Here is a 230686-nt window from a genome sequence, read left to right as displayed (position 1 = left end):
TGTTCACCTTCCGCGGCAGGGACGACGTCTCTGCGCAGCGCGCCGTACGCCGCCTCCAGGAGAAGGTCGAACAGGCAGCCACCGGCGAGCGCACATGGCGGCTGCGGGACTACGCACTCGGGGCCGCCCGCGTCAGCGACTCGGCCGCCGTACGCGGCGAGCCGGTGCGCATCGCCCTCCTCGCGCAGAGCGTGGACGAACTGGCCGTGCTGCTGCGCCGCGCCGCCGACGGCGTGCACGACCCGTCCGCCGGCATCTTCGCGGCCGGGGGAGGCGGGAGTACCCCGCCGGGAGGCGCCGGGACCCCCACCCGGACGGAGGCCGGGGGAGGTGCCATCGCGTTCCTCTTCCCCGGCCAGGGCAGCCAGCGCCCGGGCATGCTCGCGGACCTCTTCGTCGCCTTCCCCGAACTCCAGCGCTACCTGCAGCTCGGCCGGCGCTGGGCGGACGCGCTGTATCCGCCGACCGCCTACGACAAGGCGACCGCCGACGCGCAGCTCGCCCGCATCACGGACACGGCCGTCGCCCAGCCCGCCCTGGGCATCGTCGAACTCGCCGCCGCCGACCTGCTCGCCTCGCTCGGCATACGCCCGGACATGGCCGCCGGGCACAGCTACGGCGAACTGGTCGCGCTCGGCGTCGCCGGAGCGCTCTCCCCCCAGGACGTACTCACCGCGAGCGCCGCACGCGCCGAGGCGATACTCGCGCAGATACCCGAGGACGGCGACGCGGGCGCGATGGCCGCCGTCACCGCCCTGCCCGAGAAGGTCGACGAGGTGCTGGCACTGGCCGGCCTGGACGGCGAGGTCGTCACCGCCAACCGCAACTCGCCGCGGCAGACGGTGATCTCCGGGCCGACCGAGGCCGTCACGAAGGCCGTCGGCCGTCTGCGGGACGCGGGCCTCTCCGCCAAGCCACTGCAGGTGGCGTGCGCCTTCCACAGCCCCCTGGTGGCAGGCGCCGGGGCGGAGTTCGCGCGGACGCTCCAGTCGATGTACCTGCACGCACCCGGACTTCCCGTCTGGGCCAACAGCACGGCCGAGCCCTACGACACCGTCCCCCATGCGGTGCGCGCAGGGCTGGCCGCGCAGATCGGGTCGCCGGTCCGTTTCGCCGAGCAGATCGAGTCCATGTACGCCGCCGGGGCCCGCGTCTTCACAGAGGTCGGCCCCGGGAAGGTCCTGACCAGGCTTGTCTCGTCGATCCTCGGTGACCGTCCGCACAGTACGGTCACACTTGAGGACGCCGGGCGCCCAGGACTGTACGGTTTTCTCGCCGGTGTCGCACAGCTCGCCGTCGCCGGCGCAGACGTGCGTACCGGAAAGCTCTACCAGGGGCGGGACGCCGTCGACCCGGAGAGCGCCACCCCCGGCAGGCCCGCCGGCTGGACCGTGGACGGTCAGCTCATCCGTCTCGCCGACGGCACCGTTCCGCCCAACGCCCTTCGTCCCCCACGCCCTGTCACGGAGCTGATCGTGCCGGAACCCCCCACCGAGAGCGGCGTGACGCCGTCCGGTCCGGACGCTCTCATCGCCGAATTCCTGCGCAACAGCAGGGAGATGGTCACAGCGCAGAGAGATGTGCTGCTGCGCTATCTGGGAGCCGCCGAACTGCCGCCCCCGCCCGCCGGTTCGCCGGTGCTGCCGTCCCCCACGACGGCCGTGAGCCCAGGCACCGCCGCCGCGCCGGCCGCCGCCGCGTCCCCCGCTCAAGTTCCGCCGGTGCCGGCGCCTCCGGTACCTGTTCCTGCTGCTCCTTCGGTGCCCGCTGATGTTGGTGCCGGTGCCGGTGCCGGTGCCGGTGCCGTGGCGCCGGTGTTGTCGGCGGATGCGGTGCAGGAGTCGGTGTTGTCGGTGGTGGCGGAGCGTACGGGTTATCCGGTGGACATGATCGAGCCGGGCTTGGATCTGGAGGCGGATCTGAGTGTGGATTCGATCAAGAGGGCTGAGATCGCGGGTGAGTTGGCGGTCCGGTTGGGGTTGCCTGCTGGGCGGGACGCGGATGTGGAGGAGCTGAGTACGGCTCGTACGGCTTCGGGTATCGCCGAACTCCTCGTCGCCGCACTCGGCTCCGCGTCCGTGGCCCCTGCTCCTGCCGCTGCCCACGCCGCCGCTGCTGCTCCTTCGGTGCCCGCTGATGTTGGTGCTGGTGCTGGTGCTGGTGCCGGTGCCGTGGCGCCGGTGTTGTCGGCGGATGCGGTGCTGGAGTCGGTGTTGTCGGTGGTGGCGGAGCGTACGGGTTATCCGGTGGACATGATCGAGCCGGGCTTGGATCTGGAGGCGGATCTGAGTGTGGATTCGATCAAGAGGGCTGAGATCGCGGGTGAGTTGGCGGTCCGGTTGGGGTTGCCTGCTGGGCGGGACGCGGATGTGGAGGAGCTGAGTACGGCTCGTACGGCTTCGGGCATCGCCGAACTCCTCGTCGCCGCACTGGGTTCCGCGGTCCCGGCGGCCCCCGCGGCCACCGAACCGCAGACGGCCGCCCCCTCCGGGTCCTCGGCCGGCAGCACCGCCGACGCCGTCGTCGTGCCGCCGCAGCGCCTCGAATTCACCGAGACCGAACTGCCCGCGCCGCCCGCTCCCGACATCGCCGAGGGCACCGCCGTCACCGTGCTCGGCGGCGGCGCGCTCGGCACACTCGTCGCGGAGCGGCTGCGCGAGGCGGGCGCGCTGCCGCAGACCGTGCCCGACGGGCAGCAACTCCCCGAGGACATGGGCGAGATCGTCGTCCATCTGCAGGCACTGGAGTCCCCCGACACCCAACTGCCCGAGACCTTCCCGCTCTTCCAGAAGGTCCTCGCCGCGGGCCCGAAGCGGCTGCTCGCCGCCGACCGCCGTGCTGAGGGCGCCGCGTCCGGGCTGCGCGGCTTCTTCCGCAGCGTCGCCCGTGAGCACGAGGACATCACCGCGACGCTCGTCGAGGTGGGCGCCGAGGACGCCCCGGACACGGTCGCCCGCATCGTCGTCGCCGAACTCGGTGCCACGGAGCGCGAACCCGTCGTCCTCGCCGAGGGCGGTCGCCGCCGGGCGCTGAAGCTGACCCCCACCGACCTGGGCGCGCTCGCCGCGACCGGCGCCGGACCGGCCGGCGACGGCGCGGCCGAAGCAGCGGCCGCGGGCATCGACCGCGACTCGGTCGTGCTGCTCGTCGGCGGTGCCCGCGGCATCACCGCACGCTTCGCCCGTACGGTCGCCGCCGCGAGCCGCTGCCGCATCGAACTGCTGGGCCGCACCCCCGTGCCCCCGCAGGCCGAGGACCCGGCGACGGCCGCCGCATCCGGACGCGACGAGCTGAGAGCGGCCTTCATCGGCTCCGGCATGACCTCGCCCGCGGAGATCGAACGGGCCGTCTCCGCCGTGCTCGCCGAACGCGAGGTGCGCCAGACCCTCGCCACCCTGCGGGAGTCGGGCAGTCAGGCGCGCTACCGCTCCGTCGACGTGCTCGACGAGGAAGCGGTACGGGCAGCGGTGAAGGAGATACACGCGGAGCACGGCAGGCTCGACGGGGTCGTCTACGCGGCCGGCGTCATCGAGGACAAGCTGATCGCCGAGAAGTCGCCCGAGTCCTTCACCCGCGTCTTCTCCACCAAGGCCGGCGGCGCCCGCGTACTGCTCGACGCTCTCGGTGCCCTGCCCGAATCCCCGCGCTTCGCCGTGCTGTTCGGCAGCATCGCGGGGGCCCTGGGCAACCGCGGACAGGCCGACTACGCGGCAGCCAACGACGCCCTGGAGGAGCTGGGCAGGCGCTGGTCCACGGAGGACCGCCGCGGCCTGACCGTGCACTGGGGGCCGTGGGCGGCGTCGGAGACCAACAGCGGCATGGTGACCCCGGAGCTGATGCGCTCCTACGCTGCCCGCGGCATCCAGCTCGTCGACCCGGACGAGGGGCCGCTGTGTCTCCTGCGCGAACTCGCCTGGGGAGCGCCTACGGTGCACGCGGTGGTCGCCGCTGCATCCGGATGGTGACCTCCATGCCTCCCGCTGAGCGGGGTTCTTCCCCGTCCTCCCGCAGCCCGGTCGCGATCGTCGGCATGGCCGCTCTCTTCCCGGGCGCCGGCGACCTGGACAGCTACTGGAAGAACATCACCGACGGCGTCGACGCGATCACCGAGGTGCCCGAGGGGCGCTGGGACGAGGAGTTCTACGCCGCCGAGGCGCCGCGCAGAGCCGACCGCGTCTACTGCCGGCGCGGCGGATTCATCGACGACACCGCCGAGTTCGACCTGATGCGGTTCGGCATCATGCCCAACTCGGTGCCCGGTACCGAGCCCGACCAGCTGATCGCCCTCGATGTGGCCCACCGCTCCATCGAGGACGCCGGCGGCGACGGTGTGCTGCCGGACGACCGGCAGCGGGCAGGGGTCGTGCTGGGCCGCGGCGGGTACCTCACGCCCGGCCTCGTCCGGCTCGACCAGCGCGTACGTACGAGCAACCAGATCGTGCGCACACTCCGCGAGCTGGCGCCCGAACTGGGCGAGGACCGGCTGGAGGAGGTGCGGTCGGCGTTCACGGAGCAACTCGGGCCCGAGGCACCGGAGTCGGCCATCGGCCTCGTGCCGAATCTGGCGGCCTCGCGGGTCGCCAACCGTCTCGACCTGCGCGGCCCCGCGTACACCGTCGACGCCGCGTGCGCGTCCTCGCTCGTGGCCGTCGACCACGCGGTGCGCGAACTCGACGCGGGACGCTGCGACATCATGCTCGCCGGCGGCGTGCACCACTGCCACGACATCACTCTGTGGTCCGTCTTCAGCCAGCTCGGCGCGCTCTCCCGCAGCCAGCGGATACGCCCGCTGCACCGCGGGGCGGACGGCGTCCTCATCGGCGAAGGTACGGGCGTCGTGGTGCTCAAGCGGCTGGCGGACGCGGAACGCGACGGCGACCGCGTGTACGCCGTCATACGCGGGACCGGCGTGGCCAGCGACGGCCGTTCCGCCAGCCTGTTCAACCCCGACCCCGGCGGCCAGGTGCGTGCAGTGCGGCAGGCCTGGGACGCCGCGGGGCTCGACCCGCTCGCGCCCGGTGCCATCGGGCTGCTGGAGGCGCACGGCACCGCCACCCCCGCCGGTGACGAGGCCGAACTGACCACGCTCGCCGAGGTGTTCGGGCCCGGGACCGGGCCCGGGACCGGGGCTGGGCCCGGAGCCGGAGCGGACGCCGGCACCGGCCCGCACGCCGGCACCGGCACGGATGCCCGAACCGGCACGGACGCGGACGGACCCGCGGTCATCGGCTCGGTCAAGTCCATGATCGGCCACACGATGCCCGCCGCCGGCATCGCCGGACTCATCAAGGCCGCACTCGCCGTCCACCACGGCGTGCTTCCCCCGACGCTGCACTGCGACGACCCGCATCCCGCCCTGGCCCGTACGCGCTTCGCACCCCTCGCCGAGGCCCGGCCCTGGGCGGAGCCCGCGGGCGGCGGACCCCGCAGGGCGGGCGTCAACGCCTTCGGTTTCGGCGGCATCAACGCGCACGTCGTACTGGAGCAGGCGGCCGTGCGCCCCGCCGCGCAGCCGGCCATGAGCCCCGCCGCGCAGCCGGGCGCAGCGGCGCAGGCGGACCCCACCGCGAAGGCGGTGCCCCCGCAGCCGGCCGCCGCCGCACCGGCCGCTCCCGCCCGTGCCGCAGCCACCGTCGCGGAGCCCGAGCGGGTGCTGCGCCTGGCCGCCGCAAGCCCTCGGGCGCTCGCGGAGATCCTGGACCAGGACGACGCGTCGGTGCTCGCCGCCGGACTCGACGAACGCACCCGCGTCACCGAACCGTGCCGGCTGGGCGTCGTCGACCCGACGGAGCGCAGGCTGAAGCTCGCACGCCGGGCCGTCACCAAGGGCGCACCCTGGCCCGGACGCAGCGACGTGTGGTTCAGCCCCCGTCCGATACTCGGCAGCGCGGGCGGACGTACGGCGTTCGTATTCCCCGGTCTGGAGGCCGAGTTCGACCCGCGTGCGGACGCGCTGGCCGAGCGCTTCGGGCTGGACTTCTCCCACGGCAGGGACGCGGAGGTCGGCGACGTCGGCCGGCACGGCGCCGCGGTCTTCCAGCTGGGCAGGATCCTCGACGCCGCGCTGCGCCGGCTTGCCGTCGTTCCCGACGCGGTCGCCGGGCACAGCGTCGGGGAGTGGACGGCGATGGCGGCGGGCGGCATCCACGCCGCGGACGAAGTCGACGCCTTCCTCGCCCGGTTCGACCCGGACGCGCTGCGCGTGCCCGGTGCCGTCTTCGGCGTACTCGGCATGCCCGCCGAAGAGGTGCTCGCGGAGCTGCACGGACGCAAGGACGTGGTGCTCTCCCACGACAACGCCCCGAACCAGTCGATGATCTGCGGCCCCGAGGAGGCCGTCGAGGCGATCGTGCTGCGCATGCGGTCCCGCGGAGTGATCGGGCAGGTCCTGCCGTTCCGCTCCGGCTTCCACACCCCGATGCTCGCCCCGTACCTCGGTCCGATCCGCGGTGCGGCGGAGGCATACCGGCTGCACCCGCAGACCACTCCCGTGTGGTCGGCCACCACCGCCTCGAGATATCCCCAGGACCCGGACGACGTACGGGAGTTGTTCGTGCGGCATCTGCTGGAACCCGTGCGGTTCCGGCAGATGATCCTGGCCATGTACGACGCCGGCCACCGTGCGTTCATCCAGCTGGGCGCCGGGCAGCTCGGCTCCCTCATCGACGACACCCTTGCCGGATGCGACCGGCTGGTGGTCTCCGCGCACGCGGGCACCCGCGACAGCCTCGCCCAGCTGCGCAGAGTCGTCACCGCGCTGTGGGTCGAGGGCGCCGAACCGGACGTCGCGCCCTTGCTGGAGACCGGGGACGCGGCGCGTACGGCGCCGAAGTCCCCGGCGAAGGCGGCCACTTCACGGCCCCGCGTGCGGCTGGACCTCCACGGGGCGCTGGTCTCGCTGCCCGGACGGATGAGAGGCAGCCTCGCCGCGGAGACGGCGAAGCCGGCGGGTGCCGAGGCCGGGGGAGCCGAGGCTCCGGCATCCCCGGCGGCGTCCGCCCCCGCATCCCCGGCGGCACCGGCCTCCCCGGGAGCACCGTCCGTGCCGCCCGCCTCCGCACCGATGGCCCGGCTCGACCAGGCGGCGGCGCTCGATCCGCTCGCCGCCGAACTGGCCGCGCTCCTGGGCGAGACGGCGTCGGCGGCGGCCGATGTGCTCGACGCCGGGGCACGCCGCTGCGAGGGGACCGCACGGTCGCTGCCGCGTCCACGGCGGCCCGTCGACCCCGGCCGCCTGCGGGGCGGTTCCACACCGATCAGCGGCGCCGCACCGGCTGCCCAGGGCCCTGTACCACCGACGGCCAACGGCCCCGTACCACCGGCTGCCCAGGGCCCCGTACCACCGGCGGCCGGCACGTCCATACCGCCGGACTCCGGTGTGCCTTCCGTGCTGCGTGTCGGCGTCGAGGAGATGCCGTATCTGCTCGACCACTGCTTCTTCCGGCAGCGGCCCGGCTGGCCCGACGTCGCCGACGGCTGGCCGATCGTGCCCGCCACGACCGTGATCAAGCACCTCATGGAGATCGCGGAACGTGCCGTTCCCGGCATGCGCGCGGTCGGCGTGCGAGACGTGCGGCTGCTGAAGTGGATCGAGGCCGTCCCCGCCCGCGACGTCCCCGTCGCCGTACGCCGGACCGCGCCCGGAGAGGTTGAGGTGGAGCTGACGGGCTCCTCCCGCGCAGTCGTCGAACTCGCCCCGCGGCACGAGGAATCTCCCCCAGACTCCGTCCGGGGGGTCCCCCAGGCGCCGTGGCCCGTGGACCCGTCAGCCGACCGCGTACCGGAGATGCGGGCCGAACAGCTCTACACGGAACGGTGGATGTTCCACGGCCCGCGCTTCCAGGGCGTGAGCGAGCTGACGGCCATCGGCGAGCGGCACGTACGGGGCGTGCTCACCGCACCGGAGGCTCCGGGCTCCCTGCTGGACAACGTCGGGCAGCTCCTCGGCTACTGGATCATGGCGACGCTCACGGAGCGTACGACCGTCTTCCCGGTGAGCGTGGACCACATGCGCTTCCACGGTCCCGAGCCCGGCGTCGGCGAGCGCCTGACCTGCTCGATCCGCATCACCAGCGTCACGGACAGCTCGCTGACCGCGGACATGCAGCTGCTCCATGAAGGCCGTGTGTGGGCCGAGTTGAAGGGCTGGACGGACCGCCGCTTCGACACGGACCCGGGCATTCGCGCGGTGGACCGCTTCCCGGGCTCCAACACGCTCTCCACGCGCCGGCCGGAGGGCTGGTCCCTTGTGCACGAACGCTGGCCCGACCTGGCGACGCGCGAACTGATCATGCGCAACATGCTCGGCGGTGCGGAGCGCGAGGGCTACGCCGCCCTTCCCCCCGTCCGCAGGCGGCAGTTCCTGCTCGGCAGGATCGCCGCGAAGGACGCGGTGCGCGAACTGCTGTGGGCGGAGGGGGCGGGCGAGGTATATCCGGCGGAGATCTCCGTGCACAACGAGGACGGGGGCAGGCCCTTCGTACGCGGCGTGCACGGGCGCGACGTCGGGGAGCTGTCACTCTCCATCGCGCACCGCGGCGAGTGCGGCGTGGCGATCGCCCGGCGCGGTCCCTGCGGGATCGACGTCGAGGAGATCACCGCGCGTCCGCGGGCCACGGTCGAGGCGGCCTGCGGTGCGGAGGAACTCGCCCTGCTGCGCGGGCTGGTGGACAGCCGGCCGCCGCAGCGGGAGGCGGAGGGTCCCGGGGATTCCGGGGATACGGATACCGGGGATTCCGGGGATTCCGGGAAGAGCGAGGAGGTCTGGTTCACGCGCCTTTGGGCGGCGAAGGAAGCCGTCGCGAAGATGCTTGGCACCGGGCTGCGGGGCCGGCCGTCCGACTACCAGGTGGTCGCGGCGGACACCGACCGGCTCCGGGTGCGTCACGGGGGCGACTCGTACGAGGTGCGGGTGCGGGAAACATGCAATCCGCCGGGCTTGCCCGAGCGGCGGTATGTGGTCGCCTGGACGGCCGCCTACGACGAATCAGGAGTGCGAGATGACCACTGACGCGACCGGGGTCGCGCCCGCGCAGCCGCAGGACGGGGCGCAGGCCGGAACCGATCCGGGGGCCGTCCTGGCGGACATCGCCGGCATGCTGCGCGAACTGCTGGAGGAGTACGGCCTCGACGAGGCCGAGATCGGGCGGGAGACCACCTTCCACGACGACCTCGAGCTGGAGAGCATCGACCTGGTGTCGCTGTCGGGGACGCTGCGCGAGCACTACGGGGACCGGGTCAACTTCGCCGAGTTCGTCGCCGACCTCGAACTCGACGAGATCATCGCGCTCACGGTCGGGCAGCTCGTGGACTTCGTCGTCGAGTCGCTGCGCGCGACGGAAGCGGGCTGATACGGGATGAAGATCCGTACCGGTGACATCACCACCCACGTGCAGCACCTCCCCGCCGCGGTGCGGGAGGGGCAGCAGGGGGAGCCGCCTGTCGTGGTGTTCGTGCACGGGCTGCTGACCGACAGCCTGGCCAGCTACTACTTCACGCTCGGGCCCGCGTTCGCGGCGGCGGGCATCGACGTGATCATGTACGACCTGCGCGGCCACGGCCGCAGCGAACGCCCCTCGACCGGCTATCAGGTGGAGTGCTTCGTCGACGACCTGATCGCACTGCTCGACGCGCTCGGCGAGCAGCGGCAGGTGCACGTGGTCGGCAACTCCTTCGGCGGGACCGTCGCGGCGGGCGCCGCGGCCTGGTATCCGGAGCGGATCGCGACCCTCACTCTCATCGAGGCCGAGCCGCCGGTCCAGCGGTGGACACGGCACATGGCCGAGGGGCTCGCTCTCGCCAAGGAGCAGCTCGTGCACGAGGAGGTCATCGACTGGATCAAGGAGAACCGCGGTGCGCAGACCGCGCGCCTGTCGCGCATCGCCGGCCGCATCCTCAACTCCACCACGCTCGGCGCGGAGGTGTGGAGCGGACGCGTCATGGACGACGACCTGTCGGCGATCACCTGCCCGGTGCTGGCGATCTTCGGCGAGGAGTCGGGCCTCGTCGCCCAAGTGCCGCTGTTCGAGAGCGCGCTGGAACGCTGCCGTACGGTCGTACTGCCCGACCAGGGGCACTCCGTACTGGTGGAGCGCACCAAGGAGACGCGCGACCTGCTGCTGGAGTGGATACGCGAGCACGACCTGCCCCAGCACCACGGCGACCGCACCCCCGTGCACGAACTGGCAGAGGCCGTACGGTGACTCGCTTCCTCTTCGTCGTCCCCCCACTGGTCGGGCACACCAACCCGCTCCTGGGGGTCGCCGCCGAACTCGCCCGCAGGGGCCACCGGGTGGCCTGGGCCGGGTACGGCGACCAGATCCGGCGCCTGGCGGGCGAGGAGGCCGAGGTCCACGAGACGCAGATGCCGGACACCGCGCTGCGCAGGCCTCCCAAACTGATCGGACCGGCCGCCTTCCGCTTCCTCTGGGAGGACTTCTTCGCACCGCTGGCCAGGCTGATGGCGCCCGGAGTCGAGACCGCCGTCCTGGAGTACGGACCGGACGTGGTCGTGGCCGACCAGCACGCCGTCGCCGGTGCGCTGGTGGCCGAGAGGCACGGCATCCCGTACGTGACGTCGGTGACGACCTCCGCCGAACTCACCGACCCGCTCTCGTCGATGCCGAAGGTCGAGGCCTGGCTCAAGGGCATCTTCGCCTCGCTGCGGGAGCAGTTCGGCGACGCACGGCACAGCGGCGACCCCCGCTTCTCGCCGCACGGGATCATCGCCTTCACCGGCCGCGCCCTGCTCGGTGACGCCCCGCTGCCGTGGGACGGCGTACATCTGGTGGGCCCTGCGATCGCACCGCGGGCGCCTCAGTGCGACTTCCCGTACGGGAAGCTGGACCCGGAGCGCCGCAAGGTGCTGGTGACGCTGGGCACGGCGAACGCCGACGCGGGGGAACGGTTCCTCAAGGAGGCCGTCGCCGCGCTGGAGGAGCTGCGCGAGAACGTACAGGGCATCGTCGTCGATCCCGGCGGACTCCTCGGAGGGCAGCACGAGCGGCCAGGATCGGGGCTGCTGGTACGCGAGTTCGTGCCGCAGCTCGACCTGCTTCCGCACCTCGACGCCGTCGTGTGCCACGGCGGCCACAACACCGTGTGCGAGTCGCTGTGGCACGGCGTACCGCTCGTCCTCGCGCCGATCCGCGACGACCAGCCGATCGTCTCGGGACAGGTCGTCGACGCGGGCGCCGGGGTGCGGGTCCGCTTCAACCGGGTGGACGCGGCACGGCTGGCCGCGGCCGTCGACTCCGTGCTCGATCCGGCGGGCGGCCACCGGGCCGCGGCCGCGGAGATCGGCCGTTCCTTCCGGGAGGCCGGTGGTGCGCGGGCTGCGGCCGACCACCTCGGCCGTATCGCCGCACGCGCGGCGAACTACCAGGCAGCAGGCTGATTTCCGCCCGACCAGCGACGTCAGGACTCACATGACGCAGGCTCCCGGACCCCACGAGCCCTTCGGGTTCTTCCAGGGCACCCGGCCCCAGGCTCCGCCGCAGTCTCCGCCCCTGCCGGAGCGGCCGGGCGACCCGCGGGCGAGCGTGCTGCGGATCGACCACCGCAAGCGCGCGCCGCTGCGCGTGCTGATGGGATACGCCCGTCCCCACCGGCTCGTCCTGTTCGCGACGCTGCTGCTGGTGCTCGCCTCCAGCGGCGCCGGCCTGATGCAGCCGCTCGTGGCTCAGCAAGTACTCACCGGACTCTCCGACGGGGGCGACGTCAAGGGCCCGGTCATCCTGCTCGGCGCCCTCGTGGTCGCGGGCGCCTGCCTGACCGGACTCCAGTCGTGGTGGCAGCAGCGCACCTCGGAGCGAGTGGTGCGCCGCGTACGGCAGGACCTCGTGTTCCGGTTGATCAGGCTGCGCGTTCCCGAGCTCGACCGCCGGCCGCCCGGCGACCTCATCGCCCGCGTGACGTCCGACAGCACACTGCTGCAGAACGCCGCCACCGAGGGCCTGGTGATGATCGCCAACGGCATCCTCAGCATCGTCGGCGCCGGCGTGCTGATGGGGGTCGTTCATCTGCCGCTGCTCGGCGTGACGGTGGGAGTTCTGCTGACGGTCGGCCTGGTGATGGGCGGCATCCTGCCGCGCATCCGCAAGGCGGTCGCCCGTGCCCAGGAGTCCATCGGCGAGGTCGGTTCGGCGCTGGACCGCACCCTCGGCGCGGCCCGTACGGTGAAGGCCAACGGCGCGGAGGACCGGGAGACCGAGGTGGCCGACCGCGCCATCGACGGCGCGTACAAGGCGGGGCTCGTGGGCGCCAAGTACGTGGCGCTCGTGAAGATACTCTCCGGCGTCTCCATCCAGGCGGCGTTCCTCGCGGTGCTCGGGGTGGGCGGTGCGCTGGTCGCCTCCGGGGACCTGGGGACGCCCGAGCTGATCGCCTTCCTGCTGTACGTCTTCTACCTGGCGAGCCCGATCGGCTCCCTCGTCGGCGGGCTGGGCATGCTTCAGCAGGGGCTCGGGGCGGTGGGCCGCATCGAGCAGATCAAGCGCATGGCCGTGGAGGCGGACGTCGACGAGGCACCCGAGGCTCCCGCGACGCCCGGCACACCGGGTACGCCCGGAGCGCCTTCCGCGCTGCGGGAACTGCCGCGGCATCCGGCGAGCGCCGGCGCGAAGCCCCCGGTGAACAGCCGCCCGAACCGTCCCGTCGGCGGCGGGGTGAACGGGCATCCGGACGTGGCCGCGGAGCCGCAGGGCAACCCGGCGTCGACGATGAAACTGCAGGCGATCGGGGCCCGGGCAGCCGGTGTCCGCAGGCCGCCGACCATCGAGTTCCGCGACGTGCGCTTCTCGTACCCCGGCCGCGGCACGGCCCTGAAGGGCATCTCCTACACCATCCCGGGCGGTACGCAGACCGCACTCGTCGGACTCTCCGGCGCCGGCAAGACCACCATGTTCGCGTTGCTCCAGCGCTTCTACGACCCCACGGCCGGCCAGATCATCATCGACGGCGTCGACATCGAGTGCATGCGCAGAGCGGAGGTGCGCCGCCGCATCGCGTACGTCGAGCAGGACTCGCCGGTGATGGCGGGCACGCTGGAGGACAACCTCAAGTACTCGGCGACGAACGCCTCCGAGGCGGACATCGCCGAGGCGCTGCGCGTGACGCGTCTCGACGCGCTGATCAGCCGCCTGCCGGACGGGCTGCGCACGGAGGTGGGCAACCGCGGTGTCTCCCTCTCCGGCGGAGAACGCCAACGGCTCGCGATCGCACGGGCGTTGCTGCGCAAGCCGGAGGTGCTGCTGCTGGACGAGGCCACCGCGCAGCTCGACGCGCGCAACGAACAGGCGCTGCGCGAGGCGGTGGACCAGGCGGCCCGCCGGTGCACCGTCATCCTCATCGCGCACCGGCTGTCCACCGTCACGCACGCGGACCAGATCGTGGTCATGGAGCACGGTGAGATCCGCGCACTCGGCAGCCACGAGGAACTGGTGCGGGCCGACGGTCTCTACCGCGAACTCGCCGCTTCGCAGATGCTCGTGGGGGAGGAGGACGCGGGCAAGCAGGGCGGTGGGTCCGGCGGTGCGACGGGCGGTACTGCGGTTGGTGCGCCGGGTGTTGCCGGCGATCCTCAACGGCCCGCGCAGCCACGGGCACAGGGTCCGGCACCGGGCCAGGGCCAGGCCCCGCCGCAGGGACCGGGAACGGGAACGGCACCGGGACGGGGACAGGCACCGGCACCGGGACAGGCACCGGCACCGGCACCGGGACAGGCACCCGGCCGGCGTCCGCCGCAGCAGGCGTCCGCCCCCGAACCCCCGCCCGCGCCAGGGCCGCCCGCCCAGGGCCAGGCCCCGGGCCGCCCGCTGGCGTCGCCGGGCGGCCCTCCGCGTCGTTGATCGCGGACGCGACCTGCCGCGGCCGGGCCTGTCATGGGGCCTGCCGCAAGCCAGAAGGGCGCCCGCCGGAAACGGCGGACGCCCTTCACAACCCCGCCAGGGGTGCTGTGGTGTGACAGGTGGTCAGCCCATCAGCGGGTTCAGGGCGGCGAGGTAGCCGTCCCGGTGCCCTTCGACGTTCGGGTGGTAGGACTCGTTCAGCTTGTCCCACTCCAGGCTGGTGACCCATTCGTCGCTGCCCGAGCAGATCGTGTGCGGGTCGAATACCGGCCGCGCGTCCAGGAAAGTGAATCCTGCTTCCTTCGAGCGCGCGGACATGATCTCGGCGAGTGTGTCGGCCGCGGAGTTCAGCGCGGTCCGTTCCTTGTCACTCAGGCCGAGAATGCCGCAGTCACCTCCAATTGTGTAGAGCCGCGGATATCCGACGACGATGATTTTCGCGGACGGCGCCGCCGCGCGCACGGCCGAGTACGTCTTGGAAAGCGCCGGCGACAGCGTGCTGTTCGCGGCCGCCTTCGCCGCCTCGACCCCGGCGATGCAGTCGGCGTCCTCAAGGGTGAGGATGCAGTTCTTCAGCACGTCGACGAATCCGACGTCGTTGCCGCCGACCTGTACGGTCACCAGGGAAGTGTCCGGAGTCAACTGACCGACCTGCGTGTTCATCACGTCGGCCGTGGTCGCGCCCGAGCACGCCGCTTCCACGAATCCGACATCCGGGTGCGCGGCCGCCCACAGCCTCGGGTAGGCGGTGGGGCCACGCCGGCACGGGTCGTCCGGATTGTCGTACGTCTTCGTTCCTACAGCCACGGTGTAGGAATCACCGATGGCCACATATTTGCCCGCGGCAGCCTGTGATCCCGGAGCGACGAAGGCTATGGCCACCATCGCAAGCAATGCGGCGAACAGCAGCTTCAACGAGCGCATGAAGTTGTCTTCTCCGAAGGTGGGGGATGAGAACAGAACATCATAGAAATAGCAGCAGGCCTGCTCGCGTGGGTACGCCCGCGTACGTAATTTTTGGATCACGTTTCGATAAACTCAGACATTCTCGATCATGATTCCGTGATCAATTCATGGTGGCAATACCGGCAAATGCGGGCGACTTTGTTTCAAACTTTTCCGGTGTCACGGGACTGAAATTGCGGCTGCGATTCCGGATGCGGGACGCTCTTCGCGCGGACGGTGTCCGGAGGCGGGTACGGGCCGCTGCCGCCACAGATCAGCTGCCTGCCGTGAAGGCCCTTCACCGTGCCGTCACTCCGTCCGACGATTGCCGTCACGTCGTCAACAGGCGCACCGGCGCTTCGCGTTCGCAACCCGCACACGGGCGGTGGAGGGCGGCGCCGGTGTACGCGATCGCTCTTTCGGGGGAGCGCCGGGCAGACGGAACGGTTCCGCTGCCGGGGCGCTGCATACCGTCCCGGCATGCACGCCACGACGAATCGCGCTGCGGACCGTACGACGGACCGCACGACGCACGGCACCCGGAATCCAGCGGGGGACGGCCGGGACGCCCGTAACGGCCCGGGCACGGACGAGGACGCACCCGCCCGCGGAGGCGAAGAGGCCCCCGCGGCAGGCCCGTTGACGGCCGCGACCGTGACCGCGCTGCACCTGGCGGCGTTCCGCACGCTGCGCGACCGCACCGTCCCGCTCGCCCCGGTCACCGTGCTGACCGGGCCGAGCGGCAGCGGCAAGTCGGCCGCCCTGGAGGCGTACGAGGCGCTGGCGCGGCTCGGCGGCGGCGAGGTACTGGGCGAGGTCTTCGGCCGGGCGTCCGGCGGCGCGAGCGCGTACGTGCCCCGCCGTTCCCGTCCCGACTGCGAGGGCCGCCGGGGCTTCCGGCTCGGCTGCACCGTCGACGGCCCCGCCGGGCCCGTACGGTTCGAACTCGCGGTGCAGGCCGAGCCCGTACTGCGCATCGCGGGCGAGCGCCTTTCGGTGCCCGGCGGCCGGACCCTGCTCTCGACCGCGCTGCGCGACCCCTCGCGCCCCACCGTCCAGGCCGAGTGGCACAGCGCCGGCGGCGGCCGTGTCACGCGGGCACGGCTCCCGGACGACAGGCTCGCCACGGCCCTGCTGCCGCTGCGAGTCGCGGGCGGTACGGAGGAGGAACGCCGGGTACTGGCGGCCGCCGAGCAGGTCGTGGTGGCGCTGCGCTCCGTCTTCGCCTGCGACCCGCGTCCGGAGACGATGCGCGACCCGGTTGTCGCCGCCGACGGCCTGCTGCGCGGCGGGTGCGACAACGTGGCGGCGGTGCTGCGCCGTACACGCACGGAGTGCACCGTCCGCTACGGGCATCTCGTGGCGGCCCTGCGAGCCGGATGCGCCGGCCCCGTCGCGGATGTGGTCGCCGACGTCTCGCAAGGGGTGGGCGAGGAGGGGCGCGTGCGTGCGGCGATCGTCCGCGGCACCGCGGACGGAAGGAGCGGGCCCGGGGACGCCCGTACGCCCCTGGAGTGGCTGGGCGACGGGGAGTTGCGCTACGTGGCCCTGGCGCTGGTGCTGCTCACGGGCCCGGGTGTGCTCTCGATGGATCCGGCGCAGGAGGTGCTCCCCGCACGGCAGGCGCTGACCGTGCTCGCCGACGGATTCGACCGTGGTCTGGACGCGGCGCAGACGGCCGGACTGACCGCGCTTGCGGTGCGGATGGGGCTGCGGGGGCATGTGCGGCTGCTCGCCGCGGTGAGCGACGCGGGGGCGGCTGCAGCGCTGGGCGGGCCCCGGTCCGTACGGAGTCCGGGGGAGGCGCGGAACCAGGAGGTGTCCCTGGTAGACCTTGGGCCGTGAGTGAATTCCCTTCCCCCTCGGCGTCCTCCGGCAACGAACCCTCCCCGCAGCCGCAGCCGCAGCCGCAGCCGCAGCCGCATCCGGGCGCGGGCCGAAACACGGAGCCGGGCGCGTCGCCCGGCACCGCCGTGACCGTGGCCCAACTGCAGCGCCGGCTCGCGGAGTTCGCCGAGGCCCGCGACTGGGGGCGGTATCACACACCGAAGAATCTGGCCGCGGCACTGAGCGTCGAGGCGGGCGAACTCGTGGAGATCTTCCAGTGGCTGACGCCCGAGGAGTCGGCCCGGGTGATGGAGCGCCCCGAGTCCGCGCAGCGGGTCGAGGACGAAGTCGCGGACGTCCTCTCGTATCTGCTCCAGTTCTGCGAGGTGCTGGGCGTGGACGTCCTGAAAGCGCTTGCCGCGAAGATCGAACGGAACGAGAAGCGTTTCCCGACTACCGGAACCGGTCACTCTATGAAGTGACGAACGAATAGTCGCAAGGCGGTATGTCCGGATTGGAACCAATTTCCCTGACTTACCTGCCTGTTGAATGTCACTCTCTGTAGTGACATCTGGAGGGAGGTGGCGCAGTTGGATGCCGTGCATCTCATCAAGGCCACCCGGCACGCGCTCGCCGAATGCGAGTCCGTGGAAGACATCATCGCCGAATCGTGGCAGGTACAGGCCCTCGCCGGGGCGATCGGGAGTCATCTCGCGGCGAGCGGCCCGCAGTCGGTACGGGCGGAGGCGCTCGGTCTGAGCGAAGCGGGCGGCCGGGCCTGCCGCTCGTGCGCCTCCTCCGGGGTGCCCGCCGGCGAAGTGTGCGAGGTGCATGATGCGCGTGCCGACCGGCTCTCCCAGATCCAGGACGCCAAGTGCGCTCTGTCCGACCTGAGCGGGCTGCTCGCGGAGGCGGGTGTCGCGCTCGTGCTCGTGGCCGTCACCGCGAGGGAGGAAGGGCTCTACTGGCAGTGCATCGAGGCCATCGACGCCGCCGACGAGTCGCAGGACCGGGTATCGGCCATTCTTCGAAGGCTGGAGGTGCACGAGCACGGTCCGGCGGCCTGAACGGACCGGTACGAGCCGCACGTTCCGCACCCCCGCGGGAACCGCACCCCCCGCGGGGATCCGCATGCCCCGCACCCCCCGCGGAAGCCCCAGGACGGGTGCCACCTGCGCGGACCTGACGGGACACGGACGGGGGTGAGGCAGGATGGCCTCATGAGGCTGCGCGTATTCACCGAACCCCAGCAAGGAGCGAGCTACGAGACGCTGTTGCGCGTCGCGAAGGCCGCCGAGGACCTGGATTTCGACGCCTTCTACCGGTCCGACCACTATCTCGCCATGGGCGACGGGGACGGCCTGCCCGGCCCGACCGACGCCTGGATCACCCTCGCCGGGCTGGCCCGTGAGACCAGCCGCATCAGGCTGGGCACCCTCATGACCGCGGCCACCTTCCGGCTGCCGGGTCCGCTCGCCGTCCAGGTCGCCCAGGTCGACGCCATGTCGGGCGGCCGGGTCGAACTGGGCCTGGGCAGCGGCTGGTTCGAGCAGGAGCACACCGCGTACGGAATCCCCTTCCCCAAGGAGAAGTTCGGCCGGCTGGAGGAGCAGCTTGAGATCATCACGGGCCTGTGGTCGACGCCCGTAGGCGAGAAGTTCAGCTACGACGGCACGCACTACACGCTGAGGGACTCGCCCGCGCTCCCCAAGCCGGCCCAGTCCAGGGTGCCGTTGCTGATCGGTGGCCACGGGAAGGTGCGTACGCCCGCTCTCGCGGCCCGCTTCGCGGACGAGTTCAACATCCCCTTCGCCTCCGTCGAGGACAGTGAGCGGCAGTTCGCCCGGGTGCGGGCGGCGGCCGGAGAAGCGGGGCGCCCGGACGGGGACATCGTGCTGTCCAACGCGCTCGTAGTGTGCGTCGGCAAGGACGACGCCGAGACCGCGCGCCGTGCCGCCGCCATCGGACGGGACGTGGAGGAGCTGAAGGAGCACGGCCTGGCCGGCTCGCCCGCCGAGGTCGTCGAGAAGATCGGCCGCTACGAGCAGGCAGGTTCCTCCCGGATCTATCTGCAGATCCTCGACCTGTCCGACCTCGGCCACCTCCAGCTGATCTCCGAGCAGGTGCGGACCCAGCTGCCGTGACGCGTCCCGCCGTCCCGCTGAGCACCGCTCTCGCCCGCGGCCCGATCGTCCTGGACGGCGGGCTCTCCAATCAGCTGGAGGCCCAAGGCTGCGACCTGGCCGACGACTTGTGGACGGCACGGCTGCTGCGCGACGACCCCGGGCAGATCGAGGCCGCGCATGCCGCGTACGTACGGGCAGGGGCGCGGGTGCTCATCACCGGCAGCTACCAGGCGTCGTTCGAGGGCTTCGCCCGGGCGGGCGCGGGCCGGCGGGAGGCCGCCGCGCTCTTCCGCCGCAGCGTCGCGCTCGCCCGCGAGGCGGCGGCCCGAGCCCGGGAGCCGGTGTGGGTCGCCGCCTCGGTCGGCCCGTACGGCGCGGTCAGCGCCGACGGCGGCGAATACCGCGGCCGTTACGGGCTGAGCGTGCGCGAACTGGCCGCCTTCCACCGCCCGCGGATCGAAGCGCTCGCCGAGGCCGGGCCGGACGTGCTCGCCCTGGAGACCGTGCCGGACGCCGACGAGGTGCGGGCACTGCTGGAGGCCGTGGCCGGCTGCGGCGTACCGGTGTGGCTGAGCTGCACGGTCGCCGGTGACCGCACCCGCGCCGGGCAGCCGCTCACCGAGGCATTCGCACCGGCCGGCGGGCTGGACCAGGTCGTCGCGGTGGGCGTCAACTGCTGCGCCCCGGCCGACGTCGACTACGCGATCGAGCTGGCGACGGCCACGACGGGCAAGCCGGCCGTCGTCTACCCCAACAGCGGCGAGCGCTGGGGCGGCGTCCACGGTCGCACATGGCACGGCCCCGGCTCCTGGTCCGCGGACCGGGCCGCCGGCTGGGTCGAGCGCGGCGCCCGCCTGGTCGGCGGCTGCTGCCGGGTGGGCCCTGCCCTCATCGCGGAGCTCGCCGGGGAGCCGGCGCTCGGGGGCCGCGGGGCCTGAGCGGCCCGTGGGTGGCAGACGTGAGGCTGCTGCTCCTCCGCCGGGTGCGCCGGAGGACATGCTCTCTCCAGCGGGACAGGTACCTCCGGTTGCCGCGGAGCCAGGCTGCCGCAACGGCGTATGGACGACCGCCCAGGTCGCCGGACCGGGGCCCCGTGCACGGGGCGCGGAAGGGAATCCGCACCGCCCGGATCCGGGGCGGTCCCGGTGCCCGCGCGAGGGCCGGGGCGCCGCGGCCCCGGTCCACCCGCCGCCTCGACCGCCGCCAGCGCTAGGGCCGCGCATCTTCCGCAAACACTACGCGCGTCACATCGGCCTCGGCGAAGATGGAGGTATGGGATTCCATGTCGACTCAGAGGCCGGACGGCTGCGCCGGGTCATCCTGCACCGGCCTGACCTGGAGCTGAAACGGCTCACGCCGACGAACAAGGACGACCTCCTCTTCGACGACGTGCTGTGGGTCCGCCGTGCCCGCCAGGAGCACGACGCGCTGGCGGACGCGCTGCGCGACCGCGGAATCGCGGTGCATCTCTTCAGCGATCTGCTGGCCGAGACGCTGGACATCCCCGAGGCCCGCGCTCTCGTCCTGGACCGCGTCTTCCACGAGAACGAGTACGGGCCGCTCGCCACGGCCCATCTGCGCGCCGCCTTCGACAGGTTGCCGACGAAGGAGCTGACGGAGGCGCTCGTCGGCGGCATGACCAAGCGGGAGTTCCTGGAGGCGTACGAGGAGCCGGCCTCGGTCCGCTTCCACGTGCTGGATCTGGACGGCTTCCTGCTCGCCCCGCTCCCCAACCACCTCTTCACGCGCGACACCTCCGCCTGGGTCTACGACGGCGTCTCGATCAACGCGATGCGCTGGCCCGCCCGTCAGCGCGAGACGGTGCACTTCGAAGCGATCTACCACCACCACCCGCTCTTCGCCGGGCCCGGCAGCCCCGCCTTCCACGTGTGGTCGGAGGGCCAGGGGGCGTATCCGTCCACCATCGAGGGCGGGGACGTGCTGGTCATCGGCTCGGGCGCGGTGCTGATCGGGATGAGCGAGCGCACCACGCCGCAGGCCGTGGAGATGCTGGCGAGGGGGCTCTTCGCGGCGGGCTCGGCCCGTACGATCGTGGCGCTCGACATGCCAAAGCGCCGGGCGTTCATGCACCTGGACACGGTGATGACGATGGTGGACGGCGAGACCTTCACCCAGTACGAGGGCCTGGGCATGCTCCGCTCGTACACCATCGAGCCCGGCGGCAGCGCGAACGAGCTGAAGGTGACGGACCACCCGCCGGAGCACATGCACCGAGCCATCGCGGCGGCCCTCGGGCTGGACCACGTCCGCGTGCTCACGGCGACGCAGGACGTGCACTCGGCGGAGCGCGAGCAGTGGGACGACGGGTGCAACGTGCTGGCCGTCGAGCCGGGCGTCGTGCTCGCCTACGAACGCAACTTCACGACGAACACGTTTCTGCGCAAGCAGGGCATCGAGGTGCTGGAGATCCCCGGCAGCGAGCTGGGCCGGGGCAGGGGCGGCCCGCGGTGCATGAGCTGCCCGGTGGAGAGGGACCCGGTCCGGTAGCCGTGCGGCCGGCCAGCCGGAGAAAGGTCGGCAAGACCGCACTGTATAGAGATTCGAATGTCGGTATAGAATTCCAGGTCGGACATCAGTCAGCCCAGCCAGCGACCTAGGAGCCCTCATGGCGACAGACCTCACGGGCCGCCACTTCCTCAAGGAACTGGACTTCTCGCCCGAGGAGTTCCGTCACCTGATCGATCTGGCCGCCGAGCTGAAGGTGGCCAAGAAGGCGGGCGCCGAGCAGCAGCGCCTGCTGGGCCGCACGATCGCGCTGGTCTTCGAGAAGACCTCCACGCGTACGCGCTGCGCGTTCGAGGTCGCCGCCGCCGACCAGGGCGCGGGCACCACCTATCTCGATCCGGGCGGCTCGCAGCTCGGGCACAAGGAGTCCGTGCGGGACACCGCGCGCGTGCTGGGCCGGATGTACGACGGCATCGAGTACAGGGGCAGCGGCCAGGCCGTCGTCGAGGAGCTCGCGGCCTACGCCGGCGTCCCCGTCTACAACGGCCTGACCGACGACTGGCACCCCACGCAGATGCTCGCCGACGTGCTCACCATGACCGAGCACTGTCTCAAGCCCCTCGACGGGACCGCGTACGCCTACCTCGGCGACGCCCGCAACAACATGGGCAACTCCTACCTCGTCACCGGTGCCCTGCTCGGCATGGACGTGCGCATCGTCGCCCCGCGGGTGCTGTGGCCCGAGGAGGCGGTCATCGCGCAGGCCCGCGCCCTCGCCGGGCGTACCGGTGCCCGCATATCCCTCACCGAGGACGTCGAAGAGGGCGTACGGGCAGTCGACTTCGTCGCCACCGACGTGTGGGTGTCGATGGGCGAGCCCAAAGAGGTCTGGGACGAACGCATCGCACTGCTGCGGCCCTACTCCGTGACCATGGACGTGCTGCGGGCCACCGGCAATCCGGATGTGAAGTTCCTGCACTGCCTGCCTGCCTTCCACGACCTGGGCACGGCCGTGGGACGGGAGATCCACGACCGGCACGGCCTGGACTCACTGGAAGTGACGGACGAGGTCTTCGAGTCGGCCGAGCACTCCGTCGTCTTCGACGAGGCGGAGAACCGGATGCACACCATCAAGGCAGTGCTCGTCGCCACCCTGGGGCGGTAGGAGTCACCATCCGGCGCGGTAGGAGGACTTCTTCCCCGCATGCGGCCGGCCGGCAGCCGGGAAGAAGTCCCCGTCCGGCGGGGTCTCCCTGTGCGCCGGTGGCGGGGTCTCGAACGACGCCGCGTGACGCAGGTGTTCGGCGAGCGCCTCGGTGGCGGCCGACGAGGCGTGGTCCTCGATGCCCCAGGCCAGGAGATGGTGGCGGCGGGCCCAGGGGTCCTGCAGTTCGCAGACGTCGAGCGGCTGGTCCGGGTCGACGGCGCGCCGCGGTACGACGGCGAGCCCCGCGCCGCCGGCCGCGAGCGCGACGAGAACGCTGAGGTCGGCGACCGTGGTGCGGTAGCGGGGCACCGCCGCGTGCGGTCCGAGGTGCTTCTCGGTCCAGCGGCGCAGCGAGGAGCCGGGGTCGAGCCCCACGAGAGGGTGCTCGGCGGCCTCGCTGTACGTCAGCGCGGTCCGCCCGGCGAGGATGCCGCCGGCCTGGCCGATCACGACGAGGGAGTCGTCACCGAGGGGCTCCGCACGGAGGCCGCAGTCGCGGGCCTCGTCGTCGAGGACGACCCCGAGATGCGCCTCGCCGTCCGCGAGCATCCGCACGGTCTGCGGGGTGCGGCTCTCGGAGACGGTGACGTCGACGTCCGGGTGTGCGCGGAGGAACGAGACCAGGGCACGCGGTACGAGCCGGTGCATCGCGGAGCCGCCGCCCAGCAGGGTCAGCGCTGTGGTCCGGGACCTGCTGTAGCCGGCGACGGCGCTTTCGAGCCGCGCGGTCCGGGTGAGCACGTCGCGCGCATGGCGGGCCAGGGCCGTCCCCGCCGGCGTGGGCCGCACGCCGCGCCGACCGCGGACCAGCAGCTCCACGTCGGCCTGGCGCTCAAGCGAACGCACCCTGGCGCTGGCCGAGGGCAGGCTCAGATGCATACGGGCGGCGCCCGCCGTGATCGACCCCTCCGTCACGATGTGGAGGAACAGCCGCAGGTCGTCCAAGTCGTAGCGCACGCCCTCAGCCTAAGGCGCGGGCTTAGGCTGGGTTCGCCGATTACGCATTGTGAGCAGCACGGTCACGGTCCGATGCTCGACGCGTGTACGAGATCCCGCTGATCATGCTGGCCGGTGCCGCCGCCGGGGCCCTGAACGCCATCGGCGGCGGTGGCACCTTCGTGGCGCTGCCCGCCCTCGTCGCTTTCGGCCTGTCGCCGGTGACGGCGAACGCGGTGTCGCGGATCGCCCTCGTACCCGGGGCAGTGGCCAGTACATGGGTGTACCGGGGCGAGCTCACCCGGGTCGGAGCGACACCCACCAGGGCGCTGACCGCGGTCAGCGTCGCCGGTGGCGGAGCCGGGGCCGGTCTGCTGCTGGTGCTGCCCGCTTCGTCGTTCGACGTCGCGGCGCCCTGGCTGCTCGCCTTCGCCACGATTGTCCTCGCCTTCGGGCGCCGCTTGTCACGGGCGGTGAGCACCGCGCTGGGCCGCTCGGTCACCATGAGCTCCCGGGCCGTACTCACCGGGCAGTTCTTCCTCGCCGTGTACGGAGGTTACTTCGGCGGTGCCGTAGGCATCCTGATGCTGGCCCTGTGGAGCATCGGCCTCGGCCTCGACACGGCGGCCGCCAATCCGATGCGGATCGCGCAGCTCGCGGCCATCTTTCTCAGCGCGACCGTGCTGTTCCTCTTCGCGTCCGACGCGCTGCGGGTTCCGCTGCTGCTCACCTCCATGCTGGCCGGTGCCGTGGCAGGCGGCTTCGCCGGCGCCCACCTCGCCCGCCGCCTCCCGGCCGCACTGCTGAGGGGCGTCCTGCTGTCCACCGCCGTGACCACGACCGTCCTGTACTTCCTGCGCGGCTGACCCAGTGCGGTCCTGCGGACCCTGTGGCGTACGCCGTTCTAGCCGTGCAGCGCGAGATAGGGCGCGAGAGCCAGCAGCGTGCCCGCGAGCGCGAACTTGAGCTTGCGGACGGGCACGGCGTGGGCGATCTTCCAGCCGAGCACGACCCCCGCCAGTTCCGGGACGCCGACCAGTGCCGCGAGCATCCAGTCGATCGAGCCGTGCACCAGATATCCCACGGTCCCCACGCTCGCGATGACCACGGACTGGGCCTGTGCCGCGGCCAGCGCGGGCAGCAGCGGCAGACCGCAGACCACCAGCAGCGGCACGCTCAGCATCGGACCGCCCAGACCGAAGAGCCCGGCGGCGGTCGCGACGACCAGCCCGACGGTGCCCGTGAGGACCGGTGAGAGGTCCCTGCCGCCGCCGTCCTCGCTCGCGGAGGCACGGCGCTCGCGCACCCACACCAGGATGCCGGTCGTGGCGACGGCGACCGCGAGAAGAACCGCGAACCCCCGCCCGCCGACAAGGGTGTTGAAGAGCACGCCCAGGGGTGCCCCCACCAGCGCGGTGGCCGAGAGGATCACCGCGACCCGGCGCGTACGCGCGTCGCGCAGCTGACCGGAGCGCGTGAACGCGGCAGTGCCGAGGGCTCCGGTCGCGATGTGCGTGGCGATGGCCGTGCCGGCGACGCCGGACGGGGAGAGGCCCGTCAGCAGGAACATGCCGATCGTGGGCAGCACGCCGCCCGGCCCCACAGCCGTGATGCCGATGCCGCCCAGCAGTCCGAAGAGCGCCAGCAGCACGAGGATCAGCGGATCGAGCTCCATCAGCCTGTTCCCTCCCGTTCCCTCCCGCGCGACCGGCGACCACGCTATCCGGCGCGTTTACGGGCACCGGGTGCGGCCGCCCACGGTCGTCCGCGGGCTCCCGTCTATCGCGCACCCGTGACGGCAGTCACGAACCGGTGATACGTTCACGTCGTGCCGTCGCCCGCGTTGCTGAGGAGGCCCGAGCCGTGAGTGAGCCCACCTGGACCAGCGAGCACCGTGCATCGGAAGGCCCCGCATGAGCCCGTACACGGGGTCGGCCCGCCCCACCGGCGAGTGGCAGCACATCCGGGTCTCCGAGGACGACGGTGTCGTCACGGTCACGCTGGCCCGCCCGGCGCGGCTCAACGCCCTCACCTTCGGCGCGTACGCCGATCTGCGCGATCTCCTGGCCGAGTTGTCGCGGGAGCGCCGCGCGCGTGCGCTCGTACTCGCGGGGGAGGGGCGCGGTTTCTGCTCGGGAGGTGACGTCGAGGAGATCATCGGCGCCACGCTGGACGCCGACACCGGGGCGCTGCTGGATTTCAACCGCATGACGGGCCAGGTCGTACGGGCGCTGCGCGAGGCGCCGTTCCCCGTCGTCGCGGCCGTGCACGGCGTCGCCGCGGGCGCGGGCGCGGTGCTCGCGCTGGCCTCCGACTTCCGCGTCGCGGACCCCACCGCGCGCTTCTCCTTCCTCTTCACCAAGGTCGGTCTCTCCGGCGGGGACATGGGCGCGGCCTATCTGCTGCCGCGCGTCGTCGGGCTGGGTCACGCGACCCGCATCCTCATGCTCGGTGAGCCGGTTCGGGCTCCGGAGGCCGAACGCATCGGTCTCATCAGCACGTTGACCGAGGAGGGTGAGGCACACGGAGCCGCGGCGGACCTCGCCCGCAACCTCGCCGACGGCCCGGCTCTCGCCCTCGCCCAGACCAAGGCGCTGCTCACGGCGGAGCTGGACCTGCCGCTGTCGGCGGCCGTCGAGATGGACGCGTCCACGCAGGCGCTGCTCATGCACAGCGAGGACTACGCCGAATTCCACGCGTCCTTCAGCGAGAAGCGGTCGCCGAAGTGGCGGGGCAAGTGAGATGAGCGGGCGGCCCACGACCGGCAGCGGCACCGGCGACCGCGACGGCACGGACACCGGCGCCGGCAGCGGCGCCACGGGCATGCGCGTCGCCGTCGTGGGCGGCGGGCCGGGCGGCCTGTACGCGGCCGCGCTGCTCAAGCGGCTCGACCCGTCCCGCAGCGTCACCGTCCACGAACGCAACGCCCCCGACGACACGTTCGGCTTCGGCGTGGTCCTCTCCGACGAGACCCTCGGCGGCATCGAGCATGCCGATCCGGCCGTGTACGCCGCGCTCCAGCGGGAGTTCGTGCGTTGGGACGACATCGACATCGTGCACCGCGGCCGCACCCTCACCTCCGGCGGACACGGGTTCGCCGCGCTGGGGCGCCGCCGGCTGCTGGCCGTACTGCACGAGCGCTGCCGCGAGCTGGGCGTGGATCTGCGCTTCCGCAGCGAGGCACCGCCGCCGGACGAACTGGCCGCCTCCCACGACCTGGTGGTCGCCGCCGACGGAGTGCACAGCACCACCCGCGACGCGTTCGCCGGTGTCTTCCGCCCGCAGGTGACCACGCACCGCTGCCGCTACATCTGGCTCGCCGCCGACTTCGCGCTCGACGCCTTCCGCTTCGAGATCGCCGAGACCGAGCACGGCGTCCTCCAACTCCACGCGTATCCCTACGAGATGGCGGGCGGGGCGGGCCCCGGTGCCTCCACCGTCATCGTCGAGGCGCGCGAAGAGATCTGGCGGGCCGCGGGACTGGACAAGCTGGACGAGCGCGGCTCCGCCGAGCAGTGCGCCAAGCTGTTCCCGGAGACCCTCGCCGGCAGGCCGCTGCGCGGGAACAACTCGCAGTGGATCGCCTTCCGTACGGTCGTCAACGAGCGCTGGTCGCACGGGAACGTGGTGCTTCTCGGCGACGCCGCGCACACCGCGCACTTCTCCATCGGCTCCGGCACCAAGCTCGCCGTCGAGGACGCCCTCGCCCTCGCTGCCTGCGTCGAGGAACAGCCGGACCTGCCGGCGGCGCTCGCCGCGTACGAGGAGGAGCGCCGCCCCGTCGTGCTCTCCACGCAGCGCGCGGCGCGCGGCAGCCTGGAGTGGTTCGAGGACCTGGCGACCTGCACCGGCCAGCCGCCGCGGCAGTTCGCCTTCAACCTGCTCACCCGCAGCCGCCGCGTCACCCACGACAACCTCCGGCTGCGGGACCCCGGATTCGTCGCGGGAGTCGAGGCGGAGGCGGGCGTCCCCGAGGGCACTCCGCCGATGTTCACGCCCTTCCGGCTGGGCGGACTGACGCTCCGCAACCGGATCGTGGTCTCCGCGATGGACATGTACTCAGCCGGGGACGGAGCCGCGGACGCGTCCGGGGACGGCGCCGACGGCCCGGGCACCTCCGGCGTCCCGGGCGACTTCCACCTCGTGCACCTGGGCGCCCGCGCGCTGGGCGGGGCGGGCCTCGTCATGACGGAGATGGTCTGCGTCTCGCCGGACGGCCGCATCACGCCCGGCTGTACGGGCCTGTGGACTCCGGAGCAGGAGGCGGCCTGGAGCCGCGTCACCGGCTTCGTGCACGCGCAGTCGCCCGGCACGGCCATCGGCGTCCAGCTCGGGCACTCCGGACGCAAGGGCTCGACGAAGGTCATGTGGGAAGGCATCGACGAGCCGTTGCCGGAGGGCAACTGGCCCGTCGTGGCGCCCTCACCGCTGCCCTACCGCGAAGGAGTCAACCAGGTACCGCGCGCCCTGACCGCGGTCGAAATGGCCGCCATACGGGAGGAGTTCGCCGAGTCCGCACGACGGGCCGCCCGGGCCGGCTTCGACCTGCTCGAACTCCATTGCGCCCACGGCTACTTGCTCTCCAGCTTCCTCTCACCCCTGACCAACCGCCGCACCGACGCCTACGGAGGCGGCATCGAAGGCCGCCTCCGCTTCCCACTGGAGGTCTTCGACGCGGTCCGCGAAGTGTGGCCCCGGCAGCGGGCGATGACCGTGCGCGTGTCCGCCACCGACTGGGCCGAGGGCGGCATCACGCCCGAGGAGTCGCTGCGCGTGGCCGCCGCCTTCAGCGAGCACGGCGCCGACGCGATCGACGTGTCCACCGGACAGGTCGTCGCCGAGGAACGGCCCGACTTCGGCCGCTCGTACCAGACCCCGTACGCCGACCGCATCCGCAACACCCTCGGAGTGCCCGTCATCGCCGTCGGCGCCATCTCCTCCTGGGACGACGTGAATTCGCTGCTGCTCGCCGGACGCGCCGACCTGTGCGCGCTGGGACGGCCGCACCTGTACGACCCGCACTGGACGCTGCACGCGGCGGCCGACCAGGGCTACGAGGGGCCGGGAGCCCCCTGGCCCCTCCAGTACCGCGCGGGCAGCCGCAAGCCGCCCACGGGCCGCACGGACGCGCCGAAGCCGCGGCTCTCGCTGTAACAGGGACCGCCGCGCGGTTCCGGCTGGCGCCTTGCGGGTTCCGGGTGTGCCTTCGGTGCGTGGTGCGTGCCGGGGGCGTGCCACTCCGGGAGCCAGTCCGGACGGCATGATTTCCCTCCCTGCACTGGTACGGGCCTGTGTGCTGCCATTCATGTGCCGGTCCGCAAATCACGCTTGACTCTCCGGACGTGGCTCCCTGCGCGTCCCGCCCCCTCCCGGCCGTCGGCGGCTTTCCCCCGGTGGCCCGAGCGAGGTGCTTCGTCCCTCCCGTCAGGCCCGGGGCCCCTGGGTCGGCTTACGAGACCAGGGGCCCAACACACCCCTGTTCAGGGGTGGTTGGAGGGGGCAACCGATCCCAGCTGGGGAGGGGGATGCTGGCTCTGTCATGACCACGGTCGGGAAGCCGCTGAACCGGGGGAGGGGGTGGGACGTGGAGGCGGTGATTCCGGGAAACTCAAGCAGGATTTGCGGACCGGCACATGAAAGGCAGGACGAAGACCCGTACCGGTACAGGGAGGTGAATCATGCCTTCCCGGAGCCGCCGCCGGAACGGCACGCACCCGGCACACACCACGCACCCGAGGCGAATCCCCGGCAAACCCGCCGCGTCAGCGGCGATACGTGTCGCGGTCCGGGTTCCAGTCCTCGTCGAACCAGCGGTCGTCCGGCTCGCGCCGGTTTCCGACGATGGCCGCGATCGGCGGGATCACCAGTGCGGCCACGCACAGCCCGACAGCGGCCGGAATCGAGATCAGCCGCACGAACGCCCATGCGCTGACGAAGAGCACCAGGCACGTCGTCATCAGCACGAAGTAGCGTTTGCGCCGTCGCGCGTACATGTCTCCAGGGTAGTGCGCCGGGCCCGGGTCAACGCCTCTCGGCGAACCCCACCGCGTACTCGCGCCCGGGCTCGCGCAGCTTCTCGTGCAGCGCGAAGAAGACCTCCGCGGAGCGCTCGCCGGGCCAGTCCGGCGGCAGCAGCGACGTCGGCAGCCCCGGATCGGCGTAGGGGAGATACCGCCACGCGTCCAGCGCCGGAAGATAGTCCCGGTACGCCTCCTCGGGGGGCACCTCGCGCCGCCGTGACCAGGAACGCAGCACCGGCTCGTGCACGTCCAGGAAGGACCGGTGCAGCGCCGCCAGGGACGGCAGATCCCACCAGCGCGCCACCGCGTCCGCCGTCGGTTCGAAGCCCTCGTGGGTGCCGCTGAAGAGATCCACGTACGGGGTGAGACCGAGCCGTCCCAGGCTGTGACGTGTCTCCTCCTCCAGGTGGGACGGGGCGATCCAGATTCCCGGTGCGGCGTTGCCGAAGCCGAGCCGGGACAGGCGGGAGCGGAGTATGTGGCGGCGACCCCGCTCGCTCTCCGGAACGGAGAAGACGGCCAGCAGCCAGCGGCCGTCCGGCACGGGGCGGGCGTAGACGCGGCGGTCGCCGTCGTCGAGGAGCTGCCGGCCCGCCTTCGACGGTGCGTAGGTGGCCGCCTTGCTGCCGGGCCGGTCCGCGGTGAGCAGCTCGCGCCGCTTCAGCCGGGACACGGCCGACCGTACCGACGGCGCGTCGACGCCGACCGCGCCGAGTAGTTGGATCAGTGCGGAGACCGGCACCGTGCTGCCGGGGAAGGCCCGCCCGTACGCCCCGTAGAAGGTGAGGATGAGCGAACTCGGCGACGGCGGTCTGGGTGCGGCGGGCTGCTGCTGGCTCACGCGGTCACTCTATGGCGTGGCCTTATGCGGGCAGACCGTCGGCGGTCTGCGCCCCGGCGGCCTGCTCCCCGGGAGCCTCCTCCGCGGCGGATTGCTCGCCAGCGGCCTGCTCCCCGGCGGGCTCCGCCGCCCGCTCCGGCGCTGCCTCCCGCAGCACGTACCGCTGCAGCTTCCCGGTCGGCGTGCGCGGCAGGGAGTCGGCGAAGACGAACTCGCGGGGACACTTGTACGGCGTGAGCTGCCCGGTGGTGAACTCACGCAGGGCGTCCGCCGTTCCGGCCCCCGCGTCCGCCCCCTCGCGGAGCACCACGTGCGCGACGACGACCTGGCCGCGCCGCTCGTCGGGGCGTCCCACGACCGCCGCCTCCGCCACGTCGGGATGGCGCAGCAGGGCCTCCTCGACCTCGGGTCCGGCGATGTTGTAGCCGGAGGAGACGATCATGTCGTCGGCGCGTGCGACGTAGCGGAAGTAGCCGTCGACGCCGCGTACGTAGGTGTCTCCCGTCAGGTTCCAGCCGTCGCACACGTACTCGCGCTGCCGCGGGTCCGCGAGGTAGCGGCAGCCGACGGGGCCGCGCACCGCGAGCAGCCCCGGCTCGCCGTCCGGCACCGGGCTGAGGCGCCCTTCCTGGTCCTTGCGCACCACGCGGGCCTCGAAGCCCGGAACGGCGACGCCGGTCGCACCGGCGCGTGCGTCGTCGTCGGCGGCGGAGACGAAGATGTGCAGCATCTCCGTCGCGCCGATGCCGTTGATCATGCGAAGACCGGTCGTCTCCTGCCACGCCTCGTAGGTGGCCGCGGGCAGGTTCTCGCCGGCGGAGACGCAGCGCCGCAGCGAGGAGATGTCGTACGCACGCTCCCGGCCGGGGGTGTCCGGGGGAGCGGCCGCCAGCTTGGCGAGCATCCCGCGGTAGGCGGTCGGAGCCGTGAACAGCACGGTCACACGGTGCCGTTCGACCGCTGCGAGCATCTGCTCCGGGCCGCTCCACTGCCCGAGCAGCGCGGCCGCGCCGGCCCGCAGCGGGAAGATCACCAGCCCGCCCAGTCCGAAGGTGAAGCCCAGCGGCGGGCTGCCGGCGAAGAGATCGCCGGGTTCCGGACGGAGCACGTGCGTGGAGAAGGTGTCGGCGACGGCGAGCACGTCGCGATGGAAGTGGACGCAGCCCTTCGGCTGCCCCGTCGTGCCCGAGGTGAAGGCGATCATGGCGACGTCGTCAGCGGCGGTCTCCACGGCCTCGTAGCGCTCGGGCTGCGACTCGCACAGGGTCAGCAGATCACCGGGTCCGCCGCCGCCGAAGGGGGTCACGCTGAGCCCGGGTATCTCCGCCTTCTCCAGCTCGTCCAGCGACGCGGCGTCGCACAGCGCGTGGCTGACCTGCCCCATGGCGCACACCGTTCGCAGTTCGTGCGCGCGCTGCGCCGCGATCACGGTCACGGCGACCGCGCCGGCCTTCATCACCGCGAGCCAGCAGGCCGCCAGATGGGGCGAGTTGGGCCCGCGGAGCAGCACGCGGTTGCCGGGGACGACGCCCAGTACGCCGGTGAGGACGTGGGCGATCCGGTCGACGCGCGCACGCAGTTCGCCGTAGGTCCAGCACTCTCCGTCGTCGCTGCGGAAGGCGGGGCGCCCGGCTCCGTACCGTTCGGCGGAGACGTCGAGGAGTTCGGCACCGCAGTTGAGACGGTCCGGATAGCGCAGCTCGGGCCGGTCGAAGACCATCTGCGGCCACTCTTCCGGCGGGGGCAGGTGGTCCCGGGCGAAGGTGTCGACGTGTGCGGACGGGCTCAGGTGCATCGCGGGCCCCCTCGGGGGTGTGCCGTGGGCCGGTGTCGCCGGTGTGCCGTTGAGCGTAACGTGTTGGTGACGACAGTCAACGGTCCGCGATAGAGGATCAGCGACCGGCGGCGCCGGCCGCCGTCAGCCGCGATCAGAAGGAGGCCCGCCGATGCCCGCGTTCGCACTGGAGGCCGAGCAGCGCAAGTGGTGCGAGGAGCTGCGGACGCTGGCCGCCCGTGAGCTCCGCCCGCTCGCCGAAGCCGGCGAAGAGGGACGCATCAACCGCGAACTGCTCGCCGCACTGGGCGAACTGGGCCTGCTCGGGCGCCTCTTCGCACCGGACGGGCGCCCCGCGAGCGCCCTGGACCTGTGCCTGCTGCGCGAATCCCTCGCCTACTCCTGCACCGAGGCCGAGACGGCGCTCGCCCTCCAGGGCCTCGGCGCCGGACCGGTCGCCCTCGCGGGCACGGACGGACAGCGCGCACGATGGCTCACCGAAGTGACCGCGGGGCGCGCGGTGGCCGCCTTCGCGCTGAGCGAGCCGGGCGCGGGCAGCGACGCCGCGGCCCTCGCCCTCGACGCCGAACCGGACGGCACGGGCGCCGGGCACGGCTGGCGCCTGACCGGCAGCAAGACCTGGATCTCCAACGCGCCGCACGCCGACGTCTTCACCGTCTTCGCCCGTACGACCAAGGGCGCGGGCTCCCGAGGCGTGACGGCCTTCCTCGTGCCGGCCGGGCGGCCAGGACTCGGCGGCGAGCCCCTGGAGATGCTCTCCCCGCACCCGATCGGCACCGTCACCTTCGACGGCGTGCCCGTCACGCGGGACGACCTGCTCGGCGAGGTCGACGGCGGCTTCGGCGTCGCGATGCGCACGCTGAACCTCTTCCGCCCCAGCGTCGGCGCGTTCGCGACGGGCATGGCACAGGCGGCGCTGGACGCCGCCGTCGAACACGCGGGCACGCGGCCCGCGTTCGGCGGCACGCTCCGCGATCTGCAGTCCGTCTCCCACCAGTTGGCGGAGACGGCCACCCGCGTCGAGGCCGCGCGGCTGCTCGTCTACGCGGCGGCAGCGGCGTACGACCGCGGCGAGCCGGACATCGCGCGGCGTGCCGCCATGGCGAAGCTGCTGGCCACGGAGACCGCTCAGCGGGCCGTCGACACCGCCGTACAGATCCACGGAGCGGCCGCCCTGCAGCGCGGCCATCTGCTCGAACACCTCTACCGAGAGGTCCGCGCGCCCCGCATCTACGAGGGCGCCAGCGAAGTGCAGCGCTCGATCATCGCGAAGGAGCTCTACCGTTGACCGACGCCAACGCCAACGCCGACGCCAACGCCGACGCCGACGGATCCGCGCCCGGCCCCCGCCCCCACCTCCGGCGGACCAACCCGCCCGAACTCTCCCCGCCCGCCGGCTTCTCGCACGCCGTGACCGCCACCGGCTCGCGCATCGTCTTCCTCGCCGGTCAGACGGCACTCGACGCCGAGGGAGCGGTCGTCGGCGCCACGCTCACCGAGCAGTTCGAGCAGGCGCTCTCCAACCTGCTGACGGCGCTTGCCACTTCGGGCGGCACCCCCGCGGACCTCACGCGCGTCACCGTCTACACCACGGACGTGTCCGCCTACCGCGCCGCGGCCCGCGACCTGGGCGCGGTCTGGCGCCGCCACGCTGGCCGCGACTACCCGGCGATGGCGCTCATCGGCGTCTCCCGCCTGTGGGACGAGGAGGCCCTGGTGGAACTGGACGGCATCGCGGTCCTGCCGTAACTGCGCCTCTGCAGAAGCAGGTTGCACGGAGCGGCCGGATGGTCGTCAGCCCCAGCTGTCCTGGTCGCTAACCGCTCGATCTCTTGCTGCGCTCCGAGGTTGCGGCTGATCTGGCCCTGAGCATCGCGGATCTGGGCGTCCGAGGCCGCCGGGTCCACAGTGACCTGCTCGGCCGCCCGCAGGTCCGCAGAGTCCGTTCCGGCACACCGTGCGCCGGTCGACGATGCGTCAAGGTAATGCTTGATGTTTTGGAGCCCACATAGCAGCAAATACAGTTCTTGCTCCTCCAAGTAGAAAGCATTAGCTTGGCTATATGGGAAGCACTGAGGGCGACCGGCAGACGGCGGAAATGCTGCGGTGGGGAGTGTCGCGACTGGCGTCCCGGCTGCGTGCGGAGCAACCCGGGAGCGGTCAGGAGCTGACGCGTCTCGCCGTGTCGGTGCTGGCGGACCTTCGGCACAGCGGCCCTCTGACGCCGACCGAGCTCGCAGGCATCGAAGGACTGCAGGCACAGTCGCTGACGCGCGTGCTGAACGACCTGGAAGACCGAGGGCGCATCTCGCGCTCACGCGGTCAGGAGGACCGCCGCAGACAGGAGATCGCTCTCACGGACTCCGGGCGGGAGGCGCTGCGGGAGCATGTGCAGGACGGCAACGCTTGGCTTGCCGCCGCGCTGGAGCAGGAGCTGACACCAGCCGAACGCGGTCTGCTGCGCCTCGCGGCCGAGCTGCTTCAGCAGTTGGCAGCCGCAGACGTCTCGGACGCGGCGCCGGGCCACAGGTCCACGTCTGACGGGCATTCCGGTTCGCGAGGGGCGGCCCCGCCCCTGTGACCACTCGCCCGCGGGACGAACCCGCCCCCGGTGCGGGCGACTTGCCGGCCGGGTCAGGCGCCCGGCTCCGACTGATCCTGGTTCTGGCAGGGCTCAGTGCCGCCAGCCCGCTGGCCACGGACATGTACGTACCGGGGCTGCCGCAGATGGCCCGGTCCCTGCACACGGACACCGCGGGAGCGCAGGTCTCCCTGACGGGATTCCTGATCGGAGTCATCGTGGGACAGCTCGTATGGGGGCCGTTGAGCGATGCGGCAGGCAGGCGACCGGTCCTGCTGGCGGGTACGTCGTCCTTCGCCGTCTTCTCCCTCGTGTGCGCTCTGGCGCCGACGGTGGAGGTGCTCGACGCGGCGCGGGTCGGGCAGGGGTTCACAGGCGCCGCCGGCATCGTGGTCGCGCGGGCGGTGGTGTCCGACCTCTTCGACGATTCGCAACTCGCCCGCGTCTTCGCCGCGTTGGGCGCGATCACCGCGCTCGGTCCCGTGATCGCACCGCTGCTCGGCGGGGCGCTGCTCATCATGGCGTCGTGGCGTTCCGTATTCGTGGTGCTGGCGCTCACCGGGCTGCTGCTCACGGCCGGAGTGCTGCGGGAACTGCCGGAGACCCATCACCGGGAGGCACGCACGAAGGGCGGCGTCGGGGGCACCCTCCGGTCCGTCGCACGGGTGGCCCGGCGGCCGGCCGTGCTGGCCCCCGTGCTGGCCGTGGGCTTCGGGTCGGCCGCGGTCTTCGTTTACATCGCCGGGGCGTCCTTCGTCTTCCAGGACGTCTACCACCTCACCTCTTCCTCCGCCGGTGTTGTGTACGGCGTCAATGCCGGCGGAAACGTGGCGGGCAGCCTCGCCTACGGGCGGCTCGCACGCCGGTGGCAGGCCGGGACGCTGCTCATCGCCTCGGCCTCCACCGGACTGGCCGCGTCGGCCGCCCTGTTGGCCGTGCAGACCTTGGCGGGCAGCGGCGTCATCGTCACCTGGACTTGCCTGTTTGTCGCCGTCACCGCCTTCGGGGTCTTCTTCCCCGCCGTGACGACCGTCGCCCTCACTCGCGGCCGTGACGCTCCGGGGGCGACGTCCGCGCTGCTGGGCAGCGGCCAGTTCACGTTCGGAGCGGCCGCGGCGCCCGCGGTCGGCCTGTTCGGTACGCACAGCCCGCTGCCCATGGCCGGGGTGATGACCGCGTGCCTGGGAGCGGCGCTGCTTGCCGCACTGCTGGCGGGAAAGCCGGAGCGGCACCGGCGGGCCGGTGCCCGCGAAGCGTCCGCACGGAGCGTCCGCCGGTGACCGGCGGGGTCAGTTCTCCGGGTCTCTGGGGCAGGCGAACTCGTCCTTCGTTCCCCATGTCGTGTGCTCGTCCCCGCCGTCCCGCAGGCCGCGCTCCAGGGCGATCTCCGCGCCACGCGCTGGAACCGGCCGTATCTCGCGGGATTCAGGATTCATCAGCGCGTTTCAGCGCGGAACTCCGGGCGTGATGCCGAGGGGGTGCCTGTGCATGAGGCTGGTGAGCCCCATGGCGTTCCTCCTGATTAGCTACTTCTTGTGAGAGTACGCCCGAAGTAGAATGATATGCCAGAGTCGTTGACCGACATCGGGTGTGCGATCGACAGAAGTGGCGGGACCCCTCCCGTTCTCGTCCTCGCTTGATGCGCCCTTGTCGCGGTTCGTAGGAGCGGTCATGAACCAGCAGATCGGAAGGGCCGGCGTAAGGCTCATCGCCTCGGCCAACACTCAGCCCGAGGCCTGCGAGCTTCGGGATCGCCTGGCGTCGCAGTTGCGCCGCTCCCAAGTCGCCGGCCGTTACGAGGTCAGGGTGAAGCGGATGGAACGCGGCGCGTGGGGTGTGTACCTCGTGCATCCCGCTTCCCTGCGCAGGTTCGAACGGGCCTTGACCGCGTAGACCTCAAAGCCGGATCCTCCGGCAGCACTCCCTTGGTCGTCCGGGTTCGAGGCGGAGCAACTGACGGATGACCGCCGGGTGTTGGAGCACGCCGGGATCGCGGCCATACGCGACGCGGGGGCCTCCAAGCCCGGTCTTCCAGGACAGTCAAGTTGACTGCCCTGCTTCAACTACGGCCGGGCCTGCGGCGGTTCGGCGCCCCGCCGCCCCCCGCGACACGTCGACGGCCGCCGCAGGGTTCGCGGTGGGGGCGCAGCCGGCGTCAGGCGTGCGGTCCGACGGTCACCGTGCCGACGGTGAGCTGCGGACTTCCTTCGAGCACCGCACTCACGCGTTCCACCTCGCTCGCCAGCGCGGTCCGCTGCGCGGCGGTGAGCTGCACGAGCGGTTCGACGGTGACGTGCAGCCGGCGCCCGGACCTGCGCAGGTGCCAGACGCCCGCGACCGTCCCGTCGATCAGCAGCACCGGGTAGTTGCCGGCCTGGCCGCCGGCAAGGGCGCGTTCCCAGGCCGGGCCGGGGTAGAGGAGTTCACGCGGGCGGGAGGCGATGGCATACGAGTCGAAGTACGGCAGCAGCCGCACACCGCGAGGCGGCTCCGGAGGAAACCGGGTGTCGCCTGCCGTCACCCACCCCTCCCGGCCCTCGACTCCGACGCGCTGGAGGCGGTCCTCCATGGAGCGGAAGAGTTCCTCCGCCCAGAAGCGCGGAGCGCCGAACCAACGCGCGAAGTCCTGTGCCGTGGCGGGCCCGTAGGCGTACAGATAGCGTTCGACGAGCCGGCGCTTGGCTGTGTGTGCGTCGAGCGGTTCCCGGCCTGACATGTGGCGCCGCGGGCTGGTGTAGGTCACCCTGCGGCCCCTGTTCGGGCCGTAGCACAGGAATCCGCGGTGGGAGGCGACGGCGAGAGCCATCCGCCAGCGCGGCCACATCCCCTGGAAGGCCGGCATGACGAGGTCGCCGGCCCACGGCCCGGTGGCTGCGACGACGGCCTCGCTGAGTTCGTCGACGGTCAGCTCCGCGTCCTCAAGCACCTTGCCGACGGCGGCGACGACCTGATCCGTCTGCTCCGCTGTCAGGCGGACTCCCTCGGGGAAGGGGTAGGCGGCCGCAGGCAGAGAGCCGAGCGCACCGAACCACATCGGCAGGTCTGCGGTGGGCAGCAGATGGACCGTGCCGCGCGGGCCGTGCGTCTTGACCAGGCTGTGCCGGTCCCACAGGGCGGCGCGTACGTCGACACGGGTCGCGCTCTCGGTCCGTATCGCCAGGGAGAGTTCGGCGGCGGAGAGGATCTGGGCGTGCGCGCCGCAGAGGGCGCCCGCGATCTCGGCGGGTTCCAACGTGTGCCGCGGCGCCGCGAGGGCGCTGCGCTGGAGCCGTCTCGCGGAGACCTCGCTCCACGACAGCTGAGGGACATCGGAATCCATGGGTCTGGGTGCCTCCTCCGGGCCGCCGCGGTCGCTGAGCGCACGGCGTTCGGCCTCCAGTGTCCACCGGACAGGCGGGAGCACCGGTTCCCTGCCGGAAACAGCCGCTCCCGGGGCTCCGGCAGCTCCGTTCCGGCCCCCAGCCGCCGTGCCCGCTACCCGGCCGGCCGCGCGGCGGCCGTCACCAGGACGAGCGGGATGTCACCGCACGGCCGCAGGCTCAGGCCGTCGTGCACTGCGGCCTCCCCGTCCGCCGCGGGCACCGACGCGAAGTCCGGCCCCTTGAGCAAGGAGCCCGCCAGATGGTGCGCGTACGTCGAAACAGCAACGCGGCCACGGGAGTTGACCAGGCACGCGGGCACCGGTAGCCGCTGCAGCATGGGAATGACGGCCGCCTCGAAGTCCGGCAGATACACGTCGGCCGCGGCGACCCCGTGAAGCGGCCGCCGACGGTCACCGGCGCCGGAAAGGATGCGTCCCGCCCAGCGCATGTCGTCCGACACCGCCTCGGGCAGCCGCATCCGAGCCGTACGGGCTGTACGGGCTGCGCGGCCCGTACCCGTGCGGCCCGCGCCGCCCTCAGAGCACGGGTGCCGCGCTCGGTGCAGCGTCGCTCCGCTCGCCCAGGGCGTCGAGCCGCTCCGGCATCGTGAGACGCACCAACTTGCGCCAGCCGCCGAACCGTTCGAAACCGCACATGGCGTGGATGCCGAGGGCGAGCGTCGCCGTCTTGACCGCGGGCCAGTCCAGGAGCCGTCCCATGTGGGACATCACCGCGAGGGAGACGTCGCGGTGCACGACGACCTCGGCCAGCGCGCACCGCCGCAGACTGCGCCGGATCGCGGACCCGTGCCCCTGTGCGGCAAGGCGCAGCAACTCCTCGTGGCAGTACGCCAGATGGTTGTCCTCGTCGTTGCTGATCATCCTGATGGCGCGGGCGGTCTCGGGGTCGTCACCGCAGCTGTCGAGCAGCATCGCCATCTGCTCGGAGGCCCGTTGCTCGGTGACCCGGCTGTGCGTCAGATAGACGATGACGTCGTGCTCGGTCAGCGGCTCGTCGCGGCGCAGCTTCTCGTGCATGAGGCCGATCCCGCGCCGCTCCAGCAGCATCGTGTAGTCGGTCTCCAGCGGGACCTTGACGGGCTTGAGCCCCCGCTTCTTCAGCAACGCGTTGAAGATCCGGCCGTGCTTGTCCTCGTCCGTGCCGTGCTTGGTGATCTTCGGGGCCAGATGCCGCATGCTCTCCGGCACCAGCGCGGCGATCCGGGCGTTCTCCCAGCCGCCCTGGGCCTCACCGCTCGCGGCGATGGAGCAGAAGAGCTGGAAGGAGCGGTCGTTCTCCAGGATCTCCCGGAACAGATTTCGGGACGAGAGCATCAGTGCCACCTCCGTACGGCGTCCGCACATTCGAGTCAAAGGGGACGGCGGAGAACCGGCAACAGCAGCGCCTTTTCCCTGTGCCAAACGAAGTAAGGCGCGCCTGACCGCCGGCGCCTGACCGCCGCGCCGGACGCAAGGGTCAGAGGCTGCCGATCAGAATCCGCCTCCGCCGAAGTCGCCGCCCCCGAAGCCTCCTCCGTCGAATCCGCCTCCGCCTCCGTCGCCGAAGCCGCCTCCGTCGTCGAATCCGCCGTCGTATCCGGCGTCGCCGTAGCCCCAGGGCCCGATCGAGCTGCCCAGCACCGTACCGATCAGCAGCCCCGGCAGGATGCCGCCGCCGAAGTAGCCGCCCGCCCAGGGCCCGTAGGCGGGGCCCGCCTCCCAGTAGGGCCGCCGCCCTTCGGGGGTGTCCACGGTGCGCGCCATCGGTTCCGCGCCGTCCCGCAGCCGTGCCGCGTCCGCCGCGCAGACCGGGACCGTACGCTCCGTACCGCCCGGCGGCGCCCAGCGCACGTCCTCGACCGACGGTCCGTGGCGCGGGTCGAAGAAGCACGGCATCCTGCGCTCCGGCAGCGGATCGCCGTTCCGCCTGGCCTCCAGGGTGGCGAGCGCGAAGCGCCCGTCCTCCACTGCCTCCGTGACCCCCTTCACGTCCCCTGGCCCGCGTGCGGCCTCCGCCTTCTGCTTCGCCTCGTCGTACTTGTCGATGGCGTGGGTGTAGTCCTCACGCATCGCGTCGTCCGACTCCGGGGCCTGCGGGTCGAAGCCGATGCGGTCCAGCTCCTCGCCGAAGGCCGTGATGTCCTCGTCCACCACGGGACGGAGCTTGTCCAGCTCCTGCCGCTGCTGCTCCTCCTGGCGCTTGCGGGCGCGGTTGCGTACGAGGAAGCCGCCTGCCACGCCGGCGAGGAGCAGCGCCAGCAGCACGACCAGTACGAATCCGCCGCCCGTGCCCCGCGACGGGCCGCCGTCCCAGGAGGCGGGTGCGTCGCCGCGCGCGTCCTTCGTCGCCTCGTCCACGAACCGGTCCAGCTTCGCCTTGGTGTCGCCATCAGAGCTCTCGACGGAGCGGCGCAGACCGTCTACGTCGCCCCGTGACATCACGGACCGGTCGGCCGCCGCCCCGAAGTCGTCACCGAGCGTGACCCCGTAGACGCCTCTGTCGCCGACCTGCGACCGCAGATCCCGCAGCAGGTCCGACTGCGGGAATTCGCGCGCCTTGGGCAGCACGGCCACGAAGACCGGCTTGTCGCGCTTCTCGATCTTCTCCGTGAGGTCCTTGGCGTCGGCGCCGGAGAGCCGGTCCGAGGCGCGCGGATCGACGTAGACGGGACCCTCTCGCAGCGCCGCGGCCGCGTCGCCGACGTCCGCCTTGCCCGACGCGCCCGCGCCGGGAGCCACGGCGAACACCGGCAGAAGGACGGCGGCCACGAGAACCAGGAGCCGCCTCAGAAACCGTGCAGGTCGCTTATGCCGTATATGACTCATGCGCGCCGTGTACCCCGGATCCGTCCCGCACTGCATGCGTTTTCCGTTTCGGCGTGACGGGCGCGGTCTCCGCCTCCTTCGACGGCACGAGCCGCGGCCGTACGGCCCGAAGACGGCACGCGGTCTCGTGTCCGCCGGGCGCCCGGCGCCCGGCGGCGCAGCATTCGCACATCGCGCTGCCCGCGCCGGGTGACGCCGCCGGGCAGCACCGGGCAGGTACCGGTCAGGCACCTGCCACGCACCGGCCCGAACGTCCAAGCCTCTCCCGGCCGTTGGCCGGTCGATCGCCTCGAACCGGCCCTAGGGCGTGTCCGCAAAGTCCCTCCCCCAGACTCCGTCTGGGTGGGGGTCCCCCCAGCGCAGCGTGGGGGAGTGCCCCCAGGACCGCGGGGTCTGGCACGCACGCTCTCCCCCACTTCGTGGGAGGTGCCCCCAGCGTTGTCGGTCGTCGGCGCAGCCCTCCCCCTGGGCCTGGGCGGCCCGGGTGGTACCCCCAGCGCTCTCGCCCCCCGGGCCGAAGGCCCAGGGGGAGGACGACACTACTTTGCCGACACGCCCTAGGAGAGGACCTGCCCGAGCTCCCGGCAGGCCTGCTCCGCGCGCTCGCCGGTCCCCTTGTGTGCCACCAGCCGGGGGAGGTTCTGCGCCGGATGATCCAGGTACCGGGCGGCTCGCCCGGCCACCTGGGCGGCGTCCTCGGCGAGCCCGTTGCCGACCAGCACCGAGACCGCCTTCGGCCACAGCTCCACGGTGTCCATGAGCTCGCGCACCGTCCTCGGCGCGGGTTCCGGCACCGCGCCCGGGTCCGGCACCGTCCAGGAGTGCCTCCCGTGCCGTACGGCGACCGGCTCCTGTCCGGGCAGGTGCACTGTGGCGCGGGTGCCGACGGGCACCACGGCATCGAGGGAGAACCGGCCGTCCGCGCGCTGCCACGCGACCGAGGCCTCGCCGTACGGCGTGAGATGCCGCGCCGAGGCGTGTGTCAGCGGGCGGTGCGGCCGCGGCCGGACAGTGATCTCCCGGTAGCCGGGCGCGGCCGGCGCGAGCCCGGCGACGACGCGGTGCATCCAGTCCGCGACCGCGCCGAGCGCGTAGTGGTTGAACGACGTCATCTGGCCCGGGTTGATCGAACCGTCCGGCAGCATGCTGTCCCAGCGTTCCCAGATCGTCGTCGCACCCATGCCGACCGGATACAGCCACGACGGGCAGCCGCGCTCCAGCAGCAGGCTGTACGCCAGACCGAGCCGCCCGGACGAGGTGAGGGCGTCCGTGATCAGGGGAGTGCCGACGAACCCGGTGCTGATGCGGAAGCCGTTCACGCGTACGAGATCCGCGAGCCGTCGCGCGGCGCGTTCCCGTTGTGACTCCTCGGGAAGCAAGGCCCATTCCAGGGCGAGCGCGTACACCGTCGGTGCGTCGCTGACCATACGGCCCGACGCGGTCACGTACTCGCGGGCGAACGCCTCCCGCGTGCGGGCTGTCAGCGATGCGTAGCGGTCGCCCTCGCCGTCGCGTCCCAGCACCCGGGCCGCCTCGGCGACGATCTCGGCGGACCGGGCCAGGTGCGCGGTGGCCACGACGTCGGCGTCCGCCTTCGCTGCGAACGGGTTGTCAGGCGGGGCGGTGGGGTCTAGCCAGTCGCCGAACTGGAACCCTCCGGTCCAAACGCCGTCCGTGGTCAGTGACGCCACCTTGTCCACCCAACTGCACATGCTGGGGAACTGCCGCGCGAGAAAGGCGGCGTCGCCGTAGCGCTGATACAGCACCCACGGCACGATCACGGCCGCATCGCCCCAAGCGGCCGCCGTGGGGCTCTCCTTGTTCACCGCCTCCTGCGGGTGCCGCAGCTCCGGTATCACCCACGGCACCGATCCGTCCGGATGCTGCTCGGCGGCGAGATCCGCGAGCCAGGAGTCGAGGAATCCGGCGGTGTCGAAGAGAAAGCTCGCGGTGGGAGCGAAGACCTGTATGTCGCCGGTCCATCCGAGCCGCTCATCGCGTTGCGGACAGTCCGTCGGGATGTCGAGGAAGTTGCCGCGCGTGCTCCACACGACGTTCTCGTGAAACCGTTCCAGGTCCGGCTCGGAGCAGGAGAACCAGCCGGTCCGCCGCAGCTGTGTGCCCACGACGACCGCCTCCACGTCGGCTGCCCGCAGGCCGGGAACACCGGTGACCTCGGCGTAGCGGAAGCCGTGGAAGGTCAGGTCCGGTTCGAGCACCGTTTCGCCGGCGTCCGGGAGCACGTAGCTGTCGGTGGCCTTCGCGGTACGCAGCGGGCGGACCCCGAGTTCGCCGTTCTCCAGGACCTCCGCGTGGCGGACGGTGACCTCGTCACCCGACGCCGTCTTCCGTACGCGAAGCCGCACCCAGCCGACCAGGTTCTGCCCGAAGTCCACCAGCGTCTGCCCGGACGGTGAGCGGAAGACCCGGGCGGCGGGCAGGACTTCGGTGACCCGTACCGGCGGTCCGGTGGGTGCGGTCAGCCGGCTCATGTCCGCGTCGAGGACTTCGACGCCGCCAACTGCGGACTCCCGGGCACGCAGATCGGTGCGCTGGCCGTCGTACAACTCGTTGTCGAGGACCCCGCTTTGGCGCGCCGTCCATTGCCCGTCGGTTGCGACCACCTCGTACGAGCCGTCCAGATAGGTCACTTCGAGCTGAGCGCACAAGGCCAGCCGGTCGCCGTAGCTCGCCCGCCGCCCCCCGCCCAGGCCTATCCGGCCGCGGTACCAGCCGTTGCCCAGCAGCACCTCCAGTGTGTTCTCGCCCTCCCGCACCAAGTCCGTGACGTCGAAGGTCTGGTAGCGCAGCCGGTGGTGATAGCTCGTCCAGCCGGGTGCGAGCACCTGGTCGCCCACCTGGCTGCCGTTCAGGGTCGCCGAGTAGAGGCCGTGTGCCGTGGCGTAGAGGCGCGCGGATGCGATGCCCGGGCGGAGGACCGCGGTCCGCGCCAGAACCGGCGCCGGCTCACCGATGCCGCCGATGGCCGACGGGCTGATGAACCGGCCGGTCCAGTCCCCGGGTTCCAGCAGGCCGGTCTCCACGGTGGCCGGGGCGCCGAACTCCGTCCACCGCTCGCCGGAGGCCGCACGGACCCGTACGGACGCCCGCGTGCGTGCCGGAAGCGGCTCGAACGGCCAGGGGACCAGGACCTGTTCGCCCGAGTCGACCCGGACGGTCCTCGTGCCGTCCAGTTCCACCTCGTAGGCGGTCTGGCGCCACTCCGGGTCGTCCGTGGTGACCTGCCAGGACAGGCGCGGCGCCGGCGTACCGGTGCCGAGCGCTGAGTCCAGGTGCTCGAAACGGACAGGGCTGATGTCAGCGGACTTCGCACTCATGCCGGCGTACGCTCCGATTCGATCTGTTCCAGTGACTTGCCCGAGGTGTCGGGCATGAAGAAGTAGCCCACGGTGCCGCTGATGACCAGGAACACCAGCAGCAGCGCCGCGACGGGCTCGATCCCGGTGGTCGCGAGCACGGGGACGAAGAAGCTCCAGATCCCGAGCACGACCCGCGCGGTCCCGAAGGTGAGGCCCTGGGCGGTGCCGCGCAGGATGGTCGGGAACAGCTCCTGGCTGAAGACCTTGTACATCGCCTCACCGGCGAGTGCGGCACCCACGGCCCAGAACAGGATGTTGCCGATGATCACCGGGACGGTGAACGGGAAGACCAGGTAGATCGCGAAAGCGGTGATCTGCATCAACGCGCCGATGCCCCACATCCGTTTGCGGGTGGCGTGGGACCGGTCGGCCAGCCGCATGAACAGCACCAGGGTCGCCACCATGCCGAGGACGAAGCCGAGGGCGGTGAGTCCGACGCTGACCGCCTGACTGCCCGCGTTGAGCGTCTTGATGATGTACGGGTTGAAGATCCCCTTCGTGCCTGCCGCGAGGTTCCAGAACGCGTAGATGGTCACGGTCCACAGCAGCGCCTGGAGATTCGCGCCGTGGAACAGGCTCCGCAGCTTGTGCGGGGCGGACGCCTGCGATGTGGCTGCCTTCTCCCAGCGGGGGGATTCGGACAGCCCTTGGCGCAGGGCCCAGGTGATCATCGCGACCACCACCAGATGCAGGAACACGATGCGTATGCCCAGCATTTCCAGCGGCGCGAGCACGAACGCGAGCACGAGCACGACCAGAGGTCCCGCGTTCCAGGCGACCTGGGTGAAGCCGAGCAGCTTGCCGCGTGCCTTCGCGGGCGAGAACTCGCCCACCAGCGCCAGCGAGGCGGGTACGTCGGCGCCCACCGCGACGCCCACGATGAAGGTGCCGATGAACAGCATCGGCGAGTTGAACGACAGCGCGATCAGCAGCGTCCCCGCCGCGTACACCAGCAGGTCGTACTTGTAGATGCGCTTGCGGCCCAGCTTGTCGCCGAGCCGGCCGCCGATGAACGCGCCGATGGCGCAGCCGATCGCGTTCGGGCCGATCGCGGCGAGCGCGCCGACGGCACCGCTGCTGAGGCCGAGTTCGGATTGGAAGAGGGCCAGTCCGGCACTGAGTGCGACGATGGAGCCGGCGTCGATGTACGACGCCATTCCGGCGAGGATCGCCCACCTCCACTGCTGGCGGGTGATTGTTTCGCCGTCTTCCGCCGGACCCACGCCGACCGCTTCTGAGGATGCCATTCCGGTCTCCTGGTCCTGATTGGCGCATCTCATTGAAACGTATTAATCGGGGGACCGTAACCGCCGCGCGAGTGGGTGACAACACCTGGGACGTGCTTGCGTGATCCTTCTGCCGGCGCCTTCATGTGAACCCGATGCGAACTCCTGTGGCGTCGCGGGGAGTTGCGGGGGTGAGGAATCGCAGGCATGAAGCGGGTCAGGAGCTGCGGGAAGCTCCTGGCAGGTCCGGGTCCGCCGAGGCTCGCGTCGCCTCGGGCGGGCTGTCCCGGTTCCGGCGCCCGGGCGAGGATGCCGCGTCCTTGGCGGCTCAGGAGTGCGTACGGGGGCGAACTCGTGGCGCCGACGGGCCCGAGAACCCTCGGTTCGGATTGAAACGTTTTTCTACTCTGCGAGAGTAGAGTTCGAGGGTGAGAGCGGTGGGGGACGCCGGCAACAGCGTGGGAGGCGGGAGCACCCGCATGGTCAGCATCAAGGACGTGGCGCGCCGTGTGGGCGTGTCGATCGGCACGGTGTCGAACGCGCTGAACAAGCCGGACCGCGTCTCCCCGGACACCCGTGCCCGGGTGATGTCGGCCGTCGACGAACTCGGTTATGTGCGCAGCGAATCCGCGCGTCAGCTCCGTGCCGGGCAGAGCCGCATCATGGCGCTGCTGGTGCTCGACATGCGTAACCCGTTCTTCGTGGACGTGGCGCGGGGAGCCGAACAGGTAGCTCGCGCCGAAGGCTTGGGAGTCATGCTCTGCAACAGCGAGCAGGACGGGACGGCCGAGGAGCTGTACATGTCCCTGTTCGCCGAGCAGCGCGTGCGCGGCGTGCTCGTCACGCCGCTGGACGTGACGGGGGCGACCATGACGTCGTTCCAGCGCCACGGCATTCCGTACGTCTTCGTGGACCGGGTGGTCGCCCCCGAGGAGGCGTGCTCCGTCGCCGTGGACGACGTCGCAGGCGGCGAACTGGCGGTGCGCCACCTGATCGAGGGCGGGCACACCTCCATCGCGTACGTCACGGGGCCGCTGCACCTCGCGCAGTGCCAGGACCGGCTGACGGGCGCGCTGAAGGCCCTCAGCGACGCCGGACTCCAGCCGGAGAGGCTCACGGTGCTGGAGAACGGCGCGGACGACGTGGCGTTCGGCCGCGACGCCGGCTCACGCTTCCTCGGCATGCGCTCGCGGCCCACCGCGATCTTCTGCTCCAACGATCTGCTCGCGCTGGGCGTGCTGCAGACCCTGTTCGCGGCAGGCGTGCGCGTGCCCGAGGAGGTCTCGATCGTGGGCTACGACGACATCGAGTTCGCGGAGGCCGCCGCGGTTCCGCTGACGTCGGTCCGCCAGCCCGCGGTGACCATGGGCCGGACCGCGGCCGAGTTGCTGATCCACGAGACCGGCCGGGACCCGGGGCATGTGCACCAGAGCATCTCTTTCCAGCCCGAACTCGTGGTGCGGCGTTCCACCTTGCCCGGCCAGCGCTGAGCCGCAACGACGCCGGTGGCGTCAAGTGGTCCATCTCCGGACGGGTATGCCGGCGTTCTTGGCGAGTTCGGCGCATGCGTTGCCGTCGTGGGAGCCGTGGGGCTTGGGCCGGCGGCATTTGCTGGAGGTGCAGGGCCCGATGAAGACGAGGCACAGGTCGGCGCCGGCGTTGACCATGCGCTGATTGCGGATGTAGCCGGCGTCATTGCCGTCGGTTTCCCAGTCGGCGGGGTGGGGTTCGGCGGGGATGCGGTTGGAGGCGCACCAGCCGGCCGCTTCCCGGTCGGCGCCGTGCGGGCAGGCGCCGTGTATGACGAGGATGCTGTCGGCGCCGTCCTGGAGCGCGTCGTGCCAGGCCTCCAGGAGCGCGTCGGCGGTCTGCTGTCCGTCCTCCCAGGTGCGGGAGCCGGTGACGAGCACACGGCGGATGTCGGTCATGCGGCGCCTCTTCTCGTACGAGTCGGAGGTGTGCGGCGGGTGCGAGGCCGGCCGGGGCGCCTGTCCGCCGTGACGTCTGCGCGACTCGGTTCTCGCTTGCGTCATGATGCGGCCTGGGTGAGGGAACGGCAGCGTGATCGCGGGGATGGCCGGGTTGGTCCGGTTTGGCCGCTGCGCCGGGGGCGGCTCGCCTCCGCGGCGGCGAGCGGTCCGGACAGGAGCCGTACCCCGTCAGTTGTACGCGGGCAGGTGAGCGTACGCCCCGGAGCGCAAACCGGGATCCACCTGGAGGCCCCCGAAATTCCGGGTCCGTGCTTCTAGGGTTCGAGCATGGAGCTGCGAAAGAGGCGTGGGATACGGCTGGCCCGGCTGTCGGCCCGACTGCGCGCCAGGGCGCGCGGCGGCCGGAGACGGCTGCTCGTCGGGGGTGCCGCCCTCATCGTGCTCGCCGCCGCAGGCACCTGGAACGCGACTGCCTCCGAGGGGCAGCCGTCCGTCCGGCAGGCGGACCGCGCCTTCGACATGCCTGGTGCGCAGATCGACACGTCGTACTTCACCTCGGGCTCCCGGTCCGTGCGGCGGCCCGCGGTGCTGCTCGGCCACGGTTTCGGCGGAAGCAAGGACGATGTGCGGGCCCAGGCGCAGAAGCTGGCCCGCGAGGGATACGCCGTACTGACCTGGTCGGCGCGCGGCTTCGGAGCCTCGACCGGCGAGATCGGCCTCAACGACCCGGATCACGAGGTCGCGGACGTCTCCCGCCTGATCGACTGGCTGGCCCAGCGCCCCGAGGTGCGCCTCGACAAGACCGGCGACCCGCGGGTCGGGCTGGCCGGCGCCTCCTACGGCGGCGCGATCTCGCTGCTCGCGGCCGGACACGACGACCGGGTCGACGCCATCGCGCCGCGGATGACCTACTGGAACCTGGCCGACGCGCTGTTCCCGGACGGGGTCTTCAAGAAGCTCTGGGCGGGGGTCTTCTTCGGCTCCGGCTCGCCCGAGGGCGGCTGTGGCCGCTTCGCAGCGGAGCTGTGCGAGATGTACGAGCGTGTGGCCGTGAGCGGCAAGCCGGACGCGGCCGCACGTGAACTGCTCGAAGCCCGCAGCCCGTCCGCGGTCGGTGACCGGATCGAGGTGCCCGCGCTGATCGCCCAGGGCCAGTCCGACTCCCTCTTCCCGCTCGGCCAGGCGGACGCCATGGCCGAGGCGATCCGGGCCAACGGTGCGCCCGTCTCCGTCGACTGGTTCGCGGGCGGACACGACGGCGGCGACCTGGAGACGGCCCGCCTCGACGCCCGTACGACGGCCTGGTTCGACCGCCATCTGAAGCGCGGCAAGGGCGTGGAGGCAGGACCGGCCTTCCGCATCAGCAGGGCCGGAGGGATGGACTCCACTGACGGCACCCTCCAGACGCGGGGCGCCACCGGCACCGCCTACCCCGGGCTGAACAGTGGTGCCCGCACGGTCGCCCTCGACACCGCGGCGAAGCCCTTCGAGAACCCGCCGGGCGCCGGACCGCCCTCGATCTCCGCCGTTCCCAGCCTGGGCAGCGGCCTCTCCCGGCTGTCCTCCCTCGGTGTCGGCGGGCTGAACATCGACTTCCCCGGACAGCACGCCCGCTTCGACTCCGAGCCGCTGAAGAGTTCCCTGCGCATCACGGGCTCACCCACGGTCAAGGCGCGGGTGAAGTCCGACGGTGCCGGCAGCTCCGACGGGGCCGTGCTTTTCGCGAAGGTGTACGACGTCGGGCCGGACGGAAGCCGGACCCTGCCCTCCCAGCTCGTCGCTCCCGTCAGGGTCGCCGACGCCCGGAAGGGCCGCACCGTGGAACTCCGCCTGCCCGCCGTGGACTACGAGATCGAGGCGGGCCACCGGTTGCAGCTCGTCCTCGCCGCCACCGACCTCGGCTATGCGTCCCCGGCCGAACCGAGCTCGTACACCGCGTCGCTGGAGAGCGGACTGAGCGTTCCCACCGCTGACGGTGTCAGCACCGAAACCGCCCCGCTGCCCGCCTGGGTCTGGGGTCTTCCGCTGGCCGGTGCCGTCGCCGCGGTCCTGCTGGTGTACGGCAGGCGCCGCACCCCGGCCCGGGCCCCGGCCCCGGCTCGCGATCCGAAGCTGACCGAAGTGCCGCTGGAGATCACCGGGCTGACGAAGCGCTACGGGAAGTCCGCCGGCAGATATGCCGTTCGCGACCTGTCCTTCCGCGTCGAGAAGGGACAGGTGCTCGGTCTCCTCGGCCCGAACGGCGCGGGCAAGACCACCGCGCTCCGCATGCTGATGGGCCTGGTCGAACCCGACGAGGGCGGGATCAGGATCTACGGCCATGCCGTACGGCCCGGCGCGCCGGTGCTCTCCCGGGTGGGCGCCTTTGTCGAGGGCCCGGGTTTCCTGCCGCACCTGTCCGGGCGGACCAACCTTGAGCTGTACTGGGCCGCGACCGGCCGTCCCGCGAGCGACGCCCACATCGAGGAAGCCCTGGAGATCGCCGGCCTCGGAGACGCGATCCAACGCGCCGTACGCACTTACTCCCAGGGCATGCGGCAGCGACTGGCCATCGCCCAGGCCATGCTCGGCCTGCCCGATCTGCTCATCCTCGACGAGCCGACCAACGGACTCGATCCGCCGCAGATCCGCGAGATGCGCGAGGTCGTGATCCGGTACGCGGCCGAGGGCCGCACCGTGATCGTCTCCTCCCACCTCCTGGCCGAGGTCGAGCAGACCTGCACACACCTTGTCGTCATGGACCGCGGCCGACTGGTGCGGGCGGACACGGTCACGGAGATCACCGGCTCCGGCGAGACGCTGCTCGTCGGCATCGACGGCCCGCCTCTGTCGGACGCGGTGGTGGGCAAGGTGTCAGGACTGCCGGGCGTCAGCTCCGCCGTACGGACCGACGAGGGCTTGCTCGTACGGCTGGATGGCGCTAGCCCGTCCCAATTGCTCGCGGAACTCGTCGGGATGGAGATACCGGTGAATGGCCTCGGCCCGCACCGCCGCCTGGAGGACGCCTTCCTCACCCTCATCGAAGGAGAGACCTCGTGACCGCCCAGTCGGAGACCGCGTCCGGCTACCGGCCGGGACACACCCTCCCCTTCCGGGTGGAGGCCGTACGTCAGCTGCGACGCCGTCGCACGACGGTGGTGGCCGTGATCCTCACCGTCCTTCCCTTCGTCCTGGTCGCGGCCTTCGCGATCGGTGGGGGCAGCGGTGGGGGCGGCGGTGACGGCGGCGGTGCGGGCCAGGAGCAACGGATCGACCTGATGGACACCGCCACCGCGTCCGGACTCAACTTCGCCACTTCGGCGCTGTTCCTCTCCGCCGGATTCCTGCTGGTCATCCCGGTGGCACTGTTCTTCGGAGACACCGTCGCCTCGGAGGCGGGGTGGTCGTCGCTGCGCTATCTGCTGGCCGCGCCCGTGCCACGTGCGCGCTTGCTGTGGAGCAAGCTGGTGGTGGCGCTGACCTTCAGCCTGGCCGCGATCGTGCTGCTGCCCGCCCTCTCCCTGGCCGTCGGCGCGGTCGCCTACGGGTGGCACCCGCTGCAGAGCCCGACGGGCAGCTCGATTCCCGCCACCGACGCCCTGTTCAGGCTGGCCCTCGCCGTCGCATACGTCTTCGTCGGCCAACTCGTCACGGCAGGGCTGGCGTTCTGGCTCTCCACCATCACCGATGCGCCGCTGGGTGCGGTCGGCGGAGCGGTCGGGCTGACCATCGTCGGGAATCTGCTGGACGCGGTCGAAGCCCTCGGCTCCTGGCGGGAGTTCCTGCCGGCGCACTGGCAGTACGCGTGGGCGGACGCGATACAGCCCCAGCTGGAGTGGACGGGGATGATCAAGGGCGCTTCCGTCTCGGTCTCCTTTGCGCTGGTGCTGTTCGCCCTCGCGTTCCGGGGGTTCGGACGGAAAGACGTGGTTTCCTGATCCACCCGGAGCCACCCTGATCCACCCGGGGAACGGCACCGACCGCCGCACCGAACCGGATTCGAGCCTTCGCGTCGTTGGAAACGGTGTCTGAACACTTGGACAACCCGCCGACTGGCTTCCGTCGCCCTCATACGCTGCGGGCCGTGGGTGAGAGAGCAGCCTCGGACGGCAGCCGGCGGGCCAGGATCCGGGCCCGAGTCCGGGACAGGTTTCCGGCCGTGGTGCGGGCCGTGCCGTGGGTGACCACCGGACTGGCCGCCGTGCTGGTGCTGTTCGGCCTGCTCCTGCCGAACTCGCTCGACCGCCTCACGCTCGGCACGCTCGTACGCATGCCCGTGGAGGCGATATACCTTGCCGCTCTGCTGCTCGTCCTGCCGCCGAGGGCGGGCCGGCTGGTGTCTCTGGCAGCCGGGGTGAGCCTCGGACTGCTGACCGTCCTGCGGTTCATCGACATGGGCTTCTACTCGGTTCTCGACCGGCCCTTCGACCCGGTGCTCGACTGGATCCTGTTCGACGACGCCGAGGAGTTCCTCCGGACGACGGTGGGCCGGGCCGGTGCGGTGGCCGTCGCGGCCGGCATCGTGATCCTGGTTCTCCTGCTGCTCGTTCTGATGACTCTGGCAGTCCGCCGGCTGAGCGGCCTCGTGGTACGGCACAGCGTCGTAGCGACCCGCACCACCCTGGTTCTCGGGGCGGCCTGGATCACGATCTCGTCGCTGGGCCTGCAGGCCGTCGACGGCATACCGTTCGCCTCCAAGGCCACCTCCAGGCTCGTACAGGAACGTGTGATGCTGCTGAGGAAGGGGCTGAACGACGGGCAGGCGTTCGCAGAGCAGGCCGCGGTCGACGACTTCCGCGACACCCCGCCGGACAGGCTGCTGACCGGGCTGCGGGGCAAGGACGTCATCTTCGCCTTCATCGAGAGCTATGGCCGCGGTGCCGTCGAGGATCCGGAGATGGCGCCCCAGGTCGGCGCGGTGCTCGAGAACCAGAACGACCGGCTGCGCGAGGCCGGATTCTCGTCCCGGAGCGGCTGGCTCACCTCGCCGACGACGGGCGCAGGCAGCTGGCTGGCCCACTCCACGCTCATGTCGGGGTTGTGGATCGACAACAACCAGCGCTACCGCACCGCCACCGCGAGCGACCGCTTCACCCTCACCGGCGCCTTCCAGCGCTCCAAGGCATGGCGGACGGTCGGCATGATGCCCGGCGTCCGGCGCTCCTGGCCGGAGGGGCAGTTCTACCACTTCGACAGGATCTACGACTCCCGTGAAATGGGCTACAGGGGCCCGATGTTCAGCTGGTCGCCCGTGCCCGACCAGTACACGATGCAGGCCTTCGAACGCCTGGAGAACGGCAAGAAGGACCGCAAGCCGTTGATGACGACCGCCATCCTCGCCACCAGCCACAACCCCTGGGCGCCCCTGCCCACGACGGTCGGCTGGGACGAGATCGGTGACGGATCGGTCTACCGCGCACAGAAGAAGGCAGGCAAGGACCCCAAGGAGGTGTGGAAGGACCCGGACCAGGTGCGCACGGAGTACCGGCGTTCCGTCGAGTACTCGATACGCAGCCTCACCGACTACGTGGCGAAGTACGGCGACAAGGACACCGTGCTCGTCTTCCTCGGCGACCACCAGCCCGTACCCACGGTCGTCGGCAACGACGCCAGCCGCGACGTTCCGATCACGGTCGCCGCGCAGGATCCGAAGGTGATGGACCGGATATCCGACTGGGGCTGGGAGGACGGCCTGAAGCCCGGCAAGGAGGCGCCGGTCTGGCGGATGGACAGCTTCCGCGACCGCTTCATGACCGCCTACGGTCCCAAGTCCCGGTGAACACCGCCCACATGTGCGCGGGGGCGTCCCGGATCGCTTCGTCGCCGCGGAGGCGCACGCAGGGTGCGGCGACTCCGGCCGCTCAGATGTCGCGGAACGTCTCGATCTGCGCGCCCACTTCGTTGAGCCGCTCGGCGAGATCCTCGTAACCGCGGTTGATCACATAGACGTTGCGCAGCACGGACGTGCCCTCCGCCGCCAGCATCCCCAGCAGCACCACGACCGCGGGCCGCAGCGCCGGCGGGCACATCATCTCCGCGGCGCGCCAGCGCGTCGGGCCCTCAACCAGCACCCGGTGCGGGTCGAGGAGTTGGAGGCGCCCGCCGAGGCGGTTGAGGTCGGTGAGGTAGATGGCGCGGTTGTCGTAGACCCAGTCGTGGATGAGGGTCTGCCCCTCGGCGACCGCGGCGATCGCGGCGAAGAAGGGGACGTTGTCGATGTTGATGCCCGGGAACGGCATCGGGTGGATCTTGTCCGCCGGTGCCTCCAGCTTGGAGGGCCGCACCGTCAGGTCGACCAGGCGCGTACGGCCGTTGTCCGCCGCATACTCCGGGCTGCGGTCGGTGTCGAGGCCCATCTCCTCCAGTACCGCGAGCTCGATCTCCAGGAACTCCACCGGCACCCTGCACACGGTCAGTTCGGAACCGGTGACGACCGCGGCCGCCAGCAGGCTCATCGCCTCCACCGGGTCCTCGGAGGGGGAGTAGTCGACGTCGACGTCGATCTCGGGAATGCCGTGCACGGTCAGCGTGGTCGTGCCGACGCCCTCGACCTTGACGCCGAGCTGCTCCAGGAAGAAGCACAGGTCCTGGACCATGTAGTTGGAGGAGGCGTTACGGATCACGGTCACGCCGTCGTGCCGCGCGGCGGCCAGCAGCGCGTTCTCGGTGACGGTGTCGCCTCGCTCGGTCAGCACGATGGGGCCGCCGGGAGTGACGGAGCTCTCTACCACGGCGTGGTAGAGGCCTTCGGTCGCCGTGATCTCCAGCCCGAAGCGGCGCAGGGCGATCATGTGCGGCTGCACGGTGCGCGTGCCGAGGTCGCAGCCGCCCGCGTACGGAATGCGGAACTGCTCCATCCTGTGCAGCAGCGGACCGAGGAACATGATGATGCTTCGCGTGCGGCGGGCGGCGTCCGCGTCGATGGCTTCCAGGTCCAGCTCCGCCGGTGGCACGATCTCCAGATCCGCGCCGTCGTTGATCCAGCGGGCGCGCACGCCGATGGACGAGAGCACCTCCAGGATGCGGAAGACCTCTTCGATACGGGCAACCCGGCGCAGCACCGTACGCCCGGAGTTGAGCAGCGAGGCGCACAGCAGGGCGACGCACGCGTTCTTGCTCGTCTTTACGTCGATGCTCCCGGACAGGCGGCGCCCGCCGACGACGCGCAGATGCATCGGGCCCGAGTAGCCGAGGGAGACGATCTCACTGTCGAGGGCCTCGGAGATGCGCGCGATCATCTCAAGACTGATGTTCTGGTTGCCCCGCTCGATGCGGTTCACCGCGCTCTGGCTCGTACCCAGGGCCTCTGCGAGTTTCACTTGTGTCCAGCCCCGGTGCTGACGGGCGTCGCGGATGAGTTGCCCGATGCGGGCCAGGTAGTCATCAGTCATAGCCATCAGAATATCTCACATGTGAGATGACTTCGCATCGAGGGTGTGTCCGTGCAGTGTGCATGCGCGTCCCCGTGGGGGAATGCCCGAGGAAATCCGCACCCGGGTACGGGCGCGTCGCGGCGCATGGCCGCGTGGCGGGGTGCGCATGGCCGTGCCGGACCTGCCGGCTGGACGCCGTTGCTCGCTCGCGGGGCGCCGGGCTCTGGTCAGCCGGCCGATTCTCTGACTATGGTCAGAGAATGGACGCTGGACAGATCGACCAGGTACGGCGGTTCAACCGCACCGTCACCGAGCGCGTGGGCGCGCTCCACGATCACTTCCTCGGCCGTGACCGGCCCATCGGCGAGGCCAGGCTGCTCTGGGAGATCGGTGAGGCAGGCCAGGAGGTTCGCCGGCTGCGCGAGCGCCTGGGGCTCGACTCCGGTTACATCAGCCGGCTGCTGCGGTCCCTGGCCGCCGCCGGTCTGGTGACGGTGGAGCCGCAGCCCGGCGACAGGCGGGTGCGCACCGTCCGGCTCACCGGTGCGGGGCGCGCCGAACGCGCCATGCTCGACGACCGCAGCGACGGGCTGGCCGGGTCCCTGCTGCAGCCGCTCAACACCGCTCAGCGGGCCCGCCTGGTCGCCGCCATGGGCGAGGTCGACCGGCTGCTGACCGCCGCGACGGTCACCCTGGACGCGGTCGACCCCGACCACGCCGACGCCCGGCACTGCCTGCGGTCCTACTTCACCGAGCTTCAGGAGCGCTTCGAGACGGGTTTCGACCCCGCGCGGAGCCTGTTGCCCGACGCCGGCGAACTCCGGCCCCCGTACGGGCTGTTCCTCGTCGCGCGGCTGCACGGCGAGCCGGTCGGCTGCGCCGGACTGAAACTGCCGCCGGGCGCCCCGGCCGAGGTCAAACGCATGTGGGTCGCGCCGGACGCCCGGCGCCTCGGCCTCGGCCGCCGCTTCCTGTCCGAGCTCGAGGAGCGGGCCGTACGGCACGGCCGCGACGTACTGCGTCTGGACACCAACAAGACGCTCAGCGCCGCGAAGGGCCTGTATGAGGCGTGCGGCTTCCGGGAAGTCCCCGCCTTCAACGACGAGCCGTACGCCCACCACTGGTTCGAGAAGCGGATCAGCGAACCGCCGCCGGCGTAAGAGCCCCGCGTGGGGCGGGCGGGGTGGACAGAGCGGACGGCGGGGACGGTCCGCCCACCGTGAGTCGGCGTCACCGTCGGCAGAAGACGGTGCGCACCCCCCATGACCCGGCGGCTGTCGTGTATTAGGGTTATCTCGACATCGAGATAACTTGTTGAGCGTGCGCACAGAAACGCGCACACACGACCGCAGCTGAGTAAGGCTTGCCGGCCAGGGCCCAAGCCTCGCCCGCTGGGGGCTCTCCGGCCGCAGGGCCCGGGGACGGATGCCAAAGACGCACTGAAGGAGACTGTCGTGTCGGCGAACAGCTTCGACGCCCGCAGCATGCTGCAGGTGGGCGACGAGTCGTACGAGATCTTCAGGCTGGACAAGGTGGAGGGCTCCGCCCGCCTCCCGTACAGCCTGAAGGTGCTGCTGGAGAACCTCCTCCGCACCGAGGACGGCGCTAACATCACCGCCGACCACATCCGGGCCGTGGGCAGCTGGGATCCGAACGCCCAGCCCAGCCAGGAGATCCAGTTCACGCCCGCCCGCGTGATCATGCAGGACTTCACGGGCGTGCCCTGCGTCGTGGACCTGGCGACCATGCGCGAGGCCGTCAAGGAGCTGGGCGGCGACGCGGACCGCATCAACCCCCTCGCCCCCGCCGAGCTGGTCATCGACCACTCCGTGATCGCCGACAAGTTCGGCACGGCGAACGCCTTCGCGCAGAACGTCGAGCTGGAGTACGGCCGCAACCGCGAGCGCTACCAGTTCCTGCGCTGGGGCCAGACCGCCTTCGACGAGTTCAAGGTCGTACCGCCCGGCACCGGAATCGTCCACCAGGTCAACATCGAGCACCTCGCCCGTACGGTCATGGTGCGCGGTGGCCAGGCCTACCCGGACACCCTCGTGGGCACCGACTCGCACACCACCATGGTCAACGGCCTGGGTGTGCTCGGCTGGGGCGTCGGCGGCATCGAGGCGGAGGCCGCCATGCTCGGCCAGCCGGTGTCGATGCTGATCCCGCGCGTGGTCGGCTTCAAGCTGACCGGCTCGCTGCCGACGGGCACCACCGCCACCGACCTGGTCCTCACGATCACCGAGATGCTGCGCAAGCACGGCGTCGTCGGGAAGTTCGTGGAGTTCTACGGCGAGGGCGTCGGTGCGGTGCCGCTCGCCAACCGCGCGACCATCGGCAACATGTCGCCGGAGTTCGGCTCCACCGCGGCGATCTTCCCGATCGACGGGGAGACCATCAACTACCTGAGGCTGACCGGCCGTTCGCAGGAACAGCTCCAGCTCGTCGAGGCGTACGCCAAGGCACAGGGCATGTGGCACGACGCCGCCCACGAGCCGGAGTACAGCGAGTACCTGGAGCTGGACCTGGCCACCGTGGTGCCGTCCATCGCCGGCCCGAAGCGCCCGCAGGACCGCATCGCGCTCGCCGACGCCAAGCGGCAGTTCCTCGCGGATCTGCCCGACTACGTCTCGGACGCCCAGCCGGCCGCGGCCCCGCAGGCTCCGTCCTCGAACGCCTCGGACTCGCCTGTCGACGAGGCGAGCTCGGAGTCCTTCCCGGCCAGCGACGCACCGGCCTACGGTCACGCCGAGAACGGCGCCGGCAGCCCGCAGCACGCCGCCATCGGTTCGCAGCCGGACGACGGGCCCACCAAGCTCGTCAAGGTCACGGGCCCCGACGGCAACCCGTACGAGATCGACCACGGTGCCGTCGCCGTCGCGGCGATCACCTCCTGCACCAACACCTCCAACCCGTACGTCATGGTGGGCGCCGCGCTGGTGGCCAAGAAGGCGGTGGAGAAGGGCCTCACGCGCAAGCCGTGGGTCAAGACCACCCTGGCTCCCGGCTCCCAGGTCGTTATGGACTACTACGACCGGGCCGGGCTCACCCCGTACCTGGACAAGCTCGGGTTCAACCTCGTCGGCTACGGCTGCACGACCTGCATCGGCAACTCCGGTCCGCTGCCGGAGGAGATCTCGCAGGCGGTCAACGACAACGACCTCGCGGTCGTATCCGTGCTCTCCGGCAACCGGAACTTCGAGGGCCGGATCAACCCCGACGTGAAGATGAACTACCTCGCGTCCCCGCCCCTGGTCGTCGCCTACGCCATCGCCGGCTCGATGAAGACGGACATCACCACGGAGCCGCTCGGCACCGACCAGGACGGCAACCCGGTGCACCTCGCCGATCTGTGGCCCTCCGAGCAGGAGGTCGAGGAGGTCGTCGCGTCCTGCATCGGCCAGGAGATGTTCACCAAGGACTACGCGGACGTCTTCGCCGGCGACGCCCAGTGGCAGTCGCTGCCGGTGCCGACCGGCAACACCTTCGAGTGGGACCCGCAGTCCACCTACGTGCGCAAGCCCCCGTACTTCGACGGCATGGGCACCGAGCCCTCCCCGGTCGAGGACATCTCGGGCGCACGCGTGCTGGCCAAGCTGGGCGACTCCGTCACCACCGACCACATCTCGCCGGCGGGCGCGATCAAGGCCGACACCCCCGCGGGGCAGTACCTGAGGGAGCACGGCGTCGAGCGCCGCGACTTCAACAGCTACGGCTCGCGGCGCGGCAACCACGAGGTGATGATCCGCGGGACGTTCGCCAACATCCGGCTGCGCAACCAGATCGCCGAGGGAACCGAAGGTGGCTACACCCGCGACTTCACCCAGCCCGACGCCCCCGTCTCCTTCATCTACGACGCCTCGCAGAACTATCAGTCGCAGGGCATCCCGCTCGTCATCCTCGCGGGCAAGGAGTACGGCTCCGGCTCGTCCCGCGACTGGGCGGCCAAGGGCACGGCGCTGCTGGGCGTGAAGGCCGTCATCGCCGAGTCGTACGAGCGCATCCACCGCTCGAACCTGATCGGTATGGGTGTGCTGCCGCTGCAGTTCCCCGAGGGGCAGAGCGCCGAGTCGCTGGGGCTGAGCGGTGAGGAGACCTTCTCCTTCTCGGGGATCACCGCGCTCAACGACGGCGGTACGCCAGCGACGGTCCGGGTCTCCACGGAGACCGGCGTCGCCTTCGACGCCACCGTCCGCATCGACACCCCTGGTGAGGCCGACTACTACCGCAACGGCGGGATCATGCAGTACGTGCTGCGCTCGCTTCTTCGCAAGTAGCTCCGCAAGCAGCACCGCACCGGCCCGGGCGACGGGCGGGCACCGCAGTGAGGAAGGGCGGGCGCCGGGATTCAGCTCCCGGCGCCCGCCTCCTCGTGTTCCCTCCCCCAGAGCCTTCGGCCTGGGAGGGGGTCCCCTGGGGGTACCTCCCAGGCCGGAGGCGCTGGGGGAGGAGCGAGGGGGAGGACCCCCAGGCGCGCGGCCTTCCCGCCGGCCAGAAATCCGCCAGGTCTCAACTCGGGAAAGACTCACCAAACGGGTTGCTTTGATCTTGCCCTGTTGACGCCAAGTGGACTATACCTGTCGGCACCTCACTAGGGCCCGTACGCGCGGCGCTCCTGGCGGTAGCGAGAAACGTACAACTCAGCGTCAACTGACCCGCGGTGTCGGGCCCTTCGCCGGTGGGCGAGTCGTGGGGAGACCGGAACACCGCCTGAGTCCTGGAGAAGGCGAGGACTTGAGCATGGGATCCAACCACGTCAACCGCCGTGACCTGATCAAGCGATCCGCCGCGGTCGGCCTGGTCGCCGCGCCCGGCATGAGCATGCTGAGCGCCTGCGCCAGCGGCGGCGGCGAGAACGACGACAAGGTCGAGAAGGGCAAGAAGACCAAGGACAACCCGCTGGCGGTCAACAAGGACGCCAAGGTCGAGGTCGTGATCTTCAACGGTGGCTACGGCGACCAGTACGCCCTGGACAACCACAAGATCTACGAGAAGAACTTCGGCAAGGTCAGCCACTCCAAGACCCAGAAGATCCGCACGAAGATGCAGCCGCGGATGGTGAAGGGCAACCCGCCGGACGTGATCAACAACTCCGGCGCCGAGAACATGGACGTCGCCAGCCTCATCGAGAAGGACCAGGTCGCGGACCTCCAGCCGCTGCTGGACGCGCCCTCCCTCTACGACCCCTCGAAGAAGGTCAGCGAGACCCTGCTGCCCGGAACCCTGGAGAAGGGCCGCTTCGGCAGCGACAAGGTCTACCAGCTCAACTACTCCTTCACCGTCTACGGCGTCTGGTACTCCAAGACGAACCTGGAGAAGCTCGACCTGGAGTACCCGAAGACCTGGGACGAGATGCTCGCCGCCTGCGCCAAGGCGAAGAAGGAGGGCATAGCGGGCTGGACGTACGCGGGCAAGCACCCGTACTACTTCGCCTTCAGCCTCTACCCCTTCATCGCCAAGATCGGCGGCCAGGACGTCATCAAGGCGATCGACAACCTGGAGCCCAACGCCTGGAAGCACGACGCCGTGAAGAAGGCCTTCGAGGCCTACCACGAGCTCTACGCCAAGGGCTACATCCTCAAGGGCACCCCGGGCATCGACCACATCCAGTCCCAGACGCAGTGGACCAAGGGCAAGGCGCTGTTCCTCCCGAACGGCTCCTGGGTCGAGAACGAGGCCAAGGGCACCACGCCCAAGGACTTCGAGATGACGGTGGCTCCGCCCTCCAGCCTCGACAAGTCCGACGCCATGCCCTTCGAGACGATCTGGGCGGAGGCGAGCGAGCCGTTCATGGTGCCCGCGCAGGCCAAGAACGTCGAGGGCGGCATGGAGTGGCTGCGCACCATGATGGGCAAGCAGTCCACGCAGAACTTCAGCAAGCAGGTCTCCGCTCTCACCTGTGTCGACGGCGCCTCCGACGGGCTGGACCTGCAGTCCGGTCTCGCCTCCGCGCAGCAGGTCCTCAAGGAGGCCGGGGACGAGAACCGGGTGGGCCCGCGCATCCGCGACTGGTACCTGGAGCTGGACAAGGACAAGATCGGTGGCGCACTCGCTTCGATGATGTCCGGCGACATCGAGCCGGCCGAGGCCATGAAGCGCTGCCAGAAGGCGGCCGACGAGGTGGCCAAGGACGACTCGGTCAAGAAGTACAAGCGCTGACAGGGAGGGTTCACAGCAGCGCGGTACGGGATCCATCGGTCGACTGGTGAGTATGGAGCGGGGCGGAATGGCGAACGACGTCCGGACAGTGGACAAGACCACCACTGGTTCAGGATCGGACAGAGGCGCCGGGGGACCGGCGCGCAGCGGAGCGGGACCCCTCGCTCTCGCGTTCCTCCTGCCGCCCCGCTTCACACCGGAGAAGGTGCGCAACGACCGGCGCTACCGGACCCTGGACAAGTACCGGTTCGTCTGCTGGTTCCTGCTCCTGCCACTGGTGATCTACGCGATCTTCGTCGTATCGCCCTTCTTCCAGGCGTTCTACTACTCGCTGACCGACTGGACGGGCTTCAGCAGCGACTTCGCGTTCGTCGGAGCCGACAACTACAGCCGTCTGCTTGAGGATTCGACGTTCTGGGCCTCGATGCAGCACAGCCTGCTGCTGCTCGTGGTCGCACCGCTGGTGACGCTGGGCCTCGGGCTCTTCTTCGCCTTCATGCTCCAGGCGGGAGGGCGTTCCAAGAAGAACGAGGCCGTTTCGGGCGTACGCGGCGCGAAGCTGTACAAGAACGTGTACTTCTTCCCGCAGGTGCTCTCCGTGGCGATCATCGGTGTCGTCTGGGGCGCGATGTACGACCCCATCACCGGGCCGATCAACGAGGTGCTGCGCCTGGCCGGCCTGGACTTCCTCACGCGCTCCTGGCTCGCCGACCCCAAATTCGCGCTGTCGTGCGTGCTGTTCGTGCTGTGCTGGATGTTCATCGGTTTCTACGTGGTGCTCTTCTCGGCCGCGATGGGCGCGATCCCCAAGGACATCTACGAGGCGGCGCTGCTGGACGGCGCGAGCCGTCCCGCCACGTTCTTCCGCGTCACGCTGCCGCTGATCTGGGACACGGTGCAGACCGGCTGGATCTACATGGGCATCCAGGCGCTGGACTCCTTCGCGATCGTGCACATCATGACCATCAACCGAGGTGGCCCGGGGGAGTCGACGCTGGTCACACCGGTCTACCTGTACAAGAAGGCATTCGACTCCGGGCAGGCCGGTTACGCCACCGCCATCGGCGTCGTACTGCTGCTCGTGACCATGGTGTTCGCGGCGATCATGATGCTGCTGAACCGCCGCGACCGGATCGAGTACTGAGAATGAGCGGGGAGACTTCAGCGATGAGCGCAACCCAGCCCGCCGAGAAGGCCGAGGCTTCCCAGCCGGCCGCGGGCGCCGCGGCACAGGCGCCGAGGGAGCCGAAGGGGCCGGGCACCGAAGGGGGCACGCTCAACGTCTTCGCCAACTCCTTTCTCGTGCTGTGGGTCGTCATGGCCGCCGGTCCGCTGGTGTGGGTCATGGTCAACTCGCTGCGGGATTCGAGCAGCATTCAGGGCGAGCCCTTCGGGCTGCCCACCGCGCTGAGTTTCGAGAACTTCGCCAACGCCTGGTCCGACGCGAACATCGGCAACTTCGCGCTCAACTCGCTGATCGTCCTTGCCGGTTCGCTGCCCGGCACGATGCTTCTGGGCTCGATGGCCGCGTACGTGATCGCCCGCTTCACCTTCCCGGGCAACCGGTTCATCTATCTGCTCTTCGCCGGCGGCATGATGTTCCCCATCATCCTGGCCGTCGTGCCGCTGTTCTTCGTGATGGACAACTTCGGCCTGCTGGACACCAGGCAGGGGCTGATCCTCGCGTACATCGCCTATTCGCTGCCGTTCACGACGTTCTTCATGACGGCGTTCTTCCGCACACTGCCCGGCAGCATCGCCGAAGCGGCGACCATCGACGGCGCCTCGCACGTGCGGACGTTCTTCCAGATCATGCTGCCGATGGCCAAGCCCGGTCTGATCAGCATCGGCATCTTCAACTTCCTCGGCCAGTGGAACCAGTACTTCCTGCCCCTCGCGCTGAACTCGGAGCACGGGGACCAGGCGCTGCTGACCCAGGGTCTCGCCGAACTCTCCGTCAACCAGGGCTACGAAGGCGACTGGGGTGCCCTCTTCGCGGGGCTGACCATCGCGATGGTGCCGATCCTCGTCGTCTACATGGTCTTCCAGCGTCAGGTGCAGGAGGGCCTCACCGCCGGCGCCGTCAAGTGATCCGCCCGGAGCGGGCGGTACGCGGACGGAACGGGACCTCGCGGACCGGGCCGTACGCGGGAGAGGGCTGACCGCTCACACTCCGTAGAATGTCACGCATGTGAGCACCCACTGCGTTCAAGGTCTTGACGGGGGAGAACCGCTCGGGCTCTGCTTGGAGTTCAGGTGTTGGAGACATGCCGTTCCCCGAAGACGCGGTACGGCGCACGGTCCGATGGCCGCGCCGGCCGTCGAGGCGGGAGTGGATCAGTGGTGGAGACTCCGGGGTCGCAGTCCTCGCTGCACCGGGCGAACCTTGAACGGGTCGTACGGGCGGTACGCATGGCGGGCTCGCTCACCCAGGCGGAGATCGCCCGGACCACGGGGCTGTCCGCGGCGACCGTCTCCAACATCGTCCGGGAGCTCAAGGAGAGCGGGACCGTCCAGGTCACGCCCACTTCGGCGGGTGGCCGCAGGGCGCGCGCCGTGTCGCTCAGCGGCGACGCGGGCGCCGTCGTCGGCGTCGACTTCGGGCACTCGCATCTGCGCGTCGCGGTCGGCAATCTGGCACATCAGGTGCTGGCCGAGGAGTCCGAGCCGATCGACGTCGACGCCTCCGCCGACGAGGGCTTCGACCGGGCCGAACAGCTCGTGCACCGGCTCATCGCGGCCACCGGCATCAGCCGCGAGAAGCTGATCGGCGTCGGTCTGGGCGTTCCGGGGCCCATCGACGTGGTCACCGGCGAGCTGGGCTCGACCTCCATCCTTCCCGGCTGGACCGGCACCCACCCGCGCGAGGAGCTGGCCGCACGGCTGGGAGTGCCCGTACACGTCGACAACGACGCCAACCTCGGCGCCCTGGGCGAGCAGGTGTGGGGCAACGGGCGCGGCGCGAGCGACCTGGCGTACATCAAGGTCGCCAGCGGCGTCGGCGCCGGGCTCGTGATCAACGGCCAGATCTACCGGGGCCCGGGCGGCACCGCGGGCGAGATCGGCCACATCACGCTCGACGAATCGGGCCCGGTCTGCCGCTGCGGCAACCGCGGCTGCCTTGAAACCTTCACGGCGGCCCGCTACGTACTGCCACTGCTGCACTCCAGCCACGGCACCGATCTGACGATGGCGCGCGTCGTCCAGCTCGCGCGGGAGGGCGACCCGGGCTGCCGGCGGGTCGTCGGCGACCTCGGCCGCCACATCGGCAGCGGCGTCGCCAATCTCTGCAATCTGCTCAACCCCAGCCGGGTCGTGCTGGGCGGCGACCTCGCGGAGGCCGGTGACGTGGTGCTCGGCCCGGTGCGCGACTCGGTGGCGCGGTACGCGATCCCCAGTGCCGCACGCCAGTTGACGGTGGTGCCCGGCACCCTGGGAGGACGCGCCGAGGTTCTGGGCGCGCTGGCGCTGGTGCTGAGCGAGATGGGCGACGCGACGCTGCTGGAGCCCTCCGCCTCTTCCCCCGCGAGCACGGCCGCGGGCACCGTGGACGGTGTGGGCAGGGCGCCGGTGGGTGCCGTGGCGGCATCCGTCTGACGGACGGACCGCCGGGCGGAAGCGGGTCGGCGGTTCGCCTCCGCTCCGGATCCGTTCAGGCACACAACGTGGCGTTTTGAGTTCATACAGATAACGGATGGCATCGTTGCCGTCTCGTTAATGATTTACTTCTTGACGCTTGCGTGACCTGGGAGTTGACTTCCGACCACCTCGGCCGCAACGACGCGGCCTCGTCAGGGAGGTTGGAACCCCATGAACGCAAAGGTGCGTCGCGTCGTCATCGGTACGGCTGCCATATCGATGGCCGTTTCGCTCGCAGCCTGCGGCAAGGCAGGCGGCGGCGACGGCGGCAGCGGTGGCGACAACAAGACCATCGGCCTGCTGCTTCCGGAGAACAAGACCACTCGCTACGAGACGTTCGACCGTCCGTACATGACCGACAAGATCAAGTCCCTCTGCAAGGACTGCAAGGTCAAGTACAACAACGCGAACCAGGACTCCGAGCTGCAGAAGAAGCAGTTCGACGCGCTCATCGCGCAGGGCGTCAAGACGATCATCCTGGACGCCGTCGACGCTCAGGCGACCAAGTCCTGGGTGGACCGCGCGGCGAAGAAGGACGTCAAGGTCGTCGCGTACGACCGCCTCGCCGAAGGCGACATCTCCGCCTACATCTCGTACGACAACTACCGGATCGGCGAGCTGCAGGGTCAGGGCCTCGTCGAGGCGCTGGGCGACAAGGCCAAGGACAGCAACGTCGTCATGATCAACGGTTCGCCCACGGACCCGAACGCGCCGCTCTTCAAGAAGGGCGCGCACAGCGTGCTCGACAAGAAGGTCAAGAAGGTCGTCTACGAGCAGGACATCCCGGACTGGTCGCCGGACGAGGCCAACAAGAAGATGGGCGCCGCGATCACCAAGCTCGGCAAGGACGGCTTCGAAGGCGTCTACGCGGCCAACGACGGCATGGCCGGCGGTGTCTCCACCGCGATGAAGAAGGCCGGCGTCAAGGACGTGCCGCTGGGCGGCCAGGACGCCGAACTCGCCGGGCTGCAGCGGATCATCAAGGGTGACCAGACGCTGACGATCTACAAGGCGATCAAGCCGCAGGCGGAGACCACCGCAGAGATCGCGGTGGCCCTGCTCCAGGGCAAGAAGATCGACGAGTTCACCCCGAAGAAGATCGACAGCAAGAGCAAGAAGAACGTTCCCGCTCAGCTCTACGACGCCAAGATCGTGACCAAGGACAACATCAAGGACACGATCATCAAGGACAAGGTCTACGAGGTCGGCCAGATCTGCACCCCGCAGTTCGAGAAGGCCTGCGAGGCCGCCGGTCTGAAGTGACCACCGGGGGCCGCGGCTTCCCCGCGGCCCCTCCCCTGTTCGAAGCGCAGGCCGCCGCCCCCGCCACGAGCGGGGGCGGCTCCTGACAGAAGATCGGAGTTGGCCCAGTGGCGAAGGAAACCGTGCTGGCGCTGCGCGGGATCTCCAAGCGGTTCGGTGCCGTCCAGGCACTCACCGACGTTGATCTGGAAGTACTGCCCGGCGAGGTGATCGCCCTCGTCGGCGACAACGGCGCCGGCAAATCGACCCTCGTCAAGACCATCGCGGGCGTACACCCCATCGACGAGGGCGGCATCGAGTGGGAGGGACGGCCGGTCACCATCAACCGGCCCCACGACGCCCAGGACCTCGGCATCGCCACCGTCTACCAGGACCTGGCGCTCTGCGACAACCTCGACGTCGTCGCCAACCTCTTCCTCGGAAGCGAGGCGCGCCACGCCTCGATCCTCGACGAGATCACGATGGAGAAGCGGGCGATGGAGCTGCTGGAGACGCTCTCCATCCGCATCCCCAGCGTCCGCATACCCGTCGCGTCGCTCTCCGGCGGTCAGCGGCAGGTCGTCGCGATCGCCCGCGCACTCATCGGCGACCCGAAGGTCGTCATCCTCGACGAACCGACCGCCGCACTCGGCGTCGAACAGACGGCACAGGTCCTCGACCTGGTCGAGCGGCTGCGGGAACGCGGCCTCGCCGTCATCCTCATCAGCCACAACATGGCGGACGTGCAGGCCGTCGCCGACCGTGTCGCGGTGCTGCGCCTCGGCCGCAACAACGGCGTCTTCGACGTGGCGACCACCTCCCACGAGGAGGTCATCGCCGCGATCACCGGCGCCTCCGACAACGCGGTGACCCGCCGCCAGGCCCGTACGGACAAGGAGGCGGCGCTGTGAGCGACACCGTCGACAAGGAACGCGGCTCCGAGGCCGCGGACCCGAAGGACGCGGCGCCCGCAGACGGCTCGGCCGGCGGTGCGGACCGCGCGGTCGACCCGCGGCTGCTCGTGCGTGAGCAAGGCTTCGCCGGCTATCTGACGGAGTTCACGCGAAAGGTACGCGGAGGCGAACTCGGTTCGCTTCCCGTCGTCCTCGGCCTGATCATCATCGCCGTCATCTTCCAGTCGCTGAATGACAGCTTCCTCTCCGCGGGCAGCGTCAGCGACATCAGCGTCTACATCGCCGGTACGGGCATCATGGCCACCGGCATCGTCTTCGTGCTGCTGCTCGGCGAGATCGACCTGTCGGTCGGCTCCGTCGCCGGCGTCGGTGCGGCCGTGTGGGCGGTGCTCAGCGTCACCCACGACGTCAACGACTGGCTGGCGGTCGTGATCGCCGTCGTCGCCGGTCTGTGCATCGGCGGACTGCACGGCTTCTTCTTCGCCAAGGTCGGAGTCCCCGCCTTCGTGGTCACGCTGGCCGGATTCCTCGGCTGGAGCGGTCTGCAGATCTGGCTGATGGGCTCCGAGGGCAGCATCAACACGCCCGACAGCAGCGTCGTCGAGGACCTGACCGGCTACTACTTCGAGGACATCGCCGCCGCCTACGGCCTGGCCCTCGTGGCCGTACTCGCCTACGCGGCCGCCCTGCTGGTGGACGCCAAGCGCCGCCGCGCCGCCCGTCTGCCGTCGCGGCCGGTGAGCGAGATCGCGGTGCGCGCCGTGGTGATGGCGGTGGTCGCCTTCGTCGCCGCGTACGTGCTCAACCAGTCGCGCGGACTGCCGCTGGCGCTCGTGCTGTTCCTGGCGGTGCTCGTCATCGCCGACTTCGGGGTGCGCCGTACGACGTACGGGCGGCAGATCTTCGCGGTCGGCGGCAACGCCGAGGCGGCACGCCGGGCAGGCATCAACGTGGAGTGGGTGCGCATAAGCGTCTTCGGCATCGCGGGCATGCTCGCGGCGTTCGGTGGCCTGTTCATCGCGAGCCTCTCCGGCGGCGCCACCAAGAGCCTCGGCGCCGGTAACACGCTGATGAACGTCATCGCCGCGGCCGTCATCGGCGGCACCAGCCTCTTCGGGGGACGCGGCAAGATCTGGTCGGCGCTGCTGGGCATCCTCGTCATCCAGTCCATCCAGCAGGGCCTGAACCTGCTCGGCATGGCGAGCGAGATCCAGTTCATGATCACGGGTGCGGTCCTGCTGGCCGCGGTGGTCATCGACTCCGTCTCCCGGCGTACGCAGAAGACCGCCGGGCGAACTTAGCGGCGCGTACGGCGCCGCAGCTTGAGCGGCAGGAGGCGGGGGCTCGCGATAGCCCCTGCCGCCTGCCGCTTCCGCCAGGGCTCCGGCCCTGAACCGCCCCTCCTGGGCCCGGGGCGGTGGGCCCCCACCGGGACTCCCCGCTGGGGGCCCGCGGCATGCGGCGGCGCTCCGCGCCGGGCCGCCCGAACCCGGCGGGCCCCGGGCAGATGGGGCGACTCCGGTTCGTCGCTCTCCTCACTCGGGGCGGCGGCCCAGCGCGCCGGCGACGCGCGAGCGAGCAACGAAGCTCGGCCGAGGGCACAGGGCACAGGACGAGAACCGCAGGCACCCGGCCATGCGTCTGCGTCGTCGGCTACCGCGCCCGACAGGGCGCCCCCGTTCCCCGGAACGGTGGCGTCCCGCGCGGTGTGCCGGACTTGCCTTCCGCCCCGCAAGTGAGCCTGGCCGCCCCGTACGCCACCGCCAGACGGGTGATCGATCTCGCACAGCCAGGAGTCCCCCGCTGCGGTAGGAACATTAGACTCGACGGATCGACACGGTTCGATCACGCTCGAAAGCAAGGAGGCACCGTGGATAAGGGGCCGCGCTCAGCGCGTCATCCCGGGTCGGGGGCGGTGGAGTTCCCCAAGGCGCAGCGCCGGGGAAGGTGGCAACTGCTGACCCGTATCGAGGAACCGCGCGACCTCGACCAGCTTTCACCGGAGCAGTTGGAGCAGCTGGCCGGAGAGGTGCGGTCGTTCCTCGTCGACTCAGTGTCGAAGACGGGCGGACATCTCGGCCCCAACCTGGGCGTGGTCGAGCTGACCATCGCCCTGCACCGGGTGTTCGACTCCCCGAAGGACAAGATCCTCTTCGACACCGGACACCAGTCCTACGTCCACAAGCTGCTGACCGGACGTCAGGACTTCACCAGGCTCAAGAGCAAGGGCGGCCTGTCGGGCTACCCCGCGCGTGCCGAGTCCGAGCACGACGTCATCGAGAACAGCCACGCCTCCACCGTCCTCGGCTGGGCCGACGGCCTGGCGAAGGCCAACGAGCTGCGCCGCAAGGACGACCACGTGGTGGCCGTCATCGGCGACGGCGCCCTGACCGGCGGCATGGCCTGGGAGGCGCTGAACAACATCGCCGCGGCCAAGGACCGTCCGCTCGTCATCGTCGTCAACGACAACGAGCGCAGCTACGCGCCGACCATCGGCGGCCTCGCCAACCACCTCGCCACGCTGCGCACGACCGACGGATACGAGCGTTTCCTGGCCCGCGGCAAGGAGGTCCTCAACCGCACACCCGTCGTGGGCAAACCCCTGTACGAGACCCTGCACGGCGCCAAGAAGGGCCTGAAGGACTTCATCGCCCCGCAGGGCATGTTCGAGGACCTCGGCCTGAAGTACGTCGGGCCCATCGACGGCCACGACCTCGCCGCCGTCGAGTCCGCACTGCAGCGCGCCAAGCGTTTCGGCGGCCCCGTGCTGGTCCACTGCCTGACGGAGAAGGGCCGCGGCTACCAGCCCGCCCTGGAGGACGAGGCGGACCAGTTCCACCAGGTCGGCATCATCCACCCCGACACGGGTCTGCCGGTGAAGTCCTCAGGCGCCGACTGGACTTCGGTCTTCGGCGAGGAGATGGTCAAGCTCGGCCGTGAGCGGGAGGACATCGTCGCCATCACCGCCGCGATGATGCGCCCGGTCGGACTGCAGCGCTTCGCCGAAGAGTTCCCCGACCGCGTCTACGACGTCGGGATCGCCGAGCAGCACGCCGCAGTCTCCGCCGCGGGCCTGGCCACCGGCGGCCTGCACCCCGTCTTCGCCGTCTACGCCACCTTCCTCAACCGGGCCTTCGACCAGCTCCTGATGGACGTGGCGCTGCACAAGTGCGGCGTGACCTTCGTACTGGACCGTGCCGGGGTCACCGGCTCCGACGGCGCCTCTCACAACGGCATGTGGGACATGTCCGTCCTGCAGTGCGTGCCCGGGCTCCGGCTGGCCGCGCCGCGCGACGCCGATCAGGTGCGCAAGCAGCTCCGCGAAGCCGTGGAGGTGGACGACGCCCCGACCGTGGTGCGCTACTCCAAGGGCAAGGTCGGACCGGCCGTTCCGGCGGTCGGCCGGGTCGGCAGGATGGATGTGCTGCACAAGCCGGCCGACGTCCGGCGGCCCGATGTGCTGCTGGTTTCCGTGGGCGCGCTCGCGCCGATGTGCCTGGAGATCGCCGGGCTCCTCGACAAGCAGGGCATCTCCACGACCGTGGTCGACCCGCGCTGGGTCAAGCCCGTCGACGAGGAGCTGGCACCGCTCGCCGAGCAGCACCGCGTCGTCGTCACCGTCGAGGACAACGGCCGCAGCGGCGGCGTGGGTTCGGCGGTCGCGCAGTCGTTGCGGGACGCGAACGTCGACGTGCCGCTGCGTGACTTCGGCATCCCCGAGCGCTTCCTCGACCACGGCTCCCGCGCCGATGTGATGGCCGAGATCGGGCTCACCGCGCCGGACATCGCCCGCCAGGTGACGGGGCTCGTCGCGAAACTGGACGGACGGTACGGGTCCGAGGCCGCCGAGGCCGAAGCGGCACGCGACTGACGCGCACGGCACCCGGCGCGTCCCCGGCCTGAGCGTCCCCGGCCGGGGTGCCCGCGGCCTGAGCGCCCCCGCCGGGGTGCCGCGCTGCGGACCGCGAAGCAGACAGGGCCGGGTCCGGACCCCCGCGGGGTGCGGGCCCGGCCCAGCCGCGTGCAGGCGGGCGCGTGCCGCTAGCTTTGTCGCCATGCCGCCCTCCCGTACGACCACGGTCCCCGCCCGCGGCGGCGGTGACCTCGCGTCCGCCGCCGTGGACGCCGGCGAGGGCCGTCGTCGCTACTGGCTGCGGCTGCTGCCCGTACTGGCTCTGCTTGCCGCGGTGACCAGGCTGCCGTCCTTCGCGCGTCCCCTGTGGAACCCGGACGAGGGCTATCTCGCCACGCAGGCAAGGCAGTTGGCGGCGGGGGGCACGCTCTACGAGACGGTCGTGGACCGCAAGCCGCCACTGCTGCCCTGGCTCTACCGGGGCGCGTTCGAGCTCTTCGGCGACCGTCCGCCGTGGTCCCTGTGGCCGCTGAAGGCGGCCGCCGTGCTGGCCGTGCTGGCCGGTGCGCTGCTGCTCGCGTCGCTCGCGCGCCGCCGCTGGGGTGACCGTGCGGGGCGGTTCGCGGGTGTCTGCTACGTCCTCGCGTCCGTCGCCCTGGTGCCCGAGGACACACAGGCGGCGACATTCGAGGTCTTCATGCTGCCGTGGACGGTGCTCGCCATGTGGTGTGCGGACCGCGGCCGTTGGGCGTGCGCGGGCCTGGCGGTTGCCGGAGCGGTCCTGACCAAGCAGACGGGCGGCGCCGTACTCGTGCCGGTGTTGTGGCTGCTGTGGACGTCACGGCCCGTGTGGTGGCCGCTGGCACGGCTGTCGGCCGCCACGGCGCTGCCCCTGCTCGCGGCCGCGCTCCTCCACGGGCCCGCCCGCTTCGTCTTCTGGATGGCCACCGGCTCGGGCAGCTATGTGTCGGCGGACGGCGCGGTGGGCCACGCACTCCTGCGTGCCCTCGCCAACTGCGGCCTGTTCGCCGCGGGTTGCCTCCCCATGCTGCTGGCGCTGCTGTACGTCGCACGTGCCCGCCGCCCGCTGACACCGGCCGCCGACGTGTGGGTGTGGCTGGCGGCCTCGGGCGCGGCCGTCACCGTGGGCTTCCAGTTCTTCGGCCACTACTTCCTGCAACTCACCCCCGCCGTCGCCCTGCTGGCCGCGGCCGCCCTGCGGCACCTCACCCCGCGGGGCGCGGTCGCGGTGATCGCCGTCAACTCCCTGATCGCGGCCGGCTTCCTCACCTGGGCGCTGCTGCTCTTCCCGCGCGCCGAACCCGCCCACCAGCAGCGGCTCGCCGCCGAGGTCCGCGCCCGCACGGCACCCACCGACCGTGTGCTGCTGTGGGGCATGCACCCCGAGGGCTACTGGCTGGCCGGCCGGGCCCCTGCCTCCCGCTATCTCACCGCGGGTTTCCTCACCAACTTCAGCGGCGGACGGGGCGGTTCGCGCGTCGGCGAGGAGTACGCCATGGACGGCGCCTGGCCGTACTTCCGCCGCGAACTGCGGCTGCGTCCGCCCGCGTTGATCGTCGACGACTCCCGCGGCAAGCCCTACGGCGTTTCCCGCACCCCCACGCTGCGCTCGTACCTCGAACGCCACTACGAGCGCGTGGACACGGTCGGGGGAGCGGTCCTGTACGCGCCCCTGCGCCGCTCCGCACCCTGACGCGCGCCGGGCCACACGCCGGCAGCAGACGCACCGGCCTCCGACGGAACCGGTGCAGACGCAACGGCGCCCGCCCGCAAGCCTGTTGCTGTGCGGACGGGCGCCGTCAGCCGTGCGTGCGCAACCCGGCAGTCGTGCGCACGCACGTGGAAGGCGGTGCCGGCCTACGCCGGGACGCTGGCGACGCCCGGCTCCAGGAAGCGGCGCCCGGTGGCCCGCTCGCTGACACCCTCACGGTCCAGGTACGGCGTGATGCCGCCCAGGTGGAAGGGCCAGCCCGCACCGGTGATCAGGCACAGGTCGATGTCCTGCGCCTCGGCGACGACGCCCTCGTCGAGCATGAGGCGGACCTCCTGCGCGATGGCGTCCAGCGCCCGTTCGCGGACCTGCTCCTCGGTGAGCTCCACATCGCCCGTCTGGAAGAGGGCCTCGACCTCCGGGTCCAGCTCCGGCTTCGCGGAGCCCGGGACGTAGAGGTTGCGCTTGCCCGCCTCGACGACGCGGCCGAGGTTCTCCGAGACGCCGAAGCGGTCGGGGAAGGCGGAGTGCAGCGTGCCCGAGACGTGGTGCGCGACGGCGGGGCCGACCAGTTCCAGCAGCACGATCGGCGACATGGGCAGGCCCAGCGGCGCCAGCGCGCGGTCGGCGACGTCGACGGGGGTGCCCTCGTCGATGGAGCGCAGCACCTCGCCGAGGAAGCGGGTCAGCACCCGGTTGACGACGAACGCCGGTGCGTCCTTGACTAGAACGGCCGTCTTCTTCAGGGACTTGGCCACGGAGAAGGCGGTCGCCAGCGAGGCGTCGTCCGTGCGCTCCGCCCGTACGATCTCCAGCAGCGGCAGGATCGCGACGGGGTTGAAGAAGTGGAAGCCCACGACCCGCTCGGGGTGCTTGAGCTGCGAGGACATCTCCGTGATCGACAGCGAGGAGGTGTTGGTGGCGAGGATGGCGTGCTCCGGCACGACCGCCTCGACCTCGGCGAAGATCTTCTGCTTGAGGGACATCTCCTCGAAGACGGCCTCGATGACGAAGTCGGCGTCCGCGAAGGCGGTGGCCTTGTCCAGCGACCCGGTCACCAGGGCCTTCAGCCGGTTCGCCTTGTCCTGGTTGACGCGGCCCTTCAGCAGCAGCTTGTCGATCTCCTCGTGGACGTAGCCGACCCCCTTGTCCACGCGCTCCTGGTCGATGTCGGTCAGCACGACCGGCACCTCCAGACGCCGCGCGAAGAGCATCGCCAGCTGCGAGGCCATCAGCCCGGCACCCACGACGCCGACCTTCGTGACGGGACGCGCGAGGGACTTGTCCGGAGCGCCCGCCGGACGCTTGGCGCGCTTCTGCACCAGGTTGAACGCGTAGATGCCGCTGCGCAGTTCACCGCCCATGATCAGGTCGGCCAGCGCCCTGTCCTCCGCGTCGAAGCCCGCACGCAGATCGCCGCTCTTGGCAGCGGCGACGATGTCGAGCGCGCGGTAGGCGGCGGGGGCCGCACCGTGCACCTTGTCGTCCGCGATCTGCTTGCCGCGGGCCACGGCCTGGTCCCATGCCTCGTCACGGTCGACCTCGGCGCGTACGACCTCGATCTCGCCCTTGAGCACGGCCGCCGTCCAGCGCAGCGACTGCTCCAGGAAGTCGGCGCCCTCGAACAGGGCGTCGGCGATGCCCAGTTCGTAGACCTGCGGGCCCTTGAGCAGCTTGTTCTGGTTGAGGGAGTTCTCGATGATCACCGAGACGGCCCGGTCGGCGCCGATGAGGTTCGGCAGCAGCGCGCAGCCGCCCCAGCCGGGCACCAGCCCGAGGAAGACCTCCGGCAGCCCGAAGGCCGGCACGGCCTGCGAGACGGTGCGGTAGTTGCAGTGCAGCCCGACCTCGACGCCGCCGCCCATCGCGGCACCGTTGTAGTACGCGAAGGTCGGCACCCCCAGGTCGGCCAGCCGCCGGAAGACCGCGTGACCGCCCTGCCCGATCGCGAGCGCGTCCTCGTGCTTCTTCAGCAGTTCGACGCCCTTGAGGTCGGCGCCGACGGCGAAGATGAACGGCTTGCCGGTCAGCCCGACGCCGACGATCTCGCCTTCCTTCGCCTCCTTCTCGACCTGGTCGATCGCCGCGCCCAGATTGGCGAGCGAAGCCGGCCCGAACGTCGTGGGCTTGGTGTGGTCGAATCCGTTGTCCAGGGTGATCAGCGCGAACCGGCCCGCTGCACCCGGCAGTTCGAGATGGCGTACGTGCGCCTGCGTGACGACCTCGTCGGGGAACAGCTCGGCCGCGCCCTTCAGCAACTCGGCGGTGTCGGTGCTCACTTGCCTGCTCCCTCGAAGTTCGGGTTCTCCCAGATGACCGTTCCGCCCATGCCGAAGCCGACGCACATCGTCGTCAGCCCGTACCGCACGTGCGGCTGCTCCTCGAACTGCCGGGCCAGCTGCGTCATCAGCCGGACGCCGGAGGAGGCCAGCGGGTGCCCGTAGGCGATGGCGCCGCCGTACTGGTTGACGCGCGGGTCGTCGTCGGCGATGCCGTAGTGGTCCAGCAGCGCCAGCACCTGCACGGCGAAGGCCTCGTTGACCTCGAAGAGACCGATGTCGTCGATCGACAGCCCGGCCTTGGCCAGCGCCTTCTGCGTGGACGGTACGGGCCCCACGCCCATGACCTCCGGCTCGACACCGGCGAAGGCGTAGCTGACCAGCCGCATCTTCACCGGCAGGCCCATCTCCTGCGCGAAGTCCTCGGCGGCGATGAGCGAGGCGGTGGCACCGTCGTTGAGACCGGCGGCGTTGCCCGGCGTGACACGGCCGTGCGCGCGGAAGGGCGTCTTGAGCCCGGCGAGAGACTCCAGCGTGGTGCCCGGACGCATCGGCTCATCCTGCGTCGCAAGTCCCCAACCGGTCTCCCCGGCCTCATCGTTCGTGCGGCGGACCGAGACCGGCACCAGGTCCTGCTGGATCTTGCCGTTGGCGTACGCCTTCGCGGCCTTCTCCTGGCTGTTCACCGCGTACTCGTCGGCGCGCTGCTTGGTCAGGTGGGGGAAGCGGTCGTGGAGGTTCTCCGCCGTCATGCCCATGAACAGCGCGGACTGGTCGACCAGCTTCTCCGAGACGAAGCGCGGGTTCGGGTCGACGGCCTCACCCATCGGGTGCCGGCCCATGTGCTCGACGCCGCCCGCGACTACGACGTCGTACGCGCCGAAGGACACGGAACCGGCAGTGCTGGTCACGGCCGTCATCGCGCCGGCGCACATGCGGTCGATCGAGTAGCCGGGGACGGTGTTCGGCAGCCCGGCGAGGATGCCGGCGGTGCGTCCCAGGGTCAGGCCCTGGTCGCCGATCTGGGTGGTGGCGGCGACGGCCACCTCGTCGATGCGCTCCGGGGGCAGGTCCGGGTTACGGCGCAGCAGTTCGCGGATGCACTTCACGACCAGGTCGTCTGCCCTGGTCTCGTGATAGATGCCCTTGGGGCCCGCCTTGCCGAACGGTGTGCGGACGCCGTCGACGAAGACGACGTCCCTAGCGGTACGAGGCACTTTGGCTCTCCTCCAGGTGCGGTGCAGATACGCCGTACGGCGCGCTTCCCACAAGCCATGCTACCCGTGGGTAACTGAGGAGCAAGGCCGGTCACGGGGGAGGGGCACACGTCACATCCGGGAGCCCCTCCGCCGCACCCGCGGACGGGGACGCCGCCGGTCCGCCCCGCCCGGCCGCCCGCCGGGCGAGGGCGCCGGCACCTTGCGCTCCGCCTGCGCCACGATCTCGACCGCGGAGTCGTGAGCGGTAACCCGGAAGGCTTCGTCATGAGCGGCCAGAGCGGCACGGAGGGCTCCGCCGGCGAGTCCACGACGGCGGACGACCGCCGCCAGCCATGCGAAGAAGCCCATGGCCGCAGCCAGCGCCACTGCCACCACCAGGTACGGCAGGAGCTCACTCATGCGACGCCCCCCGTCCTACTCGGACGGTGCGGGCGTCGCCAGAGCTTCGGTCAGCAGCGTCGCCGTCTGCTCGATCTGCCACTCGCGGGCGCCGAGCGCACGCAGCGCGGAGACGACCTCCGGCTCCGTACGCGCACGCGGCGGCTGCCAGCACAGCCGCCTGACCGTGTCCGGCGTCAGCAGGTTCTCCTGCGGCATGGACAGTTCCTCCGCGCGTGCTGTGACCGCCGCACGCGCCGCCGCGAGCCGGGCGGCGGCCGCCGGGTCCTTGTCGGCCCAGGAACGCGGCGGGGGCGGGCCGTTCGTCACCTGGCTCTGCTGCGGAAGGGCGGACTCCGGCAGTGCCTTCGCCTTGTCCACGGCCGCCTGCCAGTGGTCGAGCTGCTTGCGCCCCATCCGGTGCCCGAACCCCGGCAGGGCAGAGAGGGCACGCGCGTCCGACGGCAGCGCCAGGGCCGCCTCGACCACGGCCGAGTCCGAGAGCACCTTGCCGGGCGAGACGTCCCGCTTCTGCGCGATCTTGTCCCTGGCGGCCCACAGCTCCCGTACGACGGCCATCTGACGGCGCCGCCGCACCTTGTGCATGCCGGAGGTGCGCCGCCAGGGATCCTTGCGGGGCGGCGCGGGGGGCGCGGACGCGATGGCCTCGAACTCCTGCCGTGCCCAGGCCAGCTTGCCCTGCTGCTTCAGCTCCTCTTCCAGTGCGTCCCGGAGATCGATCAGCAGCTCGACGTCCAGCGCCGCGTAGTGCAGCCAGGGCTCCGGGAGCGGACGCGTGGACCAGTCGACGGCGGAGTGGCCCTTCTCCAGCGCGTAACCGAGCAGGTTCTCCACCATCGCGCCCAGCCCGACCCGCGCGTACCCGGCGAGCCGTCCCGCGAGCTCGGTGTCGAAAAGCCGCCGGGGCACCATGCCTATCTCGCGAAGACACGGCAGGTCCTGGGTGGCGGCGTGCAGGACCCACTCGGAGTCGGCGAGCACGGAGCCCAGCCCTGACAGGTCCGGGCAGCCCACGGGGTCCACCAGCGCGCTGCCCGCGCCCTCACGCCGCAGCTGTACGAGATACGCCCGCTGTCCGTAGCGGTAACCGGAAGCCCGTTCCGCGTCCACGGCGACCGGGCCCGTACCGGATGCGAAGGCGGCGATGATCTCTGCCAGGCCCGTCTCGTCCCCCGTCACAGGTGGAACGCCCTCGCGGGGCTCCAGCAGGGGGACCGGCGCCTGACCAGAGTCCTGGCCCTCGGCCGGGGCCTTAGCTGGCTTTGCTGATGCGGTTTCTCGGGCGTCGGTCACCGGTCAAGGGTAGCTGCGGGAAGCGGGTGGTTGTCCGAATGTCCGGGCAGACCGTTGCCCGTGGCACCGGAATCTCCGCCGGTGCTTCCGGCGGGCACCACGCGGTGGTCACGGCCGCGGCACACACGAGGCGCCCGCCGGCGATGTGCTGCCAGCGGGCGCCTCGAAGGGTGGGGGAGGGGAAGCCCCGAGATCAGTGGATGATGCCCGTGCGGAGCGCGACGGCGACCATTCCAGCACGGTCTCCGGTGCCCAACTTGCGGGCGATACGGGCCAGGTGAGACTTCACCGTGAGGGCCGAGAGGCCCATGGACACGCCGATCGCCTTGTTGGACTGGCCCTCCGCAACCAGCCGCAGCACCTCGACCTCGCGGCCCGACAGCTCACGCTGGCCGCCGGGGTGCCCCGGTCCGCCCGGGCCGCCGCCGGGGCGGCGGTGCATACGCGCCGCCGCGGCACCGATGGGGGCCGCGCCGTGGCGGGTGGGCATGGCGCCGAGGTTGTTGCGGGTGCCGGTGACGACGTAGCCCTTGACGCCGCCCGCGAGGGCGTTGCGTACGGCGCCGATGTCATCGGCTGCGGAGAGGGCCAGGCCGTTCGGCCAGCCCGCGGCGCGGGTCTCGGACAGCAGGCTGAGGCCCGAGCCGTCCGGGAGGTGGACGTCGGCCACGCAGATGTCGCGTGGATTGCCGACTCGGGGACGTGCCTCCGCGATCGACGACGCCTCGATCACATCCCGTACGCCGAGAGCCCAGAGATGTCGGGTCACGGTGGAACGGACACGGGGGTCGGCCACGACGACCATGGCCGTCGGCTTGTTCGGGCGGTAGGCGACCAGGCTTGTGGGGTGCTCAAGAAGAACAGACACCGGGCCTCCGAGGGCTGGCTGCGGACGGAACGATTCCGGTGACCATGCGGGCTGAGCCGGGGAGTTCCGTGTGGAAGGGTCATAGACTCCTTCGGCAGGTCGGGGGCCCTGCTTTAGGGAATGATCACCAATTGATGACCGATATTTCCCGAATCGGACAGCCGCTCGACCTGGCCTGTCGCGTGCCCGCCCGGGGCGCGGCGGAGCGGTGTCCTGGGGTGGTCAATGGGGGCCGGTCACGGGGTGTCGAGGCCCGAGGAGCGCGTCAGAGAGGCTGCGGACCGCGCCGCTTGGGGAGCGAGACGACGGAGCTTCCGTCACCGGACTCCGGCGGCAGTCCCGCGCACTGGCACAGCAGCTCGGACCAGGCGGTGAGATGGACGGCCAGGTCGGGCAGGGCGTCCGGCACCGCGGGATCCTCGGGGCGCGGCGTCCAGCTGGCCCGGATCTCCAGTTCCGTCTGCGGCGGGCGCTCGTCGAGGCCGCCGAAGTAGGAGGAACCGGACCGGGTGACCGTACCGCTGGAATCCGAGTACGCGGCGGACTGCGCCTCGAGCGCACCCGTCAGCCAGGACCAGGTGACCTCGGGCAGCAGCGGGTCGCCGGCCATCTCCGGTTCCAGTTCCGTGCGGGCGAGGGTGACGACGCGGAACGTGCCCTGCCAGGACTCCTGACCGGACGGGTCGTGGAGCAGCACGAAGCGGCCGTCCGCGAGTTCCGCCGAGTCGTCCTCGGGGTCCATTACCGCTGCCGACAGCGCACAGGAGAAAGGGGCGAGGCGTTTGGGCGCGGGCAGCGCGGAGAGCTGCACCTCCGGCCTGGTGTGCGCGGCGTCCAGGGCCGCCATCGCACGCTGAAAGGGCAGCGGGGCTCCTTCGCCTCCGCCGCCCGGGCTGCCGGAGCCCTCCGTCATCCTTGGTCGCGCCGCTGCCATGGGGCGCAAGAGTAGGGCGAGGCGGGGGCACAGACCTGTAGGGACACTCGCAAGTGGCCGAAGAACGGTGGGTGTTGAAGAAGCGGAGGCGCTCACAGCGCAGTCAGGAGAGAGGGCGACGGCCGGGCGGCTGCCGAGATTGGCTGACAACTGACGGCTCGTGAAAGTTGTACGCCGCCCGCCGGAGCGGAACGGGAGGATGGCCGCACGCCCCCGCGCCACCTCGCCGGTGAAGTGCCCTCCCGGGGCGTGGGAGACTGCGGTGCGTGAGTGCCAACGACCCCCAGCCGGGCAAGCCGACCGACCTGCACGACTCCGCATTTCTCAGGGCGTGCCGCCGGGAGCCGGTGCCGCACACCCCGGTGTGGTTCATGCGGCAGGCGGGGCGCTCGCTGCCGGAGTACCGGAAGGTGCGCGAGGGCATCGGGATGCTCGACTCCTGCATGCGTCCGGACCTGGTCACGGAGATCACGCTGCAGCCGGTGCGCCGCCACGGTGTCGACGCCGCGATCTACTTCAGCGACATCGTCGTACCGCTGAAGGCCATCGGGGTCGACCTCGACATCAAGCCGGGAGTCGGGCCCGTCGTGGAGGAGCCCGTCCGTACGCGTGCGGACCTGGACCGGCTGCGGCCCCTCGAACCGGACGACGTCGGGTACGTGACGGAGGCCGTGCGGCTCCTCACCGCCGAGCTCGGGGCCACGCCGCTCATCGGCTTCGCGGGGGCCCCGTTCACGCTGGCCAGCTACCTCGTCGAGGGCGGGCCGTCGCGCAACCATGAGCGCACCAAGGCGCTGATGTACGGCGATCCCGAGCTGTGGGCCGCGCTTCTGGACCGGCTGGCGGTCATCACCTCCACCTTCCTGAAGGTGCAGATCGAGGCCGGGGCCTCGGCCGTGCAGCTCTTCGACTCCTGGGCCGGCGCTCTCTCCGAGGCCGACTACCGGCTGTCCGTCATGCCCGCCTCGGCGAAGGTGTTCGGGAGCGTGGCGCACTACGGCGTGCCCCGTATCCACTTCGGCGTCGGCACCGGCGAACTGCTCGGTGCCATGGGCGAGGCGGGCGCGGACGTCGTCGGGGCGGACTGGCGTGTGCCGCTGGGCGAGGCCGTCCGGCGCGTGGGGCCGGGCAAGGCGGTGCAGGGGAACCTGGATCCGGCGGTGCTCTTCGCACCGCGGGAGGCCGTCGAGGCGCAGGCACGGCGGGTGCTGGACGATGCGCGCGGCCTGGAGGGCCACATCTTCAACCTGGGGCACGGCGTGCTGCCGGAGACGGATCCGGACGCGCTGACCAGGCTGGTGGGGTATGTGCATGAGCAGACGGTGGGCGGCTGACAGAAGTTGATGATTGTCAGCTGTCAGTCGTCAGCTGTTATCTCTTAGCCGTTAGCCGTTAGCCGTTAGCCGTTAGCCGTTAGCCTTCACCGCGGCCGTCGCCTTCCGTGCCGCCACCAGCACCGGGTCCCACACAGGGGAGAACGGCGGGGCGTAGCCCAGGTCGAGATACATGATCTGCTCGACGGTCATACCGGCGCTCAGTGCGACCGCCGCGATGTCCACACGCTTTCCCGCACCCTCGCGTCCCACGATCTGGGTGCCGAGCAGCCGTCCCGTGCCGCGTTCCGCGAGCATCTTCACCCGCATCGGCCGGCTGCCGGGGAAGTAGCCCGCGCGGCTCGTCGCTTCGGCCGTCACCGTGACGAACTGCAGCCCCACCTCGCGGGCCTGCGCCTCCAGCAGCCCCGTACGGGCGATCTCCAGGTCGCAGACCTTGCTGACGGCGGTGCCGACGACCCCGGCGAAGGTGGCGTAACCGCCGCCGATGTTGGCGCCGATGACCTGCCCGTGCTTGTTGGCATGCGTGCCGAGGGCGATGTGCCGGGTGCGTCCCGAGACCAGATCGAGGACCTCGACGCAGTCGCCGCCGGACCAGATGTTCTCCCGTCCGCGTACGCGCATTGCCAGATCCGTCAGCACGCCGCCGGATTCGCCGAGGGGGAGTCCGGCCTCCCGGGCGAGCGACGTCTCGGGGACGACGCCCAGGCCGAGCACGACCACGTCGGCCGGATAGGAGGCCTCCTCCGTGACGACGGCGCGGGCCCGTCCTGCGGACCGGGACGACGCCGGCTCGTCGGTTTCGATCGCGGTGACGGCCGCACCCGTCACCACCTCCATGCCCATGCCGCACATCGCGTCGCGCACCAGTGCGCCCATGTCGGGGTCGAGAGTGGTCATGGGCTGCGGGGCCTGGTCGAGGACGGTCACTTCGAAGTCCCGCCGTACCAGGGCCTCCGCCATCTCCACACCGATGTAGCCGGCGCCGACGACGACGGCCTTGCGGCGCCGTCCGCCGCCGTCCGGCGCGGTGCCCTGCTGCGTCAGCGTCTCCAGCAGCGCCTGTCCGTCCTCCAGGGACTGCACGCCGTGCACGCCTTCGGCGTCGATGCCGGGCAGCGGCGGGCGCAGCGGGCGTGCGCCGGTCGCGAGTACGAGGTCGTCGAAGTCCGTCCAGTACTCGCGCCCCTGCGCTCCGCCCGGCGGGAGTTCGCGGGCCCGTACTCGCGACCGGTCCAGGTCGAGTCCGGTGACCTCGGTGCGCATCCGCAGGTCGATGCCGCGTTCACGGTGCTGCTTCGGAGTGCGGGCGATCAGGTCGTCCCGTTCAGGGACGTCGCCGCCGAGCCAGTACGGGATTCCGCACGCGGAGTAGGAGGAGAAGTCGCCGCGTTCGAAGGCGACGATCTCCAGCTCGTCCGGTCCCCGGAGCCGGCGGGCCTGCGATGCGGCCGTCATGCCCGCCGCGTCACCCCCGACGACGACCATGCGTCGAACAGCAGCCATGATCCGTACTCCTCACCTCGTGGGCCGGGCCGGACCTGCGGATCCGGATTCCCGCGTGCCTGCCGTCCTTGCCGTTGCCCTGGTTACGCCGGGCGGTACCCGCGCTGGGACGATGGACACATGCGTGTGATCGTGATCGGCGGCGGCATCTCGGGGCTCGCCGCCGCCCTGCGGCTCTCCTCGGGCGGCGCCTCGGTGACCGTACTGGAGGCGTCCGACCGCCTGGGCGGGAAGCTGCTGCGCGGCGACATCGCGGGCGCCGCGGCCGTCGATCTGGGTGCGGAGTCGATGCTGGCGCGCCGCGACGAGGGCGTGGACCTCGCGCGGGAGGCCGGGCTCGGGGACGAAGTGGAGCCGCCGGCGGCCGCTAGTGCCGCGATCTGGTCGCGCGGCGAGCTGTGCCCGATGCCAAAGGGCCATGTGATGGGTGTGCCCGGCGACCCGGACGCACTGCGCGGACTCCTCTCCGAGGCGGGAATCGCCCGCGTCGGCGAGGACGCCCGGCTGCCGCGCACGGAGATCGGCGAGGACGCGGCCGTCGGCGGGTACGTGGCGGAGAGGCTCGGCCGCGAAGTCGTGGACCGCCTGGTCGAGCCGCTGCTGGGCGGCGTGTACGCGGGCGACGCGTACCGGATCTCGATGCGCGCCGCTGTGCCGCAGCTCTACGAGGTGGCACGGGCCGAGGCTTCGCTTCTCGCTGGAGTGCGCGCCCTGCAGCGCCGGGCGCCTGCACAGCCGGCCGGTTCGCCGGTCTTCGCCGGCATCCGGGGAGGGATCGGGCGGCTGCCGGGCGCCGTGGCCGAGGCCTGCCGGGCGGCGGGCGCGCAGATCCGTACGGGCGCTCCCGTACGGGCCCTGCGGGCGCACTCCGCCGCTGACGGGCCGTCACCGGGCGGTCCCGGAGCGCCGGGCGCTCCGGTTGTTCCGGGCGCTCCGGGTGCCCCGGGGGCGCCCGGAGCTCCGGGTACGCCGGCCACGGACGACGTCCCCGCCCGGTGGACCGTGGTCACCGAGGCCGGCGAGGCGCTGCCCGCGGACGCGGTCGTCCTGGCCGTGCCGGCGCCGCAGGGCGCGCGGCTGCTCGCGGACGCGGCGCCCGCCGCGGCGGCCGAACTGCGCGCCGTGGAGTACGCGTCGATGGCGCTGGTCACGATGGCCTTCCGGCGCGCGGATCTGGAGCGGGTGCCGGGCGGCAGCGGTTTCCTCGTGCCGCCCGTCGAAGGACGCACCATCAAGGCGTCCACCTTCTCCAGCAACAAGTGGGGCTGGGTGGCCGCCCAGGAGCGGGAGCTGTTCGTGCTGCGCACGTCCGTCGGGCGGTACGGGGAGGAAGCGGTCCTGGAGCGCGAGGACTCCGAACTCGTGGAGCTGTCGCTGCGCGACCTGGCGGCGGCGACCGGGCTGTCGGCCCGGCCCGTGGACCGGCTGGTCAGCCGCTGGGAGGGCGGTCTGCCGCAGTACGCGGTCGGCCACGTCTCGCGGGTCGCCCGCATCCGCGGCGCTGTGGAGCAGGTGCCGGGCCTGGCGGTGTGCGGTGCGGCGTACGAAGGCGTCGGCATCCCCGCGTGCATCGCGAGCGGGCAGCGGGCCGCCCGGGAGACCCTGGCGCGGGCCACGGCGGGCAGCGCGCGAGAATAGGCGCATGACTGCTGCACCGGAGCCTGCCAGGCCGGAGAAGGCGCCCAACGCGGGCAAGAAGGCCAAGGACCTCAACGAGGTCGTCCGATACACCCTTTGGTCGGTCTTCCGGCTGCGCGACGCCCTGCCTGACGACCGCGCCGGACACGCGGACGAGGTGGAGGAGCTGTTCGGGCAGCTCGCCGCGAAGGACGTGGTCGTGCGCGGGACGTACGACGTCTCGGGACTGCGCGCCGACGCCGACCTCATGATCTGGTGGCACGCGGAGTCCTCCGACGCCCTCCAGGACGCCTACAACCGCTTCCGGCGCACGCGGCTCGGGCGCGCGCTGGAACCGGTCTGGTCGAACATGGCGCTGCACCGCCCGGCCGAGTTCAACAAGTCGCATCTGCCCGCCTTCGTGGCGGGCGAGGAGCCGCGTGCGTATGTGAGCGTCTATCCGTTCGTGCGCTCGTACGACTGGTATCTGCTGCCGGACGAGGACCGCCGCCGCATGCTCGCCGACCACGGGAAGATGGCCCGCGGCTTCCCCGACGTACGGGCCAACACGGTGCCTGCCTTCTCCCTCGGCGACTACGAGTGGATCCTCGCGTTCGAGGCCGACGAACTGCACCGCATCGTGGACCTGATGCGTCATCTGCGCGGCTCGGAGGCCCGGATGCACGTACGGGAAGAGGTCCCCTTCTACACCGGGCGGCGCAAGCCCGTAGCGGAGCTGCTGGCCGGGCTCGTCTAGGTCTGTCGAGCGGCCCGGGACGCCTTCCTCCCAGGACGCTTCCGCCCGGGACCGGGCAGCCCGGCGGCCTCGCTCTAGGACGACGCTCCACCAGGCCAGGGGCGGGGCGCGGGACGGGCGGGGCAGTCCGCGGCGCGTCCGGGCGTCCTGTCGTGCAGCAGGTACGCGGCGAGGTGCCGGTCGGCACACTCGTTGCCCCCGGCGACTCCGTGCGTGCCTGCCCCCTTCTCGGTGACGAGGGAGGAGCCGGGCAGCCGCTTCCACGTCTCCACCGCGCCCCGGTAGGGGGTGGCGGCGTCGCGGGTCGCGGCGAGCAGCAGCACGGGTGGCAGCTCACCCGGTGCCGCGCGCACGTCGACGGGCCGGGAGCGCCTGCCGTGCCAGTACGCACACGGAAGGTTCGCCCGTACGTTCTCCCACGTCTGGAACGGGGCCCGGCGGGCGATCGCTGTGTTGTCGCGGTCCCAGCGCGACCAGTCGCGCGGCCAGTGCCCCTCGGAGCACTGCACCGCGCTGTAGACGGAGTCGCTGTTCTCCTGCTGCGCCGCCGCGCGCGGGTCGGCGGCCGCCAGCCCGGCCAGCGCCCGCGGGTCCCCTTCGTGGAAGTCGGCGAGGGCGGCGGCGAGCCGTGGCCAGCTCTCGTCGCTGTAGCCGGCGTCGTGGTAGCTGCGCAGCAACTGCCGTGAGCCGGCGCGGCGTCCGGCCCAGCCCCCGACGCCCCGCCTGTCGATGGTGTCGCGTGCCCGCTCGAAGGCGCGCTGCACGGCCTGTGCGCTGCGGCCGAGGCCGTATGCGGAGTGATGTGCCGCGGTCCAGGACGTGAAGTCCCGCCAGCGGCGCTGGAAGCTCTCGTTCTGCGCGAGGGCGTTGCGGTACCAGATCCGCCCGGGGCGCGGGTCGACGACGCTGTCGAGCACGAGGTGCCGCACACGGTCCGGGAAGAGGGTGGCGTAGACGGCGCCGAGATAGCTGCCGTAGGACGTGCCGACGAAGTCGGTCTTCCGGCGGTGCAGCGCGGCGCGCAGCACGTCGAGATCGCGTGCGTTGTCTGCGGTGGTGAAGTGGCCGAGGCGCTCTCGGTGTTCGTGCGCGCAGGCCCTGGCGAACGCGGCCGCCTCCTCGCGCATCCGGCGCTTGTACGCCTCGGACGGCACGCGCGGTGAGCGGAAGGGGCCACGGTCCGCCTCGGCCGGGTCCCGGCACAGCAGGGGTGCGGAGCGTCCCGTGCCGCGTGGGGCGTAACCGACGAAGTCGTATGCGCGGTTGAGCTTCTTCCACACACCGCCCCGCGTCGTGCCGTAGAGGGGGAAGCTCATGCCGTCGACGCCGGGGCCGCCGGGGTTATGGAGCAGGGGACCCCGACGCTGCTCTGCCGGGCCGGTCGCGCGCTTGCGGCTGACGGCGAGCCGGATCTTCTCCCCGCCGGGCTCGGCGTAGTCGAGGGGCACGGTGACCTTGCCGCACTCGGTGGACGATGGGAGTTCCTCCGACTCCGGGCACGTCCGCCAGTCGATCCCGGCGGTGGCCGCGGCTTCGGCCGCCCTGGCCGCGCCGACCGCCTCGCGGGCCTGGCGCATGGGCAGCGGCAGGCCGCCGGGGGACGTGCCGGGCGGGGGTGCTGGGGCGGCGGGTGCCGCAGCGGCTGGTAACGGAACGGCTGGTAACGGAACGGCTGGTAACGGAACGGCTGGTAACGGAGCGGCCCTCGCCGGGGCGACGGCCGTCGCCGTGATGACCAGGGCAGCGAGCGTGCCGCGGATCGCAACTGGGCGCACCGGCTGCCTCGTTCCTGCTGTGCTGTGAACGGGCGCCCGGCGGACCTTGCCATGGGCTGTGTGTGAGCGCCCGAGTACGGTGTGTGACAACACTCATGCTGGGCGCGGCAGTTGGCGAAGTAAAGGACCGGCGGGCCGTGGCGGCGGCGATGCGCCCGAAGCGGGGAGCGTGGGCGCGGCCGTGCGAAATCCTCCCGTACGGACGGGAGTTCGGGCCCTGGGCAGGCGCAGGCAGGCACCGGACGGATGCGGCCGATGCGGCCCGGGGGCGGGGAGGGCGTGTCCGTCAGCGGGCGCGCACGAGGTGCAGGGTGCGGCGGAGCCGGCCGCCGGGCAGCGGCTCCGGGCCTGCACGCTCCAGCCACCACACCCGCAGCCTCCGGCGCTCCCGCCGCCCGCCGGCGGAGCCCGAGTCGAGGACGTGGGCCGCGAATTCCAGTGCGTCGCGCCGGTAGCCGCCCGTCATGGGTCTCGTGCGCGCGTACGCGGTGAAGGCCGTACGGAAGGTCTTCTCGCCCAGGATCTGCGGCAGTTCGGGCGCCACCTTCGCGACGACGTCGGACCGCTTCGCGACGAGTGCGCGGCTCTGCACGGCGAGCCGGCCGTGGTCGAAGCCCTCCGGTGCCGGTGCGCCGGCGACCAGCGCGGCAAGCAGGCCCGCCTGCGACCGCGCGAGGCGCTCCCGCGCGGCGGCGGCGCCGGGCCCGGAGGTCCCGCCGGCGGCGCTGCGGGCGGCCACGGGTGCGGTGCTCGACTCCCCGCTCAAGTCCCTGCTCGACTCCCCGCCCCAGTCCCCGCTCGAGTGCCCGCTCAACTCGCCGCTCAACTCCCTTGCCGGAGTGGCGTCCTGGAGCACGGCCCGGATGCTCTCCAGCTCGTGCGCGAGTTCGCTCACGGGCGGGAAGTTCTCGTCCCGCTCCAGCAGCACGCCCGGTGGCTCCGTACGGGCGCGCAGCTGCGCGAGCACGTCCAGGACGGGCTGCGTGACGGGATGCCCGTGGCTGTCGTGCCAGACTCCGTCCCGCTCGAAGCCGCCCGCGACATGCACGTACGCCAGCGCGTCCAGCGGGAGTTCGTCGAGCGCGGTGGCCGGGTCCTCACCGCGGTTGACGTGATTGGTGTGCAGGTTGGCGACGTCGATGAGCAGCCGGACGCCGGTACGTTCCACGAGTTCGGCGAGAAAGGCGCCCTCTGTCAGCTCTTCGCCGGGCCATTCGACGAGCGCCGCGATGTTCTCCAGGGCGAGCGGCACCGGCAGCGCCTCCTGCGCGGCCCGCACGTTCTCACACAGCACGTCCAAGGCGTCCCGGGTGCGCGGGACCGGCAGCAGATGGCCGGCCTCCATGCTGGGGAGTGCCCCCAGGCCTGCCCCGGTGGGCGCCCCGCCCGCTCGTACGAAAGCGATGTGCTCCGTGACGAGCGGCGCCCCGAGCGCCTCGGCACGCTCGGCGAGCGCCGACAGCCGTGCCGGGTCCGGGAGTTCGGCGCCGCCCAGCCCGAGGGAGACGCCGTGCGGGACGACGGTCGTGCCGCGTTCGCGCAGGCGCCGCAGCCCGTCGGGCAGATGGCAGGGGCAGATGTTCTCCGCGACGACCTCGACCCAGTCGATGCCGGGCAGTGCCTCGATTCCGTCCGCGATCTCGGGCCGCCAGCCGATGCCGGTGCCCAGTCGTATCCGGGTGTCCGTGGCCCCCATGCGCGCCTCCCCGTGTCTTCCCCGTCTCCTGTGCGCTCCTGCCACGTAACGGGCCGGTCAATCCACCATGCGGCCGGTTCAGAGGTTGAGTTGAGGTTCGGCCGCCTGCGCCTCGTCCGGTACGGGCAGGGCTCAAGGCGGAGCGGACCGGTCCGGATCGGCCGGGACCGGCCCGTGCCGGCTGGCCGGTCCAGTCCGCCCACGTGCGCGGCAGCTCAGCTCCGCAGCGCCGGATGGCCGGCCACCACCGTCGCGGAGCCCGCGGCGACCTCGGTGAACCCCGCGTCCCGTACGACGGGAAGCCCGCTGCGGACCAGCCGGGACCACTGCGCCGCTCCGCCCGCCGTACGCACGGCGAGGGCGAAGTCCCCCTCGCGCCACTCCGCGCGCTCCGCCTCCGGCAGTTCCCACCAGGCCAGCTGCGCGCCGTGCGCGGCCTGTGCCATCGCCTTGCCCGCCGACATCTCCAGATCCGGGGCCAGCCACATCACGGGCACTCCGGGCTCCGGCGCCCCGGGCGGGGCGGGGTCGGTCAGTTCGGTGCCGGAGACCTGCAGCCGCGCCAACTCCCCGGGCCAGCCGTCGACGGGCACCGGCGGGAATACCCGCACCGCGGCGGTACCTCCCGTCACGGTGATCCCGGACAGCGTCTCCGCCCGCCGCCACTCGGCGCCGCGCGCACGCCGCACCACCTTGCGGATCGCGCGGTCCTCCCACAGCCGCACCCGCTCTCCCCACTCGCCGTCCTGCGAACTGCGCTCGTCCGCGAGGAGGGTGAGGACCGCGCGGGCCGCCGTCTCCAGTGCGTCCGTACGGTCCGGCGGCGCGTCCCGCTCCAGCCGGACGACCAGCGGCAGCGCGTACTCCTGCACGTCCCGTGGTGCGTCCTGAGGTGCGTCGATCACCCGTTCAGTCTGCCAGCCCTCGGCTATTGTCAATTCCTATGAGACTGGAGGGAGTCGGGCGACGCTACGGCCTGCGTAAGAACTGGGTCCTGCGCGGAGTCGACCTCTCGCTGCCCGAGCGGAGCCTGGTGCGCGTCCAGGGCACCAACGGCAGCGGCAAGTCCACGCTGCTGCGGCTGCTCGCCGGCATCGACGCGCCCAGCGCGGGCCGGATCAGCGGCCGTCCGCCGAGCGCGTACGTACCCGAACGCTTCCCGGCGGCAATGCCGTTGACCGCTCTCGGCTACCTCACCCACATGGGCCGCGTGCACGGGCTGCGCCGGGAGGCGGCGGCCGGTGAGGCCCGCGAGTGGCTGGAGTGCTTCGGTGCGGACGCGTACGGGGGCACGCCCCTGGCCGAACTGTCCAAGGGCAGCAGCCAGAAGGTCGTCGTCGCGCAGGCGCTGATGGCCCGCCCCGGCCTGCTGGTCCTCGACGAGGCATGGACGGGACTCGATCAGAACGCCCGCACGGTCCTGGACCGTTCGGTCGCCGAACGCGTGGCGGAAGGCGGCACCGTCGTCTTCGTCGACCACGATCCCGCCCGCCTGGCCGGATCCCCCGACGTGACCTACCGGGTCGAGGGCGCCGCCCTGCGTGAGGTCGCCGGATACGTGCCGCCCGGCCACGGCGGCGTCCCGCCGACGCGCCCGCAGGTGCGCATCGAGGCCGAGGGGCCGCCCGGCGTCGCCCTCCCGCCGGAACTTCCGGGCTCCCCGCGTACGGAGCAGACCCCCGAAGGCACGACGGTGCTGACGGCTCCAGCCCCGTACTCCGACGCTCTGCTGCGCGGCCTGCTCGCAGGGCACTGGCACATCCGCTCCGTCGCGGTCGAGGAGATCTCCCGGTGAAGGCGCTGCTGGCGTATCAGACCGAGCTCCTCGCACGGTCCCAGCGGTGGCTGCCGCCGTTGCTGCTGTACGTGGCGTTCATGGGCCTGGGCGTCCAGGCGGGCGGGCCGCTGCTGGACGCGCTCGGCTACGCGGCCGCCGCTCTGCTGCCCGTCACCGCATGGCTCGTGCGGATCTGCGTGGGCGGGGAGCCGCAGGCCGCCCGGCACTGCACGGTGGCAGCCGCGGGGCCGGGGCGCGTACATCTGGCGAGTGTGCTCACCGCGCTGCTCGCCGCGTGTGTGCTGGGCGCCGCGGCGACGGTCTACGCGGTCGCGGTCAGCGACCCCCGCAGTTCCGAGGGCGACGTGGGCGTGCCGGTGCCGCAGGCGGCCGGGGCCGGACTGCTGGCGATCATCGCGTGTGCGCTGCTCGGCACGGCCGTCGGGGCGCTGTGCAACCGGCCGGTGCTGAGCAGTACGGGCCTGGCCGTACCGTCCGGGATGCTGGCGGCGCTGCTGGTGCTGGTGGCGGGCGGTTCGCCCGCGAACGCCGCGGTATCGGGACTGGTGACGGGATCGCACACCGGCACGGTGACGGTGCCGTGGGTCCCGGCGGTGCTCTCCCTCGCCGTCGCCGCCGGGGCGACGGCCTTCGCCTGCCGCCAGGCGGCCAGGCGGAGTTAGGCCCGCAGGCTCGGCAGGCCCGCAGGTCACAAGCAGCCGACTGGCGCTGCGGCGTCATCCCCCCTGCCGGGTGTCCGACCTATGCTCGATTCCGGTTTGTGCTGATTTGCACCCGAGTATCGAGGAGTGGCGATGGCCGAGGCACTGAGTCAGAGACGCGCGACAGGGTTCGCGCCCGAAGCTCCGGTGGAGCTCCACGTCAACGGGCGCCGACACAGACTGCACCTGGACGCCCGTGTGACCCTGCTCGACGCACTCCGCGACAGCCTGGGCCTGACCGGCACGAAGAAGGGCTGCGACCAGGGCACTTGCGGGGCCTGCACGGTGCACGCCGACGGGCGCCGCGTCCTGTCCTGCCTGACGCTCGCCGCGCAGTGCGAGGGGCGGGAGATCACCACCATCGAGGGCCTGACGGCTCCGGACGGGGGAGCGCATCCGCTCCAGGAGTCGTTCGTGCGGCACGACGCCTTCCAGTGCGGCTACTGCACACCGGGTCAGATCATGTCCGCTGCGGCCCTCCTGGCGGAGGGGCGAGCGGGTTCGGACGAGGACGTACGGGAGTTCATGAGCGGCAATCTCTGCCGCTGCGGCGCCTACACGAACATCGTCGCGGCTGTACGGGACGTGGCCACAGCCGGGGGTGCCGATGCTTCCGTTTGAGTACGCCCGCGTGACCGGCGTCGATGAGGCAGTGAACCTGCTGGCGGCCGATCCGACCGCGTCCTACCTCGCCGGCGGCACGACACAGCTCGATCTGATGAAGGACGGAGTGCTCGGTCCCGAACGGCTCGTGGACATCAGCCGGCTTCCGCTCCGCGGCGTCACGCGTGACGCCGACGGCCTGCACGTCGGCGCTCTGACCACGATGGAGGAGCTCGCTGCGGACCCCGTGGTGACCGAAGAGCTTCCCGTGGTCCGGCAGGCGCTGCTGCTCGGCGCCTCGACCCAGCTCCGCAACATGGCGACGATCGGCGGCAACCTCCTGCAGCGGGCGCGGTGCCGCTATTTCCGCGATCCGACGGTGCCCGACTGCAACAAGCGCGCGCCCGGCTCCGGGTGCGCCGCCGTCCGGAACACCGCCCGGATGCACGCGATCCTCGGTGTCAGCGAACGGTGCATCGCACTGCACGCCTCCGATCTCGCCGTCGCCCTGGTCGCCCTGGACGGCGTGGTGCGTCTGCACGGGACCTCCGGCAGCCGCAGCGTGCCGCTGACGCAGTTCTACCGTGAGGCCGGCACCAGTCCGGACGTCGAGAACGTGCTCCTGCACGGCGAGTTGATCACCGGTATCACCATTCCTCCGCTGCCCGCGGAGGCTGCCTCCGGCTACCTCAAGGTCCGCGACCGGGCCTCGTACGAGTTCGCGCTGGCGTCGGCCGCGGTCGTGCTCGTGATGCGGGACGACGTGATCGCGCAGGCCCGCGTCGGGCTCGGCGGCGTCGGTTCGAAACCGTGGCGCTCGCTGGAGGCGGAGCAGGTCCTCACCGGTGCGCCGGCGAGCGGGGAGACCTTCCGCGAGGCCGCGGCGGCCGCCGTACAGGGAGCGTGGACGGTGCCCGGCACGGCCTTCAAGGTCGAACTCGCACAGCGCAGTCTCGTACGAGCCCTGCGGGACGTCTCGGGAGGCGCGCGATGAGCACCGTGCAGGCCAGGCAGGCCAGGGAGGCCAGGGAGGCCACGGACACCCCACCCGTCATCGGCACGGGAATGGACCGCGTCGACGGTGCCCGCAAGACGGCCGGTGCCGCCGGCTACCCGAGCGACGTCCAGTTGCCGGGGCAGGCGCACGCCGCCCTCGTGCAGAGCACCGTCGCCGCGGGGCGCATCCGGACCCTCGACACCGGCGCGGCGGAGGCGTCCCCGGGCGTGCTGGCCGTCATCACGCACCGCAACGCGCCCCCTCTGCCCGACGGACCGCTGACCGCACTCGGTGCGTCGCCTCCGGCTCCTCTCCGGGACGACCGCATCCTCCACCACGGTCAGCACATCGCCGTCGTGGTCGCCGAGACGCCCGAACAGGCCGCGGCGGCCGCGCGGCTGGTACGGGTCGACTACGAGACCTCCGACGCGCTTCTGGGCCTCGACGACGCGCGCGCCGAGCGGCTGGAGAACCCCTGGGGGATGGACACCGACCGCGGCGACGCTGCGGAGGCTGTGAAGACGGCGGAGACGAAGGTGTCGGCCACTTACACCACGCCCGACAACACCAACAACCCGCTGGGTCTCTTCACGACCGTGGCCGTCTGGGAGCGGGATGCCCTGACCGTCCACGACTCCACCCAGTGGCCGACGATGGGACGCGTCACCCTCGCGAAGGTCTTCGACGTGCCGGAGAGCGCCGTACGGGTCCTGGCACCGTACGTGGGCGGCGCGTTCGGAGCGGGCCTGCGCGTGTGGCCGCACGTGATCCTGGCCGCGCTGGCGGCACGCATGCTCCGGCGCCCGGTGAAGCTGGTCCTGACGAGGGCTCAGATGTTCACCTCGGTCGGGCACCGTCCCAGTACCGTCCAGCACCTCACGGTCGCCAGTACGCGGACGGGCGAACTGGTCGCCCTGGACCACCGCTGCACCTCGGGTGTGGCGATGGAGGACGACGACTTCGAGCCGTGCGCCGCCACGTCCGCGCTCTCGTACGCCTGCCCCAATGTGATCACCAGGGACGTCCAGCTGCGCCTGAACATCCCCGACCCCACCTCCATGCGCGCCCCCGCCGTGGGCCAGGGGAACTTCGCCCTCGAATCGGCGCTGGACGAACTCGCCCACGAACTGGGCACGGACCCGCTCGAACTGCGGCTGCGCAACTACGCCGCGGCTCATCCCGGGAGCGGCCTGCCCTGGTCGAGCAACGCACTCAGGGAGTGCTACGAGGCCGGGGCCGAGAGGTTCGGATGGTCACGCCGGGACCCGGCACCGCGTTCGATGCGCGACGGCGACGAGCTCGTCGGATACGGCATGGCCGGTGTCAGCTACCCGTGGTATGCCCAGTTCTGCAAGGCGCGGGCGACCGTCAACAGCGACGGCAGCGCGTTCGTGCGCAGCGCCGCGACGGACATCGGCACCGGCACGTACACGGTGATGACCCAGGTCTCAGCCGACATCCTGGGCATCCCGGCCGACCGCGTCCGCTTCGACCTCGGCGACTCGGACATGCCCCAGTCACCGCAGGCGGGCGGCTCGGGCCTCACCGGCGCCCTGGCGACGGCCGTACGGGACGCGTGCCGCGGTGTGCTCCGGCGGATCCTGGACCTGGTGCGGGAGGACCCCGAGTCGCCCCTGCGGGGCTGCGCGATCGGTGACGTGACTGCCGGCGGCGGCCGCATGCACCTGCGCGGCAGGCCGGCGGAGGGGGAGTCGTACGCGGACATCCTCGCCAGGCACGGACAGGTGGAGGTCACCGCCGACGGCGCCAGCACACCGGCGGACCCCGCGGAACTGGGCATGGCACCCGCCGGAGCCTTCGGCGCGAAGTTCGTGGAGGTGCGCGTCGACGCCGATCTGGGCGTGATCCGTGTCCCGCGCGTCGTCTCGGCGATCGACGGCGGGCAGATCCTCAACGAGAAGACCGCACGCAGCCAGATCATCGGCGGGACGGTGGGCGGGATCGGGCAGGCGCTGTTCGAGGAGACCGTCACCGACGCAGGGACCGGACGCATCGCCAACGCCACCCTCGGCGACTACCTCGTCCCCGTGAACGCGGACGTGACGCAGCAGGACGTCGTCTTCGTCGGCGACCCCGACCGGGCGACTCCGCTGGGCACCAAGGGAGTCGGAGAGATCGGACTGGTGGGGATCGCGGCGGCCGTCGCGAACGCCGTCCACCACGCGACCGGCAGACGCATCCGGTCGCTGCCGGTCACCCTGGACCAGCTGCTGTGAAGGTGCGGCTGTGAAGGTGCGGCTGTGAAGGTGCTGCTGTGAACGGCCGGATGTGAAACCGCTGCGGCCCGGCACCCCCTCGGGGGCACCGGGCCGCAGCGATCGTGCGTGACGCGTGCGAGCCGGCTGTGGCGGCGGGCGGGACCGGCTCAGTGCCGCCAGGGGCCCGTCACGGCGAACGTGGTGCCGGGCTCATAGCAGTTGACGTACATCGTGCGGTTGTCCGGCGCGAAGGTGACGCCCGCGAACTCGCCCCATGCGGGCTCCTCGTCGGTGCCGATGTCCTGCCGGTTGCGCGCCATCGGGTAGACGGCGCCGTGCTTGGTCAGGCCGTAGACGTGCTGGGCACCCTCGCCGTCCTCGGACACCATGAGCCCGCCGCTCGGGGCCAGGCAGATGTTGTCCGGCTCCTCGCCGGGCAGGTCCAGATCCGAGTCCGGCCCGAAGACGATGACGAGCGTCAGCTTCTTGTGCTTCGGGTCGTAGCGCCAGATCTGCCCGTAGTGGTCGGCCTTCGAGCCTTCCTTGCTCTTGGCGTAACTGGAGACGAAGAACACGGACTTGCCGCCCCAGTAGCAGCCCTCCAGCTTCTGGGCGTGCGTGATGCCGTCCTTGCCGAAGTCCTGGAAGCGGATCGCCGTCTTCTTGGCGAGCGGGTCGGGGACGTCGACCCACTCGACGCCCTCGAAGCTCGTGCCCGGCTCCTGCACGACCGACAGGTCGGGCACCCCCGGCACCCGCATGGCCTGCAGCTTGCCGCCCGCGTGGAGGGAGCCGTAACCGCCCAGCGGCTTCTCGGGCAGGAAGCGGTAGAAGAGCCCGAAGGGCTTCTCGAAGGCGTCCTCGGTCTCATACACCACGCCGTTGCGCGGGTCGAAGGCGATGGCCTCGTGCTGGAAGCGGCCCATCGCCTTCAGCGGCTCGGTGGAAGTGGGCCGGTCGTGGCGGAAGCCGACCTCGAAGATGAATCCGTGGTCCTTGCTGTAGCCCTCCTCTCCGGCCTTGAACTCGGTCTCCTCGCAGGTCAGCCACGTGTCCCAGGGGCTCGGGCCGCCCGCGCAGTTGGTGGAGGTGCCGGCGATGCCGACGCGCTCCTGCAGGACTTCGCCCTCGTGGTCGAGTTCGAGGACGGTGCAGCCGCCGAGCGCCTCGGGGTCGTAGGTGAGCCCCTCGACCGTGGGGACGCCTTGCTCGGCGTCCATCCGGTTCTCGTGGTTGCGTACGAGCCAGGTCGAGCCGTGGCGGCCGCCGTGGCCGTGGGGGCCGGCGAAGGCGGCCATCCCGTCGAAGTTGCTGGGCACCTTGCCCTCGCCGGAGCGCAGTTCGTCGCCCGTGCGGGAGAGGACCTTGTACTTGAAGCCCTTGGGCAGATCGAGGAGGCCCTCCGGGTCGGGCACCAAGGGCCCGTAGCCGGAACGACCCCCGGTGCCCTGGGCGGCGGCGGTGCCCGTGAACAGCTCCGAGAGGGCACCTGAGAATGCGATGCCTGCTCCCATCGCGCCCGATCTCGCCAGCACTTGACGTCGTGTCGTCATACGGAACTCCATGTCGGCGGGCAGATACCTCGTGTGTTTACCATGCGGACGGGCGTACGAGCACTAGCCACGACAGCAGCGGTCTACGCGCGTGCGTAGTGGCGTGCGTAGTGGAACGAATGCTTCCGGAACGGCTCCGCCGGGCGGTCCGCACGTACGGTCCGAGCTGACGGTGCGTACAGGCCCCGCGGTGCGGCGGGCCCGCCCTCAGACGCCGGCGATCCGGGCCCCGTCCCGGGCGAGCGAGGTGAGCCGGGAGATCGCGCGGAAGTACTTCTTCCGGTAGCCGCCTTCGAGCATCTCCTGGCCGAACAGCTCGTCGAAGGGCGCTCCCGAGGCCAGCACGGGAAGTTCACGGTCGTACAGGCGGTCCGCGAGCACCACCAGCCGCAGGGCCGTGGACTGGTCCGGCACCGGGCCGACGCCGGTCAGGCATACGGCGCCGAGACCGTCGACGAGCGCCCCGTACCGGCTCGGGTGGACGGCCGCGAGGTGGGAGAGGAGTGCGGGGAAGGCGTCGAGCGAGGCGCCGGGCGTGCCGTGCGCGGCGCGCCTCACCTCGTCCTCCGCGAGCGGCGCGGGAGCGGCGGGAAGGCCCCGGTGCCGGTAGTCCTCGCCGTCGATGCGCAGCGTACGGAAGTGCCCGGAGAGGCCCTGGATCTCGCGGAGGAAGTCGGCCGAGGCGAAGCGGCCCTCGCCGAGCTTGCCGGGCAGCGTGTTGGACGTCGCGGCGAGAGCCACGCCCTGTCCGACGAGGCGGCCGAGGAGGCTGGAGACGAGGACGGTGTCGCCGGGGTCGTCCAGCTCGAACTCGTCGATGCACAGCAGCCGGTGGCCGCCGAGGGTCGCCACGGTCTGCTGGAAGCCCAGGGCCCCGACGAGGTTGGTCAGCTCCACGAACGTGCCGAACGCCTTGCGCTCCGGCGGCGCGTCGGTGGCGTGCCAGAGCGAGGCGAGCAGATGCGTCTTGCCGACGCCGTAGCCGCCGTCGAGGTAGACGCCCCTTGGGCCGTGGTTGTCCGCTGCCGCGCCGCCGCCGCGCCGGAACCACCGCTTGAGGCCGCCGGCCGCGCCGCGAAGCGTGGGGGAGAAGGAACGCAGGACCTCGACGGCCTCGGACTGGCTGGGCTGCTCCGGGTCGGGCACGTACGTGCCGAAGCGGACGGTGTCGAAGCGCGGGGGCGGGACCATCTCGGCGACGAGCCGCTCGGCGGGCACATGCGGCTCGCGCGCGGTGAGGGAGAGCGGTGCGCCCGCCTCGCCGGAGGTACGGGCCGAGGCGGTACGGGCCGAATCGGCACCGGCAGACGCCGTACCGGCAGAGGCGACGGGATCAGCGGAATCGGCGGGGCCGGTGGGCCCGGTGGGACCGGCCGGGTCGAGGGAGCGGGACACGTCCCACATGCTAAAGGGCCCTGGAGTGCGGATTCACGGGCCGGCGGGCCAGCGAGCGGGCGCCGGACGGCGTGCCACACTGCCGACCATGCGACGCCTGTTCCCCTGCCCTGCCGACGACCGCCCCGGAACGTCCCGCGGAACATCCCCCGAGCCCGGAGACGGCCGGTGGAGCATCGACGCACTGGCCGAGGCATACGCCTACCCGGACCCCGCACCCGAGCCCGCGGCCCCCGGAGCCGGTGCCGGAGAGGTGTGGCTGCGGGCCAACATGGTCAGCTCGCTCGACGGTGCCGCCTACCACGACGGGCGCTCGCAGCCGCTCTCGTCCGAGGCGGACATGCGCGTCTTCGGCGTGCTGCGGGGCCTCGCGGACGCCGTCGTGGTGGGGGCGCAGACGGTGCGTCAGGAGGGCTACGGACCGCCGCGTGAGCGGGAGGCCTTCGCCCGGCGCCGCGCCGCCGCCGGACAGGGACCGGCCCCGGCCATCGCCGTCGTCAGCGCGGGCCTGGACCTGGACTTCTCCCTCCCGCTCTTCACACGCCCTCTCGTGCCGACGCTGCTGGTCACGGGCGCGGGCGCACCGTCCGACCGGGTCGCGGCCGCTCGGTACGCGGGCGCGGAGGTCGTCTTCGCAGGTGAGGGCGCGGCGGTCGAGCCCGCTCGGCTGCCCGCGGCGCTCGCGGAGCGCGGGCTGCGGCGGCTGCTGACGGAAGGGGGACCGCGGCTGCTCGGCCAGCTGGTCGCGGGGGGCGTGCTGGACGAGCTGTGCCTGACCCTCGCCCCCCGCGTCACCTCGGGTGAGGCCTCGCGGATCGTGAACGGCCAGGGCATCGAGGTGCCGGTGGACTTCCGGCTCGCCGGGGTACTGGAGGAGGACGGCTTCCTGCTCACGCGCTACCGGCGGGCACGGGCGTCGGCGGAACCGAGCGTTTCGGATACATCCGCAGGCGCCGGGGGAGCGTGAGTTGCGCGTACGCGGGCAGCCGTTGGCAGGATGATCCAGTCGGGGCCCACCGGCTCCATGTTCAAGAAGGGCACCGCCGTGTTCACGACCGTATTGATGATCGAGAAGCCGCTGGTGTCCGACGATGTGGAACTCGTCACGACGCTGCACGGTGACGAGGCTGTCTCCTTCGTCGTACTGATACAGCCGCGCGGGGACCAGGACCGTCTGCTGCGCGCCCTGGACGACGTCGCGCTCGGTGAGCTCGACCAGGCCGTCCGCGAGGGCAGCGAACCCGACGACCGCGATACGCGCGAGCCGGCCCGCCGGGCGCTGGAGCACTCGCTGGCGCTGCTGCGGGAGGCGGGCGCCGAGGCCCAGGGCCGGATCATCGAGAACCATCCGCTGGACGTGCTCACCGAGGCGGTCGAGCGGCACAAGGCCGACGAAGTCATCGTGCTGACGGCCCCGCACTTGGTCGAGGAGTTCTTCCACCGCGACTGGGCGACAAGGGCCCGGCACAAGGTGGGCGTCCCCGTACTGAAGCTCTTCGCGCACACACCTTGAGCCGTCTCCGGCAGGATCTGCCGGACGTGTCGGCCGGGGGCGTCTTCGCACCGCCGGACCTTCGCCGTCGTGGCCGACCGCCGTTGCTGCCCCCGGCGCGGCCGCAGTGGGTCTCCGGAAGGGCTGCCGGAGCCGGGAGGGGGCACGGCCGTCCGCAACGCATAGGCTGAGCGGCGCGCGTCGTGCGCATCCGGGGCGGGCCCCGGATGCGCTTCGCGCCCGTTCGCGAGAGTACGAATCCTGGAGGCGCCCGCATGGCAGCCGACCTGTCCAGCCCGACCGTCCCGGCGGACCTGGCGCGACCGCACTTCATCGGCATCGGCGGTGCCGGGATGTCCGGCATCGCGAAGATCCTCGCCCAGCGCGGTGCGCGGGTGGAGGGCAGCGACGCGAGGGAGTCCGTGACGGCGGCGGCGCTGCGCGGGCTGGGCGCGACCGTGCACATCGGCCACGATGCGGCGCATCTGGCGCCCGACGCCACGAGCGTCGTCGTCTCCAGCGCCATCCGGCCGGACAACCCGGAACTGGTCGCGGCGCAGCAGCACGGCGTGCCCGTCGTGCACCGCTCGGACGCGCTGGCCGCGCTGATGGACGCGTGCAGGCCGCTGGCAGTCGCGGGCACCCACGGCAAGACCACCACGACCTCGATGCTCGCCGTCGGTCTGGGTGCCCTCGGGCTCGACCCGTCGTACGCGATCGGCGGCGACCTGGACGAACCGGGGTCCAACGCGCACAACGGCCGCGGCGAGATCTTCGTCGCCGAGGCCGACGAGTCCGACCGCAGCTTCCACAAGTACGAGCCCGAGGTCGCCGTCGTCCTCAACGTGGAGCTCGACCACCACGCCAACTACTCCTCCATGGAGGAGATCTACGAGTCCTTCGTGACCTTCGCCGACCGGATCCGCCCCGGCGGCGTGCTGGTCGTCTCCGCCGACCACGAGGGCGCCCGCGAGCTGACGCGCCGGCTGCGCGAGCGCGGGCGGGTGCGGGTGCGCACCTACGGGGAGGCCGCCGACGCGGACGTCCGCGTACTCGACGTCACACCGCACGGACTGACCAGCGAGACCACGGTGCGTCTGGACGGGGACGAGCTGACGTTCGCCGTCTTCGTGCCCGGCAAGCACTACGCGCTCAACGCCGTCGCCGCCCTCGTCGCCGGCTCCGAGCTGGGCGTGCCCGCCGACGAGCTCGCGAAGGCACTGGGCACGTACACCGGTGTACGGCGGCGTCTCCAGCTCAAGGGTGAGGCGAACAGCGTCCAGGTCATCGACTCCTACGCGCACCACCCCACCGAGATGACCGCCGACCTGGAGGCCATCCGCGGCGGCGCCGGCGACGGACGGATCATCGTCCTCTTCCAGCCGCACCTCTTCAGCCGCACGCAGGAGCTGGCGACCGAGATGGGGGAGTCGCTGGCGCTGGCAGACGCCTCCGTCGTCCTCGACATCTATCCCGCCCGCGAGGACCCCGTCCCCGGCGTCACCAGCGAGCTGATCATCGACGCCGCCCGCGCCGCGGGCGCGGACGTACGGCACGCGGCGACCAGCACGGCGGGCGCGGAGCTGGCCGCGGGAATGGCGGCCCCCGGTGATCTCGTTCTCACCATGGGGGCCGGTGACGTGACGGAGCTGGGCCCGGAGATTCTCGCCCGGCTGCCGCAGCAGTGAGCGCCGCGAGGAAGCCCCCGAGACCGACGAAGGAGGCCGGCCGGCCGTGACGTACGAGATCGAGAAGCCGGAAGAGCAGTGGCGGGCCGAGCTCGCCCCCGAGGAGTACCGGGTGCTGCGCGAGGCGGGCACGGAGCCGGCCTTCACCGGCGAATACACCGACACCAAGACCACTGGCGTCTACGACTGCCGGGCCTGCGGAGCGGAGCTCTTCCGCTCCAGCACGAAGTTCGAGTCGCACTGCGGCTGGCCCAGCTTCTACGACCCGGCCGAGTCCGAGGCCGTCGAACTGATCGAGGACCACTCGATGGGCATGCTGCGCACGGAGGTGCGGTGCGCCCGGTGCGGTTCGCACCTCGGCCACGTATTCGAGGGCGAGGGCTACCCGACGCCGACGGACCAGCGGTACTGCATCAACAGCATCGCCGTCCGGCTGGTGCCCTCGGAGTCCTGAACCTGAACCCCCCGGCTGCGGGCCGTCAGTCGCTGCCGTTGCCCGGGGTCGGGGTGGTCTTCTGGATCTGGAGCAGGAATTCGGTGTTGGACTTGGTCTGCTTCATCTTGTCCAGGAGCAGTTCGATGGCCTGCTGCTGGTCCAGGGCGTGCAGGACCCGGCGGAGTTTCCAGATGATCTGGAGTTCGTCGCCCGCCATGAGGATCTCTTCCTTGCGGGTGCCGGAGGCGTCCACGTCGACCGCGGGGAAGATCCGCTTCTCCGACAGCTTCCGGTCCAGCTTCAGCTCCATGTTGCCGGTGCCCTTGAACTCCTCGAAGATCACCTCGTCCATGCGGGAGCCGGTCTCCACCAAAGCGGCGGCCAGGATCGTCAGCGAACCGCCGTCCTCGATGTTCCGCGCCGCACCGAAGAACTTCTTCGGCGGATACAGCGCCGTGGAATCCACACCACCGGACAGGATCCGCCCCGAAGCCGGGGCCGAGAGGTTGTAGGCCCGCCCCAGCCGGGTGATGTTGTCCAGCAGCACCACCACATCGTGACCCAGCTCCACCAGACGCTTGGCCCGCTCGATCGCCAGCTCAGCGATCGTGGTGTGATCCTCCGCGGGACGGTCGAAGGTCGAGGAGATCACCTCACCCTTCACCGACCGCTGCATGTCGGTGACCTCTTCCGGCCGCTCATCGACCAGCACCACCATCAGATGGCACTCCGGATTGTTCACCGTGATCGAATTCGCGATCGACTGCAGCACCATCGTCTTGCCCGCCTTCGGCGGCGCCACGATCAACCCCCGCTGCCCCTTGCCGATCGGCGAGACCAGATCGATGATCCGCGACGTGAGCTGATTCGGCTCCGTCTCCAGCCGCAGCCGCTCCTGCGGATACAACGGCGTCAGCTTGTTGAACTCCGACCGCGACCGGCCACCCTCCGGCGAAGTGCCGTTGACCGAATCCAGCCGCACCAAAGCATTGAACTTCTCCCGCCGCTCCCCCTCACGCGGCTGCCGCACCGCACCGGTGACGTGATCACCCTTGCGCAGACCGTTCTTCCGCACCTGCGCCAACGACACATACACATCATTCGGACCCGGCAGATACCCCGACGTCCGCACGAACGCATAGTTGTCCAGGATGTCCAAGATCCCCGCCACCGGAATCAGCACATCATCCTCAGCGATCTGCGGCTCGGCATCCTCACGCCCACCACGACGCCCACGCCGATCCCGATAACGACCCCGCCGACCACGCCGGCCCTCCCGCTTGGACGGACGGCTCTGATCGGTGCCGGGGTGCGCGGTCGTTTCGGTGGTGTCGCTCACTGGGGGCCTTCCGGGAGGGGATACGTACGTACGTCCTCGCCGGCTGCTGCGGAGAAGACGGGAGTCCCACGGCGTGCCCCACGAGGCGGTCCGGCGGGCGGGGAGACTGCCGCAGGCTCAGGACGGTGGACGGACCACACCGTCATGCGTGCACTTCCCACGCTGGCCGCCGGGAAACACCGCCGGGCGCCTCCGCGCCCCTTCTCCCGGGGCCTGGGTCCTGCCCCCGCGCCGCCGCGCGGAATAGCAGGGCAGGGCGCCGCGGTTCGCTTGTACGTTACAAACGATCCGAACAGCTGTCCGTCACTCATCCGGAGTCCGCATGACCCATGCCCGCAGCGCCGCCCCGTTCGCGACCACCGGCGGGAGCCGTGGCGGGGCGGCCGCGGTCACGCGCAGAGGGGTCGTGCCGGTGCTGGCCTTCGCCGGCATCTCGGTCGCGGTCATGCAGACGCTGCTCGTCCCCGTCGTCGCCCGGCTGCCCGCGCTGCTGGGTACCACCACCTCCGACGCAGCCTGGGTCGTCACCGCGACGCTGCTCTCCGGGGCCGTGGCCACACCCATCATGGGTCGCCTCGGCGACCTCTACGGCAAGCGCCGCCTGATCCTCTGGAGTCTCGGCGCGATGGTGGCGGGTTCGCTGCTGTGTGCGCTGACCTCGTCACTGCTGCCGATGATCGCCGGACGTGCCGTGCAGGGTTTCGCGATGGGCGCCATCCCGCTGGGCATCAGCATCATGCGGGACGAACTGCCGCCGGACAGGCTCGGTTCGGCGATGGCGTTCATGAGTTCCTCGCTCGGCGTGGGCGGGGCGCTGGGCATGCCCGCCGCCGCGTACGTCGCCCAGCACACCGACTGGCACGTGCTCTTCTTCGGGGCCGCCGGTCTCGGTCTGCTGGCCATGCTGACGGTGGTCGCTGTCGTGCCGGAGTCCGCGCAGCGCACCGGAGGCCGCTTCGACTTCCCCGGTGCGCTGGGTCTGACGGCCGGGCTCGTCGCGCTGCTGCTGGCGATATCCAAGGGCGGCGACTGGGGCTGGAGCAGCGGGATCACGCTGGGTCTCTTCGCCGCCGCGCTGCTGATCCTCCTCCTGTGGGGGCTGATGGAGCTGCGCGTAACGCAGCCGCTGGTCGATCTGCGCAGCACGGCCCGCCGCCAGGTGCTGCTGACCAACCTCGCCTCCATCACCGTCGGTCTGGCGTTCTACGCCGCCACGCTGGTGCTGCCGCAGCTCCTCCAGTTGCCCCGCTCCACCGGCTACGGGCTCGGCCAGTCGATGGTCGTCGCCGGGGTGTGCGTGGCGCCGATGGGCATCGCGATGATGCTCGTCTCCTCGCTCTCCGCGCGCATCTCGGAGGCCCGAGGCCCGAAGGTCTCGCTGATGGCGGGCCTTGTGGTCCTGGCCGTCGCCTATCTCGCCGGTACGGTCCTGATGGGCGCCGTCTGGCAGGTCGTACTGACCGCCGTCCTCATCGGCGTCGGCATCGGCATCGCCTACTCGGCGATGCCGGCGCTGATCCTCGGTGCCGTGCCACCGTCCGAGTCGGGAGCCGCGAACGGGCTGAACACGCTGATGCGTTCGATCGGCACCTCCTCCTCCAGCGCCGTCGTCGGCGTGGTGCTGGCGCACATGAGCCTGCCGCTGGGCGGCACCGACGTGCCCAGCCAGGGCGGCTTCCGCGTCTCGTTCCTCATCGCCGCGGGAGCCGCGCTGGCAGGGCTGATCGTCGCCTCGTTCCTGCCGGGGCGGCGCGGGGGCACCACCCGGCCCGTCAAGGCCCAGGGGGAGGGCGACGCCTGAACTGGGGGAGGACGACGTCTGAAAACCGTTCGCAACCCGCCGGAAGCGCCCGCACGATGGAGCACATGCTCACAACTCTGCTGTCCTTCCTCGGCGCATGTCTGCTGGTCGCGATGTCGCCCGGGCCCAGCACCGTGCTGATCATCCGCAGCTCGCTGCGCAGCCGCCGTTCGGGCTTCATGACGGTGCTCGGGAACGAGACGGGGGTCTTCATCTGGGGCGTCGTCGCGGCCCTCGGACTCACGGCGCTCCTCGCCGCGTCCCAACTGGCGTACGACGTACTGCGCTTCGGGGGAGCGGCCGTGCTGATCGTCTTCGGGGTGCAGGCGATCCGTGCAGCCCGGCGGGGCGGCAGCTTCGAGGTGGCCGCGGAGTCGGGCCCCACGCCGGAGCGGGGCCTGCGTTCCTACCGGGCCGGGCTGCTGCTGAACCTCGCCAATCCGAAGGCCGCCGTCTTCGCGATGTCCTTCCTCCCGCAGTTCGTCCCGCAGGGCGCTCCGCAGCTGCCGCTGATGGTGACGCTGGCGGCACTCTGGGCGGTCTTCGAAGTGGGCTACTACGGGCTGTACGTGTGGTTCGTCGGACGGATGCGGCACGTGCTGTCCCGCGCGGGCGTACGGCGCAGGCTGGAGCAGGTCTCGGGCGGCGTGCTGCTGGCGCTCGGCGCACGGCTGGCGCTGGACGGCTAGGGGTGCCGGGCCCGGCCCGGCCCGTACACCGGGGACCGGGGGACCGGGGGCCAGGAGGAGACCGGAGCAAGACGGACGGTCGTGGACTGTTTCTTGATTGATTCCAGAATCTGAGGCAGGCTTCGGACCGTGCCGACAACCACGGACTACGAGCGCATGCTTCGCGAGGCCGCACTGCGTGTGACGCGGCCCCGGGTGGCAGTGCTGCACGCGGTGCACGACCATCCGCACGCCGAGACCGAATCGATCATCGGTGCTGTGCGTGAGGATCTCGGTGGGGTCTCCCACCAGGCCGTCTACGACGTGCTGCGCGCGCTGACCGCGGCGGGCCTGGTACGGCGCATCCAGCCGCCGGGCTCATTGGTGCGCTACGAGGCACGGGTCGGCGACAACCACCATCACGTGGTGTGCCGCTCGTGCGGCGTCGTCGCCGACGTCGACTGCGCCGTCGGCGAGGCGCCCTGCCTTTCCGCGTCCGACGACCACGGCTTCGCGATCGACGAGGCCGAGGTCATCTACTGGGGCCTGTGCTCCGACTGTTCCGCCGTACCCAGCTCTTGATCACTCCTGATCGATTTGGAAGGGATTTCCGTGTCTGAGAAACACGATGCAGCCGTCGAAGAGGCGAGCACGGAAGGTGCAGGCGGCTGTCCGGTAGCCCATGGCCGCGCCCCGCACCCGACCCAGGGCGGCGGGAACCGGGGCTGGTGGCCGAACCGCCTCAATTTGTCGATCCTCGCCAAGAACACCGTTGTGACGAACCCCATGAGCGAGGAGTTCAGTTACGCCGAGGCGTTCAAGAACCTCGATCTCCCCGCCGTGAAGCGGGACATCGCAGAGGTGCTCACGGACTCGAAGGACTGGTGGCCGGCCGACTTCGGCCACTACGGGCCGTTCATGATCCGGATGGCGTGGCACAGCGCGGGCACCTACCGCATCAGCGACGGCCGCGGCGGCGCCGGCTCCGGCCAGCAGCGCTTCGCTCCGCTCAACAGCTGGCCGGACAACGGCAACCTCGACAAGGCCCGCCGTCTGCTGTGGCCGGTGAAGAAGAAGTACGGCCAGCAGCTGTCGTGGGCCGACCTGATGGTGCTCACCGGCAACGTCGCCCTGGAGTCGATGGGCTTCGAGACCTTCGGCTTCGCCGGCGGCCGTGAGGACGTCTGGGAGCCCGAGGAGGACGTCTACTGGGGTCCCGAGACCACCTGGCTCGGCGACGAGCGCTACTCCGGCGACCGGGAGCTCGAAGACCCCCTCGGCGCCGTCCAGATGGGCCTCATCTACGTCAACCCCGAGGGCCCCAACGGCAATCCCGACCCGATCGCCGCGGCCCGTGACATCCGCGAGACGTTCCGCCGCATGGCGATGAACGACGAGGAGACGGTCGCGCTGATCGCCGGCGGCCACACCTTCGGCAAGACCCATGGCGCGGCTCCCGACTTCCACCTCGGCCCCGAGCCGGAGGCGGCCCCGCTGGAGTTGCAGGGCCTCGGCTGGAAGGGCGGCCACGGCACCGGCGTTGCCGGCGACGCGATCACCAGCGGGCTCGAGGGCATCTGGACCGACACCCCGACGAAGTGGGACAACAGCTTCTTCGAGATCCTCTTCGGCTACGAGTGGGAGCTGACCCAGAGCCCCGCGGGAGCCAACCAGTGGCAGCCGAAGGGCGGCGCCGGAGCGGACACCGTCCCCGATGCCCACGACCTGTCGAAGACCCACGCCCCGACGATGCTCACGACCGACCTGTCACTGCGCATGGACCCGGTCTACGAGCCGATCTCGCGGCGCTTCCTCGAGAACCCCGAGGAGTTCGCGGACGCCTTCGCCCGCGCGTGGTTCAAGCTGACCCACCGCGACATGGGTCCGATCCAGCGCTACCTCGGCCCGGAGGTCCCGGCCGAGACGCTGATCTGGCAGGACCCGGTCCCCGCCGTGGACCACGAGCTCGTCGGGGCGGAGGACGTCGCCGCCCTGAAGGAGCAGATCCTCGCCTCCGGGCTGTCGGTGTCCGAACTGGTCTCCACCGCCTGGGCGTCCGCGTCCACCTTCCGTGGCAGCGACAAGCGCGGCGGCGCCAACGGCGCACGCATCCGTCTGGAGCCGCAGAACGGCTGGGAGGTCAACAACCCCGACCAGCTGGCGACGGTGCTGCGCACGCTGGAGGGCATCCAGGGGACCTTCAACTCCTCCCAGAGCGGCGGCAAGCGGGTCTCGCTCGCCGACCTCGTCGTCCTGGGCGGCTGCGCGGGGGTCGAGAAGGCCGCCAAGGAGGCCGGTCACCGCGTCGAGGTCCCCTTCACGCCGGGACGTACGGACGCGTCGGCCGAGCAGACCGACGCGAACTCGTTCGAGGCGCTGGAGCCGACCGCTGACGGGTTCCGCAACTACACGGGGAAGGGCAACCGGCTGCCCGCCGAATATCTCCTCCTCGACCGGGCGAACCTGCTCACGCTGAGCGCCCCCGAGATGACGGTGCTCGTCGGCGGTCTGCGCGTACTGGGAGCGAACTACGACAAGTCGTCGCTCGGTGTGCTCACCGAGAACCCCGGCTCGCTGACGAACGACTTCTTCGCGAACCTGCTCGACATGGGCACGAAGTGGGAGCCGGCGTCCGAGGCCGCCGAGACCTACGAGGGCCGCGACACCGCCACGGGCGAGCTCAAGTGGACCGGCAGCCGCGTCGATCTCCTCTTCGGCTCGAACTCCGAGCTGCGTGCGCTCGCGGAGGTGTACGCGTGCGACGACGCGGGCGAGAAGTTCGTGCAGGACTTCGTCGCGGCGTGGGACAAGGTCATGAACCTCGACCGGTTCGACGTCGCCTGACCACGGCGGTCCGGGCCGGCCCGTGGGGGACCGGCCCGGACGGCCTGGTGCGGACGCCCGTGTCCCGGCTCCCGGGGCACGGGCGTCCGTAGTTCCCCCTGGCTTCGCCGGGCCGTCAGGCCGAGGGGGAGTGCCCCGCCTCCGGCGTCATGCAGAACCGGTGCTGGAGGACGGGATATCCGGCCTTCGCGAAGGCGGCGGCCATCGGGGCGTTGCCCAGGTCCGTCGACCCGGCGACGGATTCGGCGCCTTCGGCGGCCAGTTGGCGGGTGCACTCGGCGAGCAGGTCGTAGGCGTACCCGTTGCCGCGCTGCTGCGGCACCACGCCGATGAAGCCGACCGCGTAGCCGCTGGGGATCCGGCCGGGCACCTGCAGCCCGGCCGGCGCGCCGTCCGCGGTGTACGCCAGGCGCCACCACTCGCGGCCGCCGTGGGACGCCATCCACCGCAGGTGCTCCATGTCCTCACGGGCGGCCCGTTCGATCGCCGCGCCGGGTTCGTCCCCGGCGGCGAGCGCCTGCCGCGCGTGTGCGTCGAGGGTGCCGTGCTGGATCTGCCGCAGTACGTCCAGGACCGCCTCGTCGTCCGGCTCGGGCCGGAAGCTGAGGCGTCCGGGGTGCTCGGGCACCCCGCAGGCCGGCGTCCACCGGTAGCGGAAGCGTTCGACGAGCGGTGCCCAGCCGGCGGCCGCGGCTGCGTCGATACGTGCCTCGGCCGCGGCCCGTACGGCCGGATCGGTGCGCCAGCCCGGCGGCAGCACGAGTTCGAACTCGACCTTCGGCGAGATCTCGCGCAGCAGCAGCACCGCCGCCTCGTCCTCGCCGGGCTCGAAGTCGAACCAGTCGATGAGCAGGGGCTGTTGGTCGTACGGGCCGGCCCACAGGGCCGCGCGGGCGACGACGCGCCCTTCGCGTTCGGCGACCCACGTCCACTCGGGGCGGTACTCACCGCCGTCGCGGACGGTCGTGTACGGGCGGCCGAGCAGCGACCTGCCGACCAGGCCCGGATCGGGGAGGGAAGTGAAGACGTCGCGTGCTTCGGACTCTGCGAGCGTGCGGACGACCAGGTCTCCGGTCATGCCGCTCATGCCGTTCATCGGTGAAGTGGTCCTTCCGGAAGGCGGGTCGCGCTCCCGGGCGGCGGTACCTGGAGGATCAGGTGCCGCTGTACGGACGGTGCCGCAAGGCCCAGGGGGTGGAGCGCGCGGGTGTGAACGTGCACATCTGCTACCGCCTCCTCTCCCAGGCCGTCGGGGCACCCCGGCGGCGGAGGCCGGGGAAGTACCCGCAAGCTAGCGCGCCGCCGCGTGCACGTCCAAGGAGTTTCCGGGCGGTCTCCCCGTCCCGACAGGTTCCACGCGGTCTGAGCGGCCCGGATGTACTGGTTCGGCTACTGCACAAGGCCCGGCCTGGACAGGGGGTTTGGGCGTACTGAGAATGCTGCACATGACATCTCTCGAGTTCGGTGCGTACCCACCGCGGCTTTCCGACGCGGACCGGGAGCGGGCTCTCGAGGTGCTGCGCGAGGGTGCGGCGGAGGGACGCATCTCGCAGAACACGTTCGAGCGGCGCATGGAAGTCGTCCTCAAGGCGCAGTGGCAGGGCGAGTTGCACGCCGCGTTGCAGGACCTGCCGACGCGGCGGCCGAGGGGCCGGTGGTTCGCCCGGGGCATCGCCCGCATCCTCTCCTTCCCCCGCGCCCTCCGGAACGCCTGGCAGACCGAACGCCTGCCGGAACTGCTGCTTCCGGCACCCGGCTCGCACGCGTACTCCATAGGCCGTGCGCCCGGTTCGATGCTGCGGCTCAACCACTTCACCGTCTCCCGTACGCATGCGCAGCTGCGCGCGACCGGCGACGGCTGGAAGCTGCGCGACCTCGGGTCCAGCAACGGGACGTGGGTGAACGGCAGCAGGGTGACGGGCTCGGTGCGGGTGCGTCCCGGTGACACCGTCAGGTTCGGGCAGACGGGCTTCAGGCTCGTCCTGGGCGCCTCGCCTCCGCCCCGGCCGGAACTCCCGCCCCCGCCCACGCAGCCGCCGGCCGGGTACTGACGGTCCCGGCGGTCCTGACGTACCGCAGGACCATGAGGCTGCGGTCGGTCAGCGTGATCCGGTCGCCCCGTCCGGCCTTGCGGTCTTCCTGTGCTGAGGGAGGCGCGTCCACCGCGGTGTCGAGGACGAGCTGCCAGGCGCACGCGGCGTCTGCCGGGTCCGCGGAGCCGGCTTGGTCCGCAGCGTCCGACGGGCCCCCCGGCGCCTCGGGGACGACGAATTCCACCGGCGCGGAATGTGCGTTGAAGAGCAGCAGGAACGAGTCGTCCGTGACGGGTTCGCCGCGCGTGCCGGGCTCGGAGATGGCGCCGCCGTTGAGCAGCACCGTCAGCGACAGGGACCCCTCCTCGTGCCAGTCCTGCGGCCGCATGGGCTCGCCGGCGGGCGTGAACCAGGCGATGTCCGGCGCCGCCCGGCGCGAGTCGTCGTCGCCGTCCTCCGCGCCCGGTCCCCGGAAGAAGCGGCGGCGCCGGAAAACGGGATGCTCGCGCCGCAATGCCGTCAACTCGGCGATGAACGCGGCCAGTTCGGCCTCCGGACGCGGCCCTGTGGGGTCGCTCTCCGGCCAGTGCACCCACGTGAGTTCGCCGTCCTGGCAGTAGGGGTTGTTGTTGCCCTGCTGGGTACGGGCGAACTCGTCACCGTGGCTGAGCATCGGCACGCCCTGCGAGAGCATCAGCGTCGCGATGAGGTTGCGCATCTGCCGCCGCCGCAGCCGCAGTACGTCCGGGTCCGCGGTGCCGCCCTCGGCGCCGCAGTTCCAGGACCTGTTGTGCCTCTCGCCGTCCCGGCCGCCCTCGCCGTTGGCCTCGTTGTGCTTGCCGTCGTAACTGACGAGGTCGTGCAGGGTGAAGCCGTCGTGGCACGTGACGAAGTTGACGGAGGCCAGCGGGCGTCTGCCGTCCCGGTAGAGGTCGGAGGAGCCCGTGAGCCGGGAGGCGAACTCCGCGAGCGTGCCCGGCTCGCCGCGCCACAGGTCCCGCACGGTGTCGCGGTAGCGGCCGTTCCACTCCGTCCACAGCGGAGGGAAGTTGCCGACCTGGTAGCCCCCCTCGCCCACGTCCCACGGCTCGGCGATCAGCTTGACGCGGCTGACCACCGGGTCCTGCTGCACCAGGTCGAAGAAGGACGAGAGCCGGTCCACCTCGTGGAACTGACGGGCCAGCGTCGCCGCGAGGTCGAAGCGGAAGCCGTCCACGTGCATCTCGGTCACCCAGTAGCGCAGCGAGTCCATGATGAGCTGCAGGACGTGAGGGCTGCGCATCAACAGTGAATTACCCGTGCCCGTCGTATCCGTGTAGTAGCGCGGATCCTCGCTCAGCCGGTAGTACGAGGGGTTGTCGAGCCCTCGGAAGGAGAGCGTGGGACCAAGGTGACTTCCTTCCGCGGTGTGGTTGTAGACGACGTCGAGGAGAACCTCGATGCCGGCGCCGTGCAGGGCGCGCACCGCCTGCTTGAACTCCAGCACCTGCTGTCCGCGGTCGCCCCACGAGGCGTAGGCGTTGTGCGGCGCGAAGAAGCCGATGGTGTTGTAGCCCCAGTAGTTCGCCATTCCCGCGGCGGCGAGCCTGTGGTCGGTGACGGACTGGTGCACCGGCATCAACTCCAGTGCGGTGACGCCGAGTTCGGTGAGGTGGTCGATGACGGCCGGGTGTGCCAGAGCCGAGTACGTGCCCCGCACTTCGGGCGGCAGGGCGGGGTGCAGCATCGTCAGGCCCTTCACGTGCGCCTCGTAGACGACCGTCCGGTCGTATCCGGTGCGCGGCGGCCGGTCGTCGCCCCAGTCGAAGTAGGGGTTGACCACGACCGACGCCATCGTGTGCGGGGCGGAGTCGAGGTCGTTGCGCGCCTCCGGGGCGCCGAAGCGGTATCCGTAGACCGCCTCGTCCCAGTCGACGCGGCCGCTCATGGCCTTGGCGTACGGGTCGAGCAGCAGCTTCGCGCTGTTGCAGCGCAGCCCGCGCCCGGGGTCGTACGGGCCGTGTACGCGGAATCCGTAGCGCTGCCCCGGCATCACACCGGGCAGATAGGCGTGCCGCACGTAGCCGTCGGACTCGCGCAGCTCCACCGCCGTCTCGCGTCCCTCGTCGTCCAGCAGGCACAGCTCGATGCGCCGGGCGGCTTCGGAGAAGACCGCGAAATTCGTACCCGCGCCGTCGTAGGTTGCACCGAGGGGGTACGCCTGTCCCGGCCAGACCTGCATGCGATGCTCTCCTCCCGCCGTTACGGTCCGGCTGCTGCCGCCGCACCGGGGCATCCTTGCCCAGGTGGCGCGAAAGGGACGGAGCGCAGGGCGGCAATCCCTCGTACGGACGTACGGGCGGGGCAAGTTGATGGGGGTTCAGGGTGCGGCCCTTCCGGGGCCGAAGTAGTCTTCCTTGATCGCTCAACAGGGTCAGGAAGGCGGTGCGCGGGTGGGTGCGGGAGGGCTTGAGCTCCCCCCAGGTGAAAGCGGCGACGACGGTGACGGGGAGGCCGCCGGCGTGCCGGCCGGTGCGGTGTCACTGGCGCGCCCCATGGAGATCGGCGCGGACCTCGACTGGGACACGGACGCATGGTCCGAGGTGCGCACCCGGGCCCGGCGGGCAGGGCGCGCCTACATCTGGCTGAATCTCGTCGAACAGCGGCTGCGTGCGGTCGTCGCCGCGGTGCTGCGGCCGATCTACGAACCGGTGCACGGCGACGACTGGGTCGTCGCCGCTGCCGGTCCGGCCGGGCAGGAGTGGGTGCAACGGGCCGTGGCGGTCCGGGAGGTGAGCCGCCGCAAGGGCTATCTCCTCGACCCCGCCGACGACAACGTTCTCTGCTTCCTCACGCTGCCGCAGCTGCGCGAGCTGATGGTGCAGCACTGGCCCTGCTTCGAGCCGTACTTCGACGACCGCCGCGAGGTCGAACTCGCCCTGGACGAGCTGGAGGTGGCGCGCAGCGCGGTCGCCCGCAACCGCGCGCTGTCCGAGACGGTGCTCGCGCAGGCCGAGCGGATGTGCGCCCGGCTGCTGGAGCTGCTCGGCGCCTCCGCGGACGAGACGCCCTCGGCGCACCGGCTGCCCGTCGACGCCGTCGAGGACCTGGTCGGCGAGCGCTTCGCCGACGTGGTCGGCGTCCACTCCGACCGGGTGCGCCTGCAGCGGAGTCTGCCGGCCGAGGATCTGTTCGGGGGTGCGCGCCGCCTGGACGCGATGGGCATAGGCCTCAATCTGCTCGTGCAGAACTACTCCGGCCGCCGGCTGGTGCGGCTGGCCGCCTCCGGGTGCCGGATGCGGCTGCTCTTCCTCAACCCCGCCAGCAGCGCAGTACGCCGCCGGGAGCGCGAACTGAACATAAAGAAGGGCGAGTTGAGCCGCACCGTGGAGATGAACATCCTCCACATGCGCCGTGTGCGGGCGCGTCTGCGCGACACCGGCGCCTTCGAGATCCATGTCTTCGACGAGACGCCGCGCTTCTCCGCGTACATGGTCGACGGGGACGGGGCGGACGGTCTGGCCGTGGTGCAGCCGTATCTGCGGCGCGTGCGCGGCATGGAGGCCCCGGTGCTGGTCCTGCGCGGCGGAGGCAGGGATCTGGTGCAGCGGCGCGAGGAGCACGACAAGCCGCAGGACGAGGGCGTGCACGGGCTGTTCCAGACCTACCGTGAGGAGTTCGAGTCCGCCTGGGCGGACTCACGCCCGGTGTCATGAACCGCACCGTCCGCCACCCCGTGCCGGACGCCTCTTCTAAGCTGCCGCCCATGACGACGTATGCGGCGTTACTGCGCGGGATCAACGTGGGCGGTCACAAGAAGGTCCCCATGGCCGAGTTGAGGGAGGTCATGGCAGGCCTGGGCTGGAGCGACGTCCGCACCTACCTGCAGAGCGGCAACGCGGTCTTCACCACCGGCGACGCGGACCCGCGCGGCCGCCTGGAGCGTGCCGTCGCGGACCACTTCGGCTTCGAGGTGAGCTGCCTGGTCCGTACGGCCGGGGAGTTGCGCACCGTGGCCGCCGCCTGCCCCTATCCGGCCGCCGAGCTCGACCCGGCCAAGCTGCTGGTGCTCTTCCTCGAAGAGGCCCCGGGGGAGGGCCACTTCGACTCCGTGGACGCCGGCGCGTTCGCTCCCGACACCTTCCACCACGCGGGCAGCGCCGTGTACTGCTACTTCCCCGAGGGAATGGGCCGCAGTAAGCTTCCGGCCGCTCTCGAAGCCGTACGTCCCAAGGTGACGATGACGGGCCGCAATTGGCGTACGGTCCAGCGGCTGATCGAGCTCGCCGGCTGAATCGCCGGGCCTGCACCCTGAGTCGGGCCCGAGTCGGGCCCGAGCCCTGCTTGAAGCATCGTCGACGCCCGAGCGGGCCCCGGGTCCGAGACGGGAACCGGCGGACCGCACGCGCTCTGCACGGAACTTGCACGGAAGTGAGTCAGGACGGTCAGATATCTGATCGTTCTGATGGCCCGTCAGGTCAACTTGGGGTGATACAGGGCGCTTTGCCGTCCCCTCGTGAAAGTTGTGTATGTCACACCCGCTCATACGGCTTGAGGTGAGCGGATCAATCAGACAGTGTTTCGAGTCACCCGGTTGCGGATCATCACCGCGACTGTGCCGGGTGCGAAAAGTGACATAGAACCCCCCACACCTCACGAGGAGGACCCTCGTCATGGCAACCAACACGCCCAGAAGCCCGGAGAAGTCCGCACGGCGGCGCCGCATCACTCTGGCGACCGGCGTCGCCGCGGCGGTGGTCGGGGCGGCCACGCTGCTGACGCTGCCTGCCGGTGCGGCTCCCGCCGAAGGCCACGTGTACGGCACGAAGGCCAAGGGCGCGGTCGACGGCAGCTACATCGTCATGCTGAAGGACAGCAAGGGCGCCAACTCCGTGAAGTCCGCGGGGAACGACCTGGCAGACCAGTACGGCGGCAAGGTCAAGAACACCTACGACTCCGCCATCAACGGCTTCTCCGCGAAGGGCCTGAGCGCCAAGGAGGCCCGCCAGCTGGCCGGCAACTCCAAGGTCGACAAGGTCGTCCAGAACCACAAGTTCACCATGAACGAGACGCAGGCCAACCCGCCGTCGTGGGGCCTGGACCGCATCGACCAGACGGACACCAAGGGCGACAAGAAGTACACCTTCCCGGACAGCGCCGGCGAGGGTGTCACGGCGTTCGTCATCGACACCGGCGTCCGCATCACGCACAAGGACTTCGGCAAGCGCGCCAGCCACGGCTTCGACGCGGTCGACGGTGACGACAACGCCGACGACGGCCAGGGCCACGGCACGCACGTCGCGGGCACCGTCGCCGGCAGCGACCACGGTGTCGCGAAGAAGGCCAAGATCGTCGCCGTGCGTGTTCTGGACGACCAGGGCAGCGGTACGACCGAGCAGGTCGTCAAGGGCATCGACTGGGTGACCAAGAACGCCAAGGGTCCCTCCGTCGCCAACATGTCCCTCGGCGGTCCGAAGGACGAGGCGCTGGACGCCGCGGTACAGAAGTCCATCGACGCCGGTGTCACGTACTCCCTCGCCGCCGGCAACGAGAGCCAGGACGCCGACAACAGCTCGCCGGCCCGCGTGAAGGACGCCATCACCGTCGCCGCCAGCGACGACAAGGACGCGCAGGCGGAGTTCTCCAACTTCGGCAAGCTGGTCGACATCTACGCGCCGGGCGTGGACATCGTCTCCGCGACCAACACCGGTGACGACGCCACGGAGACGCTGTCGGGCACCTCGATGGCCGCTCCGCACGTCGCGGGCGCCGCTGCGATCTTCCTCGGCGAGAACAAGGACGCCAAGCCGGCGGACGTCGCCAAGGGTCTGACCGACGCCGCGACGCCGGACGCGATATCCAACCCGAGCGAGGGCACGCCGAACAAGCTGCTCAACGTCAACCCCAAGTGACCGGCGGGCACGCCCGCTGAGCACGGCGCACCACGGCACAACGCATCACAAGCTCAATGCGTCACAGCTCAACGCATCACAGCACAAGACCGCCCGTCGCGCTCTTCCACGAGCGCGGCGGGCGGCCGCGTTCGTACGGGCGTCCGGAGCCGGCCCGGGCGGGGACAACGGCTCCCTGGCACGCCGCAACGGCCCGTCCGCGAGGCCGTCATCCGCTATTCGAGACGGCCGGTGAATTCGTTGACGCCGTACCGTAATTGCTGTCATGCTCAATTCCGTGAATCAGTCCGCGATTCTTGTGACGCGCCTGCACGTCGATCTGCGACGGCACGCCAGCGCGATCTGTGCCGACGGCTTCTGAGCCCCGCGCTCAGCTGATTCCTTTCCGCTCTGCTCTCTGCTCCGTCCCTGACGGAGCCGATGCGAGCTGCGGTTCTCTCCCAGGTCACCGCCGCTGCGGGACGCAACGTCCCCTGGTCGGCGGCCGTTTCCGGATTCACTTCCCAGCCTCCGGGTGAGCATTCCCGCCCGTATTCCGTCCGTTGGCGGCGCGCATTCCGAGTTCCGGGCAGTCCGGAATGCCGTGCGCCGTCCGGCAGTTCACGCGCGGGTCCCCTCCCCGTACCGGCTCGCCCCCCAAGAACTCTCCGCGAAGGAGCCCCGAATGACTTCCGCCCTTTCCGCCGCCGCACGCCATCTGCGCGTCGTCGACGAGACCGCCCCCGACGGACCGGCGTCCGGACTGGACACCCCCGACGGTGACGGTCCGCCCGGCGAGGCGACGCCCGTCGTCGGCTATGTCGTGCTCGTCCCCGAGGGCACCGACCCGACGGAACTCTTCACCGCGGACGGCACCAGAGCCCGCTTCCGTCCGCTGCTGCCCGCCGAGCAGCCTCCGGCGCCGCAAGGGGAGCAGCAGCCCGTACGGCGGCAGCCCCTACCACAGTCGCCCGTACCGCAGACGCCCGCACAGCAGCAGCCGCCCGGTGCCGCCGCCGACGGCCTGCACGTCGACACCGAAGGGCACACCGCACAGGCCGACGGAGAGCAACTAAGCCTGACCTACCTGGAGTTCGAGCTGCTCGCGCACCTCGTGGCCAATCCGTACAGGGTGCACACCCGCAGCCATCTCGTGGCGGCGCTCTGGGGCTACAGCCACGTCGGGGACGGCCGTACCGTCGATGTGCACATCGCCCGGCTGCGCCGCAAGCTCGGCCGCTTCCGGGACACGATCGTCACCGTCCGCCGCGTCGGCTACAAGTACGAGCCGGGCAGGGCCCGTTGAGCCTGGGGCGTGTCCCCAGAGGGCGTCGTCGCCGCCCGGGCCGTCAGGCGCTCAGCGCCAGCGGCCCGCGTGCGGCGGCCTCGTCGTAGCGCAGCGCCAGCAGCTCCGCCAGCTCGGGAGAGGCACCGAGCACCGGCGCCAGCACGTCGGCCCGTGCCTCGAAGGCGCCGCCGCGGATGCGGTCGGGGAGGCGGCCGGGCGCTATGACGTAGGGCGCCACGGCCACATGCTCGACGCCGTCGGCACGCAGCCCCCGCACGGCGTCCTCGGTACGGGGCAGGGAGGCGGAGGCGAACGCAGGACGCACGGCACACCAGCCACCGGTGCGCCGCCACTCCCGCGCGGTCTGTGCGATCACTGCGATCGCCTCCGGATCAGAGGAGCCCGCCGAGGCCAGCACGATCCCGGTCGAGCGGTGCTGCTCCCGGCGCAGGCCGGCCTCGCGGAGCCGCCGCTCCAGCGCGCCGGCGAGCAGCGGATGCGGGCCCAGCACTTCCGCCTGCCGCACCCGCAGGCGCGGCAGCCGGGACGTCACCTCGTTCAGCTCCGCGGGGATGTCGGACTTGGCGTGGAAGGCGCGGCTGAGCAGCAGGGGCAGCGCGACGATGTCGTGGACGCCCTCGGCGTGCAGCCGCTCCAGAAGCCGCGGTACGGACGGGGCGTTGAAGTCCAGATGTGCCGCCTCCACGCGCAGCTCGGGACGCAGCGACCGCACGCGCGCGCAGAGCGCGGCGACGGTCGCGGCGTGCCGCGGGTCGCGGCTGCCGTGTGCGATGACCACGAGAGTGGGCCGTGTCGCATCGTGCATGGCGGTCGTCCGTTCCTGGTCTGTTTCTGTCCGTTCCGTGTCCTGGTGGTCCTGGTGGTCCGGGGGTGCTGCCTCAGAAGTCCCAGCCGTCGTCGTCCGTGGTGCCCAGCCCTTCGGCCTCCGCGGTCTCCCGTACGGCGTCGGCGAAGGCGTGGCCCGCCATGCCCGCGCTGAGCGTGGAGCCGTCCGCGGGGTCGACGAGGACGAAGGAGCCGGTGCGGCGGGAGTCGGCGTAGGCGTCGACGGGCAGCGGCTCGGAGGTGCGCAGCACGACCCGGCCGATGTCGTTGGCCACCAGGCGCCCCGGCTCGGGGTGCTGGGAGAGGTCGTCCAGCGTCAGCCGGGACGGGATCTCCTTGACGATGGCCTTGACCGTGCGGGTGGTGTGCTTCAGCAGCACCCGCGCGCCGGGCGTGAGCGGGGTGTCGTGCAGGTGGCACACCGTCGCGGTCAGGTCCTGGCTGGGGGTGACGGAGGCGTCCGACGGCACGATCATGTCGCCGCGTGAGATGTCGAGGTCGTCCGCGAGCAGCACCGTCACCGACTGCGGGGCCCAGGCGACGTCCACGGACTGGCCCAGCACGTCCAGGCCCTCGATCGTGGACGTACGGCCGGAGGGCAGGACGGTCACGTGCTGCCCGGTGCGCAGCAGGCCGGAGGCGATCTGGCCCGCGTAGCCGCGGTAGTCGGGGTGCTCGGGTGTCTGCGGCCGGATGACGTACTGGACGGGGAAGCGTGCCGGGTCGTCAGCGGGGTCGTCGGTGACGGCGACGGTCTCCAGGTGTTCCAGCACGGTCGGGCCGCCGTACCAGTCCATGTGCGCGGACGGCGTCACGACGTTGTCGCCGACGAGCGCGGAGATCGGGATGGCCGTGATCTCCGGGACGCCGAGCGAGGCGGCGTAGCGGGTGAACTCCTCGGCGATGGCCGCGAAGACGTCCTCGTCGTAGTCGACGAGGTCCATCTTGTTGACGGCGAGGACGACGTGCGGGACGCGCAGCAGCGCGGCCACGGCGGCGTGCCGGCGCGTCTGCTCCACGACGCCGTTGCGGGCGTCGACGAGGACGACGGCGAGCTCGGCGGTCGAGGCGCCGGTGACCATGTTCCGCGTGTACTGCACATGGCCCGGTGTGTCGGCGAGGATGAACCGCCGCCGCGGCGTGGCGAAGTAGCGGTACGCCACGTCGATGGTGATGCCCTGCTCGCGCTCGGCGCGCAGCCCGTCGGTCAGCAGCGCCAGGTCGGGGGTGTCCTGGCCGCGGTTGCGGGAGGCGGACTCCACGGCCTCCAGCTGGTCGGCGAGCACCGACTTGGAGTCGTGCAGCAGCCGCCCCACCAGCGTGGACTTGCCGTCGTCGACGGAGCCGGCGGTCGCGAAGCGCAGCAGCGAGGTCGCCGCGAGCGCGGCATCGGCCGCGGCGGGGTGACCGGCGGGCGTGGCGGGTGTGTCCATGATCAGAAGTACCCCTCGCGCTTGCGGTCCTCCATGGCGGCCTCGGAGATCTTGTCGTCGGCCCGGGTCGCCCCGCGCTCGGTCAGCCGGGAGGCGGCGATCTCGGTGATGACCTTCTCGATGCTGTCCGCGTCGGAGTCGACCGCGCCGGTGCAGGACATGTCGCCGACGGTGCGATAGCGCACCTTGCGCCGCTCCACCCGCTCGTCCTGGCGCGGACCGCCCCACTCGCCGGGAGCCAGCCACATGCCGCTACGGGAGAAGACGGTGCGCTCGTGCGCGTAGTAGATGGCGGGCAGCTCGATCTTCTCGCGGGCGATGTACTGCCACACGTCCAGCTCGGTCCAGTTCGACAGCGGGAAGACACGTACGTGTTCGCCCGGTGCGTGCCGCCCGTTGTAGAGCTGCCACAGCTCCGGCCGCTGACGCCGGGGGTCCCAGCCGCCGAACTCGTCCCGGAGGGAGAAGACCCGCTCCTTGGCCCGCGCCTTCTCCTCGTCGCGCCTGCCGCCGCCGAAGACCGCGTCGAAGCTCTCCCTCTCGATGGCGTTCAGCAGCGGCACCGTCTGCAGCGGATTGCGGGTGCCGTCGGGGCGTTCCTTCAGCTCACCGCGGTCGATGAACTCCTGCACGGCGGCCACATGCAGCCGCAGCCCGTGCTGCGCCACCACGCGGTCCCGGTACTCCAGCACCTCGGGGAAGTTGTGCCCGGTGTCCACATGCAGCAGCGCGAACGGCACGGGCGCCGGCGCGAACGCCTTCAGCGCCAGATGCAGCATGACGATGGAGTCCTTGCCGCCGGAGAAGAGAATCACCGGGCGCTCGAACTCACCTGCCACCTCACGGAAGATGTGCACACCCTCCGACTCCAGCGCGTCCAGGTGCGAGAGCGCATACGGGTTGTCGCAGTCCTGCAGCGTCGTGACAGCCGTTGTCACAGCAGTCCCCTCTCACTCAGCAGCGCGCTCAGCGCCGCAGCGGATTCCTCCACGCCCTGCCGGTGTGCCTCGATCCGCAGATCCGGCTCCTCGGGGGCCTCGTACGGGTCGTCCACACCCGTCAGTCCGGAGATCTCCCCCGAGGCCTGACGCGCGTACAGTCCCTTCACGTCGCGCTGTGAGCACACCTCCACCGGAGTGGCGACGTGCACCTCCAAGTAGCCGGTGCCCGCGGCCTGGTGGCGCTTGCGCACCGCGGCGCGGCTGTCCGCGTACGGGGCGATCACCGGTACGAGGACGGTCACGCCGTGCGAGGCGAGCAGCTCGGCCACGAAGCCGATGCGCTGCACGTTCAGGTCGCGGTCCTCGCGGGAGAAGCCGAGCCCGGCGGAGAGGAACGTGCGGATCTCGTCCCCGTCCAGTACCTCCACCCGGCGGCCCTGCCTGGCGAGTCGGTCCGCCAGCGCGGTCGCGATCGTCGTCTTGCCCGCGCTCGGCAGGCCGGTGAGCCACACGGTGGCTCCGGTCCCGAGGGCCTGCCGCTGCGCCGTCGCCTCACTCATCTCCCGCTCCCAGCCGCGGAGTTCACCGTGTCCCCGTTCACAGGTGAATACCGCACTCGCTCTTGCCCTGCCCCGACCAGCGTCCGGCGCGGGCGTCCTCGCCCTCGATGACGCGCCGGGTGCACGGGGCGCATCCCACCGAGGCGTAACCGTCGGAGAGCAGAGGATTGGTCAGCACTCCGTGCTCCGCCACATAAGCGTCGACATCTGCCTGATTCCAGCGGGCGATCGGCGAGATCTTGACCTTCTGCCGGCGCTCGTCCCAGCCGACGACGGGGGTGTCCGCGCGGGTCGGCGACTCGTCGCGGCGCAGGCCCGTCGCCCAGGCGTCGTAGGCGCGCAGGCCCTCCTCCAGAGGCGCCACCTTCCGCATCGCGCAGCACAGGTCCGGGTTGCGGTCGTGCAGCTTCGGGCCGTGCTCGGCGTCCTGTTCGGCGACGCTCTGCCGCGGCGTGAGCGTGATCACTTCCACGTCCATGACGGCGGCGACGGCGTCACGCGTGCCGATCGTCTCGGGGAAGTGGTAGCCGGTGTCGAGGAAGACGACGTCGACGCCCGGGGCCGCGCGGGAGGCGAGGTGCGCCACAACCGCGTCCTCCATCGACGAGGTGACGCAGAAGCGGTCGCCGAAGGTGCCGGCGGCCCAGCTCAGCACCTCCAGCGCCGGTGCGTCCTCCAGGTCACGGCCCGCCTCTTCCGCGAGCCGCCGCAGCTGTGCCGCGGAGTGCTGCTGCGCAGCGGTGGTCATGGCGTGCGCCTTCCTTCCTGGCTGCTGCCTTCGTGGCTGCTGCCTTCCTGGCCGACGTGGCCGACGCGGGCGCTTTCGCTGCCCTCGCGCTGCAGGCCCCTGGCCAGCAGTCCGAGAAACGAGAGCTTGAACGCCCTGTTGCACGCGGTGCATTCCCAGGAGCCGTGGCCCTCCTCGGAGGGGCGCAGGTCCTCGTCGCCGCAGTACGGGCAGTAGAACGGTGCGGCGCGCTCGCTCACTGTGTCCCCCGCTCAGCCTCGGCGTGCTCTGACGCGTCGGCTTCCCTCGTTGCTGCTCGCTCCTTCGTCGCTGCGCGGCTCCTCGGTCCAGCCGGCGCCGCGCGCCGAGGCTCGCTCATTTCAGCGCACCCTCTTCCGCGCGGGCCGCCCACTGGGCGAAGCGTTCGCCGTCCTCGCGCTGTTCCTTGAAGTTGAGCAGCACGCGCTCGATGTACTCGGGCAGTTCCTCGGCGGTGACCTTCAGTCCGCGCACCTTGCGGCCGAAGCCCGGCTCCATGCCGAGCGAGCCGCCCAGGTGCACCTGGTAGCCCTCGACCTGCTCGCCGTCGGCGTTCGTGACGAGCTGGCCCTTGAGCCCGATGTCGGCGACCTGGATGCGGGCGCAGGAGTTGGGGCAGCCGTTGAGGTTGATGGTCACCGGCTCGTCGAACTCGGGGAGGCGCTGCTCCAGTTCGTCGATGAGCGACGAGCCGCGCGCCTTGGTCTCGACGATGGCCAGCTTGCAGAACTCGATGCCGGTGCAGGCCATGGTGCCGCGCCGGAAGACCGACGGGCGGGCGGTGAGGTCGAGCGCCTCCAGCGCCTCGGTCAGGGATTCCACCTGGTCCCCGGCGACGTCGAGGACGATCATCTTCTGTTCGGCGGTGGTACGGACGCGGCCCGAGCCGTGCGACTCGGCGAGGTCCGCGATCTTGGCGAGCGTGCCTCCGTCGATGCGTCCGACGCGCGGCGCGAAGCCCACGTAGTGGTTGCCGTCGCGCTGTTCGTGCACGCCGATGTGGTCGCGCCACTGCTGGACGGGTGCCTCGGGTGCGGGGCCGTCTGCCATCCTGCGCAGCAGGTACTCGTCCTCGAGCACCTGGCGGAACTTCTCGGCACCCCAGTCGGCGACGAGGAACTTGATGCGGGCGCGGGTGCGCAGCCGCCGGTATCCGTAGTCGCGGAAGACGGAGACGATCCCCTCGTGCACGTCCGCGACGTCCTCGATGGGCACCCACGCGCCGAGCCGCACGCCCAGCTTGGGGTTGGTCGACAGGCCGCCGCCGACCCACACGTCGAATCCGGGGCCGAGTTCGGGGTGTTCGACACCGACGAAGGCGACGTCGTTGATCTCGTGCGCGACGTCGAGCAGCGGCGAGCCCGAGACCGCGGTCTTGAACTTCCGCGGCAGGTTCGAGTACGCGGGATTGCCGATGACCCGGCGGTGGATCTCGTCGATGGCGGGAGTGCCGTCGATGATCTCGTCGGCGGCGATGCCGGCGACGGGCGAGCCCATGATGACGCGCGGGGTGTCGCCGCACGCCTCGGTCGTCGAGAGGCCGACGCCCTCCAGTCGGCGCCAGATCTCCGGCATGTCCTCGATGCGGATCCAGTGGAACTGGATGTTCTGCCGGTCGGTGATGTCGGCGGTGCCGCGGGCGAAGTCCTGCGAGATCTCGCCGACGGTACGCAGTTGCTGCGTCGTCAGCTGTCCGCCGTCGATGCGCACGCGGAGCATGAAGTACTCGTCGTCCAGCTCCTCCGGCTCCAGCACGGCCGTCTTGCCGCCGCTGATGCCGGGCCGGCGCTGCGTGTACAGGCCCCACCAGCGCATGCGTCCGCGCAGGTCGGCGCCGTCGATGGAGTCGAATCCGCGGTGTGCGTAGATCGTCTCAATGCGTGTCCGCACGTTGAGACCGTCATCGTCCTTCTTGGTCTGCTCGTTGCCGTTGAGCGGAGTGAAGTGACCAGCGGCCCACTGCCCCTCGCCGCGGTGGCGTCCGGCCTTGCGGCGGCTCGGTGCGGAAGCGGGACGCTTGGAGGTGTCGGCCATGGCAGTTGTCCTTCGGGTCCTTCAGGTGTCCGTCGGGTGGCGTGACGGCCGGGGCGGCCGGGCAGCCGGACACAGCCGGTCGTCAGAGACGGTGCAGGTCAGCAGGGGCGGGCGCGCGCGGCACATGCTGCTTCCGCCGGTACGTGGCGCATGCCCGTACGGGCGGAGGGCAGGGTGGGCCGCTGCGGTTCAGACGGGAAGAGCACCTGCCCGCGACTGTGAGGGCGGCTCTTGGGTCGGTGGTGCTGGGACTGTCAGCCCGCGCGACAGATGGCGCTGGACATGCGGCCGTAGTCGACGTGGCGTCGACTCACCAAGGCGATTCCAGCACGAGACATGACGGAAGCGTCGCACGGTGCCGAACGGGCAGTCCACCAATATCCAGGATGTGGACAGGACAGTCCCGGATGGTGGGACGATGTGGGAGCGGTCACATCGGGGCCGAGCGCGGCCCGGGCGTCCGCGGTGCCGGGCTGGCACTCGGGCTCACCTCCGGGGACGCCTCCGCGGCCGGTTCCCTGGCGACTTCCTTCTTGAAGATGCGGAAGCCCCGCCGCTGGTAGTTGCGCAGCGCGTGCGGACCGTCCTTGCTGCACGTGTGCAGCCACACCCGGGCCGTCGGAGGCCGCCCGCTCCACCGTTCGCCCAGGTCCCATGCGCGGCGGGTGCCGTACGCGAGCAGCCGGCCGCCGATGCCACGCCCCCGGAAGCCGGGCAGGAGCCCGAAGTAGCTGATTTCCACCGTGCTGTCCGGACGGGCACCGCGCCCCGAGGTGTCCCTGGTCGCCCCGTCCAGCTCGATGTAACCGGCGGGCGTGCCGTGCTGATAGGCGACCCACGTCTCCACGCCCGGGCGCTCCAGCCACTCGCGCCACTGCTCGAGCGTCCACGGCAGCCGGTCGGCCCACTCCACGTCGGCGCCCACCTCGCTGTAGAGAAAACGGCTGAAGGCAGGGCTGTGCACCTCGGCTCGTACGATCCGCAGACCCGACGGCCCGTCCTCGCCCCCTTGCTCGTCCGGAGCGGGGACGCCGGGCAGATCCCCGGCGTCCGTCTGCTCCAGGAACCATGTGGTGACGCTCCGCGCCGTGCTCTCGCTCAACCCGTTCTCTCCGTGCTCGCCGTTGTCCGACTCCCGTCCCTGCTGACGCGCAGACCGCGTACGCGGTTGAGCGCCGCCGCCGTCTCGAAGCGGCGGGGCACCGCGAAGTCCTCGTCGCGCACGGCCAGCAGCGCATCCGCCCCCGCGTCCGCCAGATCGGCGTCGAGCAGATCCAGGGCCTCCGAGAGCGTACGGGTGCCGTCCACGTACCCGCGCCGGACCATCAGTTCGAGTGCGAGGCCGATCCCCGTCACCTGACGGGAGTCGGCGATCTGCTCCACGGAGCGCAGGTCGACCTCGTGCTCTCCGAACGTCAGCGCGTCCTCGCCGCGCGAGCGCACCTTCCTGCGCCCCTGCGACTCCGGTTCCAGCGACGAGGGGTCGGGGCTCCGGTGCACCACGGGCGGGAAGGTCTCCGCCTCGGCGTGCCGCCCCGTCGGTACGGAAGCGACTTCGCGGGCCCGTTCCGTGACGTCGGAGGGCCGGTAGGCGTCCATCATCAACACCCGGTCGGCGACCTCCAGATAGTCGCCGGAGCCGCCCATGACCAGCACCGTCGAGACGCCGTGGTCGCGGTGGAGCGAGCGTACGGAGTCCACGAGCGGGGTCAGCGGCTCGCGCTCCTTGGCCACGAGGGACTGCATGCGGGCGTCGCGGATCATCAGATTGGTCGCGGCCGTGTCCTCGTCGATGAGCAGCACCCGGGCGCCGGCCTCCACGGCCTCGCACAGCGACGCCGCCTGGGAGGTGGAGCCGGAGGCGTTGCCGGTGGAGAAGTCGGTGGTGTCGGAGCCGTCGGGGAGACGGCCCACGAACGCGTGCACGTCGACCCGCTCGACGCGCCGCCCGTCCTCCGCGCGCAGCTTCACCGTCTCGGGGCGTGAGACGGCCAGTTCACGTCCGTCGCCAGGCACGTGGTCCCAGATGCCCGTCTCCAGGGCCCGCAGCAGCGTCGACTTCCCGTGGAAGCCGCCGCCGACGATCAGGCTCACGCCTTCCCGCAGCCCCATCCCGGAGACGGCGCCCGCGTTCGGCAGTTCGACCGTCACCCGCAGGCCCTCGGGTGAGGAGAACGGCACGACTCCCTCGCCCGTCGCCGGACGGTCGTCCACGCCGCTGCCGCGCGGCAGCACCGCGCCGTCGGCGACGAAGGCGACCAGGCCGAGGCCGGGCAATGCGTCCCGCAGGGCGACGGAGTCCTCGACGGTCTCGACGAACCGCCGCAGGGCTGGGTCGTCCAGCGACGCGTACCGCAGCGCCCGTTCGGCGATCTCCGGCACGGACCGGCACATCAGACGCTCCGCGGCCCGCGCGTCGATCCGGCGGCCCCTGCCGGGCAGCGCGAGACCGAAACGGAGCGTGACGCCGCCGTCGTCCGCCGAGACCTGGCACGAGCCGCGGTCCAGCACCTCCTGGCCGCCCGCGTCGATCCTCAAGGACCGCTCGCCGCCCGCGACTTCGGCCGCCCGGCGGACGAGAAAGCCCGCGAGGGCGCGACGCCGCACGGGTGTGCTCCACAGTTCCGGCGGGAAGCCGGCGCGTGCCGCGGGCACCCGTACGGCCGCACGCGCGGGAGGTGCGAAGGGATCGGCCTGGCCGCGTACGAGCTGGAAGGTCTCCCCGGCCGTCTCCGCACCGGGCAGCTCCCACGTACCGACGAGGCCCTTGTAGCGGCCGTACGGGGCGCCCTCGAGGCGGGCGAGCTGCTGCTGCAGACCGCCGCGCGGTGCCCCTCCGGCGCGCGGAGACCCCTCCTCGCTCCCCTCGCGAGGTCCGTGCGGCCCGCGGGTCTCTCCCCGCGGTCCGCCGTGTCGCGGGCCGCCGTCGTGCCGGCCGCGGGGTCCGCCCGGTCCGGCGCGGTCGCCTCGGTCGCCGCGGCCTGCGCGCCCGGCGCCCGGTCCGCGGTGCGACCGGTGGCCGCCGGGGTCGCGGCCCTGCTCACGTGGCACTGCGATGTCCCTTTCCGCCGGGTGGTGTCTGCGACCGGACGATACATACCGGATGCCTGCGGCACGGGCGCCGGGGACGGACGGGCCGCCCGCCCCGTGGGTACGGGCGCATGTCCGTGCCCGGTACACGCCCGTCGGCGCCCGGATCAAGTCCGCATGCGGAACGCCCTCGTTGACAGGGTCACGGACTGCTGCTGGACTCTAGTGCCCCTCCCGGCAAGCTTTGCCCTGTCGCGCCGCCCTGCACGCACGCTCGCTGCGTTGGCCGAAAGCCGTGGTAGCTCCGCTACAAGGACTTCCGGCCGCCTTGCGATCGCACGCACCGGACGACGCTCCTGGGGGTCCCCCCGGGCCGTGAGGCCCAGGGGGAGGGCAAACATTGCCGGTCACGGCACTAGCGCGGGCCGTGTCCAGGGCGGCGCACCGCGCCCCTCCTCCGATCACCGGCCGACCGACCCCACCCGCACCCGAGCCCGAATCCGTGAGGTCCGCATGCCCGCGCCAGTCCCCGCCGCCGAAGCCGTCGGCGCCGTCTCCGCTCCCGTCGCCGTGCTCGGTGAGTGCGTCGCCGACGCCTTCGTACGGGCGCCGGCCACGGACGTGGAGACCCCGGCCGTCGGACTGGACGTGCTGCCCGGCGGCGGCCCCGCCAACACCGCCGTCGCACTGGCCCGCCTCGCCACCCCGACCCGCTTCCTCGGGCGGATCTCCGAGGACGTCTTCGGGCGGCTCTTCCGCGATCACCTCGCCAAGTCCGGCGTCGACCTGAGCCGTACGGTCACCGCGCGCGAGCCCAGCACCCTCGCCGTCGCCGACCTCGACGAGGACGGCCGCGCCGACTACTCCTTCCACGCCGAGAACACCGCCGACTTCCAGTGGACGCCCGAGGAGCTCGCCGCCGCGGCCGACGGCTCCCTGTCCTGCCTGCACACCGGTTCGCTGGCGCTCGTACGGCCGCCTGGCGGCCGGAGCATCGAGGAGTTCCTCGCGGACGTACGCGACCGCGCGACCGTCTCGGTCGACCCCAACGTCCGTCCCCTGCTGGTCGATCCGGCCGACTACCGCAGCGCACTCCCACGCTGGTGCGCCGCCGCCGACATCCTGCGCCTCTCCGACGACGACCTCGCCCATCTCATGCCCGAGGGCACCACCCCGGAGCGGGCCGCGGACGCGTTCCACACGCACGGCGCCCGCCTCGTCGTCGTCACCCTCGGCGCCGGCGGCGTCTTCGCCTCCCTCGACGGTGAGCGGCTGCACGCACCGGCGCCGGCGGTGACCGTCGTGGACTCGGTCGGCGCGGGCGACTCCTTCATGGCCGGCCTTCTCCACTCCCTGCACGGCGCGGGCGCCCTCGGCGGCCGCCTCGACGCGCTCCGGCCCGAACAGCTCGCCACCGCCCTCGACTTCGGCACCCGCGTCGCCGCGGCGGTCTGCGCGGTCCGCGGCGCGAACCCGCCGTGGGCGGGGGAGGTGTAGGGCGCCCCTCACCGTGCCCCGAGCGCTTCGCCGAGGTCGTCGGGCAACTCGTCGGAACCCTCGCCGATGTGGACGCGCCCCTGGAGTGAGCCGCGGCCGACTCGCTTCGATTCGGCGCCGGGCGGCACGGGTTCGGCCACCGTCGCTTCCGCTTCGTGGATCACGACCTTCTCACCCTCCTCACCAGGGTCGGTCTGCTCATCCTGGAGATCTGCCCTGGGTGGCCACCGGAGGCGAGGCAGCCGTCACTCCGGATAGCGCGGCAGGTCCTCGGTCGAGATCGTCCACTCGCCGATCGTGACGTCCTCCCCGTACACGAAGTCCTTCCTGGTCGCGTAGCGGGGGCCGTGGACGGTCGGGTGGATGTCCGAGAAGACGGCGCCTTCGCCCGTACGTGGATCGAAGACGGCGTAGACGGGGATGCCGAGCAGCGGGTAGTCCCGCATCTTGCCCGTCCAGTCGTTGTCCGGGTTGGAGCGGGAGACCACTTCGACGGCCGCTACGACCGTCCGCGGGTCGAAGGCCGACTCGACCTCCATGTCCGCTTCGGCGATCACCATGATGTCCGGGTGGCGTAGCACCCCTTCGTGCACGTCCTCCACGTCGGGCGTGCCCGTGTGCGCCAGGAGTTCGTCCGGCATGACCTTCTCCAGACGGCGGCTGACGCGGGCCGCCGTCAGCTCATGAGGAACCCCCGGCGACCTCATGTCGTGAACGATCCCTTCCTTGGTGATCTCCAGCTTGCCGGGCACACCGTCGTGTATCCGCTCGACGATGTCGCGCATCGCCCGGTACTGGAAGGTGTCGTGACCTGCTCGGTGTGGGGCGATCGTCACGGCCCTCGCTCCCTCTCTGCGCGGCCCTGCCGCGTGGCCGGAGACCAGGTATCCATGCTAGCCGGGAGCTGTGACCCGCATGGACGGCGTCGACGGCTGGTCACCCGCCGTCGCCGTGCCCCACGCCTGCGAGAGCCGCCTATGGACGGATGCCCGCCGCCCGTAGCACCATGGCGGCAGGGAAATTCATCGAGCGGCGAATTTTGATGAAGGGCGGTCTGAGTGGTGATGGACGAGCGGCTGACTCCGGTACTTGTGGTGGGTGCGGGGCCGACGGGGTTGACGGTGGCCCACGAGTTGGCGCGCCACGGCGTTCCCGCGCGGATCATCGATCGCGCGCCCGCACCGGCCACCACCTCGCGGGCACTGGTCGTCATGCCGCGGACCCTGGAGATCTTCGACGACATGGGCGTGATCGGCGAAGCGACAGCGGCGGGCAACCGGGCGGCGGCGCTGACCGTCACGTTCAAGAACAAGAAGGTGCGGATGGACTTCGTCGATCTGCTGACCGGCCCGCGGAACCACACCGCCCACTCCGCCCTGCGCACGCTCTCGCAGGACGACACCGAGCGGATACTCACCGAAGCCCTGGCCAGGCAGGGCGTCAGGATCGAGCGCGGAGTGGCGCTGACCGGTCTGACTCAGGAGGGCGGGACGGTGACCGTCTCGCTGCGCACCGAGGACGGGTCGGAACGGACCGAGCGCTGCCGATGGGTCGTCGGCTGCGACGGCGCGCACAGCGCGGTGCGCAAGGCGGCAGGTGTTCCCTTCGAAGGCTCCACCTACCGTGACGAGTTCATCATGGCCGACGCCAGGCTCGACTGGGAGCTGCCCCATGGAGAGCTGTACGCGTTCCCCAGCCCCGCCGGGATCTTCGCGGCATTCTCGATGCCGGGTGAGGACCGGTTCCGCATCTTCGGCAACGTACCGTCCGGTCCCGAGGGGCCGAGCGCCGAGTACAGCGAACCGACCCACGAGGAGTTCCAGGCGATGCTGGACGAGCGCGTGCCCTTCCCGGCCAAGGTCGTCGAGGAGTCCTGGGTGACGCGTTACCGCGTGCACAGCCGCAGCGTGCCGCGATACCGCGAGGGGCACGTCTTCCTGGCCGGCGACGCGGCACACGTGCACAGCCCGGCAGGCGCTCAAGGCATGAACACCGGTATCCAGGACGCCTACAACCTGGCATGGAAGCTCGCCCTGGCCGAACGCGGGATCGCCGGGGAGCGTCTGCTGGAGAGCTACCACGCCGAGCGGCACCCCATCGGTGTCCGGCTGCTGAAGACGACCGACCGGCTCTTCTCCGTCATCGCCGGGCACAACCCGGTCGTGAGGACGGCCCGCGGCCGGATAGCCCCGCAGGTGGCCGGCAGGGTGCTCACCCGTCCCTCCGTCCGGCGCGGACTCCTCGGCACGCTGGCCCAGTTGCGCCTGCGCTATCCGGACAGTCCGCTCAACTCCGAGGACGGCTCCGGCTGGCGGGACGCGCCCGCACCCGGCGACCGGGCCCGGGAGGCCGATCTGCTCGTCGACGGGAAACCGGGCCGTCTCCACGATGTGCTCCGCGGTACGCACCACACCGTGCTGCTGTTCACCGGGCTCGACGGCCACGCGCGGTCCGCCGTGGAGCTGTGCCGTATCGCCGAACGGCTGGAAGAGGCACACCCGGGGCTCGTGAAAGCGCGCGTGATCAGCGCGGAGCGCTCCACCCACGGCCATTCGGCGGCACTGGGCGATCCCGACCGCTCCGCGCACCGCCGGTACGGGCTCACGTCAGCCGGCGCATTCGTCGTCAGGCCGGACGCGCACATCGGCTACCGCGGCCGCCCGGTCGACGCCGACCGGCTCATGGCAGACCTGGCGGCCCGCCTCCCGGGGAAGCCCTGAGGCAGGACCCAGGCAGGACACCCCGGCAGGCACTCCCTAAGACACCTGCGGCCGGGCCCGGTCGGCGATCGCGGCCAGGTCGAGCGTGTGCGGCAGGGTGCCGAAGGCGGCGCCCCAGTCGCCGCCGAGGCGCGATGCGCAGTAGGCGTCGGCCACCGCCGGAGGCGCGTACCGCACCAGCAGTGAGCCCTGAAGCACCTGGGCCATGCGCTCGACCAGGCGCCGGGCGCGGGCCTCGATGCCCTCCAGGTCGGACAGCTGGTCGAGCAGGTCCTTCGTGGCGGCGTCCAGCCGGTGGTCCGCGCCGCGCGCCTGGCCGATCTCGTTCAGGAACGCGTTCAGCGCCTCCGGGGAGCGCTGAAGCGCACGCAGCAGGTCCAGCGCCTGTACGTTGCCGGAGCCCTCCCAGATCGAGTTGAGCGGCGATTCGCGCAGCAGCCTGGGCATCCCGGACTCCTCGACGTAGCCGTTGCCGCCGAGGCACTCCAGCGCCTCGCCGGCGACCGGCGTCGCGCGCTTCGTCACCCAGTACTTGGCGGCGGGCACGGCCAGCCGCAGCAGCGCGCGTTCCTGTCCGGCGTTCTCACCGTCGCCCTGAGCGGCGTCGAACGCCGAGGCGAGCCGCATCGTCAGAGCCGTCGCCGCCTCCGACTCCAGCGCCAGGTCCGCCAGTACGTTCTGCATCAGCGGCTTGTCCGCCAGCAGACCGCCGAACGCGCTGCGGTGCGCGGCATGGTGGGCGGCCTGCGCGACCGCCTGCCGCATCAGCGCGGCGGAACCCGTCACGCAGTCCAGGCGCGTCGCGGCGACCATCTCGATGATCGTGGCCACGCCGCGGCCCACTTCGCCCACGCGCCGCGCCCACGTCGTCCCGTCGAACTCGACCTCGCTGGAGGCGTTCGAGCGGTTGCCGAGCTTGTCCTTCAGACGCTGGATCCGGAAGGTGTTGCGGGTGCCGTCCGGGAGTACACGCGGCACCAGGAAGCAGGTCAGCCCCTCCTCGCCGCTTCCGGACCCGCCGCCCTCGCCTCCGACCTGTGCCAGCACCAGGAAGACGTCCGACATGGGCGCCGAGCAGAACCACTTGTGCCCCGTCAGCGCGTACTCGCCGCCGCCTGCGCCGTCGCCCGTCAGCGGCACCGCGGCGGTCGTGTTCGCGCGTACGTCGCTGCCGCCCTGCTTCTCCGTCATGCCCATACCGGCGATGGCCCCGGCCTTCGCACGCGCCGGACGGTCCAGACCCGGCTCGTACGTGTGCGAGGCGAGCAGCGGCTCCCACTCGGCGGCGACTTCGGGCTCCCTGCGCAGCGCGGGCACCGCCGCGTGCGTCATCGAGACGGGGCACCCGTGGCCCGCCTCGACCTGCGACCAGACGTAGAAGCCGGCGGTGCGGCGCAGCTGCCCGTCGGGCCTCGACCAGGCGTCGGTGAGCCCCGCACCCACGGCGCGGTCCAGCAGCCGGTGCCAGGACGGGTGGAACTCGACCTCGTCGATGCGGTTGCCGTAGCGGTCGTGCGTACGCAGCACGGGCGGCACTTCGTTGGCCTGCCTGCCCCACTCCTGGGCCTCCGCGGAACCGGCACCGAGGCCAAGTTCGCTCAGCTCGGCGCTCGCGGTTTCGGCGTGCTCGGCGGAGGCGTGCCTGGCGACCGCCTCGGTGAGGGCGGGGTCCGCCGCGAAGATGTCGTAGTCGACAAGGGGCGGCGGCTGATTGGTCACGGTGTGAGTGGAGGCTGGCATGGCAGATACGTTAAGGAGGTGCAACCAGCCGACGAAACCCCACCGCGCCACCAGGGCGGACGCTTCCGCAGCGCGCGAGTCGTCTACCGGAACGTTCCCAAGCGCAAGCTGGCGTGGCTGTTGCTCAAGGACACCGTCAACTCGTGCATCGAGTACCGGGTGCTGGGGCTCGCGGCGGAGGCGGCGTTCTTCACCCTCATCTCCATCCCGCCGCTGCTGCTCGGCCTCATCGGACTGCTGGGGTATCTCGACGACTGGATCGGCACCGACACGATCGACTCCATCCGCCGGAACTTCCTGGACGCCTCGGCCGCCGTACTCTCCGACCGCGGCGTACGGCAGCTGGCCCGTCCCCTCATCGACGACGTCATCCGCGGCGGGCGGCCCGATGTGATCTCTCTCGGCTTCGCGCTGGCCCTGTGGTCGGGATCGCGTGCCGTGAACGTCTTCATCGACACCATCACCGTGATGTACGGGCTCGACGGGCAGCGCGGAATCGTCAAGACGCGGCTGCTGGCGTTCCTGCTCTACCTCGTGGCACTGCTCATCGGCGCGGTGGTGCTGCCGCTGATGGTCGCCGGCCCGGACGCCGTACTGCGGCTGGTTCCGCAGGCGCAGTGGCTGGTCACGACCTTCTACTGGCCGACGGTGCTACTGCTGTCCGTCGCCTTCCTCACCACGCTCTACCACGTGTCGGTGCCGGTGCGTTCGCCATGGCGTGAGGACATCCCGGGCGCTCTCGTGGCGCTGATGCTGTGGGTGCTGGGCAGTGCGCTGCTGCGGCTCTACATCACCAACACCGTGGAGGGGCCCACGATTTACGGGTCGCTGGCCGCCCCGGTCGCCGTGCTGCTGTGGATCGGCGTCTCCGCCTTCGCCGTGCTGATCGGGGCGGCGGTGAACGCCGCCATCGACCATGTGTGGCCGTCCGTCGCCACGGCGACCGCCCGCCGTATGAACGAGCGGGCGCGTGAGGAGGCCGCCGCGGAGGTCGTCGCGGCCGCGGCCGCCCGCCGTGCGATGCGCAGCGCCGAGAGCACGGGCGGCGAGGACGTGGAGCCGCCGCCCGCGGAGTTCCCGGAGCGCTGGACGAAGTTCCTCCCGCACGCCGACGTACGGGCCCGGCTGCGCTCACGCCGCCGCCGCTGAGGCAGCGGGCGCGGGGCGTTGGGCGCAGGGCACGGGGCACGGGGGCGCGGGGCGCCGGAAAACCCTTCGCGGCCGGAACCGCCCCGGAGCTAAGCTCCGGCACGAGTGTGAACGGTCCGTGCGACGCGTGCCGTTCGGCGAACCGCGAGCGAGTGGGAGGTGAGGACCGATGGCCGTCGTCGTGGTGGGCGCCGCCCGCATCCCGAAGTCCGTTGAACCCACCTCCGTGGTCCCCGGCTGACGTACGGACCGACCGCGCCGGCTCCTGTCCGGCGCCGGAGCGCCCGTCCCGTGTACGTGTATGCGTGCGCGCAGGCGTAGGCGTACGCAGCCGGAGCCACCCCTCCCGAAGGGGCACTCCCGTGAACTCCGACTCCCTCCATTCCCCGGACGCACCGAACCGCGCGGGCCTCCCGGACGCCGCGAGCCTCCCGAACTCCCCCTCTTCCGCGGCCGGTTCACCGCCGTCCGCCGCGTCCGTCGCACCCGCCGAGCCCACCGCACCCGACGCGCTGCTGCGCTACGGCTGGGACACCCGCGTCGCCGACGCCTTCGCCCCGTACGAGGACGAGGGCCTGCTGCCGGCACGGATCGTGCGCGTCGACCGCGGCCTGTGCGACGCCGTCACCGCAGCGGGCATCGTGCGTGCCGGCACCGCGCCCGTGGCGACCGCCGACCCGACCCGCACCGTCTGCACCGGCGACTGGGCCGCGGTCCATCCGCATGGCGGCCCGGGAGGCATCCCGGAGGTGCGGACGCTGCTGCCGCGCCGTACGGCCTTCGTACGCTCCACGGCCACGCACCGCTCGGAGGGCCAAGTCCTCGCCGCCAACGTCGACTTCGCCCTCATCGCCGTGTCACTCGCCGCCGAGCTCGAACTCCCGCGCGTGGAGCGGTTCACCGCCCTCGCCTGGACGAGCGGCGCCGCTCCGCTGATCGTCCTCACCAAGGCGGACCTCGTCGCCGACCCAGCGACACTCGGCCAACTCGCCGCCGACGTCGAGGAGTCGGCCCCGGGCGTCCAGGTGCTGACCGTCAGCGCAGCGGAGGGCGATGGGCTCGACGCGCTGACCGATGTCATCGCCGGCGGCACCTGCGTACTGCTCGGTCAGTCGGGCGCGGGGAAGTCCACGCTGGTCAACGCGCTGATGGGGGAGGACGTGCAGGACGTACGGGCCATCCGCGACAGCGACGGCAAGGGACGGCACACCACGACCACCCGCGATCTGCTGGTGCTGCCCGAGAGCGCCGGCGGCGGCGTACTCATCGACACCCCGGGGCTGCGCGGCGTCGGCCTCTGGGACGCGGAGGGCGGCGTGAGCAGCACGTTCTCCGAGATCGAGGCGCTCGCCGCGGAGTGCCGCTTCCACGACTGCAGGCACGAGTCGGAGCCCGACTGCGCCGTCCTCGGCGCCGTCGCCGACGGCAGCCTGCCGCAGCGCCGCCTGGAGAGCTACCGCAAGCTGCTCCGCGAGAACGCGCGCCTCGCCGCCCGTACGGACGCGCGCCTGCGGGCGGAGCAGAAGCGGCGGTTCAAGGAGATGTCGGCGGTGGGCCGCCACAACGCAGAGCGCAAACGAGGACCGCGCCGCAAGCCCTGACGTCGCACCGGCCGGGGAGGGCCGTTGCCACCGTCCGCTACCGTCCCTTCCGCACACCGGCGCTCCCCGCGTTCCGGCACCCGCTCCGCACGGGGTGCACGGGGCCGGGGACGCACACGCATCGAAGGGCACCCCCGTTGACGACGTTCGGACCCCGTGAGTTCCAGCTCGTACTGCTGCGCAGGATGGCCGACTTCCAGCAGGACCTCGTCCTGGAGGCCCTCGCCGAACTGGGCTCCGGGCGCGCGGAGATGCGGGAGGCCAACCGGCGCTGGCAGGCCATGCTGCGCTCACCACGCGGGCGGCGCAGCGCGGTCGGCCGCTACCGGTCCGTGCTGGGCCCGCCCGAGATCGCCGAGCGGCGCGCCCTCGGCGACCTCGACTGCGAGGTCCTGGCCTGGCGAGTGCCGCTCTGGCCCGATCTGCTCTTCGAAGTGCTGAGCGTCCCCGGCGGCGGCGTGGTGACGGAGTGGCTGGTACGCGCTCCCGGGGCGCCGGGCCCGGAGCTCCGTACCGTCGAAGACCTCGCCCCCTGGTCGTGCACCGTCGACGAGGCCGCGCGCGCGTTCGCCCCGGCACGGCCGCTGGAGGGGTCGGCGCCGACGCGTTGGCGGCTGGGCTTCACCGCACCGGACGCGGTGGGGGAGCAGTACGACGTGATCGCGGAGTTCTCATGGGGGCTGCTCCAGCGGCTGCCGCGCAGCGAGCCGCAGGGGCCGGCCGGGGCCGCGGAGTAAGGGCGGGGCAGGAGCGGGGCAGGAGCGCGGCACGACGGCACGGAGCCGGGCGAAAACCGCGTGCGGCGACCGTCTGCGCTGCCGTAGGCTGAACGCATGACCTGGCGACATTGAGTTCCATCCGAAGTCTCCGCGAGAGCTGCGGCGAAGCCGGCACCGGCCGCCGCGGTGTCCCGGCTTGCCCGCCGGCTCTATGCGTACGCGTTCCTCGAAGACCTGATCCTGCTCTATCCGGTCTATGCGCTGCTGTTCGCGGAGCGCGGTCTGTCCGCCGCGGAGATCTCCTCGCTCTTCATCATCTGGTCGTGCGTCACGTTCGTCGTGGAGATCCCGTCCGGGCTGTGGGCCGACATGTTCTCCCGCCGCCGCCTTCTGGCCCTCGCCCCGCTCGTGACCGGCGCGGGCTATGCGCTGTGGACGTGGCTGCCCTCCTATCCGGCGTTCGCTGCCGGGTTCGTGCTGTGGGGCGTGGGCAGTTCGCTGTGCTCGGGGACGCTGCAGGCGCTGGTGTACGAGGAGCTGGAGCGCTGTGCCGCGGCAGGCTCGTACGCCCGTCTCATGGGCCGCTCACAGGCCCTGGGCACCACGGCGATGATGGCGGCGACCGCTCTGGCCGCGCCCGTGCTGCACCTCGGGGGCTATGCGGCGGTGGGGGCGGCGAGCGTCGTGGTCTGTCTGTTCGGCGCGCTCGTCGGCCGCTCGTTCCCCGAGTCGCGGGGCGGGCGCGGAGGGGCGCCTGAGGGGGCGGACGCGGAGCCGGACGTGGCAGCACCCGAGCACGACCCGGGCTTTCTCGCCGTGCTGCGGGCCGGGTTCGGGGAGCTGCGCGGCTCACGCCCCGCCCGTAACGCCGTGCTGCTGACCTCGGCGGTGACGGGCGCGCTGATGATCGACGAGTACGTGCCGCTGCTGATCCGCTCCATGGACGTGGGCGCCTCGTCCGTACCGCTGCTGATGCTGCTCGTCACGGTGGGCGTCGCAGTCGGCGGCTGGTGCGCGGGACGCGGGGCCCGCCGGCTCGGTCCGGCGCTCGCGGTGGCCGCCGTGGCACTGGCGGCGGGCGCCGTGAGCGGTCCCGCGGGAGCGGTACTGCTCGCGCTCGCGTTCGGCATCTTCCAGTGGGCGATGGTCACTTGCGACGCGATGCTTCAGGACCGCGTCACCGACCGGGCCCGGGCGACGGTCAGCTCCGTTGCCGGGTTCGGTTCCGAGGTGGTCTCGGTGCTGCTGTGCGCGGGCTACGCCCTGGGTTCGCAACTGTGGGACCACAGCACGCTCTTCGTCCTCGCGGCCGCGCCGTACCTGCTGATCGCGCTGGTGCTGCAGCGGCACACCCGGGGCGGCGAGCGTCGGCGGAGACTCAAACGTTCGGCGCGCTGAGCATGCCGCCCGCGGCGGTCTCACCCCGCGCCGGCGCCATGGCCGGTCGATGAAACCGCGCGGAACGCCGATCCCCTCGAAACGCTTCAGATGTTCCGCCATCCATACGCCCGCACGTGCACAAGCCCGGTTCTTCCGGCGGCGGAATCAGTGTCGAAGCCGCAATACGTACGCGCCGTCTCAATGACTCGCTCCGGCCCAGCCGTTGGTTTCGTGCTCTCGGATTCCGGGGACGGCTCCCGAGCCATCGCTGCCTTTGAACCCTGCGCCAACACGGCGCCCGACGCGACAGTCGAGGGAGATCATGGGTCGGAAACGCACACGCAGGGCAGCCGCGTCGGCCGCTCTCGTCGGAGTAATCGCCATCATCCCGGCGGCCGTGCCGTCAACCGGCGTCGCCGAATCGCGCACCGGGACCACACCGTCGTTCGAGACCACATCTGCGCAGCTGCTCAACGCGAAAACGCCGCAACCACCCCGTCTCCCGCGGAATTTCCGCGGGAAGGGCAAGTGGATCGTCCGGGATCTGGGCATCACGGTCCCGTTCACCTGGGAGGGTAGAAACGGCGACAGCCAGATGATCGCGGGAGGTCCGCAGTACCCCATCTGGTTCACGAACCTGATCTACCGGAACAACCTCTACACGCTGACCTACAAGTGGCCCAACCTCACCCGGCATCCGTGCTCGAAGATCCCGGGCTTCAATCTGAGGCTGCTGAACGAGAAGCTGAAGACGTCGCGGTTCGTCGGGCGGGAGATCCTGCAGCGGAATCCGAGGCGGTACGTGAATCACTGGCGGGTCGGTGTCGTCCTTCCGGAGCGGCCCCCGGGGAAATTCCTGCGGTTCCCGTTCGCACTCGGTGACATCTACGTCGACCAACGCAATCGGAGCACCTTCTGGCAGGTGCTGCAGTTCGGCATCCAGAATCTCTACGACCCTGAGCTGGACGAGTGGCTCGTGATGAAAACGTTCGAGCACAAGCCCGGAAGGGTCACGCTTCCCCGACGGTGCGCGCCGCCGACGTGACCCGGGTGCCGTCCGGCGAATGACCTTCCCTGTTGCGGGGGATGGACCGCGGACGCCGGCGTCGGTTTCGTCAAGACCCTCGGCGTTCTCGAACTCCTGGCCACGGCGGGCCTGATCCTGCCCGCCGCGCTCGACATCGCACCGGTTCTGGTGCCGGTGACGGCCGTCTGCTGGGTCCTGCTGATGGTCGGCGCGATGATCACCCATGGCCGGCGCGGCGAATCCACGTTCGTGCTGATGAACCTGACGTATCTCGCGCTCGCAGCGTTCGTCGCGTGGGGCCGCTTCGGCCCCGAGCCCTTCACCGGCTGACCCGGCCTCTTGCCTCGCTTGTCGACGCGGACCGCCGCCGGGCCACCGTGTCCGATTTCCGCGAGTGGATGCCCTGGAGCGGGCGCACACTGGGGTGCGTGATGACGGATGAGAGCAGGTACGAAGCGGTACGCAGCCGGGACGCGCGTTTCGACGGGGTGTTCTTCCTCGGGGTCCGCACCACCGGCATCTACTGCCGTCCGAGCTGCCCGGCGGTCACCCCGAAGCGGGAGAACGTCCGCTACTACCCGTCCGCCGCGGCCGCCCAGCGCGCGGGCTTCCGTGCCTGCCGCCGCTGCCGCCCGGACGCGGTTCCAGGCTCGGCGGAGTGGAACGTACGAGCGGACCTCGTCGGGCGCGCCATGCGGATGATCGGCGACGGTGTCGTCGACCGCGAGGGCGTCGCGGGCCTCGCCCGGCGTCTCGGCTACAGCGCCCGGCAGGTGCAGCGTCAGCTCACCGCCGAACTCGGCGCCGGGCCGGTCGCCCTGGCCCGGGCGCAGCGCGCCCACACGGCGCGGGTGCTGCTGCAGACGACGCCACTGCCCGTGACGGAGATCGCCTTCGCGGCCGGCTTCGCGAGCGTCCGGCAGTTCAACGACACGACGCGCGAGATCTACGCCCGTACGCCGAGCCAACTGCGCGGGGCGGCGGCGCGGGGCGGCCACGGTCCACTCGACCGGCACGCTCACACGCGGCCGGGCCCCGGTCCGACGGGGGTGCCGCTGCGCCTCGCACACCGTGGGCCGTACGCACACGGGCAGATCTTCGGCTTCCTGGAACGCCGGGCGATCCCGGGCATCGAGGAGGTGACGGGTGAGCCCGGCGGGCGCACCTACAGGCGCACGCTGCGGCTGCCCTACGGCACCGGAATCGCCGAGGTCGACGAGCGGGCCGGCGGGGGCGGAAGAAGCGGCGGGAGTGGGGGAGGTGGCGGCACCAGCGGCACCGGCGGCACCGGCGGCCAGGGCGCGTCGTCCGGCGGATGGCTCGACTGCCGGCTCCACCTCACGGACCTGCGCGATCTGACGACCGCGGTGCAGCGCGTCCGGCAGCTTTTCGACCTGGACGCCGACCCGTACGCCGTCGCGGAACGCCTCGGTGCCGACGAAGCCCTCCGTCCTCTCGTCGACGGCGCCCCCGGTCTGCGCTCGCCGGGCGCCGCCGACCCGCACGAACTCGCCGTACGAGCCGTGCTCGGGCAGCAGATCACCGTCGCCGCGGCCCGCACGCTCGCCGGACGGCTCGTCGCCGCATACGGGAAGCCCCTCGCCTCGCCGGACGGCGGCCTCACCCACCTCTTCCCCGAAGCGGGCGCGCTCGCCTCGGCGCCCCTCGGAGAGCTCGGCATGCCGGAGCGGCGCCGGGCCACACTGCGCACCGTCGCGGAAGCGGTCGCGGACGGCACCGTCGTACTCGACCCGGGAGCCGACCGGGACGAGACGGAGCGGGCACTGCTCGCGCTGCGCGGCATCGGACCGTGGACGGCGGGCTATGTGCGCATGCGCGCGCTCGGCGACCCGGACGTCTTCCTCGACGGGGACGTGGGCGTACGGCACGGGCTGGAGCGCAGCGGTGCCGGTACGGGCGCGGGGCGGGACGGGGCGTGGCGGCCGTGGCGTTCGTACGCGCTGCATCACCTGTGGCATCTCGCGGCGTACGGGCCGTAGGGGCCGGGCCGTGGGGGCCGTACGGGCCCGTCCCGTCAGGGGCCGTTGAGTCCCCAGCTGTGCACCCAGTGGGGATGCACGCGGATCAGTTCGTCACTCATACCGGGTGCGAGGTCGTGCGGTCCGGTCAGCAGCTCCGCCTCGCCGCGGATCTCCACGCCGCGCACCGTCCACGGGTTCACGCTCACGAGGTCGTCGACGACGAGCGACAGCCGCGGGTTCGCATGGAGGTTGCGCCAGCGCTTGGTCCCGGCGAGGTCGAGCCCGCCGGAGAGGATGGTTCCGTCCTCCTGGAGGAAATAGCCGACCGGATTGACCTGCGGCTGCCCGGAGGGGTCGACGGTCGCCATCCGGCACAGCCACTGGCCGGCGAGGTAGGTGCGTTCGGCCTTGTCGAGTCCGCGCCTGCGGGTCGTGGAGCTCATGCCCGAAGGTTCACATGCGGGGCGTGGCCGCGCATCGGGCGCAGGTCCGAACAGACCTGCGCGTACGGGCCCGGGTCGAGAGGCCTGCGTGTACGGGCCTGCGTGTACGGGCCGGGGGCACGGGGCTCCGCCGTGGGGCCCGTGCCGCCGCCGGGCCTGAGTCGTCGCACGGGGCCGGAAGCGGTCATGCCCTGCCCGGCGGCGGGGCAGCATTAGGGGCATGAGTCAGCAGGGGTGGCCACGGGGTCCGCATTCCGGTCAACAGGACGACTGGTGGAGCCAGTTGTACGACCCGGGGTCCCCCGACACGGGGCGCAGCGGCTCCGGGGACACCCTCGACGACCGGTACGCATCCGTGCGGCGCACCATGGGCCCGGCCACGGCGCCGGGCGGGACCGCGGCGGGACACTCGGCGCGGCGCCCGGAGGACGGCGGAGACGGCGACCGGGAGGCCGGGGGAGCGGACGGGGCGGCAGCCGGCCCGGCGTCCGAAGGGGACGAGGAACGCATACCGGAGGAGGCAGACGAGGGACCCGTCGCGGACCGCAGGCCCATACGGGAGGAGGAGCCCGAACCGGCCGCGGAGGGCGTCGAGAAGTCCCGGCCCGAAGAGGAGCCCCGCCCCGCAGCGGAGTCAGGTTCTGTCGAGCAGGCGCCTCCCGATCCGCGTACCGGCGGAGCGCCCTCGCCGCAGCCGCCGGCCGCACGCCGGTCGCCACCCGCACCCCAGTCTTCCGAGTCCTCCCAGCCCTCCGAGTCCTCCCAGTCCCCTCCTGAGCAGCCGGGCGCCCGAGACGCAGCCCCGGACGGCATCGCCGTCGACATGCCGGGGGAGCCCGAAGTCCCCCTCCGTCCGGACCATGTGGGCGAGCGGCCGCCCACCTACGAGGCCGAGCCCGTCACCTTCCCCGCCGCCGACCCCTCGTCCCTCTCCGAACTCGTCCCCGACACCGTGCTGGACGGCGCCCACTACGGCGGACTCACCCTGCGCGCCGCCTCGTTGCGCGGCGACTCCGCCCGCCACCGCGGAGCCCTGCGCCGCGACGCCCTGCTCACCGCGCGCTTCGGCTCGGGCGAGTCCGCACTGCTGCTGATCGCCGTCGCCGCCGGGGGACGGGCCGCCACGGGCGGGCACCGTGCGGCCCGCGAGATCTGCCATTCCATCGGCGGCGTCGTCGGCCGCAGCCATGCCCGTCTCGCCGAGGACATACGGGCGGACCGGCGCGGCGCGCTCAAGTCCGGTCTGCAGCGACTGACCGACCGCTGCTACGGCAAACTCCGCGCGCAGGCCGCGGCACTGGAGATGCAGCCGGAGGAGTACACGGCCGATCTGCGCTGTCTGCTGCTTTCGGCCGATCCCCGCTGCCGTACGCGTGTCTTCTTCGGCGCCGGGGCAGGCGGCCTCTTCCGGCTGCGCTCCGGTGCGTGGGGCGAGGTCGAGCCCGGACGGCGCGGGCAGGACGGCGGCCCTCCGGGGGCGGGTGCCGGTTCCGGTACGGGTGTCGCCCTGGACCTTGACGCTCTCGACCCGTCCGAACTGGGTGACCCCGCGGCGCTAAGCGTCCCCGTATCCACGAACCGTCCGGGCGGGAACCGGCAGCCGCACGGGGCAGCCGCCGCCTACGGCCCGTCAGGTCCTCGTGCGCCGGCCGGCCAGGAAGGCCCGTCAGACTCGCCAGGTCAGCCAGGTCAGCCAGGTCAGCCAGGCCAACCAGGCCCGGCAGGCGCAACGGCTCGGGCCACCGGGCCCGCGCCCGCGGTGCCCCAGGTCCCGCCACCCCCGCCGCCGCCCGTGCGACCGGAGCCCGAGCCGTTCCGCTTCTGCGCGACGACCGCTCACCGCGGCGACGTCCTGCTGCTGTGCAGCCCGGGCCTGGCCGAGCCGCTGCGTGCTGTGCCCGCCTTCGCCGAGCGGCTCGCTCAGTCATGGACGGGGCGGGAGGAACCACCGGGCCTCGCCGCGTTCCTCGCCGACGTCCAGCTGCGTGTACGGGGTTACGCGGAGGACCGTACGGCCGTTGCCGTCTGGGAGGACTGACCGCGGCGTAGGCGGTCCGGAACGGCGCGAGGCCAGCCGGTCAGCCGAACTGCCGCTCGATCTCGGCGAGTTTCTCCTCCAGCGAGTCGAGGCGCGGACCCGCGGTGGCGGCACCGCCCTCCTCGCCGTATGCCTCGCCGCGTCCACCCCCGCTCCCGTGCTGCGCGGGCTGCGTCACCGGCACGGATACACCCCCCGCCGGTGCGGTGACCTGCGCCGCGGGTGCCACCGCGGGGAGTTCCGCTCCGCCGCCGGCCTTCCCGTGTCCACGGGCGCCGCGCCTTCTGTGCTGCCTGCCCAGGGCCTTCACCCTGGCGCGGTCGAGTTTCTGCTGCTCCTTGCGGCGGAGACGTTCCTGCTCGTCCCGGCGGCGCTCGTCCCGTACCTCCTCGACCGCCTGATCCAGCGTCCGTACGCCCTCCAGCAGCATCAGCGACCACGCGCGGAACGTCTCGCGGGGTGCGCGGAGCCACCGTACGACCCGGATCTGCGGCAACGGCCGCGGAACCAGGCCCTGTTCGCGCAGCGCGGCCCGGCGCGTCTGCTTGAGCGCACGGTCGAAGAGGATCGCCGCCGACAGCGACATCCCGGCGAAGAACTCCGGCGCCCCGGCATGCCCGTCGCCGCGCGGCGCGTGCACCCAGTTGAACCAGGCGGCCGCGCCCGCGAACGCCCATACCAGCAGCCGCGATCCGAGTGACGCGTCGCCGTGGCTCGCCTCGCGCACCGCGATGACGGCGGAGAACATCGCCGCACCGTCCAGTCCGAACGGCACCAGGTACTCCCAGCCGTCCGACAACCGCAGGTTCTGCCGCCCGAATCCGACGAGGCCGTGGAAGGAGAGCGCGGCCGCCACCGCCGCACAGCAGAAGAGCAGCAGATAGGCGGCCGTCGCGTAGACGGTCTCCTTGCGGCGGCGGCGCTGCTCCATCTGCTCCCAGGAGTCCGCGGGCCAACCGTCCGCGCTCTCCTTCGGCTTGGCCGCTCGTCTTCCACGCGTCATCAGTACGACCGCCGCCACGGCGCCGGCGAGCAGCACCGCGCCCGCCACCACCCCGGCCGGCGATAGATCCGTCACCGTCATCCGATGCCCCTTGAACCCCCTGGCCGCCCGCCGGGCGGCCTGCTTCGCTCTGACGCGTGGCATCCTGGCGCAGCGGACCGCGCATCAAGGGGAATTCAGTACAAGTGAACGCCAACGGGGGCCGCCAGGGACCGAGTTGGGCGTTTGGGGTCGAATTTCTCAGCGAGTCGGGGACAGCCGCTCGATACGCTCTGCGTCGCATGTGCGGGGGCAGGTCACACAGGTGTCCTCGGGGCGCAGCGTGTAGTAGAGGCAGCAGCTCGCCCTGTCGCGCGTGGAGAGCAACTCGCCGTTCATGCCGGTCAGTTCACGGAAACCGGCGCCCTGTGCGTACGGGAGCGTGGCGCCCGGAAGCAGCAGCCCGGCCTCGTGCACGGCCCGCTCCTCCTCCCCGAGCAGATGGCCGAGATACCAGAGGCCCTCGGTGATCTCGTCCGTCGCCATGCCCCACAGGGCCCGCGGTCCTCGCCGCAGGCGGGGCCGGAAGGCGTCGAGCACGGGGGTGAGGTGTTCCGCGATCGCCGCCCGCACCTCGGCGCGCAGCGCCTCCTCGTCCGGGACGACGCGGGCGCCCGGTGCGTTCGCGGCGGTGTCGCCGGGGAGACAGGCGAACTCCTCGATGCGCACGGCCAGTTCGCCGGGCGTACGGCGGCAGGCGACCGCTTCGACGGGCACCCGCGGCACGCGCCGGTGCAGGAACCAGGGGATGGTGACCAGCAGGCAGACCGGCCAGGCGTAGCGGTGCAGACCGAAGGTCGCCACGACGTCCGGGCGTGGTCTGCGGCCGTAGTCGCGCAGCGCCTGCTCCGCATCCTGGGTGAGGAAACCGTCGAGAGCCGGCCCGCCTTCGGCCAGCAGGGTGGCCGTCACCCAGTCGGCACCGCCGGGCAGTTCGCCGCCGCGGGCCGTCTCGCTCACGCGCAGCCCCGGGAACACCTCGGTCAGCCGCCGGTACGCCGCGGTGAACGGCGAGGTCGCGGCGGGCTCGGTGAGCGCACCGGCGGGGGCGGGGGCGAACGCGGGCATGGCCATGGGCGGACCACCGATCGACGATCATCAGCAGGTTAGCCTTACCTTAGCCGATGCCGCGGAGGTTTGATCTCGCGCCGGGTCCGCCTATGGTGCACAGCGAGACCTGGAGGGCACATGGAGCAGACCGCAGCGGATGCGCCCGTACGGGCGGGACGTGCCGCACTCCACCCCCGCAGCCCTCGTCCTCCTGTTCCTGCGGGAGGGCAGCAGCACCCCGCGGGGGCCGACGACGGCCAGGGGGCACGGGGCGAGCATGTGCACAGCGAACCCGCGCCGCCGTCCGTCCCGCGCGCCGGCATGCCGGGGGAGCCGGAGCCGGACAAGCGAGGCGAGCCATGGCTGCCGGGCGAGCCCCGGGCCGCCCGGCAGCCCCGGGAAGCCCCGGAAGTCCGGCCGAAGTTGCCCGAGCGGCACTCCGTGCGCGGGCAGGTGCTCGCCGCGCTGCGCGAGGCCCTGCTCTCCGGTGAACTCGCCCCGGGCGAGGTCTACTCCGCGCCCGCGCTCGCGGTGCGTCTCGGCGTCTCGGCGACGCCCGTACGAGAGGCGATGCAGCGGCTCGTGTGCGAGGGCGCCGTCGAGACCGTGCCCAACCGCGGTTTCCGCATAGCGGAGTTCAGCGACCGGGACCTGGCCGAACTGGCCGAGATACGGGTCCTGTTGGAGATCCCGTCGGTCCTGGACACCGCCCGTACGATGCCGCCGGAGTGCTGGGAGAGCCTCCGCCCGTACGCGGACGAGGCACTGGCCGTGGCCGGCGGCGGCGACCGCGCGGCCTACGCCGACGTCGACAGCGCCTTCCACTGCGCGCTGCTGGAACTGACCGGCAACCGCCAACTCGTCGCCCTGGCAGCCGACATACAGCGCCGTGCCCAGCGCCGCCCCGCACCCGTACCACGCACCGAGGAACTGCTCAGGGACGCGACCGACCACATGGCCCTGCTGGATGCCCTGCGCACGCGCGACCTCTCCACCGTCGAGTGCCTCCTGCGGGCACATGTGACGGCCTGAGCCGGCGCCGCCGGGACGGCGCGCCTGAGCCCGCTCGGGGGTCAGAACTGCCACCGGGCAGGCGCCGCCGGAACGGCGCCCGCTTGGTCGCGGTTGCGGTCCGCGGCCGGTCCGTGGCCGCTCCCGACCGCTGGTGTCTCAGGCCGGGGGAAGCTGCCCGGCCAGCCAGGTCGGCACACCGCCCAGCAGCCGGAAGAGCCGCCCGGCCTCCTCACGCAGGCGAGTCGCCTCCGGTTCCGGCTCCACGTCGGCGAGCGCCGTGAGAGCCGGCGCCATGCCGACGAGGAAGCCCAACTCCTCGCGCAGCCGCAGCGATTCGGTGAACCCGTGCCGTGCCTCGGCCACTTCGCCGTCCCGGAGCGCGAGTCCGGCCAGATGACGCCACGTGAAGGAGCACAGCAGCATGTCGTCCAGGGAGGTGGCGGCCGCGTGCGCACGCCGGTACGCGGCGAGCGCCGACTGCGGTGTGTCGCTGAGGTGTTCGGCCAGCAGCCCGCGCCGGTAGTCCAGCATGGCCCGTCCGCGCGCGTTCGGAGGGAGCAGGGCGGCCGCCCTGCCGAGCGCGGCCCGCGCCTCGTCGGAACGGTCCCGTACGCCCAGAACCGTTGCCGTGTAGGCGAGTTGGCCACGCTCGCAGGCGGCCGCACCGCGCTCCTCGTCGTCCTGGGCGAGCGCCTCCGCGGCGCGCAGTGCGGATTCCGCCTCGTCCCAGCCGTCGCCGGAGAACATGCACTGCTCCACCAGCAGCGCGGCCCGCCGCAGGGACGCCGCCGTGTCCGCCGCCGCGTAGGGCTCCAGGAGCGCTGCCGCGTCCTCCCAGCAGCCCCGTGAGCGCAACCGCCACACGGCACCGTCCACGGGCGAGGCCCTGCCGGGTCCTTCCGGCGGTGCGCCACCACCGAACACCGGAGACGGTTCGCCGTCCCCGGTCTCCAGCTGCACCGAACGTGACATGGCGGTTTCCGCCACAGTTGCCCTCCCAAGCGCACCATTGAGCTTCGAGCCGGATGTGAGCGCATCTCAGCACGGACTGCGGGACCCGGCCAAGGGTTTGCTGTGAAACAGTTCACAAAGTTTTACTCGATGCTCCTGATTGCCAAGCAGCGGGGGTCGCCGTACGGACCCGCGACCTTGCGCCGGGGACCCTCCGGGACATGCCGACAGGGGAGCCCCGGTCCGTTCCCGATCGTCAGCGGCCGTTACTGGCCTTGGACAGGTCCCCGGGGACCGGAGGCGGGCGGGTGCCGCGTAGCCTGTCCGGCCGGCAGGCTCTGAGGTCGACCATGGAGACGGGGGAGGGCGCAGATGCCGCGGAGGCAACGGCTGTGGCGCTGGGGTATGTCCGTGTGGGCACTGCTCGTGGTCGCAGGGGGAGTTCTGACTCTGGCGCTGGGCGGCGCAGACCAGTTCGGCTCAGGTGAGTCCGACGGTCCTGCCTCCGGTCCGTCCCGGACGTCCGAGACGAAGTTGCCCGAGGACTGCCCCAGCAGTGAGGCCGACGACGTCATGGTCGCGTGCGCATACGAGACCGACGAGTGACCGGCGTTTGCTGAGCGACCGTTCGGGAGGGCCCTGCCGTTCACTCCTCACCCGGGTCAGTGCCGGGGCGTACAGCCGGCAGCCCGGCCACCGTCGCGGCGTACTCCTCCACGAGCCGGCGCACGATCTCCGACGCGGGCAGTACGGAGCCGACCAGGCCCGCCGACTGGCCTGCCTCGACCTTGCCGTGGGCCACATCCCCGTCCAACGCGGCCATCCTGAGGGTGGCGGCGCCGAACACGGCCCGGCGGTCCTCCTCTTCGCTCCCCTTCCTCTCCAACTCCCCGATCTCTTCCGTGAAGTTGTTCCGCACCGCGCGAATGACACCGAGACCGTGCCCGACGGTACGGGTGTCCTCGACCGTGGCGTCGAGCACAGCTTTCTTGTACGCCGGGTGCAGATTCGCCTCCGTACTGGCCAGAAAGCGGGTTCCGAACTGCGCCGCCCCGGCGCCCAGGGCCAGGGCCGCCGCCAGGCCGTGTCCGTCCGCGAAGCCGCCCGAGGCGATGACGGGCACCTGCGGTACCGCCTGAAGGACGGAGCGCACGTTGACCAGCGTGGAGACCATGGAGGCAGGCGGGTGCCCGCCCGACTCGCCGCCCACGACCACGAGCCCGTCGACTCCCGCGGCGGCGGCCTTGGCGGCGTGCTCCTCGCCGGTCACCACGTGCAGGCAGACGGTGCCGATGTCCTGGAAGCGTTTCAGGTAGCGCCGGGGGCCGCCCTGTGAGGCGATCAGTACGGGGATGCGCTTGCGCAGCAGCAGCTCGATGACCTCGTCGGCGCCCTTGCGGTAGAGGGGAAGGTTGACAGCGAACGGGTGGTCGGTTCCGGCGCGCACGGTGTCGACGGCCCGCTCCAGATCGGCCGGCCGCATGGGACCCGCGGCGATCGTGCCGAGGCCGCCGGCGCGGCTGACGGCGAGCGGCAGCCCGGGAGCGGAGGAGGCCCAGGACATTCCGGCCTGCACGACGGGCAGATCGATGGAGAGCAGCCTGGTGATCGCCGTCTCGATGCGCGCCGCGCTCATCGCCCCTGCTCCTGCTCGATCAACTCCGCAGCCTGGTGGGCCAGTTGTTTCCGCTGGATCTTGGAGCTGGCTGTCATACCGAGAGCTTCGAAGTCCTCGACGACGATCAGGTGGCGCGGTGCCTTGAATCCCGCCATGTGTTCGCGGCCCCATGCCAGCAGTTCACCGGGTTCGGCGGTGCAACCGTCCCTGAGGGTCACGAAGGCGAAGGGCACCGCCATGAGCCGCGGATCCGGGACGCCGACGACGGCCGCCTGCCGGATCGCGGGATGCCGGATGAGGATGTCCTCGACCTCGGCCGGGGCGACGTTCTCACCGCCGACCCGGATCAGTTCCTTTGCCCGGCCGACGAATTCGAGGCGGCCTCCGGCGTCCAGCCGGCCGAGGTCCCCGGTGGACAGCCAGCCGTCGGCGTCCAGCGCCTGGGCGGTGTCGGAGGGACGGTCGAAGTATCCGCGCATCACGTTCCAGCCCCGCACGAGGATCTCGCCGGTGCCGTCGTCCGCCGCGTCGCGTATGCGCACCTCGACTCCCGGCTGCGGGAGCATGCGTGCGCCGAGCCGTATGTCCTCCGGTTCCCACCAGGCGGACTGGGCGACGTTCGGGGAGGCTTCGGACAGTCCGTAACCGGTGACGGCTTCCCCGGCGCCGAGCTCGGCGGCGACGCGCCTCACGACTGCGGGGGAGGCGGCGAGCCACGCACCGCGCAACGCCAGGTGCCGCTGCCCGCGCTCCGGATGGTCGAGCAGCATCAGGGCGATGGTGTCGTTGCCGGAGAAGTGCGTGCAGCGTTCCCGCTCCATCAGCCGCAGCCCCTCACCGGGCTCGAACCGCTCCATGGTCACGAGTGTGGTCGCGTGCTGGAGCGCGGAGAGGATGGACAGCGTGGTCCCGGCGACGTGGAAGAAGGGGCGGGCGCTGTAGAACCTGTCCCCGGGACGCAGCCCGACCCGCGCGCCCGAGAAGAAGGCGTTGGCACACATGCTGCGGTGAGTCAGCTCGACGCCCTTCGGGTACGACGTGGTGCCCGAGGTGTACTGGATGAGCAGCAGGTCGTCCGGCGAACAGGACGGCTGGACCTCGGTCGGGCCCCCCGGAGCCGCCCCCATGAAGGCGTCCCACGAACGGGCTGCCTCCGGCACGTCGTCGCCGAGCACCACGACCGACTCCAGGCACGGCAGCTCGGCGTCCGGGAGGCCGGTGTCCACCCCGGGAGAGATCTCGCGCAGCATCCGTACGAAGTCGCTCTTGAGCAGGCGGTCGGCGACGAACAGCAGCTTCACCCGCGACTGCCGCAGCGCGTACGCCAACTCCCCGCTGCGGAAGCGGGTGTTGACCGGAACCGTGACCGCCCCGAGCGAGCCGATCGCCAGGAAGAGCGCCACCCAGCGCGCGCTGTTGCCCAGGCAGAGGCCCACGTGGTCGCCGCGTTGGATGCCCGCTGCTGCCATCGCGGCTCGTATGGACGCGACGTCCCGCGCCAGCTCGGCGAAGCTGATGCGCCCACTGGGGCCGACGACCGCCTCGACGTCGGGCGTGAGGGTGGCGGCCCGGCGCAGCGCGGCCTCGGTGGTCAGGGGGCAGATGCCGGCCAGTTCGGTGTGGCTGTTGCCGTGCATGTCAGTGCTCCGTCCCGTTCGCGCCGGAGGTGTCCGTCCCTTCCGTCCCGCCCCTGCGGTCCGTGAGGCCGGTTCCGTCGGTACCGGCAGTGGCGAAGGCGGCGATGCCGCGGCGCCAGCCGCCGTCGGCGAGGCAGCGTTCGATCGCCGCCGTCTCGATGCGTATGCCGCGGTCCAGGTCGGTCTCCTCGCCCAGATCCACGGCTTGCTTGGTGAGCGTGATCGCGAGTGGCGGCGCCTTGCAGATCTCGGCACCGATCTCTCCGGCGCGCCGCTCCAGGTCCCCGGCCGGTACGGTGCGGGCGACGAGGCCGATGTCCTGGGCTTCCGCGACGCCCAGCACGCGGTTGGTGAAGAGCAGTTCCTTGGCGCGCCGCTTGCCGATCACCCGCTGAAGACGCTGGGTGGCGCCGACGGTCCCCCAGTGCGGTTCCGGGAACCGGAAGGTGGCGGTGTCGGCGGCGACGATGAAATCGCAGGCCATCGCTATCTCGCCGCCGGAGCCGACGACGGGCCCCTGGACGCACGCGACGACCGGTTTGGCGCAGCGTTCGATCGCCTCGTACGCAGCGAAGGCCGCGAGCCTGCGTCGCCGCACCCAGCTCTCGTCGCGCCCCTCGCGCTCCTTGAGGTCGGCACCGGCGCAGAAGGCGGGCCCGGCAGCGGTCAGCAGAACGACCCGCACATCAGGGTCGGAGTCGAGCCGCTCGAAGGTCTCGCGCAGCTCGTGGCACATGGAAATGTCGAGCGCGTTGCGTGCGGCCGGGCGGTCGAGCACGACGTGGGCGACGCCGTCGGCGCACCGCAAACGGACGCGTGGTTCTTCCGGCATCGTCAGATGACTCCTGTGCTGCGCAGATCGGTGATCTCAGCCTCGTCGAGGCCGAGTTCGTCGTGGAGGATGCGGTGGGTGTCCGCGCCGAGCACCGGGGGCGGTGAGATCTCCGGGGCCTCGGCGCCGGTGATCCGCAGGGGGGTGCGCAGTGCGGGGAAGCCACCCTCGGCGGGGTGGTCGAAGCTGCCGACCATGCCGCGGGCGATCAGATGCGGGTCCTTCAGAGTCTCACGCACCGAGTTCACCTCTCCCGCGGGAATGTCCGCGGCCCGCAGCGCCTCCAGGACCGCGCCCCGTGGCCGTACCGCGAACGCGTCGCGCAGCGCCTCCATGACCTCCTCTCGCCGGGCGACCCGGGCCCCGTTGGTACGCAGGCCCTCGTCGGCCGCGAGTGCGTTCAGGCCCAGGACCCGGCACAGCGGATGCCAGTGCTGGTCGCTGGCGCTGATGTGCACCCAGGCGCCGTCGGCGCAGTGGAAGGACGCGGACGGCACGCGGCCCGGGTGTTCCGTGCCCGTACGTGCTGGATCCTCGTCGAGGGCGAAGAGCCGCGCCGCGGCGACTGGGAGCAGACTCGCCTGCACGTCCATCATGGCCAGGTCGAGATGGCAGCCGCGGCCGTCCCGGATCCGGCCGGTGAGCCCGGTCAGTGCGGCGATGACGATCCACAGCCCGGACGTCAGGTCCGAGACGGGGATCCCGGCCTTGGCGGGCGGGCCCTCCGGATGCCCGGTGAGCGACATGATTCCCGACAACGCCTGGAAGATCGTGTCGTAGCCCTTGCGGCTGCTGTACGGGCCGCTCTGGCCGAAACCTGTGCTGGAGACGTAGACCAGCCCCGGGTTTTCCAGGGCCAGCGCCTCGTATCCGAGTCCGAGCTTGTCCATGATGCCGGGCAGGAAGTTCTCGACGACGACGTCGGCTCTGCGGGCCAGGCCGCGGGCGATCTCCTGCCCTCGCGAGGACTTCAGATCGAGGGTGATCGAACGCTTCGACCGGTTGAAGGCGAAGAAGTACGCACTCTCCCCCTGGGGCAGTCGCGGCTCGAAGCGGCGGGACTCGTCCCCCGAACCCGGCCGCTCGACCTTGATCACCTCGGCGCCCAGCTCCGCGAGTATCTGGGTCGCCATGGGGCCGGCCAGTACGCGCGAGAAGTCCAGCACGGAGATGCCGGACAGCGGCTGCGGCCTCCCTGTGGTCCGATTCGTCATGCCCTGAACCCCCGCATGATCGTGTTGACGTCCCGGCCAGCGCGCATGGCTTCCTCGAATGGGAGGTCGGCGACCCGGTGGAACAGTTCCTTGCAGGCCGCCATGGCGCCGGGATGCACCTCGGCCCAGCCGTTCGCGATCTCCAGTCCGGCTTCGAGAGCGGCACCCGGTTCCATGACGCGATTGGTGAGCCCCGCCGCGAGAGCCTCCGTGGCGCCGAGCAGCCGCCCGGTGCTGATCATTTCGAAGGCGAGCTTGCGGCCGATCTGCCGCTGCAGACCGGTCATCACCACAGCCGGGACGATGGAGTGCTGCAACTCCGGATAACCGAACCGCAGGTCGTCCGCAGCCACCATCATGTCGCAGCCGATGGCCAGGCCCGCACCGCCGCCGACGGCAGCTCCCTGCACGACCGAGACGATCGGCTTGCTCATCTGCTGCGGCAACATCTGGGTCCGGCAGGTCAGTTCGGCCCTCTCCTTCACCGCACGCTGATTGTCCGGGGTCAGCTCCCCGAACTCCGAGAGGTCCGCACCCGCGCAGAAGGCACGCCCGGCGCCGGCCAGCACCACGGCCCGTACGGAGTCGTCCGCGTCCGCGGTGAGCAGCGCCTCGTACAGGGTGCGGGTGAGGGCGGTGTCGAGTGCGTTGAGCTTCGCCGGACGGTTCAGACGCAGGATCCGTACGGCGTTTCTGTCCTCGGTGAGGAGCACGGGCTCAGACATCGGCCGGTGCCTCCGTCCGCTGGCGGATCCCGAAGCCGGACCGGGCCACCATGCTGTGCAGCGGCCGGTCCAGGATCTCCTCGCACAGCCGGGAGGCGGCCATGACACGGTCCTCGTCGAGACCGGTCTCGACTCCCATGGCATGGAACAGGCTGATCAAGTCCTCGGTGGCGACGTTGCCGGTGAGGCCCTGCCCGTAGCGGATCTGCCGCGGATGGCCGCCGACACCGCCGAAGGAGCTGTCGAAGTGGCGGCAGCCCGCCTCCAGTGCCGCCACGCAGTTGGCAAGCGCCGAGCCACGTGTGTTGTGCATGTGCGCGACCAGGGGGAGACGGGGGTGCTCAGCGCTCAGCCGGCGGAGGAGAGTGGCCGTGCTGCGCGGTGTGGCAAGGCCGACGGTGTCTCCGAGCGTGACCATGTCGACGCCCAGTTCGGCGAACCGGGCCACGTCCTCGCTCACCACCCCGGGGTCGACCGTGCCCTCGAAGGGACACCCGAAGGCCATCGACACCACGCCCACCAGCCGGAAGCGGCCGCCGGCGAGACTGACCATCTCCGCGATGTTCTCCCACTGCCGGGCGCGGGTGGTACGGAGATTGCGCTCGGTGTGCGCCTCAGTGGCGGACACCAGCAGGCTGATCTCGTCCGCGCCACGGCCCGCCTTCAGATCGGTCAGTGCCCGCTGTACGGCGCGCGGGTTGGGGCAGGTCGCCTTGAAGGCCACGCCGTCGCCCCGCGGCAGGCCCGCCAGCACCTCACTCGCGTCCTGGAACGCCGGCACCTGCTCCGGCCTGCTGTAACTGGTCGCCTCGATCCGCCGGAATCCGGCGGCGGCGAACGCGCCGAGCAGCTTCGTCTTGGCGTCTGTCGGCACAAAGGCGGCTTCGTGCTGAAGCCCGTCCCGCGCGAAGCACTCACAGACCGATACCCGGTCAGACATGCGGTCACCTCCACTCACGGATCCATGAGTACAGGTCCTTTGTTGATTAAGTCAACAGGCGTCCTCCCGGGGGTGCGTTCCCGGCCCGCCGGGAACTGCCGGAGGCCGGCTACCGCTCCTCGGCGCTCTCGAGCGCCCGGGCCAGAGTGGCGAGCTTTGTCAGGGCGGAGTCGAGAACTTCCTGTTCATGCGGGGTGAGGCAGGTCAGGAAGGCCGCGTCGCGCTCGTTGGCGGCCTCGATCAGACCCCGGTAGACGGACTTGCCCCGACGGGTCAGCGTCAGCTGGGTGCTGCGGCCGGCGCCGCTCTCGCGCCGTACGAAATCGCGGTCGGCGAGCTTCGCGACCATCCGGCTCATCTGGGCCTTGTCCAGGGCCGCCAGCCGCGCCAAGTGGTTCAGGGTCAGCGGGGCGTGCGCACCCAGCAGGGCGATTGTGCGCCACTCGCCGAGGCTCACAGCGAACTCGCGCCGGTACCGCAGTGCGGCGCTGCGCGATATGGCGTTGGCCACACTGTGCAACCGGTAGGAGAGCAGCTCCTTGATGGTCAGAAGCCCTGCCCGGCCCTCCGGGCCGTCGGCCTCTTCCGGGCCGGTCTGCGGCCCTGAGTTCATCGCCCCCACTGATCCTGCCTCCGGTCGCGTCCCGTCATCTTAGCCGAGTCGGACACGAGCCAGGTGTTGACATTATCAACAGAGGCTCGGACACTCGCTCGCATCCGAACCGTGACGTTCCGCTTGGCAATGGCCAGGGCCGGCGCGCGGCAAAATATCCTCCTGGAGTGAGACGATGACGTTGCTCCCTGGACGTTCCACCGACATCCGACGCGACCCTGAAGACGTTCAGCGCGATGTGCTGTACCGCAAGGTCGCGTGGCGAGTCATGCCATTGCTGCTGGCCTGCTATGTCGTCAGCTTCATCGACCGCACCAACATCGGTGTGGCACAGCCCCGTATGCAGGAAGAGCTGGGATTCGACACCCGGGTCTACGGCATCGCCGTCGGACTGTTCTTCGTCGGATTCATCCTCTTCGAGGTGCCGAGCAACATCCTGCTGGCCCGCATCGGTGCCCGTAAGACCATGCTCCGCATCATGCTGGCCTGGGGCACGGTCACGGTGCTGACGATGTTCGCCACGACGCCCCTGCTCTTCTACTGTTCGCGCTTCCTGCTCGGTGTCACGGAGGCGGGCTTCTTCCCCGGGGCGCTCTTCTACCTCGCCCAGTGGTTCCCCTCCGCGCGGCGGACCCGGATGACAGCCCTGTTCTTCCTCGGCGTACCGATCGCGGGAATCATCGGCCCTCCGGTGTCGGGCGGCATCATGGACAAACTCGGCGGCACCCTGGGCCTGGCGGACTGGCAGTGGCTGTTCCTGATCGAGGGGCTCGTCCCCATCTTGCTGGGCCTGCTGGTCTTCCTCCGTTTCCAGGACAGCCCTGCCGGGGCGCAGTGGCTGACCCCTGACGAGAAGGCGACAATCGCCGCCGACCTCGCCCGCGATCAGAAGAACAAGAGCGCAGGCGGCAAGTCCGCGCACGGCGGACTGTTCCGGGCGCTGCGCGATCCCCGCGTCTACATCCTCGGCCTGTGCGCCTGTGGCGCCTACACGCTGGCCAACGCAGTCTCGTTCTGGACCCCGATCATCATCAGCAACGCCGGTGTGACGAACGTGCTCGACCTGGGACTGCTGACCGCGATACCTCCGCTGGTCGGCGTCGTCGTCATGATCATCGTGGGCTGGCACTCCGACCGCACGCTGGAGCGCCGCTGGCACGCCTCCACGAGCTGGTTCCTCGCCGCGGGCTGCCTCGTCGCGCTTTCGTTCGCGACCGGCAACCCGTACCTCGTCATCGTGCTGCTCGTGGCGATGACCGCGGCGCACTACTCCGGCCTGACCGTCTTCTACTCGATCCCGTCGATCTACCTCTCCGACCGCTCCGCCGCGAGCGGTATCGCGGCGGTGACGACGATGGGTTCCTTCGCGGCGGCGCTTTCGCCGGCGATGCTCGGCTGGATCCACACGGCGACCGGATCGCTCGGCCTCGGGCTGCGGATCAGCGCCGGCATGGTGGTGCTGGCCGGCCTCGTCCTGCTGGTGGGTGTACCGGCGCGCGTACTCCGCGAACGCGGATAGACGCCACGGGCCGCGGCAGGGCTGTCCGTCAGGCCTTCTTCCGGGCCGCCCGTTTCGCCTCCTGCTTGTACGCACGGACCTGCTCCAGCGAGTCCGGTCCTGTGATGTCGGCAGCCGAGCGGTGCGCGTCCGCGTCGCCGTACGCGCCCGCGGCCTCGCGCCAGCCGTCCGGGGTGACACCCATCTGTTTGCCCAGGAGCGCCAGGAAGATCTGCGACTTCTGCTTGCCGTAACCGGGCAGGGCGTTCAGGCGCGCCAGCACCTCCTTGCCCGTGGCGACACCGCGCCACACCGCGCTCGCGTCGCCGTCGTAGTGGTCGACGAGGTACTGGCACAGCTGCTGGACCCGCTTGGCCATGGAGCCCGGGTAGCGGTGCACCGCGGGCTTCTGGGACAGGAGCGCCGCGAACTCCTCGGGATCGTGCGCGGCGATGGCGTGTGCGTCCAGATCGTCCCCGCCCATGCGCTGCGCGATGGTGTACGGACCCGTGAACGCCCACTCCATCGGCACCTGCTGGTCCAGCAGCATCCCGGTCATGGCGGCCAGGGGGCTGCGGCTGAGCAGCTCGTCGGCTTCGGGCTGTTGCGCGAGGCGAAGGGTGATGTCCATGCCCTGATGATGGCCTCCTCGGCGCCGCACGGCACGCCTGCCGCCGCGTCTGTCACAGAGCGTGACCGGCCGGTTGGCCTGAGCCAGGGTGCGCCGGCTGCCGGGCTGCTCGGTCTGCCTCGGGCGAGTCATCGGGGCGGCGGCCTGTGTGCTCTTCGCACGACGCGCCTTCTGCATTGCTGTCCGGGCTTCCGCGAGGCGGGGTCTTGTCGTTGCCGTTCGAGAATGCAGGCGCGCTCCGCGGAAGCTGCGGCCTACGGGATGTTGCTTCTCCTGCAGAGTTCCCCGCGGCCCTGTTGCGGCTGCTGACTCTCACCTCGGTGCGGCCGCCCCCCTTGGTGCGCTTGCCGGGCTGCCCGGTTCGACGGTGGGGTCCTGGTGTCGGCGTACGACCCCGTGGACCTGCCATGCGATTGCTGTAACCATCTCAGCAAGTTACTATCACCTCGTGAATACGACCGACTTCCGCTTCTACACGGGTGCTCTGTCCACGGACTTCGTGGCGACCGTCGGCCGCCGTCTCGCTGGCGGGCATGAGCGGTTGACGAGCGCCGCCCGGCTGAGCGAGTGGCTGGCCCACGCGGAGCTGGCCGGGCCTGAGACGCGAGTCTCCGAGCGGGAGCTCCAGCAGGCTCGGGACCTGCGCGAGGTGATCTACCGACTGCTGCTCACCCGGATCACGCAGCGTCCACCCGCCGCAGCCGACGTTCGCGTGATCAACGACTGGGCTCGCCGGCGCACACCGGCACCACAGCTGAGCGTGGATGAACCCTTCGCCTTGCAGACATGCGATGGGGACGACGTCGGGACGGCCCTGGGGGTTGTCGCCAGGGATGCCATCGATTTGGTCACCAGTACGCGAGCGACGTCGCTCCGGGCGTGCGAGGCCACCGACTGCGGAATGCCCTATCTCGATCTGTCACAGGGCCGCACGCGACGCTGGTGCTCGATGAAGGAATGCGGCAATCGCGCCAAAGTCGCCGCCTACCGGGCGCGAAGAAAGAAGGACACCACATGCTGATGCGAAATCAGCGAATTTCCGTGACCGGTACCGCATTGAACACCGTTATCGCGGGGCAAGGCTATCCAGTCGTCCTCCTCCACGGCTGGCCGGTGACGTGGTACCACTGGCGCGACGTCATCCCGGTCCTGGCCCGGAGCCACACCGTCATCGCCCCCGACCTGCGGGGGCTCGGTGACTCCGACCGCCCGCTCGGCGCCTACGACAAGCAAACCCTCGCCGCTGACATCGCGGAATTGACCGAGCAACTGGACATCGGCCGTTTCGCGCTCGTCGGGCATGACTTCGGCGGTTCCGTCGCCTGTGCCCTGGCTGCAGCTCACCGAGACAAAGTGAGCCACCTGGTGATCGAAGAGGAACTTCTGCCGGGCTGTCCGGTGTCGCCCGATCTGGTCAGCAGTCGGTATCCACGCTGGCACAACGCCTTTCACGCCGTACCGGATGTCCCGGAGCTTCTTATCAGCGGGAAAGAGCGAGATCATCTCAATCTGTTCTGGAGCCTCACTGCGGGCGGTACCGCAATCTCGCGAGAAGCCATCGAGGAATACGAGCGGACCTACCTCGCCCCCGGTGCTCTCCGGGCCGGGCTGGCCTACTACCGGTCCGGAAGCGAGGACGCGGAACTCAACCACCGAACGGCACGCCAGCCACTGAGCATTCCCACCCTCGCCATCGGTGGGGACGCGGCCATGGCAACCGCCGTGGAAGCGTCCTTGCGCCATATCGCGTCCGATGTCTCGGGCGTCGTCGTCGACAACTGCGGGCACTACCCGGCAGAGGAACACCCTCAGCGGGTCGCCGCTCTCATCGAAGACTTCATCACGCGCACGGCCGCGTGAACCGGTGATGAAACACGGCGCGATCGCAGGAAGCGCACGATGACTGGCTCAGCAGCGCCGGAGAGAGCGTCGCCGTCGCGTTGGTGGAGCGCAACGGTGTCCACGACCCCGCGGATGATCGACCGCATCCCACCGACGTTGCAGGTACTCATCGGAATCGTCAGCGTCCAGGTCGGCGCGGCGTTCGCCAAGCAGTTGTTCGCCGTCGCCGGCTCGGCGGGCGTGGTCACGTTGCGGCTGGTGTTCGCCGCGCTCGTACTGGTGCTGCTGTGGCGTCCATCGGTCCGGATCGACCGGCGGACGCTACTCGTGGTGCTCGCCTACGGCGGGGTCTTCGCTGCTATGAACATGTTCTTCTATGCGTCGCTGGAGCGGATCCCGCTCGGCGTGGCGGTTACCGTGGAGTTCCTCGGCCCGCTGGCCGTGGCACTGATCGGCTCACGGCGCTGGCTGGACGTGCTCTGGGCGCTGCTCGCCGCAGGTGGGGTCGTCATGCTGGCCCTCACCGGCTGGGAGATCTCGCTCATCGGCATGCTGCTCGCGATGGCAGCGGGCGCCTGCTGGGCGGCCTACATTCTGCTCAGCGCCACCCTCGGCAGCCGCACCTCCGGCGGCTCCGGACTGGCTTTGGCCATGGTGGTCGCCGGCTTCGTGGCCGCGCCGTTCGGTATCGCCGACGCGGGCACGACGCTGCTGTCCCCGACGGTTCTGCTCGTGGGGTTCGGGGTGGCACTGATGTCGTCGGTGATCCCGTACTCGTTGGAGCTGGAGGCATTGCGGCGCATCCCGCCGCGTGTGTTCGGCGTGCTCATGAGCCTGGAGCCGGCGGTGGCCTCACTGGCCGGGCTGGTGGTCCTCGGCGAGGCGCTACGGCCGACGCAGTGGATTGCCATCTGCTGTGTCGTGGCCGCCTCGATAGGGTCCACCCGCACCGCCCGTCCCGACATGTGAAGCGTCCAGCACTACACAACGACGGCGGATCCAACCTGCATGTGCGCTGGACCCCGCCCAGGGGGCTCCGTGGCAGCGGCGTTGTCAGACGGCGCTCAACGTGCGGGCGCCGGTGGAGGTCACGCGGGTACGGGCCTGCCGCACGCCGCACCCCGCCGGGCCCCTTCGCCTGCTTCAGACAGTGAGGACGATCTTTCCGCGGGTGCGCCCCGCCTGACTCAGCCGCCAAGCCTGCGCAGCCTCAGCCAGCGGCAGAGCTTCTTCCACATGCACCTTGAGCTTGCCGGCGTCCGCGAGTTCCGTAAGGAAAGCCAGGTCGTCCGCGTCCGGGCGCACCCACACGTAATGTCCGCCCTTCTGCGTCACCTCGCCCTCGGCGACCGAGGCCACTCGGTCGGCCCGCTCCACGAGGGACAGCGATACGTCGACTGCCCCGCTGCCCACGAAGTCGAGGGCAGCGTCGACGCCCTCGGGCGCCAACTGCCGTACGCGGTCGGCCAATCCGTCCCCGTAGGTGACCGGCTCGGCCCCGAGGGAGCGCAGGAACTCGTGGTTCCGCTCGCTCGCGGTGCCGATGACCCGCGCCCCGAGGGCGACCGCGATCTGCACACCGAGAGATCCGACGCCGCCCGCCGCGGCATGGATCAGCACCGTGTCCCCGCTTCCGGCGGCGACACGCTTCAACGTCCGGTACGCGGTGAGCCCGGCCAGCGGCACACCTGCCGCCTCCTGCCAGTTCAGCGCGGTGGGCTTCTTCGCCAGCGTGCGCACGGGCGCGGAGACCAGCTGCGCGTATGTGCCGTTCTGCGCCCAGTCCTTGCGGACGTATCCGTAGACCTCGTCGCCCGGGGCGTATTCGCCCGCGTCGAATCCCGTACGTTCCACGACCCCGGCCACGTCCCAGCCGGGGATCAATGGAAACCCGGCGTCCATGACCGGGTCGAGCCCTCCGGCGGCGAGCTTCCAGTCGACCGGATTGACCCCGGCCGCCTTCACCCGAACCAGCACCTCGCCGGGCGCTACCTTCGGCTCGGGCAGGTCGACGAGCTTGAGGTCGTCGGCGGACCCGTACTTCTCCAGTGCGATTGCCTTCATGACTGCTCCAACCCCGCCCGGGTGTGGATCAATTCCGCGGTCAGCCATTCTCAGCGCGTGGTGCGGGGATTCCGTGTATCGCGGGCGTATCGAAAATCGCATACGCCACCGCAACAGTTCTCCGTCTTCAGTGGATGCATGGATCACAACGCATCCCTGTCAGCCCCACCCCTTCGTACGCGCAGGATCGTGCTGGTCGTCCTGGCGGTCCTCGGCATGGCGAGCGCCGTATTCGTCGTACGCAGGCCGCTCATGATGTCGGTCCCGATGTGCACGAGCGGGCGGTGGCATGGGTGCTTCGGTACGTTCAACGGTGTCGCACTCATCACGGTGGCCGCAATGCCGTTGGCCGCACTGGCGGTGTGGGCTCTGGCACGCCGCCGGACTGTCACCGGCAGCACGCCGGCGCGGGCGTGGCGGGTGTCGCTGGCCGAGGTCGGCATGGTGTACGGGATAGTGCCGTGGGTCTGGATGATCATGCTGCCCGGCGACGAGGCCGGTGCCGTCATGAGCCTGGTACCGCTGCGGGATCTGCTGACGATGGACACGGGCCAGGTCGTCGGCAACCTGCTGGTCTTCGCAGCGCTGGGGTTCTTCGCCCCGCTGCGGTTCCGGGCGCTGGCGTCCGTGCCCCGGGTCCTGGCGCTGGGGGTGGGCTGCTCGATCCTGGTCGAGACCGCGCAGTACGTCCTGCGGCTGGACCGGGTCTCCTCTGTGGACGACATACTGCTCAACTCCGTCGGCGCCGGGCTGGCCGCGCTGGCGTCGCGCCGCTGGTGGCGCGCTACGGGTGGAGCGTCGTCTGACCGACCTCGATCGGGTCCGTCGAGGGTAGTTCCACAGTGACGCGCATCCCTCCGGCAGAGCCCGGGGTCAGGGTGAGTGTTCCGTCGTGTGCCTGAGTGATGGTCTTGACGATTGCCAGGCCGAGGCCGACGCCCGCGTGGTCGGTGTGTATGCGTTCGTTGCCGCGCTGGAATGGTTCGGTAAGTGTCGAAGCCAGTTGTGGGGCGAGCTTCTCGCCGGTGTTTTCGACGGTGAGCACCACGGTCTTGGGGCGGGCGCTGGTACTGACCCACACGGTGCCCTGCTCAGGCAGGTTGTGGACGATCGCGTTGTGTACGAGGTTCGTGGTCAGCTGCAACAGGAGCGCTTGTGACCCGATCGTGGGGGCCATGTCGCCGGACGTTTCGATGGTGACGCCGTGCTTTTCCCCGAGGGGGAGGAGTGTCTCCGTGGCTTCTTCCGCCATGAGGGACAGGTCGACGCGTTCCCGGGGGAAGGACCGCTGCTCAGCGCGGCTGACCAGGAGCAGTGCCTCAGTGAGGTCGATCGCTCGGGTGTTGACGGCATGGAGGCGGTCGATGATTTCGCCCGTTCCGTGGGTCGGATCGCTGCGGGCCACGTCGAGAAGTGTCTTCGAGATCGCGAGCGGGGTGCGCAACTCGTGAGAGGCGTTGGCTGCGAATCTCTGCTGTTCGGCGACGTGCACCTCGAGCCGCTCGAGCATGCCGTCGAAGACGTCGGCGAGTTCGCGGAACTCATCTTTGCGGCCCGGTAGCCGGATTCGGTGGGAGAGCGATCCGGTCGAGGCCAGGCGGGCGGCGTCGGTGATGCGGGTCAGCGGGGCGAGCATCCGGCCGGCGAGGATCCACCCTCCCACGAGGCTGAACACCAGCAGGAACGCCAGTACTGCGGCTGCCCTCGGAGCGAAAACGTCCAGGAGGACGGACCGGACGGGGAAAACACCATTCGCGGGCTTGTCATCGGGGTTGATGAGCATCGCACGGTCGGGGACATAACGGAGGAGGAACACCCATACCGCCGCGAGCAGCAGGACACTGGCAAGCATGAGGAATCCGGCGTAGCTGAGGGTGAGCTTGAGGCGCACGCTCAACCCAGGTGCCCTGTCCGCCCTCATCCGCCCTCGCCTCCATCGTGTCCCGCGTCTCCGGCCTCTGGGCGCGCGTCGATGCGGTAGCCGACGCCTGGCACCGTGGCGATCAGACAGGGTTCACCGAGCCGTTTGCGCAGCGCCGAGACCGTGATGCGCACGGCGTTGGTGAACGGGTCGGCGTTCTCGTCCCACGCCCGCTCCAGCAGCTCTTCGGCGCTGACGACACCGCCTTCGGCAGCGACGAGGACTTCCAGCACGGCGAACTGCTTCCTGGTGAGCGCGACGTAACGACCGTCCCGGTAGACCTCTCTGCGGAACGGGTCCAGCCGCAGACCTGCGATCTCCCGCACGGGCGGCCTGATGTGCGCGCGTCTGCGGTCGAGTGCTCTGAGCCTGAGCACGAGCTCTTGCAGTTCGAACGGCTTGGTGAGGTAGTCGTCGGCGCCGAGCTCGAATCCGGACGCCTTGTCGTCGAGCCGGTCGGCTGCGGTGAGCATGAGGACCGGCATGCCGCTGCCGGAGGCGATGATGTGTTTGGCGATCTCGTCGCCGGAAGGGCCTGGGATGTCGCGGTCGAGGACGGCGATGTCGTAGGCGTTGATGCTCAGCAGTTCCAGAGCGGCGTCGCCGTCACCAGCAGTGTCGGCCGCGATCGCTTCCAGGCGCAGCCCGTCGCGGATGGCCTCTGCCAGAAAGGGCTCGTCCTCGACAACCAGCACACGCATGTGTTTGAGGGTACGAGCCTGTGCATATCGGCGGCGTATGGAAAACCGCATACGTGCGGGCAACCCCACGCTGCCTTGACTGGCAGCATGACTCGATCCCCGCCGTCAGCACGAACAACCACCTGCCGGATTCGCCGGCTGCTCCTTTTCGTCGGCCTCGTAGTCGTCACAGCGGTGATCACCGCAGCTCTCGGCTGCCAAGTGCCGAAGTCCTCATCCTCCCGGGCCGCATCACCCTCCCCGACCGCATCACCACCCAGGGACACCCCGCACGGCGAGCCCAAGCGTGCAGACCGCAAGGGTGCACTTGTCGAGGCTGACGGCGCCCTCCCAGACGACGCGACAGTGTTCAGTGACGCGTACGCCGGCGTAGCCAACCTCGACCCCGATCTGCTCCAGGCCCTGCGCGAAGCTGCGACGGATGCCGCTGACGACGGCCTTGAGTTCTACGTCAACAGCGGCTGGCGTTCCCCGGAGGACCAGGATCAGCTTCTTCGTGAGGCCGTCTCCCGGTACGACTCGGAAGAGGAAGCCGCCCGATGGGTGGCCACGGCGGACACGTCTCCTCACGTGTCGGGAGACGCGGTCGACATCGGGCACTCCAGTGCGACGGCGTGGCTGTCCGGGCACGGCGCCGAGTACGGGCTGTGCCAGATCTACAGGAACGAGCCCTGGCACTACGAACTGCGCACCGAGGCGATCGATCGTGGTTGCGCACGCATGTATGCCGACCCCACCCAGGACCCCAGGATGCAGAGTTACCGGGCGGCTCGGTGAGTTCGACGAGTGCCGGCAACGCCCGGACTCACATGGGCCCGCGCTCCCCGGAGGTGGTTCGCGCATTCATGGAGAAGTACGCGGCAGAGCACTTGTCGGTCTGTGCCAAATTCCGCTGGCCGCGGTCGTGCCGTGGGCGGTGGGCCATATCGTGTTCGGGGAAGCGTGAGGACAATACCGACCGCAGTCCGGGGCAGGCACCAACCCATAGCGGACGAAAACCCATAGAGGACGAAACAGTTGAATCGCGGAGGACGGCCGTGGCGCCCGCTGAGCCGGACCGTCACGGCTGCGCGGTCAGGTCATCGCGGGTGGCCGTCCTGCGGAGCTGAGCTCCGTGAACCGCGCCGCCGTCCACTTGTCGGAGCGTCCATGGACTTCCGCCCATGACGCCACGCCTTGACCGATGGGGGATTGAACGATGGAAGCCGAGTGGTTGTCCGACGTTGAACTGCTCGAACTCGTTCATGTCGGCCAGGAGTCGGCCAATGCGGCTCTGATCGAACTGGAAAGGCGTCATTTCAGCGCTGTCCGTACATTTGCCGCCTTGTGTGTGAACAACGCTCCGGCAGCGGATCAACTGGCAGCGCGCGCCTGGCAGTGGGCGGTGTGGCCCAACGGCACAAGTACGGTACGGGCGCTGCGCCCCCACGCGTTGGCGTCGGTGCTGCGGGTGGCAGCCGGGATCGCAGCCACGGATCATCTCGCCATGCTCGACGCCGACTTGGAGCTGTGGCTGGGCACGCTCCCGGCCACATCGGCCCCGGGCTTCTCGGACAGCCATGTCACGATCTCCCACCATGACTCGGTGATCACGCGGGCATTCCACGCACTGCCGGCCAACTTGCAGACGGTGCTGTGGCATCACCTGGTGGAGCACGCCGACAGCGCCCGGATCGGGAGCCTGCTGGGCTCCGGCTCAGCAGAGTCTCAGGAGATTTCAGTACTTGTCAGACGCGCGTACCGGGACTTCTACCACGCCTACGAGCAAATTCACTATGGCGGAATGACGGACAACTGCCGCCGTTTCCACCGGATGGTCATGGCTTACGCCGACCACAAGGGCGGCAATGCGGCGTATGCGATTCCGCATCTGCAGCAGTGTGGCTACTGTTCCCGCGCAGTCGCCGATCTGGAGGGAATGAGTTCGAACTTCGGCGAACTTCTGGCGGAAGCGCTGCTGCCCTGGGGAGGGCATGCCTACGCCGATTCTCGACGCGCCGAATGGGTCTCGGCGACCATTGCCGTCCGTACGGAAGAGCCGATGGATCCGCGCCGAGCGGGCGTGACCGATGCGGGCTCTCCGGATTCTCACCAGCACCGGAGCGCGTTCGGCAGGGCAACCGGGGGCGTGCTGGGGGCCGTCGGGCTCGCCGAGCGAAGGACCGGCGGGGTCGATGTCCGTGCGCGGCGGCTCACGCAGGTCGTCGCCGCCCTGGGTGTGTGCTCACTGGCGGTGGCGTTCGCCTACGCGCAGGGGTTCGGCTCGAAGCCGCCCCTGCGGAGTGGCGAACCGCCGGAGAAGAACGTCCCGGTCACTCCGGCGCCGTCGAAGTCCGGTGCGTCAGGGCCCTCAGGGTCGCCCACGGGATCCTCGTCGCCGACGGACTCGGCGGGCGGATCCAGCAAGCCGCCTTCCGGTGACCGCGATGGGCGCAGTCCCGGACCAGGGGTGCCGGGTCCGGCCCTGGAGTGGCTCTTCGACGGGGTCAAAGGTGGGGAGACCGCGGACAGTTCAGGCGATGACCGGGACGGGACGCTCGTCGGCGCCCCGCCGCCGAAGCCGGTCAAGGACGGCGGAATATCCTTCTCCGGGCAGCAGTCGGTGACATCACAGAGTCCCGTGTTCGATACCGACCGCAGCTTCTCGGTATCGGCCCGCGTGAAGCTGCGGAACAAGGACGAGTACCAGACCGTCGCCAGCCAGGACGGAGCCGAGATCAGCTCTTTTCAGCTCCAGTTCGACCCGGTGGAAGACCGCTGGGAGATGCGTATGCACCGGGACGACACCCAGACCTCGCGCGCCGACGAGGCGGAATCCGATGCCGTCCCGCGTGCCGGCCGCTGGACCTCTCTCACCGGGGTCTATGACGCGTCTGCCGAAGAAATCCGGCTGTATGTCGACGGACGGCTCGAAGACACCGTCAACCGGGAGGCGGACCGGAGCTCCGAGGGGGATTTCGCCGTGGGCAGGGCCCGGTTGGGCGACCAGTACATCCGCGGCTTCGAGGGGACGATCAAGGATGTACGGGCATTTTCCAAGGCACTCACCGGGGCTCAAGCCAGGAAGCTCGCCTGAAGGACGAGTGATGCGGACGGCCAGGCCACCGGCCCCGAAGTCCAGCCGGCCGTAGCCGCGATCTGACCGGCCTGCCTGCCGGTGACTCCTTTTGACCTGACCGGGACCGCGATCAGTGCGGGTCCGGCGACGCGGGCTGCGCGGCGACAGCGACGACGACGGCGTACACACTCCGCATCACCGCGACGGCGTCGAGCGGCATGGGTGTGCATACCGCTGTGCGAAACGATTGATGCACATCGTGGAACGCTGCTAGGGTGCGTCTACCGACCGGCCCTTGACGAAGGAGAGCGCCCTGGACACCGCCTACATGCTGCGCCGGGCCGCTCGCATGTTTCCGGACTCGGTCGCCGTGGACGACGGCCGCGTCTCCTGGACGTCGCGGCAACTGCTCGCACGAGGCGAGCGCCTCGCCAACGCGCTGGACGTGCTCGGTGTCCCGCCGGGCGCCGGTGTCGGCGTCCTGTCGCACAACCGCGCCGCGTACGTCGAGGCGGACACGGCCATAGCCCTCGGGCGGCGCATCCGGGTCGCGCTCAACGCCCGGCTGCACTTGGAGGACTTCCGCTACGTGGCCCAGGACGCCGGGCTGCGTGCGCTCTTCTACTCCGCGGAGTTCGAGGAGCAAGCGATGGCCTTGCGCGACGAGTTCGGGCTCTTCGCCATCGCGTTCGACAGGCCGGCCGCCGCCGGTGCGGTGCTCGCCGGGCAGCTGATCGAGGACACGTCCGGAGAGGTCCGCCTCCGCGATACGGATCCGGAGCAGACGGCGTGGATCTCCTACACCTCCGGTACGACGGGGCGTCCCAAGGGCGTGGAACTCTCGCACCGCGCCGTACGCGAAGTCGCGGTCAACCTCCTGCTGGAAGTGGGGCCGGTGGCGCCCGGAGAACAGATCGTCCTCACCCAGCCGATCTCCCACGGTGCGGGCTACTTCGTGCTGCCGTACCTCCTCAGCGGTGCCGGGCTGCACGTACAGCCGACGTTCGACCCGGAGGAGGTGTGGGAGTTGTCGCGGTCGCCACGGATCAGGACGCTCAAGATCGTGCCCGCGATGCTGGAAGCCATCATGTCGGCGGAGTCGGGGAATTGGGGCTACGAGTCGGTCGTCTACGGCGCTTCGGGAATACCGGCGCCGGTTCTCGAGCGCGCCGTGGAGCGCTTCGGTCCGACGCTCATCCAGGACTACGGGCAGTCGGAGGCACCCATGACGATCACGTGTCTGCAGAAGACGGACCACCTCGACGCCGACGCCCGGTTCTCCGCCGGACGCCCCTGGAAGACCGTCGCAGTCGAGGTCCGCGACGACGACGGCAGGGAGGTCGCACCGGGCGAACTCGGTGAAGTCTTCGTCCGCGGGCAGCACATGATGACCCGCTACCGCGGCAAGCCCGAGGAGACGGCCGAGGTCCTGTGCGACGGCTGGCTGCGCACCAAGGACCTCGCCGTCGCCGACGAACGAGGGTTCGTCCACCTCCGCGGACGCCGCGACGAAATGATCATTTCAGGCGGGTTCAACATCGCTCCGCGCGAGGTCGAGGACGTCCTCAGCGCCCACCACGGCATCGACGAGGCAGTCGTGCTCGGCATGCCGGACGCGCGCTGGGGCGACGCGGTGACGGCCGTCGTCCGTCCCGCACCCGGTTCCACCCTGACCGAGGAGGAGGTCCTGACCTTCGCCCGTCCCAGGCTGGGCATGCGCGCCCCGAAACGTGTGGCCGTCTGGTCCGAGATCCCACGCAACTCCTACGGGAAGGTCGACCGGCTGAGTATCAAGTCGGAACTGGCGCAAGGAGGTTCGCCGTGACCGGTGACGTCGTGATCGCGGGTGTCGGGATGCATCCCTTCGGGCGGTATCCCGGTCTGTCGCTGAAGGACCTGGCGCGGGGCGCCGCCGTACGGGCGCTCCTCGACGCGGGCATCGGCGTCAAGGATCTGGACGCCGCCTACACGGCCAACGCCATGGCCGGCATGCTCCAGGGCCAGGAGATGGTGCGGGGCCAGACGGTGCTCCGTGAGATCGGTGTCGAACGGATCCCGGTCGTCAACATCGAGAACGCCTGTGCCAGTGGGTCGAGTGCTCTGGCCCAGGCCGTGCTGGCGATACGTGCCGGCGCCGCCGACGTCGTGCTGACCGTCGGCTTCGAGAAGATGTTCGTCTCCGACCTCTCACTGACCCTGGACGCGCTGGAGTCGGCGGCCGATCTCGACGTCGTCCGAGGTCTGGGCATCCAGTTCACCGCCATCTACGCGATGCGCCTGAGGCGGCTGATCGCCGAAGGCTCCCTGAGCGTCGGGGACATCGTCGACGTCTCGGTCAAGAGCCACGCCAACGGTGCGCTCAACCCGTACGCGCAGCACCGCGCGGAGGTGACCGCGGAACAGGTGCGTGACGCGCGTCCCATCGCCGATCCGCTGACCCTGCTCATGTGCAGCTCGATCTGCGACGGCGCGGCGGCCGCCGTCGTGGCACGGCGCGGAGCCCTGGACTCCGGTGCCCGGCCGACCGTCCGCGTGATCGCCTCCCAGGGCGCGTCGGGGTTCACGGCGGATCCGCAGGGCGAGCCTTCGATGTCGACGGTGTGTGCCGAAGGTGCCTACAAGCAGGCGGGCCTCGGCCCCGGCGACATCGACGTCGCCGAGGTCCACGACGCCATGGCCCCGGCGGAGTTGCTCTACGCCGAGCAACTCGGCTTCTGCGAGGCGGGCGGGGCCTCCGAGTTCTTCCGCGGAGGGGCGACGCGCCTCGACGGGTCGCTGCCGATGAACCCCAGCGGAGGACTCTCCTCGCGTGGCCACCCCGTCGGCGCGACGGGCCTCGCGCAGATCGCCGAACTCACCTGGCAGCTCAGGGGAGAGGCCGGAGCACGACAGGTGCGGCGTCCGCGCATCGCGCTCTCCCAGAACAGCGGCGGTTGGCTCGAAGGTGAGTCGGCGGCAGGGAACGTACACATCCTGGAGAGGCTTGAGCCATGGGACTAGAGCGGGCTCTCGACCGGCAGCCGACCGGGGAGAGGCCCCGGTTCGACCCCGAACGGAACTGCCTCGTCGGGAGCAGGTGCGCGGACTGCTCGGCCACGGCCTGGCCCGGACGCGCCGTCTGCCACCGCTGCGGAGGCTGGGAGGTCGAGGACACACCGTTCGCACGCACGGCCACGCTGCTCACCGTCACCGAGGTGCACGTCCCGCGGCCCGGTCTCGAAGTGCCGTACATGCTCGGCCAGGCCGGACTGCACGATGGAGGGCCGCTGCTCTTCGGCCGCGTGCGCGGGCTGGACGAACCGGCGAGCCTGCCCTGCCGCGTGGACCTCCTGGTGGGGCAGACGGACGGGGGACGGCCGACCTACTGGTTCGAACCGGCTCCCTGATGCGATGCGGCACGGCCGGCGGACGGTCACCTGGTGTGGATGCGGCTCGTGATCCGCTCGGCTGTGCTCCGGGCGAGTTTCTCGAACTCCTGCAGGCGCGACTTGTCGATGCGGGAGGCCGGGCCGAGCACGCTGAGGGCGGCGATGACCACGCCGTTGCTGTCGAAGACGGGGGCGCTCACGCCGACGGCGCCCGCGACCCGCTCGCCGGCGCTGAAGGCCGTCCCCCGCTCGGCGACGGTCTGCAGGCTGCGGCGCAGAACGTCCAGGTCCGTGATCGTCGCGTCGGTCATGGGCCTCGGGTCCAAGGTGCCGAGCAGGGCTTCGCGTTCGGCGGGTTCGAGGAAGGCCAGCAGTACCTTGCCTGCCGACCCGACGTGGATTCCGGCGCTGGCTCCGAGACCGGCCGTGTAACGGATCGCCTGAGGGCTGGGCAGTTCCTGGATGCAGATCCGCGAGAGACCGGCGCGGACGTGGACCGTCACGGTCTCCTGGGTCTGCTCACGCAGCTCTTCGAGATCGCGGTTGGCATCGAAGGGGAACCCGGCGTGACCGCTCACGACGCTCGACATCACATGGAAGCAGGCCGGCCCGAGCCGGTACTCCCCGGTGGTCTCGTCCTGGAGGACCATGCCCTTGTGCCTGAGCGTGGACAGGATGCGGTACGCAGTCGTCTTCGACAGCCCTGCTTCGCCGCTGACCTCCGCCAGGCGCCGCGGTCCGTTGCCGAGAGCGAGGAGGATGTCGACAGCGCGGGCCACTGAGCGGACGGGCGTTCTGGGTGATGACTCAGCGTCTTGTTCCAAGATGCTTCGCCCCTCCTGAGATGTAGGCGCCTCAATGTAACAAGAGGCGGGGACCGGCAGCCTCTGAAGAGGCGGGGACCGGCAGCCTCTGAAGTGTGGGGAGCGGGCCCGTCTCGCCCCGTGCCCGGCCGGGCCGCGGTTCCGCGCTTCTCCCAACTCCCGTGTCTGCGTTCGCTATCCGCCGGCGGAGACGAACGCCTCGACCACGCTGTCGCTGCTGGATCCTGGGCCGAGGTACTCGTGAACGCCGGCCGCGAGCATCCTCTCGATCTCCGCGGGTTCGTCGATGCCGCCGGCGACGACCGGGATGTCGATTCCTTCGGTGCGCAGTCGCTCGAGCACCTTGACGGTGAAATGACCGAGCCCCCCGCTGAGGCAGCTGACTCCGATGAAGTCCGCGTCCTCGTCGACGGCGGTGCCGACGATCAGGTCCGTCGACACGCGCTTGCCGAGGTAGACGACCTCGAACCCGGCGCCGACGAGGGACTTGGCGACGAGGTTGATGCCCACGTCGTGCCCGTCGAGCCCGACCTTCGCCAGGACGACCCGTCCACGGTGCGTCATCGCCCGAACCCCTCCCGCGTCGCCGCCACGATCTCCTGCGTCGTCGCTCCCGCCCGCAGGGCGAGGACGGTGACCGGAACGAGGTTGTCCGTCCCCGCCGCCGCCTCCTGGACCTGTGCCAGTGCCGTGCGCACGGCGTCGCCGTCCCTGCCGTCCTTGTGCCGCTTCAGCCGGTCGCGGGCGTCCTGTTCGACGTCGGCGAAGCCGATCTCCCCGGCGCTCCGGCCGGCGAACAGATGCCGGTTCTCCGGGCTCTCGAAGATGCTGCTTCCGACCATGTGCCGTTCACCCTCCTCGAGTTGGCGCTGGCGGGTGCCGCGGCTCTCATCGATGCGTCCGGCGATGTAGCCGTTGCGCAGTGCCTCCAGAGCGCCGCCGTTGTCCGCGATCCTGGTCAGCTCGCGCTTCACCTGCCCGATCAGACAGGCGTCGATGTCCGCGGTCTTGAAGCTCCCCGCGAGCGGGTCGAGCGACGTCATCGCCCCGTGCTCGAAGGCGACGACCTGCATCGTCCGCAGCGCGAGGGCCGCCGAGTCGGCCGACGGGATCCGCAGCGCCTCGTCGTAGCCCGTCGCGCAGAGGTAGTCCACGCCGCCGAGCATCGAGCCCAGCACGCTGAGCGTGACCCTGGGAACGTTCACCAGGGGTTCGTCGGCCGATTCGAGACCGTGGGAGTAACCCATGATCGTCATGACGGGCTGATCGGCGACCGGGAGGCCGTACCGCTCCTCGACGATCTCGCCCCACAGGACCCGGGCGGTCCGGAAGAGCGAGGCGCCGACGAAGAGGTCGCTGCGTTCGTTGAGGAAGAACATCACCTTCCCCAGTACGCCGGAGACGCCGTACCCCCGCGCCACCAGCTCGTCGACGTAGACCAGCGCGTTGGCGAAGGCCAGGGCCACGGCGAGCACCGGGCCGGCACCGGCCACGTCGTAGTGGTTGGAGCACACCGTGATCGCCGCGCCGGGTAGGTCCTCGTCGATCGCGTACGCGACGCAGTCGCACGCGATGCGCACGGCCTGCTCCGGCTCGTGGATCTCGGTCCCCCGTGCCGTGAACTCCTTGAGCGGGTCGTTCTGCATGACGAGCCGGACGCCGGGTGCCCGGCGATCACGCAGGACGGACACGACCATCGCGAGGCCGATGTGGCCGATCGAGTTGGCGAGCATGCCCAGACTGTCGGCCGATTCGAGGTCCAGCCCGGAACAGATCGTGGCGAAGTCCTCCAGCGTGGAGCAGGACACGCCGGCCCGGCCGACCTGGGCGAACGCCAATTCGTGGTCGGCGTCGTAGCCGAGCTGCGAGGGCAGGTCGGCGGCGAGGAGGAACGACTCGGCCCCGAGCTGCTGGAGGACCTTGAGCCTCTCGGCCGTCATGCGGGGTGAGCCGAGCCCCGAATACACCATGAAGCGCGGTCGGTACGGGCCGGGCTGCTCGCTGTGATGCTCGGACCAGGCCCGCAGGGAACGCTGGTCGGGGGACGGGTAGGAGGTGTACGAACGCCTGATGGGGACCTCGGCGTCGTTCGCCGACGTCTCGTGGTTGTGCGACCCCGGCATACGCGTGTCACTCTCACTTCAGGGCGGGTGCGTCTCCTCAGGAGTTTCGCATCACGGCACGGTCATTTCAATGTGTGGTACGCGCTCTCGCTGGGGAAGTTCCGTCTCCACCATCAGCGACAGGTACGGTGCCCTATCCGCTCCCGGGACCGGCGCGTCCGACGAACGCAGCCAGTTCGTCGAGGCGGCGCAGCGTCTCCGCTTCCGGGGCGGTGGGCAGAGTGAAGGTCACCCGCTCCACGCCCGCTTCCGCGTAGCCCTCGACCGCGCCCGCGTCGGTGGTCGCACCGCACAGCGTCGTACGGACGTCGGTGCGGCCCTGTTCGGCCAGCCAGGACGCCACCCGGCGCAGCTCCTCGGGCGGGGTCTTCGCCCGCGGCATCCAGCCGTCTCCGTATCGGGCCAGGCGGTCCAGGGCAGCCCGGCTCTCTCCGCCGACGCAGACCGGCGGGTGAGGCCGCTGCACCGGCTTCGGCCAGGCGAAGACGGGGTCGAAGTCGACGTGCTCGCCGTGGAATTCGGCCTGGTCGTTCGTCCACAGCTCCTTCAGCGCGGCGAGCTTCTCGTTGAGCAGCGGTCCTCTGCTCCGGGGGTCGACGCCGTGGTTGCGCATCTCCTCGCGGTTCCAGCCGGCGCCTACGCCGAAGAGCACCCGGCCCCGGGAGAGCCTGTCGAGGGTGGCGACCTCCTTGGCCGTGTGGAACACGTCCCGCTGGGCGAGGAGCGCCACGGCGGTGCCGAGCGTGAGCGTGGACGTCGCGGTGGCCGCGGCGGCGAGCGCCGTGAAGGGGTCGTACGTGCGGTAGTAGACGCGGGGCAGCTCGCCGCCGCCCGACCACGGGGTTTCCCGCTTCACGGGGATGTGCGAGTGCTCGGTGACCAGGAGCGACTCGAAGCCCCGGTCCTCCAGGGCCCTGGCCAGGACGTCCGGACGAATCCCCTCGTCCGTCACGAAGGTGTTGACGCCGAATTTCATGCCGTCTCCGGATCTGGTCGTCCGTCAGTGATCTTCCGTGTGCCCGTACGGACACGGGGTCCGCGGCTGAGCTCTTCCGTCAACGCGCCCATCGCCAGCACCAGTCCGTCCGCGTGCCTGGGGCCCACGATCTGCAGGCCGACCGGCAGTCCCCGTGACGTGAATCCGACCGGGACGCTGATCGCGGGCTGCCGCGACATGTTGAAGGGGAAGCTGAAGGGGGCCCATTCGGCCCAGCTCCGCATGCCGGAGCCGGGCGGCACGTCGTGGCCCGCCTCGAAGGGCTCGATCGGCACGGTGGGCGTGATCAGCACGTCGAATCGGTTGTGGAAGCCGCCCATGCGGATGCCGAGTGCCGTCAGTTCGCTCTGTGCGTGGAGGTAGTCGCTCACCGAGTGACGCGCTCCGCGGGACGCCAGGGCTCGCAGCCCGGGGTCCGACGGCTCCTCCGTGGCGTCACTCTCGGGGTTGTGGTCACGCCGGTGCCGGTCCAGCAGGTGTGCGAAGCCCGAGGACCACAGCACCTCGAACGCCCCCAGGGGATCGGGGAGTGCGGGGTGCGACTCCTCGACGTCGACACCTGCCGCGGCCAGGTCGGCCACCGCCTCGGCGACGACTGCGGCGATCTCCGGATGGACCTGCCCGCGGCCCAGCGTGGGCGAGAAGGCGGCGCGTACGCCGCGGACGTCCGCGCCGAGACCTTGGCGGTGGCTCCCCGGGCCCGCCGCCCTGTCCGCGGTGGGATCCCGGTGGTCCGGCACGGCGAGCACATCCATCATCGTGGCGATGTCGGCGACCGAACGGGCCATCGGCCCCGCGTGCGCCATCGTCCCGAGCACGCTCGGCGGATACAGGGGGATGCGCCCGTAGGTGGGTTTGAAGCCCACGACGCCGCAGAACGAGGCCGGTATCCGTACCGATCCTGCCGCGTCCGTGGCCACCGACACCGCCCCCATGCCCGCGCTCACCGCCACGGCGCTGCCGCCGCTCGACCCTCCCGAAGTCAGCGCGCGGTCCCAGGGGTTGCGGGTGACGCCGTCCACGGCATTGTCGGTGACCCCCTTCCAGCCGAACTCGGAGGTCGTGGTCTTGCCGAGCAGCACGAGCCCGTTCTCGCGCAGTCGCGCGGCGGCGGGGCTGTCGGTGTCCCAGGGCTGTGCGGGGTCCGAACTCGTGGAACCGCGCAGCGTCGGCATCCCGCGGGTCAGGAACAGGTCCTTGATCGATGCCGGTACGCCGTCCAGACTCCCCAACGGGCGTCCCTCGACCCGGCGTTGCTCTGCCGCCTTCGCCTGTTTCAGCGCTCCCTCGTGATCGACGAACGCGAATGCCCTGCAGCCGTCGTTGTGCGCGTCGACTGCCCGCAGCGCGGCATCTGTCGCTTCGACGGGGGAGAGATCGCCCGCGGCGTAGGCGGCGTTGAGTGCGGCCGCCGTCCACTGGGCGACGTCGTCGGACGCACCTGCGATCGCGTGCTCCGGTGACGTCGTCATGGCCGGGCTCCTCGCTCGCCGGCGGCCGGCGGGCTGGGGGCCGACAGCGGTTCGGTGATACGCCCGTACAGCTCGGGGCGGCGGTCGCGGAACAGCGTCAGGTAGCGGCGCTGGGCCCGCAGTTCGGAGCCGTGCAGCACTGCTCGTACGGCCTCTTCCCGGTCGGAGTCCGAGCCGGCCAGGGTGTCTCCGCTCGGCCCGGCGACGGCGCTGCGGCCGTAGAAGACCTGGTCTCCGTCGGTGCCCGTGCGGTTGCAGCCGAGGAAGAACACGGCGTTCTCCATGGCCCTGGTCGCGCAGCGGGCGATGATGCTGTCGCTCGGGACCCTGCCGGGTTGTACGGCCGAGGCCCACAGCGAGACGACGATCTCGGCGCCGGCGAGGGTCTGCACGCGGGCGAGTTCGGGGAAGCGGACGTCGTAGCAGAGGTTCAGGGCGAGCGTGCCGAGCGGTGTGGGGAACACCTCCACTACGTCGCCGGCGACGTAGTACTCCTTCTCCTCCCTGCACGCGTGCACCTTGTGCTGCACACGGCACGGCCCGCCGGCGGGATCGACCAGCACCGCGCTGTTGAAGAGCACTTCGGGCACGTGCGGATGCCGCTGCGAGACGCCGGCCACGACGTACGCGCCGGTCTCCCGGGCGGCTGCCGCGAGCACTTCGGTGGTCGGGCCCGGTACCGGTTCCGATGCGGCGTAGAGCTGCTCGGCGAAGGTGCCGTCCCGGGAGGACCGCACATAGCCCGTGTTGCTCAGCTCGGGAAAGACGACCAACTCGGCGCCGTGCTCACGGACTTCGCGCTCGACGAATCCCGCCATCCGCTCGGCGTTGCGTACGGGATCCAGCGGAGCGGCGCTGAACTGCACCAGCGAGACACGCACTTGGTCCTTCACGGACGAACGACTCCAATCCGAATCACGTGTGATTCTCCGGATGAACATCCCGCGCGAACCGCGGATTGCCCGCCAGCAGTCCTCCGTCCACCGGGAGCAGGGTTCCGGTGATCCACGACGCCTCGTCCGAGGCCAGGAAGAGCGCCGCGGCGGCGATGTCGCCGGTCGTGCCGACGTGACCGAGCGGGTACCAGCCGCCCAGGCGCTCGAGGATCTCCGGGTCGATCTTCTGGCGCTCGTTCCACACGTCCGTACGGAACGTGCCCGGCACCAGCGCGTTGGCCCGTATCCCGTCCGGTGCGTGCTCGACGGCCAGGTTGCGTGTCAGCGACTCCACGCCTGCTTTCGCGGCGCTGTAGGCGGAGGCGCCGACGTGCGTGTGCGCGTTCACCGACGAGACGTTGATGATCACCCCTTTCCCCTGAGCGATCATCGTCGGCAGCACCCGCTGGGAGCACAGGAAGGTGCCCTTCAGCACGACGTCGACGTCGCGGCTCCAGTCCTCGATGCGGGCGTCCAGGATGCAGGCCGGATTGGAGGTGAAGGCGTTGTTCACCAGCACGTCAATGCGCCCGAACTCGCTCCTCGCCGCAGCCGCCATCGCGTCGGCGTCTTCTTCGCGGCGTACGTCGGTGCGTACGCCCAGAGCCCGCCCGCCCTCGCTCCGTACGGACTCGGCGACCTCGTCCGCGGCCGCGCCGTCGGCGTCGGCCACGACGACGGCGGCGCCCTCGGCGGCGAAGCGGCGGACCAGCGTACTGCCGAGGCCGGAGCCCCCTCCGCCGGTCACAACAGCCACTCGGTCCTTGAAGCGCATGTCACCAGCCTTACTCGGCGGTTCTCGCCGGTTCGATTGCTCGCCGATCCGTGCCGAGCTCATTCGATCAAGGTCATGCGGTCCGGCGAGTACCGCTCGCCGTTGATCATTCCGGCGGGCACGGCCTCCTCGATCGCGGCGACGTCGTCGCCGGACAGCGTCATGTGCGCGGCGGCCACGTTCTCTTCGAGGTACTTGCGCCGCTTCGTGCCGGGGATCGGCACCACGTCGTCCCCGCGGCTCTGCACCCAGGCCAGCGCCAGCCGTGCCGCGGTGACGCCGCGGTCCGCCGCGAGTGCTTCGAGCGCGCGCACGAACTCAAGGTTCCGCTCCAGGTTCCCCGAGGCCAGACGCGGCTGGGACGTACGCCGGAAGTCGTCCTCGCCGAAGTCGTCCGGCGAGCGGAAGCGGCCGGTGAGGAAGCCTCGTCCGAGCGGGGAGTACGGCATGATGCCGATGCCCAACTCGCGGCACACCGGTACGACTTCACCCTCGATCGACCGCGACCACAGGGACCACTCGGTCTGCACGGAGCTGATGGGATGGACTGCGTGCGCGCGGCGGATGCTCTCCGGCGACGCCTCCGACAGCCCCAGGTGCCGCACTTTCCCAGCGGCGACCAGCTCCGCCATGGCGCCGACGGTCTCCTCGACGGGGACCTCGGGGTCGACGCGATGCTGCTGATAGAGATCTATGTGATCCACGCCGAGGCGGCGCAGCGACGCGTCGCACGCCTGCCGCACGTATTCCGCGTCACCGCGCACCCCGCGCGCCATGGCGTCGTCCGAGCGCACGACACCGAACTTGGTGGCCAGGACGACCTGTTCGCGCCGTCCGGCGATCGCGCGGCCCACGAGCTCCTCGTTGGCGCCGTACCCGTACATGTCGGAGGTGTCCAGCAGGGACACCCCCAGATCGAGCGCACGGTGCACCGTCGCGACCGATTCGGCTTCGTCTGCGCCGCCGTAGAACTCGCTCATGCCCATGCATCCGAGCCCTTGTGCGCTGACGTCCAGTTCGCCCAGCCGCCGAGCGGGCATGTTCATCTGGCTTTCCTCCACTGCTCGTTGTTCCTGCGTCGGTTCCCGCGGCGGGTGTACGGGCCCGCGTGCGCCGTCAGGTCGGCGCCGGCGCCTCCGTCTCCTTCGGGGGAGCCGGCTGTGCCCGTACGACCGGTTCGTTGATGTCCTTCAGATGGGTCTCCGGCATCAGCAGCACCGCACCGAAGGTGATCGCGCAGACGCCGGCCATATAGGCGGCGACGGCGGTCGAGGAACCGGTCGCGGCGTACAGCGAGGTGGCGATCAGCGGTGCGAAGGCACCGCCCAGCACGGAACCCAGCTGCACGCCCATCGAGACGCCCGAGTAGCGGAGACCGGTGGAGAAGACCTCGGCGAAGAAGGCGCCCTGCGGCCCGTACATCGTGGTGTGCATCAGCCCGAGGCCCACAACGAAGGCGGCAAGGATCACGACGTCCGATTTCGTGTTCAGCATCGGCCAGAAGGCGAACGAGAAGAGGCAGAGCATGCCCGATCCGGCAAGCAGCATGGTGCGCCTGCCGAGACGGTCGGACAGCGCGCCGGAAAGAGGCAGAACCACCAGCTGGACTCCGGCCGCGACGAGCACGGCGAACAGAATGGAGTTCTTCGAAAGGCCCAGTATCTCCGGGTTCGTGGCGTATGACACCGCGAACGTCATGAAGAGGTAGTACGTCACGTTGATGCCGATGTACGCGGCGGCGACCAGGGCGATCTGCCGGTAGTGCACCTTGAACGCACGGATGACGGGGGAACCGCTTCCTGCTTCCCCCGGGTGCCCGGCGGGCGCCGTTCCGCCCGCGGCCGCCGGCGGATCCTCGGATCCGGCTGCCTCCGCGGCCGCGGCACGCTGTTCCTTGACCTTCTGCAGGTGCCGGAACGCGTCGGTGTCTTCGAGCTTGAGCTGGAGGTGGATGGCCAGCCAGATAAGCGCCGCGCTGACGAGGAAGGGGACGCGCCACCCCCAGGACTCGAAGGCGGCGGGCGAGGTGAGCCTGATGACCAGGATGAAGGCCAGGTTGCCGAGGATGATGCCGCCCGGTGCGCCTGCCTGGGCGAAGCTGGAGTAGAAGCCCCGGCGTCGCGGCGGGGCGTTCTCGGTGGCGAGCAGTACGACACCGCCGAGCTGTCCCCCTACCGCGATCCCCTGCATGAAGCGGAGCAGCACCAGCAGGATCGGCGCCGCGATGCCGATGGCCGCGTGCGTCGGCAGAAGACCGATGAGAGTCGACGCGAGACCCATTCCGACGAGCGCGCCGATCAGGGCCGTCTTGCGGCCTCGTACGTCACCGATGTGGCCGAAGAGCATGCCGCCCAGCGGCCGCGCGACGAACCCCACCGCGAAGGTGCCGAAGCTGAGCAGAACGCCCGTCAGCGCGTCCTGCCCCGGGAAGAACAGCTGCGGGAAGACCAGCGCCGCGGCCGTTCCGTAGATGAAGAAGTCGTAGTTCTCGATGCTCGAGGCCGACAGCGCAGCGAACGCGACCTTGGCCATCCTCACTTTCGGCGGCCCCTCCGCCGGACCTTGTCCTTGAACCATCCGCCCGCTCCTCCCGCCCGCCTATGTGGCGCTTTGCCACGCCGTGGCCTCCGTTGCGTTTCGCTTGATGAAACTCTGAATGCCACTCTGTGGTATGGCTTCCTACAGGCCCGTGCCGACCCGGTCAAGGGGATGCACCGAGCCGGCTTCCGGGCGGGGTACTTCGCGTCGGCGGGAGAGCGGCAGTCGTCGGGGACCAAGCGCCCCCCGAATCCGGTCGGGATTCGCGGGGGCGCGGCGGACCGGACGGCGGACGGCGTGTGGCCGTCGGGCAACCTCGCCCGGGCAGGTACTGCGAGCTCTGCGAGCCTCGACGGCTACGACAGGGTGATCGCCGCGGCAGGGCACAGTTCGGCTGCCTCGCGAACCGACTCCCGCGTTTCAGCTGGCGGTTCGGGTCGCAGTACGACCACCTTGCCGTCGTCCTGACGCTGGTCGAACACCTCGCCGGCCGTCAGCACGCACATTCCGGAGCCGAGGCAGCGCTCGGCGTCCACGGTGATCCTCATCGGTCACGCATCCCAGGTGACCGGGAGGCTCTTCACCCCGTAGATGTCCGCGGTCTCCGGGCGGAGGGCAACCGCTTCGGGCGGTACGGCCAAGCGCAGCGTGGGGAAGCGGTCGACCAGCGCGGGGAACGCGACCCGCATCTCGACGCGGGCCAGCTGCTGACCCAGGCACTGGTGGATGCCGTGGCCGAAGGCCAGGTGCCCGCCGTCCTGCCTGCGCAGCTCGAGCACGTGGGGATCGGCGAAGCGCCCGGGGTCGCGGTTGGCGGTGTTGTACGACAGGATCACCGGCGAGCCCGCCTCGATGGTCTGCCCGCCCACCTCGGCGTCCTCCAGTGCCGTCCTCATGAACGTCTTGGCGACACTGAGGTACCGCAGCAGCTCCTCCACGGCCCGGTCGGCGAGTGCGGGATCGGCGCGCAGTGCGGCCAGCTGCTCCGGGTTGCGCAGCAGCGCGAAGGTGCCGAGGGACAGCATGTTCGCGGTGGTGTCGAGCCCGGCCGCCAGCAGGATCAGGGCGATCCCCTTCAGCTCCTCATCGGTCAGATCGCTGTCGGTGAGGTCGCTGAGCACGTCGTCGGTGGGGTTCGCGCGTTTGGCGGCCACCAGCTCCGCGAGGAAGTTCTGGGTCGCGGTGTAGGCCGCTATCAGGTCCTCGTCGCTCGTCTCCCCGTTCATGAACGAGTCGACCTGCTCCTGGAAGGACCCCCGGTCCTGGTACGGCACCCCCAGCAGCTCACAGATCATGATGGCGGGGATGGGCCTGGCGAACGCGGTCACCAGGTCCGCCGGCGGCCCGGCCTTCTCCATGGCGTCCAGGTGGTCGGCGGTGATCTGCTCGACGCGCTCGGTGAGCAGTCGCATCCGCCGAACCGTGAACTTGCCCATCAGGGGCTTTCGGTAGCGGCTGTGCTGGGGCTCGTCCATGAGGAGGAACTCGCCGGGCGGCGCCGGCGGGACCTCGATGTCGCCGTAGTCGATGGTCGGGTGGTGGCGCATGAGCTCCTTGCGTGAGCTGAACCGCGAGTCGGCCAGGACCGATCTGACCAGGTCGTATCCGGTGATCAGCCAGCCGGGCCTTCCACTGGGGAAGGTGTAGCGGCTGATGGGGCCGTGCCGGCGGGCGTCGACCAGCTCTGCCGGAGGGGCGAAGGGGCAGCCGGGCTGACGCGCCGACGGCATCGTCGTGACGGTGTGCAGGGATTCATCCATGATCGATCCTCATTTCGCGATAGTACGCGTTTAACACAGCTCGAAAGCTACGTTGCATTCAGAATTGCGTCAATCAGAGAAAGCGCGTTAGCCCTGTTCAAGCGACCAAAACTGGTGCAATGACGCTGAGCTCGAATGCAATGATGCGTTGCAATGAATGACGTCGAAGGCAATACTGGCGGTATGCCAGGAGGACGACTGAACCAGCAGGACCGCCAGCGCATCGCGGCCGGACTCGCCGAAGGGCTCTCCTACGCCGAGATCGCCAGGCGGCTCGACCGGCCGACCTCGACGATCAGCCGGGAGGTCGGACGCAACGGCGGCCCCGGCGGCTACCGCCCCCAGCAAGCACACCGGGAGACGGTCCAGCGGGCGCGGCGTGGCACACCGGCACCCCCACGGGCGGGCGGACCGCCGGGCAGCACGACGGAAATGGAAGAGGAGATCGTCGAGCTGGCGGTCAGGTCGGGGATGCCGAGGACGACAGCGCGCGTGCACGTCGACCTGATGCTGTCCGAGGACGGCAGGCGCACCGCGGCCGACCTGACCCGCAGGCTGAAGCTCAGCCCTGCCTCCGTCTCCGTGGCCGTGAACTTCCTGGTCCAGCAGGGGTTCGTCCGGCGCGAGCGCGATCCGCAGCGGCGTCGCGACATCTACGTGATCGACGACGAGGCCTGGTACCACTCGATCGTGATCAGCTCGCGGCTGACACTCGATTCGGCGCAGGCCGCGATCGCGGCGGCGGAGACGCTCGGGCCCGACAGCCCGGTGGGCCGGCGGCTGACCAGGGCAGGGACGTTCCTGGAGCGGGTCGTCCTGGACATGATGGAGTCGGCCGACCGCTGGCGCTCCCTCCTGGCGTGACGGTTCTCAGCCGAACCACCGGGAGAGCCGGGAGGAAACCGGACCCGGATGAACCGTCTGCCGGGAGGCCGGTGCCTCGTCCGGCCGGGAGCCGGACCGTCTGAACCTCCCGTGCGCCGCCAGGATCCCGATGATGACCAGGCCCGCGCCCACGGGTTGATTCCAAGCCAGAGGCTCATGAAGGACCAGCACGCCCAGGATCACTCCGACGAGAGGCGTCAAATAGGTCACCGCGGCGGCGTGCGAAGCTCCCCAGGCTTCGACGACGTTCGTGTTCCATACGTAGGCGAGTCCGGTGCTCACTGCCCCGAGAGCCACCGTGCTCAGTACGACGGGCGGAGTGAGCCGTACCGGGCTGGTGGCCACGAACGGTGTGAGTACGGCCATGATGACGGCGCCGGCGGTGACTTGGACGAATGCCACCGTCAGTGCCGGGACGCCCCGGCCGGCCACATGCCGGCGCAGATAGACGAACGCCAGGCCGTAACTGGTCGTCGCGGCGAGGCAGGCCAGCTGCGGCAGCAGGTCACCACTCCCGGAACCGGCGGTCCACGGCCCGACGGTCATCAATACGCCGGCGAACCCGAAACCCAGTCCGATCCCTCGGTCACGGGTGAGGCGCTCGGTACTGAGCAGCACCATTGCGAACGCCATGGTGGTCAAGGGGGTGACGGCGTTGTAGATGCTCGCGAGTCCGGACGGGATCTCTTGCTCCGCCCACGCGAACAGGGTGAACGGCAGGACGCAGAGCAGTAGGGCGACGACGGTCAGGTGACCCCACAAAGCGGGGTCGCGGGGGACCGGCTTCCGAGCCGTCAGCATGATCAGTGCCAGGGTCAGGCAACCGCACACCATCCGTGCCGTGACGACCTGCACCGGTGAGAGACCGTCCAGACCGATCTTGATGAACAGAAAGCTGGCCCCCCACGCCAGAGCCAGCAGACCGAACTGAGCGACGGTCCTGCCGGCGGGAGAACGGCCGCTGTTCATGGTGCCCCCGTCATCTCCGGCGCTGTGTGCGGGCAGTCAAACAACTGCGCAGGTCACGCGCTCGCGGGTTTCGGACGCCACTCTCTGCGCACGTCCATGGAGCCTGCCTGCCCGTGGCCTTGTCGCACCCGCTTCGCCCGGTTGGCGCACAGTCTCCTGTACGTGCGCTTCCGGCGCGGTCACTCTTGGACGGGTGCACCGAGCACCGCACGTCCATCCCGAGGGGGCTCCCGTGGACGCTGAGCGCCCGCAGGCCGCCGGCAGCGGCGGAAACGGCGACGGCGGAAACGGCGACAGCGACCGTGGCGACGGCCGGCGCAGCCGCGCGAGCACCGGCCAGGCCGGCAGCCACGGCCACGGACGTGCCGTGGCGGTCGCCATGCTCGTACTGACCGTACTCACCGTCGTGATGGCGGCCGCCGCGGCCTGGCAACTGGTGTCGTAGGCCCGCGGACCAGGGCGCCGGGCTCCGCTGTACACCAAGATCACTCTGCTCTAATCTTGGGCGCCTGCCCGGTGGTTGACGCTTTGTTCGGGAGGTTCGGGTGGATCCGGAGCAGCAGGACGAGGGCGTCCGCACCCCCGTTTCCCCGTCAGGTGCGGGTGCCACTTCCGTCGTCGTCATCGGCGCGGGTCCGGCCGGGCTCACCCTCGCGAACCTGCTCCACGCAGAGGGCATCGACTGCGTGCTGCTTGAGGCCGAGAGCCGGGACTTCGTCGAAGCGCTGCCGCGCGCGGGATTCCTCGAGGAGTGGGCCGTACGTGCGCTGGAGCGGCGCGGCCTCGCCGGGCCGGGGCTGCTCGCGGCGGAGGCGCAGGGCGACTGCGAGTTCCGGCTGGACGGGACGCGCCACGTCTTCCGCTACGGCGCGCTCTCCGGCCAGCGCCACATCGTCTACCCGCAGCAGCGGCTGGTGACGGACCTGGTGCGCTTGTACGCCGACGAGGGGGGCGGCGACGTGCGGTTCGCCGCACGGGACGTGGCCGTGCACGGAATACGCACCGAGCGCCCCTCCGTCTCCTGGACCGACCCCGGGACAGGTGAACAGCGCACCATCGCCTGCGACTTCGTCGCCGGCTGCGACGGCGCCCGCGGCTCGGCCCGCAGCGCGATACCGGAGGGCGGCGTCGAGGTCTTCCGGCACGATCTGGGCGTCGGCTGGCTCGCCCTGCTCGCCGAGGCGCCGCCCTCCGCGGAGAGGGTCGTGTTCGGGCTGCACACCCAGGGGTTCGCGGCACACATGGCGCGCGGCCCGCAGGTCACCCGCTACTACCTGGAGTGCCCGCCGGGGGACTCCACCGGCAACTGGCCGCACGAGCGCGTCTGGAGCGAGCTGCGCACGCGGCTCGGCGCCCGCGACGCGGCGCCGCTCAACGAGGGCGAACTGATCGAGCGCCGCGTGCTCGACATGCACAACTACGTGGTCGAGCCGATGAGTTACGGCCGGCTGCATCTCGCCGGGGACGCGGCGCACCTGGTGGCGCCCGTCGCCGCCAAGGGCATGAACCTCGCTCTGAACGACGCGCTGCTGCTGGCCGACGCCTTACGCGCGTACTACCGGGAGGGCGACGAGAGCGGCATCGAGGGCTACTCGGACGCCTGCCTGCGACGGGTTTGGCAGTACCAGGACTTCAACAACTGGGTCTCGGAACTCGTGCACGGCCCGTCCTCCGGCGACCCGTTCCGCGCGGGCGTGACGGCTGCCCGGCTGCGGCGCATGACCCGCTCGGAGAAGGCGGGCCGAGCGGTCGCCGGCCTCTACATCGGGAGCGACGCGGACCACTGACAGGTGTGACGAGGGCGGTGAGCGAGCCAGCCCGTCGGTCAGTCGCGCGGGAAGCCCTCCGTGGAGAGCGTGAGGCCGACCGGTGTGTCGGACAGATCGATGTGCTCACCGAAGTCGACGGTGAGGTCCCTGCCGTAGTCGCCGTCCTTCGGGTGTGTGAAGAGCCGGGAGCGGCCGACGTACGGGTCGACGATCAGATAGGCGGGGACGCTCGAAGAGGCGTAGGTCCTCAGCTTGGGGCCGTAGTCGTTGGCGGCGGTGGAGCGCGAGATGACCTCGACGACCAACTCGATGTCATGCGGCGAGAAGAGCCCGCGCGCGTCCGGGGCGGCGCCATCGGCGATCTTGACCAAGTCGGGGGCGAATCCGTTGAGATGGCCGGGGAAGTCGATCCGGACGTCGGAGTCGATCTCGGCCTCCTCGCCGAGATGATCCTCCAACTGCCGCAGTACTTTGCGGATGATCTTCCAGTGCGTACGACGCTGTGGCGACATGTGCACGGACCCCTCGACGATCTCGACCTTGTAGCCATCGGGGACGGGCATCCGCTCCAGCCGCTCGAACAGATCGTCCAAGGTGAGCTCGTCGGGCTCTGTCATCTCGATCCTGTCGGTCATGACGGTCACGGTGACGCTCCTCCCGGCCGCGCCGGATCGCGCAGCCGCGCGGTACAACGATACGCACGGTTCGGGGGTTACGGACTGCCCGGTCGTGTAAAGCGCGGCGGCAGCGTTTCGTTCAACTCAGGCGCAGGGCAAGGAAGAAGTCGAGCTTGTCCTCCAGGCGGGACAGGTCGCGGCCGGTGAGCTGTTCTATCCGGCCCATGCGGTACCGGAGGGTGTTGACGTGCAGGTGGAGCCGGTCCGCGCAGCGCGTCCAGGAGCCGTCGGCGTCGAGGAACGCGGCGAGGGTGGGGAGGAGTTCGGCGCGGTGCCGGCGGTCGTAGTCGTAGAGGGGCGCCAGCAGACGGGCGGTGAACGCCCGCCGTACGTCGTCCGGGACGAAGGGGAGGAGCAGCACGTGCGACGCCAGCTCCTCGTGTCCGGCCGCGCACACCCGCCCTTCGCGCGCGGCGGCGACCCGCCGTGCGTGGCGGGCCTCTTCGAGCGCGCCGTGCAGCCCGCCCGCGGAGTGGACGGTGGCGCTGACGCCGAGGGTGAGGCGTTCGCCTTCGGCCAGGCCGTGCTCCAGCGGTTCGCGGACGGCGGCGAGCAGGGTGCCCGCGTCCAGTCCTGATGCCGGGCCGGGACCGGGAGCGGCGCCGGACTCCGCGGTCTGCGGTGTGCCGTACTCCGGCGCCTCGTGACCGGGGGTGAGCGCCGGGAGCGGGACGAGGGCGACGGCTTCGCAGCCGGCGTGCGCGACGGCTGCCCGGTCGGCCGTCTCCACGCCGGTCGTACGGGGATCGAGCAGGATCTCCTCCAGCAGAGACCGGCATTCGCCGCCGCCCCCGAGGCGCGCTCCGTCGAGCCGCGCGACGACGACCTGCCAGTGCGGGGCTCCGCCCAGGCCGGGGAGCAGCACCGGGGCCGCGACGCGCAGACGTGCCGCGGTCTCGGCGGGCGGGGCACCGGCCTGCAGGAGCTCCAGGACCTCCGTGGCGAGGCGGCGGCGGACGGTGCGGGCCGTGTCGCGGCGGTCGCGTTCGACGGCGATGAGCTGTGTGACGCCGTCCAGGAGGTCGAGGCGTTCGTCCGGCCAGTCGGCGGCGTCGTCCTCGACCGCGAGGAACCAGTCCGAGAGGCCGGCGGGACCGGCGGATCCGGACGGGCCGGAGGGGCCGGACGGGCCGGAGTATTCGGCGGGTGAGGGGTCGCGCTGCGCGGGCACGGGCGTCGTCTCCGTTCCCTGCCCGCCGCCGCGGACCGGGAAGAGCGAGTAGGTGGTCCCGGCCACGGCGACCCGGTGCGGGCGGTGGCCCGGACGTCCCGCGCGTGCGGCGGCGAGATGCTCGCCCGCCAGCCGGGCGCGCACGCGGGGGGACGGCACCCCGGGAGACAGCACGCCGCCGGACACCGGGCCCCCGCCGGCGCGCGCGTCTCCGCCTGCGGCCTTGTCCCTGCTCGGGCCCGCCACCGTACGGCCTGTGACGGACAGCACCCACGCCCGCAGATCGAGGTCCGAACCGAGCAGGTCGAGCACGGCGTCGGGGCCGCCGCCCGCGGGGCCGGACGCCATCATCCGCCGGTGCCGCTCCACCACGGCCGCGAGGTCGCCGGCGCGCTCCTGGGAGACCTGCCGCAGCACGTGCTCGGTGACGGTCGCGAAGGCCACCTCCTCCATGACCGCGAACAGCGGAAGCCGGTGCTCGGCGCAGGCCGTCACCAAGGCGTCCGGCACCATGCCCAGTTCGGCCTCGCCTGCCGCGAGCCCTGCCACTCCGGCCGTCGCGAGGATGCGGACGAAGGGCTCGGCGTCCTGTGGCTCCCGGTACCAGGCGAGGCCGGTCAGGACCAGCTCGTCGCCCGAGAGGTAGCGGCCGGGGTCGCGCAGATCGGTCGTCATGACGCCGCGCACCGTACGGTCCAGCTCGGCGTCCCCGGTGAGCAGACGCAGACCGAGGGAGCCGGTCTCCAGGAGTGCACGCAGGCGCATGGTCGGTGGCCGCCGTTTCTGTGGAGTCGAGGGTGCTGCGGTGCCGGGCGCCGGGAGAGCGACGGCCGGAAGCGTAGTGGTTGTGGGGCCCGGAGGCGGGAGGGGGCCCGTGCGATGGCGCGAGAGGCGTGCCTGCGCGCCTTCGTGCGAATCTACAAGACTGCGGGCGCGAGCAGGCCGGAGCTTCATGGTTTCGGTGACTGCCCGTGGCGGGGCATGCATCGGTGTACTGATCCGGAATCGCCCGCACGGCGCGTACGTCGACGACCCGCGTACGTCCGAGGGGGTGTCTCAAAGTAACGTCGTCCGGCCGCAGGCCGGGGGGCCGCGGCGTCTGGTTCGTGCGATCGCAAGGCGGAGGGAGGAGAGCGCAGCGGGCTGCGCCGACGACCGACAACGCAGCGAGCGTGCGTGCCAGGCACCGCGGGCTGGGGGCACCTCCCAGCGGTAGCTGGGGGAGGGACTTTGAGACACCCCCTAGACCCCGCGCAAGTCCGAGAACGCGCACGCCAGCGACCTGAAGCGAAACGAGAAGAGCCCATGGAGTTCCTGCGCCCCGCCCGGTGGGAGGAGGCGCTCGCCGCGAAGGCCGAGCACCCCGGAGCCGTGCCCATCGCGGGCGGCACCGACGTCATGGTCGAGATCAACTTCGACCAGCGCCGCCCCGCACAGCTGCTGGACCTGAACCGCGTCACCGAACTGCACGAGTGGGAGACCGGCGAGGAGGACGTCGTCCTCGGCGCCTGCGTCCCGTACACGAGGATCATCGAGAATCTCCGCCGTGAGCTGCCGGGTCTGGCTCTCGCAGCGCACACGGTCGGTTCGCCGCAGATCCGCAACCGCGGCAGCGTCGGGGGCAATCTCGGAGCCGCCTCGCCGGCGGGCGACTCGCACCCGCCGCTGCTCACCGCGGGCGCGGAGGTCGAGGCGGAGTCCGTGCGCGGCTCGCGCCGCATCCCCGTCGAGGACTTCTTCACCGGCGTCAAGCGCAACGCACTCGCCGACGACGAACTGATCAAGCGTGTGCACATCAAGAGGGCGAGCGGGCCGCAGCAGTTCTCCAAGATCGGCACCCGCAACGCCATGGTCATCGCGGTGTGCGGTTTCTCAGTCGCGCTGCATCCGGAGAGCCGCAGCGTGCGGGCCGCGGTCGGGTCCGCGGCGCCGACGCCGTTCCGCGCGCTGGCCGCCGAGGAGTTCCTGGGGGCCGCGCTGGAGGAGGATGGGCTCTGGGGGAGCCGCGGGGCTCTTCCGCCGTCCGTGGCGAAGGAGTTCGCCGGACTCTGCTCGGCGGCGTGCAACCCGATCGACGACGTACGCGGCAGCGCCGCATACCGCCGGCACGCCGTCGGCGTGATGGCCCGCCGGACGCTTGGCTGGGTCTGGGACGACTACCGCGGAGGTGCCGGCAGCGCTGCGGGCCGTGCCGCAGGCGACGAAGGAGGCTCGCGATGCGCGTGACATTCACCGTCAACGGACGGCGGCACGAGGCCGACGACGTGTGGGAGGGCGAGTCGCTCCTCTACGTCCTGCGTGAGCGCATGGGTCTGCCCGGCTCCAAGAACGCGTGCGAGCAGGGCGAATGCGGCTCCTGCACGGTACGGCTGGACGGCGAGTCCGTATGCGCGTGCCTGGTCGCCGCCGGGCAGGTCCAGGGGCGGGACGTCGTGACCGTCGAAGGGCTCGCCGACTACGCGCGGCAGCGCGCGGAGACCGCTGCCGGGACCGCCGCGGCGGCGGCTGCGGGCGGCGGCGACGTCCCCGCGCCGGCGCCCGGGCCGGAGTCCGGTTCCGGCTCCGGATCCGTCTCCGCCGCCGACGAGCAGCGCTGGCAGCCCCTGCCCGCGCAGGACTCCGGGGTTCGGCTCTCGCCCGTACAGGAGGCGTTCATCGACGCGGGCGCCGTCCAGTGCGGCTTCTGCACCCCGGGCCTGCTCGTCGCCGCCGACGAACTCATCGAGCGCAACGCGCGGCCCTCCGACGCCGACATCCGCGAGGCCCTCTCGGGGAACCTCTGCCGCTGCACCGGCTACGAGAAGATCCTCGACGCGGTACGGCTGGCCGCCGCCCGTACGGATCACGCGGAAGCACCCGGAGACGGCCACGGGCCGCATCCCGGCCCCCACAGCGGCCAGGGTCCCGCACACGGAGAGGTGGTCTGAGATGCCCGGAGCGTCCCCGACCCGCATCCCCACCGCCCTCACCCAGGGCAGCGTCACCAAGGGCGGCATCGGCGAATCCACGCTGCGTCCCGACGGGACGCTGAAGGTCACCGGGGAGTTCGCCTACGCCTCCGACCTGTGGCACGAGGACATGCTGTGGGGCTGCACCCTGCGCAGTCCGTACTCGCACGCCGAGATCCGCTCCGTAGACGTGTCCGAGGCGCTGAAGCTCCCGGGTGTGTACAGCGTGATGACGCACGACGACCTGCCCGCGACGACCCACTTCGGCCTGGAGATCCACGACCAGCCGGTGCTGGCGAAGGACCGTGTGCGCTACCACGGCGAGGCCGTCGCCATCGTCGCGGCCGACCATCCGGAGACCGCGCGCCGCGCCGCCGAGAAGATCCGCGTCGAGTACGCCGAACTGCCTCCCGTGCACGACGAGGAGAGCGCGACCGGTCCCGGCGCCCCCGTGCTGCATCCGGGCCGCGACGACCATCACGCGCCGCACGTCACGCACCCCAACGTCGTCCACCGGCAGCCCGTCGTCCGCGGCGACGTGGCAGCGGCGAAGGCTCAGGCCGATGTCGTGGTGCGCGGCGAGTACGAAGTCGGCATGCAGGACCAGGCGTTCCTCGGACCCGAGTCCGGACTGGCCGTGCCCGCCGAGGACGGCGGCGTCGACCTGTACATCGCCACGCAGTGGCTGCACGTCGACCGCGACCAGCTCGCGCCCGTACTCGGACTGCCCCAGGACAAGGTGCGGTTGACGCTCTCCGGCGTCGGCGGCGCGTTCGGCGCGCGTGAGGACCTGTCGATGCAGGCACACGCGTGTCTGCTGGCGATGACCACGGGCAAGCCCGTCAAGATCGTCTACAACCGCTACGAGTCCTTCTTCGGCCACGTGCACCGCCACCCCGCCAAGCTCACCTATGAGCACGGGGCCTCGCGCGACGGCAAGTTGCTCTACCTGACGTGCCGCATCGTGCTGGACGGCGGCGCGTACGCCTCCTCCTCGCCGGCGGTCGTCGGCAACGCCGTATCGCTGGGCGCCGGCCCGTACGAGGTGGAGAACGTCGAGATGGAGGCCCTCGCCCTCTACACCAACAACCCGCCGTGCGGGGCGATGCGCGGCTTCGGCGCCGTGCAGGCCTGCTTCGCCTACGAGGCGCAGATGGACCGCCTCGCCGCCGAACTCGGCATGGACCCGGTCGAGTTGAGGCAGCGGAACGCCATGTCGCAGGGCTCGCTGATGCCCACCGGGCAGGAGGTCGACTCGCCCGCGCCCGTCGCTGAGATCCTCCGCCGCGTCAAGGCGATGCCGATGCCGCCCGAGCGCCAGTGGGAGAGCTCGCAGAGCTCCGGCGCGGCGGTCGGCGGCGGTGTTCCCACCGGGGTCGACGTACGTGCGCTGCCTGGCGGTCTGTCCAACACCACGCACGGCGAAGGCGTGGTGCGCGGAGTGGGCTACGCCGTCGGCATCAAGAACGTCGGTTTCTCCGAGGGGTTCGACGACTACTCGACGGCCCGCGTACGGCTCGAAGTCGCGGGCGGAGAGCCCGTCGCCGTCGTGCACACCGCGATGGCCGAGGTCGGGCAGGGCGGCGTCACCGTGCACGCGCAGATCGCCCGCACCGAACTGGGCGTGTCGGGCGTGAGCATCCTGCCCGCGGACACGCAGGTCGGATCGGCCGGTTCGACGTCCGCGTCGAGGCAGACCTATATGACCGGCGGCGCGGTCAAGCAGGCCTGCGAGGCCGTACGCGAGAAGGTCGTCCGGCTCGGCCGGGAGAAGTTCGCGGGCCACCACCCCGCTTGGGTGTCCGGCGGTGAACTCCTGCTGGAGGGCGGCAAGGTCGTGACCGGGGAGGGCGAGGTCCTGGCCGCGCTCGCAGACGTGCTCGGTGACGAAGTCATCGACGAGGAACTGGAGTTCAGGCACCGGCCGACCGAACGGCTCGACCTGGAGACGGGGCAGGGCTTCGGCCACGTCCAGTACTCCTTCGCCGCGCACCGTGCGGTCGTCGAGGTCGACACCGAACTGGGCCTCGTCAAGGTCGTCGAACTCGCCTGCGCGCAGGACGTCGGCAAGGCCATCAACCCGCTCTCGACAATCGGCCAGATCCAGGGCGGTACGACACAGGGCCTGGGCCTGGCCGTCATGGAGGAGATCCTCGTCGACCCGGGCGGCAAGGTACGCAACCCCTCCTTCACGGACTATCTGATCCCCACCATCCTCGACACCCCCGCCATCCCCGTGGATGTCCTGGAACTCGCCGACAAGCACGCCCCGTACGGGCTGCGCGGTGTCGGCGAGGCGCCGACGCTCTCCTCAACCCCCGCAGTCGTCGCCGCAATCCGCAATGCGACCGGTCTCGCCCTGACCAGGGTCCCGGTCCGTCCCGAGCATCTGACCGATACTCGATAGCCGCTTGGCCGGTGCGGGAGTCCGCACCGGCCCTGGGCAACTCTCCGTATCGTCTCGGGCCGTCCCCCGGGTCGTGCATCCCAAATCCCCGCAGTGTCACGGCACTTCGGGGTGCCCCAACGAAACTTGGGAGAGGCACACCATGACCCAGTCCAAGACAGCACCCCGCGCGAGCGCGGGAGACACGACAGCGACCGCGCCCGGACCGCCCGCCGGACGTTCCCGGCTCGACCGCTGGTTCCGCATATCGGAGCGGCACTCCACCCTCGCGCGTGAAGTACGCGGTGGTGCGACGACGTTCATGGCGATGGCCTACATCGTCCTGCTCAACCCGGTGATCCTCTCCGTACCCGACGCGACGGGGGCCACCCTCGACGCCGGTCAGGTCACCACCGCCACCGCCTTCGCCGCCGCGGCCACCACCCTGGTGATGGGCGTACTCGGCAACGTGCCGCTGGCGCTGGCCGCCGGGCTGAGCGTCTCGGCGGTGCTCGCCTACCAGGTGGCGCCGGAGATGAGCTGGGCGGGCGCCTTCGGCATGTGCGTCATCTACGGCGCCGTGATCATCCTGCTCGTGGTCACGGGACTGCGACGGCTGATCATGGACGCCATACCCCTGGCGATGAAGCACGCCATCACCATGGGCATCGGACTGTTCGTCACCCTCATCGGGCTCGTTCAGGCGGGCTTCGTGACGAGCATGCCCGGGCCGGGCGGCGTCGCGGGCGCGAAGCCGCTGCAGCTGGGCACCCACGACATGCTCACGGGCTGGCCCGTGCTGTGCTTCGCCGTCACGGTGCTGCTCGTATTCGTGCTCCAGGTGCGGCGCGTACCCGGTGCGATCCTCACCGGCATCGTCGGGGGCACGGTCGTCGCGGGGCTGGTGCACCACTTCGCGGGGCTGGAGAAGAAGGACTGGGGCGGACGGAACGCGCCGGAGATCTCCGGAAGCATCGTCAGCACCCCCGACTTCGGGCTCTTCGGGAAGATCTCCTTCGACGGCATCGCCGACGTCGGCGCGGTCACCGTCGGCGTCATCGTCTTCACGCTCGTACTGGCGGGCTTCTTCGACGCGATCGGCACGATCATCGGGATCGGCCAGCAGGCGGGGCTCGCCGACGACGAGGGGCGGATGCCTGGCCTGAACAGGGCTCTGGCCATCGACGGCGCGGGTGGTGTCGCCGGCGGCGTCGCGGGCGCCTCCGGACAGACCGTCTTCGTGGAGTCGACGGCCGGTGTCGGCGACGGCGCCCGTACGGGACTGGCAAGCGTCGTCACCGGACTCGGCTTCACGCTCTGCCTGTTCTTCACGCCGCTCGCCCAGGTCATTCCCACGCAGGTCGCCGCGGCGGCACTCGTCGTCATCGGCTCGATGATGATGAGCAACGCCAGGCACATCGACTGGAGCGACATCGCCACCACCGTGCCGGTCTTCCTGACGATGGTGCTGATGCCCTTCACGTACTCCATCACCGCGGGCATCGCCGCGGGCAGCATCTCCTACGTCGTGATCAAGGCCGCCCAGGGCAGGTGGCGCGACGTGGGCCCGCTGATGTGGGGACTGGCCGCCGTGTTCCTGCTGTACTTCGCGCTCAGCCCGCTCGAAGGATGGCTCGGCGTGAAGTGACGCCCTAGGGGGCCGCGGACGCCCGTCGCGCGTAAACTCGCAGGTCGCAGCCTCAGCGCTTGCCCGTAAGGAGCCAACGATGCTGGACATCGCCGCCGAACTGCACCACTGGTGCGAGCAGGAGCGCGATTTCGCCGTCGCGACGGTCGTCGCCGTGAGCGGCAGCGCGCCCCGCCAGCCGGGTGCCGCTCTCGCCGTCGACGGCGAGGGCGAGGCGGTGGGCAGCGTCTCCGGAGGGTGCGTCGAGGGTGCGGTCTACGAGTTGTGTCAGGAGGCCATGGACTCCGGCCGAAGCGTGGTCCAGCGCTTCGGCTACAGCGACGAGGACGCCTTCGCCGTCGGGCTGACCTGCGGCGGCGTCATCGACATCCTCGTCACGCCCGTACGCGCCGGCACCGAGGCCTACGCGATGTACGCGGGCGCGGTCGCGGCCGCCGCCGAGGGCAGGGCCGTGGCGCTCACCCGCGTCGTCGAGGGGCCGGAGGAGCTGCTGGGCGGTGCGATGTACGTGCCGGCCGCCGGCGAGGTCTCCGGCACCCTCGGCGGTTCCGCCGCGCTCGACGAGGCCGCCGCCGCCGAGTCCCGCGCTCTGCTGGACGCGGGCCGCACCGGAACCGTCGAGACGGGCACGGAGGGCGGCCCGCCGGGTGCCGGCGGCCGGGCGGCCGCAGGCGAGGACGATCCGATGTGCGGTCCGTCGGTGACGCTGCTGGTCGAGTCGAGTGCGCCGCCGCCCCGGATGCTCGTCTTCGGCGCCATCGACTTCGCGAGCGCGCTGGCCCGCACCGGCGCCTTCCTCGGCTACCGGGTCACCGTGTGCGACGCCCGTCCCGTCTTCGCCACCGCCGCCCGCTTCCCCGACGCGGACGAGGTCGTCGTGGAGTGGCCGCACCGCTATCTCGACTCCCAGGAGCTGGACAGCCGTACGGTCGTGTGCGTACTGACGCACGACGTCAAGTTCGATGTGCCGCTGCTGGAGCGGGCCTTGCGGCTGCCCATCGCGTACGTGGGCGCCATGGGCTCGCGCCGCACCCATCTGGCCCGGCTGGAGCAGCTGCGCGAGGAGGGCGTCGGCGACGCCGAACTGGCGCGGCTGCACTCGCCGATCGGCCTCGACCTCGGCGCCCGTACGCCTGAGGAGACGGCGCTCTCGATCGCGGCCGAGATCGTCGCCGTACGGCACGGCGGGACCGGAGTGCCACTGACCGGGGCTCACATCCCGATCCACCGTTAGACCCTTGCTCTCCGGCCGGTCCGGCCGGTCTTGCCGGTATGCGACGACGGCTGCGGCACCGCTTCGAGTGGGGAGCCCCGCACGGCCCGACGCGCTCCAATACGCCCCGCGCAACCGCATGCCGTCCTGCCGCGTGCCGAAGTACTTCAGACCCCGGACTGGCGTGACGTGTCACTTAATGACATGCTGTCGCTTGATGACAGCAGGAAGGCGGGGAGGGTGACGGCGTCATGACGGCGGAGAAGCGCAGCGGAGGAGGGATGAGCGAGCAGCGGCGTGCGCGGCTGCGGCTGGAGATCTCCCGGGAGGCGGCGCGACTGTTCTGGGATCAGGGGGTGGCCGCCACGAGCGGCGATCAGATCGCGGAGGCCGTGGGCCTCTCGACGCGCACCATCTGGCGGCACTTCCGCAGCAAGGAGAGCTGTGCCGAGCCGGTCGTCATGCAGGGCGTCGTCACCCTGCTGACGGTGCTGCGCTGCTGGCCCCGGCAGAGCTCTCTCGAAGACCACCTGGCCGAGGAGCTGGCCAGGCTCCGACACGAGACGCCGCCCGTCGACATCGCCGACGAGATGCTCGCGATGAAGATGATCCGGCTCGCCGACACCGAGCCGGCACTCCGCACGGCGTGGCTGATGGCCTGCGACCAGACGGAACGGGAGATGCGCTCGATCATCGGCGACCGTCTTGAACGACCGGGCGGCGATCTGGAGGTGCGGTTGCACGCCGCTGCCGCCGCCGCGGTCGTGCGGGTGATGGACGAGCACATCGGCGCCGACATCCTCGCCGGTGCCGACCTCACGGAATTCCAGGACGTGACGGCCCTCGCGCGGCGCTTCGCCCACGCGATCCGCACGGCCACCGGCGGAGTCGTCGGCGACCCCGTCGCATGAGGGCATCGAGCGCATCGAACGCTTCGAGCCCTTCGAGCGCATCGAGCGCATCGGCCCTTCGAGCTTCCAGCACCGAGAAAGCGCGCCCACCGAACCGGGACGAACCCAGGAGGAGTGTCCGTATGACCGCCGTTCCGCGCGAGGCCCAACACCTCGCTGTCGAGGACTTGTTCGGCTCGCCCGCCCGCGCCGGCGCATCGATCTCGCCCGACGGCACCAGGATCGCCTACCTGGCGCCGTGGCGGGAGCGGCTGAACGTCTGGGTGGAGAGCGTCGATTCGGCCGAGGAGGCGCGCTGCGTCACTGCGGACGACAACCGCAGTGTGCACGTCTATCACTGGACGGACGATCCACGCTGGCTGCTCTACGAGCAGGACGGCGACGGCGACGAGCACTGGCACGTCTACCGGGTCGACCTGGAGGACCCGGATGCCGGAGCGGTCGACCTCACCCCGTACCCCGGGGTCACCGTCGTGGGTCTCGAGATGATGGTCTCCCGGCCGGGCAAGCTGCTCCTGCGGATGAACCGCCGGGACCCCGCCGAGTTCGACCTCTGCGAAGTCGACATCGCCACGGGTGAGTTGACGATGCTGGTGGAGAACCCCGGCCAGGTCTACGGCTTGCTGTACGCGCCCGGCGGAGACCTGTACTCCCTGAACTGGACGGCCGACGGCGACATCGAGCTGGCGCAGCGGGACGCCGGGACCGGGAAGCTGCGCCCGGTCACCACGTTCGACGGCGCCGACTACCCGCTGGGTGTCCAGCCGTTCCAGTTCACCCCGGACGGCACCGGTGCCTGGATCGGCTCCAGCCGGGGCAGCGACCGGACCCGGCCGGCCCGGCTCGACCTGGCCACCGGTGCGGAGACCGTGGTCGACAGCCACCCGGACTTCGACCTGGACCCGCGTTCGACGGTCTTCCCCACGATGCCCTCGCCGCTCATCTGCCACCGGCGTACGGGAGAGCTGCTCGGGGTGCGTTACCTCGGCGAGCGGCAGGTGATCCACGCGCTGGACCCGCACTTCGCCGCGGTGCTGGAGAACCTGGAGAAGCTGTCCGACGGCGACCTGTCAGCCGTATCGTCCGACGAGAGCGGGCAGCGCTGGGTCGCCGGCTTCACGCACGACCGCGTCCCCGGTGTCACCTATTACTACGACCACTCCACCGGCGAGAGCCGGCTGCTGTTCCGGGCGTACCCGGACCTGGACCCCGAGGCCCTCGCCCCCATGACGCCGGTCACGATCACCGCACGCGACGGACTGGCCCTCCCCTCGTACCTGACTCTGCCGCCGGGGACCGAGCCGGCCGGGCTCCCGCTCGTCCTGCTGGTACACGGCGGCCCCTGGCACCGCGACAGCTGGGGCTACCACCCCGTCGTGCAGCTGCTGGCCGACCGCGGATACGCGGTGCTGCAGGTCAACTTCCGCGGCTCGGCCGGCTACGGCAAGGCGTTCCTGAAGGCCGGCATCGGGGAGCTCGCCGGGAAGATGCACGACGACCTCATCGACGCCGTCGACTGGGCCGTCGAGGAGGGGTACGCGGACCGGGACCGGGTCGCCGTCTTCGGCGGCTCCTACGGGGGCTACGCCGCCCTGGTCGGCGTCACCTTCACTCCCGACGTGTTCGCCGCCGCGATCGACTTCTGCGGCATTTCGAACCTCGTCACCTATCTGCGGACCGTCCCGGAGTTCGCGCGGCCTCACCTGATCAACAACTGGTACCTCTACGCCGGCAACCCCGACGACCCGGAGCAGGAAGCGGAGTTGTCTGCCCGCTCGCCGATCAGCCGGGTGGACGAGATCCGCACACCGCTGATGGTGGTCCAGGGCGGCAACGACGTCCGCGTCGTCAAGGCCGAGTCGGACCAGATCGTCGACGCGCTCCGCGCCCGCGGGGTCGAGGTCGAATACCTGGTCAAGGAGAACGAAGGCCACGGCTTCGTGAACCCGGAGAACAACATCGACGTGTACCGCGCGGCCGACCGCTTCCTCGCCCGCCACCTGGGCGGACAGCCGGGCCCGGAGTAGCCGGCGCCCGCCACCCCGCAGGCCGGTCCCGGCAAGGCCGCACCGGCAACCCGTGAGCACAAACGACTACTTGGTGAGTTGATCCCGCATGACTGAATCCGTACGCCCCGCTGCCGAGGCGGCCCGCCCGCACGAGCCGGGCACGGCCCCAGGACGCCAGGCGAAGCAGACACCGCTGGACCATATGGGCGGCACGACGGGCCTGGTGTACACGATGCTGCCGATCGTGGCCTTCATCCTTGCCAACGGCTCCTTCGGGCTGACGGCCGCGATATGCACCGCCGTCGGCGTCGCACTGGCGGTCTCCGCGCTGCGCCTGGTGCGCAAGGAGCCGCTCCAGCCCGCTCTCTCCGGGCTGTTCGGTGTCGCGGTCGCCGCGTTCGTCTCCTGGCAGACCGGATCCGCCAAGGGCTTCTTCCTGCTGGGCATCTGGAGCAACCTCGCCCTCGGTGTGCTCTTCCTGCTCTCGGTCCTCGCGCGCCGGCCGCTGGCCGGAATCGTCTGGGGAGCGCTCAACGGCACCGGCACCACCTGGCTCAAGGACAAGCCCTCGCGGCACTACTACGACATCGCCACGCTCACACTCGTGGGAGTCTTCGCGGCCCGGTTCGTCGTCTGGCAGTGGCTGTACGAGGGTGACCAGACGGGCTGGCTGGGCGTCGCGAGGATCGCGATGGGCTACCCGCTCCTCGCGCTGGCGCTGCTGGTGGTGCTGTGGGCGGGCCGGCGCTCGGGCAAGCGGCTGAAGGACCTGGCCGTACGGCGGTCCGCCGGACCGGTCTGACCCGTCCCGTGCCTCCCGGTCCCCTGCCGGTCGCGTGAAGGCGGTACCACGGCCGCCGCCCGTGGCGGCCCGCTCAGGTTCCGTCCGTACAGGCCGCGGCGGCCTTCCCCGCAGAGGCCTTCCCCGCGACGGCGGCCCGGAGGGCGGCGGGCGAGGGCCCCGCGTCCCGTCCGGTTGCGGGCGCCGGGATGACGACAGCGGGGCGGCTGTCCAGCAGCGCGAGCCCGACGGGCGTCAGCGAGTGACGCACCGCGTTGCGCTCGCGGCTGCTCGCGATCAGCCCCGCGCCCCGCAGCACCGCGGCGTGCTCGCTCGCCGAGGAGACCGAGACCCCCGCTCGCCGGGCCAGTTCGGTCGTGGTGCAGTTGCCGCCGACGGACTGCAGGACGGCCGCCCTCGTGACCCCGAGGAGCCGCGCGAGGTGGGCGCCCGTCTCCCCTGCGGTGCTGCCGGTCATGTGTCCCGAACGGTCGGGTGCGCGTGCGGGATACACCAGCGTCGGCGGCAGGGTCGGGTCGGCCAGCGCCACCGGTGTACGGCGGCAGAAGTAGGACGGGACCAGCAGCAGCCCGCGCCCCCGCAGATGCATGTCGCTCTCGACGGGATAGTCGCACTCCAGCACCGGCGGATTCCAGCGGATGCGGGGCGCGAACGTCCGCAGCATCGCCTCTGTGCCGCCGTACCACTGGACGCGTGCCCGCCACGTACGGTCGCCCTCGATGCCGGAACAGACGCGCTGCCACGACGCACCGAACGCCACGCGCCGGTAGTCGCGCATCGCCTCACCCAGCCGGTGCAGGACGGGCGCGGAGCCCTCCGCCACGGAACGCGTCCAGGAACAGGGAGGCTGAGGCTGCCCGTTGGCCAGCTTCTCGATCTCGGCCCGTAGTTGACTGCGCGGTGTGGAGAGCATCGAGTCCACGCCCGCTTCGAATCCCTCCGAACCCTCGGGCGGAGTCAGGAAGTCGGGGAAGTAGCCCCGGGCCGGCACGAGCGGCAGCAGCAGCCGGAGCGAAGCGGTGCCGTGCCCCAGCACGTGTCTGCGCCATTCGTCCAGCGCGGGCTCCCGGTTCCTCTCGCGGAGTTGATGAAGGCTCAGCACGGACTCCCAGAGCGGGTCCGGTCCGTCGGCGACTCTCGTACGGGCAATGTCGCCCGCGGTGAAGTGCACACGCAGCATGAATCCCCCGATTTCTCAAGCGTGTTCGCGCCATTCCCCCTCGTGGCGCGCCGTCGGGCCGTGTCGGCTGTTCCTGCAGGCGGGACACGGGCGAACGGCCTGCACTCGACGTTGGTGTGCGGGATGTCCCGTTGCAAGGGAAAAGCCAGTCTTGGGACAACGGGACATCCTGCACGCCGTGAGCTGCTATTTTCCATCGACGTGGGACGGCTCGGCCGCCGTCCCGCCGGGCCGGGGCCGGGGGCCGGCAGAAGGGGGAGGCCATTGTCATCGGGGAGGGGAACTCCCGTGCCGTGGCGGCTGGGTGAGGAGCTGGAGGAGCTCAAGCGGCGCAGCGGACGCAGCTACGCGGCGCTGGCCCATCGCACCGGCCTGAGCCGGTCCACGCTGCACCGGTACTGCCAGGGCAGCACCGTTCCGGGCAGCTTCGGCGTCGTCGAGCGGATCGCGCGTGTGTGCGGGGCGAGTGACGAGGAGGTGGACCGCCTCTACCGCGCCTGGCGGAGTTCGGCCGGCAAGCAGAGCCCCGCCGGACAGGACGCCGCCGGAGAAGGCACCGTCGGAGGGGACCCCTCCGGGGCAGGGCACCATCCCGCGCAGCAGGACCCGCCCGCCGGCCGGTTACCCGACGGCGAGCAGGAGGAAGGCGGCGAAGAGGGCCTCGAAGGCAATGGCGAGCAACGTGCCCCCTCCTCCGAGGACGCCGGCGGCGCCGAGCGCCCTCCGCGCAACGGGGCGGAGGCCGCAGCGGGAGGGCCGGGAGGCCGGCGTCCCGCCCCCGCCGCACCGCCGTTGCACACCTTCTACTGGCTGCGGGCGGCAGCGCTGCTGCTCGCCTTCGTCGTCACCTCTGCGGTCAGCGTCACCTCGCACACGGGCAGTTGGCACTTCCAGGCCAGGGGTGCCGGGAAGGGCGGCGTTCACCGCTCCCCGGCAGGCCCCGGGGAACAGCAGTTCAAGGGGCCGGTGTGGTCCATCGCCCCGAAGCCCGTGCCACCGGAGTTCATGGGGCTGACCCTGAACACGGATACCGGGCTGATGCCCGGCTTCCGTACGGGCGCCGTCCGCCTGTGGAACAGCGAGACCCGCTGGGGCACCATCGAACGCCGGCGCCGGGACTACGACTGGACGATCCTCGACCGGATGGTCGAGAGCGCGGAACGCGAGCGGCTGCCGGTCCTGTTCACCTTCGGCGGTACGCCGCCGTGGGCCGCTCCGGACGGCCACAAGTCCCTCTTCAAGGATTCCCTCGCCTCTCCACCGGACGATCTGGACGACTGGGACCGCTTCGTGGAGAAGGTCGTCGAGCGCTACCGGGGCCGCATCGAGTCCTACGAGCTGTGGGACTACCCCAGCCACGAGGGCATGTTCGCCGGCACCGTCTCCACCCTGGCCCGGATGGTCGAGCGGGCCGCTCGCATCATCCGCCGCGCCGACCCGGGAGCCCGGGTGGCCTGCCCGTCGTTCGGGCACCTGCGGAGCGAGAGGGGCCGTTCCCTGCTCCGGAGGTTCGCGCGGACAGGGGCGCTGGACAGCTGCGACGCGATCGCGCTGAAAATGCCGCCGCGCAAGCCGGACGGCCCGCCCGAGGAGATCATCGGTCTCGCACGGGACGTGAACGAGCTCCTCTACAAGGAGGGCTACAGCCACATGGACGTGTGGAACACGGGCCCCGACATCGACATCAACCTCGCCGAACGGCTCGACGCCCGGCGGGCCCGCGACTACGCGGTGCGCTTCTATCTGTCGGGCCTGTTCAGCTGGCACTGGGGGATGCGGCGGATGTACTTCTACAACTGGGGTAACACCGGGCTGCCCCTCGTCGTGCAGCCGGTGGGAGGCCCCCCGACGGAAGCCGGGCTGCGGATGGGGAGGCTCGCGAAATGGCTCCAGGACACCAGCGTCGCCTCCTGCGGCGAGGGTGGACGGAGCGGGCTGGCGGAAGGCGCCTACACCTGCCGCTTCGAGCGTGCCGGGCGGACCCTGCGGGTGTACTGGACGACCCGTGGCCGCGCGGAAGTGACCCTCCGCCCGGGCGCGCACCGCCTGCGGCACATGGACGGCAGGACGACGCGCGCACGTGCGGGCGACCGGATCGGCTTCGGCGAGGAGCCGGTGCTGATCGAGTACCCCGCGAAGTGAGCCGCGGTTCAGAACAGCTTGATGTCGGCCAGTACGGCGAGGTGGTCCGAGCCGTCCAGTTCGAGGAACTCGGCCTCGACGGCCGTGAGCGGGTCGCTGATCAGGATGTGGTCGATCTGCGCACCCATCGGACTCAGCGGCGTGTTGTTGGGCCAGGTCGGCGTGCGGGACTGGCCGGTGAGGCGGGCGGCGTCGTTCAGCCCGGTCTGCAGGATGGAGCGGAAGGAGGCGTGGTCCTGCGAGGAGTTGAAGTCGCCCGCGACGATCGCCGGGGTCTCGCCGCGTGAAGCACCGTACGAGCGCAGCGCGCCGAGCTCCTCGCGCCAGCTGCCCAGGGCGTCCGGCTTCGGCGGCATCGGATGGGCGACCTGCACCTTGACGGGCGTACCGGAGACGTCCGCGAGCGCGTTCGGCATGGCCAGCCGCCCCGGCAGCGAGGACTTCTCCTCCAGCGGGAACGCGCTCAGCAGTGCCGAACCGCCCGCTCCCGAGCCCTCCATGATGTGCCGGTAGGGGTAGGCCTCCCGCATCCGCGCGCCGCGCAGCGCGTCCGCGCACCGGCTGTCGCACTCCTGGACGGCGACGACCTGCGGGCGCTCCCGGCGCAGCGTCTCGACGAGTGACTCCGTCGCGGTGCCGAGGCGCAGGTTGGCCGTGAGGACACGGAAGCGGGCCTTGCCGGTGCGTTCGGCGGCGCCGGGCGGTGCGTCGGGGCCCTGGGGGAGCGTGTAGCCGACGGTCGCCGCGAGCACGGCGATGGCCCAGAAGGCGAGGAGACCGCGGCGGGCCAGCACGGCGTACAGCAGTGCCAGCCATCCCGGGACGAGGAACCACGGCAGGAAGGCGAGGAGTTGGGCGATGGGTGTGGGCCCGTCGTCGTTCATGCCGCGGAAGGTGAGGGGCACGCTCAGGAGGGCCAGTACGAAGCCGACGAACCAGGCCAGCGGGCGCCGGCGCGTCCGCCGCGGTGCCTCTTCGCGCCGTACACGCTCATAGCGGGGGCGGACGGGCCGTGCGGTGGGCTGGAGCCGATGCCCCGTCACCGTGCCACGGCCGCCGCCCCGCTTGGTGCGCTGGTTCCGGTCCCCCGTCAACACGTTCTTGATGGTGCCTTACCGCGCTCGTCTTCGGGCGCACGTCCTTCTGATCTTTTCTTCGTCCGCGCATTCCCGACGAGACCTGACGGGTCCGGTCGCGTGACCGTCAAGAACTCACCCCACACGGCTGGATATGCGGGCGTCATGGCCTTCCTTGCCACCTTTCGGAAGATACGGCCGGTTCTGGGCGATGAGTTCCGGCATGGCCGGTTGTCCACCACTCGTACAGGCCCCCGAAGCGGGGGCGAGAACGCGAGCGAGGAGGCCCGCAGTGAAGTTCATGATCTTGCTCCAGGGGACGCAGTCCGACTACGACGCCATGGGCGGCAGCGCGTCCGGGGACGCACCCGTCTGGACGGAGGACGACCTGAAGGCGATGGTCGGTTTCATGCAGAAGCTCAACGAGGACCTGGCCGCGTCCGGCGAACTCGTCGACGGCCAGGGCCTGAGCGCTCCGGCAGAGGCCGGCGTCGTCACCGCGGACGCGAACGGGCGGCCCGTGGTCTCCCACGACGGTTACGGAGTGGGGCAGGAAGTGCTCGTGGGCTACTGGCTGTTGGAGTGCAAGAGCTTCGAGCGTGCGACCGAGATCGCCGCCCGCATCCACCAGTGCCCGGTCCCGGAGGGCGCGGCCAACCCCCCGGTGATCGTCCGTCCGGTGGGGGAGGCGCCTTCGGCCGGCGAGTGACGTGACTCCGGCCGCCCGGGCGGCATCCACGGCCGCGTACGAACTGCTGCTCGGGGGTGGTGCGCGGCCGCTGCGTGACTCAGGATGATCCGCAGTGTGACCAGCGGCGTGACCGGCGGGCGGCCCGGCGAGAGCCCGGCGAAAGCCCGCCGGCAGCGCCGACGGCCACCGGCTGCGGAGAAGCGGAGAAAGCGCCACCCGAGGAGTGACGATGACGGCGACCGAGCCCACCAGCCCCACCGACGCCTTCCGCGCCGCCCGGGACACCCTGCTGCGGCACCGGACCGACTACGAAGCGGCACGTACCGCCTTCTCCTGGCCCAGGCCCGAGCACTTCAACTGGGCACTGGACTGGTTCGACGCCGTGGCCCGGGACAACGACCGCACCGCGCTGCACATCGTCGAGGAGGACGGCGCCGCCGCCCGCTACTCCTTCGCCGAGATGCGCGACCGCTCGGCGCGGACCGCCAACTGGCTGCGCGCGCAGGGTGTCGCGTCCGGCCACCGCGTCATCGTGATGCTCGGAAACCAGGTCGAGTTGTGGGAGACGCTGCTGGCCTGCATGAAGCTGCGCGCCGTCGTCATCCCGGCCACCCCGCTGCTCGGCCCCGCCGACCTGACCGACAGGATCGAGCGCGGCGAGGCGCGTCACGTGGTCGTACGGGCGGAGGACACCGGCAAGTTCGCCACCGTGGAGGGCGACTACACCCGTATCGCCGTGGGCGGCGCCGGCAGGCCGGAGGACGGCTGGCTCGCCTACGAGGACGCCGGCGGCGCCACCGCCGAATTCGAGCCGGACGGTCCAACCCGCGCCGAGGACACGCTCCTGCTCTACTTCACCTCCGGCACGACGGCCCGTCCGAAGCTCGTCGAGCACACTCACGTCTCGTACCCCGTCGGGCACTTGGCGACGATGTACTGGATCGGGCTGCAACCCGGCGACGTACACCTCAACATCTCCTCGCCGGGCTGGGCCAAGCACGCCTGGTCCAATGTCTTCGCTCCGTGGAACGCCGAGGCGACGATCTTCATCTACAACTACGCGCGCTTCGACGCGGACCGCCTCCTCGCCGAGATCGAGAAGGCCGGCGTCACCAGCTTCTGCGCACCGCCCACCGTGTGGCGCATGCTCATCCAGGCCGACTTGAGCAAGCTGACAGCCGTGCCGCGCGAGGTCGTCGCGGCGGGCGAGCCGCTCAACCCCGAAGTGATCGAGCACGTACGTCGCGCCTGGGGCAGGACCATCCGCGACGGATTCGGCCAGACGGAGACCGCGGTGCAGGTCGCCAACTCCCCCGGGCAGCAGCTCAAGCCGGGCTCGATGGGACGTGCCATGCCCGGCTTCGAGGTGACGCTGCTCGATCCGGTGACGGGCGAGCCCGACGCGGACGAAGGCGAGATCTGCCTCGATCTGTCGGCCCGTCCCGTCGGTCTGATGACCGGCTACCGCGGGAACGGCGAACGCACCGACGAGGCGATGGCCGGGGGCTACTACCGCACGGGCGACATCGGTTCGCGCGACGAGGACGGCTACATCACCTACGTCGGCCGCTCCGACGACGTCTTCAAGGCGAGCGACTACAAGATCTCACCGTTCGAGCTGGAGAGCGCGCTGCTGGAGCACGAGGCGGTCGCCGAGGCCGCGGTCGTGCCCTCGCCGGACGAGTTGCGGCTGGCCGTGCCCAAGGCGTACGTGGTGCTCGCCGAGGGGTGGGAGGCAGGGCCGGAGACGGCCCAGGCGATCTTCGCGCACTCGCGGGAGTCGCTGGCGCCGTACAAGCGGGTCCGCGTCGTCGAGTTCGCCGAGCTGCCGAAGACGATCTCCGGCAAGATCCGCCGCGTCGAACTGCGGGCGCACGCGGCACAGGGGCCGGGGGAGGAGTTCCGCGAGGAGCGCTGAGCGGGCTGGGCGGGCGCCCCGCAGGAGGCACGGCGGGCCCCCGCCCCGCAGGAGGCGGGGTTCCCGGGCCGGGAGTCAGCAGACGGAGCGGATCAGGGCGTCGGCCGGGTCGTTGACGGCCTGCGGCATGCCGGTCAGGTCGAGGACGAAGAGGGCCACGGACAGCGTGTCCGCGCGGGTACGGGCCTCACGCGAGTAGCCGGCCAGGGAGAAACAGGCGGTGTCCACATCTTCGTTGAGGCCGTTCAGCCAGACCGTCTCGACCTCGCGCAGAGTCGTCGGGGCGGTCGTGGGGTCGACGTGCGCGAGGATGCCGGCGCCGCGCACGTCCACGCCGGACGCCGGGCGTTTCTCCGTCACCCGTACCTCCGGGAAGCCCAGCCAGCGCAGATACTCCGCGGCGGCGGTACGTGCGTCCTGCGCGGTGCGGATCGTGACGGGGCGGAAGGCGGGACGCGTTCTGTGCCCCGGCTGCTCCTGGGTGCCGTGCGGCTTGACGGAGGCGGGCGCGGCGGAGCCCCCGCTCCCGCTTCCGGACGTCGTGCCCGTCGCGGCGGGCCGGCCCGGTCGGCCGTCGTCCGCGGCCGGGCCGGGCGTGGCTTCCGCCCCGGACAGCTCGCCGGGCGCGGGGCCCGGCTGCGGCGGCAGGACGGGCATCCTCAGCAACGTGCCGCATCCGCAGCCGAGTTCGGGCTGCGGCCACTCCTTCGACATGCCGCAGGCCGGGCAGCGGACCGCCACCCAGGACCCGTCCCACGTCCGGTGCCGCACCTGCGCGGGCACCCCGTCACGCATCAGCGGAAGCGCGACGGGAGCGCCGCAGTCACATGGGTAGACCGGCGGCGTGTAGTTGTGCTCGCGGCCGCACTCGGGGCAGCTCACGGGCACGCTTTCTGCCATCTCTTCGGCTCCAGCGGCATCAGCGGGACTTCGGGCAAGGGGCGTTGAGGGGCCTGCTCATATCGTCGCCGAAAGGACGGTGTTTCCGAAGAGGAACGGCCCAGAAATCGGTGCGAAGAGGGACGGGAGTCCCTGGCGGTGGCCGCTCCACGTCTGCGTCTTCCGCCCGTGCCGACGGCCCCGCGGGACGGCCGTCGACGGCCGTCTGAGCCTCGGCCCCCGGGCGCACGGCTCCGATTGACGTCCGTCCCGCCCTGCGCCCTTCCGCCGCGAACGGCGACGCGCCACTGCCTTTTCCGCCGCGACGGCGGCCCGCAGGGACGTCGAGGGTCCGGCGGCCCGTCGACGGCCGGTCATGGTGCGGCCGTTGGCTGGGCGTGGTCTGGGTGGCCAAGGCCCCCCGTGCCCGGAGGGCCTGGCAGTGCGGTGGTACCGCTGCCTACTTTCCGCCGCGACGGCGGCCCGCAGGGATGTCGAGGGTCCGACGGCCGGTCGTGGTGCGGCCGTTGGTCGGGGTCGGGGCCTGTTCCGGCTGGCCGTCAGACACGGGCGCGTGGCGCCGGTTGGTGGCCGTGCCGCCCCGCCCCCTTCCGCCGCGACGGTGGCGCGCCGGGACGGCGAGGGTACGGCGGTCGGTCGACGGCCGGTTGTGGTGCGGCCGTTGGCTGGGTGTGGTCTGGGTGGCCAAGGCCCCCCGTGCCCGGAGGGCCTGGCAGTGCGGTGGTACCGCTGCCTACTTTCCGCCGCGACGGCGGCCCGCCGGGATGTCGAGGGTCCGGCGGCTCGTCGACGGCCGGGAGCCGCGGACTCGGCGCGAAGGGCGGGCGAAGTGCCGTACGCCGCACGGCACTTCGTTCCGCCCCGACGGCAAGGTCCGGCGGCCGGCCTGGCCCGCCAGGGCCTCACGCCTCCTCGAACTCCCGTACCGCGTCGATGTCCGGACCGTGCGGCGTGTTCGCCTCGCGTTCGATCATGATCTCCACGAGAACCGGACGTGAGGTGGCCGCCGCCTCCTTCCGCGCCCACTGGATGGCACCGGCGATGTCCTCCGGTTCCCACACGCGCCGTCCCGAACAGCCGTAGGCCTCCATGACCTTGACGTTGTCCGTGCCGAAGTCGTCGTAGTGGATGTCGACCTGGTAGTTCATGCCGTAGCCGATCTCGGCCTGCCTGATCAGGCCCAGATACTCGTTGTTGAGCATGATGAGCACGTACGGAACGTGGTACTGGGCGGCCACCGCCAGCTCCTCCACCAGGTACTGGAAGCCGTAGTCGCCCACGATGCCCACGACTTCGGCGTCCGGTTCGCCCATCCCCTCCAGCGCCTTCTTCACGCCGATCGCCGCCGGCACCTCCCAGCCCAGGGGACCCGCCTGCCCGCACACCTGGTAGTGCCGCGGCAGGTACGCCTTCTGATGCTGTCCGCCCCAGATCTGGTACAGCCCGATGGCGGTGACGAACCACGTGTTCTCGTCGAAGGCCTCGTTGATCTCCTTGTACGCGCGCGGCGCCTTCACGGGCGTCGAGTCGAAGTCTTCGCGGCGCACCAGCGTCCGCTTCAGCTCCTGGCAGCGCTCGACCCAACTCGCCACGTCGGCACGTGCCTTGCGCTTGCGCGCGGCCGCCAGCAGGGCCGTCAGGAACAGCCCGGCGTCGGACACGATGCCGAGATCCGGTTCGAAGACCTTGCCGATCTGGCCGGGTTCGATGTCGACGTGCACGAAGGTACGTCCGCCGCGGTAGACGTCGATGTTCGCGCCCGTGTGCCGGTCGCCGAAGCGCGCGCCCACGGCGAGCACGAAGTCGGCTTCCAGGAAGGAGGCGTTCGCGTACTTCTGCGAAGTCTGGATGCCGGTCGTGCCGAGGTTCAGCTCGTGGTCGTCCTCGATGACGCCCTTGCCCATCAGCGTCACCTGGAAGGGCACCCGCAACTCCTCGACCAGTTCCCGCAGTTCAGCACCGGCATCCGCGAGGATCACGCCTCCGCCCGCCAGTACCATCGGACGCTCGGCGGCCAGCAGCATGTCCAACGCCCGTTCCACGCGCGGCAGATGAGGCTCCACGGCTGGCACGGGCAGCCGCGCGTCGATCTCCGCGTCGTAGGTGATCTCACGCTTGGCCAGATCCAGCGGCAGATCGATGAGCACCGGCCCGGGACGGCCAGTACGGGCGACGCGGAACGCCTCGCGGAAGACCCAGGGGATCTGTGCGGGCTCCTTGATCTGCACGGCCCACTTGGTGACCGGCTTGGCGATCTCCACGATGTCGACCGCCTGGAACGCCTCCTGGTGCAGCTTCGGCGAGACCGCCTGCCCGGTGAGGCACACCATCGGGATCGAGTCGGCCTGCGCGGTGTAGAGGCCGGTGACGAGGTTGGTGGCGCCCGGCCCGGAGGTGGCGATGGCGACGCCGACTTTCCCGTTCGTACGGGCCCAGCCGTCGGCCATGTGGGTCGCGCCCTCCTCGTGGCGGACCGTCAAGTGCTCGATGCGGCCGTCCACTTCCATCGCCTTGTACAGCGGCAGGATCGCCGCGCCGGGGCAGCCGAAGGCGATGTCCACACCTTCGTCAACCATGATCGCGACAGCGGCGCTCATCGCCGGCATCCTCTTCGGGGCCATGCGTCAGCCCTCCGTCTTCTCGCCGGACAGGCGCCGTACGCCGCGCACCAGCGCGGAGTGGTCGAGGCCGCCGTCGCCCTGCTGCCGCAGCGCGGCGACGAGCTGTGCCAGCAGCGCGCCCGCGGGGACGGCCGCGCCGACGTTGCGGGCGGCGTCCGTGACGATGCCCATGTCCTTGTGGTGCAGGTCGATCTTGAACCCGGGGCGGAAATCGCCCGCGAGAATGCTCTCCTTCTTGCGGGCGAGCACGGTCGAGCCGGCGAGCCCGCCGTTCAGCACGTCCAGCGCCGCCGCGAGGTCGACCCCCGACTTCTCCAGGAAGACCACGGCCTCGGCGACCGCCTCGATGTTGACGGCGACGATCAGCTGGTTGGCGGCCTTCACCGTCTGCCCGGAGCCGTGCGGGCCGCACAGCACGATCGTCCTGCCGAGCGCTTCGAGTACGGGCTTCGCCGCGTCGAAGGTCTCCTGCTCGCCGCCCACCATGATGGACAGCACTCCCTCCACGGCTCCCGCCTCACCGCCGGAGACGGGCGCGTCGAGCACGTCGACTCCCTTCACCGCGGCGGCCTTCGCCACGTCCACGGAGGTCTGCGGGGTGATGGACGACATGTCGATGAGCAGGGCGCCGGAGCGGATGTTCTCCAGCACGCCGCCCTCGTGCAGCACGACCTGCTCGACCTGCGGTGAGGCCGGGACCATGGTGATGACGACGTCGGCCTCGCGCACGGCGCCACCGATGGAGGAGGCGGGCGTGCCGCCGTCCTTGACCGCCGCCCGGACGCGCGCCGGGTCGAGGTCGTAGGCCGTCACGTCGTATCCGGCGGCGACGAGGTTGCGCACCATGGGCGTGCCCATGATGCCGAGGCCGATGAAGCCGATCTTCGTGTTGTCCGGGGTGTGGCTCATGGGGCGTCATGCCTTTCGAAGTCCGGGGCGTACGGGCGTACTTGGCGGAAGGGTGCCGACGGGGGAACCCGGGGACGGCCGGGGCCGACCCGGGCCGGGGTCAGTCGCTGCCGGGGCCAGGGCCGGGGCGGCCGGGGTTCAGGCGCGGCGCAGCGGACGCGGCAGCCACTCGAAGCTTTCGGCGCTCGGACGGTCGCCGGGCTTGTACTCCAGGCCGATGCGGCCCTCGTAGCCCGACTTGGCGAGTCGTTCCAGCAGGTCGGGAAAGTCGAGTTCTCCGGTGCCGGGAGCGCCGCGGCCGGGGCTGTCGGCGATCTGCACATGACCGGTGCGGCCGGTGTGGTCGTCGATGACCCTGTGCAGGTCCTCGCCGTTCATCGCCAGGTGGTACAGGTCCATCAGGAACTTCGCATTGCCCAGCCCTGTGGCCTCGTTGACCCTGTCGGCGACGTCGACGGCCTTGGGTGCGCTCACGATCGGGCACTTCGGCGACTCGATGGCGTTGAGCGCCTCGACGAGCAGCACCGCTCCGATGGAGTCGGCCCCGCGGGCCGCCGACACCAGGTTCTCCAGGGCGAGTTCGTCCTGCTCCTCGGGTGTGGCGCCTGGAACGCGGTTGCCGTAGAGGGCGTTCAGTGCCGTGCAGCCCGTCGACTGGGCGAAGTCGACGACCACGTCGATGTTCCGGCGGAACCGCAGCGATTCCTCGCCCGGCACCGACAGTGCGCCGCGGTCCGGGCCCGGCAGCTGTCCGGCGTAGAAGTTCAGGCCGGTCAGCCTGGTGCCCGCGTCGCTCAACGCCCGCCGCAGCGCGTCCAGTTCGGCCTTCTCCGGCACGGGCGCGTCCACCCACGGCCACCACAGCTCGACGGCGGTGAAGCCGGCCGCCGCCGCCGCGGCAGGGCGTTCGAGCAGCGGCAGCTCGGTGAAGAGGATCGACAGATTGACGGTGTAGCGGTGATCGGTGCCGCCGGTGCCGGCGAGCTCAGAAAGGGGCGCCACGGCGATCGCCTTCCCTCCGGGTTGTGAGTTCCGCATCGTGAAACTCAGTTTCTACTTTACGGAAGAATGCTCTCGTATCCCGGAAGCTGTCAAGAGCTCTGCCGGAGCGGAGGTCTTACGCCCGACGTGCCGGCGCCCCCCGCCCGCCCGCTTCGGATGGCCGCTGCCGACGGCGTTCGCGTAGGTTGACGACGTGCGATTGCGAGTTGAGTTCACGACCGAGCCCTTCGATCTGGACGAGCCGCCGCAGCATGCGCTGGTGGCCCGTGAGGTCGTGCAGAGCGCCCCGCTGGACTCCGTCGACGTGGGCCCGTTCGGCAATACGGCGGAGGGCCCGGCCGAAGAGGTGCTCGGCGCCGTCCAGACCCTGCTGCGCGATTCCCTCGACGCCGGGGCGACCCGTGTCTCGCTGCAGCTCAACGTCCTCCCGGACGCGGGTACGGATTCCGCCTCGGACGCCGCTGGGAGCGGGGCATGACCGGCCCCGGAGGTGGCGACGGCAGCCGTTTCGCGGACGCCGTCAAGCCGCTCGTCGACGCCATGGGCGGCGAGATGATCGCACCTGAGGAGGCGCAGGGCGACGACGTGGTCCTTGCCTGGGAGGGCCGGGACGTCGTGGCCGTACGGCTGCCCCACCTCTCCGACTCCCTCGACCACATCCTCGTGGAGCTGGAGCGCCGCCACGGCATGCCGCTCTCCGAACTCGACCGCAAGACGAAGCAGTCGGTCGTCCGCATCCTGGAGACGCGCGGCGCCTTCTCCGTCCGGCACGGCGTCGAGACCGTCGCGAGCGCGCTGGGCGTCAGCCGTTTCACCGTCTACAACTACATCAACTCCCAGGAGGAGAAGCGGGCGAAGCGGCGCCGTGGCGAAGGCTGACGAGCCCGTCGCCATGGCCCCGTCGTCAACGCGGGAGCGGTGCCGCGGACCCCGGGCGAGCAGCAGCTCGCAATCCGCTGGGTGCGCCGCGGTTCAGGACTGTTCGGAGGGCTGCTCCGGGTCCTTCTCTGTTGGGTGCGGGGCCTGCCGGGATGCGGTCATGTCCAGCAGGAGCACGGCGTCGTGGTCGGGGGTGCCGGGCTCGGCCGCGCAGACGCCGAGGCGCTGGCCCGGAGTGCCCTCCAGTTCCATGGACTGGGCGGTGAGGGTGATCGTGCCGACGTGCGGGTGGTGGAAGGTCTTGTGCACGGGTTTGCGGCCTGTCACGTCGTAACGTTCCCAGAGCTTGGCGAAGTCGGGGCTCTTGAGGAGGAGTTCGCCGACGAGGTTGGTCAGGTCGGGGGCGTCGGGCGCGGTGCCGGCGGTGGCGCGCAGGCGGGCGACGCAGGCGCGGACCTGGCTTTCCCACTCGGGGAAGAGGTCGCGGGCGGAGGGGTGGAAAAAGAGATAGCGAGCCAGGTTGCGCTGCTTGCCGGGCCAGTCCTCCAGACCTGCGTACAAGGCGAGGCCGCCGGGGTTCCAGGCGAGGAAGTCCATGCTGCGGCTGATGATGTAGGCCGGGTGAGGGCGCATCGACTCCAGCAACAGCCTCAGGTGGGGGCACACGGTACGGCTCGGTGCTGGTGGCGGCTCGCGTGTGTACCTGGCGGCGCGGGCGGCCAGCTCCCGCAGGTGGTGGTGTTCCTGATCGTCGAGGTGCAGGGCGCGGGCGAGGGCGTCGAGGACTGAAGGGCTGGGGCGGGTCTCCTTGCCGCGCTCCAGGCGTACGTAGTAGTCGATGCTGATCCCGGCAAGGGTGGCCAGTTCCTCCCTGCGCAGCCCCGGGGTGCGGCGCACACCGGCGCCGACGGTGAGACCTGCCTGCTGCGGGCTGGTCTGGGTTCGGCGGGCCCGCAGGAACCGGCCCAGCTCCATGCCGCCGCCTCGGCTGGTGGTGGGGGTCGGCTCAGGTGCCATGGCTCGAGTGTCACACCGAAGTGACCTGCCCGGCACTGCTGTGGGGGGCCCTGCCACTACCCCCGAAGATCCCGGTCTGCCGCGAGGGACGAAAAAGCACGAAGGTTGATTCCGACGCCTGCATGGCGCGCGAGCAAGACAGCAGCCGGACCGTACAACGGGTCGAGGAGAACTCCGCCGCCGACGGGATCGAGCTTACGGCCGGACAACTCGACCGGCTGACCGGCCTCCCTCCCGTGGCCGGGCCACCCACACGGAACCGGGCCCGCGGATGCTCGAACGCTGACCCGACGCCCAACCACCTCTTTCCGGACAGCCCGACGCCCGACCGCCTGTCCCCGCACAGAAGGAAGTCCCCATGCAGCAAATCACCCTGAACAACGGCGTCGAGATGCCGATCCTCGGTTTCGGCGTGTACCAGATCCCGCCGGACGATACCGAGCAGGCCGTCGCCGAAGCCCTCGCGGCCGGCTACCGGCTGCTCGACACCGCCGCCGCGTACCAGAACGAGGAGGCCGTCGGGCGCGCGATCAGCAAGAGCGGTGTCCCGCGCGAGGAGCTGTTCGTCACCACCAAGCTGTGGATCCAGGACGCTCCCGCGCAGGAGAACACCAAGCGTGCCTTCGAGGCGTCGCTGAACAAGCTCGGCCTCGACCACCTCGACCTGTATCTGATGCACCAGCCCTACGGCGACGTGTACGGCCAGTGGCGTGCCATGGAGGACCTGCATCGCGGGGGCCGCGTCAGGGCGATCGGCGTCGCCAACTTCTTTCCCGACCGGCTCGTCGACCTCGTCGTCAACAACGAGGTCACTCCCGCGGTCAACCAGATCGAGACCCACCCCTTCTTCCAGCGCACCGCCGACCACGAGGTGATGCGCGAGCACGGAGTCCAGATCCAGTCCTGGGGCGGGTTCGCCGAAGGCCGCAACAACCTGTTCACCGACCCGCTCCTGAGCAACATCGGCAAGGCACACGGCAGGTCCGTGGCGCAGGTCGTGCTCCGCTGGCTGATCCAGCGCGGCATCGTCACGATCCCCAAGTCGGTTCGCGCCGAGCGCATGGCGGAGAACATCGACGTCTTCGACTTCGAACTCACCGACGACCAGATGGCGTCCATCGCCACGCTGGAGACCGGGGGTTCGCTCTTCTTCGACCACCGTGACCCGGCCATCGTCGACTGGCTCGGCCAGCGGCGCCTGAACGACTGATCGTGACCGAGGAACATGAGATGGCCTGGCGATACCTTCCAGGCCTTCGACGGGGCCAGCCAGGCCCGGCAGTCGCAGACGACGACGGGCGATCCCGGAGCCGAGAAAGGAAACTGTCCCGATGAGACGACGCGCCGTCCTCCGTGGCGTATTTCTGGGGGGAGCAACCGTCATGACCGGTGCCCAGATCACCGGCTGTTCCACGTCCTCGCCAAGCGGCGGGGCCGCGCCGGAGTCCACTGAGCGGTCGGCTCCGACGGAGACGGACCCGCCAAGGAATCGGGTGCTGCTGGCCTACTTCTCCCGGCCGGGCGAGAACTACTACTACGGCGGGCGCACCGATCTCGATACCGGGAACACAGAAGTGGTCGCCCGAATGATCAGCAAGCGCATCGGGTGCGCCGTGCACCGTATCCAGCCCGCCGACCCGTACCCCGACGACTACGACGAGACGGTCGCGCGTAACACCCGCGAGCAGGACACCGATGCGCGGCCTGCCATCGCCGGCCTGCCGTCCTCGATCGAGCGTTACGACACGGTCTTGCTCGGCAGCCCCATCTGGAACGACAGAGCACCCATGATCATGTCGACCTTCGCCGAGAAGTTCGACTTCACCGGCAAGAACGTCCACCCCCTCACCACGTGTGCAATGAGCGGACTGGGCACCACCGAACGCGACTACGCCGCATCCTGCCCGGGGGCAACCATGGGGAAGGGCCTCGCGGTACGCGGCGAGAGAGCCCGGGAAGCCGATGCCGAAGTCGAGTCATGGCTGCGGCGCATCGGCGTACTCCGGGACTGAACCAGTTCCAAACGATCCAGTCTGACCGTGGGCCTCGGAGTCCTCACACATCAGGCATCGGGCGGCGGGCGGTTTCGCGAACGGCGAGGGCGCCCCCCAGGGTGAACAACAGCGCGGCCACGCAGTAGACGACGACGATGTTCGGGGTGTCCGTGATGCCGACCAGCCATGCGACGACGAAGGGCGCTGTGCCGCCGAACAGGGCGTTCGCCAGCGTGTAGGTCACCGACAGCGCGCTCATGCGAACCGTGGTGGGGAAGAACTCGGACAGCAGGGTGGGGACGAGGCCCATGATGGCTGCTGCGCAGATCCCGAAGAGGGCCTGTCCTGCGGCTATCGCGGGCAAGTTGACGGCATTGTCGAGCTGGAAGATCGGGTACATCAGCGCCAGCAGGGCCACGGCACCGGTGATCAGGACCGGTTTCCGTCCGATCCTGTCGGAGAGCCCGCCCCACAGCAGGGTGGTCCCGGAGTAGACGAGGAGCCCGATGAGGTTGCCGCCCAGCGCGACGGAAAGCGGCACGCCACGTTCGGAGTTGAGGTACGCCGGGATGTAGTTGTGGAAGACGTACGTGCTGACCGTACCGCCGGTGACGACGGCGGCGCCCAGCAGTATCAGCTTCCAGTGGTGGCGGACCGCTTCCAGGACCGGCACCGACGGACGGCTCTTCAACTCCTCGCGGCGTTCGGCGACATGCTTGTAGTCGGGGGTGTCCTCCAGCTTCATCCGCATGTAGAGGCCGATGACGCCCAGCGGCAGAGCCAGCGCGAACGGTATGCGCCAGCCCCAGGCGTCGAGTTCGCTCTGCGGAAGGATGCTGGTGAAGAGCAGAACGGTGGCGGTGGCGGAGGCGGACCCCAGGCCCACGGTTGCCGTCTGCCACGACCCGTAGCGACCGCGTTTGCCGGGAGGCGCGTACTCCACGATGAAGGTCGCCGAACCGCCGAACTCGCCCCCTGCGGCGAACCCTTGAAGGGCCCTGAGAACGAGCAGAAGCAACGGCGCCCACACCCCGATCTGTGCGTAGCCGGGGAGCAGGGCGATGACGGCGGTGCCGGCCGACATGGCCAGGACGACCCCGGCGAGGACGTTGCGGCGGCCGATGCGGTCACCGAGGTTTCCCAGGATGCACGCGCCGAAAGGCCGGGCGACGAAGGCGACTCCGAAGGTGGCGAAGGTGGCCATGATGGCGGCCTGCGGGTCGGTGCCGGGGAAGAAGACGCGGGCGAGGACGGGGGCGGCGGCGCCGTAGAGGACGAAGTCGTACCACTCCACGAAGTTGCCAATCGCGCCGGCGATCACGGCTTTGCGGGATACAGCTTCTCCTGGCCGGTGGACGGCGGCAGGGTCGCCGGGGGTGTCGTGTCCTTGCGTGGCGCGGGCCATGTCGGCTCCCTTGGTGACGGTGCGGCGCGTCGGCGTCAGCCGGAGTCCGGCAGCGCATCGAGGCGACCGGTTCGTGCGATGCGTTCGAAGGCGTAGGCGCTGGGCTTCGGCGTACGGACGAAGTCGTTCTCGCGGTCGACGGCGATCAGGCCGAACTCGGGCACATAGCCCTCGGCCCACTCGAAGTTGTCGAAGGCCGACCAGTGGAGGTAGCCGCGCACGTCGACGCCCTCCGCCACGGCCTGGGCCACGGCGGCGAGGTGTGAGGCGAGGTACTCCACACGCTCGGAGTCGTCTTCGGTGGCGATCCCGTTCTCGGTGACGTAGAGCGGCAGGCCCGGCTCGGCCGCCCGGTGCAGGATGAGACGCAGGCCGTCGGGGTGCACGGCCCAGCCCATCTGTGAGGTCCGGACGCCGGCGGGCGGTCGGGCGAAGAGAGTCGGGGACGCGGGATCGACCCACTGCCGGCGGTAGTACTGAACGCCGAGCCAGTCGCCGCGGTCGGGCCCGGTCAGTCCGTCCAGATACAGGTCGACGATCTCCCCACGCATGGCTTCGCAGAACGCCTTGCAGCTTTCGTCGTCCGCTCGGGCAGGCGCCAGCAGCGGCAGTTGGACGACGAGACCGCACTGCGGGGTACCGGCTCCTGTCCGCATGGCCCGCACGGCGACCTCGTGTGCGGCCAGCAGGGTCCGCCCGACCCGCTTCCACAGCACGGCGTTGGTGACGCCCGGAGGGTGATAGCCCTCCAGATAGCCGTGGAGGGCGACCATCTGCGGCTCGTTCACGGTGCACACGAACGGCATGAGGTCGCCCAGCTCCACAGCGACCCGGGTGCAGTACCGCTCGAAGAGTTCGAGCGCGTCAGGGGCAAGCCAGCCACCGCGGTCCGCGAACCACTGCGGCAGTGTGAAGTGGTGAAGCGTGACGAACGCGGTGAGCCCTCGGTCGGCCAGCGCGGTGAGCACCCGGCGGTAGTGCGAGAGGGCCGCGGTGCTGAACTCGCCCGGCGCGGGCTCTATCCGGGACCACTCCAGCGACAGCCTGTGGGCGTTGTGGCCCAAGGACGCGAGGAGGGTGAAGTCCTCGGCATAGCGGTGGAAGTGGTCGATGCCGTCGCCGGAGGACTCGCGGGCCGCGGTCGAGGGATCGTGCTCGAAGGTCCACCAGTCGTTGTTGACGTTGCCCCCCTCGACCTGGTGCGCGGCCGTGGCACTGCCCCAGAGGAAGCCGGCGGGAAAGTCGGCTCCCGCGTCCTGCGGGCCGGTCTCGGTACTGGTCACGGGCCCTCCTCGGTATGAGCACGGACTGATCTGGGACAGCAGCGCGGCTCAACATATGGCCCGCAGGGACTTAAGTCCATCCATAGGTACGGAAGAGTTCCGTCAAGGATCTGACTGATCCCCGGTGGATGCGTTCACGTAGAGTGGGCGGCGCACGGACGAGGAGCGGTTCCGTCCGCAGGAACGGGGAGGGCCGAATGGGGCGACCGCGGCCACCGGTCCCGTCGCCGAGCCTGATCTCGGTGCTGGACCTGCTGCGATCGACATCCGGGATGACCCGGCCGGAGCTGGCCCAGCGCACCGGGCTCACCCGCAAAGTCGTGGTGCAGCGCGTCGAGGAGTTGATCGCCTGTGGGCTGGCCGAGGACGGCGGCATGGCCAGGTCCTCAGGCGGACGCGCCCCTCGGGAGGTCAGATTTCGTGCCAACGGCGGGCACCTGCTCATCGCCGAACTCGCCGCAACCAGCGTCACGGTCGGCCTTGCCGATCTCAGCGGCGCCATCCTGGACGAGGCGGCCGCGGACGTGGACGCCCGCTCCGGGCCGGACACGACCCTGGAGCGGGTCGAGGAGCTTTTCGACGACCTGCTGACGAGGCAGCCCGCCGACGCCCCGCCCGTCTGGGGCATCGGTATCGGCATCCCGGGCCCGGTGGCGACCGCCACCGGACGGCCGATCGGCGCCGTTTCCGCACCGGGCTGGGCGGACCACCCGGTGCGCGACCGCCTCGCGGCCCGATATGACGTCCCGGTCTGGGTCGAGAACGAAGTGAACCTGATGGCCCTCGGTGAAGTCCGCGCCGGGCTCGCCAAAGACAGTGACGATGTGCTCTTCCTGAAGATCGGAAGCGGCGTCGGCGGCGCGATCATCGCAGGCGGCGTCCTGCAACGCGGCTCCGGAGGCTTCGCCGGAGAGATCGGCCACACCGTCGTCACGACCGAAGTCACCGAACCGTGCTGGTGCGGGCAGAGGGGATGCCTCACTCAGATCGCCGGTGCCAGAGCGCTCGGCAGCCAGGGCGAGCAGGCCGCGGCATCGGGGCGCAGCCCCATCCTCGCCGCCATCCGCGCGGAGGGACGGCGGATCGGCGTCCGTGAAGTCCTCACGGCCGCCTCGGCAGGAGACCCGACCAGCCTTCAACTCCTCAGCCGCGCCGGCGAGTTGCTCGGGCGTACGGCCTCAGTCGTCGTCAACGCCGTGAACCCGTCCGTCATCGTGGTCGGCGGAGGCCTGTTCAGCATGGACGACCCCCTGATGGACACCTTCCGCACCACGGTCCGCGGCGGATCACTGCCCAGCGCGGCCGAGGATCTGAGCGTCGCCGTATCGGCGCTGGGCAACGCCGCGGGTCTCATCGGTGCCGCGTACATGGTCGTCGACGAACTGCTCTCACCACGGCTTCTGGCCATCTGGAGCGAGGCCGGCACACCGGAGGGCCTCGCCGGCCTCATTCACCAGGGCTGCTGAGACTCCAAAGACGCCGCCGGGGGAGGTGCCGGGCCCGCGCACGCCGGTCCTCCGGGGCTTCGCCGCCGCAGGGCGGCGCGTAACCCACGGCACTGTTTTGCCTTTTCGTTACAACCTCGCCGCTTGACGAGTAGTGAACCCGGAGCAAGCATTTAGTCACTTTCACCGATTGAATCGTTTCAACGGCGGCCGACGGCCCACTCCGCGGCCCTCCTCTTCACGATCCAGAACCCCGGGCGGCGTCACCTGCACACCGGTCAGCGCAGTCCACACTCCACGGAGGTCGACGACATGAGGTTCGGAATCACGGTCCGCCGTTCACCGGCGCTCGCCACGCTGGTGGCGCTCTCGCTCTCGGTCAGCCTGGCCGGATGCAGCTCGGGCAGTCTCGGTTCGAGCGGCGACAAGGACAAACTGACGCTTGACTTCCTGGTCCCGACAGGCCCGGACAGCCTCCCCGTGGGCGAGCGACTGGCGAAGGACTTCTCCGCCGCACATCCGGACATCAAGGTGGACGTGGAGACGCGGCCCGGCGGCGGCGAGGGCGACAACGTGGTCAAGACGCGCCTGGCCACGGGCGAGATGGCTGACGTCTTCCTGTACAACACCGGCTCGCTCTTCCAGGCGATCGACCCCGAGAAGAACCTCGTGCCGATGTCCGACGAGGACTGGGTCGGCAGCCTCGACGACCTGTTCGCCCCCACAGCCTCCGTCGGCGATCAGGTGTACGGCGCGCCCGCCGGCTCGAACATGGGCGGCGGCGTGCTCTACAACCGGAAGGTCTACGCCGACCTCGATCTCAAGGTGCCGAAGACCTGGGACGAGTTCATGGCGAACAACGCCAAGATCAAGGACGCCGGCATCGCCCCGGTCATCCAGACCTACCAGGAGACCTGGACCTCGCAGCTGTTCGTTCTGGGGGACTACCACAACGTCGCCGCCGCCGAGCCGGGCTTCGCCAAGAAGTACACCGCGAACGACGTCAAGTACGCCACCTCCCCGGCCGCGCTCCGGGGCTTCGAGCGCCTCCAGGACGTCCATGACGCCGGCTACCTCAACAAGGGCTTCGCCTCGGCCACTTACGAGCAGGGCCTGAGCATGATCGGCAAGGGGGAGGGCGCGCACTACCCGATGCTGACCAATTCGATCAGCCCCGTGATCGAAGCCGTGCCCGAGGCCAAGGACGACATGGGCTTCTTCGCGCTCCCCGGCGAGGACGCCGCGAAGAACGGGCTGACAGCCTGGTCACCGGCCGCGGCGTACATCCCGAAGTCGACCGAGGGAGAGAAGCTGAAGGCGGCCAAGGAGTTCCTCGCCTTCATCGCGAGTCCTGACGGCTGCAAGTCCATCACCAAGGCGCAGCCTCCCTCCGGGCCCTATTCGGTGAAGGGCTGCGAACTGCCCGCGGACGCGCCGCAGGCGGTCAAGGACACACAGCGCTACTTCGAGGACGACGCCGTGACCCCCGCTCTGGAGTTCCTCTCCCCGGTCAAGGGCCCGGCACTGGAGCAGATCTGCATCGAGGTCGGCTCGGGCATCCGTCCCGCGAAAAAGGGTGCTCAGCTCTACGACAAGGACGTGGCGAAGCAGGCCAAGCAACTCGGTCTCAAGGGCTGGTGACTGGGACTCACATGACCACCACGGTCGAGGCCCCCGAGAACCGGCGGGCAAGGAAGCAGCGGGCACACACGTCGCGCGGTGACACGCGGGCGGGGAGCGCGGCCCTCAAGAGCGCTTATCCGTTCAGGTTCTACCTGCCCGCAGGGGCCGTCTACGCGACGCTGTTCCTGTTGCCGACTTTCGCCGCCTTCTTCTTCAGCCTCACCCGCTGGACCCTCTTCGACTACGAGTTCATCGGCCTGGCCAACTTCGAGCAGTTCATCAGTGAGACGGCGCTGGTGAAGGGCCTGACCAACACCCTCATCTACGCCGTCGTCACCTCGGGAATGAAGGTCGTCCTCGGCCTGCTGCTCGCGGTGCTGCTCACCAGCCAGATCATCGGGCGTGGCTTCCTGCGCTCGCTCGTCTTCTTCCCCGTGCTGGTGAGCACCATCGGCGTCGGCATCACCTTCACCGTGCTGATGCACCCCTCCGAAGGCCTGATCAACGACTCCCTCAGCGTGCTCGGCGTGGACGGCCCGGCCTGGCTGACGGACCCGACCTGGGCACTCCTTTCGGTCGCCTTCGTCGACGTCTGGAAGGGCGTCGGCCTGGCCACCGTCATTTTCATCGCCGGGGTCGTCTCCATCCCCCGCGAGTACTACGAGGCGGCGGAGGTGGACGGGGCCGGGCCGCTGGCCCAATTCCGGCACATCACACTGCCGCTGGCGCGCCCGGCGACGGTCACGGTGATCATCCTCTCCCTCATCGGCGGTCTGCGCACCTTCGACCTGATCTGGACGATGACCGGCGGCGGCCCCGGGTTCACCTCCGACGTCATCGCCTCGGTCATCTACAAGCAGTACCAGGCCGGCTTCTACGGCCTGTCCACAGCGGGCAACGTCGTGCTCTTCCTCCTGGTCTCCGCGATCGCCGTCCCGCTGTTCTGGTTCCTCAACCGCAAGGAGGCGGAGCTGTGAGCGAGAGCACGAGGACGGTGCGGGCCGTGCTCCCGAGCGCCCGCCCACGCCCAAGGATTCGCCGCCCCAACTACACGCTCAGCGCGCTGGCGACTCTCGCCTTCCTCGTCGTCTTCGTCATCCCCTTCGCCTTCATCGCCGTGACGGCGTTCAAGGGTGAACAGGAAGCGGCACAGCTGGAGTTCTCCCTGCCCACCGACTGGCGGATCGTCGAGAACTTCCAGGCCGTCCTCGAGGCCGGCGACTACATCCTGATCATCGCGTTCATCAACAGCGTGGTCCTCACCGTCGCCAGTGTCACCCTCATGGTCTTCCTCGGCGCGATGGTGGCGTTCGTCCTCCAGCGCCGCACCAGCCGGGCGACCGGGCCGATCAAGTTCCTCGTGCTGTCCGGACTCATCATCCCCCCGGCCGTCGTCCCCACCATCTGGGTCCTGCAGGAACTCGGCCTCTTCAAGACCCTCTTCGGCCTGATCCTCGTCGAGGTCGCCTTCCATCTCCCCTTCTGTGTCCTGCTCTTCCGGGCCTTCATCGCCACCGTCCCGCGCGAACTCGACGAGTCAGCCGTGATCGACGGCGCCGGCCCGATCCGCCTCTTCTTCCGCGTCATCTTCCCCCTGCTGCGCCCGGTCACGGTGACCGTGATCGTCGTCCAGTCGGTCGCCGTCTTCAACGACTTCGTCAACCCGCTCTACTTCCTGCCAGGCGAGGAGAACGCCACCGTCCAGCAGACCCTGTTCAACTTCCAGAGCCAGTTCGAGAGCCAGTACAACCTCCTGTTCATGGACATCCTGCTGATCACGATCCCGCCGCTGATCATGTTCCTCTTCTTCAACCGGCAGATCGTCGCCGGAATGACCAAAGGCGCGATCAAGGGCTGAGGAGGCCCAGCACACATGCCCCACACCACCGTCAGCCCCGTCCGCTTCGAACACCGCGACGGCTCCCCGCTCGGGATCGGGACCGCGACCCCTCGCCTGTCATGGCAGGTCACCACCGACGACCCGGACTGGCATCAGACCTCATACGAACTCGACTGTGACGGCACCGCCGTTCGCGTCGACACCGCCGAACAGCTCCTGGTGCCGTGGCCGTTCACGCCGCTGGCCTCCCGCGGCCGCGTTGCCGTCCGGGTACGGGTTGCTTACGGGGAGCGGTGGACGGACTGGAGCGAGCCCGCCACCGTCGAAGCCGGCCTGCTGACACCGGGCGACTGGAGCGCACGGTTCATCAGCCCCGCCACCCTCGGCCGCATCGGCGACCCGGCACCGCTACTCAGCCGCACGGTGACGCTGCGCTCCGGCGTGGGCGTCTCCTCGGCGCGGCTGTACGCCACAGCGCACGGCGTCTACGCCGCGACCCTCAACGGCGTACGCGTCGGCGACGAGGCCCTGGCGCCCGGCTGGACCAGCTACGCCAACCGCCTGCGCTACGCCACGCACGACGTCACGGAGTTGCTCCGGGATGGCAGCAACGAGCTGTCGGTGCTGCTGGGCAACGGCTGGTACCGGGGGAGGCTGGGCTGGGCCGAACCGCCTCGTGCGTTGTACGGCGACCGGCTCGCACTACTGGTTCAGTTGGAGGTGACGTACACCGACGGTTCGACCGAGACCGTCGTCACCGACGAAGAGTGGGCCGCGCACAACAGCAGCGTCCTCGCCGACGACATCTACGACGGGCAGCGCACCGACCTGCGTCCCGCCACCACGGCGGGCGCCGCGGACACCGTCGAGGTCGTCGAGGCGGACCTCGGCAGGCTGGTCGCGCCCGAAGGGCCGCCCGTGCGGGCCACCGAGACCGTGCCCGCCGTGAAGGTGTGGACGTCCCCCTCGGGCAGGACGCTCATCGACTTCGGCCAGAACCTCGTCGGCTGGGTCCGCCTCACCGCCCGCCCTCCCCACGACGCGGCCGAGGTCACCATTCGCCACGCCGAGGTCCTCGACGAGCACGGCGAGCTCGGCGTACGCCCGCTGCGCACCGCCGAAGCCACCGACACCTACCTCCTGCCCACCCCCGGCACCGCGGGCGGAAACCACGATCCGGACGAGGCGCTGGTGCTTGAACCGAGCCTGACCTTCCACGGCTTCCGCTACGCCGAGGTCACCGGCCTCCACGGGCTCGCACCGGCCGACGCGCAGGCCGTCGTCCTCGGCACCGACCTGCGCCGCACCGGCTGGTTCTCCTGCTCCGACCCGGACGTCGGCCAACTCCACCAGAACGTCGTCTGGGGCATGCGCGGCAACTTCCTGGACGTCCCCACCGACTGTCCCCAGCGCGACGAACGCCTCGGCTGGACCGGCGACATCCAGGTCTTCTCACCGACCGCCGGCTTCCTCTTCGACACCGCCGGATTCCTCTCCTCCTGGCTCGCCGACCTCGACGCCGACCAGCACGCCGACGGCGCCGTGCCGTTCGTCATCCCCGACGTCCTGCGCGACGAGAGCCCGACCGCCGCCGCCTGGGGCGACGCCGCAACCGTCGTGCCATGGGTGCTCTACCAGCGCTACGCCGACCCGGAGATCCTGCGCCGCCAGTTCGACTCCATGTGCGCCTGGACCGACGCCGTCGCAGCCCGCACCAGCGACGGCGTCGTGACGGGGGGCTTCCAGTTCGGCGACTGGCTCGACCCCGACGCGCCGCCCGACAACCCCTTCGCCGCCAAGGCCGACCCCGACGTCATCGCCACCGCCTGTCTGGCACGCTCCGCCGGGATCACCGCCGAGGCCGCCCGCGTCATCGGCCGCGACGCCGACGCCGACCGCTACGCCACGCTCGCCGACCGCACCCGCGACGCCTTCAACCGCCACTACGTCACCAGTGCGGGCAGGGTGCTCTCCGACGCCCCTACCGTCTACGCCCTGGCCATCTGCTGGGACCTGCTGCCCACCCCGGAGCAGCGCGCGGGCGCCGGGGAGCGGCTGGCGGATCTGGTGCGCACCAGCGCCTTCCGCATCGCCACCGGCTTCGTCGGCACACCCCTCATCACGGACGCCCTCACCACCACAGGTCACCCCGACCTCGCCTACCGCCTTCTCCTCGAACGCGGCTGCCCCTCCTGGCTCTACCCGGTCACCATGGGCGCGACCACCGTCTGGGAACGCTGGGACTCCATGCTTCCCGACGGCACCATCAACCCCGGCCAGATGACCTCCTTCAACCACTACGCCCTGGGCGCCGTCGCCGACTGGCTCCACAGCACTCTCGCCGGGCTGGCCCCGGCCGCCCCCGGCTACCGGCGCATCACCATCCGCCCCGTCCCCTACCCGGCGTTCACTCACGCCGAGGCGCGCCACCTCACTCCGTACGGTGAGGCGCGTGCGGCCTGGCGCCGCGAGGGTGGCCAACTCACCGTCGAGGCCGTCGTCCCGCCCGGCACCACGGCGACCGTCCACCTTCCAGGCGCCGACCCGGCGGAGGCCCCCCTCGAAGTCCGGCACGGCCACCATGTCTGGACCGTGCCCGCCCCCGCCACCCCGGGCGCGGAGATCACCACCGTCCGCGATCTCATCGACGCCCCGGAGCTGTGGAATCACGCCGTCGCCCTGCTCATCGACCACGGCCTCGGCCAGGACCCCTACGACATCGCCCGGCGCGCCGCGCCCTACTTGAGCGTTCCGCCGCTGGACCTGCCGCTCCACCTGACGGATAAGAGCGGGGACGGCAGCGGAGAGGCGGCCCGCCGGGCGCTGGCCGATCTGCTCTGACCTCGGGGCCTGCCGCGGTGACCCAGCTGGATATAACGTTTCAACCTGCTGTCCCTGCTGGATTCACGACCACCGCGACGGTGAGACCGGGAAGGGCGCCGGCTGCTGAGCCTCATGCGGGGTCGGCCCGTCCCGTGACGGCGACGGTCACGCCGAGGCCGATCATGCCGATGCCGCCGGTGGCACCGAGCAGGGACGCCCGGCGCGGCGAGCGCGCGAGCCAGTCCCTCGCCGCGGACGCCGTCAGGCCCCACACGCTGTCCGAGGCGAGTTGCAGCAGTGCGCCCGCCAGTCCCAGCAGCAGCATCTGAGCCACGACGTGACCCGCTGCCCGGTCGACGAACTGGGGCAGCACCGCCATCAGGAAGACGATGCTCTTGGGGTTCGTCACCCCGACCGTGAATCCTTCCCACCCCTGCCGCAGACCGCCCGGCGCAGCGGCCGCCGGTGCCGCGCCCTCCCGTGCCGTGCCCTCCCGTGCCGTGCCCTCCCGGCGCGCGCTCCGGCTGTCGCGGACGGCCCGTACACCCAGCAGGACGAGATACGCCGCTCCCGCGATCTTGATCGCGCCGAACAGGAAGGCCGACCGGGCCACCACGCTCCCCAGCCCCAACGCCACCGCCAGGACGAGGACATAGCCGCCGACGGCGTTGCCGGTCACGGAGGCGAGCGCCGCACGGCGTCCGTGTGCCAGGGCCCTGCCGACCACGAAGAGCACACTCGGTCCGGGCACGGCGGACAGCAGCAGGGACATCGCGCAGAAGGCTGCCAGGCGGTGGAGGTCGACCATGGCCGGAGCATTCCGCAGGCAGCCCCGCGCGGCCACCCGGACCTTCGGACGAGGACCGGAGACGTAGCCGGGGACGGGCTGGAGCAGGGAGGGTGCCCCACCCCGGACCCCTTCGGAGAATTTCAACAAAGTGTTGACGTTGCGTGCCTCCGGGGCTTAGCTGTTCCCAGCCCGAACGTCTCCCGGAGGCATATGTGACGCCTTCCCCTTCCCCCGCCGCACCAGGTCTGACCTGGCTCAACTCCGCCGCCCGTAGCGACGCCCGTGCCGCCCTCGACGAAGTCTGCACGGCCTCCGCGTGGGCGGACTCGCTGCTCGCCGGACTCCCGTACGCAGGCACGGCGGAACTGCTCGCCGCGAGCGACGCCGCCATGGCCGGGCTCACCGCGGCGGACCTCGCCGAGGCCATGGCGGGGCACCCGCCCATCGGACGGCCCCGTCCGGGCGACCCGTCCTCCACACGCGAGCAGCGCGGGATGGCGGGGGCTCCGGAGGCGCTCAAGGAGGAGATGCTGAAGCTGAACCTGGCCTACCAGGAGCAGTTCGGGCACGTCTTCCTGATCTGCGCGACCGGACTGAGCGGCGAGCAGATGCGGGACGCGGCACGCAGCCGCCTCGGCAACTCGCCTGAAGAAGAACGCGAGATCGTCCGCACCGAACTGACGAAGATCAACCGGATCCGGCTGACCGCCCTGGCGGACACGGAGGCTGAGCGAGCATGACCAGCGAACCCGCCGCGACCGGCGGCACCACCCCCTCGACTGCAGCCACCGCCTCGGTGTCCACGCACATCCTCGACACCAGTGCAGGCCGGCCGGCCGCCGGCGTCGGCGTCGAACTGTCCGTGCGTACGGGCCGCACGGCGGAATGGTCCGTGCACGCCGCTTCGACGACGGACGCGGACGGACGCTGCAAGGATCTGCCGGCACTGCCGGAGGGCACCGCGCACGCGCGGCTCACCTTCGGGGTCGAGCCGTACCTGACGACGAACACCGCGGACGAGCGCGAAGAGCCGGACGCGGCGGGAGAGCGGGGGAGCTTCTTCCCCGAGGTGACCGTGGCCTTCGCGGTCGCCGCCGGCGAGCACTATCACGTGCCGCTGCTACTCAACCCGTACGGCTACTCCGTATACCGAGGGAGCTGACAGCTACATGACGGTGCCGATCACGATTCTCGGCCAGAACCAGTACGGCAAGGCGGAGAACCGCGTCGTCAAGATCACCCGGGACGGTGCCACCCACCACATCAAGGACCTCAACGTCTCCGTCGCCCTCAGCGGCGACCTCGACGAGGTCCACTACTCCGGCTCCAACGCGAACGTCCTGCCCACCGACACCACCAAGAACACGGTCTTCGCCTTCGCCAAGGAGCAAGGCATCGAATCCGCCGAGCAGTTCGGCATCGCGCTCGTCCGCCACTTCGTCGACTCCGCGGAACCGATCCGCACCGCCCGCATCCGTGTCGAGGAGTACGCGTGGGAGCGCATCGCCAGCTCCGGCGGCGAGACGCCCCACTCCTTCCTGCGCAGCGGCAGGGAGACACGCACCGCCCAGATCACCTACGACGGCCGGGACGTCCAAGTCCTCAGCGGACTCAAGGGACTTACGGTGCTCAACTCCACGGACTCGGAGTTCTGGGGCTACATCAAGGACAAGTACACGACGCTCAAGGAGGATCACGACCGGATCCTCGCCACCGAGGTGACGGCCGTGTGGCGGCACCGCTCCGCGGATCAGGGCCCCGGCTGGGACGCCTCGTACGAGGCCACGAGGGAGCGGATGCTGCGGGCCTTCGCGGAGACCTACTCGCTCTCCCTGCAGCAGACGCTCTACCAGATGGGCTCCCAGGTCCTGCAGAACAGGCCCGAGTTGGAGGAGATCCGCTTCTCGATGCCCAACAAGCACCACTTCAGGGTGGACCTGGAGCCGTTCGGCCTCGGCAACGAAGCGGCGGACGGCGCCGTCTACTTCGCCGCCGACCGCCCCTACGGCCTCATCGAGGCCACGGTGCTGCGCGACGGCGCCGAGGCGCTCATACCGGCCGACATGACCAACCTGTGACGACCCCCGCCGCCGCGGACGCGACAGGCACCGAGGAGGGGACTCCCGACACCATGACTGACCCGGCAGACCGCACAGACCGGACCGAGCGCACGGTCATCGAGAACTGCGCCGTGGCGACCGTCGACGCGCACGGCACCGAACACGCCGCCGGGCACGTCGTCGTGGCCGGCAACCGGATCGAGTACGTCGGCGAAGGCAGCGCGCCCGGTGGACTGGACGGTGTCGTGCGCCGCGTCGACGGCGCCGGCCATCTCGTCACTCCAGGCCTGGTCAACACCCACCACCACTTCTATCAGTGGCTCACCCGCGGTCTCGCCCAGAACGCCAACCTCTTCGACTGGCTCGTCGCTCTCTACCCCGTGTGGGCACGCATCGACGAGGACATGGTCCGCGCGGCCGCACGGGGCTCGCTCGGCATGATGGCGCGCGGCGGCGTGACCACCGCCATGGACCACCACTACGTCTTCCCGCGCGGCGCCGGCGACCTTCTGCGTGCCGAGATCGACGCGGCCCGCGAACTCGGCGTCCGCTTCAACCCCACCCGCGGGTCGATGGACCTCGGAGCGTCGGACGGCGGACTGCCCCCGGACTTCGCCGTCGAGACCACCGACGACGCCCTCGCCGCGACCGAAGCGGCCATCGACACCCACCACGACCCGTCCTTCGGCTCGATGCTGCGGGTCGGCGTCGCGCCCTGCTCGCCGTTCTCTGTTACGACCGAACTGCTGCGGCAGGCAGGGCAATTGGCGCGTCGCAAGGGAGTGCGGCTGCACACGCACGGATCGGAGACGGTGGAAGAGGAGAAGTTCTGCCACGAGCGGTTCGGCATGGGCCCCACCGACTATCTGGATTCGGTGGGCTGGCTCGGCGACGACGTGTGGATGGCGCACTGCGTCCACATGAGCGACTCCGACATCGCCGCGTTCGCCCGCACCCGCACGGGCGTCGCCCACTGCCCTTCCTCCAACGCACGCCTGGGCGCGGGCATCGCGAGGGTGCCCGACATGCTGACCGCCGGCGTCCCCGTCGGCCTCGGCGTCGACGGCACCGCGTCCAACGAATCCGGCGAACTGCACACCGAGTTGCGCAACGCGCTGCTCGTGAGCCGCCTCGGCGCACACAAGGAGAAGGCCCTCACGGCACGCCGCGCGCTGCGTCTGGGAACGTACGGCGGAGCCCAGGTCCTCGGCAGAGCCGACGAGATCGGCTCGCTGGAGCCCGGCAAGCTCGCCGACCTGGTGCTCTGGCGCCTCGACGGCATCGGGCACTCCACGATCGCCGACCCGGTCGCCGCGCTCGTGCTCGGCGCCGCCGCACCGGTGACGCTCTCGCTCGTGAACGGCCGGACGGTCGTCGAGGACGAGCGGCTCACCACCGCCGACGAGGACGTGATCGCACGCGACGCCCGCAACGAGGCCCGGCGCCTCGCCCGCATCGCCGCGGACGCGGGCTGAGATAACCGAAGACTCCGGCCGGGAGGGACGGCTCCCGGCCGGCCTGCACCACCTCAGCCGTTCCCGGGGCGTGGCCCAACCCCCGCACGCTCCGGGACGGTCCGGCACCACCGGGCGTAACGGCGCAGAACCACCGTGGAACGTGACCTGACCTGTGGCACCGACAGCAGGACCGGAGGACCGCCGTGAACGAGACGTCCGCATCGAACCGTGAACCCGCACCGAATGACGAACCCGCACCGAACGACGAACCCACGCCGAACGACGAATCACAGCGCAGTCAGCACCCGCCCGCGACGCAGCAGGGCAAACACCCCGTCGACCAGACCCTCCCGCCGCTGAAGCTCTTCACCACCGGCCTGCAGCATGTGGCGGCCATGTACGCGGGGGTCGTGGCACCCCCGCTCATCATCGGGGCGGCCGTCGGACTGCCGGTCTCCGAACTGACCTTCCTCACCGGCGCGAGCCTGTTCCTGGCGGGCGTCGCGACCCTCCTGCAGACGATCGGCGTCTGGCGGATCGGAGCACGTCTTCCCTTCGTCAACGGCGTCACCTTCGCCTCGGTCGCGCCGATGCTCGCGATCAACAAGTCCGAGGGACCGAAGGACGCGCTGCCGGTCATCTTCGGCGCCTGCATGGTCGCCGCGGCACTCGGCTTCCTTCTCGCGCCGTACTTCAGCAAGCTGGTGCGCTTCTTCCCGCCCGTGGTCACCGGCACCGTCATCACCCTCATCGGCGTCTCGCTCATGCCCGTCGCCTTCAACTGGGCGCAGGGCGGCGACCCGCAGGCCCCGGGCTACGGTGCGACGAAGAACATCGCCATGGCAGGCGTCACCCTCCTCGTAGTGCTGCTGCTGCGCCGCTTCACCCGCGGCTTCGTCAAGCAGATAGCGGTGCTGCTCGGGCTCGCGGTGGGCACCCTGATAGCCGTCCCCGTGGGCATCACGGACTTCGGCGCGCTGAGTGACGCAGGCATCGTCGGCTTCCCCACACCGTTCCACTTCGGCGCTCCGCAGTTCGCGCTGGCGGCCATCGTCTCGATGTGCGTGGTCATGCTCGTCTCGATGACCGAATCCACCGCCGACATGCTGGCACTGGGAGAGATCGTGGACCGGCCGGCGGACGAGAAGACCATCGCCGCCGGGCTGCGGGCAGACACCCTCGGCTCCTTCCTCAGCCCGTTCTTCAACGGTTTCCTGGCCACCGCCTTCGCGCAGAACATCGGCCTGGTCGCGATGACGAGGATCCGCAGCCGCTGGGTCGTCGCCGCGGGCGGTGGCATCCTCATCCTGATGGGGCTGTGTCCGGTGGCCGCCGCTCTGATCGCGACGGTGCCGCAGCCGGTGCTCGGCGGCGCGGGCGTCGTCCTCTTCGGCTCCGTCGCCGCCAGCGGCATCCGCACCCTCGCCAAGGCGGACCTGGGCGACGACAGCAACATCGTGATCGTCGCGGTGTCGCTGGCGGTCGGCGTCGTCCCCGTAGCGGCCCCCGACTTCTACGACGTCTTCCCGGGCGGCGCCCGCATCATCCTGGACTCCGGCATCTCCACGGGGTGCGTCACGGCGGT

Annotated in this window: 187 protein-coding genes and 3 pseudogenes (2 of these 190 running past the window's edge); 109 read left to right on the top strand and 81 right to left on the bottom strand. The window is 71.0% G+C overall.

The window, feature by feature from the left end; all coding sequences use genetic code 11:
- The 6 genes from ACSMXX_RS05830 to ACSMXX_RS05805 all read left to right on the top strand — a co-directional run.
- On the top strand, positions 1-3965 hold the 3' portion of the coding sequence (locus ACSMXX_RS05830; RefSeq protein WP_473182969.1) for an SDR family NAD(P)-dependent oxidoreductase. 3487 nt of this gene lie to the left of the window's left edge; only the last 3965 of its 7452 coding nucleotides appear in the window; its start codon lies beyond the left edge, outside the window; its stop codon occupies positions 3963-3965.
- Positions 3966-3970: 5 nt separating this feature from the next.
- Positions 3971-9010 carry a type I polyketide synthase gene (locus ACSMXX_RS05825; RefSeq protein WP_473182968.1) on the top strand — a complete coding sequence of 1680 codons (5040 nt, stop codon included), beginning with the start codon at positions 3971-3973 and terminating at the stop codon, positions 9008-9010.
- Between the two features lie 85 nt (positions 9011-9095).
- Positions 9096-9350 carry an acyl carrier protein gene (locus ACSMXX_RS05820; RefSeq protein ID WP_473184654.1) on the top strand — a complete coding sequence of 85 codons (255 nt, stop codon included), beginning with the start codon at positions 9096-9098 and terminating at the stop codon, positions 9348-9350.
- A 6-nt stretch (positions 9351-9356) separates the two neighbouring features.
- Entirely contained in the window at positions 9357-10202 is an 846-nt protein-coding gene (locus ACSMXX_RS05815; RefSeq protein ID WP_473182967.1) for an alpha/beta fold hydrolase, read from the top strand.
- A complete protein-coding gene (locus ACSMXX_RS05810) occupies positions 10199-11395 on the top strand; it encodes a glycosyltransferase (RefSeq protein ID WP_473182966.1) in 1197 nt (398 codons plus the stop codon). Before ACSMXX_RS05815 ends, ACSMXX_RS05810 begins: the two co-directional genes overlap by 4 nt.
- 31 nt (positions 11396-11426) lie before the next feature.
- Positions 11427-13847 (top strand): ABC transporter ATP-binding protein, encoded by a 2421-nt coding sequence (locus ACSMXX_RS05805; protein WP_473182965.1) that lies wholly within the window; start codon positions 11427-11429, stop codon positions 13845-13847.
- A gap of 123 nt (positions 13848-13970) precedes the next feature.
- Here the strand turns inward: ACSMXX_RS05805 and ACSMXX_RS05800 are convergent, their stop codons facing one another.
- Complete coding sequence (locus tag ACSMXX_RS05800; protein ID WP_473182964.1) at positions 13971-14771, bottom strand: SGNH/GDSL hydrolase family protein; 801 nt, start codon at positions 14769-14771, stop codon at positions 13971-13973.
- A 501-nt stretch (positions 14772-15272) separates the two neighbouring features.
- Here ACSMXX_RS05800 and ACSMXX_RS05795 point away from each other — a divergent pair.
- The 7 genes from ACSMXX_RS05795 to argF all read left to right on the top strand — a co-directional run bounded on the left by ACSMXX_RS05795 (position 15273) and on the right by argF (position 22376).
- Positions 15273-16637, top strand: coding sequence for an AAA family ATPase (locus ACSMXX_RS05795; RefSeq protein WP_473182963.1), 1365 nt, complete (start codon positions 15273-15275; stop codon positions 16635-16637).
- A gap of 128 nt (positions 16638-16765) precedes the next feature.
- Positions 16766-17101 (top strand): nucleotide pyrophosphohydrolase, encoded by a 336-nt coding sequence (locus tag ACSMXX_RS05790; protein ID WP_473184653.1) that lies wholly within the window; start codon positions 16766-16768, stop codon positions 17099-17101.
- Positions 17102-17200: 99 nt separating this feature from the next.
- Positions 17201-17686, top strand: a complete 486-nt coding sequence (locus ACSMXX_RS05785) for a DUF6099 family protein (RefSeq protein ID WP_473182962.1) — start codon at positions 17201-17203, stop codon at positions 17684-17686.
- A gap of 153 nt (positions 17687-17839) precedes the next feature.
- Entirely contained in the window at positions 17840-18763 is a 924-nt protein-coding gene (locus tag ACSMXX_RS05780; RefSeq protein WP_473182961.1) for an LLM class F420-dependent oxidoreductase, read from the top strand.
- Positions 18760-19683 (top strand): homocysteine S-methyltransferase, encoded by a 924-nt coding sequence (gene mmuM, locus ACSMXX_RS05775; protein WP_473182960.1) that lies wholly within the window; start codon positions 18760-18762, stop codon positions 19681-19683. Before ACSMXX_RS05780 ends, mmuM begins: the two co-directional genes overlap by 4 nt.
- A 334-nt stretch (positions 19684-20017) precedes the next feature.
- On the top strand, positions 20018-21253 hold the full coding sequence (locus ACSMXX_RS05770) for an arginine deiminase (RefSeq protein ID WP_473182959.1): 1236 nt from the start codon (positions 20018-20020) through the stop codon (positions 21251-21253).
- A 118-nt stretch (positions 21254-21371) separates the two neighbouring features.
- Positions 21372-22376: an ornithine carbamoyltransferase gene (gene argF, locus ACSMXX_RS05765; RefSeq protein WP_473182958.1), complete on the top strand. Its 1005-nt coding sequence runs from the start codon at positions 21372-21374 to the stop codon at positions 22374-22376.
- 3 nt (positions 22377-22379) lie between these two features.
- Here the strand turns inward: argF and ACSMXX_RS05760 are convergent, their stop codons facing one another.
- Positions 22380-23375: a LysR family transcriptional regulator gene (locus ACSMXX_RS05760; RefSeq protein ID WP_473182957.1), complete on the bottom strand. Its 996-nt coding sequence runs from the start codon at positions 23373-23375 to the stop codon at positions 22380-22382.
- Positions 23376-23479: 104 nt separating this feature from the next.
- On the opposite strand from ACSMXX_RS05760, the gene ACSMXX_RS05755 reads away from it, so the two are divergent.
- A complete protein-coding gene (locus ACSMXX_RS05755; RefSeq protein ID WP_473184652.1) occupies positions 23480-24220 on the top strand; it encodes a TSUP family transporter in 741 nt (246 codons plus the stop codon).
- 38 nt (positions 24221-24258) lie between these two features.
- On the opposite strand, the gene ACSMXX_RS05750 is transcribed toward ACSMXX_RS05755, so the two are convergent.
- The gene (locus tag ACSMXX_RS05750; protein ID WP_473182956.1) at positions 24259-25029 is read right to left on the bottom strand and encodes a sulfite exporter TauE/SafE family protein; all 771 of its coding nucleotides are present in this window, start codon (positions 25027-25029) and stop codon (positions 24259-24261) included.
- A gap of 238 nt (positions 25030-25267) precedes the next feature.
- Here ACSMXX_RS05750 and ACSMXX_RS05745 point away from each other — a divergent pair, with 238 nt between their 5' ends.
- Positions 25268-26095 (top strand): enoyl-CoA hydratase family protein, encoded by an 828-nt coding sequence (locus tag ACSMXX_RS05745; RefSeq protein ID WP_473182955.1) that lies wholly within the window; start codon positions 25268-25270, stop codon positions 26093-26095.
- A gap of 82 nt (positions 26096-26177) precedes the next feature.
- A complete protein-coding gene (locus ACSMXX_RS05740) occupies positions 26178-28508 on the top strand; it encodes a bifunctional salicylyl-CoA 5-hydroxylase/oxidoreductase (protein ID WP_473184651.1) in 2331 nt (776 codons plus the stop codon).
- A gap of 608 nt (positions 28509-29116) precedes the next feature.
- Here ACSMXX_RS05740 and ACSMXX_RS05735 read toward each other — a convergent pair.
- From ACSMXX_RS05735 to ACSMXX_RS05725, 3 genes are read right to left on the bottom strand one after another with little or no spacing between them, the layout of a single operon-like run.
- Entirely contained in the window at positions 29117-29347 is a 231-nt protein-coding gene (locus tag ACSMXX_RS05735; protein WP_473182954.1) for a DUF3099 domain-containing protein, read from the bottom strand.
- A 28-nt stretch (positions 29348-29375) separates the two neighbouring features.
- Entirely contained in the window at positions 29376-30215 is an 840-nt protein-coding gene (locus tag ACSMXX_RS05730) for a PaaX family transcriptional regulator (RefSeq protein ID WP_473182953.1), read from the bottom strand.
- 22 nt (positions 30216-30237) lie between these two features.
- Positions 30238-32010, bottom strand: coding sequence for an AMP-binding protein (locus ACSMXX_RS05725; RefSeq protein WP_473182952.1), 1773 nt, complete (start codon positions 32008-32010; stop codon positions 30238-30240).
- Positions 32011-32161: 151 nt separating this feature from the next.
- Between ACSMXX_RS05725 and ACSMXX_RS05720 the strand changes: the two genes are divergently transcribed.
- The 4 genes from ACSMXX_RS05720 to ACSMXX_RS05705 all read left to right on the top strand — a co-directional run bounded on the left by ACSMXX_RS05720 (position 32162) and on the right by ACSMXX_RS05705 (position 35871).
- Positions 32162-33298 carry an acyl-CoA dehydrogenase family protein gene (locus ACSMXX_RS05720; RefSeq protein ID WP_473182951.1) on the top strand — a complete coding sequence of 379 codons (1137 nt, stop codon included), beginning with the start codon at positions 32162-32164 and terminating at the stop codon, positions 33296-33298.
- 122 nt (positions 33299-33420) lie between these two features.
- Positions 33421-33759 carry a RidA family protein gene (locus ACSMXX_RS05715; protein ID WP_473184650.1) on the top strand — a complete coding sequence of 113 codons (339 nt, stop codon included), beginning with the start codon at positions 33421-33423 and terminating at the stop codon, positions 33757-33759.
- A 313-nt stretch (positions 33760-34072) separates the two neighbouring features.
- Positions 34073-34591, top strand: coding sequence for a MarR family winged helix-turn-helix transcriptional regulator (locus ACSMXX_RS05710; protein WP_473182950.1), 519 nt, complete (start codon positions 34073-34075; stop codon positions 34589-34591).
- On the top strand, positions 34588-35871 hold the full coding sequence (locus ACSMXX_RS05705; protein WP_473182949.1) for a multidrug effflux MFS transporter: 1284 nt from the start codon (positions 34588-34590) through the stop codon (positions 35869-35871). Before ACSMXX_RS05710 ends, ACSMXX_RS05705 begins: the two co-directional genes overlap by 4 nt.
- Before the next feature lie 9 nt (positions 35872-35880).
- Here ACSMXX_RS05705 and ACSMXX_RS05700 read toward each other — a convergent pair whose 3' ends face one another.
- A complete protein-coding gene (locus ACSMXX_RS05700; protein WP_473182948.1) occupies positions 35881-36027 on the bottom strand; it encodes a hypothetical protein in 147 nt (48 codons plus the stop codon).
- 235 nt (positions 36028-36262) lie between these two features.
- On the opposite strand from ACSMXX_RS05700, the gene ACSMXX_RS05695 reads away from it, so the two are divergent.
- Positions 36263-36484: a hypothetical protein gene (locus tag ACSMXX_RS05695; protein WP_473182947.1), complete on the top strand. Its 222-nt coding sequence runs from the start codon at positions 36263-36265 to the stop codon at positions 36482-36484.
- A 262-nt stretch (positions 36485-36746) separates the two neighbouring features.
- Here the strand turns inward: ACSMXX_RS05695 and ACSMXX_RS05690 are convergent, their stop codons facing one another.
- The 6 genes from ACSMXX_RS05690 to ACSMXX_RS05665 all read right to left on the bottom strand — a co-directional run bounded on the left by ACSMXX_RS05690 (position 36747) and on the right by ACSMXX_RS05665 (position 45405).
- Positions 36747-37910: a winged helix DNA-binding domain-containing protein gene (locus tag ACSMXX_RS05690; protein WP_473182946.1), complete on the bottom strand. Its 1164-nt coding sequence runs from the start codon at positions 37908-37910 to the stop codon at positions 36747-36749.
- A gap of 155 nt (positions 37911-38065) precedes the next feature.
- A complete protein-coding gene (locus ACSMXX_RS05685; RefSeq protein ID WP_473182945.1) occupies positions 38066-38431 on the bottom strand; it encodes a hypothetical protein in 366 nt (121 codons plus the stop codon).
- A 58-nt stretch (positions 38432-38489) separates the two neighbouring features.
- Positions 38490-39287 (bottom strand): ferritin-like domain-containing protein, encoded by a 798-nt coding sequence (locus tag ACSMXX_RS05680; RefSeq protein ID WP_473182944.1) that lies wholly within the window; start codon positions 39285-39287, stop codon positions 38490-38492.
- 156 nt (positions 39288-39443) lie between these two features.
- Positions 39444-40778, bottom strand: coding sequence for a hypothetical protein (locus ACSMXX_RS05675; protein WP_473182943.1), 1335 nt, complete (start codon positions 40776-40778; stop codon positions 39444-39446).
- A 557-nt stretch (positions 40779-41335) separates the two neighbouring features.
- Positions 41336-44116: a family 78 glycoside hydrolase catalytic domain gene (locus ACSMXX_RS05670; protein ID WP_473182942.1), complete on the bottom strand. Its 2781-nt coding sequence runs from the start codon at positions 44114-44116 to the stop codon at positions 41336-41338.
- A complete protein-coding gene (locus ACSMXX_RS05665; protein ID WP_473182941.1) occupies positions 44113-45405 on the bottom strand; it encodes an MFS transporter in 1293 nt (430 codons plus the stop codon). Before ACSMXX_RS05665 ends, ACSMXX_RS05670 begins: the two co-directional genes overlap by 4 nt.
- A gap of 458 nt (positions 45406-45863) precedes the next feature.
- On the opposite strand from ACSMXX_RS05665, the gene ACSMXX_RS05660 reads away from it, so the two are divergent.
- Positions 45864-46874: a LacI family DNA-binding transcriptional regulator gene (locus tag ACSMXX_RS05660; RefSeq protein WP_473184649.1), complete on the top strand. Its 1011-nt coding sequence runs from the start codon at positions 45864-45866 to the stop codon at positions 46872-46874.
- 21 nt (positions 46875-46895) lie between these two features.
- Here ACSMXX_RS05660 and ACSMXX_RS05655 read toward each other — a convergent pair whose 3' ends face one another.
- The gene (locus ACSMXX_RS05655) at positions 46896-47312 is read right to left on the bottom strand and encodes an SLOG family protein (RefSeq protein ID WP_473182940.1); all 417 of its coding nucleotides are present in this window, start codon (positions 47310-47312) and stop codon (positions 46896-46898) included.
- 330 nt (positions 47313-47642) lie between these two features.
- Between ACSMXX_RS05655 and ACSMXX_RS05650 the strand changes: the two genes are divergently transcribed.
- The 3 genes from ACSMXX_RS05650 to ACSMXX_RS05640 all read left to right on the top strand — a co-directional run bounded on the left by ACSMXX_RS05650 (position 47643) and on the right by ACSMXX_RS05640 (position 53073).
- Positions 47643-50354, top strand: a complete 2712-nt coding sequence (locus ACSMXX_RS05650) for an alpha/beta fold hydrolase (RefSeq protein WP_473182939.1) — start codon at positions 47643-47645, stop codon at positions 50352-50354.
- A complete protein-coding gene (locus ACSMXX_RS05645; RefSeq protein WP_473182938.1) occupies positions 50351-51232 on the top strand; it encodes an ABC transporter permease in 882 nt (293 codons plus the stop codon). The genes ACSMXX_RS05650 and ACSMXX_RS05645 overlap by 4 nt, the downstream gene beginning before the upstream one ends.
- A gap of 146 nt (positions 51233-51378) precedes the next feature.
- Positions 51379-53073, top strand: coding sequence for an alkaline phosphatase family protein (locus ACSMXX_RS05640; RefSeq protein ID WP_473182937.1), 1695 nt, complete (start codon positions 51379-51381; stop codon positions 53071-53073).
- 82 nt (positions 53074-53155) lie between these two features.
- Here ACSMXX_RS05640 and ACSMXX_RS05635 read toward each other — a convergent pair whose 3' ends face one another.
- Positions 53156-54685 carry a helix-turn-helix domain-containing protein gene (locus ACSMXX_RS05635; protein WP_473182936.1) on the bottom strand — a complete coding sequence of 510 codons (1530 nt, stop codon included), beginning with the start codon at positions 54683-54685 and terminating at the stop codon, positions 53156-53158.
- A 242-nt stretch (positions 54686-54927) separates the two neighbouring features.
- On the opposite strand from ACSMXX_RS05635, the gene ACSMXX_RS05630 reads away from it, so the two are divergent.
- From ACSMXX_RS05630 to ACSMXX_RS05580, 11 genes are all read left to right on the top strand, one after another.
- Complete coding sequence (locus ACSMXX_RS05630; protein ID WP_473182935.1) at positions 54928-55827, top strand: bifunctional helix-turn-helix transcriptional regulator/GNAT family N-acetyltransferase; 900 nt, start codon at positions 54928-54930, stop codon at positions 55825-55827.
- A gap of 324 nt (positions 55828-56151) precedes the next feature.
- The gene (locus ACSMXX_RS05625) at positions 56152-58944 is read left to right on the top strand and encodes an aconitate hydratase (RefSeq protein ID WP_473184648.1); all 2793 of its coding nucleotides are present in this window, start codon (positions 56152-56154) and stop codon (positions 58942-58944) included.
- 463 nt (positions 58945-59407) lie between these two features.
- Entirely contained in the window at positions 59408-60826 is a 1419-nt protein-coding gene (gene ngcE, locus ACSMXX_RS05620; protein WP_473182934.1) for an N-acetylglucosamine/diacetylchitobiose ABC transporter substrate-binding protein, read from the top strand.
- Between the two features lie 67 nt (positions 60827-60893).
- The gene (locus ACSMXX_RS05615) at positions 60894-61970 is read left to right on the top strand and encodes a carbohydrate ABC transporter permease (protein ID WP_473182933.1); all 1077 of its coding nucleotides are present in this window, start codon (positions 60894-60896) and stop codon (positions 61968-61970) included.
- 23 nt (positions 61971-61993) lie between these two features.
- Positions 61994-62917: a carbohydrate ABC transporter permease gene (locus tag ACSMXX_RS05610; RefSeq protein WP_473182932.1), complete on the top strand. Its 924-nt coding sequence runs from the start codon at positions 61994-61996 to the stop codon at positions 62915-62917.
- Between the two features lie 252 nt (positions 62918-63169).
- The gene (locus ACSMXX_RS05605; protein ID WP_473184647.1) at positions 63170-64423 is read left to right on the top strand and encodes an ROK family transcriptional regulator; all 1254 of its coding nucleotides are present in this window, start codon (positions 63170-63172) and stop codon (positions 64421-64423) included.
- Positions 64424-64636: 213 nt separating this feature from the next.
- On the top strand, positions 64637-65728 hold the full coding sequence (locus ACSMXX_RS05600; protein WP_473182931.1) for a substrate-binding domain-containing protein: 1092 nt from the start codon (positions 64637-64639) through the stop codon (positions 65726-65728).
- 122 nt (positions 65729-65850) lie between these two features.
- Positions 65851-66618, top strand: a complete 768-nt coding sequence (locus ACSMXX_RS05595; RefSeq protein ID WP_473184646.1) for an ATP-binding cassette domain-containing protein — start codon at positions 65851-65853, stop codon at positions 66616-66618.
- Entirely contained in the window at positions 66615-67922 is a 1308-nt protein-coding gene (locus ACSMXX_RS05590; RefSeq protein WP_473182930.1) for a sugar ABC transporter permease, read from the top strand. Before ACSMXX_RS05595 ends, ACSMXX_RS05590 begins: the two co-directional genes overlap by 4 nt.
- 653 nt (positions 67923-68575) lie before the next feature.
- Positions 68576-70492, top strand: coding sequence for a 1-deoxy-D-xylulose-5-phosphate synthase (gene dxs, locus ACSMXX_RS05585; protein WP_473184645.1), 1917 nt, complete (start codon positions 68576-68578; stop codon positions 70490-70492).
- 184 nt (positions 70493-70676) lie between these two features.
- Positions 70677-72188: an ArnT family glycosyltransferase gene (locus ACSMXX_RS05580; protein WP_473182929.1), complete on the top strand. Its 1512-nt coding sequence runs from the start codon at positions 70677-70679 to the stop codon at positions 72186-72188.
- 164 nt (positions 72189-72352) lie between these two features.
- Here ACSMXX_RS05580 and ACSMXX_RS05575 read toward each other — a convergent pair whose 3' ends face one another.
- From ACSMXX_RS05575 to ACSMXX_RS05550, 6 genes are all read right to left on the bottom strand, one after another.
- Positions 72353-74485, bottom strand: coding sequence for a 3-hydroxyacyl-CoA dehydrogenase NAD-binding domain-containing protein (locus tag ACSMXX_RS05575; protein ID WP_473182928.1), 2133 nt, complete (start codon positions 74483-74485; stop codon positions 72353-72355).
- A complete protein-coding gene (locus ACSMXX_RS05570) occupies positions 74482-75702 on the bottom strand; it encodes a thiolase family protein (RefSeq protein ID WP_473182927.1) in 1221 nt (406 codons plus the stop codon). Before ACSMXX_RS05570 ends, ACSMXX_RS05575 begins: the two co-directional genes overlap by 4 nt.
- Before the next feature lie 111 nt (positions 75703-75813).
- Positions 75814-76104, bottom strand: a complete 291-nt coding sequence (locus ACSMXX_RS05565) for a hypothetical protein (protein WP_473182926.1) — start codon at positions 76102-76104, stop codon at positions 75814-75816.
- A gap of 15 nt (positions 76105-76119) precedes the next feature.
- Positions 76120-77397 (bottom strand): HRDC domain-containing protein, encoded by a 1278-nt coding sequence (locus ACSMXX_RS05560; protein WP_473182925.1) that lies wholly within the window; start codon positions 77395-77397, stop codon positions 76120-76122.
- A 193-nt stretch (positions 77398-77590) separates the two neighbouring features.
- Positions 77591-78265 (bottom strand): response regulator transcription factor, encoded by a 675-nt coding sequence (locus ACSMXX_RS05555; RefSeq protein ID WP_028433019.1) that lies wholly within the window; start codon positions 78263-78265, stop codon positions 77591-77593.
- 265 nt (positions 78266-78530) lie between these two features.
- Positions 78531-79199 (bottom strand): DUF3000 domain-containing protein, encoded by a 669-nt coding sequence (locus tag ACSMXX_RS05550; RefSeq protein ID WP_473182924.1) that lies wholly within the window; start codon positions 79197-79199, stop codon positions 78531-78533.
- A gap of 266 nt (positions 79200-79465) precedes the next feature.
- Here ACSMXX_RS05550 and hemE point away from each other — a divergent pair, with 266 nt between their 5' ends.
- On the top strand, positions 79466-80533 hold the full coding sequence (hemE, locus tag ACSMXX_RS05545) for a uroporphyrinogen decarboxylase (protein ID WP_473182923.1): 1068 nt from the start codon (positions 79466-79468) through the stop codon (positions 80531-80533).
- A gap of 72 nt (positions 80534-80605) precedes the next feature.
- Here hemE and ACSMXX_RS05540 read toward each other — a convergent pair whose 3' ends face one another.
- Positions 80606-82039: an FAD-dependent oxidoreductase gene (locus ACSMXX_RS05540; protein ID WP_473182922.1), complete on the bottom strand. Its 1434-nt coding sequence runs from the start codon at positions 82037-82039 to the stop codon at positions 80606-80608.
- A gap of 120 nt (positions 82040-82159) precedes the next feature.
- On the opposite strand from ACSMXX_RS05540, the gene hemG reads away from it, so the two are divergent.
- Together hemG and hemQ are read left to right on the top strand one after the other, a co-directional pair.
- A complete protein-coding gene (gene hemG, locus ACSMXX_RS05535; RefSeq protein WP_473182921.1) occupies positions 82160-83677 on the top strand; it encodes a protoporphyrinogen oxidase in 1518 nt (505 codons plus the stop codon).
- Positions 83678-83681: 4 nt separating this feature from the next.
- Positions 83682-84413, top strand: a complete 732-nt coding sequence (gene hemQ, locus ACSMXX_RS05530) for a hydrogen peroxide-dependent heme synthase (RefSeq protein WP_473182920.1) — start codon at positions 83682-83684, stop codon at positions 84411-84413.
- Between the two features lie 74 nt (positions 84414-84487).
- Here the strand turns inward: hemQ and ACSMXX_RS05525 are convergent, their stop codons facing one another.
- The 3 genes from ACSMXX_RS05525 to ACSMXX_RS05515 all read right to left on the bottom strand — a co-directional run bounded on the left by ACSMXX_RS05525 (position 84488) and on the right by ACSMXX_RS05515 (position 88789).
- Complete coding sequence (locus ACSMXX_RS05525; RefSeq protein ID WP_473182919.1) at positions 84488-85990, bottom strand: alpha/beta hydrolase; 1503 nt, start codon at positions 85988-85990, stop codon at positions 84488-84490.
- Between the two features lie 484 nt (positions 85991-86474).
- A complete protein-coding gene (locus ACSMXX_RS05520) occupies positions 86475-87884 on the bottom strand; it encodes an MbnB/TglH/ChrH family RiPP precursor modification enzyme (protein ID WP_473182918.1) in 1410 nt (469 codons plus the stop codon).
- A 215-nt stretch (positions 87885-88099) separates the two neighbouring features.
- On the bottom strand, positions 88100-88789 hold the full coding sequence (locus ACSMXX_RS05515; protein WP_473182917.1) for a peptidyl-tRNA hydrolase: 690 nt from the start codon (positions 88787-88789) through the stop codon (positions 88100-88102).
- Between the two features lie 38 nt (positions 88790-88827).
- Here ACSMXX_RS05515 and ACSMXX_RS05510 point away from each other — a divergent pair, with 38 nt between their 5' ends.
- The 5 genes from ACSMXX_RS05510 to ACSMXX_RS05490 all read left to right on the top strand — a co-directional run bounded on the left by ACSMXX_RS05510 (position 88828) and on the right by ACSMXX_RS05490 (position 94220).
- Positions 88828-89679, top strand: coding sequence for an ATP-binding cassette domain-containing protein (locus ACSMXX_RS05510; RefSeq protein WP_473182916.1), 852 nt, complete (start codon positions 88828-88830; stop codon positions 89677-89679).
- Positions 89676-90344, top strand: coding sequence for an ABC transporter (locus ACSMXX_RS05505; RefSeq protein WP_473182915.1), 669 nt, complete (start codon positions 89676-89678; stop codon positions 90342-90344). The genes ACSMXX_RS05510 and ACSMXX_RS05505 overlap by 4 nt, the downstream gene beginning before the upstream one ends.
- Before the next feature lie 132 nt (positions 90345-90476).
- The gene (locus ACSMXX_RS05500) at positions 90477-91004 is read left to right on the top strand and encodes a (2Fe-2S)-binding protein (RefSeq protein WP_473182914.1); all 528 of its coding nucleotides are present in this window, start codon (positions 90477-90479) and stop codon (positions 91002-91004) included.
- A gap of 10 nt (positions 91005-91014) precedes the next feature.
- A complete protein-coding gene (locus ACSMXX_RS05495) occupies positions 91015-91980 on the top strand; it encodes an FAD binding domain-containing protein (protein ID WP_473182913.1) in 966 nt (321 codons plus the stop codon).
- Complete coding sequence (locus ACSMXX_RS05490; protein ID WP_473182912.1) at positions 91977-94220, top strand: xanthine dehydrogenase family protein molybdopterin-binding subunit; 2244 nt, start codon at positions 91977-91979, stop codon at positions 94218-94220. Before ACSMXX_RS05495 ends, ACSMXX_RS05490 begins: the two co-directional genes overlap by 4 nt.
- Positions 94221-94369: 149 nt before the next feature.
- On the opposite strand, the gene ACSMXX_RS05485 is transcribed toward ACSMXX_RS05490, so the two are convergent.
- Both ACSMXX_RS05485 and zapE read right to left on the bottom strand, forming a co-directional pair.
- Complete coding sequence (locus ACSMXX_RS05485; protein ID WP_473182911.1) at positions 94370-95755, bottom strand: alkaline phosphatase PhoX; 1386 nt, start codon at positions 95753-95755, stop codon at positions 94370-94372.
- A gap of 207 nt (positions 95756-95962) precedes the next feature.
- Complete coding sequence (gene zapE / locus ACSMXX_RS05480) at positions 95963-96973, bottom strand: cell division protein ZapE (RefSeq protein WP_473184644.1); 1011 nt, start codon at positions 96971-96973, stop codon at positions 95963-95965.
- Between the two features lie 265 nt (positions 96974-97238).
- Between zapE and ACSMXX_RS05475 the strand changes: the two genes are divergently transcribed.
- The 4 genes from ACSMXX_RS05475 (at position 97239) to msrB (ending at position 100784) form a co-directional block, all read left to right on the top strand.
- Entirely contained in the window at positions 97239-98117 is an 879-nt protein-coding gene (locus ACSMXX_RS05475; protein ID WP_473182910.1) for a pyrimidine reductase family protein, read from the top strand.
- Positions 98118-98195: 78 nt separating this feature from the next.
- Positions 98196-98663 carry an indole-3-glycerol phosphate synthase gene (locus tag ACSMXX_RS05470; protein ID WP_473184643.1) on the top strand — a complete coding sequence of 156 codons (468 nt, stop codon included), beginning with the start codon at positions 98196-98198 and terminating at the stop codon, positions 98661-98663.
- 254 nt (positions 98664-98917) lie between these two features.
- On the top strand, positions 98918-100330 hold the full coding sequence (gene murC / locus ACSMXX_RS05465; RefSeq protein ID WP_473182909.1) for a UDP-N-acetylmuramate--L-alanine ligase: 1413 nt from the start codon (positions 98918-98920) through the stop codon (positions 100328-100330).
- A 46-nt stretch (positions 100331-100376) separates the two neighbouring features.
- Positions 100377-100784, top strand: coding sequence for a peptide-methionine (R)-S-oxide reductase MsrB (gene msrB, locus ACSMXX_RS05460; protein WP_473182908.1), 408 nt, complete (start codon positions 100377-100379; stop codon positions 100782-100784).
- Between the two features lie 25 nt (positions 100785-100809).
- Here the strand turns inward: msrB and rho are convergent.
- Positions 100810-102039: pseudogene (rho, locus tag ACSMXX_RS05455) on the bottom strand (transcription termination factor Rho); the annotation flags it as partial.
- Positions 102040-102427: 388 nt separating this feature from the next.
- Here rho and ACSMXX_RS05450 point away from each other — a divergent pair.
- The 4 genes from ACSMXX_RS05450 to katG all read left to right on the top strand — a co-directional run bounded on the left by ACSMXX_RS05450 (position 102428) and on the right by katG (position 107418).
- Positions 102428-103906, top strand: coding sequence for an MFS transporter (locus ACSMXX_RS05450; RefSeq protein WP_473182907.1), 1479 nt, complete (start codon positions 102428-102430; stop codon positions 103904-103906).
- Positions 103907-103971: 65 nt separating this feature from the next.
- Positions 103972-104595: a LysE family translocator gene (locus ACSMXX_RS05445; RefSeq protein ID WP_473182906.1), complete on the top strand. Its 624-nt coding sequence runs from the start codon at positions 103972-103974 to the stop codon at positions 104593-104595.
- Positions 104596-104751: 156 nt separating this feature from the next.
- Complete coding sequence (locus ACSMXX_RS05440) at positions 104752-105156, top strand: Fur family transcriptional regulator (RefSeq protein WP_473184642.1); 405 nt, start codon at positions 104752-104754, stop codon at positions 105154-105156.
- A gap of 30 nt (positions 105157-105186) precedes the next feature.
- A complete protein-coding gene (gene katG, locus ACSMXX_RS05435; RefSeq protein ID WP_473182905.1) occupies positions 105187-107418 on the top strand; it encodes a catalase/peroxidase HPI in 2232 nt (743 codons plus the stop codon).
- Positions 107419-107533: 115 nt separating this feature from the next.
- Here katG and ACSMXX_RS05430 read toward each other — a convergent pair whose 3' ends face one another.
- Positions 107534-108514 (bottom strand): GNAT family N-acetyltransferase, encoded by a 981-nt coding sequence (locus tag ACSMXX_RS05430; RefSeq protein ID WP_473182904.1) that lies wholly within the window; start codon positions 108512-108514, stop codon positions 107534-107536.
- A 349-nt stretch (positions 108515-108863) separates the two neighbouring features.
- Between ACSMXX_RS05430 and ACSMXX_RS05425 the strand changes: the two genes are divergently transcribed.
- The gene (locus tag ACSMXX_RS05425; RefSeq protein ID WP_473182903.1) at positions 108864-109469 is read left to right on the top strand and encodes an FHA domain-containing protein; all 606 of its coding nucleotides are present in this window, start codon (positions 108864-108866) and stop codon (positions 109467-109469) included.
- On the opposite strand, the gene glgX is transcribed toward ACSMXX_RS05425, so the two are convergent.
- Positions 109390-111672 (bottom strand): glycogen debranching protein GlgX, encoded by a 2283-nt coding sequence (gene glgX, locus ACSMXX_RS05420; RefSeq protein ID WP_473182902.1) that lies wholly within the window; start codon positions 111670-111672, stop codon positions 109390-109392. The genes ACSMXX_RS05425 and glgX overlap by 80 nt on opposite strands.
- Positions 111673-111883: 211 nt before the next feature.
- Here glgX and ACSMXX_RS05415 point away from each other — a divergent pair, with 211 nt between their 5' ends.
- From ACSMXX_RS05415 to ACSMXX_RS05395, 5 genes are all read left to right on the top strand, one after another.
- Positions 111884-113146 (top strand): SAV2148 family HEPN domain-containing protein, encoded by a 1263-nt coding sequence (locus ACSMXX_RS05415; protein ID WP_473184641.1) that lies wholly within the window; start codon positions 111884-111886, stop codon positions 113144-113146.
- Positions 113147-113196: 50 nt separating this feature from the next.
- On the top strand, positions 113197-113724 hold the full coding sequence (locus ACSMXX_RS05410; protein ID WP_473182901.1) for a DUF1697 domain-containing protein: 528 nt from the start codon (positions 113197-113199) through the stop codon (positions 113722-113724).
- Positions 113725-114103: 379 nt separating this feature from the next.
- Positions 114104-115342 (top strand): S8 family peptidase, encoded by a 1239-nt coding sequence (locus ACSMXX_RS05405; RefSeq protein ID WP_473182900.1) that lies wholly within the window; start codon positions 114104-114106, stop codon positions 115340-115342.
- Between the two features lie 265 nt (positions 115343-115607).
- Positions 115608-115703 (top strand): putative leader peptide, encoded by a 96-nt coding sequence (locus ACSMXX_RS05400; RefSeq protein WP_473182899.1) that lies wholly within the window; start codon positions 115608-115610, stop codon positions 115701-115703.
- A gap of 303 nt (positions 115704-116006) precedes the next feature.
- Positions 116007-116627, top strand: coding sequence for a winged helix-turn-helix domain-containing protein (locus ACSMXX_RS05395; protein WP_473182898.1), 621 nt, complete (start codon positions 116007-116009; stop codon positions 116625-116627).
- 43 nt (positions 116628-116670) lie between these two features.
- Here the strand turns inward: ACSMXX_RS05395 and ACSMXX_RS05390 are convergent, their stop codons facing one another.
- The 9 genes from ACSMXX_RS05390 to ACSMXX_RS05350 form a co-directional block, all read right to left on the bottom strand.
- Positions 116671-117435 (bottom strand): sirohydrochlorin chelatase, encoded by a 765-nt coding sequence (locus ACSMXX_RS05390; RefSeq protein WP_473182897.1) that lies wholly within the window; start codon positions 117433-117435, stop codon positions 116671-116673.
- 73 nt (positions 117436-117508) lie between these two features.
- Positions 117509-118888, bottom strand: coding sequence for a sulfate adenylyltransferase subunit 1 (locus ACSMXX_RS05385; RefSeq protein ID WP_473182896.1), 1380 nt, complete (start codon positions 118886-118888; stop codon positions 117509-117511).
- Positions 118889-118890: 2 nt separating this feature from the next.
- Entirely contained in the window at positions 118891-119826 is a 936-nt protein-coding gene (cysD, locus tag ACSMXX_RS05380; RefSeq protein WP_473182895.1) for a sulfate adenylyltransferase subunit CysD, read from the bottom strand.
- On the bottom strand, positions 119823-120389 hold the full coding sequence (gene cysC, locus ACSMXX_RS05375; protein WP_473182894.1) for an adenylyl-sulfate kinase: 567 nt from the start codon (positions 120387-120389) through the stop codon (positions 119823-119825). Before cysC ends, cysD begins: the two co-directional genes overlap by 4 nt.
- 37 nt (positions 120390-120426) lie before the next feature.
- A complete protein-coding gene (locus ACSMXX_RS05370) occupies positions 120427-121137 on the bottom strand; it encodes a phosphoadenylyl-sulfate reductase (RefSeq protein WP_473182893.1) in 711 nt (236 codons plus the stop codon).
- Complete coding sequence (locus tag ACSMXX_RS05365; protein ID WP_473185057.1) at positions 121134-121376, bottom strand: hypothetical protein; 243 nt, start codon at positions 121374-121376, stop codon at positions 121134-121136. The genes ACSMXX_RS05370 and ACSMXX_RS05365 overlap by 4 nt, the downstream gene beginning before the upstream one ends.
- 115 nt (positions 121377-121491) lie before the next feature.
- Positions 121492-123189 carry a nitrite/sulfite reductase gene (locus ACSMXX_RS05360; protein ID WP_473182892.1) on the bottom strand — a complete coding sequence of 566 codons (1698 nt, stop codon included), beginning with the start codon at positions 123187-123189 and terminating at the stop codon, positions 121492-121494.
- Between the two features lie 430 nt (positions 123190-123619).
- The gene (locus ACSMXX_RS05355) at positions 123620-124291 is read right to left on the bottom strand and encodes a GNAT family N-acetyltransferase (protein ID WP_473182891.1); all 672 of its coding nucleotides are present in this window, start codon (positions 124289-124291) and stop codon (positions 123620-123622) included.
- On the bottom strand, positions 124288-126240 hold the full coding sequence (locus ACSMXX_RS05350; RefSeq protein ID WP_473182890.1) for a P-loop domain-containing protein: 1953 nt from the start codon (positions 126238-126240) through the stop codon (positions 124288-124290). The genes ACSMXX_RS05355 and ACSMXX_RS05350 overlap by 4 nt, the downstream gene beginning before the upstream one ends.
- Before the next feature lie 492 nt (positions 126241-126732).
- Here ACSMXX_RS05350 and ACSMXX_RS05345 point away from each other — a divergent pair, with 492 nt between their 5' ends.
- The gene (locus ACSMXX_RS05345; RefSeq protein ID WP_473182889.1) at positions 126733-127716 is read left to right on the top strand and encodes a carbohydrate kinase family protein; all 984 of its coding nucleotides are present in this window, start codon (positions 126733-126735) and stop codon (positions 127714-127716) included.
- A gap of 8 nt (positions 127717-127724) precedes the next feature.
- Here the strand turns inward: ACSMXX_RS05345 and ACSMXX_RS05340 are convergent, their stop codons facing one another.
- Complete coding sequence (locus tag ACSMXX_RS05340) at positions 127725-127880, bottom strand: hypothetical protein (protein WP_473182888.1); 156 nt, start codon at positions 127878-127880, stop codon at positions 127725-127727.
- An 81-nt stretch (positions 127881-127961) separates the two neighbouring features.
- Entirely contained in the window at positions 127962-128552 is a 591-nt protein-coding gene (locus ACSMXX_RS05335; RefSeq protein ID WP_473182887.1) for a Uma2 family endonuclease, read from the bottom strand.
- A gap of 228 nt (positions 128553-128780) precedes the next feature.
- Here ACSMXX_RS05335 and ACSMXX_RS05330 point away from each other — a divergent pair, with 228 nt between their 5' ends.
- Positions 128781-130436 carry an FAD-dependent monooxygenase gene (locus ACSMXX_RS05330; RefSeq protein WP_473182886.1) on the top strand — a complete coding sequence of 552 codons (1656 nt, stop codon included), beginning with the start codon at positions 128781-128783 and terminating at the stop codon, positions 130434-130436.
- Between the two features lie 36 nt (positions 130437-130472).
- On the opposite strand, the gene ACSMXX_RS05325 is transcribed toward ACSMXX_RS05330, so the two are convergent.
- Complete coding sequence (locus tag ACSMXX_RS05325; RefSeq protein ID WP_473182885.1) at positions 130473-132176, bottom strand: acyl-CoA dehydrogenase family protein; 1704 nt, start codon at positions 132174-132176, stop codon at positions 130473-130475.
- 18 nt (positions 132177-132194) lie between these two features.
- Between ACSMXX_RS05325 and ACSMXX_RS05320 the strand changes: the two genes are divergently transcribed.
- The 7 genes and pseudogenes from ACSMXX_RS05320 (at position 132195) to ACSMXX_RS05290 (ending at position 140052) form a co-directional block, all read left to right on the top strand.
- Positions 132195-133325, top strand: a complete 1131-nt coding sequence (locus tag ACSMXX_RS05320) for a YihY/virulence factor BrkB family protein (protein ID WP_473182884.1) — start codon at positions 132195-132197, stop codon at positions 133323-133325.
- 512 nt (positions 133326-133837) lie between these two features.
- On the top strand, positions 133838-134926 hold the full coding sequence (rsgA, locus tag ACSMXX_RS05315) for a ribosome small subunit-dependent GTPase A (RefSeq protein WP_473184640.1): 1089 nt from the start codon (positions 133838-133840) through the stop codon (positions 134924-134926).
- 185 nt (positions 134927-135111) lie between these two features.
- Positions 135112-135663, top strand: a complete 552-nt coding sequence (locus tag ACSMXX_RS05310; RefSeq protein WP_473184639.1) for a hypothetical protein — start codon at positions 135112-135114, stop codon at positions 135661-135663.
- Between the two features lie 168 nt (positions 135664-135831).
- Positions 135832-137043, top strand: a complete 1212-nt coding sequence (locus tag ACSMXX_RS05305; RefSeq protein ID WP_473182883.1) for an MFS transporter — start codon at positions 135832-135834, stop codon at positions 137041-137043.
- A 304-nt stretch (positions 137044-137347) separates the two neighbouring features.
- On the top strand, positions 137348-138070 hold the full coding sequence (locus ACSMXX_RS05300) for a hypothetical protein (RefSeq protein ID WP_473182882.1): 723 nt from the start codon (positions 137348-137350) through the stop codon (positions 138068-138070).
- A gap of 36 nt (positions 138071-138106) precedes the next feature.
- Positions 138107-138382 (top strand): annotated as a pseudogene (locus tag ACSMXX_RS05295) (DoxX family protein); the annotation flags it as partial.
- 101 nt (positions 138383-138483) lie between these two features.
- On the top strand, positions 138484-140052 hold the full coding sequence (locus ACSMXX_RS05290; RefSeq protein ID WP_473184638.1) for a DNA-3-methyladenine glycosylase 2 family protein: 1569 nt from the start codon (positions 138484-138486) through the stop codon (positions 140050-140052).
- Between the two features lie 35 nt (positions 140053-140087).
- Here ACSMXX_RS05290 and ACSMXX_RS05285 read toward each other — a convergent pair whose 3' ends face one another.
- Positions 140088-140477, bottom strand: a complete 390-nt coding sequence (locus ACSMXX_RS05285) for a PPOX class F420-dependent oxidoreductase (RefSeq protein ID WP_473182881.1) — start codon at positions 140475-140477, stop codon at positions 140088-140090.
- Between the two features lie 220 nt (positions 140478-140697).
- Between ACSMXX_RS05285 and ACSMXX_RS05280 the strand changes: the two genes are divergently transcribed.
- The gene (locus ACSMXX_RS05280) at positions 140698-142515 is read left to right on the top strand and encodes a protein phosphatase 2C domain-containing protein (RefSeq protein ID WP_473182880.1); all 1818 of its coding nucleotides are present in this window, start codon (positions 140698-140700) and stop codon (positions 142513-142515) included.
- 40 nt (positions 142516-142555) lie between these two features.
- Here the strand turns inward: ACSMXX_RS05280 and ACSMXX_RS05275 are convergent, their stop codons facing one another.
- Both ACSMXX_RS05275 and ACSMXX_RS05270 read right to left on the bottom strand, forming a co-directional pair.
- Positions 142556-143599 (bottom strand): DUF2637 domain-containing protein, encoded by a 1044-nt coding sequence (locus ACSMXX_RS05275; protein ID WP_473182879.1) that lies wholly within the window; start codon positions 143597-143599, stop codon positions 142556-142558.
- 159 nt (positions 143600-143758) lie between these two features.
- The gene (locus ACSMXX_RS05270) at positions 143759-144631 is read right to left on the bottom strand and encodes a (2Fe-2S)-binding protein (RefSeq protein WP_473182878.1); all 873 of its coding nucleotides are present in this window, start codon (positions 144629-144631) and stop codon (positions 143759-143761) included.
- Between the two features lie 114 nt (positions 144632-144745).
- Between ACSMXX_RS05270 and ACSMXX_RS05265 the strand changes: the two genes are divergently transcribed.
- Positions 144746-145639 (top strand): GntR family transcriptional regulator, encoded by an 894-nt coding sequence (locus tag ACSMXX_RS05265; RefSeq protein ID WP_473182877.1) that lies wholly within the window; start codon positions 144746-144748, stop codon positions 145637-145639.
- A 138-nt stretch (positions 145640-145777) separates the two neighbouring features.
- On the opposite strand, the gene ACSMXX_RS05260 is transcribed toward ACSMXX_RS05265, so the two are convergent.
- The gene (locus ACSMXX_RS05260) at positions 145778-146593 is read right to left on the bottom strand and encodes a hypothetical protein (protein ID WP_473182876.1); all 816 of its coding nucleotides are present in this window, start codon (positions 146591-146593) and stop codon (positions 145778-145780) included.
- A gap of 351 nt (positions 146594-146944) precedes the next feature.
- Between ACSMXX_RS05260 and ACSMXX_RS05255 the strand changes: the two genes are divergently transcribed.
- The gene (locus ACSMXX_RS05255) at positions 146945-147178 is read left to right on the top strand and encodes a hypothetical protein (protein ID WP_473182875.1); all 234 of its coding nucleotides are present in this window, start codon (positions 146945-146947) and stop codon (positions 147176-147178) included.
- Between the two features lie 40 nt (positions 147179-147218).
- Here ACSMXX_RS05255 and ACSMXX_RS05250 read toward each other — a convergent pair whose 3' ends face one another.
- From ACSMXX_RS05250 to ACSMXX_RS05220, 7 genes are all read right to left on the bottom strand, one after another.
- Positions 147219-148208: an NAD(P)H-dependent flavin oxidoreductase gene (locus ACSMXX_RS05250; protein ID WP_473182874.1), complete on the bottom strand. Its 990-nt coding sequence runs from the start codon at positions 148206-148208 to the stop codon at positions 147219-147221.
- Positions 148205-149827, bottom strand: a complete 1623-nt coding sequence (locus ACSMXX_RS05245) for an AMP-binding protein (protein WP_473182873.1) — start codon at positions 149825-149827, stop codon at positions 148205-148207. Before ACSMXX_RS05245 ends, ACSMXX_RS05250 begins: the two co-directional genes overlap by 4 nt.
- Position 149828: 1 nt before the next feature.
- Positions 149829-150659 (bottom strand): enoyl-CoA hydratase/isomerase family protein, encoded by an 831-nt coding sequence (locus ACSMXX_RS05240; protein WP_473182872.1) that lies wholly within the window; start codon positions 150657-150659, stop codon positions 149829-149831.
- A gap of 2 nt (positions 150660-150661) precedes the next feature.
- A complete protein-coding gene (locus tag ACSMXX_RS05235) occupies positions 150662-151873 on the bottom strand; it encodes a CaiB/BaiF CoA transferase family protein (protein ID WP_473182871.1) in 1212 nt (403 codons plus the stop codon).
- The gene (locus ACSMXX_RS05230; protein WP_473182870.1) at positions 151870-152598 is read right to left on the bottom strand and encodes an enoyl-CoA hydratase/isomerase family protein; all 729 of its coding nucleotides are present in this window, start codon (positions 152596-152598) and stop codon (positions 151870-151872) included. Before ACSMXX_RS05230 ends, ACSMXX_RS05235 begins: the two co-directional genes overlap by 4 nt.
- On the bottom strand, positions 152591-153538 hold the full coding sequence (locus ACSMXX_RS05225; protein WP_473182869.1) for a hydroxymethylglutaryl-CoA lyase: 948 nt from the start codon (positions 153536-153538) through the stop codon (positions 152591-152593). Before ACSMXX_RS05225 ends, ACSMXX_RS05230 begins: the two co-directional genes overlap by 8 nt.
- Positions 153539-153647: 109 nt before the next feature.
- Positions 153648-154151 carry a MarR family winged helix-turn-helix transcriptional regulator gene (locus tag ACSMXX_RS05220; RefSeq protein ID WP_473182868.1) on the bottom strand — a complete coding sequence of 168 codons (504 nt, stop codon included), beginning with the start codon at positions 154149-154151 and terminating at the stop codon, positions 153648-153650.
- A 175-nt stretch (positions 154152-154326) separates the two neighbouring features.
- Between ACSMXX_RS05220 and ACSMXX_RS05215 the strand changes: the two genes are divergently transcribed.
- Entirely contained in the window at positions 154327-155670 is a 1344-nt protein-coding gene (locus tag ACSMXX_RS05215) for an MFS transporter (RefSeq protein WP_473182867.1), read from the top strand.
- Positions 155671-155698: 28 nt separating this feature from the next.
- On the opposite strand, the gene ACSMXX_RS05210 is transcribed toward ACSMXX_RS05215, so the two are convergent.
- Complete coding sequence (locus tag ACSMXX_RS05210; RefSeq protein WP_473182866.1) at positions 155699-156280, bottom strand: HhH-GPD-type base excision DNA repair protein; 582 nt, start codon at positions 156278-156280, stop codon at positions 155699-155701.
- A gap of 448 nt (positions 156281-156728) precedes the next feature.
- Here ACSMXX_RS05210 and ACSMXX_RS05205 point away from each other — a divergent pair, with 448 nt between their 5' ends.
- The 3 genes from ACSMXX_RS05205 (at position 156729) to ACSMXX_RS05195 (ending at position 159091) form a co-directional block, all read left to right on the top strand.
- Complete coding sequence (locus ACSMXX_RS05205; RefSeq protein WP_473182865.1) at positions 156729-157301, top strand: CGNR zinc finger domain-containing protein; 573 nt, start codon at positions 156729-156731, stop codon at positions 157299-157301.
- On the top strand, positions 157295-158140 hold the full coding sequence (locus ACSMXX_RS05200; protein ID WP_473182864.1) for an alpha/beta fold hydrolase: 846 nt from the start codon (positions 157295-157297) through the stop codon (positions 158138-158140). Before ACSMXX_RS05205 ends, ACSMXX_RS05200 begins: the two co-directional genes overlap by 7 nt.
- Positions 158141-158236: 96 nt before the next feature.
- Positions 158237-159091 (top strand): EamA family transporter, encoded by an 855-nt coding sequence (locus tag ACSMXX_RS05195; RefSeq protein WP_473182863.1) that lies wholly within the window; start codon positions 158237-158239, stop codon positions 159089-159091.
- Between the two features lie 174 nt (positions 159092-159265).
- On the opposite strand, the gene ACSMXX_RS05190 is transcribed toward ACSMXX_RS05195, so the two are convergent.
- A complete protein-coding gene (locus ACSMXX_RS05190) occupies positions 159266-160186 on the bottom strand; it encodes an NADP-dependent oxidoreductase (RefSeq protein ID WP_473181763.1) in 921 nt (306 codons plus the stop codon).
- 138 nt (positions 160187-160324) lie between these two features.
- Between ACSMXX_RS05190 and ACSMXX_RS05185 the strand changes: the two genes are divergently transcribed.
- Positions 160325-161032 carry a VanZ family protein gene (locus ACSMXX_RS05185; protein ID WP_473182862.1) on the top strand — a complete coding sequence of 236 codons (708 nt, stop codon included), beginning with the start codon at positions 160325-160327 and terminating at the stop codon, positions 161030-161032.
- On the opposite strand, the gene ACSMXX_RS05180 is transcribed toward ACSMXX_RS05185, so the two are convergent.
- The gene (locus ACSMXX_RS05180; protein WP_473182861.1) at positions 160971-162107 is read right to left on the bottom strand and encodes a sensor histidine kinase; all 1137 of its coding nucleotides are present in this window, start codon (positions 162105-162107) and stop codon (positions 160971-160973) included. The two genes, ACSMXX_RS05185 and ACSMXX_RS05180, sit on opposite strands and share 62 nt — an antisense overlap.
- Positions 162104-162808, bottom strand: a complete 705-nt coding sequence (locus ACSMXX_RS05175; RefSeq protein WP_473182860.1) for a response regulator transcription factor — start codon at positions 162806-162808, stop codon at positions 162104-162106. Before ACSMXX_RS05175 ends, ACSMXX_RS05180 begins: the two co-directional genes overlap by 4 nt.
- Positions 162809-162895: 87 nt before the next feature.
- Here ACSMXX_RS05175 and ACSMXX_RS05170 point away from each other — a divergent pair, with 87 nt between their 5' ends.
- The 5 genes from ACSMXX_RS05170 (at position 162896) to ACSMXX_RS05150 (ending at position 169252) form a co-directional block, all read left to right on the top strand.
- Complete coding sequence (locus ACSMXX_RS05170; protein ID WP_473182859.1) at positions 162896-163585, top strand: M15 family metallopeptidase; 690 nt, start codon at positions 162896-162898, stop codon at positions 163583-163585.
- A gap of 421 nt (positions 163586-164006) precedes the next feature.
- Positions 164007-165884 carry a LamG domain-containing protein gene (locus tag ACSMXX_RS05165; protein WP_473182858.1) on the top strand — a complete coding sequence of 626 codons (1878 nt, stop codon included), beginning with the start codon at positions 164007-164009 and terminating at the stop codon, positions 165882-165884.
- Positions 165885-166161: 277 nt separating this feature from the next.
- Positions 166162-167691, top strand: a complete 1530-nt coding sequence (locus ACSMXX_RS05160) for an AMP-binding protein (protein ID WP_473182857.1) — start codon at positions 166162-166164, stop codon at positions 167689-167691.
- The gene (locus tag ACSMXX_RS05155) at positions 167688-168866 is read left to right on the top strand and encodes a thiolase family protein (protein ID WP_473182856.1); all 1179 of its coding nucleotides are present in this window, start codon (positions 167688-167690) and stop codon (positions 168864-168866) included. Before ACSMXX_RS05160 ends, ACSMXX_RS05155 begins: the two co-directional genes overlap by 4 nt.
- Complete coding sequence (locus ACSMXX_RS05150) at positions 168857-169252, top strand: Zn-ribbon domain-containing OB-fold protein (protein ID WP_473182855.1); 396 nt, start codon at positions 168857-168859, stop codon at positions 169250-169252. The genes ACSMXX_RS05155 and ACSMXX_RS05150 overlap by 10 nt, the downstream gene beginning before the upstream one ends.
- Before the next feature lie 26 nt (positions 169253-169278).
- Here ACSMXX_RS05150 and ACSMXX_RS05145 read toward each other — a convergent pair whose 3' ends face one another.
- The 11 genes from ACSMXX_RS05145 to ACSMXX_RS05095 all read right to left on the bottom strand — a co-directional run bounded on the left by ACSMXX_RS05145 (position 169279) and on the right by ACSMXX_RS05095 (position 180658).
- Positions 169279-170013, bottom strand: coding sequence for an IclR family transcriptional regulator (locus ACSMXX_RS05145; protein WP_473182854.1), 735 nt, complete (start codon positions 170011-170013; stop codon positions 169279-169281).
- 219 nt (positions 170014-170232) lie between these two features.
- Positions 170233-170622 (bottom strand): cobalamin B12-binding domain-containing protein, encoded by a 390-nt coding sequence (locus ACSMXX_RS05140; protein ID WP_473182853.1) that lies wholly within the window; start codon positions 170620-170622, stop codon positions 170233-170235.
- Positions 170619-172181 carry a methylmalonyl-CoA mutase family protein gene (locus tag ACSMXX_RS05135; RefSeq protein ID WP_473182852.1) on the bottom strand — a complete coding sequence of 521 codons (1563 nt, stop codon included), beginning with the start codon at positions 172179-172181 and terminating at the stop codon, positions 170619-170621. The genes ACSMXX_RS05140 and ACSMXX_RS05135 overlap by 4 nt, the downstream gene beginning before the upstream one ends.
- A 133-nt stretch (positions 172182-172314) precedes the next feature.
- Complete coding sequence (locus ACSMXX_RS05130) at positions 172315-173157, bottom strand: LLM class F420-dependent oxidoreductase (protein ID WP_473182851.1); 843 nt, start codon at positions 173155-173157, stop codon at positions 172315-172317.
- The gene (locus tag ACSMXX_RS05125) at positions 173154-174650 is read right to left on the bottom strand and encodes an amidase (RefSeq protein WP_473182850.1); all 1497 of its coding nucleotides are present in this window, start codon (positions 174648-174650) and stop codon (positions 173154-173156) included. Before ACSMXX_RS05125 ends, ACSMXX_RS05130 begins: the two co-directional genes overlap by 4 nt.
- Positions 174647-175543 (bottom strand): carbon-nitrogen hydrolase family protein, encoded by an 897-nt coding sequence (locus ACSMXX_RS05120; protein ID WP_473182849.1) that lies wholly within the window; start codon positions 175541-175543, stop codon positions 174647-174649. Before ACSMXX_RS05120 ends, ACSMXX_RS05125 begins: the two co-directional genes overlap by 4 nt.
- Before the next feature lie 22 nt (positions 175544-175565).
- Entirely contained in the window at positions 175566-176360 is a 795-nt protein-coding gene (locus ACSMXX_RS05115; RefSeq protein ID WP_473182848.1) for an SDR family NAD(P)-dependent oxidoreductase, read from the bottom strand.
- A gap of 59 nt (positions 176361-176419) precedes the next feature.
- On the bottom strand, positions 176420-177406 hold the full coding sequence (locus ACSMXX_RS05110; protein ID WP_473182847.1) for an aldo/keto reductase: 987 nt from the start codon (positions 177404-177406) through the stop codon (positions 176420-176422).
- Between the two features lie 70 nt (positions 177407-177476).
- Complete coding sequence (locus ACSMXX_RS05105; protein ID WP_473182846.1) at positions 177477-178937, bottom strand: MFS transporter; 1461 nt, start codon at positions 178935-178937, stop codon at positions 177477-177479.
- A gap of 317 nt (positions 178938-179254) precedes the next feature.
- Positions 179255-179446, bottom strand: coding sequence for a ferredoxin (locus ACSMXX_RS05100; RefSeq protein ID WP_473182845.1), 192 nt, complete (start codon positions 179444-179446; stop codon positions 179255-179257).
- A 3-nt stretch (positions 179447-179449) separates the two neighbouring features.
- Positions 179450-180658: a cytochrome P450 gene (locus ACSMXX_RS05095; protein ID WP_473182844.1), complete on the bottom strand. Its 1209-nt coding sequence runs from the start codon at positions 180656-180658 to the stop codon at positions 179450-179452.
- 183 nt (positions 180659-180841) lie between these two features.
- On the opposite strand from ACSMXX_RS05095, the gene ACSMXX_RS05090 reads away from it, so the two are divergent.
- Positions 180842-181522 (top strand): helix-turn-helix domain-containing protein, encoded by a 681-nt coding sequence (locus ACSMXX_RS05090; protein WP_473182843.1) that lies wholly within the window; start codon positions 180842-180844, stop codon positions 181520-181522.
- 6 nt (positions 181523-181528) lie between these two features.
- Here the strand turns inward: ACSMXX_RS05090 and ACSMXX_RS05085 are convergent, their stop codons facing one another.
- Positions 181529-182512: a DMT family transporter gene (locus ACSMXX_RS05085; protein ID WP_473182842.1), complete on the bottom strand. Its 984-nt coding sequence runs from the start codon at positions 182510-182512 to the stop codon at positions 181529-181531.
- 232 nt (positions 182513-182744) lie between these two features.
- On the opposite strand from ACSMXX_RS05085, the gene ACSMXX_RS05080 reads away from it, so the two are divergent.
- Positions 182745-182957 (top strand): hypothetical protein, encoded by a 213-nt coding sequence (locus ACSMXX_RS05080; RefSeq protein WP_473182841.1) that lies wholly within the window; start codon positions 182745-182747, stop codon positions 182955-182957.
- A gap of 100 nt (positions 182958-183057) precedes the next feature.
- Entirely contained in the window at positions 183058-184299 is a 1242-nt protein-coding gene (locus tag ACSMXX_RS05075) for a 4-hydroxybenzoate 3-monooxygenase (RefSeq protein WP_473182840.1), read from the top strand.
- Positions 184300-184337: 38 nt separating this feature from the next.
- Here the strand turns inward: ACSMXX_RS05075 and ACSMXX_RS05070 are convergent, their stop codons facing one another.
- Positions 184338-184916, bottom strand: a complete 579-nt coding sequence (locus ACSMXX_RS05070) for a Uma2 family endonuclease (protein ID WP_473184637.1) — start codon at positions 184914-184916, stop codon at positions 184338-184340.
- A gap of 121 nt (positions 184917-185037) precedes the next feature.
- On the bottom strand, positions 185038-186894 hold the full coding sequence (locus tag ACSMXX_RS05065; protein WP_473182839.1) for a PucR family transcriptional regulator: 1857 nt from the start codon (positions 186892-186894) through the stop codon (positions 185038-185040).
- A 540-nt stretch (positions 186895-187434) separates the two neighbouring features.
- Here ACSMXX_RS05065 and ACSMXX_RS05060 point away from each other — a divergent pair.
- From ACSMXX_RS05060 to ACSMXX_RS05025, 8 genes are all read left to right on the top strand, one after another.
- Positions 187435-188355 carry an FAD binding domain-containing protein gene (locus ACSMXX_RS05060; RefSeq protein WP_473182838.1) on the top strand — a complete coding sequence of 307 codons (921 nt, stop codon included), beginning with the start codon at positions 187435-187437 and terminating at the stop codon, positions 188353-188355.
- On the top strand, positions 188346-189056 hold the full coding sequence (locus ACSMXX_RS05055; RefSeq protein WP_473182837.1) for a (2Fe-2S)-binding protein: 711 nt from the start codon (positions 188346-188348) through the stop codon (positions 189054-189056). Before ACSMXX_RS05060 ends, ACSMXX_RS05055 begins: the two co-directional genes overlap by 10 nt.
- Before the next feature lies 1 nt (position 189057).
- Positions 189058-191484: a xanthine dehydrogenase subunit D gene (gene pucD, locus ACSMXX_RS05050; protein ID WP_473182836.1), complete on the top strand. Its 2427-nt coding sequence runs from the start codon at positions 189058-189060 to the stop codon at positions 191482-191484.
- A gap of 142 nt (positions 191485-191626) precedes the next feature.
- Positions 191627-193111, top strand: a complete 1485-nt coding sequence (locus tag ACSMXX_RS05045; RefSeq protein ID WP_473182835.1) for an NCS2 family permease — start codon at positions 191627-191629, stop codon at positions 193109-193111.
- 79 nt (positions 193112-193190) lie between these two features.
- Entirely contained in the window at positions 193191-194345 is a 1155-nt protein-coding gene (locus ACSMXX_RS05040) for an XdhC family protein (protein WP_473182834.1), read from the top strand.
- Positions 194346-194575: 230 nt separating this feature from the next.
- Positions 194576-195235, top strand: a complete 660-nt coding sequence (locus tag ACSMXX_RS05035; protein WP_473182833.1) for a TetR/AcrR family transcriptional regulator — start codon at positions 194576-194578, stop codon at positions 195233-195235.
- A 122-nt stretch (positions 195236-195357) separates the two neighbouring features.
- Positions 195358-197262, top strand: coding sequence for a S9 family peptidase (locus ACSMXX_RS05030; protein ID WP_473182832.1), 1905 nt, complete (start codon positions 195358-195360; stop codon positions 197260-197262).
- A gap of 88 nt (positions 197263-197350) precedes the next feature.
- Positions 197351-198046 carry a DUF3159 domain-containing protein gene (locus ACSMXX_RS05025; RefSeq protein WP_473182831.1) on the top strand — a complete coding sequence of 232 codons (696 nt, stop codon included), beginning with the start codon at positions 197351-197353 and terminating at the stop codon, positions 198044-198046.
- Positions 198047-198119: 73 nt separating this feature from the next.
- On the opposite strand, the gene ACSMXX_RS05020 is transcribed toward ACSMXX_RS05025, so the two are convergent.
- On the bottom strand, positions 198120-199226 hold the full coding sequence (locus tag ACSMXX_RS05020) for an ArsR/SmtB family transcription factor (protein ID WP_473182830.1): 1107 nt from the start codon (positions 199224-199226) through the stop codon (positions 198120-198122).
- A gap of 288 nt (positions 199227-199514) precedes the next feature.
- Between ACSMXX_RS05020 and ACSMXX_RS05015 the strand changes: the two genes are divergently transcribed.
- The gene (locus ACSMXX_RS05015; RefSeq protein WP_473182829.1) at positions 199515-201368 is read left to right on the top strand and encodes a helix-turn-helix domain-containing protein; all 1854 of its coding nucleotides are present in this window, start codon (positions 199515-199517) and stop codon (positions 201366-201368) included.
- Positions 201369-201376: 8 nt separating this feature from the next.
- Here the strand turns inward: ACSMXX_RS05015 and ACSMXX_RS05010 are convergent, their stop codons facing one another.
- The gene (locus tag ACSMXX_RS05010; RefSeq protein ID WP_473182828.1) at positions 201377-202465 is read right to left on the bottom strand and encodes an endonuclease/exonuclease/phosphatase family protein; all 1089 of its coding nucleotides are present in this window, start codon (positions 202463-202465) and stop codon (positions 201377-201379) included.
- A 280-nt stretch (positions 202466-202745) separates the two neighbouring features.
- Here ACSMXX_RS05010 and ACSMXX_RS05005 point away from each other — a divergent pair, with 280 nt between their 5' ends.
- Positions 202746-203153, top strand: a complete 408-nt coding sequence (locus ACSMXX_RS05005) for a YciI family protein (protein WP_473184636.1) — start codon at positions 202746-202748, stop codon at positions 203151-203153.
- A 211-nt stretch (positions 203154-203364) separates the two neighbouring features.
- On the top strand, positions 203365-205053 hold the full coding sequence (locus tag ACSMXX_RS05000) for an AMP-binding protein (protein WP_473182827.1): 1689 nt from the start codon (positions 203365-203367) through the stop codon (positions 205051-205053).
- 75 nt (positions 205054-205128) lie between these two features.
- On the opposite strand, the gene ACSMXX_RS04995 is transcribed toward ACSMXX_RS05000, so the two are convergent.
- From ACSMXX_RS04995 to ACSMXX_RS04980, 4 genes are all read right to left on the bottom strand, one after another.
- Positions 205129-205953: a hypothetical protein gene (locus ACSMXX_RS04995; RefSeq protein ID WP_473182826.1), complete on the bottom strand. Its 825-nt coding sequence runs from the start codon at positions 205951-205953 to the stop codon at positions 205129-205131.
- A gap of 902 nt (positions 205954-206855) precedes the next feature.
- Entirely contained in the window at positions 206856-208559 is a 1704-nt protein-coding gene (gene gcl, locus ACSMXX_RS04990) for a glyoxylate carboligase (RefSeq protein ID WP_473184635.1), read from the bottom strand.
- A gap of 18 nt (positions 208560-208577) precedes the next feature.
- Positions 208578-209483: a 2-hydroxy-3-oxopropionate reductase gene (locus ACSMXX_RS04985; RefSeq protein WP_473182825.1), complete on the bottom strand. Its 906-nt coding sequence runs from the start codon at positions 209481-209483 to the stop codon at positions 208578-208580.
- Positions 209484-209621: 138 nt separating this feature from the next.
- Positions 209622-210485 (bottom strand): TIM barrel protein, encoded by an 864-nt coding sequence (locus tag ACSMXX_RS04980; RefSeq protein WP_473182824.1) that lies wholly within the window; start codon positions 210483-210485, stop codon positions 209622-209624.
- 193 nt (positions 210486-210678) lie between these two features.
- On the opposite strand from ACSMXX_RS04980, the gene ACSMXX_RS04975 reads away from it, so the two are divergent.
- Positions 210679-210963 (top strand): YkoF family thiamine-binding protein, encoded by a 285-nt coding sequence (locus ACSMXX_RS04975; RefSeq protein ID WP_473182823.1) that lies wholly within the window; start codon positions 210679-210681, stop codon positions 210961-210963.
- The gene (locus ACSMXX_RS04970) at positions 210960-211364 is read left to right on the top strand and encodes a helix-turn-helix domain-containing protein (protein ID WP_473182822.1); all 405 of its coding nucleotides are present in this window, start codon (positions 210960-210962) and stop codon (positions 211362-211364) included. Before ACSMXX_RS04975 ends, ACSMXX_RS04970 begins: the two co-directional genes overlap by 4 nt.
- 93 nt (positions 211365-211457) lie before the next feature.
- Here the strand turns inward: ACSMXX_RS04970 and ACSMXX_RS04965 are convergent, their stop codons facing one another.
- Complete coding sequence (locus ACSMXX_RS04965) at positions 211458-212381, bottom strand: helix-turn-helix transcriptional regulator (RefSeq protein WP_473182821.1); 924 nt, start codon at positions 212379-212381, stop codon at positions 211458-211460.
- A gap of 143 nt (positions 212382-212524) precedes the next feature.
- Between ACSMXX_RS04965 and ACSMXX_RS04960 the strand changes: the two are divergent.
- The 3 genes and pseudogenes from ACSMXX_RS04960 to ACSMXX_RS04950 all read left to right on the top strand — a co-directional run.
- A pseudogene (locus tag ACSMXX_RS04960) lies at positions 212525-212667 on the top strand (aldo/keto reductase); the annotation flags it as partial.
- A 72-nt stretch (positions 212668-212739) separates the two neighbouring features.
- Positions 212740-213591: an aldo/keto reductase gene (locus ACSMXX_RS04955; protein ID WP_473182820.1), complete on the top strand. Its 852-nt coding sequence runs from the start codon at positions 212740-212742 to the stop codon at positions 213589-213591.
- 172 nt (positions 213592-213763) lie between these two features.
- Entirely contained in the window at positions 213764-214393 is a 630-nt protein-coding gene (locus ACSMXX_RS04950) for a flavodoxin (RefSeq protein WP_473182819.1), read from the top strand.
- A 43-nt stretch (positions 214394-214436) separates the two neighbouring features.
- On the opposite strand, the gene ACSMXX_RS04945 is transcribed toward ACSMXX_RS04950, so the two are convergent.
- Together ACSMXX_RS04945 and ACSMXX_RS04940 are read right to left on the bottom strand one after the other, a co-directional pair.
- Positions 214437-215780 carry an MFS transporter gene (locus ACSMXX_RS04945; RefSeq protein ID WP_473182818.1) on the bottom strand — a complete coding sequence of 448 codons (1344 nt, stop codon included), beginning with the start codon at positions 215778-215780 and terminating at the stop codon, positions 214437-214439.
- Between the two features lie 35 nt (positions 215781-215815).
- Positions 215816-217063 carry a glycoside hydrolase family 1 protein gene (locus ACSMXX_RS04940; RefSeq protein WP_473182817.1) on the bottom strand — a complete coding sequence of 416 codons (1248 nt, stop codon included), beginning with the start codon at positions 217061-217063 and terminating at the stop codon, positions 215816-215818.
- Positions 217064-217260: 197 nt separating this feature from the next.
- On the opposite strand from ACSMXX_RS04940, the gene ACSMXX_RS04935 reads away from it, so the two are divergent.
- From ACSMXX_RS04935 to ACSMXX_RS04915, 5 genes are all read left to right on the top strand, one after another.
- Positions 217261-218529: an ROK family transcriptional regulator gene (locus ACSMXX_RS04935; protein ID WP_473182816.1), complete on the top strand. Its 1269-nt coding sequence runs from the start codon at positions 217261-217263 to the stop codon at positions 218527-218529.
- 291 nt (positions 218530-218820) lie between these two features.
- On the top strand, positions 218821-220149 hold the full coding sequence (locus ACSMXX_RS04930; protein ID WP_473182815.1) for an ABC transporter substrate-binding protein: 1329 nt from the start codon (positions 218821-218823) through the stop codon (positions 220147-220149).
- An 11-nt stretch (positions 220150-220160) separates the two neighbouring features.
- Positions 220161-221108 carry a carbohydrate ABC transporter permease gene (locus ACSMXX_RS04925; RefSeq protein WP_473182814.1) on the top strand — a complete coding sequence of 316 codons (948 nt, stop codon included), beginning with the start codon at positions 220161-220163 and terminating at the stop codon, positions 221106-221108.
- A complete protein-coding gene (locus tag ACSMXX_RS04920) occupies positions 221105-221989 on the top strand; it encodes a carbohydrate ABC transporter permease (protein WP_473182813.1) in 885 nt (294 codons plus the stop codon). The genes ACSMXX_RS04925 and ACSMXX_RS04920 overlap by 4 nt, the downstream gene beginning before the upstream one ends.
- A gap of 15 nt (positions 221990-222004) precedes the next feature.
- A complete protein-coding gene (locus ACSMXX_RS04915; protein ID WP_473182812.1) occupies positions 222005-224812 on the top strand; it encodes a family 78 glycoside hydrolase catalytic domain in 2808 nt (935 codons plus the stop codon).
- 112 nt (positions 224813-224924) lie between these two features.
- Here ACSMXX_RS04915 and ACSMXX_RS04910 read toward each other — a convergent pair whose 3' ends face one another.
- A complete protein-coding gene (locus ACSMXX_RS04910) occupies positions 224925-225602 on the bottom strand; it encodes a LysE family translocator (RefSeq protein ID WP_473182811.1) in 678 nt (225 codons plus the stop codon).
- Positions 225603-225796: 194 nt separating this feature from the next.
- On the opposite strand from ACSMXX_RS04910, the gene uraD reads away from it, so the two are divergent.
- From uraD to ACSMXX_RS04885, 5 genes are all read left to right on the top strand, one after another.
- The gene (gene uraD, locus ACSMXX_RS04905) at positions 225797-226324 is read left to right on the top strand and encodes a 2-oxo-4-hydroxy-4-carboxy-5-ureidoimidazoline decarboxylase (RefSeq protein ID WP_473182810.1); all 528 of its coding nucleotides are present in this window, start codon (positions 225797-225799) and stop codon (positions 226322-226324) included.
- Positions 226321-226746 carry a hydroxyisourate hydrolase gene (gene uraH, locus ACSMXX_RS04900; protein WP_473182809.1) on the top strand — a complete coding sequence of 142 codons (426 nt, stop codon included), beginning with the start codon at positions 226321-226323 and terminating at the stop codon, positions 226744-226746. Before uraD ends, uraH begins: the two co-directional genes overlap by 4 nt.
- 7 nt (positions 226747-226753) lie before the next feature.
- A complete protein-coding gene (gene pucL / locus ACSMXX_RS04895; RefSeq protein ID WP_473182808.1) occupies positions 226754-227662 on the top strand; it encodes a factor-independent urate hydroxylase in 909 nt (302 codons plus the stop codon).
- A gap of 53 nt (positions 227663-227715) precedes the next feature.
- Entirely contained in the window at positions 227716-229119 is a 1404-nt protein-coding gene (locus ACSMXX_RS04890) for an 8-oxoguanine deaminase (RefSeq protein ID WP_473182807.1), read from the top strand.
- A gap of 338 nt (positions 229120-229457) precedes the next feature.
- Positions 229458-230686 carry the 5' portion of a nucleobase:cation symporter-2 family protein gene (locus tag ACSMXX_RS04885; protein ID WP_473184634.1) on the top strand. Its footprint extends 61 nt past the window's final position, so only the first 1229 of its 1290 coding nucleotides appear in the window; the start codon lies at positions 229458-229460; its stop codon lies off the right edge, out of view.

This window comes from Streptomyces sp. DSM 116795, assembly GCF_055792905.1.
This window is presented reverse-complemented; position numbering and strand designations above follow the sequence as displayed.

What these genes read in the sequence shown, in the direction of transcription:
- ACSMXX_RS05825 (WP_473182968.1), top strand. Translation starts at nt 3,971, where the DNA reads ATGCCTCCCGCTGAGCGGGGTTCTTCCCCGTCCTCCCGCAGCCCGGTC.
- ACSMXX_RS05820 (WP_473184654.1), top strand. Translation starts at nt 9,096, where the DNA reads ATGCTGCGCGAACTGCTGGAGGAGTACGGCCTCGACGAGGCCGAGATC.
- ACSMXX_RS05815 (WP_473182967.1), top strand. Translation starts at nt 9,357, where the DNA reads ATGAAGATCCGTACCGGTGACATCACCACCCACGTGCAGCACCTCCCC.
- ACSMXX_RS05805 (WP_473182965.1), top strand. Translation starts at nt 11,427, where the DNA reads ATGACGCAGGCTCCCGGACCCCACGAGCCCTTCGGGTTCTTCCAGGGC.
- ACSMXX_RS05800 (WP_473182964.1), bottom strand. Translation starts at nt 14,771, where the DNA reads ATGCGCTCGTTGAAGCTGCTGTTCGCCGCATTGCTTGCGATGGTGGCC.
- ACSMXX_RS05795 (WP_473182963.1), top strand. Translation starts at nt 15,273, where the DNA reads ATGCACGCCACGACGAATCGCGCTGCGGACCGTACGACGGACCGCACG.
- ACSMXX_RS05780 (WP_473182961.1), top strand. Translation starts at nt 17,840, where the DNA reads ATGAGGCTGCGCGTATTCACCGAACCCCAGCAAGGAGCGAGCTACGAG.
- ACSMXX_RS05770 (WP_473182959.1), top strand. Translation starts at nt 20,018, where the DNA reads ATGGGATTCCATGTCGACTCAGAGGCCGGACGGCTGCGCCGGGTCATC.
- argF (WP_473182958.1), top strand. Translation starts at nt 21,372, where the DNA reads ATGGCGACAGACCTCACGGGCCGCCACTTCCTCAAGGAACTGGACTTC.
- ACSMXX_RS05755 (WP_473184652.1), top strand. Translation starts at nt 23,480, where the DNA reads ATGCTGGCCGGTGCCGCCGCCGGGGCCCTGAACGCCATCGGCGGCGGT.
- ACSMXX_RS05750 (WP_473182956.1), bottom strand. Translation starts at nt 25,029, where the DNA reads ATGGAGCTCGATCCGCTGATCCTCGTGCTGCTGGCGCTCTTCGGACTG.
- ACSMXX_RS05745 (WP_473182955.1), top strand. Translation starts at nt 25,268, where the DNA reads ATGAGCCCGTACACGGGGTCGGCCCGCCCCACCGGCGAGTGGCAGCAC.
- ACSMXX_RS05740 (WP_473184651.1), top strand. Translation starts at nt 26,178, where the DNA reads ATGCGCGTCGCCGTCGTGGGCGGCGGGCCGGGCGGCCTGTACGCGGCC.
- ACSMXX_RS05735 (WP_473182954.1), bottom strand. Translation starts at nt 29,347, where the DNA reads ATGTACGCGCGACGGCGCAAACGCTACTTCGTGCTGATGACGACGTGC.
- ACSMXX_RS05725 (WP_473182952.1), bottom strand. Translation starts at nt 32,010, where the DNA reads ATGCACCTGAGCCCGTCCGCACACGTCGACACCTTCGCCCGGGACCAC.
- ACSMXX_RS05720 (WP_473182951.1), top strand. Translation starts at nt 32,162, where the DNA reads ATGCCCGCGTTCGCACTGGAGGCCGAGCAGCGCAAGTGGTGCGAGGAG.
- ACSMXX_RS05710 (WP_473182950.1), top strand. Translation starts at nt 34,073, where the DNA reads ATGGGAAGCACTGAGGGCGACCGGCAGACGGCGGAAATGCTGCGGTGG.
- ACSMXX_RS05700 (WP_473182948.1), bottom strand. Translation starts at nt 36,027, where the DNA reads ATGAATCCTGAATCCCGCGAGATACGGCCGGTTCCAGCGCGTGGCGCG.
- ACSMXX_RS05695 (WP_473182947.1), top strand. Translation starts at nt 36,263, where the DNA reads ATGAACCAGCAGATCGGAAGGGCCGGCGTAAGGCTCATCGCCTCGGCC.
- ACSMXX_RS05690 (WP_473182946.1), bottom strand. Translation starts at nt 37,910, where the DNA reads ATGGATTCCGATGTCCCTCAGCTGTCGTGGAGCGAGGTCTCCGCGAGA.
- ACSMXX_RS05685 (WP_473182945.1), bottom strand. Translation starts at nt 38,431, where the DNA reads ATGCGGCTGCCCGAGGCGGTGTCGGACGACATGCGCTGGGCGGGACGC.
- ACSMXX_RS05680 (WP_473182944.1), bottom strand. Translation starts at nt 39,287, where the DNA reads ATGCTCTCGTCCCGAAATCTGTTCCGGGAGATCCTGGAGAACGACCGC.
- ACSMXX_RS05675 (WP_473182943.1), bottom strand. Translation starts at nt 40,778, where the DNA reads ATGAGTCATATACGGCATAAGCGACCTGCACGGTTTCTGAGGCGGCTC.
- ACSMXX_RS05670 (WP_473182942.1), bottom strand. Translation starts at nt 44,116, where the DNA reads ATGAGTGCGAAGTCCGCTGACATCAGCCCTGTCCGTTTCGAGCACCTG.
- ACSMXX_RS05665 (WP_473182941.1), bottom strand. Translation starts at nt 45,405, where the DNA reads ATGGCATCCTCAGAAGCGGTCGGCGTGGGTCCGGCGGAAGACGGCGAA.
- ACSMXX_RS05660 (WP_473184649.1), top strand. Translation starts at nt 45,864, where the DNA reads ATGGTCAGCATCAAGGACGTGGCGCGCCGTGTGGGCGTGTCGATCGGC.
- ACSMXX_RS05655 (WP_473182940.1), bottom strand. Translation starts at nt 47,312, where the DNA reads ATGACCGACATCCGCCGTGTGCTCGTCACCGGCTCCCGCACCTGGGAG.
- ACSMXX_RS05650 (WP_473182939.1), top strand. Translation starts at nt 47,643, where the DNA reads ATGGAGCTGCGAAAGAGGCGTGGGATACGGCTGGCCCGGCTGTCGGCC.
- ACSMXX_RS05635 (WP_473182936.1), bottom strand. Translation starts at nt 54,685, where the DNA reads ATGACTGATGACTACCTGGCCCGCATCGGGCAACTCATCCGCGACGCC.
- ACSMXX_RS05630 (WP_473182935.1), top strand. Translation starts at nt 54,928, where the DNA reads ATGGACGCTGGACAGATCGACCAGGTACGGCGGTTCAACCGCACCGTC.
- ACSMXX_RS05625 (WP_473184648.1), top strand. Translation starts at nt 56,152, where the DNA reads ATGCTGCAGGTGGGCGACGAGTCGTACGAGATCTTCAGGCTGGACAAG.
- ngcE (WP_473182934.1), top strand. Translation starts at nt 59,408, where the DNA reads ATGGGATCCAACCACGTCAACCGCCGTGACCTGATCAAGCGATCCGCC.
- ACSMXX_RS05615 (WP_473182933.1), top strand. Translation starts at nt 60,894, where the DNA reads ATGGCGAACGACGTCCGGACAGTGGACAAGACCACCACTGGTTCAGGA.
- ACSMXX_RS05610 (WP_473182932.1), top strand. Translation starts at nt 61,994, where the DNA reads ATGAGCGCAACCCAGCCCGCCGAGAAGGCCGAGGCTTCCCAGCCGGCC.
- ACSMXX_RS05600 (WP_473182931.1), top strand. Translation starts at nt 64,637, where the DNA reads ATGAACGCAAAGGTGCGTCGCGTCGTCATCGGTACGGCTGCCATATCG.
- ACSMXX_RS05580 (WP_473182929.1), top strand. Translation starts at nt 70,677, where the DNA reads ATGCCGCCCTCCCGTACGACCACGGTCCCCGCCCGCGGCGGCGGTGAC.
- ACSMXX_RS05565 (WP_473182926.1), bottom strand. Translation starts at nt 76,104, where the DNA reads ATGAGTGAGCTCCTGCCGTACCTGGTGGTGGCAGTGGCGCTGGCTGCG.
- ACSMXX_RS05550 (WP_473182924.1), bottom strand. Translation starts at nt 79,199, where the DNA reads ATGGCAGCGGCGCGACCAAGGATGACGGAGGGCTCCGGCAGCCCGGGC.
- ACSMXX_RS05540 (WP_473182922.1), bottom strand. Translation starts at nt 82,039, where the DNA reads ATGGCTGCTGTTCGACGCATGGTCGTCGTCGGGGGTGACGCGGCGGGC.
- hemG (WP_473182921.1), top strand. Translation starts at nt 82,160, where the DNA reads ATGCGTGTGATCGTGATCGGCGGCGGCATCTCGGGGCTCGCCGCCGCC.
- hemQ (WP_473182920.1), top strand. Translation starts at nt 83,682, where the DNA reads ATGACTGCTGCACCGGAGCCTGCCAGGCCGGAGAAGGCGCCCAACGCG.
- ACSMXX_RS05525 (WP_473182919.1), bottom strand. Translation starts at nt 85,990, where the DNA reads ATGCGCCAGGCCCGCGAGGCGGTCGGCGCGGCCAGGGCGGCCGAAGCC.
- ACSMXX_RS05520 (WP_473182918.1), bottom strand. Translation starts at nt 87,884, where the DNA reads ATGGGGGCCACGGACACCCGGATACGACTGGGCACCGGCATCGGCTGG.
- ACSMXX_RS05510 (WP_473182916.1), top strand. Translation starts at nt 88,828, where the DNA reads ATGAGACTGGAGGGAGTCGGGCGACGCTACGGCCTGCGTAAGAACTGG.
- ACSMXX_RS05500 (WP_473182914.1), top strand. Translation starts at nt 90,477, where the DNA reads ATGGCCGAGGCACTGAGTCAGAGACGCGCGACAGGGTTCGCGCCCGAA.
- ACSMXX_RS05490 (WP_473182912.1), top strand. Translation starts at nt 91,977, where the DNA reads ATGAGCACCGTGCAGGCCAGGCAGGCCAGGGAGGCCAGGGAGGCCACG.
- ACSMXX_RS05485 (WP_473182911.1), bottom strand. Translation starts at nt 95,755, where the DNA reads ATGACGACACGACGTCAAGTGCTGGCGAGATCGGGCGCGATGGGAGCA.
- ACSMXX_RS05475 (WP_473182910.1), top strand. Translation starts at nt 97,239, where the DNA reads ATGCGACGCCTGTTCCCCTGCCCTGCCGACGACCGCCCCGGAACGTCC.
- murC (WP_473182909.1), top strand. Translation starts at nt 98,918, where the DNA reads ATGGCAGCCGACCTGTCCAGCCCGACCGTCCCGGCGGACCTGGCGCGA.
- ACSMXX_RS05450 (WP_473182907.1), top strand. Translation starts at nt 102,428, where the DNA reads ATGACCCATGCCCGCAGCGCCGCCCCGTTCGCGACCACCGGCGGGAGC.
- ACSMXX_RS05445 (WP_473182906.1), top strand. Translation starts at nt 103,972, where the DNA reads ATGCTCACAACTCTGCTGTCCTTCCTCGGCGCATGTCTGCTGGTCGCG.
- ACSMXX_RS05440 (WP_473184642.1), top strand. Translation starts at nt 104,752, where the DNA reads ATGCTTCGCGAGGCCGCACTGCGTGTGACGCGGCCCCGGGTGGCAGTG.
- ACSMXX_RS05430 (WP_473182904.1), bottom strand. Translation starts at nt 108,514, where the DNA reads ATGAACGGCATGAGCGGCATGACCGGAGACCTGGTCGTCCGCACGCTC.
- ACSMXX_RS05425 (WP_473182903.1), top strand. Translation starts at nt 108,864, where the DNA reads ATGACATCTCTCGAGTTCGGTGCGTACCCACCGCGGCTTTCCGACGCG.
- glgX (WP_473182902.1), bottom strand. Translation starts at nt 111,672, where the DNA reads ATGCAGGTCTGGCCGGGACAGGCGTACCCCCTCGGTGCAACCTACGAC.
- ACSMXX_RS05410 (WP_473182901.1), top strand. Translation starts at nt 113,197, where the DNA reads ATGACGACGTATGCGGCGTTACTGCGCGGGATCAACGTGGGCGGTCAC.
- ACSMXX_RS05405 (WP_473182900.1), top strand. Translation starts at nt 114,104, where the DNA reads ATGGCAACCAACACGCCCAGAAGCCCGGAGAAGTCCGCACGGCGGCGC.
- ACSMXX_RS05400 (WP_473182899.1), top strand. Translation starts at nt 115,608, where the DNA reads ATGCTCAATTCCGTGAATCAGTCCGCGATTCTTGTGACGCGCCTGCAC.
- ACSMXX_RS05395 (WP_473182898.1), top strand. Translation starts at nt 116,007, where the DNA reads ATGACTTCCGCCCTTTCCGCCGCCGCACGCCATCTGCGCGTCGTCGAC.
- ACSMXX_RS05390 (WP_473182897.1), bottom strand. Translation starts at nt 117,435, where the DNA reads ATGCACGATGCGACACGGCCCACTCTCGTGGTCATCGCACACGGCAGC.
- ACSMXX_RS05385 (WP_473182896.1), bottom strand. Translation starts at nt 118,888, where the DNA reads ATGGACACACCCGCCACGCCCGCCGGTCACCCCGCCGCGGCCGATGCC.
- cysC (WP_473182894.1), bottom strand. Translation starts at nt 120,389, where the DNA reads ATGAGTGAGGCGACGGCGCAGCGGCAGGCCCTCGGGACCGGAGCCACC.
- ACSMXX_RS05370 (WP_473182893.1), bottom strand. Translation starts at nt 121,137, where the DNA reads ATGACCACCGCTGCGCAGCAGCACTCCGCGGCACAGCTGCGGCGGCTC.
- ACSMXX_RS05360 (WP_473182892.1), bottom strand. Translation starts at nt 123,189, where the DNA reads ATGGCCGACACCTCCAAGCGTCCCGCTTCCGCACCGAGCCGCCGCAAG.
- ACSMXX_RS05345 (WP_473182889.1), top strand. Translation starts at nt 126,733, where the DNA reads ATGCCCGCGCCAGTCCCCGCCGCCGAAGCCGTCGGCGCCGTCTCCGCT.
- ACSMXX_RS05330 (WP_473182886.1), top strand. Translation starts at nt 128,781, where the DNA reads ATGGACGAGCGGCTGACTCCGGTACTTGTGGTGGGTGCGGGGCCGACG.
- ACSMXX_RS05325 (WP_473182885.1), bottom strand. Translation starts at nt 132,176, where the DNA reads ATGCCAGCCTCCACTCACACCGTGACCAATCAGCCGCCGCCCCTTGTC.
- ACSMXX_RS05310 (WP_473184639.1), top strand. Translation starts at nt 135,112, where the DNA reads ATGGCCGACTTCCAGCAGGACCTCGTCCTGGAGGCCCTCGCCGAACTG.
- ACSMXX_RS05300 (WP_473182882.1), top strand. Translation starts at nt 137,348, where the DNA reads ATGGGTCGGAAACGCACACGCAGGGCAGCCGCGTCGGCCGCTCTCGTC.
- ACSMXX_RS05290 (WP_473184638.1), top strand. Translation starts at nt 138,484, where the DNA reads ATGACGGATGAGAGCAGGTACGAAGCGGTACGCAGCCGGGACGCGCGT.
- ACSMXX_RS05285 (WP_473182881.1), bottom strand. Translation starts at nt 140,477, where the DNA reads ATGAGCTCCACGACCCGCAGGCGCGGACTCGACAAGGCCGAACGCACC.
- ACSMXX_RS05280 (WP_473182880.1), top strand. Translation starts at nt 140,698, where the DNA reads ATGAGTCAGCAGGGGTGGCCACGGGGTCCGCATTCCGGTCAACAGGAC.
- ACSMXX_RS05275 (WP_473182879.1), bottom strand. Translation starts at nt 143,599, where the DNA reads ATGACGGTGACGGATCTATCGCCGGCCGGGGTGGTGGCGGGCGCGGTG.
- ACSMXX_RS05270 (WP_473182878.1), bottom strand. Translation starts at nt 144,631, where the DNA reads ATGGCCATGCCCGCGTTCGCCCCCGCCCCCGCCGGTGCGCTCACCGAG.
- ACSMXX_RS05265 (WP_473182877.1), top strand. Translation starts at nt 144,746, where the DNA reads ATGGAGCAGACCGCAGCGGATGCGCCCGTACGGGCGGGACGTGCCGCA.
- ACSMXX_RS05260 (WP_473182876.1), bottom strand. Translation starts at nt 146,593, where the DNA reads ATGTCACGTTCGGTGCAGCTGGAGACCGGGGACGGCGAACCGTCTCCG.
- ACSMXX_RS05255 (WP_473182875.1), top strand. Translation starts at nt 146,945, where the DNA reads ATGCCGCGGAGGCAACGGCTGTGGCGCTGGGGTATGTCCGTGTGGGCA.
- ACSMXX_RS05250 (WP_473182874.1), bottom strand. Translation starts at nt 148,208, where the DNA reads ATGAGCGCGGCGCGCATCGAGACGGCGATCACCAGGCTGCTCTCCATC.
- ACSMXX_RS05245 (WP_473182873.1), bottom strand. Translation starts at nt 149,827, where the DNA reads ATGCACGGCAACAGCCACACCGAACTGGCCGGCATCTGCCCCCTGACC.
- ACSMXX_RS05240 (WP_473182872.1), bottom strand. Translation starts at nt 150,659, where the DNA reads ATGCCGGAAGAACCACGCGTCCGTTTGCGGTGCGCCGACGGCGTCGCC.
- ACSMXX_RS05235 (WP_473182871.1), bottom strand. Translation starts at nt 151,873, where the DNA reads ATGACGAATCGGACCACAGGGAGGCCGCAGCCGCTGTCCGGCATCTCC.
- ACSMXX_RS05230 (WP_473182870.1), bottom strand. Translation starts at nt 152,598, where the DNA reads ATGTCTGAGCCCGTGCTCCTCACCGAGGACAGAAACGCCGTACGGATC.
- ACSMXX_RS05225 (WP_473182869.1), bottom strand. Translation starts at nt 153,538, where the DNA reads ATGTCTGACCGGGTATCGGTCTGTGAGTGCTTCGCGCGGGACGGGCTT.
- ACSMXX_RS05220 (WP_473182868.1), bottom strand. Translation starts at nt 154,151, where the DNA reads ATGAACTCAGGGCCGCAGACCGGCCCGGAAGAGGCCGACGGCCCGGAG.
- ACSMXX_RS05215 (WP_473182867.1), top strand. Translation starts at nt 154,327, where the DNA reads ATGACGTTGCTCCCTGGACGTTCCACCGACATCCGACGCGACCCTGAA.
- ACSMXX_RS05210 (WP_473182866.1), bottom strand. Translation starts at nt 156,280, where the DNA reads ATGGACATCACCCTTCGCCTCGCGCAACAGCCCGAAGCCGACGAGCTG.
- ACSMXX_RS05200 (WP_473182864.1), top strand. Translation starts at nt 157,295, where the DNA reads ATGCTGATGCGAAATCAGCGAATTTCCGTGACCGGTACCGCATTGAAC.
- ACSMXX_RS05190 (WP_473181763.1), bottom strand. Translation starts at nt 160,186, where the DNA reads ATGAAGGCAATCGCACTGGAGAAGTACGGGTCCGCCGACGACCTCAAG.
- ACSMXX_RS05185 (WP_473182862.1), top strand. Translation starts at nt 160,325, where the DNA reads ATGGATCACAACGCATCCCTGTCAGCCCCACCCCTTCGTACGCGCAGG.
- ACSMXX_RS05180 (WP_473182861.1), bottom strand. Translation starts at nt 162,107, where the DNA reads ATGAGGGCGGACAGGGCACCTGGGTTGAGCGTGCGCCTCAAGCTCACC.
- ACSMXX_RS05175 (WP_473182860.1), bottom strand. Translation starts at nt 162,808, where the DNA reads ATGCGTGTGCTGGTTGTCGAGGACGAGCCCTTTCTGGCAGAGGCCATC.
- ACSMXX_RS05170 (WP_473182859.1), top strand. Translation starts at nt 162,896, where the DNA reads ATGACTCGATCCCCGCCGTCAGCACGAACAACCACCTGCCGGATTCGC.
- ACSMXX_RS05165 (WP_473182858.1), top strand. Translation starts at nt 164,007, where the DNA reads ATGGAAGCCGAGTGGTTGTCCGACGTTGAACTGCTCGAACTCGTTCAT.
- ACSMXX_RS05150 (WP_473182855.1), top strand. Translation starts at nt 168,857, where the DNA reads ATGGGACTAGAGCGGGCTCTCGACCGGCAGCCGACCGGGGAGAGGCCC.
- ACSMXX_RS05140 (WP_473182853.1), bottom strand. Translation starts at nt 170,622, where the DNA reads ATGACGCACCGTGGACGGGTCGTCCTGGCGAAGGTCGGGCTCGACGGG.
- ACSMXX_RS05135 (WP_473182852.1), bottom strand. Translation starts at nt 172,181, where the DNA reads ATGCCGGGGTCGCACAACCACGAGACGTCGGCGAACGACGCCGAGGTC.
- ACSMXX_RS05130 (WP_473182851.1), bottom strand. Translation starts at nt 173,157, where the DNA reads ATGAAATTCGGCGTCAACACCTTCGTGACGGACGAGGGGATTCGTCCG.
- ACSMXX_RS05125 (WP_473182850.1), bottom strand. Translation starts at nt 174,650, where the DNA reads ATGACGACGTCACCGGAGCACGCGATCGCAGGTGCGTCCGACGACGTC.
- ACSMXX_RS05115 (WP_473182848.1), bottom strand. Translation starts at nt 176,360, where the DNA reads ATGCGCTTCAAGGACCGAGTGGCTGTTGTGACCGGCGGAGGGGGCTCC.
- ACSMXX_RS05110 (WP_473182847.1), bottom strand. Translation starts at nt 177,406, where the DNA reads ATGAACATGCCCGCTCGGCGGCTGGGCGAACTGGACGTCAGCGCACAA.
- ACSMXX_RS05105 (WP_473182846.1), bottom strand. Translation starts at nt 178,937, where the DNA reads ATGGTTCAAGGACAAGGTCCGGCGGAGGGGCCGCCGAAAGTGAGGATG.
- ACSMXX_RS05100 (WP_473182845.1), bottom strand. Translation starts at nt 179,446, where the DNA reads ATGAGGATCACCGTGGACGCCGAGCGCTGCCTCGGCTCCGGAATGTGC.
- ACSMXX_RS05095 (WP_473182844.1), bottom strand. Translation starts at nt 180,658, where the DNA reads ATGGATGAATCCCTGCACACCGTCACGACGATGCCGTCGGCGCGTCAG.
- ACSMXX_RS05090 (WP_473182843.1), top strand. Translation starts at nt 180,842, where the DNA reads ATGCCAGGAGGACGACTGAACCAGCAGGACCGCCAGCGCATCGCGGCC.
- ACSMXX_RS05085 (WP_473182842.1), bottom strand. Translation starts at nt 182,512, where the DNA reads ATGAACAGCGGCCGTTCTCCCGCCGGCAGGACCGTCGCTCAGTTCGGT.
- ACSMXX_RS05070 (WP_473184637.1), bottom strand. Translation starts at nt 184,916, where the DNA reads ATGACCGACAGGATCGAGATGACAGAGCCCGACGAGCTCACCTTGGAC.
- ACSMXX_RS05065 (WP_473182839.1), bottom strand. Translation starts at nt 186,894, where the DNA reads ATGCGCCTGCGTGCACTCCTGGAGACCGGCTCCCTCGGTCTGCGTCTG.
- ACSMXX_RS05060 (WP_473182838.1), top strand. Translation starts at nt 187,435, where the DNA reads ATGGAGTTCCTGCGCCCCGCCCGGTGGGAGGAGGCGCTCGCCGCGAAG.
- ACSMXX_RS05055 (WP_473182837.1), top strand. Translation starts at nt 188,346, where the DNA reads ATGCGCGTGACATTCACCGTCAACGGACGGCGGCACGAGGCCGACGAC.
- pucD (WP_473182836.1), top strand. Translation starts at nt 189,058, where the DNA reads ATGCCCGGAGCGTCCCCGACCCGCATCCCCACCGCCCTCACCCAGGGC.
- ACSMXX_RS05045 (WP_473182835.1), top strand. Translation starts at nt 191,627, where the DNA reads ATGACCCAGTCCAAGACAGCACCCCGCGCGAGCGCGGGAGACACGACA.
- ACSMXX_RS05040 (WP_473182834.1), top strand. Translation starts at nt 193,191, where the DNA reads ATGCTGGACATCGCCGCCGAACTGCACCACTGGTGCGAGCAGGAGCGC.
- ACSMXX_RS05035 (WP_473182833.1), top strand. Translation starts at nt 194,576, where the DNA reads ATGACGGCGGAGAAGCGCAGCGGAGGAGGGATGAGCGAGCAGCGGCGT.
- ACSMXX_RS05030 (WP_473182832.1), top strand. Translation starts at nt 195,358, where the DNA reads ATGACCGCCGTTCCGCGCGAGGCCCAACACCTCGCTGTCGAGGACTTG.
- ACSMXX_RS05025 (WP_473182831.1), top strand. Translation starts at nt 197,351, where the DNA reads ATGACTGAATCCGTACGCCCCGCTGCCGAGGCGGCCCGCCCGCACGAG.
- ACSMXX_RS05020 (WP_473182830.1), bottom strand. Translation starts at nt 199,226, where the DNA reads ATGCTGCGTGTGCACTTCACCGCGGGCGACATTGCCCGTACGAGAGTC.
- ACSMXX_RS05005 (WP_473184636.1), top strand. Translation starts at nt 202,746, where the DNA reads ATGATCTTGCTCCAGGGGACGCAGTCCGACTACGACGCCATGGGCGGC.
- ACSMXX_RS05000 (WP_473182827.1), top strand. Translation starts at nt 203,365, where the DNA reads ATGACGGCGACCGAGCCCACCAGCCCCACCGACGCCTTCCGCGCCGCC.
- ACSMXX_RS04995 (WP_473182826.1), bottom strand. Translation starts at nt 205,953, where the DNA reads ATGGCAGAAAGCGTGCCCGTGAGCTGCCCCGAGTGCGGCCGCGAGCAC.
- gcl (WP_473184635.1), bottom strand. Translation starts at nt 208,559, where the DNA reads ATGCCGGCGATGAGCGCCGCTGTCGCGATCATGGTTGACGAAGGTGTG.
- ACSMXX_RS04985 (WP_473182825.1), bottom strand. Translation starts at nt 209,483, where the DNA reads ATGAGCCACACCCCGGACAACACGAAGATCGGCTTCATCGGCCTCGGC.
- ACSMXX_RS04970 (WP_473182822.1), top strand. Translation starts at nt 210,960, where the DNA reads ATGACCGGCCCCGGAGGTGGCGACGGCAGCCGTTTCGCGGACGCCGTC.
- ACSMXX_RS04965 (WP_473182821.1), bottom strand. Translation starts at nt 212,381, where the DNA reads ATGGCACCTGAGCCGACCCCCACCACCAGCCGAGGCGGCGGCATGGAG.
- ACSMXX_RS04955 (WP_473182820.1), top strand. Translation starts at nt 212,740, where the DNA reads ATGCAGCAAATCACCCTGAACAACGGCGTCGAGATGCCGATCCTCGGT.
- ACSMXX_RS04950 (WP_473182819.1), top strand. Translation starts at nt 213,764, where the DNA reads ATGACCGGTGCCCAGATCACCGGCTGTTCCACGTCCTCGCCAAGCGGC.
- ACSMXX_RS04945 (WP_473182818.1), bottom strand. Translation starts at nt 215,780, where the DNA reads ATGGCCCGCGCCACGCAAGGACACGACACCCCCGGCGACCCTGCCGCC.
- ACSMXX_RS04935 (WP_473182816.1), top strand. Translation starts at nt 217,261, where the DNA reads ATGGGGCGACCGCGGCCACCGGTCCCGTCGCCGAGCCTGATCTCGGTG.
- ACSMXX_RS04930 (WP_473182815.1), top strand. Translation starts at nt 218,821, where the DNA reads ATGAGGTTCGGAATCACGGTCCGCCGTTCACCGGCGCTCGCCACGCTG.
- ACSMXX_RS04925 (WP_473182814.1), top strand. Translation starts at nt 220,161, where the DNA reads ATGACCACCACGGTCGAGGCCCCCGAGAACCGGCGGGCAAGGAAGCAG.
- ACSMXX_RS04915 (WP_473182812.1), top strand. Translation starts at nt 222,005, where the DNA reads ATGCCCCACACCACCGTCAGCCCCGTCCGCTTCGAACACCGCGACGGC.
- ACSMXX_RS04910 (WP_473182811.1), bottom strand. Translation starts at nt 225,602, where the DNA reads ATGGTCGACCTCCACCGCCTGGCAGCCTTCTGCGCGATGTCCCTGCTG.
- uraH (WP_473182809.1), top strand. Translation starts at nt 226,321, where the DNA reads ATGACCAGCGAACCCGCCGCGACCGGCGGCACCACCCCCTCGACTGCA.
- pucL (WP_473182808.1), top strand. Translation starts at nt 226,754, where the DNA reads ATGACGGTGCCGATCACGATTCTCGGCCAGAACCAGTACGGCAAGGCG.
- ACSMXX_RS04890 (WP_473182807.1), top strand. Translation starts at nt 227,716, where the DNA reads ATGACTGACCCGGCAGACCGCACAGACCGGACCGAGCGCACGGTCATC.